The organism is Chryseobacterium sp. B21-037 (assembly GCF_028570785.1).
In the GTDB taxonomy this organism is placed as follows: Bacteria; Bacteroidota; Bacteroidia; order Flavobacteriales; family Weeksellaceae; genus Chryseobacterium; species Chryseobacterium proteolyticum.
In genome coordinates, this window is sequence record NZ_JALGCB010000001.1 from 1,672,474 (window position 1) to 1,903,159 (window position 230,686).

The 230,686-nt window shown below is 35.9% G+C and carries 209 protein-coding genes, 2 tRNA genes and 6 pseudogenes (2 of these 217 running past the window's edge); 74 read left to right on the top strand and 143 right to left on the bottom strand.

Annotated elements, in window-relative coordinates; translation table 11 throughout:
• Positions 1-741, bottom strand: partial view of an NADP-dependent phosphogluconate dehydrogenase gene (gene gndA, locus MTQ00_RS07345; protein WP_273648291.1) — the 5' portion only. It extends 678 nt beyond the left edge of the window; only the first 741 of its 1,419 coding nucleotides appear in the window; its start codon is at positions 739-741; its stop codon lies beyond the left edge, outside the window.
• 371 nt (positions 742-1,112) lie between these two features.
• Between gndA and MTQ00_RS07350 the strand changes: the two genes are divergently transcribed.
• The 3 genes from MTQ00_RS07350 to MTQ00_RS07360 all read left to right on the top strand — a co-directional run bounded on the left by MTQ00_RS07350 (position 1,113) and on the right by MTQ00_RS07360 (position 3,691).
• Entirely contained in the window at positions 1,113-1,472 is a 360-nt protein-coding gene (locus MTQ00_RS07350; RefSeq protein WP_172278770.1) for a prevent-host-death protein, read from the top strand.
• Positions 1,473-1,716: 244 nt separating this feature from the next.
• Positions 1,717-3,087 carry a T9SS type A sorting domain-containing protein gene (locus tag MTQ00_RS07355; RefSeq protein ID WP_273648292.1) on the top strand — a complete coding sequence of 457 codons (1,371 nt, stop codon included), beginning with the start codon at positions 1,717-1,719 and terminating at the stop codon, positions 3,085-3,087.
• 373 nt (positions 3,088-3,460) lie between these two features.
• Positions 3,461-3,691, top strand: coding sequence for a hypothetical protein (locus MTQ00_RS07360; protein ID WP_273648293.1), 231 nt, complete (start codon positions 3,461-3,463; stop codon positions 3,689-3,691).
• Positions 3,692-3,810: 119 nt separating this feature from the next.
• Here MTQ00_RS07360 and MTQ00_RS07365 read toward each other — a convergent pair whose 3' ends face one another.
• The 5 genes from MTQ00_RS07365 to MTQ00_RS07385 all read right to left on the bottom strand — a co-directional run bounded on the left by MTQ00_RS07365 (position 3,811) and on the right by MTQ00_RS07385 (position 10,705).
• Positions 3,811-4,002, bottom strand: coding sequence for a winged helix-turn-helix transcriptional regulator (locus MTQ00_RS07365; protein WP_273651053.1), 192 nt, complete (start codon positions 4,000-4,002; stop codon positions 3,811-3,813).
• 187 nt (positions 4,003-4,189) lie between these two features.
• Entirely contained in the window at positions 4,190-5,194 is a 1,005-nt protein-coding gene (locus MTQ00_RS07370; protein WP_273648294.1) for an SDR family oxidoreductase, read from the bottom strand.
• A gap of 564 nt (positions 5,195-5,758) precedes the next feature.
• A tRNA-Arg gene (locus MTQ00_RS07375) sits at positions 5,759-5,830 on the bottom strand.
• Positions 5,831-5,901: 71 nt separating this feature from the next.
• Positions 5,902-7,668 carry a TonB-dependent receptor gene (locus MTQ00_RS07380; protein WP_273648295.1) on the bottom strand — a complete coding sequence of 589 codons (1,767 nt, stop codon included), beginning with the start codon at positions 7,666-7,668 and terminating at the stop codon, positions 5,902-5,904.
• A 73-nt stretch (positions 7,669-7,741) separates the two neighbouring features.
• Positions 7,742-10,705, bottom strand: coding sequence for a tetratricopeptide repeat protein (locus MTQ00_RS07385; protein WP_273648296.1), 2,964 nt, complete (start codon positions 10,703-10,705; stop codon positions 7,742-7,744).
• A 176-nt stretch (positions 10,706-10,881) separates the two neighbouring features.
• On the opposite strand from MTQ00_RS07385, the gene MTQ00_RS07390 reads away from it, so the two are divergent.
• Positions 10,882-12,564, top strand: a complete 1,683-nt coding sequence (locus tag MTQ00_RS07390; RefSeq protein WP_273648297.1) for an APC family permease — start codon at positions 10,882-10,884, stop codon at positions 12,562-12,564.
• A gap of 273 nt (positions 12,565-12,837) precedes the next feature.
• Entirely contained in the window at positions 12,838-13,152 is a 315-nt protein-coding gene (locus MTQ00_RS07395) for a DUF962 domain-containing protein (protein ID WP_273648298.1), read from the top strand.
• Positions 13,153-13,258: 106 nt separating this feature from the next.
• Here MTQ00_RS07395 and MTQ00_RS07400 read toward each other — a convergent pair whose 3' ends face one another.
• A complete protein-coding gene (locus MTQ00_RS07400; protein ID WP_273648299.1) occupies positions 13,259-15,280 on the bottom strand; it encodes a hypothetical protein in 2,022 nt (673 codons plus the stop codon).
• Positions 15,281-15,430: 150 nt separating this feature from the next.
• On the opposite strand from MTQ00_RS07400, the gene MTQ00_RS07405 reads away from it, so the two are divergent.
• Positions 15,431-15,778, top strand: a complete 348-nt coding sequence (locus tag MTQ00_RS07405; RefSeq protein ID WP_172278784.1) for a DUF4377 domain-containing protein — start codon at positions 15,431-15,433, stop codon at positions 15,776-15,778.
• Between the two features lie 47 nt (positions 15,779-15,825).
• Here the strand turns inward: MTQ00_RS07405 and MTQ00_RS07410 are convergent, their stop codons facing one another.
• Positions 15,826-16,758 carry an SPFH domain-containing protein gene (locus MTQ00_RS07410; RefSeq protein WP_172278786.1) on the bottom strand — a complete coding sequence of 311 codons (933 nt, stop codon included), beginning with the start codon at positions 16,756-16,758 and terminating at the stop codon, positions 15,826-15,828.
• 76 nt (positions 16,759-16,834) lie between these two features.
• Positions 16,835-18,190 carry a deoxyguanosinetriphosphate triphosphohydrolase gene (locus MTQ00_RS07415; protein ID WP_172279687.1) on the bottom strand — a complete coding sequence of 452 codons (1,356 nt, stop codon included), beginning with the start codon at positions 18,188-18,190 and terminating at the stop codon, positions 16,835-16,837.
• A 70-nt stretch (positions 18,191-18,260) separates the two neighbouring features.
• Here MTQ00_RS07415 and MTQ00_RS07420 point away from each other — a divergent pair, with 70 nt between their 5' ends.
• From MTQ00_RS07420 to MTQ00_RS07430, 3 genes are all read left to right on the top strand, one after another.
• Positions 18,261-18,995: a DNA-formamidopyrimidine glycosylase family protein gene (locus tag MTQ00_RS07420; protein WP_273648300.1), complete on the top strand. Its 735-nt coding sequence runs from the start codon at positions 18,261-18,263 to the stop codon at positions 18,993-18,995.
• A gap of 244 nt (positions 18,996-19,239) precedes the next feature.
• A complete protein-coding gene (locus tag MTQ00_RS07425) occupies positions 19,240-19,950 on the top strand; it encodes a glycosyltransferase family 32 protein (RefSeq protein ID WP_172278790.1) in 711 nt (236 codons plus the stop codon).
• A 121-nt stretch (positions 19,951-20,071) separates the two neighbouring features.
• Positions 20,072-20,683 carry a DapH/DapD/GlmU-related protein gene (locus MTQ00_RS07430; protein ID WP_273648301.1) on the top strand — a complete coding sequence of 204 codons (612 nt, stop codon included), beginning with the start codon at positions 20,072-20,074 and terminating at the stop codon, positions 20,681-20,683.
• 144 nt (positions 20,684-20,827) lie between these two features.
• Here the strand turns inward: MTQ00_RS07430 and MTQ00_RS07435 are convergent, their stop codons facing one another.
• Positions 20,828-21,163 (bottom strand): DMT family transporter, encoded by a 336-nt coding sequence (locus tag MTQ00_RS07435; RefSeq protein ID WP_273648302.1) that lies wholly within the window; start codon positions 21,161-21,163, stop codon positions 20,828-20,830.
• A 664-nt stretch (positions 21,164-21,827) separates the two neighbouring features.
• Here MTQ00_RS07435 and MTQ00_RS07440 point away from each other — a divergent pair.
• Positions 21,828-22,334 (top strand): MepB family protein, encoded by a 507-nt coding sequence (locus MTQ00_RS07440; RefSeq protein WP_273648303.1) that lies wholly within the window; start codon positions 21,828-21,830, stop codon positions 22,332-22,334.
• 71 nt (positions 22,335-22,405) lie between these two features.
• A complete protein-coding gene (locus tag MTQ00_RS07445) occupies positions 22,406-23,128 on the top strand; it encodes an AAA family ATPase (RefSeq protein ID WP_273648304.1) in 723 nt (240 codons plus the stop codon).
• A gap of 426 nt (positions 23,129-23,554) precedes the next feature.
• Here MTQ00_RS07445 and gcvP read toward each other — a convergent pair whose 3' ends face one another.
• Positions 23,555-26,413, bottom strand: coding sequence for an aminomethyl-transferring glycine dehydrogenase (gcvP, locus tag MTQ00_RS07450; RefSeq protein ID WP_172278800.1), 2,859 nt, complete (start codon positions 26,411-26,413; stop codon positions 23,555-23,557).
• 432 nt (positions 26,414-26,845) lie between these two features.
• Here gcvP and MTQ00_RS07455 point away from each other — a divergent pair, with 432 nt between their 5' ends.
• The gene (locus tag MTQ00_RS07455) at positions 26,846-28,039 is read left to right on the top strand and encodes a DcaP family trimeric outer membrane transporter (RefSeq protein WP_273648305.1); all 1,194 of its coding nucleotides are present in this window, start codon (positions 26,846-26,848) and stop codon (positions 28,037-28,039) included.
• 267 nt (positions 28,040-28,306) lie between these two features.
• On the opposite strand, the gene MTQ00_RS07460 is transcribed toward MTQ00_RS07455, so the two are convergent.
• The 24 genes from MTQ00_RS07460 to tpx (MTQ00_RS07575) form a co-directional block, all read right to left on the bottom strand.
• Positions 28,307-28,954: a J domain-containing protein gene (locus tag MTQ00_RS07460; protein ID WP_273648306.1), complete on the bottom strand. Its 648-nt coding sequence runs from the start codon at positions 28,952-28,954 to the stop codon at positions 28,307-28,309.
• A gap of 300 nt (positions 28,955-29,254) precedes the next feature.
• A complete protein-coding gene (locus tag MTQ00_RS07465; RefSeq protein ID WP_172278806.1) occupies positions 29,255-29,512 on the bottom strand; it encodes a hypothetical protein in 258 nt (85 codons plus the stop codon).
• A gap of 91 nt (positions 29,513-29,603) precedes the next feature.
• A complete protein-coding gene (locus MTQ00_RS07470; protein ID WP_172278808.1) occupies positions 29,604-29,945 on the bottom strand; it encodes a hypothetical protein in 342 nt (113 codons plus the stop codon).
• A gap of 12 nt (positions 29,946-29,957) precedes the next feature.
• Positions 29,958-30,512, bottom strand: coding sequence for an RNA polymerase sigma factor (locus MTQ00_RS07475; protein ID WP_228456954.1), 555 nt, complete (start codon positions 30,510-30,512; stop codon positions 29,958-29,960).
• Positions 30,513-30,748: 236 nt separating this feature from the next.
• Entirely contained in the window at positions 30,749-32,752 is a 2,004-nt protein-coding gene (locus tag MTQ00_RS07480) for an alpha/beta hydrolase family protein (protein WP_273648307.1), read from the bottom strand.
• A 158-nt stretch (positions 32,753-32,910) separates the two neighbouring features.
• Positions 32,911-33,369: a DoxX family protein gene (locus MTQ00_RS07485; RefSeq protein WP_273648308.1), complete on the bottom strand. Its 459-nt coding sequence runs from the start codon at positions 33,367-33,369 to the stop codon at positions 32,911-32,913.
• 111 nt (positions 33,370-33,480) lie between these two features.
• Positions 33,481-33,921, bottom strand: coding sequence for an SRPBCC family protein (locus tag MTQ00_RS07490; RefSeq protein ID WP_273648309.1), 441 nt, complete (start codon positions 33,919-33,921; stop codon positions 33,481-33,483).
• A gap of 35 nt (positions 33,922-33,956) precedes the next feature.
• Complete coding sequence (locus tag MTQ00_RS07495) at positions 33,957-34,385, bottom strand: SRPBCC domain-containing protein (RefSeq protein WP_172278817.1); 429 nt, start codon at positions 34,383-34,385, stop codon at positions 33,957-33,959.
• 46 nt (positions 34,386-34,431) lie between these two features.
• Positions 34,432-35,265, bottom strand: a complete 834-nt coding sequence (locus MTQ00_RS07500) for an SDR family oxidoreductase (protein WP_273648310.1) — start codon at positions 35,263-35,265, stop codon at positions 34,432-34,434.
• A 46-nt stretch (positions 35,266-35,311) separates the two neighbouring features.
• Entirely contained in the window at positions 35,312-36,169 is an 858-nt protein-coding gene (locus tag MTQ00_RS07505; RefSeq protein ID WP_273648311.1) for a VOC family protein, read from the bottom strand.
• 218 nt (positions 36,170-36,387) lie between these two features.
• Complete coding sequence (locus tag MTQ00_RS07510; RefSeq protein ID WP_273648312.1) at positions 36,388-36,633, bottom strand: DNA-directed RNA polymerase subunit alpha C-terminal domain-containing protein; 246 nt, start codon at positions 36,631-36,633, stop codon at positions 36,388-36,390.
• A 32-nt stretch (positions 36,634-36,665) separates the two neighbouring features.
• Positions 36,666-37,079 (bottom strand): SRPBCC family protein, encoded by a 414-nt coding sequence (locus MTQ00_RS07515; protein ID WP_172278824.1) that lies wholly within the window; start codon positions 37,077-37,079, stop codon positions 36,666-36,668.
• A gap of 78 nt (positions 37,080-37,157) precedes the next feature.
• Positions 37,158-37,589: a VOC family protein gene (locus tag MTQ00_RS07520; RefSeq protein ID WP_273648313.1), complete on the bottom strand. Its 432-nt coding sequence runs from the start codon at positions 37,587-37,589 to the stop codon at positions 37,158-37,160.
• 109 nt (positions 37,590-37,698) lie between these two features.
• Complete coding sequence (locus tag MTQ00_RS07525) at positions 37,699-38,475, bottom strand: alpha/beta fold hydrolase (protein WP_273648314.1); 777 nt, start codon at positions 38,473-38,475, stop codon at positions 37,699-37,701.
• Between the two features lie 3 nt (positions 38,476-38,478).
• The gene (locus MTQ00_RS07530; protein WP_273648315.1) at positions 38,479-39,003 is read right to left on the bottom strand and encodes a DinB family protein; all 525 of its coding nucleotides are present in this window, start codon (positions 39,001-39,003) and stop codon (positions 38,479-38,481) included.
• Positions 39,004-39,068: 65 nt separating this feature from the next.
• A complete protein-coding gene (locus MTQ00_RS07535; RefSeq protein ID WP_273648316.1) occupies positions 39,069-39,530 on the bottom strand; it encodes a hypothetical protein in 462 nt (153 codons plus the stop codon).
• A 23-nt stretch (positions 39,531-39,553) separates the two neighbouring features.
• Entirely contained in the window at positions 39,554-39,964 is a 411-nt protein-coding gene (locus tag MTQ00_RS07540; protein WP_172278836.1) for a VOC family protein, read from the bottom strand.
• 77 nt (positions 39,965-40,041) lie between these two features.
• Positions 40,042-40,632, bottom strand: coding sequence for a Crp/Fnr family transcriptional regulator (locus MTQ00_RS07545; RefSeq protein WP_273648317.1), 591 nt, complete (start codon positions 40,630-40,632; stop codon positions 40,042-40,044).
• 142 nt (positions 40,633-40,774) lie between these two features.
• Positions 40,775-41,986 (bottom strand): DUF763 domain-containing protein, encoded by a 1,212-nt coding sequence (locus tag MTQ00_RS07550; RefSeq protein ID WP_273648318.1) that lies wholly within the window; start codon positions 41,984-41,986, stop codon positions 40,775-40,777.
• Positions 41,987-42,222: 236 nt separating this feature from the next.
• Entirely contained in the window at positions 42,223-42,618 is a 396-nt protein-coding gene (locus MTQ00_RS07555; RefSeq protein ID WP_273648319.1) for a glyoxalase superfamily protein, read from the bottom strand.
• Positions 42,619-42,632: 14 nt separating this feature from the next.
• On the bottom strand, positions 42,633-42,980 hold the full coding sequence (locus MTQ00_RS07560; protein WP_273648320.1) for a VOC family protein: 348 nt from the start codon (positions 42,978-42,980) through the stop codon (positions 42,633-42,635).
• Between the two features lie 85 nt (positions 42,981-43,065).
• Positions 43,066-43,755 (bottom strand): alpha/beta hydrolase, encoded by a 690-nt coding sequence (locus tag MTQ00_RS07565; protein WP_273648321.1) that lies wholly within the window; start codon positions 43,753-43,755, stop codon positions 43,066-43,068.
• Between the two features lie 67 nt (positions 43,756-43,822).
• Complete coding sequence (locus MTQ00_RS07570) at positions 43,823-44,395, bottom strand: Crp/Fnr family transcriptional regulator (protein WP_273648322.1); 573 nt, start codon at positions 44,393-44,395, stop codon at positions 43,823-43,825.
• A gap of 94 nt (positions 44,396-44,489) precedes the next feature.
• Positions 44,490-44,987, bottom strand: coding sequence for a thiol peroxidase (gene tpx, locus MTQ00_RS07575; RefSeq protein WP_172278849.1), 498 nt, complete (start codon positions 44,985-44,987; stop codon positions 44,490-44,492).
• A gap of 169 nt (positions 44,988-45,156) precedes the next feature.
• Between tpx (MTQ00_RS07575) and MTQ00_RS07580 the strand changes: the two genes are divergently transcribed.
• Positions 45,157-47,376 (top strand): NADP-dependent isocitrate dehydrogenase, encoded by a 2,220-nt coding sequence (locus MTQ00_RS07580; RefSeq protein ID WP_273648323.1) that lies wholly within the window; start codon positions 45,157-45,159, stop codon positions 47,374-47,376.
• Positions 47,366-48,658, top strand: coding sequence for a hypothetical protein (locus MTQ00_RS07585; RefSeq protein ID WP_273648324.1), 1,293 nt, complete (start codon positions 47,366-47,368; stop codon positions 48,656-48,658). The genes MTQ00_RS07580 and MTQ00_RS07585 overlap by 11 nt, the downstream gene beginning before the upstream one ends.
• Positions 48,659-48,690: 32 nt before the next feature.
• Here the strand turns inward: MTQ00_RS07585 and MTQ00_RS07590 are convergent, their stop codons facing one another.
• A complete protein-coding gene (locus MTQ00_RS07590) occupies positions 48,691-49,029 on the bottom strand; it encodes a winged helix-turn-helix transcriptional regulator (protein WP_273648325.1) in 339 nt (112 codons plus the stop codon).
• Positions 49,030-49,115: 86 nt separating this feature from the next.
• Between MTQ00_RS07590 and MTQ00_RS07595 the strand changes: the two are divergent.
• From MTQ00_RS07595 to MTQ00_RS07625, 7 genes and pseudogenes are all read left to right on the top strand, one after another.
• A pseudogene (locus MTQ00_RS07595) lies at positions 49,116-49,861 on the top strand (SDR family oxidoreductase).
• Between the two features lie 164 nt (positions 49,862-50,025).
• Complete coding sequence (locus tag MTQ00_RS07600; RefSeq protein ID WP_273648326.1) at positions 50,026-51,021, top strand: heme-binding domain-containing protein; 996 nt, start codon at positions 50,026-50,028, stop codon at positions 51,019-51,021.
• Entirely contained in the window at positions 51,018-51,464 is a 447-nt protein-coding gene (locus MTQ00_RS07605) for a hypothetical protein (RefSeq protein ID WP_273648327.1), read from the top strand. The genes MTQ00_RS07600 and MTQ00_RS07605 overlap by 4 nt, the downstream gene beginning before the upstream one ends.
• A 102-nt stretch (positions 51,465-51,566) precedes the next feature.
• On the top strand, positions 51,567-52,580 hold the full coding sequence (locus tag MTQ00_RS07610; RefSeq protein WP_273648328.1) for a sensor histidine kinase: 1,014 nt from the start codon (positions 51,567-51,569) through the stop codon (positions 52,578-52,580).
• Positions 52,561-53,328 carry a LytR/AlgR family response regulator transcription factor gene (locus MTQ00_RS07615; protein WP_172278866.1) on the top strand — a complete coding sequence of 256 codons (768 nt, stop codon included), beginning with the start codon at positions 52,561-52,563 and terminating at the stop codon, positions 53,326-53,328. The genes MTQ00_RS07610 and MTQ00_RS07615 overlap by 20 nt, the downstream gene beginning before the upstream one ends.
• 117 nt (positions 53,329-53,445) lie before the next feature.
• The gene (locus tag MTQ00_RS07620; protein WP_273648329.1) at positions 53,446-54,225 is read left to right on the top strand and encodes a DUF1223 domain-containing protein; all 780 of its coding nucleotides are present in this window, start codon (positions 53,446-53,448) and stop codon (positions 54,223-54,225) included.
• A 43-nt stretch (positions 54,226-54,268) separates the two neighbouring features.
• Complete coding sequence (locus MTQ00_RS07625; protein WP_172278870.1) at positions 54,269-54,667, top strand: DoxX family protein; 399 nt, start codon at positions 54,269-54,271, stop codon at positions 54,665-54,667.
• A 59-nt stretch (positions 54,668-54,726) separates the two neighbouring features.
• Here the strand turns inward: MTQ00_RS07625 and MTQ00_RS07630 are convergent, their stop codons facing one another.
• The 4 genes from MTQ00_RS07630 to MTQ00_RS07645 form a co-directional block, all read right to left on the bottom strand.
• Positions 54,727-55,722 (bottom strand): MBL fold metallo-hydrolase, encoded by a 996-nt coding sequence (locus tag MTQ00_RS07630; protein ID WP_273648330.1) that lies wholly within the window; start codon positions 55,720-55,722, stop codon positions 54,727-54,729.
• 2 nt (positions 55,723-55,724) lie between these two features.
• Positions 55,725-56,915 carry an MFS transporter gene (locus tag MTQ00_RS07635; RefSeq protein ID WP_273648331.1) on the bottom strand — a complete coding sequence of 397 codons (1,191 nt, stop codon included), beginning with the start codon at positions 56,913-56,915 and terminating at the stop codon, positions 55,725-55,727.
• Between the two features lie 71 nt (positions 56,916-56,986).
• A complete protein-coding gene (locus MTQ00_RS07640) occupies positions 56,987-57,988 on the bottom strand; it encodes an aldo/keto reductase (RefSeq protein ID WP_273648332.1) in 1,002 nt (333 codons plus the stop codon).
• A gap of 89 nt (positions 57,989-58,077) precedes the next feature.
• Positions 58,078-58,983 (bottom strand): helix-turn-helix domain-containing protein, encoded by a 906-nt coding sequence (locus tag MTQ00_RS07645; protein ID WP_172278878.1) that lies wholly within the window; start codon positions 58,981-58,983, stop codon positions 58,078-58,080.
• 453 nt (positions 58,984-59,436) lie between these two features.
• On the opposite strand from MTQ00_RS07645, the gene MTQ00_RS07650 reads away from it, so the two are divergent.
• Positions 59,437-59,724, top strand: a complete 288-nt coding sequence (locus MTQ00_RS07650; RefSeq protein ID WP_172278880.1) for a GNAT family N-acetyltransferase — start codon at positions 59,437-59,439, stop codon at positions 59,722-59,724.
• Between the two features lie 2 nt (positions 59,725-59,726).
• Here MTQ00_RS07650 and MTQ00_RS07655 read toward each other — a convergent pair whose 3' ends face one another.
• Positions 59,727-60,824 carry an MBL fold metallo-hydrolase gene (locus MTQ00_RS07655; RefSeq protein WP_273648333.1) on the bottom strand — a complete coding sequence of 366 codons (1,098 nt, stop codon included), beginning with the start codon at positions 60,822-60,824 and terminating at the stop codon, positions 59,727-59,729.
• A gap of 171 nt (positions 60,825-60,995) precedes the next feature.
• Between MTQ00_RS07655 and MTQ00_RS07660 the strand changes: the two genes are divergently transcribed.
• The 3 genes from MTQ00_RS07660 to MTQ00_RS07670 all read left to right on the top strand — a co-directional run bounded on the left by MTQ00_RS07660 (position 60,996) and on the right by MTQ00_RS07670 (position 63,953).
• The gene (locus tag MTQ00_RS07660) at positions 60,996-62,492 is read left to right on the top strand and encodes a S41 family peptidase (protein WP_273648334.1); all 1,497 of its coding nucleotides are present in this window, start codon (positions 60,996-60,998) and stop codon (positions 62,490-62,492) included.
• An 8-nt stretch (positions 62,493-62,500) separates the two neighbouring features.
• Positions 62,501-63,334: a helix-turn-helix domain-containing protein gene (locus MTQ00_RS07665; protein WP_273648335.1), complete on the top strand. Its 834-nt coding sequence runs from the start codon at positions 62,501-62,503 to the stop codon at positions 63,332-63,334.
• A gap of 61 nt (positions 63,335-63,395) precedes the next feature.
• Positions 63,396-63,953, top strand: a complete 558-nt coding sequence (locus tag MTQ00_RS07670; RefSeq protein ID WP_172278888.1) for a DUF417 family protein — start codon at positions 63,396-63,398, stop codon at positions 63,951-63,953.
• 31 nt (positions 63,954-63,984) lie between these two features.
• On the opposite strand, the gene MTQ00_RS07675 is transcribed toward MTQ00_RS07670, so the two are convergent.
• Complete coding sequence (locus tag MTQ00_RS07675; RefSeq protein ID WP_273648336.1) at positions 63,985-64,578, bottom strand: hypothetical protein; 594 nt, start codon at positions 64,576-64,578, stop codon at positions 63,985-63,987.
• Between the two features lie 16 nt (positions 64,579-64,594).
• The gene (locus MTQ00_RS07680; RefSeq protein WP_273648337.1) at positions 64,595-65,095 is read right to left on the bottom strand and encodes an RNA polymerase sigma factor; all 501 of its coding nucleotides are present in this window, start codon (positions 65,093-65,095) and stop codon (positions 64,595-64,597) included.
• Between the two features lie 173 nt (positions 65,096-65,268).
• Here MTQ00_RS07680 and MTQ00_RS07685 point away from each other — a divergent pair, with 173 nt between their 5' ends.
• Positions 65,269-66,003 (top strand): SDR family oxidoreductase, encoded by a 735-nt coding sequence (locus tag MTQ00_RS07685; protein ID WP_273648338.1) that lies wholly within the window; start codon positions 65,269-65,271, stop codon positions 66,001-66,003.
• Between the two features lie 122 nt (positions 66,004-66,125).
• On the opposite strand, the gene MTQ00_RS07690 is transcribed toward MTQ00_RS07685, so the two are convergent.
• On the bottom strand, positions 66,126-67,754 hold the full coding sequence (locus MTQ00_RS07690; protein ID WP_172278896.1) for an NADP-dependent glyceraldehyde-3-phosphate dehydrogenase: 1,629 nt from the start codon (positions 67,752-67,754) through the stop codon (positions 66,126-66,128).
• A 169-nt stretch (positions 67,755-67,923) separates the two neighbouring features.
• Between MTQ00_RS07690 and tpx (MTQ00_RS07695) the strand changes: the two genes are divergently transcribed.
• On the top strand, positions 67,924-68,496 hold the full coding sequence (gene tpx, locus MTQ00_RS07695; RefSeq protein ID WP_273648339.1) for a thiol peroxidase: 573 nt from the start codon (positions 67,924-67,926) through the stop codon (positions 68,494-68,496).
• 71 nt (positions 68,497-68,567) lie between these two features.
• Here the strand turns inward: tpx (MTQ00_RS07695) and MTQ00_RS07700 are convergent, their stop codons facing one another.
• From MTQ00_RS07700 to MTQ00_RS07730, 7 genes are all read right to left on the bottom strand, one after another.
• The gene (locus MTQ00_RS07700) at positions 68,568-69,008 is read right to left on the bottom strand and encodes a hypothetical protein (protein WP_273648340.1); all 441 of its coding nucleotides are present in this window, start codon (positions 69,006-69,008) and stop codon (positions 68,568-68,570) included.
• Positions 69,009-69,418: 410 nt separating this feature from the next.
• Entirely contained in the window at positions 69,419-71,404 is a 1,986-nt protein-coding gene (locus MTQ00_RS07705; protein WP_273648341.1) for a urocanate hydratase, read from the bottom strand.
• Between the two features lie 283 nt (positions 71,405-71,687).
• Positions 71,688-71,981 (bottom strand): hypothetical protein, encoded by a 294-nt coding sequence (locus MTQ00_RS07710; RefSeq protein WP_273648342.1) that lies wholly within the window; start codon positions 71,979-71,981, stop codon positions 71,688-71,690.
• A 53-nt stretch (positions 71,982-72,034) separates the two neighbouring features.
• A complete protein-coding gene (locus MTQ00_RS07715) occupies positions 72,035-73,012 on the bottom strand; it encodes a 2-hydroxyacid dehydrogenase (protein ID WP_273648343.1) in 978 nt (325 codons plus the stop codon).
• Between the two features lie 70 nt (positions 73,013-73,082).
• Positions 73,083-73,346, bottom strand: coding sequence for a prevent-host-death protein (locus tag MTQ00_RS07720; RefSeq protein WP_172278906.1), 264 nt, complete (start codon positions 73,344-73,346; stop codon positions 73,083-73,085).
• Between the two features lie 142 nt (positions 73,347-73,488).
• Positions 73,489-73,881 carry a DUF1801 domain-containing protein gene (locus MTQ00_RS07725; RefSeq protein ID WP_273648344.1) on the bottom strand — a complete coding sequence of 131 codons (393 nt, stop codon included), beginning with the start codon at positions 73,879-73,881 and terminating at the stop codon, positions 73,489-73,491.
• A gap of 3 nt (positions 73,882-73,884) precedes the next feature.
• Complete coding sequence (locus MTQ00_RS07730; RefSeq protein ID WP_172278908.1) at positions 73,885-74,538, bottom strand: protein-L-isoaspartate(D-aspartate) O-methyltransferase; 654 nt, start codon at positions 74,536-74,538, stop codon at positions 73,885-73,887.
• Between the two features lie 161 nt (positions 74,539-74,699).
• Here MTQ00_RS07730 and MTQ00_RS07735 point away from each other — a divergent pair, with 161 nt between their 5' ends.
• The 10 genes from MTQ00_RS07735 to MTQ00_RS07780 all read left to right on the top strand — a co-directional run bounded on the left by MTQ00_RS07735 (position 74,700) and on the right by MTQ00_RS07780 (position 85,567).
• Positions 74,700-75,668: a Gfo/Idh/MocA family protein gene (locus tag MTQ00_RS07735; RefSeq protein WP_273648345.1), complete on the top strand. Its 969-nt coding sequence runs from the start codon at positions 74,700-74,702 to the stop codon at positions 75,666-75,668.
• Positions 75,669-75,915: 247 nt separating this feature from the next.
• Positions 75,916-77,646: a cellulase family glycosylhydrolase gene (locus MTQ00_RS07740; protein WP_273648346.1), complete on the top strand. Its 1,731-nt coding sequence runs from the start codon at positions 75,916-75,918 to the stop codon at positions 77,644-77,646.
• 287 nt (positions 77,647-77,933) lie between these two features.
• Positions 77,934-79,661: a hypothetical protein gene (locus tag MTQ00_RS07745; protein ID WP_273648347.1), complete on the top strand. Its 1,728-nt coding sequence runs from the start codon at positions 77,934-77,936 to the stop codon at positions 79,659-79,661.
• 130 nt (positions 79,662-79,791) lie between these two features.
• Positions 79,792-80,922 carry a hypothetical protein gene (locus MTQ00_RS07750; RefSeq protein ID WP_273648348.1) on the top strand — a complete coding sequence of 377 codons (1,131 nt, stop codon included), beginning with the start codon at positions 79,792-79,794 and terminating at the stop codon, positions 80,920-80,922.
• Between the two features lie 13 nt (positions 80,923-80,935).
• Positions 80,936-81,442, top strand: a complete 507-nt coding sequence (locus tag MTQ00_RS07755; protein WP_273648349.1) for a hypothetical protein — start codon at positions 80,936-80,938, stop codon at positions 81,440-81,442.
• Between the two features lie 177 nt (positions 81,443-81,619).
• Complete coding sequence (gene bla-A / locus MTQ00_RS07760; RefSeq protein ID WP_273648350.1) at positions 81,620-82,498, top strand: CGA/CIA family class A beta-lactamase; 879 nt, start codon at positions 81,620-81,622, stop codon at positions 82,496-82,498.
• Between the two features lie 75 nt (positions 82,499-82,573).
• Positions 82,574-82,981, top strand: a complete 408-nt coding sequence (locus tag MTQ00_RS07765; protein ID WP_273648351.1) for a hypothetical protein — start codon at positions 82,574-82,576, stop codon at positions 82,979-82,981.
• Positions 82,982-83,000: 19 nt separating this feature from the next.
• Positions 83,001-83,891 (top strand): 3-hydroxyacyl-CoA dehydrogenase family protein, encoded by an 891-nt coding sequence (locus MTQ00_RS07770; RefSeq protein ID WP_273651054.1) that lies wholly within the window; start codon positions 83,001-83,003, stop codon positions 83,889-83,891.
• 83 nt (positions 83,892-83,974) lie between these two features.
• A complete protein-coding gene (locus tag MTQ00_RS07775; protein ID WP_273648352.1) occupies positions 83,975-85,291 on the top strand; it encodes a hypothetical protein in 1,317 nt (438 codons plus the stop codon).
• Positions 85,292-85,327: 36 nt separating this feature from the next.
• Positions 85,328-85,567 carry a hypothetical protein gene (locus tag MTQ00_RS07780; RefSeq protein WP_007845674.1) on the top strand — a complete coding sequence of 80 codons (240 nt, stop codon included), beginning with the start codon at positions 85,328-85,330 and terminating at the stop codon, positions 85,565-85,567.
• 49 nt (positions 85,568-85,616) lie between these two features.
• Here the strand turns inward: MTQ00_RS07780 and MTQ00_RS07785 are convergent, their stop codons facing one another.
• The 3 genes from MTQ00_RS07785 to dnaN form a co-directional block, all read right to left on the bottom strand.
• Complete coding sequence (locus tag MTQ00_RS07785) at positions 85,617-86,027, bottom strand: META domain-containing protein (protein ID WP_172278924.1); 411 nt, start codon at positions 86,025-86,027, stop codon at positions 85,617-85,619.
• Positions 86,028-86,172: 145 nt separating this feature from the next.
• Positions 86,173-88,575, bottom strand: a complete 2,403-nt coding sequence (gene pheT / locus MTQ00_RS07790; RefSeq protein ID WP_273648353.1) for a phenylalanine--tRNA ligase subunit beta — start codon at positions 88,573-88,575, stop codon at positions 86,173-86,175.
• A 207-nt stretch (positions 88,576-88,782) separates the two neighbouring features.
• Complete coding sequence (gene dnaN, locus MTQ00_RS07795) at positions 88,783-89,913, bottom strand: DNA polymerase III subunit beta (protein WP_172278928.1); 1,131 nt, start codon at positions 89,911-89,913, stop codon at positions 88,783-88,785.
• A gap of 199 nt (positions 89,914-90,112) precedes the next feature.
• On the opposite strand from dnaN, the gene MTQ00_RS07800 reads away from it, so the two are divergent.
• A complete protein-coding gene (locus MTQ00_RS07800; protein WP_172278930.1) occupies positions 90,113-90,469 on the top strand; it encodes a diacylglycerol kinase family protein in 357 nt (118 codons plus the stop codon).
• A 48-nt stretch (positions 90,470-90,517) separates the two neighbouring features.
• On the opposite strand, the gene MTQ00_RS07805 is transcribed toward MTQ00_RS07800, so the two are convergent.
• The 12 genes from MTQ00_RS07805 to MTQ00_RS07860 all read right to left on the bottom strand — a co-directional run bounded on the left by MTQ00_RS07805 (position 90,518) and on the right by MTQ00_RS07860 (position 107,851).
• Positions 90,518-90,850 carry a gamma-glutamylcyclotransferase family protein gene (locus MTQ00_RS07805; RefSeq protein ID WP_172278932.1) on the bottom strand — a complete coding sequence of 111 codons (333 nt, stop codon included), beginning with the start codon at positions 90,848-90,850 and terminating at the stop codon, positions 90,518-90,520.
• Positions 90,851-91,477 carry an SGNH/GDSL hydrolase family protein gene (locus MTQ00_RS07810; protein WP_273648354.1) on the bottom strand — a complete coding sequence of 209 codons (627 nt, stop codon included), beginning with the start codon at positions 91,475-91,477 and terminating at the stop codon, positions 90,851-90,853.
• Positions 91,478-91,567: 90 nt separating this feature from the next.
• Positions 91,568-91,948, bottom strand: a complete 381-nt coding sequence (locus MTQ00_RS07815; RefSeq protein WP_273648355.1) for a ribonuclease inhibitor — start codon at positions 91,946-91,948, stop codon at positions 91,568-91,570.
• Between the two features lie 13 nt (positions 91,949-91,961).
• On the bottom strand, positions 91,962-95,657 hold the full coding sequence (locus MTQ00_RS07820) for a phosphoribosylformylglycinamidine synthase (RefSeq protein ID WP_273648356.1): 3,696 nt from the start codon (positions 95,655-95,657) through the stop codon (positions 91,962-91,964).
• Between the two features lie 27 nt (positions 95,658-95,684).
• Complete coding sequence (locus MTQ00_RS07825; RefSeq protein ID WP_273648357.1) at positions 95,685-96,644, bottom strand: WG repeat-containing protein; 960 nt, start codon at positions 96,642-96,644, stop codon at positions 95,685-95,687.
• A gap of 46 nt (positions 96,645-96,690) precedes the next feature.
• Positions 96,691-98,118, bottom strand: coding sequence for an adenylosuccinate lyase (gene purB, locus MTQ00_RS07830; protein WP_172278941.1), 1,428 nt, complete (start codon positions 98,116-98,118; stop codon positions 96,691-96,693).
• A 336-nt stretch (positions 98,119-98,454) separates the two neighbouring features.
• The gene (locus tag MTQ00_RS07835; RefSeq protein ID WP_172278943.1) at positions 98,455-98,868 is read right to left on the bottom strand and encodes a hypothetical protein; all 414 of its coding nucleotides are present in this window, start codon (positions 98,866-98,868) and stop codon (positions 98,455-98,457) included.
• 109 nt (positions 98,869-98,977) lie between these two features.
• Positions 98,978-101,308: a beta-glucosidase BglX gene (gene bglX, locus MTQ00_RS07840; protein ID WP_273648358.1), complete on the bottom strand. Its 2,331-nt coding sequence runs from the start codon at positions 101,306-101,308 to the stop codon at positions 98,978-98,980.
• A gap of 76 nt (positions 101,309-101,384) precedes the next feature.
• Positions 101,385-102,086 (bottom strand): prolyl oligopeptidase family serine peptidase, encoded by a 702-nt coding sequence (locus tag MTQ00_RS07845; RefSeq protein WP_273648359.1) that lies wholly within the window; start codon positions 102,084-102,086, stop codon positions 101,385-101,387.
• A 56-nt stretch (positions 102,087-102,142) separates the two neighbouring features.
• On the bottom strand, positions 102,143-103,528 hold the full coding sequence (locus MTQ00_RS07850; protein ID WP_273648360.1) for a glucoamylase family protein: 1,386 nt from the start codon (positions 103,526-103,528) through the stop codon (positions 102,143-102,145).
• Positions 103,529-103,603: 75 nt separating this feature from the next.
• On the bottom strand, positions 103,604-105,022 hold the full coding sequence (locus tag MTQ00_RS07855) for a RagB/SusD family nutrient uptake outer membrane protein (RefSeq protein WP_273648361.1): 1,419 nt from the start codon (positions 105,020-105,022) through the stop codon (positions 103,604-103,606).
• A gap of 12 nt (positions 105,023-105,034) precedes the next feature.
• Positions 105,035-107,851 carry a SusC/RagA family TonB-linked outer membrane protein gene (locus MTQ00_RS07860; RefSeq protein ID WP_273648362.1) on the bottom strand — a complete coding sequence of 939 codons (2,817 nt, stop codon included), beginning with the start codon at positions 107,849-107,851 and terminating at the stop codon, positions 105,035-105,037.
• A 377-nt stretch (positions 107,852-108,228) separates the two neighbouring features.
• Between MTQ00_RS07860 and MTQ00_RS07865 the strand changes: the two genes are divergently transcribed.
• Together MTQ00_RS07865 and MTQ00_RS07870 are read left to right on the top strand one after the other, a co-directional pair.
• Positions 108,229-108,906, top strand: a complete 678-nt coding sequence (locus tag MTQ00_RS07865) for a DUF4197 family protein (protein WP_273648363.1) — start codon at positions 108,229-108,231, stop codon at positions 108,904-108,906.
• Positions 108,907-108,946: 40 nt separating this feature from the next.
• On the top strand, positions 108,947-109,252 hold the full coding sequence (locus tag MTQ00_RS07870; protein WP_172278957.1) for a DUF493 family protein: 306 nt from the start codon (positions 108,947-108,949) through the stop codon (positions 109,250-109,252).
• Positions 109,253-109,301: 49 nt separating this feature from the next.
• On the opposite strand, the gene MTQ00_RS07875 is transcribed toward MTQ00_RS07870, so the two are convergent.
• From MTQ00_RS07875 to MTQ00_RS07980, 22 genes are all read right to left on the bottom strand, one after another.
• On the bottom strand, positions 109,302-109,652 hold the full coding sequence (locus MTQ00_RS07875) for an ArsC/Spx/MgsR family protein (RefSeq protein WP_273648364.1): 351 nt from the start codon (positions 109,650-109,652) through the stop codon (positions 109,302-109,304).
• 91 nt (positions 109,653-109,743) lie between these two features.
• Positions 109,744-110,358, bottom strand: a complete 615-nt coding sequence (locus MTQ00_RS07880; RefSeq protein ID WP_172278961.1) for a deoxynucleoside kinase — start codon at positions 110,356-110,358, stop codon at positions 109,744-109,746.
• A 41-nt stretch (positions 110,359-110,399) separates the two neighbouring features.
• Positions 110,400-111,377 carry a hypothetical protein gene (locus MTQ00_RS07885; RefSeq protein WP_273648365.1) on the bottom strand — a complete coding sequence of 326 codons (978 nt, stop codon included), beginning with the start codon at positions 111,375-111,377 and terminating at the stop codon, positions 110,400-110,402.
• 87 nt (positions 111,378-111,464) lie between these two features.
• The gene (locus MTQ00_RS07890) at positions 111,465-112,490 is read right to left on the bottom strand and encodes a glutaminyl-peptide cyclotransferase (protein ID WP_273648366.1); all 1,026 of its coding nucleotides are present in this window, start codon (positions 112,488-112,490) and stop codon (positions 111,465-111,467) included.
• A gap of 185 nt (positions 112,491-112,675) precedes the next feature.
• Complete coding sequence (locus MTQ00_RS07895; RefSeq protein WP_172278965.1) at positions 112,676-113,698, bottom strand: glutaminyl-peptide cyclotransferase; 1,023 nt, start codon at positions 113,696-113,698, stop codon at positions 112,676-112,678.
• A gap of 35 nt (positions 113,699-113,733) precedes the next feature.
• Positions 113,734-114,117: a VOC family protein gene (locus tag MTQ00_RS07900; protein ID WP_273648367.1), complete on the bottom strand. Its 384-nt coding sequence runs from the start codon at positions 114,115-114,117 to the stop codon at positions 113,734-113,736.
• A gap of 57 nt (positions 114,118-114,174) precedes the next feature.
• Positions 114,175-114,603 carry an SRPBCC family protein gene (locus MTQ00_RS07905; RefSeq protein ID WP_273648368.1) on the bottom strand — a complete coding sequence of 143 codons (429 nt, stop codon included), beginning with the start codon at positions 114,601-114,603 and terminating at the stop codon, positions 114,175-114,177.
• Between the two features lie 22 nt (positions 114,604-114,625).
• Positions 114,626-116,239: a Na+/H+ antiporter gene (locus MTQ00_RS07910; RefSeq protein ID WP_172278971.1), complete on the bottom strand. Its 1,614-nt coding sequence runs from the start codon at positions 116,237-116,239 to the stop codon at positions 114,626-114,628.
• Between the two features lie 75 nt (positions 116,240-116,314).
• Positions 116,315-117,319, bottom strand: coding sequence for a bestrophin family protein (locus tag MTQ00_RS07915; protein ID WP_273648369.1), 1,005 nt, complete (start codon positions 117,317-117,319; stop codon positions 116,315-116,317).
• Positions 117,320-117,329: 10 nt separating this feature from the next.
• On the bottom strand, positions 117,330-118,004 hold the full coding sequence (locus tag MTQ00_RS07920) for a DUF2490 domain-containing protein (RefSeq protein ID WP_172278975.1): 675 nt from the start codon (positions 118,002-118,004) through the stop codon (positions 117,330-117,332).
• A 29-nt stretch (positions 118,005-118,033) separates the two neighbouring features.
• A complete protein-coding gene (locus tag MTQ00_RS07925; RefSeq protein WP_273648370.1) occupies positions 118,034-118,462 on the bottom strand; it encodes a nuclear transport factor 2 family protein in 429 nt (142 codons plus the stop codon).
• Complete coding sequence (locus tag MTQ00_RS07930) at positions 118,459-118,809, bottom strand: DoxX family protein (protein ID WP_273648371.1); 351 nt, start codon at positions 118,807-118,809, stop codon at positions 118,459-118,461. Before MTQ00_RS07930 ends, MTQ00_RS07925 begins: the two co-directional genes overlap by 4 nt.
• A gap of 265 nt (positions 118,810-119,074) precedes the next feature.
• Positions 119,075-119,524 carry a VOC family protein gene (locus MTQ00_RS07935; RefSeq protein WP_172278979.1) on the bottom strand — a complete coding sequence of 150 codons (450 nt, stop codon included), beginning with the start codon at positions 119,522-119,524 and terminating at the stop codon, positions 119,075-119,077.
• A 10-nt stretch (positions 119,525-119,534) separates the two neighbouring features.
• Positions 119,535-120,101, bottom strand: coding sequence for an SRPBCC family protein (locus MTQ00_RS07940; RefSeq protein ID WP_273648372.1), 567 nt, complete (start codon positions 120,099-120,101; stop codon positions 119,535-119,537).
• Between the two features lie 8 nt (positions 120,102-120,109).
• Positions 120,110-120,481, bottom strand: a complete 372-nt coding sequence (locus MTQ00_RS07945; protein WP_273648373.1) for a VOC family protein — start codon at positions 120,479-120,481, stop codon at positions 120,110-120,112.
• A 39-nt stretch (positions 120,482-120,520) separates the two neighbouring features.
• The gene (locus tag MTQ00_RS07950) at positions 120,521-120,991 is read right to left on the bottom strand and encodes a hypothetical protein (protein ID WP_273648374.1); all 471 of its coding nucleotides are present in this window, start codon (positions 120,989-120,991) and stop codon (positions 120,521-120,523) included.
• 131 nt (positions 120,992-121,122) lie between these two features.
• Complete coding sequence (locus MTQ00_RS07955) at positions 121,123-121,578, bottom strand: DUF1569 domain-containing protein (RefSeq protein WP_273648375.1); 456 nt, start codon at positions 121,576-121,578, stop codon at positions 121,123-121,125.
• A gap of 209 nt (positions 121,579-121,787) precedes the next feature.
• Positions 121,788-122,993, bottom strand: a complete 1,206-nt coding sequence (locus MTQ00_RS07960; RefSeq protein ID WP_273648376.1) for an ABC transporter permease — start codon at positions 122,991-122,993, stop codon at positions 121,788-121,790.
• Positions 122,994-123,056: 63 nt separating this feature from the next.
• Positions 123,057-124,013 carry an HlyD family secretion protein gene (locus MTQ00_RS07965; protein WP_172278991.1) on the bottom strand — a complete coding sequence of 319 codons (957 nt, stop codon included), beginning with the start codon at positions 124,011-124,013 and terminating at the stop codon, positions 123,057-123,059.
• 19 nt (positions 124,014-124,032) lie between these two features.
• Entirely contained in the window at positions 124,033-125,442 is a 1,410-nt protein-coding gene (locus MTQ00_RS07970; protein WP_273648377.1) for a TolC family protein, read from the bottom strand.
• A 256-nt stretch (positions 125,443-125,698) separates the two neighbouring features.
• Positions 125,699-126,187: an ecotin family protein gene (locus MTQ00_RS07975; RefSeq protein ID WP_172278994.1), complete on the bottom strand. Its 489-nt coding sequence runs from the start codon at positions 126,185-126,187 to the stop codon at positions 125,699-125,701.
• Between the two features lie 42 nt (positions 126,188-126,229).
• Entirely contained in the window at positions 126,230-132,124 is a 5,895-nt protein-coding gene (locus tag MTQ00_RS07980) for an alpha-2-macroglobulin family protein (RefSeq protein ID WP_273648378.1), read from the bottom strand.
• Positions 132,125-132,142: 18 nt separating this feature from the next.
• Here MTQ00_RS07980 and MTQ00_RS07985 point away from each other — a divergent pair, with 18 nt between their 5' ends.
• From MTQ00_RS07985 to MTQ00_RS07995, 3 genes are all read left to right on the top strand, one after another.
• A complete protein-coding gene (locus tag MTQ00_RS07985; protein WP_172278998.1) occupies positions 132,143-132,898 on the top strand; it encodes a hypothetical protein in 756 nt (251 codons plus the stop codon).
• A 3-nt stretch (positions 132,899-132,901) separates the two neighbouring features.
• Entirely contained in the window at positions 132,902-133,981 is a 1,080-nt protein-coding gene (gene recF, locus MTQ00_RS07990) for a DNA replication/repair protein RecF (RefSeq protein ID WP_172279000.1), read from the top strand.
• 209 nt (positions 133,982-134,190) lie between these two features.
• A complete protein-coding gene (locus tag MTQ00_RS07995; protein WP_172279002.1) occupies positions 134,191-134,484 on the top strand; it encodes a hypothetical protein in 294 nt (97 codons plus the stop codon).
• Here the strand turns inward: MTQ00_RS07995 and MTQ00_RS08000 are convergent.
• The 3 genes from MTQ00_RS08000 to MTQ00_RS08010 are packed head-to-tail and all read right to left on the bottom strand — an operon-like array spanning position 134,462 to position 138,239.
• Entirely contained in the window at positions 134,462-136,492 is a 2,031-nt protein-coding gene (locus MTQ00_RS08000) for a recombinase (protein ID WP_273648379.1), read from the bottom strand. The two genes, MTQ00_RS07995 and MTQ00_RS08000, sit on opposite strands and share 23 nt — an antisense overlap.
• 13 nt (positions 136,493-136,505) lie before the next feature.
• On the bottom strand, positions 136,506-137,150 hold the full coding sequence (gene mtgA, locus MTQ00_RS08005) for a monofunctional biosynthetic peptidoglycan transglycosylase (protein WP_172279005.1): 645 nt from the start codon (positions 137,148-137,150) through the stop codon (positions 136,506-136,508).
• 42 nt (positions 137,151-137,192) lie between these two features.
• Positions 137,193-138,239, bottom strand: coding sequence for an ABC transporter substrate-binding protein (locus MTQ00_RS08010; protein WP_172279007.1), 1,047 nt, complete (start codon positions 138,237-138,239; stop codon positions 137,193-137,195).
• Between the two features lie 59 nt (positions 138,240-138,298).
• Between MTQ00_RS08010 and MTQ00_RS08015 the strand changes: the two genes are divergently transcribed.
• The 3 genes and pseudogenes from MTQ00_RS08015 (at position 138,299) to MTQ00_RS08025 (ending at position 139,110) form a co-directional block, all read left to right on the top strand.
• A tRNA-Arg gene (locus MTQ00_RS08015) sits at positions 138,299-138,372 on the top strand.
• A gap of 230 nt (positions 138,373-138,602) precedes the next feature.
• Positions 138,603-138,908, top strand: a pseudogene (locus MTQ00_RS08020) (transposase); the annotation flags it as partial.
• Between the two features lie 34 nt (positions 138,909-138,942).
• Complete coding sequence (locus MTQ00_RS08025) at positions 138,943-139,110, top strand: winged helix-turn-helix transcriptional regulator (protein ID WP_249413646.1); 168 nt, start codon at positions 138,943-138,945, stop codon at positions 139,108-139,110.
• Between the two features lie 206 nt (positions 139,111-139,316).
• Here the strand turns inward: MTQ00_RS08025 and MTQ00_RS08030 are convergent, their stop codons facing one another.
• The 3 genes from MTQ00_RS08030 to MTQ00_RS08040 form a co-directional block, all read right to left on the bottom strand.
• Positions 139,317-140,069: an SDR family oxidoreductase gene (locus tag MTQ00_RS08030; protein WP_056015209.1), complete on the bottom strand. Its 753-nt coding sequence runs from the start codon at positions 140,067-140,069 to the stop codon at positions 139,317-139,319.
• Between the two features lie 29 nt (positions 140,070-140,098).
• Positions 140,099-140,524, bottom strand: a complete 426-nt coding sequence (locus MTQ00_RS08035; protein ID WP_273648380.1) for a YybH family protein — start codon at positions 140,522-140,524, stop codon at positions 140,099-140,101.
• A gap of 112 nt (positions 140,525-140,636) precedes the next feature.
• Complete coding sequence (locus MTQ00_RS08040; RefSeq protein ID WP_056015211.1) at positions 140,637-141,512, bottom strand: AraC family transcriptional regulator; 876 nt, start codon at positions 141,510-141,512, stop codon at positions 140,637-140,639.
• A gap of 363 nt (positions 141,513-141,875) precedes the next feature.
• On the opposite strand from MTQ00_RS08040, the gene MTQ00_RS08045 reads away from it, so the two are divergent.
• The gene (locus tag MTQ00_RS08045; RefSeq protein ID WP_062672582.1) at positions 141,876-143,177 is read left to right on the top strand and encodes a chloride channel protein; all 1,302 of its coding nucleotides are present in this window, start codon (positions 141,876-141,878) and stop codon (positions 143,175-143,177) included.
• A gap of 416 nt (positions 143,178-143,593) precedes the next feature.
• Here the strand turns inward: MTQ00_RS08045 and MTQ00_RS08050 are convergent, their stop codons facing one another.
• From MTQ00_RS08050 to MTQ00_RS08065, 4 genes are all read right to left on the bottom strand, one after another.
• Positions 143,594-144,697, bottom strand: a complete 1,104-nt coding sequence (locus tag MTQ00_RS08050) for a calcium:proton antiporter (RefSeq protein WP_172279008.1) — start codon at positions 144,695-144,697, stop codon at positions 143,594-143,596.
• A gap of 42 nt (positions 144,698-144,739) precedes the next feature.
• On the bottom strand, positions 144,740-145,009 hold the full coding sequence (locus MTQ00_RS08055) for a heme oxygenase (protein WP_172279010.1): 270 nt from the start codon (positions 145,007-145,009) through the stop codon (positions 144,740-144,742).
• Between the two features lie 352 nt (positions 145,010-145,361).
• The gene (locus MTQ00_RS08060) at positions 145,362-145,580 is read right to left on the bottom strand and encodes a hypothetical protein (RefSeq protein ID WP_105700755.1); all 219 of its coding nucleotides are present in this window, start codon (positions 145,578-145,580) and stop codon (positions 145,362-145,364) included.
• Positions 145,581-145,683: 103 nt separating this feature from the next.
• Positions 145,684-146,244 carry a helix-turn-helix domain-containing protein gene (locus MTQ00_RS08065; protein WP_228456958.1) on the bottom strand — a complete coding sequence of 187 codons (561 nt, stop codon included), beginning with the start codon at positions 146,242-146,244 and terminating at the stop codon, positions 145,684-145,686.
• Between the two features lie 166 nt (positions 146,245-146,410).
• On the opposite strand from MTQ00_RS08065, the gene MTQ00_RS08070 reads away from it, so the two are divergent.
• The 6 genes from MTQ00_RS08070 to MTQ00_RS08095 all read left to right on the top strand — a co-directional run bounded on the left by MTQ00_RS08070 (position 146,411) and on the right by MTQ00_RS08095 (position 151,178).
• Positions 146,411-146,542 carry a hypothetical protein gene (locus MTQ00_RS08070; protein WP_262484053.1) on the top strand — a complete coding sequence of 44 codons (132 nt, stop codon included), beginning with the start codon at positions 146,411-146,413 and terminating at the stop codon, positions 146,540-146,542.
• Complete coding sequence (locus tag MTQ00_RS08075) at positions 146,543-147,571, top strand: pesticidal protein Cry7Aa (protein WP_172279012.1); 1,029 nt, start codon at positions 146,543-146,545, stop codon at positions 147,569-147,571.
• Between the two features lie 43 nt (positions 147,572-147,614).
• Positions 147,615-148,034 (top strand): hypothetical protein, encoded by a 420-nt coding sequence (locus MTQ00_RS08080; RefSeq protein ID WP_273648381.1) that lies wholly within the window; start codon positions 147,615-147,617, stop codon positions 148,032-148,034.
• A gap of 14 nt (positions 148,035-148,048) precedes the next feature.
• Entirely contained in the window at positions 148,049-149,884 is a 1,836-nt protein-coding gene (locus MTQ00_RS08085; protein WP_273648382.1) for a glycosyltransferase, read from the top strand.
• A 27-nt stretch (positions 149,885-149,911) separates the two neighbouring features.
• Positions 149,912-150,715 (top strand): hypothetical protein, encoded by an 804-nt coding sequence (locus MTQ00_RS08090; RefSeq protein ID WP_172279016.1) that lies wholly within the window; start codon positions 149,912-149,914, stop codon positions 150,713-150,715.
• 250 nt (positions 150,716-150,965) lie between these two features.
• Positions 150,966-151,178 (top strand): hypothetical protein, encoded by a 213-nt coding sequence (locus tag MTQ00_RS08095; protein WP_273648383.1) that lies wholly within the window; start codon positions 150,966-150,968, stop codon positions 151,176-151,178.
• 360 nt (positions 151,179-151,538) lie between these two features.
• Here MTQ00_RS08095 and MTQ00_RS08100 read toward each other — a convergent pair whose 3' ends face one another.
• The 13 genes and pseudogenes from MTQ00_RS08100 to MTQ00_RS22375 all read right to left on the bottom strand — a co-directional run.
• Positions 151,539-152,267 carry a fatty acid desaturase gene (locus tag MTQ00_RS08100; protein WP_273648384.1) on the bottom strand — a complete coding sequence of 243 codons (729 nt, stop codon included), beginning with the start codon at positions 152,265-152,267 and terminating at the stop codon, positions 151,539-151,541.
• 674 nt (positions 152,268-152,941) lie between these two features.
• Entirely contained in the window at positions 152,942-155,905 is a 2,964-nt protein-coding gene (locus MTQ00_RS08105) for a response regulator (RefSeq protein WP_228456959.1), read from the bottom strand.
• 291 nt (positions 155,906-156,196) lie between these two features.
• Positions 156,197-156,841, bottom strand: a complete 645-nt coding sequence (locus tag MTQ00_RS08110) for a response regulator (protein WP_273648385.1) — start codon at positions 156,839-156,841, stop codon at positions 156,197-156,199.
• A complete protein-coding gene (locus tag MTQ00_RS08115) occupies positions 156,841-157,575 on the bottom strand; it encodes a sensor histidine kinase (protein WP_273648386.1) in 735 nt (244 codons plus the stop codon). Before MTQ00_RS08115 ends, MTQ00_RS08110 begins: the two co-directional genes overlap by 1 nt.
• Positions 157,576-158,280: 705 nt before the next feature.
• Positions 158,281-159,612 (bottom strand): hypothetical protein, encoded by a 1,332-nt coding sequence (locus tag MTQ00_RS08120; protein WP_273648387.1) that lies wholly within the window; start codon positions 159,610-159,612, stop codon positions 158,281-158,283.
• A gap of 10 nt (positions 159,613-159,622) precedes the next feature.
• Positions 159,623-162,427, bottom strand: coding sequence for a hypothetical protein (locus MTQ00_RS08125; protein ID WP_273648388.1), 2,805 nt, complete (start codon positions 162,425-162,427; stop codon positions 159,623-159,625).
• 9 nt (positions 162,428-162,436) lie between these two features.
• Positions 162,437-163,237, bottom strand: coding sequence for an Fn3-like domain-containing protein (locus MTQ00_RS08130; protein WP_273648389.1), 801 nt, complete (start codon positions 163,235-163,237; stop codon positions 162,437-162,439).
• Positions 163,238-163,317: 80 nt separating this feature from the next.
• On the bottom strand, positions 163,318-163,863 hold the full coding sequence (locus tag MTQ00_RS08135; protein ID WP_273648390.1) for a peptidoglycan-binding protein LysM: 546 nt from the start codon (positions 163,861-163,863) through the stop codon (positions 163,318-163,320).
• Between the two features lie 200 nt (positions 163,864-164,063).
• Positions 164,064-164,609, bottom strand: coding sequence for a peptidoglycan-binding protein LysM (locus tag MTQ00_RS08140; RefSeq protein WP_172279029.1), 546 nt, complete (start codon positions 164,607-164,609; stop codon positions 164,064-164,066).
• A gap of 453 nt (positions 164,610-165,062) precedes the next feature.
• Complete coding sequence (locus tag MTQ00_RS08145) at positions 165,063-165,608, bottom strand: peptidoglycan-binding protein LysM (RefSeq protein ID WP_172279031.1); 546 nt, start codon at positions 165,606-165,608, stop codon at positions 165,063-165,065.
• Positions 165,609-165,810: 202 nt separating this feature from the next.
• Positions 165,811-166,353, bottom strand: coding sequence for a peptidoglycan-binding protein LysM (locus MTQ00_RS08150; protein WP_273648391.1), 543 nt, complete (start codon positions 166,351-166,353; stop codon positions 165,811-165,813).
• A gap of 270 nt (positions 166,354-166,623) precedes the next feature.
• Positions 166,624-167,033 (bottom strand): annotated as a pseudogene (locus MTQ00_RS22370) (GlxA family transcriptional regulator).
• An 87-nt stretch (positions 167,034-167,120) separates the two neighbouring features.
• Positions 167,121-167,591 (bottom strand): annotated as a pseudogene (locus MTQ00_RS22375) (DJ-1/PfpI family protein); the annotation flags it as partial.
• A gap of 133 nt (positions 167,592-167,724) precedes the next feature.
• Here MTQ00_RS22375 and MTQ00_RS08165 point away from each other — a divergent pair.
• The 5 genes from MTQ00_RS08165 (at position 167,725) to MTQ00_RS08185 (ending at position 170,370) form a co-directional block, all read left to right on the top strand.
• Positions 167,725-168,150 carry an SRPBCC family protein gene (locus tag MTQ00_RS08165; protein WP_273648394.1) on the top strand — a complete coding sequence of 142 codons (426 nt, stop codon included), beginning with the start codon at positions 167,725-167,727 and terminating at the stop codon, positions 168,148-168,150.
• A gap of 20 nt (positions 168,151-168,170) precedes the next feature.
• Complete coding sequence (locus tag MTQ00_RS08170; RefSeq protein WP_273648395.1) at positions 168,171-168,584, top strand: DoxX family protein; 414 nt, start codon at positions 168,171-168,173, stop codon at positions 168,582-168,584.
• Positions 168,585-168,640: 56 nt separating this feature from the next.
• The gene (locus MTQ00_RS08175; RefSeq protein ID WP_273648396.1) at positions 168,641-169,090 is read left to right on the top strand and encodes an SRPBCC family protein; all 450 of its coding nucleotides are present in this window, start codon (positions 168,641-168,643) and stop codon (positions 169,088-169,090) included.
• A gap of 9 nt (positions 169,091-169,099) precedes the next feature.
• A complete protein-coding gene (locus MTQ00_RS08180) occupies positions 169,100-169,504 on the top strand; it encodes a VOC family protein (RefSeq protein ID WP_273648397.1) in 405 nt (134 codons plus the stop codon).
• Between the two features lie 266 nt (positions 169,505-169,770).
• Positions 169,771-170,370 carry a hypothetical protein gene (locus tag MTQ00_RS08185; protein WP_273648398.1) on the top strand — a complete coding sequence of 200 codons (600 nt, stop codon included), beginning with the start codon at positions 169,771-169,773 and terminating at the stop codon, positions 170,368-170,370.
• A 141-nt stretch (positions 170,371-170,511) separates the two neighbouring features.
• Here MTQ00_RS08185 and MTQ00_RS08190 read toward each other — a convergent pair whose 3' ends face one another.
• The 13 genes from MTQ00_RS08190 to MTQ00_RS08250 form a co-directional block, all read right to left on the bottom strand.
• A complete protein-coding gene (locus tag MTQ00_RS08190; protein WP_172279045.1) occupies positions 170,512-171,030 on the bottom strand; it encodes a DUF2911 domain-containing protein in 519 nt (172 codons plus the stop codon).
• A gap of 25 nt (positions 171,031-171,055) precedes the next feature.
• Positions 171,056-172,747, bottom strand: a complete 1,692-nt coding sequence (locus MTQ00_RS08195) for a sodium:solute symporter (RefSeq protein ID WP_273648399.1) — start codon at positions 172,745-172,747, stop codon at positions 171,056-171,058.
• 100 nt (positions 172,748-172,847) lie between these two features.
• Complete coding sequence (locus MTQ00_RS08200; protein ID WP_273648400.1) at positions 172,848-175,352, bottom strand: PIG-L family deacetylase; 2,505 nt, start codon at positions 175,350-175,352, stop codon at positions 172,848-172,850.
• Positions 175,353-175,534: 182 nt separating this feature from the next.
• Positions 175,535-176,308: a hypothetical protein gene (locus tag MTQ00_RS08205; protein ID WP_273648401.1), complete on the bottom strand. Its 774-nt coding sequence runs from the start codon at positions 176,306-176,308 to the stop codon at positions 175,535-175,537.
• A gap of 483 nt (positions 176,309-176,791) precedes the next feature.
• The gene (locus MTQ00_RS08210) at positions 176,792-177,082 is read right to left on the bottom strand and encodes an RNase A-like domain-containing protein (protein ID WP_273648402.1); all 291 of its coding nucleotides are present in this window, start codon (positions 177,080-177,082) and stop codon (positions 176,792-176,794) included.
• Between the two features lie 234 nt (positions 177,083-177,316).
• A complete protein-coding gene (locus tag MTQ00_RS08215) occupies positions 177,317-177,763 on the bottom strand; it encodes an HAD domain-containing protein (protein ID WP_273648403.1) in 447 nt (148 codons plus the stop codon).
• Positions 177,764-177,774: 11 nt separating this feature from the next.
• On the bottom strand, positions 177,775-178,251 hold the full coding sequence (locus tag MTQ00_RS08220) for a pentapeptide repeat-containing protein (RefSeq protein WP_273648404.1): 477 nt from the start codon (positions 178,249-178,251) through the stop codon (positions 177,775-177,777).
• Between the two features lie 10 nt (positions 178,252-178,261).
• Positions 178,262-179,710 (bottom strand): RHS repeat-associated core domain-containing protein, encoded by a 1,449-nt coding sequence (locus MTQ00_RS08225; protein ID WP_273648405.1) that lies wholly within the window; start codon positions 179,708-179,710, stop codon positions 178,262-178,264.
• 48 nt (positions 179,711-179,758) lie between these two features.
• A complete protein-coding gene (locus MTQ00_RS08230; protein WP_273648406.1) occupies positions 179,759-179,905 on the bottom strand; it encodes a hypothetical protein in 147 nt (48 codons plus the stop codon).
• 656 nt (positions 179,906-180,561) lie between these two features.
• Positions 180,562-181,026, bottom strand: coding sequence for a hypothetical protein (locus tag MTQ00_RS08235; protein WP_273648407.1), 465 nt, complete (start codon positions 181,024-181,026; stop codon positions 180,562-180,564).
• Positions 181,016-181,207, bottom strand: a complete 192-nt coding sequence (locus tag MTQ00_RS08240) for a hypothetical protein (RefSeq protein WP_273648408.1) — start codon at positions 181,205-181,207, stop codon at positions 181,016-181,018. Before MTQ00_RS08240 ends, MTQ00_RS08235 begins: the two co-directional genes overlap by 11 nt.
• 141 nt (positions 181,208-181,348) lie before the next feature.
• Entirely contained in the window at positions 181,349-181,759 is a 411-nt protein-coding gene (locus MTQ00_RS08245; protein WP_273648409.1) for a hypothetical protein, read from the bottom strand.
• Positions 181,737-182,999: an RHS repeat-associated core domain-containing protein gene (locus MTQ00_RS08250; RefSeq protein WP_273648410.1), complete on the bottom strand. Its 1,263-nt coding sequence runs from the start codon at positions 182,997-182,999 to the stop codon at positions 181,737-181,739. Before MTQ00_RS08250 ends, MTQ00_RS08245 begins: the two co-directional genes overlap by 23 nt.
• Before the next feature lie 552 nt (positions 183,000-183,551).
• On the opposite strand from MTQ00_RS08250, the gene MTQ00_RS08255 reads away from it, so the two are divergent.
• Positions 183,552-183,884 (top strand): helix-turn-helix domain-containing protein, encoded by a 333-nt coding sequence (locus MTQ00_RS08255; protein WP_273648411.1) that lies wholly within the window; start codon positions 183,552-183,554, stop codon positions 183,882-183,884.
• 58 nt (positions 183,885-183,942) lie between these two features.
• Here the strand turns inward: MTQ00_RS08255 and MTQ00_RS08260 are convergent, their stop codons facing one another.
• From MTQ00_RS08260 to MTQ00_RS08305, 10 genes and pseudogenes are all read right to left on the bottom strand, one after another.
• The gene (locus tag MTQ00_RS08260; protein ID WP_273648412.1) at positions 183,943-184,401 is read right to left on the bottom strand and encodes a hypothetical protein; all 459 of its coding nucleotides are present in this window, start codon (positions 184,399-184,401) and stop codon (positions 183,943-183,945) included.
• Positions 184,373-185,107 carry a hypothetical protein gene (locus MTQ00_RS08265; protein ID WP_442868074.1) on the bottom strand — a complete coding sequence of 245 codons (735 nt, stop codon included), beginning with the start codon at positions 185,105-185,107 and terminating at the stop codon, positions 184,373-184,375. The genes MTQ00_RS08260 and MTQ00_RS08265 overlap by 29 nt, the downstream gene beginning before the upstream one ends.
• Positions 185,086-185,266, bottom strand: a pseudogene (locus tag MTQ00_RS08270) (RHS repeat domain-containing protein); the annotation flags it as partial. The pseudogene MTQ00_RS08270 and the gene MTQ00_RS08265, both read right to left, overlap by 22 nt.
• Before the next feature lie 73 nt (positions 185,267-185,339).
• Positions 185,340-185,885, bottom strand: coding sequence for a hypothetical protein (locus MTQ00_RS08275; protein ID WP_273648413.1), 546 nt, complete (start codon positions 185,883-185,885; stop codon positions 185,340-185,342).
• A 601-nt stretch (positions 185,886-186,486) separates the two neighbouring features.
• Positions 186,487-186,672 (bottom strand): annotated as a pseudogene (locus tag MTQ00_RS22380) (RHS repeat-associated core domain-containing protein); the annotation flags it as partial.
• A 66-nt stretch (positions 186,673-186,738) separates the two neighbouring features.
• On the bottom strand, positions 186,739-187,275 hold the full coding sequence (locus tag MTQ00_RS08285) for a hypothetical protein (protein ID WP_273648415.1): 537 nt from the start codon (positions 187,273-187,275) through the stop codon (positions 186,739-186,741).
• A 2-nt stretch (positions 187,276-187,277) separates the two neighbouring features.
• On the bottom strand, positions 187,278-190,898 hold the full coding sequence (locus tag MTQ00_RS08290) for a DUF6443 domain-containing protein (protein ID WP_273648416.1): 3,621 nt from the start codon (positions 190,896-190,898) through the stop codon (positions 187,278-187,280).
• Between the two features lie 11 nt (positions 190,899-190,909).
• On the bottom strand, positions 190,910-194,296 hold the full coding sequence (locus MTQ00_RS08295) for a hypothetical protein (protein ID WP_273648417.1): 3,387 nt from the start codon (positions 194,294-194,296) through the stop codon (positions 190,910-190,912).
• A gap of 7 nt (positions 194,297-194,303) precedes the next feature.
• Positions 194,304-195,932: a T9SS type A sorting domain-containing protein gene (locus MTQ00_RS08300; protein ID WP_273648418.1), complete on the bottom strand. Its 1,629-nt coding sequence runs from the start codon at positions 195,930-195,932 to the stop codon at positions 194,304-194,306.
• 260 nt (positions 195,933-196,192) lie between these two features.
• Positions 196,193-196,738 carry a hypothetical protein gene (locus MTQ00_RS08305; protein WP_273648419.1) on the bottom strand — a complete coding sequence of 182 codons (546 nt, stop codon included), beginning with the start codon at positions 196,736-196,738 and terminating at the stop codon, positions 196,193-196,195.
• Between the two features lie 91 nt (positions 196,739-196,829).
• On the opposite strand from MTQ00_RS08305, the gene MTQ00_RS08310 reads away from it, so the two are divergent.
• From MTQ00_RS08310 to MTQ00_RS08330, 5 genes are all read left to right on the top strand, one after another.
• Positions 196,830-197,063, top strand: coding sequence for a helix-turn-helix domain-containing protein (locus tag MTQ00_RS08310; protein ID WP_273648420.1), 234 nt, complete (start codon positions 196,830-196,832; stop codon positions 197,061-197,063).
• Positions 197,064-197,183: 120 nt separating this feature from the next.
• Positions 197,184-197,585 (top strand): hypothetical protein, encoded by a 402-nt coding sequence (locus tag MTQ00_RS08315; RefSeq protein ID WP_273648421.1) that lies wholly within the window; start codon positions 197,184-197,186, stop codon positions 197,583-197,585.
• A gap of 131 nt (positions 197,586-197,716) precedes the next feature.
• The gene (locus MTQ00_RS08320) at positions 197,717-197,893 is read left to right on the top strand and encodes a DUF3606 domain-containing protein (protein ID WP_273648422.1); all 177 of its coding nucleotides are present in this window, start codon (positions 197,717-197,719) and stop codon (positions 197,891-197,893) included.
• Positions 197,894-198,076: 183 nt separating this feature from the next.
• Positions 198,077-200,029, top strand: coding sequence for a hypothetical protein (locus MTQ00_RS08325; protein ID WP_273648423.1), 1,953 nt, complete (start codon positions 198,077-198,079; stop codon positions 200,027-200,029).
• Between the two features lie 75 nt (positions 200,030-200,104).
• Positions 200,105-200,455 (top strand): hypothetical protein, encoded by a 351-nt coding sequence (locus MTQ00_RS08330; protein ID WP_273648424.1) that lies wholly within the window; start codon positions 200,105-200,107, stop codon positions 200,453-200,455.
• Positions 200,456-200,601: 146 nt separating this feature from the next.
• Here the strand turns inward: MTQ00_RS08330 and MTQ00_RS08335 are convergent, their stop codons facing one another.
• Positions 200,602-201,531 carry a LacI family DNA-binding transcriptional regulator gene (locus MTQ00_RS08335; RefSeq protein ID WP_273648425.1) on the bottom strand — a complete coding sequence of 310 codons (930 nt, stop codon included), beginning with the start codon at positions 201,529-201,531 and terminating at the stop codon, positions 200,602-200,604.
• Positions 201,532-201,775: 244 nt separating this feature from the next.
• On the opposite strand from MTQ00_RS08335, the gene MTQ00_RS08340 reads away from it, so the two are divergent.
• From MTQ00_RS08340 to MTQ00_RS08385, 10 genes are all read left to right on the top strand, one after another.
• A complete protein-coding gene (locus MTQ00_RS08340) occupies positions 201,776-204,199 on the top strand; it encodes a TonB-dependent receptor (protein ID WP_273648426.1) in 2,424 nt (807 codons plus the stop codon).
• 62 nt (positions 204,200-204,261) lie between these two features.
• On the top strand, positions 204,262-205,383 hold the full coding sequence (locus MTQ00_RS08345; RefSeq protein WP_273648427.1) for a glycoside hydrolase 100 family protein: 1,122 nt from the start codon (positions 204,262-204,264) through the stop codon (positions 205,381-205,383).
• Positions 205,384-205,427: 44 nt separating this feature from the next.
• On the top strand, positions 205,428-206,078 hold the full coding sequence (locus MTQ00_RS08350; protein WP_273648428.1) for a uridine kinase family protein: 651 nt from the start codon (positions 205,428-205,430) through the stop codon (positions 206,076-206,078).
• Complete coding sequence (locus MTQ00_RS08355) at positions 206,075-207,481, top strand: MFS transporter (RefSeq protein ID WP_273648429.1); 1,407 nt, start codon at positions 206,075-206,077, stop codon at positions 207,479-207,481. The genes MTQ00_RS08350 and MTQ00_RS08355 overlap by 4 nt, the downstream gene beginning before the upstream one ends.
• 348 nt (positions 207,482-207,829) lie before the next feature.
• Entirely contained in the window at positions 207,830-208,156 is a 327-nt protein-coding gene (locus tag MTQ00_RS08360; protein ID WP_273648430.1) for a hypothetical protein, read from the top strand.
• Between the two features lie 143 nt (positions 208,157-208,299).
• A complete protein-coding gene (locus MTQ00_RS08365; protein ID WP_273648431.1) occupies positions 208,300-210,615 on the top strand; it encodes a TonB-dependent siderophore receptor in 2,316 nt (771 codons plus the stop codon).
• A 3-nt stretch (positions 210,616-210,618) separates the two neighbouring features.
• Positions 210,619-212,064, top strand: a complete 1,446-nt coding sequence (locus tag MTQ00_RS08370; RefSeq protein ID WP_273648432.1) for an ABC transporter permease — start codon at positions 210,619-210,621, stop codon at positions 212,062-212,064.
• Entirely contained in the window at positions 212,064-213,410 is a 1,347-nt protein-coding gene (locus MTQ00_RS08375) for a DUF3526 domain-containing protein (protein ID WP_273648433.1), read from the top strand. The genes MTQ00_RS08370 and MTQ00_RS08375 overlap by 1 nt, the downstream gene beginning before the upstream one ends.
• Entirely contained in the window at positions 213,404-214,099 is a 696-nt protein-coding gene (locus tag MTQ00_RS08380; protein ID WP_172279092.1) for an ABC transporter ATP-binding protein, read from the top strand. Before MTQ00_RS08375 ends, MTQ00_RS08380 begins: the two co-directional genes overlap by 7 nt.
• Positions 214,100-214,342: 243 nt before the next feature.
• Complete coding sequence (locus tag MTQ00_RS08385) at positions 214,343-215,647, top strand: YaiO family outer membrane beta-barrel protein (protein ID WP_273648434.1); 1,305 nt, start codon at positions 214,343-214,345, stop codon at positions 215,645-215,647.
• On the opposite strand, the gene MTQ00_RS08390 is transcribed toward MTQ00_RS08385, so the two are convergent.
• From MTQ00_RS08390 to MTQ00_RS08425, 8 genes are all read right to left on the bottom strand, one after another.
• Positions 215,584-219,015, bottom strand: coding sequence for a sulfatase-like hydrolase/transferase (locus MTQ00_RS08390; protein ID WP_273648435.1), 3,432 nt, complete (start codon positions 219,013-219,015; stop codon positions 215,584-215,586). The genes MTQ00_RS08385 and MTQ00_RS08390 overlap by 64 nt on opposite strands.
• On the bottom strand, positions 219,009-220,076 hold the full coding sequence (locus MTQ00_RS08395; protein WP_273648436.1) for a HEAT repeat domain-containing protein: 1,068 nt from the start codon (positions 220,074-220,076) through the stop codon (positions 219,009-219,011). The genes MTQ00_RS08390 and MTQ00_RS08395 overlap by 7 nt, the downstream gene beginning before the upstream one ends.
• A gap of 7 nt (positions 220,077-220,083) precedes the next feature.
• Positions 220,084-220,440 carry a response regulator transcription factor gene (locus tag MTQ00_RS08400; protein WP_172279099.1) on the bottom strand — a complete coding sequence of 119 codons (357 nt, stop codon included), beginning with the start codon at positions 220,438-220,440 and terminating at the stop codon, positions 220,084-220,086.
• 12 nt (positions 220,441-220,452) lie between these two features.
• Positions 220,453-224,355, bottom strand: a complete 3,903-nt coding sequence (locus MTQ00_RS08405) for a PAS domain S-box protein (RefSeq protein WP_273648437.1) — start codon at positions 224,353-224,355, stop codon at positions 220,453-220,455.
• Positions 224,356-224,992: 637 nt separating this feature from the next.
• Positions 224,993-225,358, bottom strand: coding sequence for a cysteine peptidase family C39 domain-containing protein (locus tag MTQ00_RS08410; RefSeq protein ID WP_273648438.1), 366 nt, complete (start codon positions 225,356-225,358; stop codon positions 224,993-224,995).
• 10 nt (positions 225,359-225,368) lie between these two features.
• The gene (locus tag MTQ00_RS08415) at positions 225,369-226,613 is read right to left on the bottom strand and encodes a DUF6625 family protein (RefSeq protein WP_273648439.1); all 1,245 of its coding nucleotides are present in this window, start codon (positions 226,611-226,613) and stop codon (positions 225,369-225,371) included.
• Between the two features lie 36 nt (positions 226,614-226,649).
• Positions 226,650-228,584, bottom strand: a complete 1,935-nt coding sequence (locus tag MTQ00_RS08420) for an alpha/beta fold hydrolase (protein WP_273648440.1) — start codon at positions 228,582-228,584, stop codon at positions 226,650-226,652.
• 63 nt (positions 228,585-228,647) lie between these two features.
• On the bottom strand, positions 228,648-230,686 hold the end of the coding sequence (locus MTQ00_RS08425; RefSeq protein WP_273648441.1) for an amino acid adenylation domain-containing protein. 2,368 nt of this gene lie beyond the right edge of the window; only the last 2,039 of its 4,407 coding nucleotides appear in the window; its start codon lies beyond the right edge, outside the window; it ends in the stop codon at positions 228,648-228,650.

Genomic DNA, 230,686 nt, shown 5'->3' on the forward strand with positions numbered 1-230,686 from the left:
ATCGGTTAAAGAATCTTTCTGTTGAAAAATATCCCGGGTGATCTCTATTAAAAATGAGTTCATCTCGCCGCTATTCCACTCTTTAAAAACCTGATATAGCTCATCATTGTTAAGCTTAGCTCCTCTTTTTAGCAGGTCATAGGCCTCACTGATCAGTTGCATAATGGCATATTCAATCCCATTATGAACCATTTTCACATAATTTCCTGCTGATCCTTTCCCCATATATGCGGTACAGGCTTCATTATCCACTTTTGCAGAAATGGCCTCCAACATAGGCTGAAGAAGACGAAATGCTTCCAAATCTCCTCCTGGCATTATACTCGGTCCAAATCGTGCACCTTTTTCACCGCCGGAAACCCCCATCCCCATAAAATGCAGATTTTTTGAGGCCAAATCGGCAATACGTCTGTTGGTATCTTCAAAATAAGAATTTCCTGCATCAATAACGATATCGCCTTTACTTAAAAGCGGAGTCAGGCTTTCAAGAACTGCATCTACAGGCTTGCCCGCCGGCACCATAAGAATAATTTTCCTCGGACTTTCCAATGCGGAAACAAAATCTTCTAGGGAACCTATCCCTTTTATTTTCATTTCTGAAGTGGCCTCAGCCTCTAATTCTTTTACTTTCGCTACATCAAGGTCAAATCCTGCGATTGAAAAACCGTTATCAGCAATATTGTAAAGAAGATTTCTCCCCATTACACCAAGGCCGACCATCCCATAACTATATCCTTCCATTGTATTGGTATTTATTATACAAAGAATAAATTTACGCAAAGCCTATGAGGAAAAAAATAAAAGAATAGAAAAATTCCCTGACTTTTTTCATCTTCCTCATTTATAAGAAGATAGTTTAAAACAAGTTTTTACGGATAATCTTCCGATTTTTAAAAAGGAAAAAAATTCACCTTTATTCGAAATTTTACAGATATACGATCCCTACTATTGAATAACAGTCTATTTATTTCAGTATAACGTGAATAAATATAAAATTATTTCGCATTTCTCCTCTCCTGCTTGACTAGGACCTGATAATTATGAAAATAATCTATTGAAAAATGAATGCTATTTTGTGTAATTAAATCATATATTTGCCAAAATTTAAATTCATGAACTACAAACTTGCGCTTAATACGCAGGAGCCTAACTCTAACATTGTTTTTAATACAATTATGTTTGATTCTTTTAAGATCAATATAGTTGAGAGGTATGCTGGATCAATGAATGCTCGGCCGAAATTGTGTGAAGTTTTATTCAAGGTGAGAACTTTGGATGATGATATCATCCAGAAAAGAGATGGGAATATGAGGGTAAAAATCAAGGGAGATACTTTTGATGATTATCAGAAGTTATCTCAGAAACTAAATTCTTATGAATATAAAAATAAACTGATCAACAGAAAAGATGCTGAACAGGATTACGTTCACTTTATCCTTAGTCTGGTAATTGCAAATTACGATCTCAATTAATTTTTTTGTATTCTTACAATAATTTTTATTGCATATTATTCTAAATCTGTAAGAGGTATTCCTATGGTTATACCTATCGGATTTATTAGGCTCAGGCAATACTGAATTGTCGGACAACTATTCCTTTACGTATTCATCAAGGGAAAAGCTAGCCTTATATGCTGTGGAATGATGAAGACTTGCTATTTCATTTTAATTTTCTATACCGCTTTTTATGTATATTTAAAGCAAACTTTTAACTAAAATGAAACAACAATTATTCTTTAGACAGATTATCTTTCTTTATTTATTCTCCCTTTCTATTTTTTTATTCGGTCAAAATAATACCTGGCAGCCCCTGGGTCCCGATGACTCCAACCAACCTTCGTTCGGAACTTCTGACGTTACCAGCCTTACGATGACACCAAATGGTACCCTATATTTTGGATACAGAGATTATGTGAACAATAGTAAAGCCACTGTAAAGAAGTTTAATGGTACCAATTGGGAAACCGTAGGAACAGAAGGATTTTCGGATGGCATTACATCTCAGATAGATCTCACTACAGCCCCGGATGGCACTCCGTATATTGCCTATCAGGATTATGCGAATGGTAGTAAATTGACGGTAAAAAAATTCAATGGTACCAGCTGGGAAACAGTAGGAATACAAGGATTTACGAGCAGCGGCCCCATTTTTATCAGTTTAGTTATAGCCCCTGATGGAACACCATACGTAGGATATTCAGATAATAATAACAATAAAAAAGCTACTGTAATGAAGTTTAACGGAACGATTTGGGAAACAGTGGGAACATTAGGCTTTTCAGCTGGAGATGCCCAATATGTCAATCTTGCTGTAGCACAGAATGGAACTCTATATGCAGGGTACAGAGACATTGTTAGCGGAGGCAAAGCAACCGTGAAAAAATTTAATGGTACCAGTTGGGAGACGGTAGGAACATCCGGATTCTCGGTAGATCTCAGTGCCATGTATGTAAGTCTTGTAATCGCACCTAATGGTACTCCTTATATTGGCTATTCAGATTTCAATGACAGTGAAAAAACAACTGTTATGAAATTTAACGGTACCAGTTGGGAAACAGTAGGTCCGGCACAATTTTCCGCAGGCACAGCCATTTTTACCAACCTTGCCATAGCATCGGATGGCATTCCTTACATAGCTTATGCAGACGGTACTAACAATATGAGAACTACGGTTAAAAAATTCGATAACAACAATTGGGTAACTATAGGTACACCGGGGTTCTCAGCAGGAGGGGTTAACTATAATGTTGATCTTGTTATTAGCCCGGACAATAAAAAAATAATTGTAGGATACAGTTTATCGGCATCTAATGGCGTTTTTGCTAGGTATTACGATGCAGGAGAACTGAGTATCAAAGAAACCTCAATTCAAAATTCCGGCATATATCCAAATCCTGTAAAAGGCGAGCTCAATATAAAAACAGAGAAAAAGATCAAATTATGTACTTTATTTGATATGGCAGGGAGGATCATTCTAACCACCTCATCCCAAAAGATCAGTGTCTCAGCACTGACAAAAGGAGTCTATATGCTGAATATCCAATTTGCAGACGGCACTTCCTTATCGCAAAAAGTGATGAAAGAATAAAATCAATGTTATTTAGATATAAAAAGGGCCTCTTAAGAGGCCTTTTGTTATGATTACAAACGTCAACTTTTAAATATTATTAGCAAAAATTTTATCCCAACCCACTATTGAATAGTATAATCTTTGGTATCCACTTCTGATAATCTAAAGTAGCCCAATGGTGCATTAGAAGAGTTAGTCTGATTAATAATATTTCCGTTAACAGCTGTAGGAATCGTAGAAAACGGACCGCTTTCTGAGCCTGAGGCATTCAGTATTTTTCTGAAATAATCATAATACCTTTTGGAAACTGCAATTAATTTAATATTGATAAAATCTCAGGTTGGAACGTTTTCAAAAAGCAGTATAAAAGTCAAAAAGCTACTCCAAATTAATGAAAATAGATCAAAGTTTTTCCGATATAGAACCCAGTACAAATTATTATTTATTTGTCCGGGCAGAAAGGGTGAGTAAATCCTATATCGTTAATTCCATGCATATAAATTCTCTAGACAATAATACCATTTACATGAAGGAGAATGAAATCCCCTTTGGAAATATATACAGAGATTATTTCTTCAAAGAATTTGTAACAAAAAAGATGTTGGGAAATAACACCTCATAGAAAATTCTGCAATAATCATTGAAACCAATACTTACCGATTTGAAATCATTCCTTAATAGCTATTATAATAATCCTAGTTATACATACAGGGCTTATTTAAATCTATTTGTTTGTTCTGATCACTTTTCTTTTATTTTTTGCCTATGTTTCAAACCAAAATTAAGCAAGGCATCAATGACCGGAAGAATCTCCTCCATATATTGAGTGGGTGTATAAGAAACGGTAACCGGTTTCGTATTATTCACAGTCCGGCTAATCAGCAAATTGTCTTCAAGCTCCTGTAACTCTTTGGATAGAACTTTTGGTGTTATGCCTACAGCCCGAACCTATATCGCCGCCTTGAGCTCCATAAAGTGGTAATTACAAAATTTCATACTCTTTTAATAATTGACCGTCCTGAAAAGCACTTCTTTTAGAAAGGAAATAAAGAAATACCATAATATTATTATGGTAAAATGTTTTTTCCGTAACGAATCCATGTTCTAATTGTTGTTAAGATTATGGCTGTCCTTTACCTCCGGCTGCTCCGTAAATCTGTCCAGTTGCAAAACTGGCGTCATCAGCTGCTAATTGAACAAATATAGAAGCGAGTTCTGCAGGCTGTCCCGGCCTTCCGAGCGGTGTATCACCACCGAATTTTTCCAGATTTTCCTGTGTCTGCCCTCCGCTTACCTGCAAAGGTGTCCAAACAGGTCCGGGCGCAACGCCATTGACCCTTATCCCTTTCGGGCCCAGTTGCTTGGCAAGAGATTTCACATAATTGGTCGTTGCTGCCTTGGTTTGTGCATAATCATAAAGATCAGCGGATGGATCATAAGCCTGAATAGACGATAGACCAATGATAGAAGAGCCTGGTTTCATATGAGGCAGAGCTGCCTTTGTGATCCAAAAAGGTGCGTAGATATTGGTTTTCATCGTCCAGTCGAAGTCTTCGGAGCTAAGATCGAGTATAGATTCGTTGGCTTTCTGATGACCTGCATTATTGATCAGAATATCCAGACCTCCGAGTTGCTGTACAGCCTGGGTAACCAATTGCTTGCAAAAGGCTTCACTGCGAATATCCCCGGGGATGGCAATACCTTTACGACCTTCCTTTTTAATGAGCTCAATCACCTGCTTTGCGTCTTCCTCTTCTGCAGGCAGATAATTAATTGCTACATCCGCTCCTTCTCTTGCATAAGCAATAGCTGCAGCCCGACCAATGCCTGAATCACCGCCTGTGATCAGTGCTTTTCTTCCTTCTAATCTTCCAGAACCTACATAGCTCTTCTCTCCATGATCGGGTACCGGTGTCATTTTGTTTGCCAATCCGGGAAAAGGTTGCGATTGCTTATTAAAAGGCGGCTTGGTATATTTGTTCCGGGGATCCGTAAGCTCCTTCGCATTCGTTTTTCTTGTAGTAGTACTTTGTGACTGCGCTAAAGCACCGGGAGCAACGGCTGCCACGGCAACAGTTGCAGCTATTTTTCCGATAGCATCTCTCCTTGTTATTTTACTTTCCATATCAATATGATTTATTTGGTGTTTAAAGAATTTATGATTTGAAAATAAGCAGCAGGACACGCCAATATTAAGTGCGAATTATTGAAAATGTTACTGATTGCTCAATTGCCATATACTTTATTATATTCAGTGATAAAAGATTGTAATTGATTCGGTTTAATAATTATAATCTTATTACAATTATTTAGTGAGTATAAGTGTAAAGGTAATAGACTGCTCAACAAAAGTTTATGACACAGATCATAATTAAATTATTGTTCGAAGGAATGATGATTAATTGTTATTAAAATATCCCTTATGATAGACTGTCCAAAGAATACCATATAACCACAAAAAATTAAAATATGATGGAAAAAAATTATAACATAAGATTTTGTTGGCTGCAAGTTGAGCAGAGCCATTATTGAGTATTATGCAAACTTTATCTACAGTATTTGTAGCACTTCCAGAATGTTTATTTTAAATAGACTAAAATATCAAACACAACAGATTAAACATAAGAGTTGATAAAGAGATTTTACATTTATAAAAAAAAGACAACTATCAAATAGTTGCCTTTTTTTGTGACCGCAGAAGGATTCGAACCCTCACTGTCGGAGCCGAAATCCGAAGTTCTATCCATTAAACTATGCAGCCGATCCGTAATAGATTGAAGTAACAAGATCAGAAGGAATTAAACCTTCTTACTCCTATTCTTTAAAGTACTACTAGAAAGTAATCTTTACACCACCCAAAATCTGGGCTCCCAATACTTTATATCCTTTGTAGGTTTGGTAGTTTGAGTTCAGAAGATTATTTCCGGTTGCAAAAATACTGAAATTTTTGTGAAATTTATACTCTGCGGAAAGATTTAAATCTGCATAACCACCAACTTTATCATTAGTGTTCTCTGTAGACTGATAAATCATAGCAGGATTTGCCACTCCCTCGATAGAGTAAGAGTTTGTCGTTCTGTCACTTGCAAAAATTCCCTTGAACCCTAGCAATAACTTTTTATCAAGCATTGAATATTTTGCACCAATGCTGGCATTAAATAAAGGAACGTTATAAATATTATCGTAATTCTTCAAATTATACTTTGTGAATCTCAATTCAGCATCTAAAACAAGATTTGCCAGAGGAAAATACTGAATGCTTCCTTTGATATCACTTACATTACCGTCATCGTAAATAGCAGAGAATGTATTCGCAAAATTATATGCAGAACGGTTTAATGTAAAATCATTATTGAAAAGATCATTAGCCTTAAAGAAAAGGATATCTCTCATTTTTCCAAAACCAGCTGAGAAATCATACTTGATTGTTTCATCAATATCCCCTCTTAAACCTGCATAAAAATGATATTTGGTTTCTGTAGGCTTCAACATCTGATCGGAAAGGATAAATGGATTTTGCTGCAAAAGGTCACTGTAAGTGTTTAGTTTTAAACCTCCGTCTACCCCTCCATAGAATTTGAATTCTTTTGAAGCTGCCACCTGGAATTCAGCTTTTGGAAACCAGTAGCTTTTATTGTTTTTTACCTGCTCCATAATGGCACTTGAATTTTTACCATTCAGAAATGCAAATGAAGAACCCACCATTAAATAAGACTCTCCCTTAGTGAAAGTAACTTTCGGATCTAAAGTAGCGTTGAAATAATTGGATGAATTTTTATCCCTGATTTCGAAATCGGTTTTAACGGTTTCTAATCCTACTCCCAAATCAGCATTCATGAGAATGTCATTTTTAGACAATTCTACACCATGTTTTGATAAATTCACCAAAACGGATGCCTGGTTTTCCTGAGCGTCAAAATGATCCTTTAAAAAAGAGGATTTAACCCTTACATCATTTAAGATCTCATTTGAATAGAAATCATAGTATCCGTTCACTTTAAATTGGTTTACTCTCTGCGTCAGATCCACATCTGCTGCAGGTTCCAGAGCATAGATTCCGTAATACCTGTTGTTATCCAATCCATATTGGGCATTCAAATTGAATTTTCCTTTTTCTCCATAGGAGTTTAAGAAAGCCCCTATAGTGGCAGAACTCTGTTTGGAATCCCATGCATATTCTCTTTTCAGTCCCAATGTTGACAGAAAATGCACATCAGCCCCTACTTCAAGCTTATTATCAAGGGTTTTGGAAATATTGGCATCTCCTAATATCTTTCCGAAATTCCCCATCCCAAATTGCAGATAATTATTTTGAGCAGATCCTTCAAATTTCGGCGTTACATCCTGACCCTGAATTGTGGAAGTTTTAAAGTCTGAAACAGCAGGAACATCTGTAATCCTGTATTGTACAGGATTCTGAGATTTCTCTTCAGGCGGATAGTTCTTAATAGTTTCTATTGAAGTCTTTTTCTTTTCGATCTTTTTAACTTCCGGTTCTCTTTTTTTATTAAGAATCAGCCTTTCTTCCTTGATCTGGGAAAACGCAATCTGCGAAACCCCTAAAAATAATATAGATAATATTTGAATTTTCTTGTTCATTATTGCTTTGTATTTATGTATCTACGGCATGTATTAATGAAATAATACCCGTCGATACGACCGTACATTTTCTTTATTTTTTGATCTGTTTTTTCACTTCCTTAGCTTCATTAACAATTTCCGGGAAGTCCTTGTAGTTCGCAATGATCTGATCACAAGTATAACTTGCCTGGTAATTATCTTTTAAACCAATATAGTTTTTCGCCATCAGCACCAATGCTTTAGCTCCCCAATACTCCTCAGAAGAATAGTTATTAGCCAGCTTGAAGATGGTTTCGTTGGAAGATTTGAATGCTTTTCCTTTGTTCTGGTAAAATGCTTTTGCATATAATGCTTCTGCTGCCACCTCAGTATTGGAGGATTTTTCAAGAGAAGCGTAAGCTGCCTGGGCATCTTTATCTTTCGAAGAGTTCATGAGGCTTCTTGCCTTGATTACTTTTGCCGTTTCAATAACAGCAGCAGAGTTTTTAGTATTAGCAATAACATCATTGGCCAGCTTTTCAGCCTGAGAGAAGTTTTTCTCCTCAGCATACATCTTCATTAATTCCACATTCGCGTAGTTTTTAATATTGATATCCGAAGAGTTTTTAATATTCTCTAAATATTTTTTAGCTTCTGCACTGTTCCCCTGCGACACATAAATCTGGGCTAAACGGGTTTGTGCATCATCCTGGTAATCATTTTGAACATTAGCAACTTCCTGAAGCACCAATAACGCTTTTGTTGTATTATTTGTTTGATAATAACTTTCTCCCAGTTCATATTTAGCCTGGAAAAGTCCTTCTCCCGTAGGATTTTGTGTAAGGTATTTCTCATAATAAGAAATGGCATTCTTATAGTCTTTTTTCGAGAAATACTGTTTTCCTGTAGAAAGGTTGATCTCATCGATCTCCGAGGCATCTACATTAACCCCAATATTTTTTGCAAAACTTTCGTACCCTGCAACATCTCCATTTTTAGTAAATACAGGTTTAGCCGCCTGAACAATTTTCTGGGCGTATGCGGTATTCTTATACTGTTCTCCCAGCGATTTCAACTCAGCAATCGCTTTATCGTTCTGGTTCTGATCAATATAATTTTGTGCCCTGTAAATAGATGCGTTAGCAACAAGGTCTTTATCTGAAGAGGTTTTAATTACTTTTGCAAAATAATCATTAGAGTTTGTAAAGTCATCCTGTGCCGCATATGCTGTTCCGATCTCATATTGAGAATCATCGTAATAGTCGGATTGCGGATATTTGGACAGAAGGGATTTTAGCGTATTAATTTTAGCCTGCGTATCCCCTTTAAATCCTAAAGCCATCCCCTTCTGGTATAAGGTATAGTCCGTAGAATCCTCATTTTTATCATAGATAGCGATTGCATCATTCAGCTCATTATTTGCATAATGGATATCTGCCAAACGAAGTTCCGCATCATTTTTAAATTCCGGTTTAGGGTTGGTAAGGTATTGTTTAAAGTATGTTTGGGCCTGATCAAATTTTTTGGATTTGAAATAGGCATATCCAAGATCATAAGGCAGCTGTTGCTTCTCTGGAAAGGTAACGGTCAGTAATTTTTCATAACGCACAATTGCTGATGGATAATTTCCTTTCTGATAGTAAGTCTGAGCCAGCCAGTAAAGTGCCCTGCTGTTGAATTCTTTATTGATATTGAACGCAAGGCTTCTTAAGAAATATTTTTCTGCCTCATCATAATTTCCTTTGTTGAACTCCTCTGTTCCCAACAGGTAAGAAACCTCCTGATCTACTTTATCAATTTCAGGAGAAGAGCTTTGCAACCTGTCGATTGCATTTAATGTTTCCTTGTAATTCCCTGAATACAAATAGGATTTCACCAGCAAAGACCTCATCTCTGAAGCATTATCTGCATTCTGGTTTTCATTGATGTAACTCTGGATAACTCCTGAAGGACTTTCAAAAGGGTTTCCGATATCGTAGCTTAATTTTGCGTATTGCTCATGCGCCAGCTTCTTTACTTTTGCATCATAATTCATCTGGTAAGACGATCGGAATGCAGACAATGCTTCCTGTTTTTTATCTACTGCCAGATAAGCATTCCCTAACTGGTAATAAGCATTTTGAGCCAATGCAGAGTTGCTGTTCAGCAATTGATTGTAATAAGAAACCGCTTCATCATATTTCTTCAGCTGAGCAGCTACAAATCCCATTTCATACAAATCGTTCTCAGAAGGACTTTGCTGAACACTCAGGTAATCCTTCAGGTGCGGATATGCAGCAGCATAATCATTCTTCATGAAATAACTTTCCCCAATGATTTTATGAACTTCTGCTTTATAGGAATCAGAAATATTCTCATTCAATAAAAGATTTCCTTCAGAAATTGCTTTATCATAGTCCTTGTCATTGTAGTACATCTGAACGTAATAAGGACGAACCAGCTTTGAATATTTAGGCTGATCTTTTACAGAATCAAAATACTGGAATGCTTTATCATTCTGCCTGTTTGAATAATACAAATGTCCCAGCATATAAGCAATATCCCCTTTTTGAGATTCATCAGCTGATTTATAAGCTTCTTCCAGCGCATCTATTGCTCCTTTAGAATCTCCGGTCATGAATTTTGCATATCCTAATTTCAGAATATACTGAGTATTTTCTTCTTTTGAAAGCTGATACTGATTCACATTTTTCAAAGTCTCCAGCGCTTTATCAAAATCTTTTTTAGCCAGATAATAATCCGCCAGAGGTAAATTAGCCTGAGCAAAATATGCTGAATGCGGATATTCTTTGATAAAGGCCGTTAAACCTTCTTCAGCATGATTTTTCTGAAGAATAACTCCGATCACATTATCAAAAAACTGGGCTGCTTCTTTCCTGGATCTCGACAGATTTTGATTGTAAAAATATTGTCGGGCATATTCGTATTGAGAAGCGTTGTATATTTTGGTTTGGTAAAGATTTTCAGCTAGATTGAATCTGTAATTTTCTTTCTGTGTAAAGTATTGAGACTGTTGAGCATCGGAGATTCCGAAATAGATCACGGCAGCCGCTAAAAGTATTTTTTTTGATTTCATTCTTTATGGAATAAAAAAATTAGTCTATTATATCAACGAAAGTATTGAAAACTTATTGCTTAGGCAAATCCCGGCCAGGAGTTTATGGAAAAATATAGAAAATTTAGCTATTTTTTAACATACTTTTATAATTATCATTACATTTGTTTTTTTTCAACTTCAAATATAAATATTGAATGAATCAACTTTTCAGGAGGAAAAACTATTCAGAAACAGATACATCTACCAGTCTTTTAAGAGTTTTAGGTGTTTGGGACATCGTTTTTTTTGGTATTGCAGCCATTATTGGAGCAGGGAGTTTTAGCAGTTTGGGCGAAGCTGTTTTCAGAGGGGGCCCCGGAGTTATTCTTTTATATTTAATTTGTGGTTTTGCTTGTGGCTTTACAGCGCTTTGTTACGCTGAATTTGCCAGCAGAATTCCTACAGCAGGTTCTGCTTACACATATGCTTACGCAAGTTTCGGAGAATTAATTGCATGGATCATTGGTTGGGCATTGATCATGGAGTACTCTTTCGGAAATATCTACGTGGCTTTTTCATGGTCCGATTATTTTACAAGTTTCCTGGGACGTCTGGGTATGCATATTCCCGATTATCTTACCTGCAGCTATACGGAAGCCCAAAAAGCATTTCTCAACGGTTCAGAAAATAAGGAGTTACTCAACGCCTGGAAATCTGCCCCATTAATAGGAAGCTTAAAGTTCATCGTTGATGTTCCTGCCCTTGTGATCAATGGTCTTATAACATGGCTCTGCTATGTGGGAGTAAAGGAAAGTAAAAATTTCAATAATTCATTGGTTATTTTAAAGCTGGCAGTAATTGTTTTAGTGATTCTTGTAGGATTTTCTTATATCAATACCGATAACTGGACTCCGATAAGCCCTGAAACACAAACTCCATCCTTTATGCCAAATGGCTTTGCAGGAGTTATGAGTGCTGTTTCCGGAGTTTTCTTTGCCTACATTGGTTTTGATGCCTTAAGTGTTCTGTCTGAGGAAACGAAAGATCCTCAAAAAACTTTACCGAAAGGAATGATCATTTCCCTGGTTCTTTGTACAGTGATTTACATTGCTTTAACATTAGTCCTGACGGGAATGGTAGATTACAGAAAATTTGATGGTATCGGCGATCCTCTTTCGTTCATTTTTGAAAAATCAAATGCCAATGTAGCGTGGATGGAACTCGTCGTTTCCTTTGTTGCAATCGTTGCCATTACTACCGTATTACTCGTTTTCCAGATGGGACAACCAAGAATCTGGTATGCGATGAGCCGCGACGGATTGATGCCTGAAAAATTCAAAACAGTACATCCGAAATACAAAACACCATCATTTGCAACGATTGTTACAGGTATTGCCGTAGGAGTTCCTATCCTCTTTACGGACAAGACATTCATTCTTGATTTTACCAGTATAGGGACCATTTTTGCATTCGTTCTTGTTTGTGCAGGAGTTTTAATGCTTCCGGCAAAGGAAAAGATCAAGGGCAGATTCCACCTTCCTTATATTAACGGGAAAATTATATTCCCCGTAATATTTATCGGTGGATTAATAGGTTTTTATATGTGGCAGCCTCAGTTTTTCCACAACCTCATGGATTGGAATGATCCTAAAGAAGGTGAATTCAGAGCTTCAATCTTTGTGTTCATTATTATTAATCTGATCCTTTGTTTCTTTACTTTTGTTAAAAATTTCTCCTTAATTCCTTTGATAGGGTTAAGCTCATGTCTTTATCTTCTTACAGGAATGAGCCATGAAAACTGGTTCTGGTTCGGATTATGGTTCGCTATAGGTTTAGTGATCTATTTTTGCTACGGATATAAAAACAGTAAGCTGGGAAAGGAATCTTCCAGAGACTAATTACAAATAAGCGAAAAGGCTCAATGGCTAAATCGCAAAAAATACTAAAAGGCAAAGTTGCGATTCCGCAGTTTTGCCTTTTATTTTACTCTTAACGCCAGTGATTGATCAGACCTGAAGTCTATTCAGCATTCCTGTATTTTCAATTGTGAAATTTTAAAATTAAATCACGTTCAGGGCAGTTTCACCATTCATAAATCAGCGATTTGATTTCTCACCAAAATTGGCGAACTTATTGCTTTAGATTTTTGGAAACTTAAAAACCATTATACCATGTCTGAAAAAATAAAAACATACAAAGAATTTTATCAGTTTTATCTTACCGAGCACAGTAAAACCGGAACCCGTATTTTTCATTTTCTGGGAACCCTTCTGGTATTTTTAGTTATTGCTTATGTTATCAGTTCAGGAAAGGAAAGGTTCTTATGGTACATTCCTATTTTTGGATATGGTTTTGCCTGGTTCAGTCACGCATTGATTGAAAGAAATAAACCGGCAACTTTCAAATATCCCATATGGTCATTAATTTCAGATTTCCGCTTATTTTTCGAACTTCTGATCGGGAAACAAAAGTTTATCACAAAATAGTCACATTTCATGCACTATCTCAAACGTATAATAAATAATCAGCCCGGGTTTTGCTTAGCAAAACCCGGGCTGATTCAAACTTTTAGTTTTCAACCATTACCTCTCTCTACTTAAACCTCTTTTTAAAACTAAACTTCAGCTGGTTCATCAGTCCCGGTTCGATAATATCAATTCCAAGTCCGAAATTGCTATCAGCAACTGTATGATGTGCAGCCCTGAATGTTTCAAATTCTTCTTGCGGGATTTCAAGATTGACCAAAGGTTTATAGTCGATGAAAACAGTTGCTCCGTTTTTGGTGATCTTCTTACGGCTTGTATATTCAAAATAAGGGTTATTGATTGTACTTTCCTGAACCGTATATTTTTCCTCCGTATCTATTTTCTGATCCGTATACAGATTGATCTCATATTTTTCCGTATCAAAATTGTGCCAGAAAGGCAAATCTTTATGGAGGAAATCCCTGGCACTGGCTTTGATTACATTCCGGTCAAAATACATTAAAAACCGGTTGTTTTGCGGATCTACATAATAAGGATTTTCAACAGTTGCCTGATATTCGATCTTGAATTCGTTCAGCTTTTTGTCATCACTTATAATTTCTATTGAAGCGTCCTTAAAAATGTTCCTTACATCCATTCCGTTTCTGTCATTGGAATAATTCAGGCTGTAAAACAGGAAATTATTCCAGCTGTCTATCACCTCTCTTTTATTGGTATTTTTAAAATACCTTCTCATAGCGTTAGCCCTGTTGCCTTTGTATACCGTTGTTAGTTTTAATTTCCCGGTCTTATTTTCTGCATTGAACTCTACTTTTTCATCTATACAATAGTATGGATAGCGGAATGGTTTTCTCTGCTGTAATTCCTGATCTCGCTTCACTTCCAGATAGTGCATAAAATAAATAAAGCCCCTGTTTTCAATCATCCCGAACTCATCACGGATTGTAGCATCTATGAAATATTCCTCTCCTTTATAATTGATTTTCACAACCACATGATTGAATGAAAGCAACGAAGGCAAATAATATTTGATATAATAATCCGTATGATAATTAACCAAAACAACGGATGAATCGACTCCAATATAATCCAAAACAACTTTCAGCAAAACACATTTCGCCTTACAGTCCCCTTGTTTATTCTCGTAAGTTACTGACGGTTCCTGAGGCTTGTGACCATTCATTTCATCAGCATTGAATATATAATAGATATTATTCTGAACGTATTCAATGGCAAACTGGAGTTTCTCGTCCTGATTGCTAATTGCATCCAGTTTTTCGACAAGTTTTGGAGCAAAATCTTTTAATGAGGACTTATTATAGATATCTTCATATATAGGAGCAATATAATTGGAAAGATCTTTCCAGTTGCTTTCTGTTGCAAAATCAATGAAAGGAAAAATCTCACGGCTGGCATCTACAGGATTGATGTAATTTTCTTCCTGGATCACAAAACGCTCCCCTTTCTTCAGATGATGAGTTTCAGGTTTTAAAACATTTCCCTGCTCATCTCTGAAAAATACTTTTTTATAGGCAACCGGCTCTTCACGTTCATTAACAAAAGTGAACTGATAACTTCCGTAAGCCCAATAATTATCAGGGCTCACCCATACGTATTTAGAAAATTCCTTCCTTAAAAAATCCCGATCTGTAAAAGCCTTTACCCTGGAATCTTCAAGGATCAGAATATCATAAAGCCTCAGATCTTTTATTGTAATATTAATCTTCTTATTACTGCTTAAGATACCTCCGCTGCTTTGATTTTCACTATCCAGAACCTTAATTTTTGTATCTGGTATTTTATCGATCAAAACGCCTTCTCGTAATACACTGATTCTATGAATATGGTAAACTTCATTTTCTTCGACCACTACATCCATTACTGAAGCCCTCTCCAGATTGGAAGGTTCATTAAGGGTGTAAGCCATGCATACATACTCATTGCTTTCCGAATTGCTCGTGTAATAGATCTTGTCCAGAAAATAGCAATAATCCCGCCCTTCATTAATTTGTTTATTAGAGAAATCCGATTCTCTTATCTTTTCAATAAGCTGTTGATCGTCTACACTTCCCGCCCACGACTCAGGTTTTTGAATTTTGTAATTTTCAATGTGAATTTGATTATCCATATTATTATTTGCTATTTAAAATATTTTGGTTAAAATAATTAACAGAGCGGAAATTAAATAATAAATACATAAAAAGCAAGAGTAGAACTACGACTGTTGCATACATTCTTTCGGCACAATAATTGCCAGTAAGTTTTAAAATTTAGATTTATGAAAAATATGATGACGATTGTAAGAGGAGCGCTTCCTGTATTAGCTTTGGCTGTATTAACACAATGTACAACTTCTGCAAAAGTTTCCAACGGAAATGAAAAGACTTTTATTGTTGGGCCCCAGACTGCTGATTGTACGGGAGTGGCACCTATGAAATGTCTTCAGGTAAAAGAAAATGCTTCAGAAAGCTGGACGAATTTTTATAGCAATATTGAAGGATTTACCTATGAACCGGGTTACGAATATGTTTTGAAGGTAAAGACTGAAAAAATAGAGAACCCTCCTGCAGACGGATCTTCTATAAAATACACACTGATCCAACAAGTTTCCAAAACTAAAAAATAAAAAATGCCTCCTTAAAGGGAGGCATTTTTGTATAGTTGACTTATATTCTAATGTTCATGATCTTTTGGAGGTTGCGGGTATTTTCCCTTGGTTGCCTCTCCCACTGTATTAGCTGTAGTCATAGCAACAACAAGATCATTCAGCATTCCACTCGCTGCTGTAGGAGAATTAGGTAACAATACAAGATTACTTCTGCTGCTAGCCCCCACAGAATGGAGTGTATCATAATGCTGCGTCACTACAATCAGAGCAGATGCTTCATGGGAATTAATATCCACATTGTTCAGCATTCTTACAGATTCCTCAAGACCTTTTGCTATTTCTCTCCTTTGATCAGCAATCCCCTGACCCTGTAATTTTTTTGATTCTGCTTCTGCTTTTGCAACAGCTACAATCCTTATTCTTTGTGCTTCGGACTCGTATTCGGCAGCTGTTTTTTCTCTTTCAGCCGCGTTGATCCTGTTCATAGCATGTTTTACCTGTTCATCCGGATCAATATCCGTTACAAGAGCTTTGATAATATCATATCCGTAGCTTTGCATTGCTTCCTGGAGCTCTGCTTTTACAGCAATTGCAATATCATCTTTCTTTAAGAAAACATCATCCAGCTTTAACTTCGGAACCTCAGCGCGTACCACATCAAAAACGTATGAGGTGATCTGGTCGTGAGGACTTTCCAAACGGTAAAATGCGTCGGCAACCTGTGTCCTGATCACCTGAAACTGAACGGAAATTTTCATTTTCACGAAAACATTATCCAAAGTCTTGGTATCTATCATAACGTCCAGTTGCTGAATTCTAAGATTCATTCTTTTAGAAATCCTGTCTAAATATGGTATTTTAAGCTGCAAACCCGCATGGCGCACAGAATGGAATTTTCCTAAACGTTCTACAATAGCTGCAGTTTCCTGTTTTACCGTAAAAAAAGAAGCAAAGAGGGTTACAAGCCCTATAAAAACAATAATGCCTAAATATGTCATAGTTTAATAATTTTAATTGATAGGTCGTATAAGATACGGTTTTGTTATATTTTTTTAACAAAAAAATCAATTATAATTACATGGTCATGCCGATGTCGATTCCTTTGATCTTTCGGTAGAGATCAGTGGCATAATTATCGGTCATTCCCGAAACAAAATCGATCACTCCCAATACCTTCTGGTATTCTGTTCCACTATCATATAAAAACTGGTTAGGAAGAAGTTTTAAAGCCATTTTATCATATGATTTTCTTTCTTCTTTTGATTTTAAAACGGAAGGAATGAAATGATCCAACAATTCGTACATAACATTATACCCTGCGTTTTCAATTTCTACAACAGCTTTATGGTTGTATATCTTTTCGATCGAGAAGCTTTCGATATCCTGCAATGTTTTGTTATTGGATTTATAAATATCCAGCAATGCTTTATCCAGGTTCCCACGGAGAATATCTTCAAAGTTCTCTTTATAGGTTTCAATTGATTTATTGATCAGGGCATTAATAACTTTTGCCCGCAGATAAGAGATCCTTTCATTGTCATTCGAAATAGAAGCCAACTTCTGTTCTACTCTTCTGACATCCTGATTCTCAGATTTAATCAGTTCAAAGAATAGGTTTTCACAATCCGAGGTAGAGACAATCCCCAGACGATGGGCATCCTCCATATCAATAATGTTATAGCAAATATCATCTGCAGCTTCCACAAGCCATACAAAAGGGTGTCTTTTAAAAATATGCGGCTCGTTGCTTTCGCAGATCAGGTTTGTTTTTTCTGCGATTTCCAAAAAAGTTTCCTTTTCATTCTGGAAAAAACCGAATTTTTTCCGATGGATGATTCCTTTTTGTCTTGCAATTGCCTCACAAGGGTACTTGGCAATACTTGCCAGGGTAGTTAGAGTAAGCTGAACTCCTCCTTCATCCTTGCCTTGCTGCTGATGAGCCAAAACCCTGATCGCATTGGCATTTCCCTCAAAATTCACCAGATCCGCCCATTCTTTTTCAGAAAATTTTGGTTTCAGATCTTTTTCATTTCTTTCAAAGTAGCTGGCAATAGCATCTTCTCCGGAATGTCCGAATGCCGGATTTCCCACATCATGACATAAACATGCTGCTGCTATTACATTACCTAAATTGTGCAGATAAAAATTCTTAGACTCTTCTGAAAGATCATGACTGAAACTTTCAGAAATAAACTCTCCTATGATACTCCCCAAACTTCTTCCAACTGATGAAACTTCTAATGAGTGGGTGAGACGGTTATGAACAAAGACACTTCCCGGAAGTGGAAATACCTGTGTTTTATTTTGTAATCTCCTAAAGGCTGCCGAAAAGATAATTCTATCAAAATCCCTCTGAAAATCTGTTCTGGACGCTATAGTATGTGGATTATTTCCCGTACGTTGATTGGTGAAAATCTGATTTAAATTCATCATTTTTCAAAATTACTTCAAATTTTACTTTTACGGAATACTATTTGAATTTTTATAGAAAATTAAAGCTATGCCAGAAGGTCCGTCTATACTCATTATGAAAGAGAATCTCCAGGGATTTACAGGAAAAAAAGTTACCAAAGCCTGGGGAAATGCTCAATTTGAAAAAGAGCCACTTGTAGGAAAAACTCTTCTTGAAATAAGAACTTTCGGAAAGCAAACCTATCTTGTTTTTGATACAGTAAGTGTGCGTATTCATTTGTTGATGTTCGGTTCTTATGAAATTAACGAACAAACAAAGCCGGACAAAAGCTTACGTTTAGCGTTAGCCTTCAAAACGGGAAGCATGTATTTTTATACCTGTTCTGTAAAAATGGTGGATTCAGAATTCCTGTCCACCATAGATTGGGAAGCCGATGTTATGAGTGACCAATGGGATCCTAAAAAAGCAGAAAAGAAACTGAAAGCGAATCCACAAATGATGGTTTGTGATGCTTTGATGAATCAGGATATTTTTTCAGGAGTCGGGAATATTATCAAAAACGAAGTTCTTTTCAGAATCGGAGTTCAGCCTGAAAGCCTTATCGGAAATCTTCCTCCCAGAAAACGTAAAGAACTTATTCATGAAGCCCGGAATTACAGTTTCGAATTTTTACAATGGAAAAAGGAATTCGTGCTGAAAAAGCACTGGCTGGTTCACACCAAAAGCACCTGTCCGAAGTGTGGACGTAAACTTATAAAAAAGCAAACCGGTCTTGGTAAGAGGCGTAGCTTCTATTGCGAAAAAGATCAAAAACTGTATTAACCCCAAAACTTTAATTTCGAAACTACAACAAAACCGACATTCTGTCTTCAAATAAAAGCCTTTCCCATTTGCGAAGTCCTAAAATAAAATTAAAATTTTAGTGCATCTCATTTAACTTAGTTGGTAAATCATTATCCAACTCCCAACACAGCAAATTTTTTCACATTAAATATTGAATTGCCGCCAAAATAATGGTGGCCAGGTGAACTATTGTGTATTATCAAAACTTGTTAATTATTTAATTATGTCCATTCCAAAACAGATTTTTCAAACATTCAAGTCTAAAAAATTACCTTTAATTACTCAGTGGCACATTTGGCGAATGAAGAGAAAAAATCCGGAATACCAATATCATTTCTATGATGATAACGATATCCAAAAATTCATCACGGAGGAATTTCCTCCCCAGTATATTGAAAATTACAATAAGCTAACCATTGGCGCGGCAAAAGCTGATTTTTTCAGATATGCTGTTTTATATAAAAAAGGAGGAATCTATCTTGATGTAGACAGTGCCATCACAAGACCTTTAAGGGATCTCATTAAAGATGATGATGATGCTGTAATAAGCAGAGAAAGACATGATGGCTTGTTTGTTCAATGGGCACTAATATTCAATAAAAATCACCCTTTCCTAAAAAAGACTCTGGACCTTATGCTGGACAATATCGAAACCCACCGATATCCCCACAATATCCATGCTACTACTGGTCCAACGGTTTATAGCGAAGCAATCAGCCAGAGTTTGAAAGAAAATTCAAATATCTCCTATAGATTATTTCCGGGAATTGAGTTCAGAGGTTATCTACAATTCAAATATAAGCTGGGAAAATTCTTCCTGTATGAAAAAAAAGCAGAACACTGGAAGCTAAAACAAACAACCCAGGATATCATTAAACAAAATCAGGTAACATTGCTTCTTGTCATCCATACTTTGATGGAATTTATCATTTAATTATTAACGGCATTCTATTTCACAAAAAATTAGTGATCATTTCATTGGAAATATTTTAAAATCACAAACATAAATTTTAATTTTGTGATCCGCCAATAACGGTTAAATACAAGAGTTTCCTATGATTAATATCAACGATTTTATTGGTGAGTTTTTTGATTTCACCGGCAACACCCATCTTTTTCCCTGGGAAGTTATCAACCATCTGGATGATCTTCTGGCAGAAAAATTCAATCAACTGACTGATGAATATGAAATTTCGGGTAATATTGCTATCCACAAAACGGCTACAATAGAGCAAAATGTTATTTTCAAAGACAGGATCATCATCGGAGAAAACTCTTTTGTTGGAGCCAATGCATATCTCAGAGGTCCTGTTTTTGTAGGAAAAAATTCCAAAATCGGTCCCGGATGTGAAATCAAACAAAGCATCATATATAATGATACTGCCATTGCTCATTTTAATTATATAGGAAACAGCATTATCGGAAACCGGATTAATTTTGAAGCAGGTTCCATTTGTGCAAATCATTATAATGAAAGAAAAGATAAAGAGATTTCGGTTCTTTTTAATAATGAGATCATCAGAACCCAGACTTATAAGTTGGGCTCTCTCGTAGGTGATGATTCACGGATCGGAGCGAATGCCGTATTATCTCCTGGAACTATATTACCTAGAGAGAGTATTATCAGAAGGCTGGAACTTATCGAACAGGTAAAGGCTGATCAGTAAAAATTAATTCTTTTCTTCTTAGTCTTTCTTTCACTACCCAAATCATTGCAATAAAAGAAACTTTATAATCTGCAAAAGCGAAATTACATAACCCTATGTAAATGGTTTATTGAAATACCTATGACTTAACAGTAACCCATTCTGCTAGTGTGTCCCCATTTTAGAAAAAAGGTTAATCACAATTACTCCTATTACGATCAAGGCAATACCAATAATAGCAGGCAAATCAGGAACTTGCTTAAATGCTACCATTCCAATGATGGTAATGCATATAATTCCAACACCTGACCAGATCGCATACGTAATTCCTATCGGGACATGACGAAGTGTAAGACTCAGAAAATAAAAAGCCGCCGAATACCCTGCAATAGTAACAATGGAGGGTATAAGCTTCGAAAACTCCTCGGATTTCTTTAAAAACGTTGTGGCAATAATTTCAAAAACAATGGCAAGGATAAGAAAGAGATAACTGCGTCCCATTAAAAAATCTTTTAGTCACAAAAATAGCAAAAGTGACAGTCTTAATTCAGTTCAATTTTTGTCCATTATTAAATCTTCGTAATGATCTATTTTCTATACAGTTTGAAAAATAAATTTTATTAATATTTAATTTTTAATTTATCACTTTAAAGTGGCTTATCTCTTTTTCGATTTTCCGATAATATGCACTGCATTCCTTTTATCAATCTTTAAATACAGAACGGAAATCTTTTATCAAATTAATAATTTTTACGAATAACATAATAATAATACACATATTTTTTCAAAAATATATTAAATTAATGTAAACAAATAATCACAAAAACAACACCAAGCTAACACCTAAATACCTGATAAACATCACAATTATTCTATTTGGCATGTCATTTGAAAGCTGTAATATTGCAATTAGAAAATTAGCAAAGAAAGTATAATTAAAATTTTAAAAAAACAAAAATGGTAACCTACGCTTTTATCGCAACATGTATAGTAGTATTCGCTTCTTATTTTACAACAGTTAGAAGAGAAAGAAATTAATAAAAGAGTTATACTGCATTCAGTTTTACACTATTTATTAATTGTATTGTTTATGTTTGCCATCTGATTCTGTCAGATCGCCGCTCTTTTACTCAGTAAGAGTAAAAGAGCCCCAAACATAAACCCAATGATTCAAGAACTTACCTTTATAGAGAAATCAGTTTTCACTCAACTGAATCTAACAATTTCACATTTACACCCCGATTTAGAAAGCGAAGAATACCTAGGGTATAACTTCCGACTTAATCAATATCATATCAAATTCAGAAAGGCTAAGATAACTCCGATAAAAAGAGGCCAGTTTGTTACGCTGTGGAAAAGAAATCAACAGACCCAACAAACCGGACCTTTTACCATTTCCGATCCTTTTGATTTTTACATGATTTACACAGAACTCCAAGACAAGGCCGGTTTTTTCTTTTTTCCAAAACAAATTCTTGCAAGACAACATATAATAACATCCTCCGCCAAAGAAGGAAAACGCGGATTCAGAATATATCCGAACTGGGACATCCCGGTCAACAAACAGGCTGCAAAAACAAAAAGCTGGCAGGAAAAATTTTTCATTGACTTCTCAGAAACTGACCATATGGAAAGAATTCGGGAAATTTTATCTGTTTCAGATCACGCTTAATACACTTTGAAATATTTATCTTTGCACTTCAGTATATTCTGGTAAAACCCATCTTTAAATTATTCAAAGGCATGAATCTGTACAACCTTATTATTCAAGACAAAGAAGAAGTTATCCTTAATGATGTATTTCTTGAAACCTCCAATAGGGAACAGTTTGTACAGCTGATTAAAGAACATACATACATCAAAGAACTCCAGGAATATGGACTTCCTGTTAATAATAAAATTTTACTGCAGGGAAGTTCAGGGTGCGGAAAGACAATGACAGCAAAAGCTATTGCTAATGCATTGGGTAAAAATATCATTGTGCTCAATCTCAGTAACATTGTATCCTCCAGGATAGGAGAAACTTCGCAGAACATAAAAATGATCTTTGATAAAGCAGGGCGCGAAAGATCGGTTCTTTTTCTGGATGAACTTGATCAGATCGGAAAAGCCAGAGGTAGTGATGATAAGGATGTAGGGGAAATGAGAAGACTTGTTAATACCCTACTCCAGCTTATTGATTATTACCCGGAAAATTCTTTATTGCTTTGTGCAACCAACCATCCGGAAATTATTGACACCGCATTATTGCGACGTTTCCAATTGAAAATCAATTACGAAATGCCTTCCAAAGAATTTTTAGATCAGTTTTATGACAGCCTCTTAGCACGGTTTCCAGAGGATATTAAGGATATTAAGCGCCAATACAACATTTCCTTTGCCGAAGCTAAAGATTATGCATTTACTATTGTTAAAGGAAACCTTATTAAAAAGCTGGAAGCCCGGACAGAATCCGCCAAAATGTAAAAACTCATCATATCAGTTTTTTATCGCCGCTATTTTTTTGATATCTGTAAAACCACTGTACAGCTATAGTTTTGAATTATATATTATTCAAAACATATAACTCTATAATAATTCACATACATTCGGCATATTTATTGATGATAATCCACTAATAACCAAACATATATACACATGATAAAAAAACTACCCTCTATTTGCTTATTAATAGCAGCATTATTCCTATTTTCCTGTGAAAAAGGTAATAATAGTTACCACGGTAATGAAAGCCAAAATGCAATTGAAATAACCTCAATTATCACATTTAGCATTATGGCGATAGCGCTTCTGATAGCGTATACATCAACAAGAAGGAAACATTAGAAAATGTAAACAAAAACCCACTCAAAAGATGAGTGGGTTTTATATTTATTGTTTAGAACTTTTCTGTTACATATAAGCTTCAATAGGCTCACAAGTACAAACCAGGTTTCTATCTCCATAAGCTTCATCCACTCTTGAAACAGAAGCAAAGAACTTATGATCTCTTACCCAGTCAAGAGGATAAGCTGCTTTCTCTCTGCTATATGGTTTATCCCATGAATCAGAGATAACAAGCTGTTCTGTGTGCGGAGCGTTTTTCAATACGTTATTTGCCGGATCAGCTTCTCCGTTGGCAATCTCATCAATTTCTTTTTTGATAGCAATTAAAGCTTCTGCAAAACGGTCAATTTCAGATTTACTTTCAGATTCAGTAGGCTCAATCATCAATGTTCCTGCAACAGGGAAAGATACGGTAGGAGCATGGAAACCATAATCCATTAATCTTTTAGCTACATCAGCCACCTCAATTCCCAAAGTTTTAAACTGACGGAAATCTACGATACATTCGTGAGCTACTTTTCCATTTTTGTTTGAATATAAAATTGGGAAATGCTCTGCTAAAATCTCTTTCAGATAGTTGGCATTCAGAATAGCATGCTCAGTAGCTTTTTTCAATCCTGAAGCTCCAAGCATCTTAATGTATGCATAAGAAATATTAAGGATCAATCCTGAACCGTAAGGAGCTGCAGAGATTCCTTCAATAGCTTCTTTAGTTCCCACTTTAATGTTGGCATTGGTAGGCAGGAACGGCACCAAATGTTTTGCAACACAGATTGGTCCTACTCCAGGTCCTCCACCTCCATGTGGAATAGCAAAAGTTTTGTGAAGATTCAAGTGACATACATCCGCTCCAATGTTTCCAGGACTTGTATATCCTACCTGAGCGTTCATATTGGCACCATCCATATATACTTGTCCGCCATGCTGGTGGATAAGATTGGTAATTTCAATAATGTTGGCATCAAAGAATCCGTATGTAGACGGATATGTAATCATTACACATGACAGGTTTTCAGAATGCTGTTCTGTTTTAGCTTTTAAATCGTCGAAATCAATCTCCCCGCTTTCAAGGTTTTTAACCACTACGATCTTCATTCCCGCCATTGCCGCAGAGGCCGGATTTGTTCCATGTGCAGACTGAGGGATCAATACTACATTTCTATGACCTTCTCCTCTGGAAATATGATATTCTCTGATGACCATCAATCCTGCATATTCTCCCTGCGCACCAGAATTTGGCTGAAGTGAAGTTCCTGCAAAACCGGTAATTTTAGCCAGATCTTTTTCTAATTCACGGATCATTTCCTGATACCCTCCTGCCTGATCTACCGGTACAAACGGGTGGATACTTCCCCAGTTATCCCACGAAAGCGGAAGCATTTCAGTTGCAGCATTCAGTTTCATTGTACAAGAACCCAGTGAAATCATTGAATGCGTTAATGATAAATCTTTTCTTTCCAGACGTTTGATGTAACGCATCAACTCTGTTTCTGTATGATATTTATTGAATACTTCTTCCGTAAGAATCTCATCTTTTCTCAAATTCTCTTCAGGAATACTGTATCCTTCTTTTATTTCAAGTTTGAACGTCTGCTTATCTTTGAATTGCGCGAAAGAAGCCATCAGAACATTTAGTTTTTCCAATGTTGTACTTTCATTAATAGCAATACTTACAACTCCTTCTGTGAAATAGTTCAGATTAAGCTTATGATCAAGCATCATTCTTGACAATCTTCCTTTTTCATCTTCACTCATCTCAATTTTTACCGTATCAAAGATAGGCTCCTCAACAGTCTGATATCCTAAAGCTTTTAAACCTCCTTTCAGAGCATTGGCTTTAAAATGAATCTGGTCAGCGATATAATTCAATCCTTTAGGACCATGATATACGGCATACATTCCAGCCATTACTGCTAAAAGTACCTGAGCTGTACAGATATTGGAAGTTGCTCTTTCTCTTTTAATATGTTGTTCTCTCGTCTGTAAAGCCATTCTTAAGGCACGCTTTCCATACATATCCTGAGAAACTCCGATGATTCTTCCCGGAATATCTCTTTTATAATCTTCTCTACAAGAGAAGAATGCTGCGTGAGGTCCTCCGTAGCCTAATGGAATACCAAATCTCTGAGTAGTCCCTACGGCACAGTCAGCTCCCATTGAAGCCGGTGATTTCAACTTAACCAAAGCCATTGGATCACAAGCCACAGCAACCTGAAGGTCTAATTTCTTGTATTCTACAATGTCCTCTGTATAATCCAGAACAATCCCGTTCTTACCAGGATATTGCAATAGAACTCCATAATAGGATCCATCTAACTGGTGGGTTTTATGGTCACCTTCTACGATTTCTATACCAAGTCCTTCTGCCTTTGTCTTTAAAACGGAAACCGTTTGAGGCAAAACAAGATCAGAAACAAAAAACTTATTTGCATCGACTTTTTTCTGGTCCTTTGTTCTGTTATTAAAGAACATATGCATTGCTTCTGCAGCAGCAGTAGATTCATCCAGCAATGAAGCATTTGCCAAAGCAAAACCTGTAAGATCACAGACAACAGTCTGGAAATTCAAAAGAGCTTCCAATCTCCCCTGAGCGATTTCCGCCTGGTAAGGTGTGTAAGCTGTATACCAGCTTGGGTTTTCAAAAATATTTCTTTGAATAGCCGATGGTAAAAGCGTATTGTGATATCCAAAACCGATATAACTTGTATAATCAGTATTTTTTGAGGCCAATTCTTTTGAATGAATAAGCATCTGATATTCTGAAAGCGGTTCGGAAATATCAAGGTCTTTTTCTAAACGGATAGAAGAAGGGATGGTTTGAGAAATTAACTCTTCGATACTTGAAACGCCGACTCTTTCTAACATCGCCTGCTTATCGGCTTCATTAATAGAAATGTGACGGCTCACAAACTGTTCTGTATTCATTTTTTTTATTAGATTTTGTTTGTAAAAAAGATGGGTAAAATTACAATTTTTTAAGGGATTCTACAATAGTCAAAAATTACTGACAGATATTGATAATTACTATTATTCCATAAACGTGTGTTTAAAAAAACAAGGGCACGAATACAAAAAATACAAGAAAAATTTCACGCCATTTTTTCTAATTTTTATTTCATAATTCTAATAAAATACGGAATACTTAATGGGTAAAACTCCTTTTCATAGAATATTTATACTTTTCATTTTTACAAGGACTAAAATTTTCAACAAATACCCACAGAAAATAATTTTGTAGTTTCATCCGAAAATTTAGAAATACAAGTCCGATAAGAAGGTAAGCCCTACACCAATCAATATCATTCAGCTCCTATGAATACATAAACTACACAATTAAAAAATCAAAAACACAACACAATGACGAAAAAAAAACACAAAAGGCTGATGGTCTCATTTATCTTTATATCCCTATTCAACGTAAAAGGCCAGGTAAAAATAATAACCCGGCAGTCAGGAGGGTCATCTCCTGAAAATTCGGGTGATACATGGTCTGCCTACGTAAAAGGCTTTATTCAAACCGATGCCATGCTCGATTTTCAGGAAATGGGATTTAAAGACGGATTCATAGCTCCTTCTATAGCAATACCCCAAAACAATTCGGTAAACAGTAACTTCAGCATTAAACAATCGCAAATAGGCTTTGGAATAAAACAGATGGATGAAAATGGAAATTCGGATCTGTCGGCTTACACAGAAATCGATTTCCTGGGTCCTAACGGAACTACTGCCCCAAGGTTTCGCCAGGGCTATATCAAATGGAAGAAATTATTGATCGGACAAACCTGGAGTAATTTCAGTGATTTTGATATTTTCCCCAATATTTTTGATTTTGTAGGGCCTAACGGAACCATGTTCATCAGAACGGTTCAGATCCGCTATTCAACACCTTTATCGAAAAAAGAAAGTCTTTCCCTTTCTCTGGAAGATCCTAATGCGGCGAGCATATTTCTTCCTAATAACGCTCCGAACTGGAAGAAGAAATCTATCCTTCCCATCTTCACAGCTGTATACAGATATGGCAATACAAGAGACTACTGTAAGCTGGGAACAATGGTTTCACCCATAAGCTATGAAATAAAAAATGATGAACAAAAGCACACGGATGCCAATACAATTCTCGGATACAGCGGAATGGTTTCTGCCCGGCTTTATAGTGGGACATTAAGTAATTTCAGATTCCAGTCTTCATACGGAAAAGGATATTCCAGCTATAATGTAGTTTTAAACGGTGAAAAATATGATGCGATCCCTGATATGGCCAACAACAGGCTGGTGGCTTTGAATTTATTCAATATTGTAGGCATCTATGAACATTGGTGGAATCCAAAACTGAGCTCGGTCATTTATTACAGCTTCTCTCAATTGGGAAGAAAGGATTTTGTTCCGGATACGATGATCCATAATTTTCAGAACTCAGGAATTAACCTGGCCTTTCAACCGCGTAAGAAACTAAGAATGAGTATCGAAGGAACTTACGGAATGCTGAAAAACTTTGGCCGGCAAAAAGCAAATATATTCCGGATCCAGCTTTCATCTTCTCTATCTTTTTAAAAAACACTGTTAAAAAGGGGTAATCATAAAGATTTCAACAAACTGATTTTCAGTGATAAAATTTTTATGAAAATTTATTAATTATATTTATTCTAAATTAATATATTTGCAACATGAATATGATTACCCCTTTTAAAGTACCGCCCTTAAGCCCTGTATATTCTTTTAATAATGAAGATATGTATTGCGAAAAAAAATCCTGTTGCAAGAAATTCAAAAAAGGAAAAAGATGTAAAAAGTGTCCGGGAAGGAAAAAAATGGCTTAATCTAGCTAAAACTTTTTATCAGAAAATAACCGGCTAAAACCAAAAGTATAACCGCCGCAATAATCTGAATAACTTTCGGCTGTCCCTTAGGATTCACGGCTGTCCGTGGCTGACTCTTAAACAGATCTTCGGCGCCACTTCTAAATTTCTCCGTGTTACTTTCAAACACTTCCGTAATCGTAATTCCCTGCACCACCGTTTTGTGTAATAATGAATTGGTTGCGTGCAGCAAAAGCTGGAATTTACCATCTTTAAATTCCGTAATCTTAAACGTCCTTTCACCATAAGCCTTTTCCAGTCCAAACGGAAGAACCTTTACCACATCAGCATTACTTGTCTGCCAGTTGATAATGATCTCTTCTCCTTTTTTAGCATGAATTTTATTAGAGGTAAACGTTTTAATCGCCGGTGGAACATTATACCTGAAACTCTTCTGATGACTCTCCAAATTCTGATCATAGGCCCGTCTTCTTGAAGAATCGCTGAGCGTTTCGTAGGCTTCCTGAATTTCACGGAACCGGTCTGCAAAAAAATCATCATTTTCATTCTTATCCGGATGATATTTTAATGATAATTTTCTATAAGCCTTTTTGATGTCTTCTTCTGAAGCATCCTGAGAAATACCGAGAAAATAGTAGTAATCTTTCATGTAGAACCCTACAAAAGTAAGAATTTATTTTTCTAAATGCCCTTAAACATATACGATTTTTGTCATTGTAAACTAAGAGATTATTTCTTTATCCTCACTTTCAAGATACTCTGGACAAGTCTCAAAGCTCAGGTTGGTTTAAAGATGAAGGAAAATAAAAGACTTTTGTATCGTCCAATCTGCAGAGACGAAATCTCCTGCTTTGCCAATCCGTATATTCAAAATTTCATTAAAAAATTACGGCGCGGGAAGCTTTGCTTCCCGCGCCGTAATTAAACAATTTCAATTGAGTAATGATGATTAAGCTTTCGCTGCTTCATGTCTTCTGTGGCATCTGGATTTAAATTCTTTTTTGAATTTTCCTTTTAATTCCTCATACTGCTCATTATTCATTTCTCTGATTTTATCTGCAAGCCCGAAAGGTGATCTTTCTTTGATTCCGTATTCATCAAAAATACCTCTGATAAATCTTTTTCTTTCTGCCATTTTTTTGACTGCTAATGCTACGCCTACTACAGCTAATGCTCCAAGAGCACCTTTTAATACTGAATTTTTCATTTTTTCAAAATTTTAAATTTTACTACTTCTTGTTTTTTATAGAGACGAATGAATTTTAATTTTACTTTACTACTTCTTTAAAAATTTCAAACTATTCGTTATTTCTGTTATGTCTGTTAAAGAATCCGTTTTCGCATTTGCTTCTCCAGACTTCTTTAAATTTTTCACGTTCTTCGGGAGACAAATGTTGCATTCTTTCTCTCATCTTTCTTTCTTTAAAGTCCCGCATTCCTTTTCCGAAATGGAAACCTCCGAAAAGAATTTTACTTAATATCAGTATCCCCATCGCCTGCCAGTAGCTAATTGATTTTACTCCTAAAATTTCAGGCAAAAGGCAGTTCCAAAGCGACATTACAATCCATGTAACGGCTAAGAGAATTAATGGTGGACATAGAATTAAAAAAATCCAGCCTTTTTTGTGTTTATGATTCATAATATCTTCTTTCTAACTATTTAAATCTTCGTATAATTTTCTTAATCTGTTTCTTAAATGTTTTACTGCATAGTTCTTTCTGCTGATGATGGTTTTTATATTTTCCCCTTGTTCATCCGCGATTTGCTGGAGGGTCTTGTCATTCAGCTCGTTTTCCGTATATACCAATCTTTGTTTCTCCGGAAGCTCTTCTAAAGCTTCGAATAATTTCTTCCAGATTTCATCCTGAAACATTTTCACTTCCGGACCGGCACTTTCATCCATCAATAGAATATCCTTGATGGAGAAGTCGCCATCTTCATCTTCGTATACAAAATCTTCAAGATTCTCGGTTTTCTTTTTACGGTAACGGTCGGTAATTTTATTGGCAGTCACCCTGTACAGCCATCCACCAACGTTTACAATCTCAGACAGATTGGTAATACTGCTGAACTGATACCAGACTTCCTGCAGAATATCTTCTGCATCTTCTGTATTTTTCACTTTCGGACGAATGAAAGACATCAGTTTTCCTCCGTAGCTCGAAACGGTTTGTGAGATGATACTTTCTTTCTCTTTCTGTGGCATTGTTATTTTTTCGACAACCTCCATACTCACATGACGATCATCTGTTTTGTTTTACTTTAATAAATTTAAAATATTTTTTATCAAATATTCACTTTTCTTTTGCTAATCATATTTTGACTCATAGATCTTAATAAACATGGTTCATTTTACACTTCTATACTTTTTATCCTGAGCAAAAGAAAAGGACGGAGCTAAAATATACTCCGTCCTCTTATAAAAGTTTATCTATGTTGTAATTATTTATTAAAATTCTCAGCAAAAAATCCCAGCATATACTTGTATAGTTCCAATCTGTTGGGTTCTTTTCCAAAGCCATGTCCTTCATCATATTTTACCAGGTAAGGAATTTCATATCCTTTTGCACGAAGTGCTTTCACGATCTGATCAGATTCATTGATATTTACTCTTGGATCATTCGCTCCCTGAACTACAAAAAGAGGCTTTTTAATTCTATCAATCTGAAAAACGGGAGATACTTCTTTTGCAATTTTTGCTTCCTCCGGATTGTCCAGATCATACCATATCTGTTTTACCATTTCTTTATATGGCTTCCAATACTCCGGAAATGAGTCAAAGAATGTAAAGATGTTTGAAACTCCAACATAATCCACTCCGCAGGTATACAGGTCGGGTGTTTTTATCAATCCCATCAAAGTAGCGTATCCTCCGTGGCTTCCTCCATAGATGGCTATCTTATCTTTATCTGCCCATCCCTGCTCTATGACATATTTTACTCCATCTTCTACATCATCCATTGCTTTTCTGCCGATTTGCTTATAGCCTGCTTTCTGAAATCCTTTTCCATAACCACCCGAAATCCTGAAATTAACCTGTAAAGTAGCATACCCGCGGCTCGCGAAAAGCTGTGTTTCAGGATTGAAGCCCCATTCATCACGGATTCCCTGCGGACCTCCATGAGGATTCACAATTAAAGGAACCTTTTTTCCTTCTATGGCAGCTTTCGGTAGTGTTATATATCCGTGAATCGTCAGTCCATCTCTGCTTTTAAACTGTATAGGACGCATTTCAGCCATATCTTCCTGCTTCAGCTGAGGCATAAGATCATAAAGAAGGGTTGTCTTTTTCGTCTTTGGATCATATTCATAATAGGTCCCGTACAATTTATCACTGCTCACAATAACCAAAAGTTTGTTATCATTATCATCTGAGGAAACGACATAAAACTGTTTATCTCCAAATTCTGATGTCAATTGAGCATGAACATTTTTATAAAATGCACTCACGGGAATCGTTTCATTTTTATCTCCGGTATAGCTAATGTAATCCAGCTCATAATTCCTGTTCTTACCTGCAATGCTTATTGAGCTTACATCAAAAACAGGGTTAGAATAAACTTCTTTTATTACGGAATTTTTTTTCAGGTCATACAATACGATTTTTGCCTTATCACTATCAAGGTTAGAAACAACATAAGCATCATCTTTATTTTCTGAATGGTCATTAAATCCAATAATAGTAAAAGTATCGGACCAGTCGGTTTTCTTGATCAGATTAAACTTGCCGGTCTGTGTGTCTTTATAATAAGTATGAGTAGTCAAACCGTTAACCAGGATTGTATAGCCTCTTAAATTACCTTCTTTATCAAAGATATAATCATCTATAGGGTTCTTAGGATCTTTATTTTCATACAACTGAACCATATCTCCTGTCACGAAATTAATCTTATAAGGTTCAAAGATCTGTTTGTTGTTTTTATTCATGGTAACTACCACGAAATCCGTATCTTTTATTAATTTAACCATACCTAGTGTTACTCCTTCAAAAGGGGTAAGGTCTTTCAGATTACCTCCATCAAGATCTGCAGCATACAAATGAATATTTTCATTTCCTCCTTTATCCTGGGTAAAGAACAGTCGGTTTTTATTCAGCCATCCATAGCTCTTGATCAGATCTTCCTTCTCCTCAATAGCTTTCGTAACTTTTCCAGTTTTTAAGTTCTTTACATAAACATGATTCTTGCTATCCTTGTCTTTTTCTTTATAGGATAGGAAATTGCCATCGGGAGAAATTTTAAATTGTGACGCTTTTGGCCTTGCAAAATAATCCTCTACTTTGTACTTAAATGTTCCTTTATCATAGGAGATAAGCTTATCAAGGTTCGCTTTGGCAGTTGGCAGGGTGGCATCACCCGGTAATTTGGCAGTTGTGTTTTGTGCATTGATCATAATTGTAGACATCGCAACCTGAACGGTTATTATAATTTTGGTTTTCAGTTTCATGACTTGGATTGATTTGAATTAAAAACATTAGCAAAAAAAGATGCTCTATAAATTAGACGTTTATATAACGCAAATGTTACATTTTTTCTCTCTTTTATGTGAAAAAAAATAACGAAGACTGACTTATCTCCGTTATTTTTTATAATTACACTATATTTTTAATTTAAATAAATTCCAAAATACCATGTCCAGGCAATCAGTATGATCTGCATGGGAAGCCTTTCTTTGTATAAATAAGACATTCCCGGCCCCGTATAATCACCTTTGAAAAGATTAACTTTTTTTCTTGAGGAATTAATATTGGCAATAAAAACCAATACATAAAATATAATCAGCAAAATTGCCGTAGTTTCACGTAACGATGGTATCATCAAACCGATGCCGGCAGCAATTTCAATAATTCCCGTAGCGTATACCCAGAACATTTTAGCAGGTATAAAATCAGGAATCATCATTGCCATTCCCTTTTGGAATTTAAAATGAGCAAAGCCGGTAAACAGGATAAAAACAGCCATTCCCAGATTTCCGGAAAAAAGAAAGTTCCATTGTCCCTGAAACAGCTTTGTCCCGACCAAAGCTATAATAAACGTAACGAAAAGAATAGATAATAGTTTCATTTTTTTAAGGTACTACAGATTCAAAATTTATTTCTGTATAGTTACATAAAAATAAAACAAAAATCCTCTATATTCATCCTAACCTGTTTGGGGAAACTATTTAATTCATAATTAATTTTTCTCTGCAAGATTTTTTACAACTTCCAGTCCTTTTGTAAAACCCATATTTAAATGGTCTTTCCAGCTTTTCTCAACCTGGACTTCAGCATGGAGTTTGGTTTTTCCATCAAAATCAATAAGGATGTATTTTTCAAAGGAGCCACTCCATTCTTTTACTTCCTTACTCTCTGTGTCTTCCACTCCACCTTTCACCATGCCCAGATGTTTAAATATAACCTCATGCGGCTCATTGAGACTATCAATAGTAGATACCATTCCCTCATTATTAGGATCCAGGAAATACGTTTTTCCACCGACTTTCCAGTCAGATTTCATGTGAGATCCCGGACTGAAAAACTGAGTCCATTCAGTGTAGGTTTCTTTTCCCCATAAAATATCCCAGACCTTTTGTAAGGGAGCATTAATAACGATTTCGTATGATAAAGTTTCCATATTATATTTTTAGGTGATTTTAGTAGATCATAAAATTACAGCTGATTCTGGGAAAGATTTTTTATAATCTCCAGGGCTTTAGGAAATTTCTCTTCAAAAAACCCTTTAAATTCTTCAGGAGTCTGAATTTCACATTTTAAAGATGTTCCTTCATCGGTCTCTTTCAGGAAATAGGACTCTGTTGCCTCCCCCCATTCCTGAGGAGCTTCAACTCCGGCAACAATTTCTCCAAGGTGAAGAAACCGTATTTCTTTATTAGGTACATTTTTTTCCACCTTACTAAACATTCCATTATTATTGGGATCGAGGAACTTTACAATGCTTCCTTCTTCAAGATTTCCCTGATAAAATGATCCCTCAGCAAAAACTGCTGTCCATTGTCTGTAGGTTATTTCACCCCAAAGTACACTCCATATTTTTTCAGGAGTTGCATTGATTTGTATTTCGTACGATAATTTTTCCATGTTATATATAATATTTAAGTGATTGTTCTAAAATTGGCAGCATTCATTAACCTCCTACAAAATCCCCTCCGTTGATATGAATGATTTCTCCGGTAATAAAACTTGAATCTTCAGAAGCCAGAAAAACATAAGCCGGTGCAACTTCAGAAGGCTGTCCAGCCCTTTTCAGGGGATTATCTTTACCGAATGTAGAAAGGTCATCAAATGTTTCTTTTACCAGCGGTGTCCAGATGGGTCCCGGAGCGACTCCATTAACCAAAATTTTCCGGTCTGCAAGATTGGTTGCCAATGACCGTACAAATGTTGCAATAGCTCCTTTTGTTGCAGAATAATCAATCAGGTGATCACTTCCACGGTAAGCAGTGACGGACGTGGTACAAATAATTCTTGCTCCGCTTTCCATGACTGATAGAAAATCCCTCGTCAAAGCAATCATTGAAATAATATTTACATTAAAGGTCTCAAGGATCTGCTGGTCGGATATTTTCTCAATATCATCTTTAGGAAATTGTATTCCGGCATTATTGACGAGAATATCAGGGGTCTTCCACTCCTTTTTTACCTTTTCAATACATTTAGTTCTGAAAGTTTTTTTGGAAACATCACCCTTGAGTAAAATACATGACCGTCCTTCTTTTTCTACCAGCTTTAAAGTTTCGCGGGCATCTTTATCACTTTCTTTGTAAATAATGATTACATCCGCTCCTTCTCTTGCAAAATGCACCGCTACCGCTTGTCCTATTCCGCTATCTCCACCCGAAATCACGGCTTTCTTATTCAGAAGTTTTTTACTTCCCAAATAGTTTTCACGAATGATCTCGGGAAACATGCCCTCTTTGGGTACTTTAGATTTGGATTGTGATTTGTTCTGTGTTTTCATATGCCGATCTTTTATAAACAGCATCAAACAACAAGCCGAAAACACTTTATGATTTATAAGCCGCTTCTAAATTTTCTATAATAATTTTCTGCATTCGCATCATGGCCTGCACTACTTTTTGAGCTTTACCCTGATCGGAATCATTCATTAATTCGATCAGTCTTTTGGGTACTATTTGCCAGCTGACACCATATTTATCTTTTAACCATCCACACATACTTTCTCTTCCACCTCCTGAAATCAAGGTTTTCCATAAATGATCAGTCTCCTGTTGATCGTCGGTCATAATCACCATAGAAATCCCTTCATTGAAATCAAATTTATGATCATAAGAAGAGTCCATACAGTACAAGCTGTATCCATCTATTTTAAAGCTGGCATGTTGTACGTTTTCGGGATTTTCATTGGATTCACCTCCATCTTTATATTTCATGACATTTACAATGTTTGAATTGGGAAAAGTATGGGTATAAAATTCCATTGCTTCCATTGCTTTACCATTATTATCATGCATGAACATTAATGTCGGCACCACCTTCTGATCACCATCCTTTTCGCCGAAAAGCAATTGCCAGTTCACCCCATAACGGTCACTCAACCATCCGAATTTTTTACTCCATGGATAAGAATCCAGTGCCATTAAAGCAGAACCACCGTCAATAAGATGATCCCAATATCTTTGTACTTCATCTTCTGTTTCGCAGATTACCATGAAAGAGATGGAAGGATTTTTTTCAAATTGAGGGCCACCATTAAGCAGCATCAACTTTTGCCCGAATAATTCTACATTCATTACAACTGGTGTATCTGCTGTAATTCGTCCATTAAATACTTTGCTGTAAAATTCTGCAGCCTCTTTAGCCTCTCCGTCGCACCAAAGGCACGGAAAAATATCGTTATTCATAATTAATTTTTTTAGGGTGATTGATATTGTTTTATTTTGTAGTAATGGATATGCTGTTCTCTTACCGAACTAAAACCAATTCCTTATTTCGATATCACTTTTAACAGCCAACTGCATATCGATGACGTTATAGTCTAATGAAAATATACCTTTATAAAAAAGTTCATTCCTTATTCAGATTGAAAATATGAACCGCATGCGAAAGAACTGACAAGCTATTATTCTTTAAACTCTTTAAAGTAAATTTGATGCTCGTGCATATAAATCTTAAGCTTTTTTAAAGTGTTCTTTCCAAACCCATGAAGCTGCAGGATTTCCTCCTCAGAATAATCTGATAATTTTTCCAGGGAATCAATTTTCTCTTTTTCTAAGGCACGTCTTGCAGGCATGGAAAGAACGCCTTGCAGAAAAGTTCCGGGAACAACATGATTAACAGCACAAATGGAACTTAAACATTTTGCCATTATGACTAAATTGATCATGATTGTTAAGAAATTTAATGATTTTCAACATATTTATGGAAATTATCGAGGATCGCATACCAGCCATCCCTTTGCATTTCCACAGAATTTTGTTTTTCAGGATCAAAAATTTCGGTAACCTTTGTTGTATTTGCATCAATACTGTCAAAAATCACTTCCACATTTCTGCCATCTTCCAAATGATACTTGATCCTCTGATTCGGAATAACCACATCATAAGTACCTTCAAAATCGAATCCGAAACTTTTATCTTTGGCTTCCATTCTGTTTTTGAACTTGCCTCCTACTCTCAGATCATTTTCAGAACTTGGGCATTGCCAGCTTTCATGAGCAAAGTTCCATTTTGTAATATGGTTGGGAGTATTAAAATAATCCCAAACTTTTTCAACTGGAGCTAAAATGGTAATGTCTATTTTAATGGGTTCCATAGTTATATTTTTGTGATTGTTGTAAAAACAGGGCAACCAACTTACAGCTGCCCTTAGATAATGAAGTTAAATATAGGATTATTTTGCCGATTCATCATTATAGTTCACCATCCAATGAACACCATATTTATCCTGGAAACTTCCAAAATAATCTCCCCAAAACTGGTCTTCTATAGGCATTTCTATATTTCCACCTTCAGACAAACCTTTAAAAAGACGGTCTGCCTCTTCCCTTGATTCAGGAAATATGGAAACATAATTGTTGTTTCCTACGGTAAGTGTTTGTCCGAATCCGGGAACAATATCTGATGCCATTAAAAGGTCGTCACCGATAGGTAACGCAATATGCATTACTCTGTTTTTTTCTTCCTCAGAAAGGTTTTCCGTTCCCGGAGCGTTGCCCATCTTATGAACTTCTCCTCTGAACTCTCCCCCGAAAACTGATTTATAAAAATTGAAAGCTTCTTCTGCTGTACCGTTAAAATTAAGGTACGGATTTAATTTTGCCATGATGTTTGGTTTTTAAAGTTATAATTATGTTTATATTGTAAAAGAGATCATTACTAACAGATGAAGCAACCGTTTTGTCAGAATGATTGACTTCAATTGATGTTAAAGTTTAATGATTTAAAAATTTGACTACTTCGTTCACAGTCAAATCGATGAGCTTACTATCGGTTTTACCCTCAAAATCAGTCATCATATAAGAACCGTGAGTGGCAGGAAGGATCATAAGCTGAGAATAAGGAACCAACCTCCACATTTCGACAACATGTTCAGGTCTTATTACATCGCGGTCTCCCGAGATAAAAAGAGTCGGCGATTCAATAGATTTCAAAACTTTCTCATCCCAGTCTTCAAAAGACTGCATTCTCTTGCTATCCTTCTGAAACATATTTTCCAACTTTGAGAAGTCAGGATTTAATTCCAGAAAATTGATCTTTAAAGGTTCAGGCATTGAGTCTAAAGTGACTTCGGACATGGAATCGAAAAAGCCCTCTATCATTCCGCTTCTTTTAAAAAACGCAGAAGCTACAATGAGTTTATCCACCAAACCGGGATGATGATGAGCGATTTGCATTACTGTACTTCCTCCGTTACTAAAACCCCAGAATGAAGCTTTTCCTATTTTCAGTTCTTTTAGCAGTTGAGCTACATCATGAGCGTCCTGGTCAAATGTTTCAGGAATATCCCGGTGTTCACTCATTCCGTGATTTTGGAGATCAATTCCTATTAACTGAAACTGAGATTCAAGCCTGGAAATAATTTCCTTGTAATCAAATAAAATTGAAGAACCCCCGCCATGGATTAAAACCAAAGGTTTTCCTTCTCCATATACTTCATAATACATCTGAATTCCATTGACTTTTTTATAGCCTTTCTCTTTAAGATCCATGGGTTAGTATTTTAAATTTTCATCGGTAGTATAACTCATTCCCGGGTATCCTAAAATCTTCCTCATCAATCCCATTTGTCCGCACAGATAATCTTCCCGGCCTATACACATTCCCGTAAAATTGAGTTTTGTTTCTGAGTAAAAAGAAATATTCATCCCTATTTCAAAAATCTCATCCAATTGTTCATCTGTTGCCTCTAATAGTTTTTGATAAACCTTTGGTGAAATATGGTGAAAGCTTTCTTTTAATTGAGCAATGCTAGGATAGCTGAAATTTTCATCCAATGCTTTTCCCTGAAAGAAAAGGTCTGTGTATGGATCTTCTTTCTGAAGACCTAAAACTGATCCCAGTCCATAGCGCATATTAAGAAAATTACCTGCCATCCAGACAATGTGATTCGTTTTACCGTCAATTCTTTTCATTGCATCTTCCTCTGAAATGCCCTCTAAAACATTTAAAAAGCTTTGTGAGTGCATCCTGTAGGCAGGAATCACAATTTCTAATTTTTTTGATTTTGGTGTATCCATAACGATATGGTTTTAATTTTTAATCTTTAAAGGTCTGCTGTAAAACATGTTTTTAAAGTATATTATTACTTGATAGCTCCCGGCTTTCCGAGAATTCTCCGAAGATAACCGAACTGGCCACTGTGATAAATCTCATGAAGACATAATGTAGCTATATCGTTAACCTGATCAGGGTTGATTCTTTCTAGGTGGCTGATTTTTTGTATCAGCCGGTCCTGGGTTTCATCCAGATAGGATTTTAATGTTTCAAAATCCGCAAATTCATCTTTTCTTTGTAAAGGAATCTCTCCCCTGTTATAGCAAGAATATTTCTCTTCATCCCATACTGATTCTCCTCCCAGAACATTAATAAATGCATTTCGTATATAGATTAAATGTCCTAAAATCCAGTTCATACAGTTGGCATCACCATTGGGAAAAACCATCGCTTCTTCGTTGCTGATGCCATCGATATTCATCAGAATCACTTTATAGTTACTAAGAACCTGTAGATTGATGATTTCAATGTCGTTTGATTTCGATTCCATAATAGGTATTTTTGGGAATTAAACTATTCCGTTGGTAATTTGGACATATCTGCAAACATTACTTCCCACTGATGTCCGTTCAGATCGGCAAAAGCACATTGGTACATCCATCCATGGTCCTGAGGCTCACTGTATTTGGATCCTCCATTGGCAAGCGCTGTCTGAACCATTTGATCTACTTCTTCCCTGCTGTTAACACCTATAGCAAGAAGTACCTGAGTGGTATCGCCTTTTGCAACAGGTCTGTCTGTAAAGGTTTTTAGAAACTCTTCCATTAAGAACATGACATAAATATTGTCTTCTTTCATGATCACACAAACAGCTTTTTCATCTGAAAACTGCTCGTTGATTTCAAAACCAAGCTTCGTCCAGAATGCTCTTGTATCTTCAACGCTTTTTACCGGAAGATTTACGTAAATTTGATTGACTTTCATTTTTTGTAATTTTAGTGTTAAACTTTTAACCAAAATTACCAAGTCGATATCAGAATCATCTTGCCTTATGGCAAGATTTAATTTTTCTTTGGATGGGAAACTAATTCTTTACGGATTCTGCTTAAAGAAGTGTCTGTTACTCCAAGATAAGAAGCAATCTGCTTTAAAGGAGCATACTGAATCACCTGGCATTTCTCCTCCAGGAGATTAAGATATCTTCTGGTAGCAGATAAGGTAAACATTTCTACAGAACGCTGCTTATAAGCAAAGAGCTGCTGGGACATCCACGATCTCCCCCATTCCCTCAGGTTGGGAATTTTATGAAACAGGTTCTGAAAAGTATCATAATCCAGTTTCCAGCATTCACAATCAGTAATGCAGATGATATTCTCCTGAGAGGGAATTCGTTGGAAAAGAGATAATACTTCTATGATAATTTCATTCTCCGTAAAAAAATGAGTGGTTACTTCATTCCCGTTAAAATCATTAACAAAGGATCTTGCAAGCCCTTTATCTAAAATATAATATTCATTAGCCATTTTTCCTTCTTCAAGAATAAAATCTCCTTTCTGAAAACTTATTTTTTCATGCGCCTGAAAGATCTCATCGAGCTCTTCGTGCATAAAAAAAGGGAAATCATATGAAATTTCTAAGGACTTACTGCTCATAAGATGAATATTTTTTAGATTCTAAAATTAAAATTTTTATCGGAACTGAATCAAAAAAGTTGTTGAAAATGTAAATAGCCCGAAATCAAATCACTTTCTGCCTACATTATAAATAATTTCACCTGATATGGTGATTGCCTTCTCAAAACAAAGAAAGCTGAATATCATTAGGTTTGATTGGCTTTTTAGCATCTCCGAAAACAGTTTTCCCTCCAAATCTCCAGGAATTCTGCCTTTCTTCTTCTATAACCTGCTGAATATCAAAATCTGGTGTGAAATCTTTTTCCGTTGTTGCTATTACCTGATGCAGCTTATTTAATGTCTTAAGTTTATCTGAATTTCCCAGCTTAGATTTTTCAATACCTTTTCGAAGGATATCGATGCTCTGGTCATATACTTTCGTAGGAACAGGAAACGGATGTCCGTCTTTTCCGCCATGTGCAAAAGAAAATCTGGCCGGATCCGAAAATCTTGACGGTGCCCCATGAATCACCTCACTTACCAAAGCCAAAGATTGCATCGTCCTTGGTCCCACCCCTTCCAGCATTAAAAGATCTTCAAAATTTTGAGGCTGCTGTTCACGGGTAACATATAAAAGAGCCCCCAGTCTTTTTAAATCTACGTCAGAAGCGCGGACATCGTGATAATCAGGGAGAATCAGACGGGAAAAATCGTTCATAATCTCTGCGGAATCCGTATGAGAAATCTCGAGAATTCCTTTTCTGTTTTCTGAAGCCTGCGCATCGGTAAGGTTAAGAATTTTTCCTCTATGAACACCATTTATTCCCGTATGCGGTTCTTCAATAAACGATTTTATATTTTCCGAATGCCAATGATAGCGCCTTGCCGTTCCATCGGATTCATGCATTCCCTGCTGAACAACACTCCAGCTTCCATTGTCTGCCAGGATAAAATTATGCAGGTATAACTGATACCCATCATGAATTGCTGTATTATCCACTTTCGCAGAGAGCTTGCTCGCCTTTACCAGCTCAGTACCGTTCAGGCCTGTTTTATCAGCAATCTGAAGAAGTTCCGAAGGAGTTTCTCTTGAAAATTTCCCTTTTCCCCCACAGATATAAAGCCCCAGTGATTGTGAATTCGGATTAATAGAGCGTTTTAAAGCTCCCATTACAGAGGTTGTAATGCCTGATGAATGCCAATCCATTCCCATAACGGCTCCAAAACTCTGAAACCAAAACGGATCGGCCAGTCTTCTCAAAACCTCATCATTACCATAATCCATCAAAATTACTTCAATGATGGACAATCCAAGAGTAGACATACGCTCATACAGCCATGGCGGTACTTTGCCATAGTGTAAAGGGAGATCTGCTGTTCCTGAACGTTTCATTTAAGGTGTAAAGTTAGAGGTTATTTAATAAGGTTTTAATGATTTGAATCATTATTTTTTACATGACACTAATGTTTAGGACGAGTTTAATAAATAAGATTTGGCTAAAGCCATTGGACAGTTTTGTTGAAAACGGACTGAATCCCGCTTTTAATAATATTAAAAAATATTCCTCCCTTACGCTTAATCTTTTAATCTTTTAATCTTTTAATCCTTTCACACTTACCATTACTTTATCAAATAAACTCCACTTCCTTATGTTTCTTTGCATCAAATTTCTCATTAAAAATTATTTTATTTCCGAAAGGATCATTAACTGTGAAAGATACTGCATCATAAAATGTTTTTTCCAACCCCGGCCTGTTGTATTTGTATTTCTTATCAATCAGTTCTTTATGATAATCTGCCACGTCTTCACCCCAGATAAAAACACTGCTTCCAGGACTTGCATCTCCGTGATGTTCACTTAAATGAAAGATCATGTTTTCCTTCTTTACTTCCAGATAAACAGGGGTATTTTCTTCGAAACGATGTTCCCATACAATTTCAAAACCAAGCCAATCAATGTAAAATTCTATGGTTTTATTATAATCAAAAATTCTGAGGACCGGTATTACTTGTTCTGCTCTCATGTTTGTTAATTAAATTATTCGTGTGAAAGGATATTAATTAATTTTCCAAAGGGATCTCTGACAAAAAATCTACGAACACCCCATTCCTCATCTGTAAGGTCATAGGTTATCTCAAAGCCTGAATCTTTCATGTTTTTATAGATAGCCTCTACGTCATCAACTTCAATAGACAAATCAGGAACCGGCGTGTCATTTCCTCCCTGCATTGCAAAACTGATCTGAACCTTTGATTCTTCATTGCTTCCGAATGTTTTGATCCATCCGTGATTCATTATTATTTCCAGACCTAAAATACCATGATAGAAATGATCTGCCATGGACAAGTCTTCTGCCTTAATGTTAGCTACAATTCTTTTTACCATATTTTTGAAGTTCTTATCAATAAAAAAGCCTTGTGAAGATACACAGAATCATCACAAGGCGTATAGCTATTTTTACTAAATTGTCTTACAAGGCCGCTGCAGCTTCTAAGATCAATTGTGTTACTTCATTGGGATGAGACGCTAAGGAAGCATGCCCAGCATCTAAAGAAATAATTTTCTTAGGATTCATTCGCTCTGCCATTTCCTTTTCTGTTTCAGCAGGGATCATGCGATCTTTTGATGAAATCTGGTACCAGCTCGGCTTTGTTTTCCATGCCGGTTCACCTGCAGTATCACCAAAACATTGGCTATGAATCGGTTTTTGGGATAATGACATGACCAATGCCTTTTCATCATCAAGATCCTGGCAAAATGCTGATTGGAATTCATCGTATTTGATCCAAAGGAAGCCCTTGCTGTCCGGGTAAATGCTTGCTCCTCCAGGAGACTCTCTTCTTCCTAAAAGCGAGCCCAGACTATCACCGGCATCCGGTGCAAAAGCGGCAATATATACTAAACCTACAACCTTATCGTGATTTCCGGCTCCTGAAATGACAGCCCCTCCGTAAGAGTGACCAACCAGGAGAACTTTCCCATCCTGTGCATCTATCAAATCCTTAGTCTTGTCAATATCATCCTGAAGAGTTGTGAGAGGGTTTTGAACACTTCTTACCTTATATCCTGCTTTCGTAAGTGCAGGGATAACATACTGCCAGTGGGAACCGTCTCCCCACGCTCCGTGTACCAAAATAATGGTTAAATCTTTTTGATCCATAATTGCTATTTTTAAGTTTGACACTAGTAAAACTACGTTCTTAAAAACCAATACACGTTAACTTAAGTTAATTAATAATCCGGGATCTTATACGACTTAGTGACTGTTCCGTTATCCCCAGATAACTTGCGATATGCTTCTGGGCTATTTTCTGAACAAGCATAGGGTTTCTTTTTAAAAGATTCAGGTATCTGTTTTCAGGAGAATAGCATAGTAAATCATCAATTCTCTTTTTTGCATCAAGATAGATCTTTTCGCTCATCATCCTTCCGAACTTTTGCCAGTAAGCTTCCTTCTTATATAGATTTTGAAGATCATCTTTACTTAAAAGTAAGATCTCACAATGTTCTATAGCCTGAATATTCATATTGGAGACCGTATCACAAAGTATACTTTCATAGTCCGTAAAAAATTCATTTTCAAAATAGAAACCGAAGTTGATCTCACGGCCCTGATCATTGATGTAAAAGCTTCTTATCGTTCCGCTTTTAATAAAGCCCAGGTATTTGCATTTTTCTCCTTGTTTAAGAAAAAAATCAGACTTTAAAAGATGTGTATCTTTAAGGAGGGAAAAGAACTCCCCGAAATGTTCTTGGTCAACCTGGAATAGTGTACCATACTTAGTGTAGTTATCGGACATAATTTATTTTTCATTTGTTATTTGTGTATTTTGAATTTAAAAAAGCCTTGTAAAAATAAATCCCACAAGGCTCTTTAAAGAAATAAATTCTTAATTATTTTAATGCTTCAAGAGCAGCATTGTAATTAGGTTCGCTTCCAATTTCAGGAACCTGCTCCGTATACACTACTTTATTATTTTCGTCAGTAACGATCACTGCCCGGCTTAAAAGACCTTTCATAGGAGAATCTGTAATAGTTACCTCATAATCATCACCGAAGCTGCTTCTGAAATCAGATAGTGTTTCTACATTATTCAGACCTTCAGCTGCACAAAATCTGCCTAAGGCAAATGGAAGATCTTTGGAAACATTAATTACTACTGTATTATTTAAATTTGAAGCTTCTTCATTGAATTTTCTGGCAGAAGCCGCACATATTCCTGTATCAATACTAGGAAAAATATTAAATATTTTTTTCTTTCCCTCAAAGTCTGACAGGGTTTTAATATTCAATCCTGAATCCACTAATGCGAAATCCTTAATGGTATTTCCAACAGCTGGTAAATTACCTAATGTATGAACTGCGTTTCCTTTTAACGTTATATTGGACATAATTTATTTTTTACGGTTTTTCAAATTTAGTTAAAAATGCCATTTTTTTCGTTCAAATAAAGGTTAAATAATTCTTAAAGTATAAAAACTTATATAGGATTAATCCAAAAAAATTAAATTTTAACTAAATTTGTGGGAGTTAAAAAATCAAATAATAAATAACAGTATAATGTCAGAAAAATCAAAAATCTACTACACATTAACGGATGAAGCTCCAATGCTGGCTACACACTCGTTTTTACCTATCGTAAAGGCATTTACAAAATCAGCAAATATTGAAATCGCCGTTCCGGATATTTCTTTGGCAGGAAGGATCCTTGCCAACTTCCCGGAGTTCTTAAAAGAAGATCAAAGAATTGGTGATGCTTTGGCTGAATTGGGCCAGATTGCAACAACACCGGATGCTAATATTATCAAGTTACCGAATATTTCCGCTTCTGTACCTCAGCTTGATGGAGCTATTGCAGAACTACAATCCAAAGGCTTTGCGGTTCCAAACTATCCTTCTGAGCCTAAAAATGATGAGGAAAAGGCGATTAAAGCAAAATATGCAAAAGTTTTAGGAAGTGCCGTAAACCCTGTGTTAAGAGAAGGGAATTCTGACAGACGTGCACCAAAAGCTGTTAAAAACTACGCAAAAGCAAACCCTCACAGAATGGGAGACTGGGCTTCTGACAGTAAAACTGATGTTGCCCATATGAATAACGGAGACTTCTATGGTACTGAAACTTCAACAACTCTTGAAAATGCTACAAAATACAAAATCGTTTTCAAAGGAAATGATGGTTCTGAAAAAGTCCTGAAAGATTTTGCAAGCCTTGAAGCAGGAGAAGTTATTGATTCTTCAGTGATGAACCTGAACGCTTTGAAATCTTTTGTACAGGAAGCGATTGAGGAGGCTAAAAACAGAAATGTTCTTCTTTCTGCTCACCTGAAAGCAACTATGATGAAAATCTCTGATCCGATTATTTTCGGGGCTATTGTAGAAACTTTCTTCAAAGATGTATTTACAAAATATGCAGATACTTTCAAATCTTTAGATATCAACCCTAACAACGGTCTTGCTGATCTCTTTGAGAAAATCAAAGGAAATGCTCAGGAAGCTGAAATTAAAGCAGCTATTGAAACGGCTTTGGCAAACGGACCAAGAGTAGCAATGGTAAATTCAGATAAAGGAATTACGAACTTCCATGTTCCTTCGGATATCATCGTTGATGCGTCTATGGCTGCATTAGTAAGAGGTGGAGGTAAAATGTGGAATAAAGAAGGTAAGGAAGAAGATACAGTAGCGATCATTCCGGACCGTTCTTATGCAGGTTTCTATCAGGCAGTAATCGATGATATGAAAGCTCATGGTAAGCTGGATCCTACAACTATGGGCTCTGTTCCGAATGTAGGTTTAATGGCTCAGAAAGCAGAGGAATACGGTTCTCATGACAAAACATTCCAGGCTACTGCTAACGGAACAATTGAAGTTCAGGATGAAGCAGGAAACGTTCTTCTTTCTCAGAAAGTAGAAGAAAATGATATCTTCAGAATGTGTCAGACTAAGGATGCTCCGATCCAGGACTGGGTAAAACTGGCAGTAAACAGATCAAGACTATCCGATACACCGGCTATTTTCTGGTTGGATAAAGGAAGAGCTCACGACAGAGAAATCATCAAAAAAGTAGAAAAATATCTAAAAGATCATGATACTGCAGGATTAGATATCAGAATCCTTGACGTAAAAGATGCCATGACTGAAACTCTTAAAAGAGCAAGGGAAGGTAAAGACACCATTTCGGTTTCAGGAAATGTATTGAGAGATTATCTAACAGACCTTTTCCCAATCCTGGAATTAGGAACTTCAGCAAAAATGCTTTCTATCGTTCCATTAATGAATGGAGGTGGTCTATTTGAAACAGGTGCCGGAGGTTCTGCTCCTAAGCATGTTGAACAGTTTCTTGAAGAAGGTTATTTAAGATGGGATTCTTTAGGAGAATTCTTGGCACTTCAGGCTTCTTTGGAACATTTGGCACAAACTCAAGGAAATACAAAATCTCAGGTGTTGGCTGATGCACTGGATGAAGCTAATGCTAAATTCCTGGCAACCGATAAATCTCCTGCAAGAAAGGTAGGACAGATCGATAACAGAGGTTCTCACTTCTACCTTGCTATGTATTGGGCAGAAGCTTTAGCCAATCAGACCAACGATGCTGAAATTGCTCAGAAGTTCAAGTCTGTTGCTGCAAGCATGCAAGAGAATGAAGCAGTGATCAACCAGGAATTAATTGCAGCTCAGGGTAAACCTCAAAATATTGACGGATATTACAAAACTGATACCTACAAGACCTATGCAGCTATGAGACCAAGTACTGTTTTAAATGAAATTATTGATGGAATTTAGATCTCTAAAAAGTTTTTGGTTTTTATTTTTTGCATTAATATTTACCGTTTCATGCTCTGGTGATTCAGATGAAGTCGTTACACCGCAGCCCGTAGAGGAAAAAATCATTCTAAAAGATGTGATAGTTGTTAATGATACCACTGTCAGATTAGAATGGACCACGACGGGTAAAAATACGTATCAGAGTTTTCAGTTTTTAAGAAGCAATTCCGAAAACGGAACTCCTGAATATCTGAATCAGGAAAATGGAACTACATTTGTAAAATTAGATGCCAATGTTCCCTATTCTTCATATGTAGGTTACCAGATAATCGGGTATACTGCTAATGGTGAACCAGTAAAAAGTAACCTCGTTTCTTATAAAAGGCCTACCATTAAACCATTACTTAATATCAGACCTGTAGACGCTCTGTTTGATGCTGATAACGGAAGCATGTTTATATTGGGTTCTACTGGTAATATTATGAAGTATGATGTAACAACTGGTACAATTACAAAGGAAATATCTACCGGAGCAACTTTAGGTTATTCATTTTTAGGTTCTTATAATGGCCAGAAAGAATTATATGTCCCGAGAAATGATGGTTGGGTATATATCTACAATCCTAGTGATTTATCGTTAAAAGATCAAATAAACTTTGGAAGCGAATTAAAAAGTGTTGTTTTAGCAGACAATAAATTATATGGAACAACTGGAGCTATTTCTAATGTTTCTTTAAAATGTTTTGACAGAACCACAAAACAATTGATATCAGAGAATGGAAGCTATCAATTTGGTAGAATAAAAAAGATTGCTAATACAAGCTCTAGTTTCTTTTTTATTACGACAAATGTAAGTCCTACCAATCTTATTCGCTTTAATTATAATGCTGACGGAACATTCGTTAATAAATTTGAAGATACCTATCACGGTGATTATCCTTTAAATCCTAGAATATTTGAATCCCTTCCTACCGGAAATGGTTTCTTAACAGCTATGGAAGGAGTTATCTATAATTCTAATCTGGTTTATATAGGTCAATTGCCACGTGGCAACTCAGGACTATCAAGCTATGATTTTGATGCGAGTAACATCATTGCAGGAACCGATAAGAAAAGTATTGAGTTTTATAACCTGACAAGTTATGCAAAAGTAAACTCAATAAGTACCGAAAGATATCCTTTTAAAGTATTTAATTACGGGAATAAGGTTGTTTCCTTAAGCTCAATAAATGCGATTAATATCAACTCTGGTTATTCAGATCCACCTGAAAATGTTATTGTAGAAGTATTTAATAAATAGTAAAAATCCTCTCACTTGAGAGGATTTTTTATTTAGTTGTGCTTATCTACGATTACCTTCCGGTGCTCCCTCCCCCAGTTGATCATTTCCGTGATGATCTTCCCGAAAGTACAACAATACTCCGTGGGTATATATTCTATTAAAACCGGAGTATCGGGATATACATTTCTGGTCACCAGTTTATTCATCTCCATATCTTTTAACTCTTTTGAAAGCATTCTTGTTGTAATACCTGGAATACTGCGTTCAATCTCACGGAAACGCCTGTTACCATTGCAAATTGAATTGATAACCGGAATACGCCATTTACCACCTATAAAGTACAAGGTATCCTGCAACGCTCTGAGTTCTTCGGTCTGATCTCTTTCCATTTTAAAATATTTATTTTGATATACTCTGTGATACTGATTACAAAAGTATATCATTTTCACTATAACTTTGTCAAAAATTTTAAGAAATGAATAAATTTAACAACAAACTGGCAGTAGTGACCGGTGGAAATAGTGGGATCGGATATGCCACAGCAAAGGAATTAATAGCTGAAGGAGCAAAAGTAATTATTACCGGCAGAAGGAAAGACGCCATTGAAAAAGCAGCTGAAGAACTGGGGGCAATTCCATTCGTTGCAGATCAGGGCAAACTGGAAGATATTGATCTGTTGAAAAAGAGATTGAAGAAAAACACGGGAAAGTTGACATTTTATTTATCAATGCAGGAATTACGGGCACATTGACCTCTATTGAGAATATGGATGCCGATAATTTTGATAATGTAATGAATATCAACTTCAGAGGAGCTTATTTCACGTTGAGTAAGTTTACTCCTATTTTACATGATGGTGCTTCTGTGGTATTCTTATCATCAAATGTTGCAACAACCTATAAACCTAACAGCTCCGTTTATCAGGCAAGTAAGGCAGCCCTCAATTCTATTGCGAAAACAGCTGCCGCTGAATTAGCACCAAGAAAGATCAGGGTCAATATGGTAAGTCCGGGTCCTACAAAAACTGAAATTATGACCAAAGCCGGTCTCGATGACGAAACACTAAAAGGCATTAATGAGTGGCTCATCGATGCTATCCCATTAAAGAAAATGGGAACTGCTGAAGATGTTGCAAAACTTGTTGTTTATTTATCCGATTCGCATGTAGCAAGCTTTATGACAGGTACTGAAATTCTCGTTGACGGAGGAATGATTTTATAGTTAAACACTCTCCATATCATATACCGGAAGAACTTCCGGTATTTTTTGTTTTATATTCTGGGGCATAAATTCTACTTCACCCCCTAAATTGTCCGGTTCACCTTTTTTTAGGTTTCATTTCCTTTGCCAGCAATCTATTTTTGGATCATAAAAATAAAACGATTATGGATTCAGTAAAGAAAAAGAGAACAACAAAACCCATTGCTATATTATTTATAGCTATTGTGGGAGTCTTTGCAGGATTACAGCTTTTCAATTCTCCTATTGAAGGTAAACCTGTAACCGGCACCATTGAAGCACCGCACGAGGTGATTGCCGTTCTGGAAAGATCATGCTTCAACTGCCATTCTAATGAACAAAAACTAAGCTGGTATGATCAGCTTGCTCCCATATCATGGGGTGTAAAAAAGGATGTTGAAAGAGCAAGGGAAGTCATGAATTTTTCTGAATGGTCAAAGGTTTCACCAGGTGAACACAAAGGCAGAATGTATTCCATATTGAATATGATGCAAGCCGGAAAAATGCCTCTTCACGAATATACCTTACTGCATGCATCTGCAAAAGTTTCTGCAAAGGATATTGAAGTTATCAGAAAATACACACTATCTCTTTCAGGAAAAAGTCCTTCACCGGCAAACACAAAAGAGGTAAAACCCCTTCAACAAGATATAAAAACAGCTTCTGTAAGCCATTCTGGTTTTCCGGTTTCACCAAATGGAGTAAAATATACACCGGAGTTTAAAAACTGGAAAGTAATCAGTATGAGTACATTATTTGATAATTCCATCCGCGTTATCTATGGAAACAGCATTGCCGTAAAAGCAGTTGAAACAGACAATTTCCATCCATGGCCGGACGGCAGCATCGTCGTAAAAGCAGTATGGAAACAGACAGAAGCTCCTGATGGAGAAATCAGACCTGGCGAATTTGTTAATGCCCAGTTTATGGTAAAAGATTCAAAAAAATACACCGATACCGAAGGCTGGGGTTTCGCCAAATTCTCGGGTAAAGATCTTCATCCTACCGGAAATACGGCATCATTTGCCAGAGAATCATGTATTGCCTGTCATCGTCAGCTGGCAGAGCCTACAGGATATTTATTCGACGTACCGATGAAAGTAAACACCAAAAATCTAATCGAAAAACTACAGACAAAATGAATAAAATAATTATAGCCATGATAGGAAGTTTTCTTTTTTTAATTTCATGCAAAACTGAAAATTCCAAGGACAAGGAGCATGTTCGTCTCGTGTTTGATGCCGGTGGGCTACAGTTCATTGCCTCATCCTTAAATACGAAAAAAGAGACGATGTCCGCCCTATACGGAAACAGCCAGGCCCTTCAATCTTTATCCAATAAAAATGATAAGCCGCTGCCCGGAACAAAAATGAAACTTGTCACCTGGAAATATCATGAAAACCCGCAATATACCGGAGGTACTATCACTGGTGAGCTGGTGAGCGTAGAAACTGTTGAAAACGGTATAAAAGGATCAGTCTCTTACCGTAAAGAGCTGGATAACGAAAAGGAACCCGGCATCTTTCAGACTAAAGAACAAAGAATACAGTATATGATGGGCTATCAACCGGTCGTTATGCCGTAAAAATAATGCAATCTGAGATTCGCCAGCAGTCTCAGATTGTATTTATTTAATAGTTATCATTAAAAAATATTAATTTCACATTTTTAAATCCAATTCTTCTTAATGCAACAAGAAAAAATAAAAATATCACAGGCTGTTATCTGGATAAGCTCTATTGTTTTGGGAGTGCTTTCCTCGGTTCCTCAGCTTGCTTCCCATGATTTTAATCTCATGGAAGCTGTGGTTAATGCAGCCATTACTTCAGCATTTGCAGTTGTTATGTGGTACCTCAACATTTTTTTACTCAATCGTAATACAAAGAAACGTCAGGGAATCTCATACTCCCGGCTTTTGGTTGTCCTTGCCCTGGGAATGGTTGTAATGTTTGGCCTGGCCTGGATCCAGCAGCTTATTTTATCCCATATTAATTTCGGACCTGTTATGCTTATGGTGGAAGTAAGAGGAATCCTTATCAACCTTGTTTTCTATATGTTTTTAAATCTTGTACAGCATAATTACGCCGGCCAGCAGGTTCATCTGGAATTAGAAAAAGTAAAAAGCGATAATTTAGGTGCTCAATACGAATTATTAAAACAACAGGTAAATCCCCATTTTCTTTTCAACAGTTTAAATACGCTTAAATCCATGGTGGAAACGCATGATGAGGAAACCATTGATTTCATTATCAAGCTTTCTGACTTTTATCGTTTCACCCTGGAAAGCAGAAAACTTGACCTTATCACCGTTGAAGAAGAAATGAAAATACTTAATTCTTACCTTTTCCTGCAAAAAGCCAGGTTTGGTAACGGATTTACCTTTACGGATACTCTCGGTAAAGATACGCTCAAAACCCTTATTCCTCCGTTTACCCTGCAATTACTGGTGGAAAACTGTATTAAACACAATATTGTTTCCCAGAGTAAACCTCTTCATATCAGCATCTATGATGCTGATCAAAAGATCATTATTGAAAATCCTATCCAGCGGAAATTGGTTCCGGAAGATTCATTAGGAGTTGGCCTGAATAACGTCAATATGCGTTACAAACATCTTCTGGACCAGGAAATCGACATTTTAGATAACAATCAAATTTTCCAAATAAAACTACCATTTATCCATGAATATCATCATCATTGAAGACGAGTTCAGAGCCGCAAAATCCTTACAGAATTTAATTAAAGAACTAAAACCGGAATCTGTTATATCCGGAGTTTATGACAGCATAGAATCCAGTGTGGCAGCTTTGCAGAACAATACAAAGCCCGACCTGATCTTTATGGACATCCACCTTTCTGATGGGTTATCATTTGAAATTTTTAAGCAGGCAGATATTACCTGCCCCGTGGTCTTTTGTACTGCCTTTGACCAATATATGCTGGACGCTTTCAAAAGTAAAGGAGTAGATTACGTTTTAAAACCTTTTTCACGTGAAGATATTGCAGAGGCATTACGAAAAGTGGACGAGCTCAAAAAGTTTTTCCAGAAAACAGAAATCCCGGAACTGGAAGCACTTTTACAAAAAATAGCCCAGCCACAAACTGCTACCAAAAGTAGTTTCCTGGTCTTTAAAAATCAAAAATACACCACTATTCTTACCGAAAACATAGCCTATTTCTACATTCACAACGAAATGACCCATCTGGTTACTTTTGATAAACAACAATTTTCACTTTCACAATCGTTGGGACAGGTCGCTGAGCAGGTTTCTCCAAAACAATTTTTCAGGGTGAACAGGCAGTATATTGTGAATTTCAGCGCTATTAAAGAAATGGAGCATTATTTCCAACGTAAAATCTATGTAAAGTTAGTTATCGACACTCCGGAAAAGCTTCTTATCAATAAAGAAAAAACGCATAGTTTCTTTTCCTGGCTGGAAGATCGTTAACAGCTAATTTCTTAAATCTATATTTTTCAGGGTTCACCTTTCGATTTGTCTGGTTGAGCCCTTTTTTCATTTTTTAGCTTCCCACAGGTATCTACTTTTGAATAAAAATTAAAAGAAATGATATCTAAAAAACTTTTCATAGTAGGAGCATTTGTAGCTTTACTATTTACTGTTTCTGCCTTTATGCAGAAAGATAAACCACATGAAAGCTTTAAAAAAATTGCATCAGGTAAAAGCAATGGCTTTGCGGTCCTTGAACTCTTTACTTCTGAAGGATGTTCAAGCTGCCCTCCGGCAGATGCCCTGATGGGAGAAATTAAAGAGAACAACAAAGATCAGCCTGTCTATATTCTGGCGTATCATGTGGATTACTGGAACCGTCTAGGATGGAAAGACAGATTCAGCAGCATTGAAAATTCAGAGCGCCAACAGCAATACAGCAGAATACTGGATTCCCAGGTATACACCCCACAGCTCGTTGTCAACGGAAAACAACAATTTGTAGGATCAGACAGGGAAGCCGTGGAAAACTCCATTATCAATGCTGTAAGCCACACAGCAAGCAGTTCTATAGACCTTAAAGCTGAATCCGATTCTAAGCAGATCAATATTCACTATAAGGTATCAGGAAATGATTCTCATAGTAAACTCTTACTTACATTGGTACAGAAAAAAGCATCAACTAACGTTGCAAAAGGTGAAAATGAAGGACGACACCTGAATCACTGGCAAATTGTTCACAAGCAAATTCAGATTCCATTACAAAATAATTCTGAAGGTGTTTCTACTTTTTCAATACCTGAAAACTTCAATATCACAGACTGGGAAATTATAGGATTTGTTCAAAATACAAAAACCGGCCAGATCTCAGGTGCATCAAAAGCTACATTTCAATAACATACACATTAAACAATACATAACAATTTAAAACAATAAAAAAATGAAAACAAAAACAACAAAAATCATCTATTGGTCAGGCGCTATCTTTATGTCATTATGGTTTGGAGCAAGTGGCTTCTTTGAATTGACTAAAAATCCTGTAGTATGGGATATTACCCAGCAGCTAGGATACCCTCCTCACTTTATTTATATCCTTGGTGTTTTTAAACTTGCAGGAGTTACCGTACTTTTAATTCCAAACAAATTACTGAGATTAAAAGAATGGGTATTCGCCGGAATGTTTTTCGACATTATTTTCGCATTCTTTTCCAAAATTGCCGTTCTAGGATTTCCTTCTACGATCGATGCGATCATAGCATTTTCAGTCCTTTCCGTTACATATCTTATGTTCAGAAAAATGTACAGTCCGGAATTGATCTTTGATGAACCCGGATTTTAATTCAAAGTTCTCCTTAATAAGAAAATCCTACTGTTCTCAGTAGGATTTTCTTATTCTTTTTAGCTCATAAAAACCTCAGGAACCCATTCAAATGCATTCCCTTTCTTTTTAGTAAACCCTAAACCGGGCCATGGTAAATGGTACGCAAAAGCTCTGGATCTCGTTTCCGCCAGTTGTTCAAGTATTTTTTTCCTTGAAGCAATGGCTATATCGAGGTCCGTATCACCAAAGTATCCCCATTCAGGATGCGGAAATAAAATGACATCCGAGTGCATTAAATCTGCAATATATAGAAGTTGTTCATTACCTGAGGTAATCGTAACCAAAGTAAGACCTGGTGTATGTCCTGGAGCTAACTGAAAACTGAATTGATTATACAGCATCTTTTCAAGATCATAAAATTTTAATTGAGGTTGTATCACTTTAAGAATATTCTGAATGCCAGGAATAATCTGATTAAGAAATTCGGGTTGATCCTTTAGTGCGCTGTTAGCAAAATCCTTGATTGTTGCTTTCATCCAGAAATCATATTCAACTTTTGAAATAAATAACCGGGCATTTGGAAAAACCAATTGATTCTGCTTATCCACTACTCCACCTATATGATCAGGATGAGCGTGAGAAAGAAATACATCTGTAATATCAGAAGGTAAAAAACCAGCCTTTTTAAGGCTTTTCAATAAAAATCCGGTCCTGCTATCGGCAAAAATTCCCATCCCGGTATCCAGTAGAATCAATCTGTCTTTTGTTTTAACCAACAGTACATTCATTGCCATGTCGATCGAATTTTCCGGACGGAAATTATCTTTGAGTATTGCTTTCAATTCAGATATATTTCCACGTGGAGCAAAGGAATTAAGATTTTCCTCATGGATTAATCCATCTGTAAGAATAAATAAGTCCAGATCGTCCAATTTTATTTTTTTCACTCCGGAAAGATCATCTTCTGCGCTTATACTGAAGGAATTTTTCTCCCGCGCCAACGAGCTGGAAAAAGGAATTATACTAAAAGCTCCTGCTAAAATTCCATTTTTTAAAAGTTCTCTTCTATTCATGATTAAATGTGTGCTTTTCTGATTTTGATCATACTTAAAATAAAAAGCCCCAAAATACCCAGCACAAAGTAACCTTCTGCTACCTGCAGCTGGAACTGAGGTTTTATAAGACTTGCAATACCATAGCTTATGGCTGAAGTAATGATAAATGCCACTCCTCCGGTTAATCCTCCGGCAATACCTGCCGAACTTGGAAATCGTCCGATACAATAAGAAAAATAGTTATTGAAAATAAATCCGGCTGTCACATGAATTGCAAAAGCAAAAGCAACAAGGCTGTACAGATTACTTACATAGTAAGAAAAAATGAACATTAAAATAATTAAAATCAACTGAATAAAATTAGCATATCGGATCTTAGGCAGAAAGGCCTTGTTGATTAACGCTTTTCCCAAAAACCCACCTGTCATCCAGGCCAATCCCAAAATCAGAGAAACATATCCCGCAGTAACTTCAGAATATCCCATTTTATGCTCGATAATAAAGGCTCCGCATAGATTAAAGAATATTACCATCGCATAACTAAGCCCACACATCAGCATCCCATAGAAAAAATCTTTGGTTTTAAACATGGAATTATACTCTTGGATCAGGAAACTGATGCGAAAAGGATTCCGTACCTTTAAAGTCTCCCCCGAAAATACCAGTTCTAAAATAAGAAGCAGTAAACTGTATCCCGCCAGAACGTAGAAATTGGATTGCCATCCGAAACTCTTTTGGAGATAACCTCCGATGAACGGAGCGATGATAGGCCCTACAGACCATACGATCGTCATGATACTTAAATAATGTTTTCGCTGTTCTCCTTCGTACACGTCTACAAAAAAGGCCCGCTTGGAAACGACGGCAAAACCGGATAACATACCGTGGAGGACACGCATCGCATAGATTACCATAATATTTTTAGTCGTTGCCGTAATTAAAAAAGTGATCACAAAAAAGGCCAGTGAAAAAATGGACACCGGATAACGCCCAAACGAATCTACAACACTACCGGCAAAGAACTGCGTTATTCCATAGCTGATTAAAAATATAGAAAGTGTAAGCTGGATACTGCTTTCAGGTAAATGAAGTTCTGTTGCCATGCTGGGCATAGAAGGTAAATAAATATCCGTTGCCAGACCAGACATCGGAATTACTGCAAAAGCCAGCACAGTAGCTATCAATTGATTCTTTTCTTTAAGAGTTCTCATTCCTCTTTTTATTTTTCTTTCAAAAAAAATCTGGATTTCCGAATAATCAGAAATCCAAACTTAAAATTTATTTAATTATTAACCAGTTTCATCGAACCTTCATTATATCTCTCTCCCACATTTGGATATTTCTTCAGAATCGTATCAATAGTATCAAGTTCAGATTGTGAAAGTTCTACATCAATCGCTCCGATATTTTCTTCGAGATATTTAATACGCTTGGTTCCTGGGATAGGAATAATATCATCCCCTTGATTAAGTACCCAGGCCAAAGCCAGCTGGGTTCCTTTGATTCCTTTGGAGCTTGCCAGTTCATTAAATTCCTGAACCAGCTTTCTGTTGTTCTCAAGACTTTCTTCCTGGTAACGTGGTAAAGACCTTCTGAAATCATCTTCTCCAAAATTCTGTACCTCATTAATGTTAGCAAAGAGCCCTCTTGCCAGTGGAGAATAAGGAACTAAGGCAATCCCCAGCTCTCTTATGGTTGGCAAAATTTCTTTTTCTACATCTTTTGTTAAAATGGAGTATTCCGATTGTAACGCAGTAATGGGATGAATTTTATTTGCCTTTTTGATAGATTCTGCTGAAGCCTCAGACAAACCTATATATTTTAATTTTCCGGCCTTTACAAGTTCAGCCATGGCTCCCACTGTTTCTTCAACGGGCACATTCGGATCTACCCTGTGTGCATAATAAAGATCTATCGTATCGATTTTTAATCGTTGTAGACTTAAATCTACAGCCTGTCTGATCCATTCCGGCGAACCATCAAAATAAGTCCCGGGAGCACCACTATGGCTAGCTTTACCGTCCTTAAACCTGAATCCGAATTTTGTGGCAATGAATATTTTATCCCTGTTCGGAACAAGCACTTTGGAAATTAGTTTTTCATTTTCTCCGTTAGCATACATGTCTGCAGTATCCCAGAAATTAACTCCAAGATCCAATGCTTTGTGTAATGTATCAATGCTTTCCTTTTCATCTGCAGGTCCGTAAGCAAAGCTCATTCCCATACATCCCAAACCTATTGCAGATAGCTGCTCTCCTGTGTTTCCTAATTTTCTAAATTTCATGATTTTTTTGTGGTTTTAAATTACTGAAACAAAATTACAACAACATCAATGATGATTGCATATAGAATTCAAACTAAGAATTATAAAATTCAAACTAAGTTACTTCGCAGTGCATTGGGAGTTCTTCCTGTTTGTTTTTTAAAATAATTAGTAAAATAAGCAGGTTCCTCAAATCCTAACCCGTAAGCAATTTCAGAAATATTCCAATCCGTATGCTTCAGCAAAGCATTGGCCTCCTGAATAATCCTGGAAGTGATCTGTTGTGTGGTTGTTTTACCTGTAATCTCCTTTACGGAGCGATTAAGGGAGTTCACATGTACGGAAAGACTCTCCGCATAATCATTAGGGGTTCTTAGTTTTAAATAGGATTCGGGACTATCGATAGGAAACTGCCTCTCTAATAATTCCATGAACAAGGATGCCACTCTTTGTGAAGCATTCTGATGATACTCAAAGTTTTCGGCAGGGTTCATCTTCATGGTTTCATGGATTAAAAGATGTAAATAGCTTCGAAGCATATCATATTTATGAATATAATCAGAATCAATTTCTGTCATCATTTTTACAAATAAGTCAGAAACTGTTTTTTGCTGTTCTTCATTAACAAAGAAAACAGGTGTTCCCCCTATTTTAAAAAGCGGTGAATCCTGGAGGTTTCCCAAACGGCTTCCATTTTGAAGAAACTCATCGGTAAACAGACAAAACCACCCTGTCTGGTTATCATCATCAGCTTCCCAGGAATATGGTATTACCGGATTAGAGAACAGCAGCGCAGGCCTATCCACACGGATCCATTTATTCGCATAGTGAAGTTTTCCTTTCCCGATAATCAGGGATACTTTATAAAAATCCCTTCTGCTGTAAGGAGTAACCAATGCACAATTATCCCGTGAAAAGACATTAAAATGTCCCAGTCCGGAATTAGAAAGGCAGGAAGGATAAACCCTTACCTGCGTACGGTTATAAAATTCCTGTAATGACTCTGATGATTCCATAAGACAAAGTTATAAAATTCAAACAAAAACAAAATAACTTCCTTCTTATTCTTGCGACACAAAAAATGACTGATCTTACGAACAGCCATCAAGAAAAATTTGAATATATAGTGAAATGTGATTAATACGGTGTTCATGTCATTTCAATTAAAATGCCAAAGCAAAAGAAATCATTTATTAATATTTGTTAAAGGATCATAAGCAACTGAGAATGTAACGAATAAATTTGCCGGTGGAATGCAGGTTATGAAATCCGTTATAGAAAGAATAAGTAGGATTACTGATCATTATGTTCAAATACCAACTATTGCCTGGCTTAATTGAAAAGAATATAAATAACGATTAACTTCTTATAAATTGGTGAATTATATGATTATAATTTGTAATTTTAAAGAAGAGATCTGATTTTCAGGCTCTCAAGATCATTTATTACTCAATCTAATTTCAATACTTATGGAAAATATAAAATTTGAAATATCTCCATATCAGGATGAATTGCAGATATTAATTGACGACAAGAAGGCTGGCTATATGTCCATAGCAATTGATGGCAGACAATTAATTGTATATTATACAAAGCTTAATGAAGAACTCGAAGGACACGGATATGCCAAGATGCTTTTAGATGAACTGGTACGGTACGCAGAGGAAAAGGACCTGCTGATAGATCCTGAATGTGATTTTGTAAGACAACAGTTTGAAAATCACCCGAAACGATATAACGACATCTGGCACGCCTGATATCAATCCTCCCACCAGGCTTTGAACTGATGATCCTGCTCATCCAGGCTAACTGTTTCACCGATCATAGGAGTAAGAATACGTAGATTTTTTTCCTTACCTAAACTTGTTATTTTTTGCAATGGCTCATTCCATGGATGTAGGGCTAAAGCAAATTTCGAAGAGTGAACAGGAATAATATTCCTTGCATTAACATCTATACTCGCCTGTATAACATCTTCAGGAAGTGCATGAATGTATTTCCATGCTTCATTGTACTGGCCGTTTTCCATGATTGCATAATCGAAAGGACCATATTGATCACCGATCATTTTAAAGTGGGTATCATAACCGCTATCCCCTCCTAAAAATATCTTTTTAGTAGGAGTTTCCAAAACGTAAGAAGTCCACAATGTTCCGTTCCTCTTTATTTTTCTTCCTGAAAAATGTCTTGCCGGAGTAAAAGTAATTTTAATATTATTCTTTAAATATGCCATTCCTCCCCATTCTTCTTCAATAAGCATATTTTCTTGATAACCCCATTTTTCAAAATGTGCTCCGACTCCCAATGGCAAAATAACACTTCCTACCCTATCTTTTATCTTTTTGACAGTAGGATAATCCAAATGATCAAAGTGATCATGGGTAATAACAAGATAATCAAGTTCCGGGATATCCTCGGGTTTGAAAATATCAGACCCTGGAAAAGCTTTGTTAAAAAATTTAAATGGAGAGCCATACATACTCAAAACAGGATCTATCAGAAAGGATACTCCATCTGTCTGAATGAAATAAGATGAATGCCCTAACCAGACGAATACATCCTGGTCTTTTGGGATCTCTTTTAAAATGGTATGAACTGATGGTATATTTTTCAGTGGCTTTAAAAGCGGATCTTTTTTAGCCACAAAAAAATCATACAGAACCTTTGGCATGCTATAGCCTTCAGCAATTGATGGTGTATAACTAAGGTTTTGAAACTGTTTATCTTTATAAAGCTTTGAATGCTTCATTCTCTCCAGTCTTTTTCCAGCAGGTTCGGCACCAAAAACTTCCCGGCTTGTTATTATGTAGTATGCTAATATAAGCAGGATGGCAATCGCAATAAATAAATACATCATTTGATAAATAAAGTTCAAATGTATTAACTTTTACTGTGAATTGGTAGGCCGGCCTAATAAATAACTCATTTATTTAACGCAATATTATAGTTCACACTTAAAAAATTATTAGTATTTTAATATCAGGATGATTTTAAACGCCTAAATTTGTAGGTTTTAAACACAAAAATTTTGAAAATTACATTTATTTTATTTGGACTTATTTTTCTGTGGTCCTGTTCTTCTCTCACCAATAGCGAGCGGCAGGAAGGGACACTTATTGAGCCTGAGCAGCTCAAAAAAGATGTGGATTATGCATATACTAAATTAAAAGAAATGCATCCTCAGCTCTACAGATATATTACAAGAAAAGATCTGGATTTTAAAATCGACAGCATTAAGCAAACTATCAACGAACCTCTTACTCCAACACAGTTTTATTTCAAATTGCAACCCGTTATTACAAGCATCAGAGAAGGGCATCTCTCACTGATGATTCCTTTTGAAAAATTAAAGCGTGAATATGGAGGAAGAAAATTATTTACGTACTTCAAATATTACATCAAGGATGACCATCTTTATATCGTCGCGAATAAAGATTCCATTCAGAATATAAAACCAGGCACCGAAATACTGAGTATCAATAATATTCCGATATCTTTCTATATCAGCAAATACAGAAAGCTGATCAGCAGTGATGGCAGAAATACGACATTTACACCCTATTACCTGAAAGATATGTTTTTTGTTTTTTTCAGCATGGAAAACGGCTTTTTGGAACAGGTGAAAATTGAAACCTTGTATAACAATAAAAAACAAACTTTCATTATCGAACGGGATAAGCAAAGCGAAGCAGAAAAGGCTAAATCTCAAACCCAGGCTAACGGAAGCTTTCATTGTCCTATGAACAGAAATTTCAAATTTCTTGATGAGAACAATTCAATTGCATACATCAATATAAAAAAATTCTCAAACAATAAATCTGACAGGTTTTATAAAAATACATTCGAAAGAATTAAAGAAGCTAAATCAGACTATCTGATATTAGACATCCGGAATAATTACGGAGGTTCTTTACAGGAAATTAATAATCTTTATTCCTATCTTGTTTCAGAACCATTCACTTTAATAAAACCTTCGAGGCTCAATTCAGGCTATACCCCATTAAAAACAAATTATTTCAAAAAGAGCAGCCCTTTGGAATATGCATTAAAAGGAATTACCTATCCAACATACTTTTTCCTTAAAACCCTTCATACTTATAAAGGCAACGACGGCAAATTCTATTATAAGATAAAAGCAGACAATGTAACAAAACCCAATAAAAATGCTTTTCATGGAAAAATTTTTGTACTGGTTAATGGCGGAAGTTATTCTGCATCTTCCATTATCAGCTCAAAACTCAAGTTTGATAAGGTAGCAACCCTCGTCGGAGAGGAAACAGGCGGGGCAAATGACGGAACCGTAGCCGGATTTTATTCTTATCAGGTCCTTCCTAACTCCAAACTTACACTGCCTATCGGCTTACTGCTGGTAAATCCGAATATAACACTCACCAACTCTCAGAGAGGGGTGATCCCGGATGTAACGATCACAGAAACTTTACTGGATATCATCAACAAAAATGATGTACAGCTTGCGTGGGTAAAAAAGGAGATTGAAAAAGAGAAAGCCAGAAAGATTAAATAGATCTTCAGATGAAAAATGCATTTTTTTCCGTTCAAAAAAGAGATTCGGAATATTATAAAAATATCACCAGCGATTCTTTTTATCACATCTTCCTGTTGGAAGGAGTGGGAAAAATCATTGTAGATTTCGTGGAATATGATTTTGAGGGAAACATTGTCCTTTTTTCTTCCCCTTTCCAGAATATCCGGATCGTCACTGAGACCGTTCTTAAGATTGATGATCTCAGCTTCCACAGTGATTTTTATTGCATAGAATTTCATAAGAAAGAAGTAGCCTGTAACGGATTGCTTTTTAACAATATTTACCTCTTTCCTTATTTCAAACTGACTGCAGAGGTCTTTGAAGAAATTTCAGGCTATTTTTCTAAAATCCGGAAAGTAGATCCTGAGGAGGATTTTTCACAGGCCGTTTTACAATCTTATCTGCAGTTAATCCTGGCAATTTGCAGTAAAGAAAAAAATAAAATATTCCCGGACAAGGATCTGATAAAGGATGATTTCAAAGAGTTAAAATCTTTCCAGGATTTGGTAGAAATTCATTTCCTTACGGAAAAAAATCTATCGTTTTACGCCGATCTTTTACATATCACTCCCAACACGTTAAGCAAAAAGATCAAATCCCGATTTAATAAAACACCTTCTCAGATTATTCAGGAAAGAGTTATCCTGGAGTCTAAAAAACAAATTCACCTGACCCGGAAATCCATGAAAGAAATTGCAGCAGAACTTAACTTCAGTGATGAATTTTATTTCAGTAAATATTTTAAAAAACATACCGGCGTTTCCCCTACTCATTTCAGGAAAGAAGCAGGAATTTCCATCGTTGCAGATTTGTACAAATAACGTCCACAATTCTCCATTTTATAGGTTAGACATTCAATCTAATTTTGTCAAAAAAAATAATATGATTGAATTCTTAGCACACTCACAGAAAAACTTCATCCATATTCTAAGGGTTAGTGTTTTTATCGTTATGGCCTGGATCGGAGGACTAAAAGCATTTCATTATGAAGCGGAAGGTATTATTCCTTTCGTAGCCAATTCTCCTTTTATGAGTTTCTTCCTTAATACGAAATCTTCAGATGCAGATAACTACAAATTCCATAAAAATAAAGAAGGAGAGTGGATTCCAGCCAATGTAAAATGGCATGAAGCAAATGGTACCTACGTGTTTTCCTATGCATTGGGAAGTTTCATTGTTGGCATTGGAATTCTTGTTGTATTGGGTATATTCTATCCAAAGATTGGTTTATTATCCGGGATTTTAACCGCGGGAATGTCAATAGTAACGCTTTCATTTCTGATTACAACTCCCGAAACATGGGTTCCGGATCTCGGAGGGCCTGATCATGGTTTTCCTTTCCTCTCAGGAGCCGGCAGACTGGTGATCAAAGATATGATCATGTTGGGTGCCGGATTGGTAATAGCTTCTGACTCAGCAAAAAGTATTTTAAGCAGATAAATTTTCGGCGGGCATTCTGCCCGCCGAAAATTTATCCCTGAAATTCTATCACAAGATTTTCTATTGTTACAATATACTTACCATAAAACTTTTGAAACCAATACTTCCCAAGTAAATACAAAGAAAACAATCCAAACAATACAGAAACTATAAGAATGCCGGCAATCTTAAGATCACTTAACGGTTGTGGTCTTGGAATAAATTCAAGCACAATAATAATTTCACATACCAGAAAAGGGATAAAACTGAGATAAAATGAAAGGTAATATTGTTTATTGAGCTCAAATTGATGAAGCAGGTCCTTTAATCCATCGTAAGTTTTCATTTGCGGATTACTTATGTCCTTGTAAAGCTTAAAAAATTTACTGAAAAAGAAAAATGTAACTATGGCCATAGAAGCCAAAAGTATCGTGAGATAAAACTTAAATTTAAAAGGAGCACCACATAACCAGACAATGGCAAATCCAAAAATAAAAATCCCAATTGTGGAGAAGAATTCCTTTCTCATATTTTTACGCATCCTTTCCAAAGGAAGGCTAATCTTGTTTTTATTTTCAATACTGATTTCCGGTGTTTCCTCAAAAACATCATCATTCCAGGTATTTTTCAATTCATCTATATTCATTGTTATTGATTTAAAATTAGTACTTATTTGTGTTTAAGATATCTTTTAACTTATTTTTGGCGCGGTTCATTTTCACCCTTACATTACCTTCTGAAATTCCCATTTGTTCAGCGATTTCACGTCCGGGAAAATCTTCCAGATAATAAAATATAAAAGCCTTATCAATAGGATTCAATTGATGGATAGCCTGATACATAGCCGTCAGCTTTTCCTCTTTTTCGTGGTCATATTCCTCCTGTTCGATTTTGTAATGGGCAAAATCATCATTTCCTATAAAGCTTCTTTTCTTTTCGGATTTTAGAAAGATAATGGCCGTATTCAGGGCTATTCTGTACAACCAGGTTGAAAATTCACTTTGCCCTTTAAATCCTGGATATGCTCTCCAAACCTGATAGGTAATTTCCTGAAAGAGATCATCGCGGTCGTCTTTATCATCCATGTACATTTTAGAAATCTTAAAAATGATTCCTTTATGCTTTTCGATTCTTTCTAAAAATTCTTTTTCTAGTATGCTCATGGTTCCTGGCTCTATGGAGTTAGTGACATTTCATAGAAAATGTTACAATCTTTTGTAAAAAATAGTGAAATCTAATAGATCAATAAAAAGTTTGATATCACATTTTCTTTTTACCATTTGGTAAATCGAATAAAATACAGTTATGGGAAATTTGTATCATAAAATAAATAGAAATGATATCAACAACAAATCCCTTAGAAGGAAAACATGTCATTGTCATGGGAGGCAGTGCAGGAATAGGTTTTGCAACCGCTAAAGCTGCCGCTGAAAAAGGAGCTGTTATTACTATTGTTGCTTCGAATCAACAACGTATAGATTCCGCTCTGAAGCAACTTCCCGGGAATGCAAAAGGTCAGGTTGCAGACCTAAGCAAAGAAGAAAATATTAAAAATTTCTTTGCTGTTCAATCCTCTTTTGATCATCTGGTATACACCGCCGGTGAAAACCTTCAACTGAACCATATTGATGAAACTTCCCTTTCAGAAGCGCAAAAATTCTTTACAATCCGGTATTGGGGTGCTCTTGCTGCTGTAAAATATGGTGCTCCGAAAATAAATCAAGGTGGATCCATTACTTTAACGAGTGGAATTGCAGGCAACCGGCCGGGAAAAGGTTGGGGTATTGCAGCCAGCATTACTTCAGCCATGGAAGGTTTTGCCAGAGCAATGGCAGTTGAACTTGCTCCAACGAGAGTTAATATCGTATCTCCTGGCATAGTAAAAACAGATCTATGGGGAGCTATCCCGGAAAATGAACGGGAGAAAATGTATCAACAATATGCGGAGGCATTATTGGTAAGAAAAGTAGCCACTCCTGAAGATATTGCTCTTGCTTATATTTACCTGATGGAGCAAAGTTTCGGGACGGGTAATACAATAGTTGCAGATGGCGGCGGGGTGCTAGTTTAAAGAAGAATACAATTTCAGCATAGGGTTAAAGAATTCATATTGTAAGTTTTAAGCTGAACAAATAAAAAACCGTACTTCATTTAAATTGAGTACGGTTTTTTTATTTTGGACTGACCTACTGGCTAGAATATGTAATCTGTGCTTAAGAAATTAGAGTCATGTTCCCGGACAATTGTATTCAGGAGCTCTTTATTGGATTCTGTAAGTTTTGCAGCTACCAAAGATCTTATAGAGAAAGACCGTAGCGCATCAAATACAGAAAGCGTTCCCTCTGCACTATCTTTTCTTCCCGTAAACGGAAAAACATCCGGGCCTCTTTGTGCCTGGCAATTAATATTAACCCGGCTAACCAGATTAACGAATGAATCAATAAGTTTTGAAACTTCATGTGGATCTTCACTGAAAATACTTACCTGCATTCCATGGGAAGCATTCACCTGGTATTCAATAGGCTCCTCAATATCATCAAAAGGGACAACAGGTATCACGGGACCAAACTGCTCCTCATGGTATAACTTCATCTCACTTGTTACCGGATATACCACCGCAGGAAATACAAAAGAAGCTTCAGTATAGCCACCGTTTTCATTCAATACTTTAGCACCATGAGCAATGGCGTCATCAATACATTCTTTCAAATAAGGCGGTTTATTAACTTCAGGAAGCGGTGTTACTTTCACATCTTTTTCCCAAGGCAATCCGGGCTTCAAAGCAGAGACAGCCTTATTCAGCTTTTCTGTGAATTCGGCAGCAACCTCTTTCTGTACAAAAAGAAGCTTTAACGCTGTGCATCGCTGACCATTAAAGGACAGCGCTCCCAAAATACACTCGTTTACCGCTACATCCAGATTGGCATTTTTAGTAATAATCGCTGCATTTTTTGCATCAAGGCTTAAAATAGCACGTAAACGATTTACTTTCGGATGCAGCTTTTTCAACCCATTAGCCACTTTACTGGATCCTATAAACGCTAGAACATTCACTTTTCCACTTTCCATAATAGGAGTAATGATTTCAGATCCTTTCCCATAAAGTGTGTTCACAGTTCCTTTTGGAAACGCTTCTTTAAAGGCATTCAATAAAGGATAGTGAGCTAAAACACCATGTTTGGGAAGTTTAAACAGAATGGTATTCCCCATGATCAGAGCCGGAATAAGGGTTGTGAATATTTCATTTAAAGGATAATTAAAAGGTCCCATACTCAGAACAACACCAAGAGGAGCTCTGCGAATCTGTGCAATCGTTCCTTCCGCCTGCTGAAAACGGGAAGATTCCCGGTCCAGGTCTTTCAGTGCGTCTATGGTTTGGTTGATATAATCTACTGTACGATCAAATTCTTTTGTAGAATCGGCCAGGGTTTTCCCGATCTCCCACATCAAAAGCTTAATCACAAGATCACGTTGCTGAATCATGAGATACACAAATTTTTCCATACATTTGATGCGTCCTTCTACAGACATGGTCGGCCATTCCCCAAGACCATTATCATACGCTTTTACACAAGCCTCAAGAACCTCCATAGCATCTGCAGGACTGATATTAGGGATACTTCCCAGTAACTTTCTCTCAAGCCCATTTTCTGTAGGAATACAAACTGGGGAATAAATCTCCGTGACATCACCTTTCCACTCTATAAGTTCACCATTAAGCAAATAGGTTCTCTGATGAATTTCCGGAACTTTGAATTCTTCCGGTATTTCATTTTCGCTTTTAAAAATCTCATGGAATGATGTGTTCTGTGCTGAATTCATATTTTTTATCTTTTTAATAATTAAGTGTCCACTTTGTTAGAATAAAGGTAGACCTTACAAATGATTATAAAAATAGTCAGCTAATAGATTCGGTCTATTTAAAGACTGTTTGAATTAAAATTAATATTCAATCCAAAAAAAGAATAATTTTGTCTTAAAATAAAATCCAATGTTTTCAAAATTAATTTTCACCACGCTATTATCTGTTTCCGTATTCCTTTTTGCTCAAAACTCCCACAATGCCAATACCATTATGATGGGAGGGAAACCGGTACAAACGTATTCCAAACTACCGGCCGTAAATAAAGCAGCGCCAAAGTTCACCCTTACCGATGTTTCAATGAAAGATCAGACCCTGGATTCCTACAAAGGAAAATTTCTTATTCTTAACATCTTTCCGAGTGTAGATACCGGTGTTTGCTCAGCTTCAGTCCGACATTTCAATGAGGATGCAGCTAACCTTCCCAATACAGTAGTTCTTTGTATTTCTAAAGATCTGCCGTTTGCACAAAAAAGATTTTGCGGAGCCGAAGGGATAAAAAATGTGGTTATGCTTTCTGATTTCCGCTCTGATTTCGGAAAAACTTACGGTGTAGAGATCACCGATTCTATGATGAAAGGTCTCTTAAGCCGGGCCGTCGTAGTAATTGATCCTTCAGGAAAAATTGTATATGAAGAGCAGGTAGCAGACATTTCAAAAGAACCTGATTACGAAGCAGCTATTAAAGCTGTGAAACATTAAGTTTTCATCGTATAGGATAAAAACCTCCGTCAATTAGAATTGGTGGAGGTTTTTTATTTAAAATAATGAATCTAATTCATTAAGCTCGCTGAAGAATAATACAAAAATAATAAGGCCAATGCATCATCAACTGAATCATCTACCTCAATGCTGAAAACAGGATTTCCAAACCATTTCCTGTGGGTTTGAATATCAATGATTAATTTCTTTTGTTCGTACAACTGCATTCCTTTATCTGATGTGAAACGACAAATCTTTATATCCGATTCATCTACTTTTATAATCAGATCTTTTCCAAAATCTGTGTAATAAATCACTTTCCTGCCATCCGAAAGTTCAATATCATTCCATAAAAATCCTACATTTTTAATATGATATCGTTTAGAATCACATACAATGTATCTTCTCCATGAGATCAATTTGTTTGCTTCCACAATTTTTCCGATCTCTGAATTATTTTCTGAAAACAAGACCAACTGCCTCTTTTCAAATTTTGCGGTATATCTTTTCAAAGGCTTACTTTAAATTTAAACGGATTATACTTAATAAATAATTATCTACACCTATTCTTATTTTATTTTGCTTGAGATAACAATCTCCATGTGTTGTGGCAATCCCAAAGCTATTTTTTGTTAACCGATGAAAAATTTAAATTTCTGTTTAACTAATTTTCATTAAAATTTTCTACATGCATCCTTATCCTTATTCAAGTTCGTGATCAGATCTTCATTGGAAAAATTACTAAAGTCTTAAATCTCTTTACTGTGAACCCTTTAAAACAGGCTGTTTTGATTGGGTTGCATTTCATTCCAAACCTCATCACAAATATTAGCAGTTGAAATTTTCATTTCATCATGGTTTTATATAAAAATAAAAAAACTTTGCAATAAGCAAAGTTTTTTATTGAATATTTTTTCAAAAATTATAATAAATTATCATCGACTATATTAGGAAGGGTAACTTTTAAATTCGGCTCTACTTCCATTGCCCTTTTGATAGCAAAAACAGCCCCTTCATTTCTCGCCCAGCTTCTTCTTGAAATTCCGTTATTTACGTCCCAGAAAAGCATAGACTTTAACCTTCTGTCAGCATCATCACTCCCATCCAGCAACATTCCGAAACCTCCGTTGATTACTTCTCCCCAACCGACACCACCGCCGTTATGAATAGAAACCCAGGTCGCCCCCCGGAAACTATCACCAATCACGTTGTGGATAGCCATATCCGCTGTAAATCTTGAACCGTCATAAATATTGGAAGTCTCTCTGTACGGAGAATCTGTACCCGATACGTCATGATGATCTCTTCCTAATACAACCGGACCTATTTCTCCGTTTTTTATGGCTTTATTGAATGCTTCAGCAATCTTCATTCTTCCTTCTGCATCGGCATATAGTATCCTTGCCTGTGAACCCACAACCAATTTGTTTTCCTGTGCACCTTTGATCCATTGGATATTATCTTTCATCTGCTGTTGGATCTCCTCCGGAGAATTTTGCTGAATTTCTTCCAATATCCTGCAGGCGATATCATCTGTTTTTTGAAGATCTTCCGGCTTTCCACTCGTACAAACCCAACGGAATGGCCCAAAACCGTAATCAAAGCACATTGGTCCCATAATATCCTGAACATAACTTGGAAACTTGAATTCCCTTCCTAATGTCGGATTCTCGGCCATTACATCTGCGCCGGCTCTTGAAGCTTCTAATAAAAAGGCGTTACCATAATCAAAGAAGTAAGTTCCTTTTTCTGTATGTTTATTAATGGCAGCTGCATGTCTCCTTAAAGTTTCCTGAACTTTTTCTTTAAATAATTCAGGATTTTCTGCCATCATCGTATTTGATTCTTCAAAACTTTGTCCCACAGGATAATATCCTCCCGCCCATGGATTATGCAGCGATGTCTGATCCGAACCGATATCAATCTTAAGACCTTCTTCATCAAACTTTTCCCAAACCTCAACTACATTTCCTAGATAAGCCAAAGAAACAGTCTCTTTATTTTCCTGAGCTTTTCTCACTCTTGCTACCAGCTCATCTACATTTTCATGGATTTCGTTCACCCATTTCTGTTCATGACGAATCTTTGTAATTTTAGGATTTACTTCAGCACACACGGTAATACATCCTGCAATATTTCCAGCTTTTGGTTGTGCTCCGCTCATTCCCCCCAATCCTGAAGTTACAAATAAGCCACCTTTTGTTTCTTTATTTATTTTTCTGAAAGCATTCAGTACTGTTATTGTTGTTCCATGAACAATTCCCTGCGGACCGATGTACATATAACTTCCTGCAGTCATTTGCCCATATTGGGAAACCCCTAACGCATTGAACTTCTCCCAATCATCGGGCTTAGAATAGTTTGGAATAACCATTCCGTTCGTTACCACAACCCGTGGCGCATCTTTGTGCGAAGGAAATAATCCCATCGGATGTCCGGAATACATGACAAGGGTTTGCTCATCATTCATTTCAGACAAATACTTCATCGTTAAAAGATACTGTGCCCAGTTTTGAAAAACAGCTCCGTTTCCACCATACGTTATCAGCTCATGGGGATGTTGTGCTACCGCATAATCCAGATTATTCTGAATCATTAGCATAATAGATTTTGCCTGTTCCGATTTCCCCGGATATTCAGTGATAGATCTTGCTTTCATTTCATAATCCGGACGGAATCGATACATATAAATTCTGCCATACTGCTCAAGCTCTTCTCTGAATTCAGGTAATAATTCTGCATGGAATTTAGGCTCAAAATAACGTAAAGCATTCTTTAATGCTAACTTTTTCTCCTCTTCACCCAAAATTTCTTTACGTTTGGGAGCGTGATTTATATTGGTTTCGTATGGTTTGAATGGTGGCAATACGCTAGGTATACCTTGTTGTATAAGTTCCTGGAATGTCATAGCAATGAGTAAATTCTTCGTTTAAAATTCAAAGTTTTAAAGATATTCAAAATAGAAAACATAATGCAATGAAAACATAAAAAATTCCCTTTCTCCGAAAGCTATTACCAGAATGTATATCAATTTTAAGATCAACCCAAAAAAAATAAAGCCATTAACCTGTTTTATTATGTATCAGCGTTTTGAAGTATAACAACCAATCTAAAGGCAATAAAAAAACCTTACCCGGTTGAGTAAGGTGTATTTTACCATCTTAAATATATGAATGCAAATCTTTATCTTATTATGTAAGGACATCATCATTTTCCTCTTCATGATCATCATCGTTATCACTGGTACTCCAATAATTATTTTCTTCATCTTCGGATCCAATCTCTTCCATATCGTCATCTTCTTCAGATCCCGGAACGTCCAGATCCATTTCCATATCATAACTGTCTTCATTTTCATCGAGAATAGGATTTCCGTCCCCATCTAAAGGAACATGCTTTTCCTTATTGAAGAAATCTTCATTAGGATTGTAATCCATCTCTTTCAATTTTCTATTTTGTTCGTTGATGTTATCTTCTGGTATCATAGTATTTGTATTTAGTGTTAATGATAGAGAACAAAAATAATTCCAAGTTCTGTTTATTGCTCAGAATAAACATCAGGATTAGCACAATATGGCATTTTTTCTCCTTTTGAAAAAGCAATAATATTTTCCGCTGCTGATTTTGCCATTCCGTTCCTTGCTTCAACTGTTGCGGATCCTATATGTGGCAATACACATACACTGGAAAATTCGAGGATCGGATCGTCTTTTACAATAGGTTCAGGATTAGTAACATCCAGTCCCGCTCCCCAGATTTCCCTTGAAACCAAAGCTTCATAGAGATCACCCTGATGATGAAAACCTCCTCTTGCCGTATTGATAAAGATAGCATCGGGTTTCATATTCTCAAAGACCGATCGGTTAAAAAGTTCTTTATGTTCAGGAATAAAACTGGCATGAATACTCAGAACATCAGACTGCCTGATCAATTCATCAAAAGAAACATATTGTGCGTTCAACTCCCTTTCAGCTACTTCGTTATGGTGCCTGTTGTGATAAATGATATTCATATCAAAAGCTTTCAGGGATTTCTTTGCCATTTCAAAACCAATCCTTCCCAAACCGAAAATCCCCAGGGTTTTGCCGTATAGCTCTTGTCCTAATGCATGAAGGGGATCAAAATCTCCCCAATTCCCCTCCTTTACCTTCCCATAATTATAACTTGCTCTTCTTGCCACCGATTGCATTAACAAAAACGCAACATCAGAGGTAGCTTTACTTAGGACGTCCGGTGTATTTCCAACCGGTATATTTCTACGGGTCGCTTCCTGAATATCCACATGATCGAAACCAACAGAATATAAAGCAATTGCTTGCACATTAGGGCATTCGTTAAAAAAATCCTTGTCAAATGAATGGGTTCCTACATTGAGAATGGTATCGGTATCCTTGCAATAGTTTATCCACTCTTCATGTGAAAGTTGATCATTTTCAGGGATAATAACATCCATTCCAGCCTCTTTCAGCATTTTTATTCCTGCTTCAGGAATTCTTTTATTGATGAATACTTTCATTATCTTAACTTTTTTTCCAATAAAAAACCCCACCCATTGTCTAAGTGAGGCTTTAACTTTAATATAAAAATTACTTCTTCTCTTCTGATTCTCTTCTATTTTTATCGCCGACCCCGGAAGCCATTTTCTGAATTTCATCGCGGACCTCTTTCGCCGATTTCTGTGCTTGACTTATAAAACCCTGTTTTGTTGCTTCCTGATTTCGGCTCTTCATTTCATTGAAATAATCCTTTGCTTTTTGAGAATGACTTTCTACATTATATCCCGGATTATTGTAAATGTTTTTCTGAATATTACTAAAGTCGTGTGACGATTTAAATCTGTTTGTGTCCATAATCATAAGATTTAAGTGATTTCGTCATAGAAAAGCTTCAATTTCTGTTCCAAAAATCAGTGCCGATTTGTCATTTTTCTTTCAATCCTCCGTCACGAAAAGCCTAGAAACGATTATAGAAATTTTGAATCATATCACGAATTTATTTTAATCTTATCAATTCCCCTTTCCTTTTAACAATATTTTTATAGTCCCACTGAATTTGCTGAGATTTCATAAGCCATCTTTTCAGATCAGCTGTATTGATTTGTTCACGAGACGTATATCTTTTTTCTGCTGCCTTGAATGAACCTTCGGTCTTTAAATCGTCTTCATCAAATGATTGCCCGCTCCAGAACATCAGCCGTACAGAATCTTTAAGCTTACTGTAACCTACAATCGGATTCCCTTCCAGAAACCACACAGGATGCCTGTGCCATATCTTATTTTCAGCATGTTCCAGCTCCTGATCAATAACAAGTGAAAGCATTGTGCAGATCTCCTGATCTGATGGGGACTGTGCGTTATTATAATCTGATATGTCAGGATTTATCATTAACTAAGAATTGGTATTATTGAGCATAGGTACAAATTTATAGGCTCCGAATTCCTCTTTCTCAATTTCCGTAGGCGAAACTTTTGTAAACCTGTACAGTACCTGCTCATCTGTCGGTCCAAGTGGAATCACCATTTTCCCTCCTACTTTCAATTGTTTTAGTAATTCCACGGGCAGCACTGAAGCTCCACATGTAACGATGATCTTGTCAAATGGAGCGAAAGTTGGCAATCCTGCAAAACCGTCACCAAAACTCTGAAATTTTGGAAAAAGATTAAGCTCCCTTAATTTTTTCTTAGAAAAATCGAACAGGTCTTTTTGTCTTTCTACAGTATACACCAGGGCTTTCATTGCCAATAACACAGCAGTCTGATACCCACATCCTGTTCCAATTTCCAGAACTTTCTCTCCCGGGATTACCTGTAAAAGCTCTGATTGCTCTGCAACCGTTGAAGGATGCGAAATGGTTTGATGGGCCAGAATGGGAAAAGCACGGTCTTCGTAAGCGAAGTCTTCAAAAATACTTTCAATAAAAAGATGTCTCGGAACTTCATTCATTGCCGAAAGTACATTTTGATCCGTAATCCCAATTCTCTGTTGAAGATATTCAACTAAAATCTTTCTTTTTCCTTTATGTACAAACGAGTCTTGCGTCATTTAGATAGTAGTTATTAGGTTGCTGGTGCTAGTTTCACACAAAAGTAAGAATTAGATTTCAGATTTCAGGAAGCTACCTTAATTTTTGATGATTAAAGTCAAAAGTCTTTATATCTGAAATATCATACCTAATTTATATCTTTACACAAATTAAAAAAGCTATGTTGAAAGCAGGTTTGGTAGGTGCCGGACATTTGGGAAAAATACACTTAAAGCTTCTCAATCAATCAGATAAGTATGATTTTGTAGGTTTTCATGATAAAGATGTAGAAAACGGAAAAAAATTGGAAGCCGAGTTTGGCTATACCTATTTTGAAAATTTTGATGATCTGTTGAATCAGATTGATATGCTGGATATTGTAACGCCTACGGTTTATCATTATGATTATGCATTAAAGGCCATTGAAAAAAAATTGCATTTCTTCATTGAAAAACCGGTAACACAAACGCTTGAACAAGCTGAAGAAATCCTTTATAAGTGCCGTGAAAATGGAATAAAAGCACAGGTAGGACACGTGGAAAGGTACAATCCTGCCTTTATGGCAACTAAGGATTATATTAAAAATCCCATGTTCATTGAAATCCACAGATTGGCTGAATTCAATCCAAGAGGAACCGATGTTTCTGTGGTCCTGGACCTGATGATCCACGATCTGGACATTTTATTGAGTATAGTTAAATCTAAGGTAAAAAGCATCCATGCAAGCGGTGTATGTGTCGTAAGTAAAACTCCAGATATTGCGAATGCCAGAATAGAATTTGAAAACGGATGTGTTGCCAACCTTACCACTTCAAGAATCTCTATGAAAGCCATGAGAAAAAGTCGCTTCTTTCAAAAAGATGCCTACATTTCTGTTGACTTCCTTGAGAAAAAAGCAGAAGTAATCCGTATGAAAGATCCTCCGGAAACACCTACTCCATTCGACATGATCATCGAAAATGCCGAAGGAGAAAAGAATCAGATTTTATTCGAGTATCCTAACATCCAGCCCAACAATGCCATATTAGATGAGCTCAACTCATTTGCCGATTCCATTACTGAAGATAAAAATGTAGAAGTATCACTGGAAGACGGAACTGAAGCGCTAAAAGTAGCATTGGAAATTATGAAATTAATCACAAGCAAATAACTACTCTTTTCACTTTGGACTTTCACATTTAATCACTGATATTATTTTAAAACCTGTTTAATAAGGTTAAATCCCAGAAAGCCTTTCAGTTTAAATGGCTGTGGTAAAAATACAATCATACTTCCTCTTTAAATTGTTTATATATTTAAAGAGGATTTTTAATTTTAATTCAATAATTTTTAAATATATTTGTGATTAGTAAACTTATAATTCTAAAATCAATCCCATAATCTTATAAAATCCAACTATGAAACGAACCATCCTAATATCCGCACTTTTATTGTCTCAATTTGGGACATCACAATTATTGAAAACAAACGGTCAAAAAATAGTTAATGACAAAGGTGAGAATATCCAGCTAAAAGGCCTAGGCTTGGGAGGATGGATGCTGCAGGAAGGATACATGCTCAAAACAGCAGATTTTGCAGGTCCCCAGTATAAAATCAAGCAAAAGATTTCTGAATTGATCGGTGAAGATGGGATGAAAGAATTTTATAAAGCATACTGGAAAAACGGAATAACCAAACAGGATATTGATCTGCTTGCAAAAGCAGGCTTTAATTCTATAAGGCTTCCGATGCATTATAACCTGTACACATTGCCAATTGAACAAGAGCCCGTAAAAGGACAGAATACATGGCTTGAAGAAGGCTTTAAAATGACGGATGATCTTCTGAAATGGTGCGCTGATAACAAAATGTATCTGATTCTTGACCTTCATGCTCTTCCTGGAGGCCAGGGAAATGATGTAAACATATCAGACAACGATAAATCTAAACCGTCACTTTGGGAAAATGAAGAAAATCAGAAAAAAACCATTGCATTCTGGAAAAAGCTGGCAGAACGTTATAAAGATGAACCATGGATAGGTGGTTATGACCTCATCAATGAGCCTAACATCAATTTCACAGGAAAAAATCCTAACGGAACAGATGAAATGTCAAATGCCCCATTATGGAAATTCCAGAAAGAAATTACAGAAGCCATCCGTGAGGTGGACAAAAAACACATCATTATTCTGGAAGGAAACGGATGGGGAAACAACTATAACGGCCTGACTCCTCTTTGGGATAATAATCTGGTCTTCAGCTTCCATAAATATTGGAACAACAATGATGACGCGACCATAAAAGGAATTCTGGATTTAAGAGAAAAGCATAATATTCCGATATGGTTGGGAGAAACAGGGGAAAACTCTAATGTATGGTTTACGGAACTGATCCAGCTGATGAATAAACACAATATTGGCTATGCTTTCTGGCCAATGAAAAAGATCGATAATACGGCAGGAATTGCCAATGTAAAAATTACACCCGAGTATCAGAAACTGTTAGACTATTGGAAAAACGGAGGTGAAAAACCTTCAAAAGAATTTGCAACAAAAGCTTTAATGAAAATTGCAGATAATTATAAATTCAGTAATGTTGAAATAAAAAGAGACGTTATCGATGCTATGTTCAGACAGGTAACCGATGACTCTACAAAACCATTTAAAAATCATCAGGCACCGGGAAGAATCTTTGCTACCGACTATGATTTGGGCAGAATGGGTTCAGCATATCTGGATAAAGACTTCATCAATCTGTGGGTTAGTGATCCTGCCAAAAGATCTGAATGGAATGCAGGTCACCAGATGAGAAATGACGGAGTGGATATTTATTTGTGTAATGACAAAGTAACTAATGCGTATTATGTAGGAAAAACCGAAAAAGGAGAATGGTTGCAATACACAATTAATAGTAAAGCAGACAAAGCATATACCTTCGGTATAAGATATGCCGCTGGTAATGATTCGAAATTGAGAATTGAAGACGCCGCAGGAAAACAGCTTGCAGTTGTTTCACTGGCATCAACAGGAGGAAAAAATCAATGGAAAACTAGTTCTGTGAAGAACGTTAATCTTAAAAAAGGGGAAAACAAGATCAGAATCATTTTTGAAAATGACGGCGTTGATGTTAATTATTTTGAAGTAAAATAACCACAATAAAATAGAAGTATTTCAAAACAGCCTAAATAAATTTATTCATAATAGCGTGATTTAAAATAAAAAAAATAGAATTAACATTTTTTTTAAATTTTATTCCTTAAATAATTTATTTCAGCTTTATTTATTAATTTTTTAATTGAATTGTAGATTACGTAAAAAATATACATAAAAAAACAGACTTAAGCTCTCAAAACACAACACTTATTTTCACGTAAAATACAGTGTATCAGTCGTTGGCATCATTTTAGATATGCGTTATAATTGTAAATTAATAAATGATGAAAAAAAAAAATTTTCGGTATTCTTTAATCGGAATACTGATAGGATCTTTTGGTGCTCATGCGCAGGCACCAGGAGGAGTATCAGGAGATTTGAGAATCTGGCTTAAGGCAGATAACGGGTTTACTTCTTCCCAATGGACTGACCAGTCCCCTACCGGTAACAATTACACGCAAACCAACGCTTCACGACAACCTTTTTTGCAACCTGCCAATGCCAGGTATAATTTTAATCCGGTTGTCAGCTTTGGAACGACAGGTGCAGATGCACGATTTATGGTAGTACCATCGGGTAAGCCATTTACCGCCAACAGGCTCAATGGTAATATTTTTATTATTGTCAATAGAAACTCCGACACTACTTACCGGGACTACCTGGGATTCGGGAATACAGGAACCGGAGCAGGCCTTATGCAAGCCAATTCTCCTGTATTGACAGCAAGTTTTAACGGAAATAAAGCCATGCAGCTTTATCCGTACAATCCACCTAACAGTCCTAATCAGAAACTGGATATCGGAAAAACTTATTTATCAGATGTTTCCTGGGAAATCGGAGTTGCCGGTGGAATGAAACATGGACTCAATTCTTTTGTTACTTCTGCACCAGGGACTTTTGCGGCAGGATATGCATTAACAGCTAACGGTTCCATATTAGGTTCACAACCTGAAGTTACGGATGGGAATATGTCTGAGGTAATTGCATACGAACGGGTACTGACTGATGCTGAACTTCAAAGAGTACGGTCTTATCTTGCTATTAAATATGCTACTTCCATGGATCAGACCACACCATACAGCTATGTGAATTCGCAAGGTACGACCATATGGGATGCGGCATCCAATTCCGGTTATTCTAACAATATTGCAGGAATTGGTCGTGATGATGCAAGTGCCCTGAAACAAGTTCAATCTAAAAGCATCAACAGTACCAACGAAATACTGATCAGTTTAGGTAATTCTGCTTCCCAAGACAATGCAACACATGCTGCGGCTAACTCATTTGATAACGATAGGGAATTTCTCACCTGGGGAACCAATGGTACAGTTGGATTTACCCCTTATACCAACTCAGGATTCCCATCGGTTACGCATCGGTTTTCCAAAGTGTGGAAAGCCCAAACCAGCAATTACAATATAAATGGAAATGATGATGTATATTTCAATGTTCTTAGAGGTTTGATCAACAGTTTTACATTGAGTGAAAAACCACTGTACCTGATCATGAGTACAACGAGTGATTTTTCAAGTAACACTCACTTTATACCTATCGGAACCAATACCCATACTGTGGACGGAGAGGAGTATGTGAGCGAACCCTATAGAGTAGCTTCTAAAGCTTTCAACGGATTTACTTCCAATGGCACTTTTTACTTTACCATTGCAGGAACTCCGATAGGTCCCGGAGGAGTATTGGGGAATTTCTGGAACAGAGCAGATAAAGATGTAACTGCTGCCTCCGGAACAGTAAACCAATGGGTGGACCAGATGTTCGGGATTAAAACCTCACAAGTTGCGGATGTAACTACAAAACCCAATTATGTTCAGGTAAATGATGCTGCTACTGCTGCTACTTTTAACTTTAACCCCTATATTGATTTTACCAATACCAATCAGGCGATAGGAAATGAAGGCGTAGCACCTTTTGAAGGTTCTAATTCCGAATTAGAAATGTTTTACGTAATAAAAGATAATATATGGACTGCCAATAACCGTTTTTTTTGGAGTTAATTTTGACTTAAAAAACTCAGCGGCCGGGGCTGCAATCTATGATTGGAATACTCTTACACAGGCTAATTATCTATCGAGAGGAAATACCCCAACCAGTAATAATGCGACCAACACAGTACTTAATCCGGCTTTGAGCACAACGCTTTCCAATATTTCCAATGTGAGTCTTAGTGCGACCAATAGTACCGTACAACATAGATTAAACGGTAGTGGTATTGGAACCAATCTTACAGGGCAGACTGTATACATAGGACAAGGAGGGTTTGTATATGGCGCCAATAACCAGTCGAGTATGCCAGGTAACGAGGTAGGGATTACTGCACAGATTGCAGAACATCTTGCGTTCGGATTTGCTTTAACCGAAACAGAGCGCCGCCAGGTAGAAAGTTATCTTGCCATAAAATACGGAACAACATTGGTGGATCTTACCACGGATACCAACTATCGCAACAGTACCGGAAATCCGATTTTCACTGCTGACGGAATATACCAATATGACATTTTTGGGGTAGCAAAAGATTTACGTGGTGGATTAGACCAACGGATCTCAAAATCCATCAACAATGATGGCGGACAAGCTACCAACATTATTACTGCATCTACAGATAATAATTTCATCAATCAAAATGATACCCATGCTAATCAGCTGACTGATGGTCAATACCTTATTTTTGCATCTAATAATGGAGCACAGACTTTTACCGGTAAAACCATTACTGCGGCTGACGGTACACAGTTCAACAATTCGCTTGCTGTTCAATGGAAAGCAACCGATACGAATAAAGTAGGATGTACCAATCTCCGTTTCGATGCAACCAACATTCCTGCACTTGCATCAGGAGAAAACTATTATATGCTTATTTCTCAGGATCCGTCATTTACCAACTCTATTTATCAGAAAGTTGTAAGAACAAATAATACCATTGATGTTATCCCCAATTTTGCAGACAACAGTAATTCATATTTTACCCTTGCAAAAGCTAATCTTAATATAACAGGAAGTACTGTAAAAGGAGGTCAGGTAGGTATATCATCAATTCCGGGGTTATTACCATCTGCTTCTGACACTTGGCTGGAACTTAATGCCAAATCTAAAGGAATGGTAATTACAAGAGTTTCGGATGCTAATAACATCCCCGCAGGAAACAGACTTAAGGGTATGATCGTATATGATACCACGAAAAAAGAATTTAAAGTATATAACGGAACAGAATGGAGAACTTTAGGAACCTCTACTTCCACTTCTATTTTCTGTAATTAAAAAAACATACAAGATGAAAAATACATTCTTAATCTCAGTATTGCTAATAAGCTCAGGCATTAATGCCCAGGTTGCAATCGGTAAGAAAAGCATCACAAATAATAATACCATATTAGAATTCGGTAATTCCTCTAACAGGGGAATCGTCCTACCTAAAGTAGAAAATGCCACCACAATGAATGCAAGTGAGGGTACTATGGTTTGGGATACCACTACAGGAAGCTTCAGATATTATGGAGGTACCACTCCGGCCTGGAATCCACCTGCTGCAGGAGGTACTACGGGAGGTGCGCCTTCGGGTTCGGATGCTAATGGTAAAAAGATGATTATCGGGTCAGATACTTCTGATGCAGATGGAATACTTATTCTAGAAGCAAAACAGGGAGATAAAGCCCTTGTATTGCCATCGATAAGCCAGCCGTCGGAAAGATTCTCTTCTCCGCCAACTGGACTTATGGTCTATGATACGGCAACTAATCAGGTTGCTGTGTTCAATGGCACCAAGTGGACATACTTTTAATGTATTGCGCCTTATAAAAGATTAGCAATTAATCGATATTATTTAATCCGGAAGAGTACCTTTTCCGGATTATTCATTTCTATTGTCAAGACGTGAGTATATCCTAATAAATTAAGCTATGGTTATACATGTAAAGAGATTTATTTTTTAAATTTACGGCGATATAAATTGACCATTATGAAAAAAGCAGGATTTCTATTTCTCTTGATTTCTACATTTACTTTTGCCCAGCATACAGCCCTGGAACAAAAAATAAATTCTATCATCAATGACAAAAAAGCTACTGTAGGAGTTTCTGTACTGGAAATGGAAAATCAATCACTTTACAGCAAAAGCGGAGATAAAAAGCTTCCCATGCAAAGTGTCTTCAAGTTTCATATTGCTGCCACTGTTCTCAATTTTGTAGATAAAGGAAAATTGTTGTTAAATCAGAAGATTTTAGTTAAAAAATCAGATCTTCTTGAGGATACATGGTCGCCACTTAGAGAAAAATATCCCAATGGTAATATTGAACTTCCTTTAAGTGAAATTATAGACTTCACCGTTGCGCAGAGTGATAATAATGGGTGCGATATTCTTTTAAGGTTAATTGGCGGAACGGATACAGTTCAAAAATTTATGGATACCAAAGGAATAAAAAATTTCCAGATTCGCTTTAACGAAGAAGAAATGCATAAAGACTGGAATGCACAATATCAGAATTACAGTTCAACAAACTCCATCGTACAGGTTTTGAAAAAGTTTTATAAGGGACAGTTACTTTCCAGAGAATCCACAGATTATCTGATGAAGGTAATGCTAGGCACCAAAACAGGAACAAACAAACTGATTGAGCAGCTTCCTAAAAACACACCTGTGGCTCATAAAACAGGATCTTCAGGTAAAAATAAAGATGGGCTTACCGGTGCTGAAAACGACATGGGAATTGTAACCCTTCCGAATGGAAAACATTATGCCATAGCTGTATTTGTAAGCAACTCTATGGAAACAGAAGCTGCAAACTGTAAAATCATTTCAGATATTTCAAAAGCAGTTTGGGATGATTTTAGTAAGTAAATATTAAAGCTTAATTTTAAGCGAAATAAAAAGCGCTCAATTAGGGCGTGATTAAACCTAATCTTATTTATTACAATGAAAAAAATAGCAATACTTTTCAGCATTTTTTGTTTCAGCTTCTTTTTTTCTCAAAAGAGCCAGAACTATTTACAGGTAGGCTACGCAAGCATTTGTTGCGGAACACCTTCCGAAGATCCTGTGATTAATTACATATCAAAGTTTCAAAAAAAGAATAAGACAAAACCTTTTGAAATTTACAAACAAAGCGGACTGGGCAGAGAGGGGGAATTTAATCTTTATATCGGGATCGATTCCTTAGCAAAAACTAAAAAAAAGAAGTTCATATCCGGACTTAAGGCTGCTATATCTTCTCAAAATGCAGTAAGAAAAAGCAACAGCGGAAATGTGAACTTTGATGAAACTCAAATCGTCACAAAAGCAGATTTAGCCAATTCAAGAAATTTAACTATCTATAAAAAATAATTTAATTAAAGGAAAAATGATCAAAAACGTTGTAGTTATCGGAGCTGGAACCATGGGAAATGGTATTGCACATACTTTTGCGCAAAGCGGATTTAAAGTAAATCTTGTAGATGTTTCTCAGGATGCTTTAGACAGAGGAGTAAAAACCATTACCACCAACCTCGACAGAATAATTGCAAAGGGCAACCTTACAGAGGAGCAAAAAGCAGAAACTTTAGGAAATATAACCACTTTTACAGAGTTGAAAGAAGCTGTGGGAAACGCTGATTTAATCGTAGAAGCAGCTACTGAAAATCAGGATCTGAAACTGAAAATCTTCGGACAGATGGATGAATTTGCTCCGGAAAACTGTATTCTTGCGACTAACACTTCTTCTATCTCCATTACAAAGATAGCCGCTGCAACTAAGAGAGCTGATAAGGTGATCGGTATGCACTTTATGAATCCTGTTCCAATTATGAAACTGGTTGAAATCATTAAAGGATACTCTACTTCCAAAGAGACTTTTGATATCATCTATGATATGAGTAAAACTTTAGGAAAAGTGCCTGTGGAAGTAAATGATTACCCTGGTTTCGTTGCTAACAGAATTTTAATGCCTATGATCAATGAGTCTATTGAAACATTATATAACGGTGTTGCAGGCGTTGAAGAAATTGATACGGTAATGAAACTTGGAATGGCTCATCCAATGGGACCTCTTCAGCTGGCTGATTTCATTGGTCTTGATGTTTGTCTTGCTATTCTTAATGTGATGTATGACGGATTTAAAAATCCAAAATATGCCCCGAATCCTCTATTGGTAAATATGGTAATGGCAGGAAAACTGGGAGTAAAATCAGGAGAGGGTTTTTATGACTACTCCGAAAGCAAAAAAGCTGAAAAAGTTTCAAAAATGTTCTCGAAATAATTCTAGTGATTATCAGTTGTGAGTTATAAGTTATACATTTGAACAACGGTCTGTTCTGGCTGTTATCATTGATCACAACCCTAATGAAAATTAAAGAAAAAAATATTCAGATATCATTGGTCATCATTATTGTAATGATGACCATTTTACGTTTTTTACTCAATGAGAAAGGCAGGGTAAGCCCGGATTCAATCCGGTATATGAGATTTGCTCATGTATTCCCGACTATTGATAATACGACAACACCTGTAGGATATCCGTTAAGTATTAAGCTTTTTACATATCTGGGGATGGACGAATTCTGGAGCAGTAAAGTAATCGGGATTCTGGCTTTTCTTTTTATTGTGGCCTTTGCCTGGAAAAAAAACTTTTTCTTTAAAGAATCTGTTATCGTCAGTGCTTTATTCAGTTTCGTTTCAATTTACTCTTTTACGATGAGTGAAGCGCTCATCCTTCCATTTGTATTTTTATTCCTGTATACAGCACATTTAATTATTACTGGACAACTGGAAAAAGGAAAAGCTGTATTTTATCTTTCTTTATCATTAATTGCCTTATATAATATCCGCTATAGTTCATTGTTTATTATGGGGGGAACAGGGCTTTTCGGATTATTGGTATGGAAAAAAAAGTATGCCCGTACTTTCATTATTTCAGGTTTCATTGGTTGTGGTTTTGTAGCTTTATACAAGTTTACTTTTTTGGATTATTTTAATGAAAACTACATTAAGCAATCCTTAGAAATGGGTCTCCACCCTACTTCACAGCTGTTGGTTGAATTGTTTCAGGGTCTGGCTACTACTTTTAATCCTTTTATTCATATTGCAGATCCGGGAGGTGGTTTGATTAATAATGTGATTTATGGTATCGGATTTCTGAATATCTGTCTGATGGTATTTCTTTTTATTAAGATCCGGTTATCTGACAGTGATCTGTTCTTTCTTGTTATTGGAATTTCAGGAATCATATGTTCCTTTTTTGTTCAGTATTTTTATCCTGTCAATCCTATAGATTATCGGTTATTAGCTCCATTCAGCTTACCTCTGTGGCTAATGTACTTCAAAAGACTCTTTGATATCTTCAATATAAAAGTGTATGCAATCGGAGCATTAAGTTTGCTGTCAGGAATACTCTTTACCTGGCTTTCAAAAGGCAATTATCTGGAAAACAGAAAAAATATCAGTCAATTTTTAGAGACTGAAAATCTTAAGGATAAACCTATCACATTTTATTTGGAAACGACCGAAGACCTGGAAAAAATACAGGTTGCAGAATTAATAAGCACAGTCAATTCCAATATAAGCCTGACATTCAAGCCTCAAGATACCCTACAGAAAACTACACTTACCCAGTACAAAGTTTTACAAAAAATTAGGATCGACAAGAACAAATATCAATAATTTTATTATCTTTGAGAAAGTTAAAATATTAAAAAAATGAAATTACCAAAGTTTTTATTAGCAGACAATTCGGAATTTCCTGAGGATTTATTCGTGGTTCATACAGAATACCCAAGATTTATCTTGAACGTTGAGGAAGAAGAAGTTGAGTGGCTGGATGATTTGGAAGGAGACGATGAAGAGACCATGGCAGACGAAGCTACTAAAGTGGTAGAAGCAGCGTTCAAATGGTGTGACGAAGAATTAGCTAAATACGACGAAGAAGAGGAAGAATAAGAAAACCCTAAAACATAAAAAAGGAACTCAATTGAGTTCCTTTTATTTTTTATTCTGATTTATTAAATTTCAATAATAAAAGATTGTCCTTATACAATTCCAAAGTTGTTCCTGAAATTACGTATTTGTTTGCTTTTCCCATCATATCCATGAAGTTCTGCTCCACATTCATATTATCACAGGCCATTTTTGTAGAACCCATTTGCCCTGCTGAAAAATTACCTGTAGAAGCATCAAGCTTTACCGTACCAAAATAGTTATTACATCCGGCATTTCCATTGATCTTTTCTCCCTCGATATTCAATGTAGGAACTTTCCCTTTTACATTATCCGCTAAAGTCCATTTTGTATTGACCAATGAAGGCTGAGATTTTCCTACTTTTGAAGCAGATGCGCTTGACATAGTTCCGCACGACGCCAAAATCACGGCTGCACTTATACTTAAAAAAAGATTTTTCATTTTTTTCTTTTTTGATTTAACCAAATTTACGGAAATTATATTATTTAAACGGCTTTGAAAGAATTTTATTATTCTTAGAAGGCTAAAGCCTGTCCGTTATCAATGTATATAACAAAAAAACGGGCTTTAGACCGTTTCTTTATATTTATGATCTTAATTCTGCGTTGAATTCTTTCTGGAAAGATTTAATCAAAGAATCCATTACTTCGGAAATTTCTTTTTCCTCAAGAGTTTTTGCCTCATTTAATAACTCAAAACTCATCGCATAGGATTTCTTTCCTTCCGGAAGGTTTTTTCCTTCGTATACATCAAACAGATTGATGTTTTTAATGAAAGGAGATTTATTCTTTTTGGCTGTCTGATACAGCTCCTGATATGTTATATTCTTATCGATCAGCAATGCCAGATCTCTTCTGATTTTATTGAATTTAGGAATATCCCTGAATTTCAATTCATTCCCAGATCGTAATTGTTGAGCCAATTCAAGTTCAATTTCGGCATAGAAACAGTCCTGGTCAATATCGAAATCTTTCAATAATTCCGGAGCCACTTTTCCAATTCTTACCAATACTTTTCCATCAGCTTCATAAGCAATTGCATCCGAGAATCTGTTATCGGACAAAGCAACTTCTTTATAATCGATTGCCAATCTTTCCAGCAATACTTTCACATAAGCTTTCAGGTTGTAGAAATCCGTTGCTGATTTCGGCTGTAACCAGTTTTCAGCAACCTCTCTTCCTGAAACAAGAATAGCCAGCTGTTTTCTTTCCTCATATTGAGCTCTTTTGTGATAAATCTTTCCAAACTCAAAGAATTTAATATCCTGGTTCTTTCTGTTAATATTATAAATGGAATTTTGAAGAAGCCCTTCCAACAAGGATTTTCTCATGAAAGCCAAATCACCACTCAAAGGATTCAGAAGTTTCACAGCATCCGTTTCATCTTTTACAGAAGTAAGTGAGTTGTTCATTACTTCATTAAAACCTAAACTTTGTAAAGTTCTTGCCCAATTGTTTTCCAATTCATCCTGATCATTAGCGCTTAGCTTTACAGGTGTAAATGATATCTTTTGTGGAGCATCAATCTTATTATATCCGTAGATCCTTAAAATCTCTTCGATAACATCAATTTCCCTCGTCACATCAGCTCTGTAAGCCGGAACAGAAATTTCCAAACCATTTTGAATTTCGTTCAAAACTTTAATTTCAAGAGCTTTTAAAATCTCTTTTACTTTTTCTCTGTGAATTTTAGTTCCAAGAATCTGTTCTATTTTAGAGAACCTTATGATAACATAGCTGTCTTCAATTTTCTTTGGATATTCTTCCAGCAACTCTCCAACCAGTTTTCCTTCTGCAATTTCCTGGATCATTTTGATAGCGTGGGTAATAGCTGTTCTTGTAAGGTTAGGATCCACTCCCCTTTCAAACCTGAATGATGCATCCGTGTTCAATCCATGAAGTTTAGCTCCTTTTCTTACCGCTACCGGATTAAAATAAGCACTTTCCAAAAAGATTGTTTTTGTCTCATTAGAAACTCCGGAATTGGCACCACCAAAAACACCGGCAATACACATCGGTTTATCTTTTCCATCTTTGATCATGACTTCAGAACCGTTTAAAGTTCTTTCCACACCATCCAAAGTCGTAAATTTTGTTCCTTTTTTTACGGTCCCTACTTTTAATTTTTTATCAGCAATTTTGTCTGCATCAAAAGCATGGAGCGGTTGTCCGAATCCGTGAAGAATATAATTGGTAATATCCACGATATTGTTGATCGGGCTTAAACCGATTGCTTTCAATCTGTTTTTCAACCATGCCGGAGATTCTGCTACTTTTACATCTTCAATAACAGCTCCTATATATCTAGGGCATAATTCAGCATCTTCTACTTCTAAAGTAAAGTTATGAGCACCTTCATTATTTAATGGTTCCGAAGCTACCTTTTCAAACTGGGCTTTTTGCTGATTGGTTGAAAGAAAAGCATAAAGATCCCTTGCTACACCATAGTGCGACATAGCATCGGTCCTGTTAGGCGTTAAACCAATTTCAATTACCTCATCAGTTGCCAATTCAAAATAATCTGCAAAATTCTTTCCTACTTCATATTGTGCTTCGTCAAGAACCATGATTCCTCCATGATCCTCACTAAGGCCTAGCTCATCTTCTGCGCAGATCATTCCTTGTGAAACTTCACCTCTGATCTTTGCTTCTTTAATTTCAAAAAAGTTTCCGGTCTTATCGTAGATTTTTGTTCCCACCACTGCAACTGGAACAGTTTGTCCGGCTTCCACATTAGGAGCACCACAAACGATGTTAAGCACCTTTCCGTTTCCTACATCTACAGTTGTTTTCTTAAGTTTGTCAGCATTCGGATGTTTTTCGCAGGTTAAGACCTTACCTACTACAATTCCTTCCAGGCTTCCTTTTACACTTTCAAATTTATCTATACCTTCAACTTCAAGACCAATATCTGTAAGGAACTCACCGATTCTTTCAGTTTTCAATTCCGTTTTTATGTAATCTCTCAGCCAGTTATTTGATATTTTCATCTGCTTAAATCTATTTTTTATCGGTTAAATGCCAACCTTATAAGGTTTCATTCACTTTATTTTGAAAATTTTTACTTCGAATTTTGCGTTTACAAAGGTCGTGTTTTTTTAAGAAATAACGAAATTTTTAACTTCCCAACTGAACGCAAAAACAAAAAAAAGAGGTCCTGAAAATTCAAAACCTCTGTTATTTAATTGAGCTTAATCTTATAGTCCGATTACCGGCATTGATAACATTAAGATATTTTCGTTTTCTTCAAGACCGTCAAGAGGTTCAATGATTCCCGGTCTGTTTGGCTGAGACATTTTCATTGTGATATCGTCAGAACCAAGAATAGTCAACATTTCTGTTAAAAACTTAGAGCTAAACCCGATGTTGATATCTTCTCCGTTATAATCACAAGGGATCTGCATATCTGCTTTGTTTGCATATTCCGTATCTTCTGCGTGAAGGTGAAGGATGTTGGCAGATAATTTAAATCTTACCTGATTGGTTGATTTATTAGACATGATCGATGCTCTTTTGATCGCACCTAATAGCAGGTTTCTGTTGATTGTTAATACATTCGGATTTTCTTTTGGAATAACCGCAGTATAGTTAGGATATTTTCCGTCAATCAGTCTACAGATCCAGATATGTTTACCAAAAGTAAATTTAGCCATGTTCTCATTGAAATCGATAGTAACGTCTTCGTTGGAACTTGCCAATATATTTTTGAAAATATTTAAAGGTTTTTTAGGCATGATGAACTCCATAGGTTCTACGTTCATCAGGTCCATTCTTTTGTAAACAACCAGTCTGTGAGAATCTGTAGAAACAAAATTCGTCTCATTTTCCCCGAACTGGAATAGAACTCCTGTCATCACCGGACGAAGAGAATCATTACTTGTTGCAAAAAGAGTATTGGTAAGTGCTTCAGATAAAATACCTGCGGACATGGTCACGCTTTGTGAAGCATCAAATTCAGGAAGCTCCGGATAATCATCCGCATTATCCAATGCTACTGCGAAATTATCCTTTTCATCCAAAATTTCCAGCTGGCTACCCGTTCCCTCAGCATTATCCTTTACAGAAAATGTAAGCGGTTGTTCACCATATGTTTTGATAAAATCTTGAAAAATTTTAGCAGGAACAGCAAATTTACCCGAATCATCAGACTTTACTTCCAAAGAAGTTACAAGAGTTGTTTCGCCATCAGATGCTGTAATGGTAACCTGGGTTTCGTTTAATTCGAAAAGATAGTTTTCTAAGATCGGTCTCGATTGAGAGCTTGATATTACGCCACTTACAGTTTGCAAAGCCTTCTGCAATTCACCACTTGAAATAATAAATTTCATAGATTTAAAAATAAATTTTTACAAATATAATAAATAGAAAATAGATTAAAAAATATAATTCTGAGAGTTATTAACAACGAGTAAAAGATTTTTAAAACTACTTCCGGGATACTTTTTTAATGGATAAACCATCATTAAGGACTAAAGATAGGCATTTTCTTTGATCAATTAATTATATTTGTACATAATCTTTTTTATCATGCGTAAACCTCCTATTCATACAAGTTTCCGGAATGCTTTTCGAGGTCTTTTTTTAATGATAAAAACAGAAAGAAATTTTCAGATCGAGTGTATTGCTCTGCTGATCAACATTTTCCTTATTTTTTATTTACAGTTATCAAAATTCGATACTGCCCTCGTTCTCATCGTTTCTTTTGGGGTTTTAAGTACGGAAATTCTTAACACTGCCATTGAAAGGATCTGCGATATCATTCAGCCTGAATTTGACAAAAGAATAGGCTTTATTAAAGATATTTCAGCAGGTGCTGTAATTCTTATGGCTATTGTATCTTTAATTGTAGGGATTTTGGTTTATCCGAAGTATCTATTCAGCTAGAGAAAGCCGAAATCGTGCTCTGCTTAGAATAATTACTGTTACCTAGAATTATCTTGCGACATAAATAAAGCCCTTCCTTCCGGATTTAAAAATCGTTTCGATTCTTTTATAATCGTCCACTTCGTACGCATCAGCCAACAGAATTTCATCGTCTGTAATCTCAAAAAGCATCCCTTCTACCTGGTCTTCGACATGACCTGAAAACGTTAAAATAGGATGGTATTTCTGGTTACTTTTTCTCAGAACTTCCGGATCTGTAATCTCAAGCATTTTTAATGTATAACCTATGAGAACATCTTTATCACCTTTGAGCAATCTTCCAAAGGTTTGGGTCTGTACCTGCTCTTTCTGTAAAGTTCCGTATGAAAATAAATAAGGCATCTATAAATATTTTTCAATGGTTGGAATTGCAATTTCGGCCATCATTCCATACCCTTTTTCATTGGGGTGTACGCCGTCCTGGGAAAGAAGAACTTCTTTATCGTCTACCAATGCGGAATAAAAATCGATATAGGTTAAAGAATGCTTTTCTGTCATGCCTTTCAGAATACTATTGTAAGTAAGGACCTCATCATTGGTTCTCAGCTTTCCGGAAGCAACTTCAATTCCATCTACATTTTTAGAAAAAGGAAGAATGCTCACCAGATATATATCTGTAGTAAATTGTTTTGCAATTCTGATGGCCTCCTCAATATTAGCTTTAAAATCCTCAGGCGCTACCATTTTATTTCCATTTTTAATAGCTAGGTCATTTGCCCCATAGGCAATAAAAACAACATTCCCATCTGCGGAATTCCTTGCAGCCAGCTCATGAGGTATCCTCTTTATCAGACCTTCCGTTGTTTCTCCTCCGATTCCTAAATTATAAACAATCAATTCATTGTGACCTTCATGGAATTTCTGTAATGCATATCTTTTTAAAATATCAACCCATCCACCAAATACTCCGTCATATTCACCATATGTAATACTGTCCCCAAAGAACAGCGCATAAATCATTCTTTTCATTTCTAAGTCTTATAATTTAATCACTAAGATTTTAAAGCGGTAAGAAGTTACCTGACCATAATCTTTATCCCCTTTAATGGATTGTTAATTTCAATCCAAAATTAGCTTAATATTTTGATGTGATTCAATAATTTCTACGAGAATATCAAATAAAGTTTGTCCCTTTTGTGCTATCAGCTCGTTCAGTTTTTCTCTGATCATTTCTATATTAAAAGGTTTTCCCTGCCTTATTTTTTTCTCATAAAACTCGCGGGTGGCCTCGAAACCCAAATCATGTCCGGATTTTCCAGATTTCTTCCAGATCAATTCAATTTCTTCATGGGGTTCAAAAACTCCAAATCCACCATACAGAATATCATCAAAACCATCCAAAGTTCCGACTTTCCAGTCAGCATTTTTCATCAGTACTTCTGAAACTTCGTCATAGAAGCCCGCCAGATCAAAAAAATGACCGCCATTAATGACGATCATTTTTTTATTATTTTTATTTGAAGTACTCAACTCCATTTTTAAAGATATTGTGATAGTTCGCGGTTGGTATATTCTTCATGAGACCTTCAGCAAATCGTTCCGGATGCCCCATTCTACCAAAGATCTTACCACATGGACTGGTAATCCCTTCAATTCCGAATAATGAATTATTAGGGTTGAAAGGCATCCCGTGGGCAATGTTTCCATCAAGATCAATGTACTGGGTAGCAATCTGTCCGTTCTCATATAATTTCCTGATTTCATCTTCTGAAGCCATGAAACGTCCTTCACCGTGGGAAATCGGAATGGTGAAAGTCTGTCCTTTCATTCCTTTTAACCAAGGGCTTTCGTCATTTACTACCTGCACTGTTACCATCTGGGAGATGTGTCTTCTGATGGCGTTGTGAGCTAATGTTGGAGAGTTCTCATCCAGATCTTTGATTCTTCCGTAAGGTAAAAGTCCCGATTTCACTAGCGCCTGGAATCCATTACAAATTCCGATGATCATTCCGTCCCTGTCTAATAATTCGTGAACTGCATTTTTCATTTTCTCGTTTTTCAGAACGTTTACAATGAATTTTGCAGAACCATCCGGCTCATCACCAGCAGAGAAACCTCCTGAGAATGCAAGGATCTGAGATGTTCTGATTTCTTCCACCCATGCATCAATGCTTTCATCGAGTAACTGGTGATTGATATTGATTAAAGGTAAGCTGCTTACTACAGCGCCTTCTTTCTGGAATGCATTCAGTGTGTCATATTCACAGTTGGTTCCCGGGAATACCGGAGCAAATACTTTCGGCTGTGCGATTCCGTGTTTTTTAATGATGATATTTCTTGGGTTGACCGAGTTATGTTTTGCATCAATTTCAACCGTGATCTTTTCTTTTTCTACAGTCGGGAAAAGATTTTCAAATGTATTAGTATTGGCCGCTACAAGATCTATAATGTCTGATTCAATACCGTTAATTTTTAAGGTTCCTGAGTCTTTTACTTCTCCGATCAACTGAAGGGAAGCTGCGTTTAATTCCTCTTTCGCCTCGATAACTAAGCTTCCGATATTTTTCGCTAATAATACATTTTCATCAGCATTGATCTCTGCTCCTAATCTGTTTCCGAAACTCATTTTTGCCAAAGCTACGGCAAGACCACCTTCTTTTACTATTTTTACAGAAACAATTTTCCCGGATTTGATATTTTCGAAAATGAATTCAAAAACTTCTTTTAAAGCATCATAGTTTGGAAGTCCGCTTTCCTGAGCAACGTGATTGAAGAAATACAGTTTGTTCCCTGCACTTTTCAATTCAGGAGAGATGATGTTTTCTTTATCTCCGTTGGCACATGCAAAAGAAATCAGGGTTGGTGGAACGTTAAGGTCCTGGTATGTTCCACTCATCGAATCTTTACCTCCGATTGCTGCCAGACCCAATTTGATCTGAGCATCATAAGCCCCTAAAAGAGAGGCTAAAGGTTTGCCCCATTTTTCAGGGTTTTGTCCTAATTTTTCAAAGTATTCCTGAAAGCTTAACCTGATATTTTTATAATCACCTCCCATGGCAACAATCTTTGCCACACTCTCCACGACAGCGTAAGATGCTCCTAACAGTGAGTTTTGTTTTGAGATCTCAGCATCGAATCCCCAGCTTGCGAGAGAAACGGTTTTGATATCTTTTGCTCCTAAAATAGGTAGTGTCTGCACACTTCCTTCCATCAGGGTTTGCTGGTATTTACCTCCCAAAGGCATAGCTACCGTAGTGGCTCCGATAGAAGAGTCGAACATTTCAAGCAGTCCTTTCTGGGAAGCTACGTTTTTATCTTTTAAGATGTTCAGGAAGTTTTCTGTTGTGAAAGCTTTTGTTTCTTGTTTTACTTCTTCCAGGTGAGTGATTTTCACTTCCTGAGATTTTGAACATCCGTTGGTATCTAAGAATGCTCTTGAAAGATCTACAATTTTGTCCCCTTTCCAGAACATCTGCATTCTTCCGGAATCTGTCACTTTTGCCACTTCTACAGCCACAATGTTTTCAGCTTCACAGAATTTAATGAATTTTTCTTTATCCTGAGGATCTACCACCACAGCCATTCTTTCCTGAGATTCAGAAATAGCCAGTTCGGTTCCGTTTAATCCTTCATATTTTAATGGTAATACATCAAGGTTTACTTCTAAAGAGTCTGCGATCTCACCGATTGCCACAGAAACACCTCCTGCTCCGAAGTCGTTTGATTTTTTGATCAGCTTCGTTACTTCAGGGTTTCTGAATAATCTCTGAATTTTACGTTCCTCTACGGCATTTCCTTTCTGAACCTCTGAACTCATGGTGTGAATAGAGGTTTCGTCCTGTTCTTTTGAACTTCCGCTTGCTCCCCCTACTCCGTCACGACCTGTTGCTCCTCCTAAGATAATGATTGAATCACCATTAGCAGGTTTCTCACGTCTTACCCAGTCTACAGGAACAGCCCCGGTAACGAAACCTACCTCCATTCTCTTGGCTTTATAGCCTTCATCATAGATTTCAGAAACCATTGTCGTGGCAAGCCCGATCTGGTTACCATAAGATGAATATCCGTTGGCAGCCTGTTTCGTAATGGTTTTTTGAGGTAGTTTTCCCGGTAATGTTTTATCAACCGGTTCTAAAACATCGGCAGCACCTGTTAATCTCATGGCCTGAAATACGAAAGATCTTCCGGACAACGGGTCTCTGATCGCTCCTCCTAAACATGTAGATGCTCCTCCGAAAGGTTCAATTTCCGTCGGGTGGTTATGCGTTTCATTTTTGAATAATAAATACCAAGGTTCTTTTTTACCATCGTATTCTGCTTCGATCTGAATGGTACATGCATTAATCTCATCAGAAATAACAAGGTTATCAAGATTCCCTGTTTTATGGAAATACTTTCCGCATACCGTTGCCAGATCCATTAATGAAATCGGCTTCAGTTCACGCCCTAAGAATTTTCTTTTTTCGATATAATCATTGAAAATAGTTTCCAATGTATGTTTGAACTGACCTTCAAACTGTATGTCTGACAATTCTGTTTCAAAAGTTGTATGACGACAGTGGTCACTCCAATAGGTATCTAATACTTTTAATTCTGTTTCCGTAGGATTTCTTTGTTCAGTTTTGAAATATTCCTGAATGAATTTCAGGTCGTCCAATCCAAGTGCAAAACCATGATTATTATAAAAGTTTTCAAGTTCAGCATCATTGAAATTGATGAAGTTTTCGTGGATGATTACTTTTGATGGTGTTTCATCAGCAGGAATATCCAGAATAGATAAATCTTTTTCCTGAGATTCCACTTTATTGATTAGAAGATCTTTGATCTTAACCAAATCGGCTTCAGAAACTCCTTCAAATTCAATCAGTTTTCCACTTCTTACTTTTGATTTTTCATTTTCTGTCAGTAAGGCGATACACTGCTGTGCAGAATCTGCTCTCTGATCATACTGTCCCGGTAAAAATTCCATTCCGAAATGAATAGCTTTTGCAGGGTTCTCTGTATGCAAAATATCAGTAACAGGGTCTACAAAAGTGTTATTGACCACTTTTTCAAATTCTCCGTCATTCAGGTTGAAAATATCATACACATTGTATACTTTCACGCTTTGAACAGCCGGAACAACCGCTTTTACCTCATCAAAAATTTTTGGACTTTCAACATCGAAAATACCTCTTTTTTCTACGAAAATTCTTTTGTTATTAGACATTAGATGTCAGATATTATATTATTAGACTTATTTACTTATTTTATTAGGATTATCAGGATGTTCTTCCTGATATTTCTGAGCTTTTACGATTTCTCTCTTAAGCCATTTTTCAAAAGGAACCTTTTCATTATCATAGTCCAGTGCAAAAATTTCCTGGCCCTCTGCTGAGACTAAAAATTTGAAATCAAATGTTAATCCCACATCTATTTTCCTGTAATCATATGTATTTACCTGATAAAAAGGAAAGTTTTCTTTTGGTCTTTCAACGATTTCAAAAAAAAGTCTTTTTTCCTCTTTGGATAATTTATTATACCAGTTGACATAATAGATTTCCGAAAGTTTTGTATTTTGTTTTTCGAAAAATTGAAGAATACGTTTCTCCTTCTCATTATATTTGAATGGATTTGGATAAAATTTCCCATTAACTTCTACGGAGTTCGTTTGTGCCGCAACAGGTTGGATCACTTCTCCTTTAAAATTCATCACTCCCCATGTTCCTCCTACCATTGCTTTGTGCTCATCATTGGTTTTTTCCCAATCACATCCATCACAATAGGCTGCATATCCGTAATTAAATGGTGAAACAAAATCATGTTTGGCTTCAATTACCGTTGTACCGTTTCTGTCTACAAAACCTACCTTCCCATTTTTAACAAACCGTCTTACTCCTTCAGAAAAATAGTCAGCACCATTATCGTACAGGAAAGGTCTGTAAAGGAAATTCCCTTTTTTATCATAGACATATCCCCAGGCGTTTTTTTCTTTTATCTCATCCTTTTTAGACCCGTCGAAATAAATGGTTTCTTCTTTTACAGGATCGCCGTCTTTTAGAAATGAAAAGACTTTGAACTGCGCAGGAACAATAATTTTCCCGGTATGATCTTTTACCCCTACCAAAGAATCTTTTGATTTAAAGTAGGTTAAAACATCTTTTCCCTGTGAAAAGGAAAGAGTGGGTATCAAAAGGAAAAATAGTATTCTGTTCATACCTGCAATGAAATAAAAAATGCAGCCGAAAAGACTGCATATGGTATTATACTTTAAGATCAGCCTCCAGTCCAATCATGTCTTTGTTTTGCTCCAGTATCGGCTGAACTTCATTTTTAATGAATTCCTCCGTTTGAATAGGTGCAAAGCCAATGAAATTTTTAGGATCCAGAACTTCTTTTAATTTTGATTTATCGAGCTTTAAAGAATCATCATTCAGAATCCTTTCAATCAGATCGTTTTCTTTTCCTTCTTCTTTCACTTTTTTAGAAGCTTCCATAGAGTGAACCCTGATGACCTCGTGGATTTCCTGACGGTCCCCTCCTGCTTTTACTTCTTCCATGATAATATATTCTGTTGCCATGAAAGGAAGTTCTTCCATTATGTGCTTATTGATTCTGTTTGGATAAACTACAATTCCGTTCATAATGTTATTCCAGATCAACAAGATTGCATCCACAGCTAAAAACGCCTGAGGAATTGTTAATCTCTTGTTGGCCGAATCATCCAATGTTCTTTCAAACCATTGTGTTGAAGCTACCATGGCAGAACTTGTTGTCAGAGACATTACATATTTTGCCAATGCCCCGATTCTTTCGCTTCTCATCGGATTACGTTTGTAAGCCATAGCTGATGAACCGATCTGGTTTTTCTCGAATGGCTCTTCAATTTCCTTAAGGTTCTGAAGTAAACGTAAATCGTTTGTGAATTTATGTGCAGATTGTGCAATATTTCCTAATAAAGCTACCACTTTCGCATCAATTTTTCTATCGTAAGTCTGTCCGGAAACTCCGAAAACCTTATCGAAACCAAATCTTTTTGAAAGTTCTTTATCTAAATGTTTTACTTTAGAATAATCTCCGTTGAAAAGTTCAAGGAAACTTGCAGCAGTTCCTGTAGTTCCTTTTACTCCTCTGAAACGAAGTGTTTCAAGGAAGAAATCTAATTCTTCAATATCAAGAACCAAACTCTGCAACCACAGAGTAGCTCTTTTTCCAACTGTTGTCAACTGAGCCGGCTGGAAGTGAGTGAACCCTAAAGTCGGAAGGTCTTTGTACTGAATTGCAAAATCTGCCAGGTTTTTCATTACATTAACCAACTTTTTCTTTAAGATTAAAAGTCCGTCACGAATCTGAATTAAGTCTGTATTGTCTCCTACAAAAGCTGAAGTTGCTCCCAGGTGGATAATTCCTTTTGCTGAAGGTGCTACATCACCATATGCGTGAACGTGAGCCATTACATCATGACGGAATTTTTTTTCGTACTCTGCTGCCTTGTCATAATCGATGTTTTCAGCATTAGCTTTTAACTCAGCGATCTGCTCGTCTGTAATTTCAAGTCCAAGGTCTTTTTCGATTTCAGCAAGAGCTATCCAAAGCTTTCTCCAATTCTGGAATTTGTTATTATGCGAGAAGTTAAATAACATTTCTTCACTGGAGTAGCGTTCTTCCAATGGATTTTTGTAGGAATTCATTCTTTCTTATTACTTTTAGATGCACAAAAATACGGATTTTCAGTGAGAGAGAAAAATTGTTACGGAGGTTTTAGATTTTGATTAAAAACTATGGGTAATTTTAAAGAACACTAATTATTTCTATTGATTATTTTCAAAAATAAATCAGAGTGATCATTGAAAATTTCAAGGCAATGCTAGCCCCGATTGCAGAGGAAATCCTTTTTTGAAAAAAAAGATTGAAACGAAAAGCGGGAAAAAGCTCCAAATAAAAACCAATACGTAACTTTTTTCTCATAATGGTAAGCATTTCTGGCATCAAAATAAAAGGCCACTCTTTCGAATGGCCTTCCTGATTTATTGGTAAATAACAACATCATCTTTCTTGATCTGATAACCTTTTTTCTTATAAGGAACCAGGACATAGCTTTCTTTTATATGTTTTCCACTTTTCCAGATGTTTCCTTTCCCTTCTCTCTCCAGAATAATACTTTTGGCATTCCCATCCGGAATAAAAATTTCCGCCTGTTTCATATTTTTGCTAAAAATAACGGCGGTCATTGTGGTATAGCTTTTATCCGAGCCGACTTCTTTTAATTTGATTTTTTGTTCGAAAACCCGTACACAATCATTTTTAATCTGTGAGTAAGTGTAACCCGCAGAGCCTTTACAGCCATGGACATCTCTGTCCCCTCCTAAAACCGGAGCTTTTTGTTGTGCAAAAGTGAAAGAACCCAGGAACATTGCGCTAAGTAAAATTGTTTTTTTCATATTTAATTTTTTAATGTTTTCAGATTGGTAAAAAGTATGCCAAAAATAGGGTATTAGTTAATTTAATTCTAAGATACAAAAAAAGCCATTCAAAATGAATGGCTTAAAATTATTTGCTCCAATTAATTTTAGAGTGTTTTACATCCTCTGAATTGGTTCCGATCATAATATCAAATTCTCCCGGTTCCCAGTCAAATTTTAAATCCCCATTGTAGAATTTTAAGCTTTCCGGTGTTATATCAAAAGTAATTTTTTTAGATTCTCCTTTTTTAAGGAAAACCTTCTGGAATCCTTTTAATTCTTTTACTGGTCTTGTAATGCTTCCTACCATATCGCGGATGTACAATTGTACGACTTCTGCTCCGTCATAATTCCCTGAGTTGGTTATCGTAACAGAGGCCTGAACCGTTTGGTTTCCTTTCGGATTAGGATCAGATACTGTAATATCAGAGTAGTTGAATTGGGTATAGCTCAAACCAAAACCGAACGGATAAAGAGGCGTATTACACTCATCCATATAATTGGAACGGAATCTCTGATACTCACATTTATCAACAAGATCCTGACTTAACGGACGTCCTGTATTTTTAGCATTATAATAAATAGGCACCTGTCCAAGACTTCTTGGGAATGTCATAGGTAATTTACCGGAAGGATTCACTTTTCCAAATAATACATCAGAAATAGCATTTCCTGCTTCAGAACCAGAAAACCAGACGTTCAGAATGGCATCAGGAACATCTTTTACATTCGTAAGAGCTAATGGCCTACCCGTGAAAAGCACCATTGCAATAGGTTTTCCTGTTTTCTTCAGCTCATTTAATAGATCAACCTGAGACTGTGGAATGGTGATTTCCGTTCTCGAAGAAGATTCACCACTCATTTCTGCCGATTCCCCGATGGCTAAAACAATGACATCCGCTTTATTGGCAACATCCACAGCTTCTTTTAAAAGCACCTCTTTTGAGCGGTTATCTCTATCTGTTTTCTTTCCATGAGCTGCATAGATCTCTTCTAATTTAGCGCTGTAATCAATGTTAGCTCCTTTTGCTGAAATAAATTTTACTTCTTTTCCAAAATTGTCCTGAAGACCTTTCATCAAAGCAACAGATTGATCATGCTTTGCTGCGACACTCCAGGTTCCTGCCATATTCAAAGAATTGTTTACCAAGGGACCAATGACTGCTACGGTCCCCGTTTTTTTCAATGGAAGAACCTGATTATCATTTTTCATTAAAACCATTGATTGAGCAGCGGCATTTCGGGCAATCGTACGATTTTCGAGGTTATAAACCTCTTTTGCTGCTAATTTAGCATTGCCATAACGATAGGGATCATCAAACAATCCTAAATCATATTTGGCTTCAAGAATCCTTTTAGCTGCCATATCAATTTCAGCCTGCGTAACTTTTCCTTCTGACAAGGATTTTTTAAGGGTTGTCAAAAAACCTTCTCCCACCATATCCATATCAACCCCGGCCTTTAAAGCTAAAGCCGAAACCTGCTGAAGGTCTCCCATTCCATGATCTACCATTTCATTAATTCCGGTATAATCCGTTACCACAAAGCCTTTGAAATTCCATTTATTTCTCAAAACCTCTGTCTGAAGCCATCTGTTTCCGGTTGCAGGAACTCCGTCCACTTCATTAAATGATGCCATTACTGATGCAACTCCGGCATCCACAGCAGCTTTGTAAGGAGGGAAATATTCATTGAACATTCTCACATGGCTCATATCTACGGTATTATAGTCTCTCCCTGATTCACCGGCTCCATATAATGCGAAATGTTTTACACACGCTAAAATGGTATTGCCCACAGAAAGGTCTTTCCCCTGATAGCCATATACCATATTTTTGGCTATTTCACTGCCTAAAAAAGGATCTTCTCCCGAACCTTCAGAGACTCTCCCCCATCTTGGTTCACGAGAAATATCCACCATTGGGGAAAATGTCCAGTTAATTCCATCAGAAGATGCTTCTCTTGCGGCAACTCTCGCAGATTGCTGAATAATGTTCATATCCCATGAAGCTGCCAAGCCCAAAGGAATAGGAAAAGTTGTTTCATAACCATGAATAACATCCATCCCAAAGATCAACGGAATCTTCAATCGACTCTTTTCTACCGCAACTTTCTGAACTGCTTTTATTTTGTCCGCTCCTTTTATATTGAATAGTCCACCGACCAAACCTTGTTCTACTTTTTTACCTATGTCGGAACTTTGAGCCAATCCTGTGGTAAAATCTCCCGAACTTGGTAAATTCAACTGTCCTATTTTTTCATCTAAGGTCATTTTTGACAAAAGCTGATCTACAAAGGCCTTTTTCTTTGCTTGATACTGGGCCGTCTGATAGGATTGAACAGGTCTTGTAACCATTTCCTGAGCCGAAAACAATGGCGAAAGTGCTAACGCAGCTATTAAAACTAACTTTTTACTCATTTTATCTTCATTTTTTAATAGTAATTGTGAACATCAGATTCTTAATCCGGATTCTTACTTTTCGTTATTATTTATCTTACTTCTTCTTGGACAACATCCATTCGTATAATCCGGGGTCTGAATAAGCTGAGTCCCAGGAGTTATGATTATCATTCGGGAATATGATTAATTCCGCACCAGGGTTTACCGGATGTAACTTCTGGTATAATCTGAACGCATTTTCAGGCAAAACAATGTCATCCATTCCACCGTGAAAAATTTTCATATTCAGATCTTTATATCGATTGACATTTGCTGTCATAATCTGATCTGTAGGAGCACATACCGGGACTACAGCAGCAAACATTTCAGGATGCTCCATTGCCAGTTTTAAGGTTCCCCAACCTCCCAGTGAAAGCCCCGTAAGGTAAATCCTGGAAGCATCGATTTTATATTTTTTCTGGATTTCTTTAATCAGGTTATAAACGGTAATCGTATCCCACCAGCTATCTGCAGGACACTGAGGAGCTAAAATAGCGACAGGTTCCTTGATCAGATTTTTATAGGTAAAGGGACTATGGGCTTTTACCATTTCAAGGTCAGTTCCCCTTTCTCCCGATCCATGGAGAAAAACAATTAACGGGAGATTTCCTTTTACTTTTTGGGGATAGTCCAAAATATAAGATATCTTTTCTGTTCTTTTGATTTCCTTGTTGAGTTCTGCCTTGATCTCCTGACCATTGATCTGTAAAGAAAAAAGCGGAAGCAGAAACAAAGCATGTCTAAGTTTTAATTTCATATTGTTAGTGAGATTTTGACTTATTATAAATGGGAACAAAGTCCATTTTTTATCTTTTATTTGATTCCATATTTTTCAGATTTAAAACTTAATTTTTTCAAACCCTGTTGAATTTCAGGAGCATTCATAAACAGCTTCCATAAAAATCCTGTCCTGTAGTTTTCAATCATCGGAGCAATTGTTCCCTGGTCGATGGCAAGATACCGTGGGGTAAACCAATTGTTATAATGGATAGATGTCGCGTCATAAGGTCCTGCTGAACCCACAAATTCAGGTTTTTTAATATAAATAAATTTTAAAAAGTCCATTGATTCTTTCGGTGAATAAGGAAAACTGCTTAAAGCTGCAGTTGGAGAAATAACCCCATGGTCATTCTGAGGAAAATGAGCGTTATATCCGGTAGTTCCATCGTCATTTCTGGAATAGCTTGCTGTAAGCCCCCAATAATCCGGACCATATCCTTTCCATTGTTTTGGGTTTTCCAGACAATATTTATAATCAATAAGGACCTGGTTTTTATTTAAATCAAAATAATTTTTAATCAGTTTATCTGAAAGGCCGGTGGGATCTAACCCGATATATGAATAATGTGCCCAGAATAAAGGTCCGCCATAACCCTCAGCAGAGTTATGCTTCACATACATCGGAAGACCGTATTTCGTTTTATCTGAAAGAAAAGTTCCGTTTCTGGTCCATCCTTTATAATAAGTTTCTGCATCAATTGAATAGGTTGGAGAAGATGCCGCCAGAATATAAGTAATCATACATTCATTATATCCTTCCAATGGAAAATTCATTTCCCACTGATATTCCGGAGACCAATGCCAATACAAAACCTTCTCTCCGCCTTTGGTATACCAGTTCCATTGAATTCCTTTCCATAGTTCGTCACATTTCTTTGCCAGAGCTTTTTCTTCATCATTTCCATTTTTAAAATATTCACGGACCATTAAAATTCCAGAAGTTAAAAATGCGGTTTCCACCAAATCTCCTCCATTATCTTTTTTTCCAAAAGGAACTGTTTTGCCCGTTTCTCCATTGATCCAGTGAGACCATGCTCCTTTATGGCGATCTGCTTTAGCAAGAAAATCCATCATATGCGTCAATCTTTTCACCGCTTCTTTCCTGGGAACAAAACCTCTTTCCACTCCGACCAATATTGTAGCTAAGCCAAATCCTGATCCACCTGTAGTTATTACATGTTTATCATTATGTGGATAAATATCATCTTCATGGTAACGCTCTCTTCCCAACATAGAATTCGGTTGTGCATAATCCCAGAAATATTTCAAGGCATCCCGTTGAACCTTGTCCATCAGCTGTTCATCACTCATAGTACTTTTTACAGCTTCTTTTTTTACTATTTCCTGTTTTCCCATCTGGACATTTTTACAGGAAAATAATGAAGCCACTGCCAGAATAGAAATGATTCCTAACTTCATAAAATATACGTTTGCATAGAGTTAATTAAAAAAATAGCCAAAGCTAAACTTTGGCTATTTTTATGTGATTATAGATTAATAACCTGGATTTTGAATGAAAGCACCATGGCTTTGGTCCATCGCATCCAAAGGAATAGGAAACACCTCGTTTTTCCCTGCCTTAAATCCATATGGCGCCAGAACTGTTGCTGCCTGTCCCGTTCTTACTAGATCAACAAAACGGTCACCTTCTAATGCCAGTTCCACTCTTCTCTCATGCCAGATTGCCGTTCTTAAAGCTGCTTGATTTGACGCTGTAGTTCCAGCTAAACCAGCTCTTGTTCTTACTTTATTCAGATTTATAGTAGCAGCTGATATATTTCCTAATTCGTTGGCTGCTTCTGCATTGATTAATAAAATTTCCGCAAATCTTAATATTCTGATATTCTGAATAGAACCGTAGTCACAAGCATTATTATTCAATGCTTTCGGAACATATACTTTTTGATTAAATGTTGTTACAGATAAGGGATCTCCCATAGCAATCAAATCACCTTCAGGAGTAGTTTCCCCATTCCTAAGTATGGTAAGTTCTTTTCTAATGTCACCAGCTTCAAACGCATTTTCAAGCGCATTAGAAGGAGTAAAAAAACCCCATCCAAACTGATTTCGAACACCTTGAACCTGGGCATATTGACTTCCTCCATATTGAGATGAACACTGACAGTTCACTTCAAATACAGATTCACTACCAAATTCACCCGCAGGCCTGAACAAATGATTAAAGTCTGGATCTAGATTATATCCCATAGCAATTACCTGATTAGAGGTTTCATATGCCTTCTGCCAGTCTTTTTTATAAAGGTAAACTTTTGAAAGTAATCCTAAAGCTGCTCCTTTTGTTACTCTTCCAAGATCTGAGGAAGGATACGTTTGCGGAAGTACCTCAGCAGCCGCAGTGAGATCAGAAATGATAAAATTATAAACCTCCTCTACAGAATTTCTTGGCTTTTCATATACAGTTTCTACTTTGTCATAAATAGGAACTCCACCATAAATTCTTACTAAATTAAAATAGAAATAGGCTCTTAGCATCTTTGCTTCTGCAATCAGGCGATTCTTTAAGGTTGTATCCATTTGAATTGCCGGGACATGAGTAATTACCTGATTTGTTCTATTCACTGCCTGCCATTGTCCTATCCAGTAACCTCTTACTCCTTCATCACTTACAGTATAGGTAAAATTATCATATACATTAATAAAAGCAGAATCTCCTGGATTGGAACCTTTCACTACGTCATCAGCCGGCACTCCAAAAACGAATTGATAGGGAAAAGCAGAGTTCTCCCAACTTCTTAGGAAACTATAAATAGCACTGGTTGCCTGCATTGCATCATCTTGTGTCTTAAAAAAAGAAGATGCTTCTGTCTGCCCTTCTTGTTTTATATCTAAATAATCGTCTTTACAACTTACTACAAGTGAAAATAAAGCGACCGTTAAAAATATCTTTTTCATAATGGTTTCTTATTAAAATGTTAGGTTCATACCGATAGTATAAATTGCTGAAATCGGATAGATATTATTATCTATACCCATTTGTACTTTATCGGTGTTCAAAATCTCAGGAGAAAATCCATGGTATTTGAAACTTGTCCAAGGGTTTTGTGCACTTACATATAGTCTTAATTTAGTTATAGACATTGAATTCGTAAATGCTTTTGGTAAATTATACCCAACCTGGATATTTCTAATTCTAATGTAGCTTCCATCTTCTACATAAAAACTGTTAGGTAAAATAATAGACTGATCATTTGTAGCCATAGGATATTCAGTAGATGTCCCAGCACCATGCCATCTGTTATTATAAAAATCTAGGTCCCAGCTTTCATTTCCAAAGCGTTGTTCCCTATTAAAATTGTATATTTTATTACCAAACACTCCCTGGAAATCAATGGCAAAATCAAAATCATAAACATTTAAGTTTATACCGAAACCATAGGTTCCTTTCGGGATAGGGCTTCCCAGAAAAGTTTTATCTCTTGCATCAATTACGCCATTTCCATCGATATCTTTAAATTTAAATCCACCGGCTTTAGCACCATTTTGAGTAGCCCATGCATCCGCTTCCGCTTGAGTCTGGAAAATTCCTTCTACCTGATAACCATAATACGAACCAACAGGTTGTCCTTCTTGTAATCGTATGATTGCATTACCATACAAATTAGCCCCTGTCTGTAAATATGATCCATTAGCAACAGAAGTAATTTTATTTTTCAATGTGGTAATATTACCATATACTCCCAACTTTATATTGTCATTAATCTTTGTATCATAGTTTACAGATGCTTCAAATCCCTTGTTATTAAAAGAATAAGCATTGGTAATATAATTATTCCAGTTTCCAGCACCTGATACAGTTCCCTGAACAATACCATAAACGACATCTTTGGTATCTTTATCAAAATAAGTAGCATCAATTTTCAATTTATTATTGAACAATGCCATTTCTAATCCCAGGTCCCTACCCGTTGTCGTTTCCCAACCAATATTCGGGTCTATAATCTGATCTATGGTCTGTGCCGGAGAGCCTGTATTACCATAGTAAGCCCCTCCATTAATAATAGTCGTGTTTAGGGTATAAGCTCTTTGTACATCTGGGTTTCCCAGTTTCCCCCAACTTGCTCTTAATTTTAAAAGATTAAAAACATTTTGTTCACTCATAAAATTTTCCTTGGAAATTACCCATCCAGCACTTACAGCTGGAAATACACGGTATCTGTCATTACTGGAATATTTGGAAGTTCCATCCCTACGGATCGAGGCATTTACCAAATATTTTCCTCCATAATCATAATTAAGTCGTCCAAAAAACGATTCTATTCTGTCCTGATATGGAACAACAGTACGTTTTTCATCAAAAGTAGTTCTAACGATATCAGTTCCGTTGGCAATATCTAGTGAAGCGTTTGTTCCGTTATAATTTATATTCAGAGCATCAGCATATTCCTGAGCATAAGAGTTTCTTGTTCTTGAAAAACCAGCAAGTACTTCTACATTATGTTTTCCAAGGCTTTTTTTCCAGCTTAATGTGTTATCCCACACATAGTTTCTAGTTCTGGAATCTCTTGTTATGAGTTTCGTTGGTTTAGGATCAGGAGCATATGTAAATGATGGTGTAAATTCATATTTATTCGAATTAATATTATCAGAGGTATAACTGATTCTTAAAGTAAAATCTTTTAAAAATTTATATTCCCCCCAGATATTATTCAATAACCTTTCTTCTCTAGTTTGAGATCTGAACAAGTCAAGTTTAGCTCGGGGATTTGAAATATTGACAAGTGAAAAATACTGATATCCTCCTGTACCAGGATTAATCGGGGCATACACAGGTGGCGCTGAATAAGCATCCTGCAAAGGATTCTGTGCCTGATCGGTACGCATTTTAGAAAATGTAAAATTATTTCCGATCGTTATATTATCCGTAATCTTGTATATAAGGTTAACTTTTGAATTAAATCTATTAAAGCCACTTCCAGAATTAATACCTTGTCCGGCAGCCAGATTTCCTTCGTCCTGTAAATATCCTGCACTTAAATAATAATTTAATTTTCCAGCATTTCCTGAAGCGGATATATCATTAGAATTGATAATGCTTGGTCTGAAAATTTCCTTAAACCAATCCGTGTCCGCGGGATAGCTAGACCTGTTTAGAAACTTTGTAGGATCAGTTACCCCTTCATTACGTAACTTTTCGTTAAATAATTCGATGTATTGGTCAGAATTTACCATTTTAGGAATGTTCGTGACAGTTTTGATTCCCAAATAAGAATTAAAGTTAAAGACAGGCTTTTTGCCTCTTCCACTTTTTGTTTTAATTATAACTGCTCCATTTGATGCTCTTGCTCCGTAGATTGCTAAACTAGAGGGATCTTTCAATACACTCATGGATTCAATATCCTGTGGGCTCAAAAATGAAATATCATCAGTAATCATTCCATCAACAATAAAAACTGTTTTACCGGTGAGAGAGCTAATTCCCCGGATGTCTACCCTGGGAGATCCTCCTGGTGTTCCAGAATTTAAAATCTGAACCCCAGCTAATTTTCCCTGAATAGAGCTTATAGGATTAGCGTTCGGTTTATCTGCAAGATCTTTTGCTGTCACTAGACCTATACTTCCAGTAATATTTTCTTTCTTCTGGGAGCCATATCCAATCATCACCACCTCTTCGATCTTATGCTCTTTCGGAACAGTATCTTTCGGTGTCACCTGCGCATTGACATTCATACCAAAGTATAAAACAGCAATGAGCGATGAATACTTTAAATCACTTTGCTTCATATAGTTCAATTTTATTTCGTACAATCAAATTTCTTAGCAGATTTTTAAACTGCAAAGCTGTCTTTAATTAAATAAATATTGTATTTCTCAAAAAAAGACATTAATCCAAAATTATAAAAATATATGAAACATTGTTAATATATCGTAATAATTCTAAAATTAACATGATACATCACACATCATGTGTGAAAAGTCAATTTTTTAACGTATTATCACTAAAAATAAATTTAATTTAACATTTAATTTACAATGAATATTAAAGGGTTTTTCTAGAATAACTCCCCAAATCACTAACATTAAATTAATATTTTGTTAAACAGATTTTCCTGTTTACCTTTGGCCCGGTATTTGAAAAATTCAACCATTAATAAAAATCAATGAAAAAATATATTCTGGCAATAGCATTAGTTGCAGGAACTGCTACTGTAATCACAACTTCTGTACAATCCTGCACAAGTCTTGCGACGACTGATCTGGGATTATCCATCATTAAAAAGTTTTTATTGAACGGAATCGATAAAGGAATGAATATTTATGGCAATAAAGATGCATTTCTACAAAATAATCTGGTGGATAAAGCGTTACCAAAAGAATTAAGAGATATCAATTCGATGCTGGAAAAAATTTCCCCTTCACTAGTTGCTAAGGAAAGGGAATATGTTGCAGAAGCAGCTTCGTACACTGTAAATATTTCGAAACCAATCCTTCAGAATGCAGTTAACAGTTTGAATGCGCAGGATGTAACGAGAATCATTCAGGGAGAAAAAGGTACAGCTACTTTAATTCTGAAGGAAAAAACTTCGGATCAGCTTGTAGCTGCTATTACTCCAAAGGTTGATGAACAGCTTAACCGGTATGGTATCGTAAAAACGATTAATACAGCGTTGGCAGGAAGTAATTTCCTGGGTAACCTACTGGGTGGAAACAGCAATACTGTAAATTCGGGAGGATTAAGTAAGCTGGCCTCTGAACAATTGGTTAACGGACTGTTTAATATCATTGAAGATTACGAAATAAAGAACTCCAAAGCCCTGTTAGGTCCACTTGGAAAATAGAAAAAATTTCGTTAAATTTATATATAAATTAAATTGTTAGATGGATATCATTCAAGGAAATCAACACGCGAATCCTGAAGAATTTTATAATTCTTTAAAGGAAAAACTGGAAGGTCACCACGACTTTCCGGAAGATTATTTATTTAAATTTATAATTCCTACAGATCAGGCAAAACTTACAGAAATATATAAGGTTTTTGACGGCATTAAATTTACGCTTGGAAACAGAGAAAGTAAAAATGGAAAATATACAGCCTGCAATATCAATGCTTTTGTCTTAGACGCTGATCAGGTCGTAAATATTTATAAAGAAGTTGGAAAAATAGAAGGAGTGATCCTTTTATAAAAATAAAAAGTCAGCCGAAAGCTGACTTTTCTTATTATTTCATTCTGGTTTATTTCTCAATAAAATATTTTACATTTTCTATAGGCCTTCCCAGCATAGCGACTGAGCCTTTTATTAAGATTGGCCTTTGAATTAAAGAAGGATTTTTAGACAATATTTCCAACCATTCCTCTTCTGAGTAATTCTTCCCTGCAAATTTTTCAAGATATAATTTTTCCGTCTTTCTGATCAGATGAAAAACACTCTGGTTGAGTTTTTTTAAAACTGTTTTTAACTCTAAAATACTTAATGGGTCCTCCACAATATTGATGATCTCAAACGGCACTCCATTCTCATCAAGATACTCTAAAACAGCATTTGATTTTGAACAACTTCCATTATGTAAAACCTTAACTAACATATTTAATAATATAAAGAATTAAACTTGTATGTAACAAATTTAGATAAAAACCAAGTTACATCAATCCTAAAAGATCCTAAAGTATTGTTAATTAAAACAATCCATTAAGTTCAGCTTCAATTTTTTCCAGAATAAACCCAAAATCTTCAGGTTTTTCAACGAAATCAAGATCATCTACCTCAATGACCAACAATCTACCTTCGGTATAATTGGAAATCCATTTTTCGTATTTCTGATTTAATTTTGAAAGATATTCAATACTGATCGAGGCTTCATATTCTCTTCCTCTTTTATAGATCTTTTTAACCAGATTGGGTACATCAGATTTTAAGTAGATCAACAAATCGGGGGCTGAAACAAAAGATTTCATTAAATTAAAAACATCCTGATAATTTTTAAAATCCCTGTCCGAAAGCAAGTGCATATCATTTAAATTTTCCGCAAAAATATGGGCGTCCTCATAAATGGTACGATCCTGAATGATATTCTTTCCACTTTCTCTTATTTCTTTTACCTGGCGGAACCTGCTTCCCAAAAAGTAAATCTGCAAAGCAAAGCTCCATTTGCTCATATCTGCATAAAAGTCTTCCAGGTAAGGATTATGGTCTACATCTTCAAATTGTGCATCCCATCCATAATGCTTGGAGAGCATTGTCGTTAATGTCGTTTTTCCAGCTCCGATATTTCCTGTAACTGCAATGTGCATATTCTATTTTCCCTTATTTATTGATGTCCATGAAAAAATTATTAAATACCAACAGTCTGAACTTCTGCAGTCTCTTCAAGAAGCTTTTTCAACGTAGTATCTGCAGGTTTTTCCACAGACTGGTCTTTAATAAACTTGTCCTGAACCTTTTCTAATGATTTGTCTGCTGATTCTCCAGTTTGCTCTGGTGTCTTCTGAACAGGTTTTTCTGTATTTCCAGGTTCAGGCTCAGACTCCTGTTTTGCCTGTTTAATTTTTTCAAGGTTGTAAAGATAAAGGTTGTTCGCTTTGATTTCAAAATAAGCAAGCGTGTTTTTATCCACAATTTGTGCATCAGGATCTTCAAAAATTTTCACCAACCCTTTTTCCGGAATATATTTAAGAATTGAATTATTAGTTATGATCAGAACAGACTCATTCTCCCTTCTGAATCGTTTCCCGTTTTCTATGGGAATCTCTGTAAGTTTTTCAAATTTCAGGCTATAGATCCTGAAATGCTTTCTTGTCAGGATATATACTTTATTTTCATAAACCAGAAGATCCATCAGATCATCAAAGCTTGCATCAAAAGGATAGGAATTTATTGTGGTATCATTTCTGAAATTGTACTGAATGAGACGTTTTGAGCTCTCATCCAAAAGCCATATCTGCTGAAGATCTTCTGCATATGCTATTTTTATAAATGCAAACTTCTGTTTGAAATCTATTCTCTGGATCTCATTGAGATTCTGATCTACAAACTTTAATTCCTGGGCATTTTCTGAAAACAAGGGAACTGAAAGTGGATTTTGAACCCCCTGGATTTTAAATGGTACCGTAAGCATCATTTTCCCAATCTGCTTTCCTAAAGAATCATATTTGGTTAAACTGAAATCTTTATTCTTATAGATATACAAATTTCCGTAATCGTCTGCAAAAAGGTCTTTTGCTTCTTTTAATTTCAAGGTATCCAGTGGCAAAGCCTTCTGCGCAGAAATTGAGCAGAAAACAAAAGCAAATATCAGGGGTAATAATTTCAATGTTCTTTTACTAATATGATTTCCCGAAGGAATATGACCAATTTACACACTTTATTTTAATCGTGATTCAATTGTTATTATTTTAAATTATTTAATAGCAACCTCATAAATTTTGGGCCAGTTTTTTCCTGTTACCAACATATTATCACCTTTAAAGGCAATTCCATTTAAAACATGCTCAGTGTTATCTCCGGAATTTTCTGCTGTCAGTTGCGTAAAGTCAAATGTACCCACAACCTCTCCGTTCACAGGATTAATTTTTAAAATGATCGGTTTATGCCAGATGTTTGAATAAATAAATCCATTGTGGTATTCCAGTTCATTAAGCTGATCATACACTTCAGCGCTTCCTGCCACAGGCATTGTTTTTAATATTATAGAAGGATCATTTACATTCAGAAAATACAGGTTTTTTGAGCCATCTGTCGCTATCAGATTCTTACCATCATAGGTTAGTCCCCATCCTTCTTTCATCGCTGATGCCAAAGGAAATTCAGAAATCAGTTTCAGAGAACTTTTATCATATACAAAAACTTTTCTATTTCGGTAGGTTAACTGAAATATCTTATCTCCTGCAGTGGCACAGCCTTCGGAAAAAATATCCGCTGGTTGTTTTGTTACACTAACGGGTACGGTTCCACCCAAGTTATATTTTAAAAGCTTTGAAGATTTCTCCAACCCGACACTCTCGTACACCGTATTTCCTTCTAAGGTAAATCCTTCAATAAAGTTATCCGGATCATGCGGATATTCTGCTACAATCTGGTAGGACATCTGTTTTTCAGGATTTTTTGCAAAGACATTGATCGTAGCATCCTGATAGAGTGTTTTTCCTCCTTTTGTTTTAACAACATATGTAACGTCATTATCTCCAAGACTAAAAAAACGGGGATCAATAGTTAAATCTGAGGTTTCTTTATCTCCAAAACTAATGGTAACGGTTTCTGCATTTTCTAAAACCTCCGCAGGAATTTTCAGTTTATCATTATAATGATAACCTTTTTGCTCCATGGAAACGTTATAGTCATTTAAAGTATTTAAAATCTCTTTATCTTTATTACAAGACGTTAATAATACTAACGCCATAAGACCTGCTATCCGATTTACTTTCATTGACTTTCCAAATAATTCTCAAAAGTAGCAAAATTTATTGCTTTCTACTAATTTCATTTTGACACAATACCCAGAACACGAATTAATCTCTATGAGATTTATCGGTAAGTTCCTTCTCTGCTTTCCATTAAAATAGCGCTCTTAAGGAGCGCTATTCAAATATAATTTTAAATGAGTTGTCTGTATTACTTAATGGCAACTTCATATATTTTTGGCCAGTTCTTTCCTGTTACCAGCATATTTTCTCCTTTGAAAGCGATCCCGTTCAATACATCATCACTTCCCTTGGTATTCTGCTTGGCAATATCTGTAAAATCAAATGTTCCCACCACTTCTCCGTTTGCCGGGTTTATTTTAAGAATAATAGGTTTCTGCCACACGTTAGCATAAATAAACCCATTGTGGTATTCTAATTCATTTAACTGATCATAAGCCTGTGAGCTTCCTGCTACAGCAATATATTTAACCAATTTTGAAGGATCTTTCGGATCAAGGAAATACAACAATTTACTTCCATCGGAAGCAATCAGGTTTTGTCCGTCATATGTCAGTCCCCACCCTTCTCCTAATACGTTCGGATATGCAAATTCAGATAAAAGCTTCAATGAACTTTTATCGTAGATATATCCTTTTTTGCTTTGCCATGTCAATTGATATACTTTATCTCCTACAATCGTACTTCCTTCGGAGAAGTCTTCCTGAGCCTGCTTTGTTGAAGCTAAAGGAGTTGTTGTGCCCAGAGTATACTTCAGGATTTGTGAAGACCCGTTTTGCCCATCACTTTCATAGATCGTGTTTCCTTCGATCTGAAATCCTTGCACAAAGTTGGCTGGATTATGCGGGTATTCCGCAACGATTTCATAAGAGATCTTTTTTTCAGGATTTTTTGCAAAAACATTGATCGTAGCATCCTGATTTAATGTTTCTCCTCCTTTTGTTTTAATATTAAAAGTAACGGCATTATCTCCTAATGTGAAAAATTTAGGATCAATCACAAGGTTTGAGGTCTCCTTATCTCCAAAACTGATGGTTACGCTTTCCGCATTATCTGCAACATCTTTCGGAAGTTCAAGTTTATCTCCGAAGTGATATCCTTTGCTTTCCATTGAATTGTTATAATCACTTAAACTATTCAATATTTTTTTATCATTGTTACAAGACGCCAACATCAAAATCGCCGCAAAACCAACTATTATATTTTTTTTCATTGAATTTCTAAATATTTCCCCAAAAATAGCAAATTTTATTCCGTTCTGCCAATTTGTTTAGCGGGTTGACCAAATTGTAATATGTACCCATTGTTATCATAAATAGCGAATTCCCGCATGTCCCATTCAAAGGTTTCTATTTCATAGCAAATTTCAGCCTTGTCTTTTAATTCTTCCCATAAATCATCTACACTGTCGACGTTAAAGTAAAATGAGCCGGTAAATCCTATTCCATTGAATTTTTCATGATCGTTAGGCTTCGAGAGCATTACCTCAACGTCATCTTTACGGATCGTTGCCCATTCCCATTCATCATTCCTTTCTACCAGGTTAAACCCAAGGATATGAAGATAAAAGCCAAGGGTTTCATCAAGATTTTGTGTCCAGAGTATGGGACGAAGAGAAGTATATTTTATCATATTTTTAATTTATAAAGCAAAACGCAAAGACACTCAATCTGCGTCTTTGCGTTTTTGTTATTTATTTTCCAGATAGGATTTCAGACTTTCTCCAACGATCACATTCCATCCCTTTGTAAAGTTTTCTTTTGAAAATCCCTCTCCCAGGTTTTTAAAGAGATCCGTGTTTTCATGAGTCAGCGTTATCACTGTTCCTCCATCTTCCGGCTGAAGTTCCCAGATCACTGTAGTTTCAGCATCGGAAAATTCGGGATATGACCATGTATGTTTGAGTCGTTCATTGATGGCAAAATCCAAAATACTTCCCTGATGGTGGTATTTTTTTTCATTTCCGGGTTCATAGAAATTAAACTGTTTTCCTATTTCCAATTCAAAATCAGAGATATCAAAATACCAGGATTTCATCTGATCTCTATCTGTCAATGCCATCCAGACCTTATCAGGTGAAGCATCCACTTTCTGTTGAACAATAATAGGTATACTCATGTTATTTTTTTATTTCTCAAATCTATCCGTGGGTAAACCCAGTAATTTTAGCTTCATCAAAATCCAGCTGCATTTCAATCGTCCGCATCACATGATCATCAAATATCTTTTCACGTTTCATACGATGCAATTCATTTCGCTGCGCCTGTATTACCTGTCTTAAAACATCCTTATTCTCGTTCATGGCAGAAACGTAATCTCCTGTAGAAGCCATACATTGGGCTTTATCTGCCATCATCATCATTTCATTTTCCAATTTATGTTTCTGATGACGTACAAGACTGTTTCTTTCTGCAAGATCTGAGAAATCAGTATCCAGTTTTTGCAAAGCGGTTTCTTTTAATTTTCTCATTAAAATAACCTCCTGCTTTTCTTCAGGTATTTCACTTCCTGCATCACTTATTTTCAACAACTTTAAAATAGGAGACAACAAAAGCCCCTGCCCCACTAAAGTAATTAAAATAATAACGAAAGTTACGAATAAAATAATATTACGATGTGGGAACGCATCTCCGTTAGGTAAAAATGCAGGGATTGACAATGCTGCAGCTAAGGAAACAACTCCCCTCATTGCTGCAAAGCTGATGATAAAGGGCTCTCTCCAATCCGGTTTGGGGACCTTCAGCCTCAGTTCTTTTGAACAAAGTCTTGGAAAATACATTAATGCGTAACTGTAGATAATTCTTGTGAGAATAATGGCACCACCGATCACCACACTATAGAAGATTCCTTCAGAGATGGTATAATCTTGCATTGCAGCAACTACTATGGGTAATTCAAGACCAATGAGGATGAAAATGATGGTATTCATCAAAAAGATAAGAACACTCCATACGTTACCCGATTGAATTCTCGAAGTATGGCTCAGATAACAATGAGAGTTATAAGACATCAGTAAACCTCCAGCTACCACAGATAATACTCCTGAAAAATGAAAATGTTCAGCACCAACATACATGATGTATGGGACAATAAGCGTGATAATAGTGTCTATATTGGAATTGGAAGGAATGATACGAAGTAGAGCTCCGAAGAGGAAACCTACCGCAATTCCTATCGCAATCCCTCCAATAGCCATAATGAAGAAATCCTGGACAGCATCTCTAAAGATAAACTGCCCCGAAATAACGGCCGCTAAAGCAAACTTAAATACGATCAAACTCGATGCGTCATTAATCAGGCTTTCTCCCTCAAGAATACTCGTAATCTTCTTCGGGATCTTCATATTTCTGAGTACCGATGTAGCTGCCACAGCATCTGGTGGAGAATTTACTCCTCCCAACAGGAATCCCATCGCAACAGTAAGTCCCGGAATGATTGATGATGATAGATACGCCACTACTATTGAAGTAAGGAATACCAGCCCAAAAGCCATCGAAAAAATCTGCTTTCTCCATTTATGGAAGTCCTGCCATGAGGTAAACCAGGCGGCTTCAAATAAAATAGGAGGAAGAAAAATAAGAAAAACCAGATCCGGTTCTATTTCAATGTGAGGCATACCCGGAATAAAGCTTATCAATAACCCTGCTATAACAAGGAAAATAGGATACGCTACTTTCAGCTTTTGCCCGATCATTACTAATATCATCACAGACAGCAATACTGCGATTGATATTATTACGTAATTGTGAATCATTTATTTATGATTTTATTTAATTAATATTAGGTTAGAAATCTAAATAAATTCTTTTGTCATTGTGTTTTTTATTTCCTAAAGAACAATATTATTCTTCGGACTTATTGGTAAAGGAAGGTTATGTTCATCCAGCATATCTCTCATATCGATCTCAATTGTCCGGCTGATCTGTGTGATAGGAACATCATTAGGACTTCCTTCAAAAGGATTTACAGAAGCCTCTCCCACACTATCCAGTGTATGAAAGCACCAGGTTACCAAAAGTGAAAACGGAATATTAAACCATATGGTAAACCCTTCTAATAAAGTTCCCTCTCCTAGTTTATCAAATTCTTTCAACAATCCGAAAGGAACAAAAACAATAAACAGCAGCAACAGGTAAGTAGTAATCGATGAAAAATTCCTGGGATATGGGAAGTTTTTTATTCTTTCAGCTTTTCCCTGATCATCGGTGAATTTTACCAGTTGCTGGTTGATTTGTGTCCATTGAAAATCATTAATCTCTCCTTTTGCATAAGCCTCCGACAGTTCTTTGCTTTGGGCAGCCATCAATTGTGTAGCCCTGTTCTTTTTACTGAGAATATAATGAAGTTCACTTTCAGAAAGATAAAGTTTCAGTTCTTCATCCAGCTTGGAAAGCCTTTCCGGAATGTCATATTTTTTTGAGTATTCGTCAAACTGTACCGTATTCATATTCTCCCATGCCCTTGGCTCCCTTAGTTGAAAACGTAATGCCGTTAACCATGCATAATGCCGTGAGAACATTTCTTTTACTTTAGCAGGATCTTTAGCAAAGAGCGAATCCCTGAGAATATATCCAAAACTCCGGCTGTTGTTAATAATAGAACCATAAATCTGCCTTGCTTCCCACAGCCTGCTGTAACTTGCATTATTTTTAAAACCTACAATAAAAGCTACCGCTGTTCCCATGATTGCAATGGGCTGCCAGGGAAATGAAACGAATGTTAAACCGAAATGATAAAGTACCGTAGGAATTGCTGCTAAAACGGCAAGGACATAGATACTTCTCCTTGTCCACATAGCAAATTCACGGGCTCCAAATCTTTTTCCTGAGTGCATAAATGTGTTTTTACTTTTTGTTAAATGGTATGTTGTTATAAAATCCGATCTGAATCTGCCCCCTGTTTCTATTCTCCTGGAGCTGATTCATATATCCTGCTTCGATTCTTAAATTCTTACTGATCACATATCCCAACGCTCCGTACACCCTGTTCCTGTCAAATACCGGGCTATCAAAGTGAAGAAAAACTTCATTATAGAGAGAAGCATAAAAAGTTTTCGGAAGCATTTCTTTATTATTGATCGGAATATTTAGCCCCAGGAAATAACGAAACCTCATTCTGAAATCCTCTTCAAGAAAGCGTTCTTCCAAACGGTAACGATGCTGAAGATAAAATCTTCCAAATTGTTGTTTGGTGATAAACTGCTGAAAAATCCTGTGTTCAATATTTTCTTTTTTCTCGCCGTTTACATAGGGCTGACTTAAAATAAATCCGTAACCTAATAAAACATTATTGTTATTTTCCGACAGATCGTATCCGATCCCTGTACGGATTAAAAGCTGCTCAAGATCTCCAACCGCATCAAAGTTACGATACTGAATTTCATTGTGCCAGTTCCATTTTTTATTGATTTTATTATTCCCGAAATACATATACCAGGCCCCCAAATCATTTTTCTGAGCAAATGAAAGTGTTGTTGCTAAAATAAAAATGACGAGGGATACCGACCTTATAATCTCCATACTAATCTTCTATGTTTATATTTTATTAATTAATTAGCCTGACCTATTTCCAACTTGTCAAACTTTCCATCACTGTTGATATTAAATTTAAAAAAAGTTCTGAAATCCCCCCAGCTTTCTGTGTGAAACCGTCCATAGATGGTTTTACCTTCATTTTCAATAGTATCAATCGAAGTAAATTTCTCGTGTCCACAAGCATCTTTTACGAATTTCTTAAAATCCCTTGGATTACCATCGTCATACAATTTAGCATCTGCAGTAAAAAAAGAAGTAAAAGTTTCCGCATCACCTTTTTGCCATGCATCAAAAGCCTTTTTTACCGTTTCATTTAATTTTGTTGTATCCATATCATTTTTTGTCTGTTGTTGAGTAGGGGTTATTTTAATTTTAACATCATTTTTCTGGGCACATGCGCAATACATGGAAAATACCGTCAGTAAATAAATAATTTTTTTCATGAGAATTTAAAGGGATAATTTAAGAAAATAATAAGAAGATTCAAACCCATGAATGGAAGCTCTATCAAAGCACCTTTTATATCCCCGTGAAAAAGCTCTAGTCCCATAATAAGCAAGATCGTTCCCGCCATTAAAAAATTCCCCCAGAAAAAAGTCTGTGGAATTACGATCAACACTGCACTGATTATGGTAATTATCCCCAAAACCATGACAGCGGTATTGTTCATTCCTATTCTGCCAAGCATCTGTAGCATTTCAGGTTTCCCGGAAACCATTGCTATACCTTGTTTAAAGCCCATATACACTGCAAAAACAATCAATGCAATGGTGAGTATTTTTAAAATCATATGTTGTGTTTTTAATTGTTAAAGTTTGTTTAGAAGGAACCTGATTTATCCGGATGGCACTTATTTTACCGCCAATATATCATAATTGTTAAATTCATCATCTTTTGTTTAATGGGTTTAAAGTTATGAATTCCTTATTTAATCTTCCGAAAAAGTGCTCTTTGTAAAATTAAAAAAACAGGAATGCAAATGTATAATAAAATGAAAACCGACAGGAATTCCTGCCGGTTCTTTTTAACTATATTTCGTATACAAAAAATGAATGTTACGGATGTACCTGAGCTTTAGCCGGATCATCATAATTTACCATCCAGTTGATTCCGAATTTATCTGTAAACATACCAAAATAAGCACCCCAGAAAGTATCTGCAAGTGCCATTGTCACCTGTCCTCCTTCTGAAAGTCCGTTGAATAATTTTGTAGCTTCTTCTTTTGACTCTGCATTAATGGAAACAGAAATATTATTTCCTGCCACAAAATGAGATGCCCACTCTCCGCCGGTGTCACTTCCCATTAAGACTGTTTCTTTAGAAATGGGTAAAGAAACATGCATGATCTTATCTTTATCTTCTTCCGGAGTTTCTTTTCCTTCCATTGGCGGCATTTCTCCAAAAGTTCCGATATAAGGATATTCGCCGCCAAAAACAGATTTATAGAAATCAAATGCTTCCCTGCAGTTCCCATTGAATGTAAGATAAACGTTTACTGTTGCCATAAAGTATTTTTTAAAATTGAGTTTGTCTGATGTTTGAAGGCTTTTCGGAAATTCTTTTCAACATGGAAAGCCCTTGCTCATAGTCTTTTCCAATGGCACCATCCATATTCATAAACAGCTTCATTATGGTAAAAGGGTATGGAATTTGGGAGTTGAACCCCCAGGTCACCTTGCTTGCGTTTCCTTCATGAGCCACTATAACATAAGTATCTGCTTCACTTTCGTAAGGAGTCATGAATTTAATTGAAGTATCTATTCTTTTTAGGGAAGGATCTACTTTTTTTATTTCCTGGCACCCTTTTCCCGCTTTATCATTTTTACTGCTCCAGCACATTTTTTCACCCGGTTGTCCTTCGGTTCCGGTCCATTCCTTTTTCATTCCTGCATCCAGCCTGTTCCATGGACTCCAGAGATCCATTGCTTTTAAAGTGTTGGTATTCTGCCATACTTTTTCTACAGGAGCATTAATTGTTATGGTTTTTTCATATTTGAAATCCCCGGAAATCAAGGCGGCTATTACCAACCAAACTATCAGTATTGCGGCCAAAACGATCATGGCCCATTTTAAAATCTTCATAGGTATTTCTATCTGTGCTGGTCTATTAAAATCATATTCCCATCGGGATCTTTTAGGAAGATATGCTCCGGTCCTGAGGTGGTTTCATCAGCCTCTTTTTCCAGATGAATATTATTTTCTTTTAAATGTTTCTGAATCTCACGCACGTCATCGAAAGATTCCAGATTCTCTGCATTTTCATCCCACCCCGGATTGAAGGTAAGCATATTCCCGTCAAACATAGCCTGAAATAATCCGATCAATGTACTTCCGTTTTTCATGATCAGATAGTTCTGGTCCATGTTTCCTCCCATAGCACTGAATCCCAGCTTTTCATAAAAGTCTTTAGACTTTTGAAGATCTTTTACACTTAAACTGAGCGAGAATACTCCTAGCTTCATATTTCTTATTTATTTTATTAACAAGTTTTATCTTCAGTTTTACTGATTGGTTATATGGGTTTTGAAGTCCATTGTTCCATCATAGCTTTTCCAGTCACCAATGAATTCGATATAAGGGGACTCAATTTTCTCAGTAACTTTATTCCACTTAAAAGTATAAACAAATTTACCTTTGAAAATACCGGAATGTTTGCCTTTATTCTCCTCTGCCAATTCGTATTCACCATACACAGTTCCTTTTCTTTTCGTATCCTTATATTTTGTAATCGTCAGATTTCCTTCAAATTTAGAATAGGTTTTATCCACTAAAGAATATCCGGAAACAAAATATTCCTGATCATTTTTTCTGTTTTGTTCTGAAATATTAATCTTGAGCTTTATGGCCTGTTTATCATTTCCGATGGTTCCGGAGTATGCTTTACTGTTGTTGAGCCATACATTTGAAATATTAGGCATCTGAGCAAAAGCAAAACCGGAAATAAGAATGAGGAGTAGTACAAGTTTTTTCATATTGTTTTTTGTTTTTAATTGAGTATTACGTAAGCAATATCAATAAAAGGAAATTCTGTGACAGCGTAGGGAAGGCCAATATTTCCTTGAGTAATTTTAACCTATCATTACAGGTTCTAACTCATCCGAAGTTATACTCCGAACTGAGCCAGGTGGTGATTTAAATGTTTCGCAAACATATTGCTCCACTCATGGGATTTTAGTTTACCAAATGAGAATGATTCTTTTCCATCGAAGGCTTCAGCTCCCAGTTGTTGCGTTTTTTGGATAAATCCTATCAGCCTCTTTTTTTCTTCTTCAAAATCCCTTCTTCCCACAATCATAAACTGGGGTGCAGTAGGAGAATCTCTGGGATAGGCTTTTTCACTAGCGACTTTAGGTTTCACAAAATTTTTCAGGATAAATTTTGCTATAGCTCCGGGCTTCTTATGCTTCTCCGGTTCATACACCATCTCATAGGAAACGCAACAGTGAGCCAGCATCTGATCCACCATCATTTTTCCCCAAATACCGTGAGTATCTTCAATAAGATTATTGATCCTATTGATGTAATTCTGAGCAACTTTTGCATCAAATACGTTTTCCATTGTTTGTTAATTGTTCGGAAAACAAATATATCAGTTTTTTCTGATGATTTTATATCCTTTTTTAAAAACCGTAAAAACCCGGGCGATGATATATGGATACCGGGTCTGAGGTATAAGTTACGGGGTTACAAAGTACGTGGTATGGATTAAGTTTGGGATGCAACTGATGCGATGCACTTATCTGGTCAATTTTTATTTTGCTTAAAAATTTATCCGATTTCTTCGAAGGAATCTTCTTCTTTTGGATTCTCAGGTTTTACGTACCTGAATACCAGCCATAATTTGATCTTCAGGGCAATCCACCCTAAAAAAGCATAGACAAGTAGAAGAACCCCCAAATGCCTTAAATAGGGAAATGTAAGTTCTACCGATCCTTTTTGAATCAATAATATTTTGAAAGCCTGTAAGAATGGGGTTAAAGGAATAATATTCGCAATAAACTGTACAAAAGCAGGCATTGCATTCAATGGCCAGGTGAATCCGCTGATAATAAACGCAGGTGAAGCAATAACCATCAGAATTTGAGTTGCCTTCAAGGCATCCGGAATCAGGATACTGATAAAAACACCTAAGAAAGATGCTGAACTCACAAAAACAGAGGTCAGAACTATAAAATTAAAAATCCCCTGAGGCATAGGTACTTTAAAAATCATGTGCATAAAATAATACATTCCTACGATCAGTATAGAAAATATCCAGATCGGTATCACTTTGATCAGCATTGTAGGAAATGCCCATTTCCTCATTCCATAATATTCTTTCACGAAGGTTCCTCCCTGAAATTCTGCAGCAAAACTTACGGCCATAGCCAGCAATATCACCTGTTGTAAAACTACAGCCAACATGGCCGGCCACATGAAAATAAGGTAATTGCTGGTTGTATTGAAAAGGGTGATATAATTGGTTTTAAAGGGTTCAAACTGGGTAGCTGCCCTTGTTGCCGGCATTCCGGCTTTCTGAAGGGCCTTTATCGATGCTCCCGCAGAGAAAGTTCCAATCGTCAGCTGAAGGGCTTTTGTGGCAAAATTTGCTGTAAGAACGTTTCCCGTATTAATGTAAACATTGACTTCCGGATATTTTTTTTGCAGCATTCCAGCTTCAAATTTGGAAGGAATGATTACTACGGCTGCCGCATCATTTTTAATGACCTCATCTTTTATGCTTAATGGTTCCTGAACATACTTCAAAACCCGGATCCCTTTATTGTCCTGCAACATTTCCACCAGCTGATTCGACAACGGAGTATTGTCTCTGTCGATAACAATAACCGGCGTATGCTCTACTTTCCCGCTTTTGTATACAAAACCCAGCAATGTGGCATAGAATAAAGGCGCCACAAAGAATACGGTTCTTAAGGTGGAGTTTTTAATGAACATCTTAAACTCGCGCTTTAAAAGACGGAAAAATTCTTTCATTGTTTATATCTGTTTAAACAGCCTTATGGAATTTCAAAAATGCCATCGGACTGTATTTCATTATTATTTCAGGATCACATTGGCGTTGACGAGGATATTTTTAGCTTTATTCATATCCTTAGGTTTTACTTTGATCTCATAAATTGCATCCTGCAGCTGATAATCGGGATAGGCAGTAGTAATATCCGCATATCTTGTCAGCTGCTTAATATACAGAATAGTCCCCTCAATGTTTTCTTTATTATAAACGACCTGCATCGCAACGGTTTGCCCTTTTTTATATTTTGCTATTTCGCTCTCAGGAACGGTAAACCTGAAATACGTACTTTCGGGAATGTAACCGTTAAACAGAGCAAAACCTGCGGTCGCAAGCTCTCCGGCATTAAGGCTGATGGTTTCTATTTCCATGTCGTTTGTCGCAATAATGTAACGTTCAGAATAAGCAACATTCGCCTCCTGTAAAGCTCCTTTGGCTTGCGAAGCCTGTCCGGCAGCCATTTCCACTTTTTCGAAACGGGTTCCTCTTTTTACATCATCCAGTTCCGCGACTACAGCGTCATATTGCGCTTTGGCACCCTGTAATTTAGCATATACTTCATCATAAGCCTGCGGAGACATCAAACTATCCCTAAACATATTAGAGGCTCTTTTGAAAGATTTCTGTGCGAAATCATACTGCTCTTTTAATCCTTTATATTTAGCCTGAAGCTGTCTAAGCTGATCTGCGGTAGCTCCGTTCTTAGCCATTTGTTCCTGTGCCGTTGCTGCACTTACGGCTCCCTGAGCCTGTGCAATTTTTGCTGAAACTTCAGGAACATCAAGCAATGCCAGGGTATCGCCTTTTTTTACGGTCTGACCTTCTGTAACATAGATTTTGAGGATCCTCCCGGTTACTTTAGGAGCAAATGAAACAACATCCTTTTTGGTTTTTCCTTCCGAATCATTGAGGTTTTCTTTTTTCTGTGCACAACTTCCCAATAAAATCAGAAAGCCAAATAGTATAGAGATATTTTTTTGCATCATTTTAATTTTAGTGGGGTTAATACAATTTCGTGATATCCAGCTCCTGCGTGGACCTCATCAGTTCAATTCCCGCTCTGCGCTGGTTGAAAACCGCATTCTGATATTCAAGTTCCGCAACTTCAAGGTCACTTTCCGCTTCTATAAGTTGTGAAGATTTGCTCATCCCATACCTGAATTCTTTTTCAGCCTGTACAAGGGCATTTTTTGCCAATTCTTTTTCTTTACTTTTCAGGGTTATTTGCGCCGTGGCAATATCATAATTGGTTTGATTATTCGCGAGATTTAAGGTCAGTTTTTTCAAGGCATCTTCTTTTTTGTTTTGTAAAACTTCTTTACCTATCCGCGCCGTCTCTTCGGCATGCTTTCCCTCTCTTCCATCAAATATTTCCCATTTAAAACCTATACCGGCTGTAAATAAGGGCAGAATGTTAATATTCGTGGGCCTCCAGTCCAATCGCGCACCTTCATATCCAAGGGCAGGGATTGCGGGGATTACATTTTCAGATGTTTTGACTCTGCTTCCATATAGCCCGATATAGTATGCAGAAGCCATAAGCTGAACTTTTGGGATCATCCATGTTCTTTCTGCTTTAATTTTGTAATCCGCGGCTACAATTCCGTGATCCAATGCTCTGATTTCGGCTCTCTGCTCGATTCCATTTTCCCGGGAAAGCATTTCTAGAGGAGTTAAAACGGGTTCTATCAGGCGGAGCCGTTCTTTATTGATACCGGTTAAAATGTAAAGCTGGGTAAGAAGCAGCTCTTTTTTTCCTTCATACTCTACAATCTTAGCATCCAGGGTTGCTTGGGCAAGCTCTATCTTTTTATGATCGTAAGGTGTGATCAATCCGTATCCTAGGGCTTTATCGGCTGTTTTCCTGTTGATGTCCAGCCTCTTTTTACTTTCATCCAACACATTTTTAGACTGATGAATCAGGGCGAGCTGGTCGTATGCTTTAGAAACAGCAGCTACCACGTCATCCCTGGTCTTTTCAAGAAGGATATCCTCCGATGCTTTTTTCTCTTCAATCGCCTTTTTAAGATATTTCACTTTACCTCCTGAGTACACCAACATTTTGGCATCTGCCTTTGCAATACCCGAGAAACCGGAAATATTAAGGTTGCTATTATACCTTCCTTCAGGAATTGTTAAAAAAGGTTGTAGATTAATTTCAGGAGAAGTTAATCTTGCTGTTGCGTTCAGATAGCCGGCTTGCCCGCTTAATTCCAACGTCGGAAGGAAGATATCTTTCAGTTTATGACCGTCAAGATCGGTAAGTTTATTTTGGGTGATCTGCATTTTAAGATCCGAATCCCGAACCATTGCACTATCTAAAAGTTCTTTAAAGTCCGGCGCCAATTGTGCCCAACCAAAAGCTGGAAGTACAAAAAAACCAAGGGCAAAAATCAATAAATTGTTTTTCATGGTTCATGTTTACAACAAATATAATGCAAAAAAATGTTAAAACCCGTAGAATAATTCTCCGGTACAGTGAATTTAAAAGATGTTCAATGGTAATCGGCCTCCAACAGTATTTATTAAACAATTGTTTAAATATAGTTTAAGGGTAAAATAATTTTCTATAACCTGTCTCAAGATCCTTCCTATAATCCATTCTTTTTAGTGCTTCACAAAAAAACTCCTCAGAAAACTGAGGAGTTTTATATTTAGAAGTTGGAAATTACTTTTGAACTGCTTTCTTCATTCCAGCGTCCGGACGTAAAACCCTGTAACGTACTTCCAGGTCTTTAGGTACATAAAATACCAAAGGTAATTTACTGTTATAGCCTACAATTTCCGGTTTGATATAAATAAACTTTTTTGTTTCCTTTTTATTTAAACATCCCTTTAAAGTTCCGGCCGTCTCTCCATTGGATTCTACTTCATAATAGTTGTAGCCCCATCCCTGAAGATCCTGAGATTTTACGCTCCCCATCATAAAATAGTTATTACAATCAACCATTTTCTCCTTACCCACAAAATATTCAACTTTCAGATCTTTTTCATTTTTAGCGACAGGCAGCTGAATGTATACCTGCTTGTATCCGTCTTTAGCCTTTGGGAACATTTCAATTTCCAATTTTTCAAACTTTTCAGCTTTCTTTTGAGCAAAAGTATTTACTCCAACCATCATGACTAATCCCGCAACTAGCGTCTTTGAAAATTTCATATTTTTTGTATTTATTTTTTACTGATTCTCTAAAGCCAAAAATCATTCCAAAATTTGAACATTGTCTCCTTTTGTATGAGCATTCATCTGCGGAGCATAGTAATTCTGCATCGTTGTAGTACCATTTGAGAACTTTCCGGATGCATTGGCAACATAATCATACTCAAATACATATTTCCCTTTGGGCATATATTGAATATAAAAATTTGTGGACGCATCTTTAGTAGATTGATAATATCCTAAATTATTTTTCCACTGATATCCGGATAATACATTAAGAGGCTCAAATCCGGCTGCTCTCATATCTTTTATATGAATATACTCCATCGCACGGTCGGTATTTAAAATCATTCTTACTGTTACTTTATCCCCTACTTTCAGTGGTGTTCCCACAGCTATTTTCTGTAGCTCTTCACCATTTACTGTTTTCACTTTTTTATAAAGCTCTTTGGTAACGGAGATATAATTTTCTGATGATTTTATTTTATCCAGATCTTCATAATATTGCCAGAACAATCCTCCCTGCACAATTCCGGGACCCGGCTTGGTAACGGTAACCGTACTCAGGCTTTTGTCTACTGCATCCGTTTTCACGGTTGACTTTACATACCCCGTTGCCTGTGTTTGCGGTGCCAGTTCTTTTCCGCCCCAAATAATGGTTGCTTTATCACTTTCAGCACCGGTCCATGATTTTCCTGAATTTAATATCGTGAAAATCACTTCTGAAGTACCCCTTGAGCTTCCCCATGAATTAACTTCCTTCTGTGTTACCAGCCAGATCTTCATATCTTCAATGAACTTCTGATCGTTCGGTTTTAAGGTATTAAAAGCTTCTAATGCACCGGCATGGTTCACAACTTTTGAACTGAACCAGCCCCACTCATTAAGATTCTGCTTCCAGTACACTCCCTGGGTTTTGGTATCTGTGGAAGTTTCTTTAAGATAGGTCATAAGCTTATCAGAAGTTTCCTTCATTCCATAATCGTTCATCAATAAAGCTGCCCGGTGAAGTCCGAAGAATGTAAAATCAGTGATTTTTGCAGTTTTTGCTTTTTGTTTGACCAATGATTTTAAAGTTGCCCCTTTTCCTTTCAGAGGATATTGTTTCTCCCAATAGTTACGAGTGTCCAGATAATCCAGGATCCAGTTGTTCCAAACATTTTCTTTCGTATCCACATATTTATTGATCTCGTTATCTACATACTTTATCAATTGGGTTACCATTTCATTTTGTGTTGAACTTTGATAATCCTTGGCATTACCTTTTAACCATAAATTAATTTTACCCAGATTTTTAAGAATATACAATGACACTCCGTAAGAGCTAGGATACCCTGAATACCATGAAAAGCCTCCATCCGGATTTTGCAGTTTTTTGAAATCATCCCAATCCTGATTGATTGAATTTTTCATTGTGTTGGCATCAAACAATAATGCAAGCTTTTGCATCTGCTCCTGCTCATTTTTACTTTCCAGTACCCATGGAGTTTCCTCTAATAGTAACTGCTTTAATTCCTGATTTTTTTCAAGGTTAGAATTCAATAATCCTTTGTTCTGATATTCTTCAAAAATGGTTTTCATCTTTGGGTTTGCTTTGAAAATTTCAGATGCCAAAACATCAGCAAACCATTTATTAAAGATTACATCAGCTGAACTGTTCTGATCATTTTTCAGGCTTGGAAGGGCAAACATAATTTCCCAGATCGGATTGGTTGTGAGCTCCAGTGTATTTGAAACATTCGTTATTGTTGCTGAATTCGCATCTTTAAGATGATCCAGAACAAAAGTTTTAGTCTCTCCTTCTTTTACAAAAACAGGGACTGCATCTGTTACCAGCATTCTGTTCGGTAAAATAGCAATTGCCTGCTGCTCCCCGTCTGAGAAAGAACCTGCTTTAGCCACTACTTTAAGGATAATAGATGAAACATTATCCGGAACCTTTACTTTCCATGTTGCAACCGAATTTCCGTTTTCACTTACATCAAAGTTCTGGGTTCCCGCATTCAATCCGAATTTTGAAGAAATGTCTTCATTAGTAAATGCATCCAGGATTTGTAAAACAGCAGAACCATTTAATCGCTTATCCGTTAAATTAGAAAGTTTTGTCTGAAGGTTTAATTCATCACCTTCTCTTAAAAACCTTGGATAATTTGGAGTTACGGAAAATTCTTTCTGTGTAACTACTTCTTTCTCCAATGTCGCCGACCTGGCATCTTTTGTGTGAGCCAGGAACATAAGCTTCCATTTCGTAAGCGCTTCCGGAGAAGTAAATTCAAAATTCACATTGCCTTCTGCATCCGTTTTCAGATCCGGATAGAAAAACGCTGTTTCATTCAAATTTTGTCGAACCGGAACTTTTTCCAGAGATTCTTTTGACTGTCCACCTTCTTGATTACTTGTTCCTTTACGAACAACAACGACTTCATTTATTTCAGCCATCGCATCTGCTGCAACTTCCTTAGCAGCAACAGCCGGGGCTGGTAACGCTTTACTGTAAGCAGCATTACCCCTAATTCTTATTCCACTTGCTCTTCCTTCAAGACTCTGAAGAACAGCACCATCATAATAAAGCGAATTGTCAAACCAGTTAAATACCGGTACTTCCACATATTTACCATTCATATATTTCAGTCTCTTCTGATAATATTTTTGCAGAAGATTCTCCCTGATATCGTAAGAGGTTATGATGGTATACGGAATATATAATTTTTCCCAATCGAAGCTGTTGGCTGCAAACTGATCAAGAGACATATCATACATATTGGCCAGAACCTCAGCATTGATCTTCTCCTTATCATTTCCTGAAACTTTTACAGACCATTTCTCCTTTACATTAGGCTCCAGTTTATCTCTGAAAGTCACCGTCTCTATTTTAAGAGGCTTTTCAGAGTCCTTAATTTTTAAATTGACAGATTCAGTCTGCACATCATTAAATGCAACAATCTGAAATTGAACATTTAAAACAGATACACTTTTATCTTTAGGAATATCTGCTGAATACTCCAGCATTCCGTTTTTCAGCTTATAGCTTTCAGAAAGAGTGCTTCCTGACCCATTCTGAACAAATACATTGACTATGGCATCAGGAACAGCCGAGTACACATAGATCTTTGCTTTTTCACCTCTTCCCCCTTCATTTTTAGGTCCGATAACCTTTAGGAATGTTTTCTGACCGGGCTTTAACGCTCCTTTATCCCAAACACTGAAATTCTGTACGGATTTTATGGTATCTTTTCCTTCTATATTATACAATTCCAGCTGGTAATCCCCTGTTTCCAGTTTACCCAGTTCCAGATTGGTTGCCAATTGTTTCTGATCTCCAGATGGTTCCTGTGTTTTGGTAAGAACCACTTTTCCGACTTTCCAATTCTTTAATTCATCATTTTTGTCAAATAAATCATGTGGAAATTTCTTAATGAATTCCTCTTTGCTCAATTTGGGCTGATTCTGAACTTCTCTCAGGAAATTATCCCTGAAGATCCTGTCCGGAGACTCCAGTTTAGAAAGCTTTACCTGATACGATTTTTTAAGATCCTGCTCGTTATAGTTTCTTGTCTCTACTTTCACTTTTACATTCTCATCCGTAAAAGCATTATTAATCTCATCTGCCTTGATATAATGGGATACGGAAGCTACCTTCAATTGTGTATTCGCCGTCTGCGTTTCTCCGTTAATATCCGTTACAGAAGCATTGATCTCATAATTATCGATCTGGATACCTTCCAGTTTTTCATCTTTTTTAAGGTCAAGGCGGATAACAAACTCTCCTTTTTCATTTGTTTTTGCTTCACCCAGGATTGAATTTTCATTATCATCCCCTTCCGGATACCACCAGAAATATCTCCAACGGATGTTGCGTTTTTTGATTTCATAACTCACCGTAGTATTGCTTAAAGCAACACCGGAAAACATCGCTGCCTTTCCTTTGAGTTCTATAGTCTGGCCGTATTTATACTCATCCTTTACAGGATCGAAGGTTACCTCAAATTTTGGTCTCTTATATTCTTCTACCCTTATATCTTTATATCCCTGCGTATTGCCGTCGGTATTCAAATAGAACACCCCATTGAGTTGTCCTTTCGGTAAAATAAAGCTTCCATGATATGATCCGAATTCATTGGTTGTAAAATTTTGTGCAGAGACTTCTTGACCATTGGTATCCACAAGCGTTATTTTTTGTTTCAGGCCTGATACCACCCCTTCCGTTTCTTTATCAACCTTTGTATTGATCACTTTAAAATAGACTGTCTGACCGGGTCTATAAATTGCACGGTCTGTAAAGATCTGAGCTTTCGAACGGACCTGCTTATTAGGATCATAATTGGAATAATCATCATTCCCATACACCTGCATGATTTGATAATCTTTGGTTTTTGGCTGCTGTATCAAAAATGTCCTGTAGTAATCCTTACTTGATGTTGAAGGAAATTTGAAAACACCTTTATCATTGGTTTTTCCATCAACTTTATTTAAAGTTTTATTGGCTACAAATTCGTAGAATGTAAGATTTTCATTAGCTACAGGTTTTCCGTTTTCGCTGTTTACCAGTTTCAATTCGTTTGAAAGTTGATTTCTGTCTGTTTTCGACTGGTAGATCACCTTGTTGTTTGAAACCAGAAAGTAAAAATTCTGTTTGGCATCATTATCACTGGCGCCAGCCCCTGCAACAAGATACTCAGCAACGTATATACCGGAAGGTAAAGGCTGAATTTCCACTGAGGTTTTATGCATCTGGTAATCTTTAGGATCCGGAAGCTGATAGCTTTCTTTTCTTACCAGGCTTTTTTTCACCTGTCCAAATGTATTTCCATATGAGTTCCTGATATATTGCATGAAAGAAGTAAAATCATCTTTTACTTCGTAAATATTCAATGAAAATTCTGAAACGTTTTTATATTCAGCAACCAGATGGATAGGAAGATTGGCCTGGGTTTGCTCTTCATATTTGAGAGTAAGATTCGGATTAAGAATCTGATCTTCTTTATTTTTTATATTCTCAAGAAATGGAGATTTTGGATACTGGCTTTTTGCCTGGGCAGCAACTGCTAAAGCTTCTTTTGCTTGCTTTTTTATCAGGTATTCATTCATGATCCCTTCCATGATCAATACCTTATAATCTCCTTCGGTATCAGTCTTCAAAAGATTCTGAAGTTGCACCAGTTTATCTTTGCACTGATTGGCGTCACAGTTTTCAGAAAGCGTCTGGTGCATAAAATACAACTTTGCATTTCCTTTATTCTGTGCAATTAATTCATCAAAAATTGTATTGATCTGAACCCTGTTTTCGGCAAGCTCATTTTTTGTGAAAATTTCGTTATCCCCCAGAAAGTTGATTTTCCTCAGAGAATACCAATCCCACAATGTTGGAAAATAGATAATATCCTTAGTATTTGAAAATGCACTTTTATATTTATCCAAAGAGATTTTTTTCATTTGCTCTTTCTGTTGGTCAAGATCTTTGAAGTTTTTCGTCAGATAATTTTTAAAATCCAGCTTGCTCCAGGTTTCAATCTGAGAAACGTCCTGAGAGTTCAGGTTCGTCCGTCCATTAATTTCCCAGGAATGCCGTTTATAATAATCCTGAAAAAAACTACTTAAGAGTACATCATACACCACCCTTTCATCACCTTTCAGCTGCTTTTGTGTATCCTGAAGCTTACCGAAGAATTTAGAAGCGGAATTATTCTGATCATCGTCAGTCGTTTGATTTACAATACTAAATTCTGCTTTGAGGGATCTGATCAGCTGCAGTGTATTATTTTCTTTCATAGCTTGTTTTTGTATGTCTAAAACAATGGGAAGATTCGATTTGTACGCTCCTTTCTGGCTGTTGTCAGCAATTTTTTTCCACTGATCGTCGTAGTATTTCTGTGCAAAAACTGCTGAGAAATTCAGCATTAAAAGCAAAAGCATAAAAACCTTGGAAAATCTTTTCATAAATGTTATTTTTGATAAATGAATTTCTTAAAAATACTGAAAAAATATGTCATAGACAGTCAAATTTATGTCTCCGTAATGGGAACTCTTTTTGCAGTATTTTTCATGAAAGAGCAAAACACATTCCGTTTCCCTTCCGTTTTCTTAATTTTTATCACGTATTTCAGTGGTTATCTTTATACTAAGTATCAATACACTAAGCATTTCTTTAAAATATTAATTTTAAATGCTATAGCCGGCGTAATTTGTGCATTTCTCATCATCCATAATCACAATGAAATAAGATTAATCAAATGGTTTATCATAGTCGTCCTCGGATTGTTATACAATAGCTTTTTTCTGGACGTTTACATAAGAAAAATCCCCTTACTGAAGGTCTTTTATGTGGGACTGGTGTGGGCACTGGTAAATTGCTGGCTTACATTACCGGAATTCAGCCTTTCCATATTTCTGATCAGCTTCTTTTTTATTACGGCGCTTGTCCTTCCTTTTGACATCCGGGATATGAAAAGTGACAGGGTGCAAACCTTTCCCAAACTGATCGGTACCCAGAATACAAAATACATAGCGTATCTTTTGGTTTTTATAAGTAGCCTGCTGGCTTCTTTTTATCTGGATCCGCCCTACGCAGTTTCTTTTTTTCTGGCCAGTGTAATCACCTATATCCTGATCTACTATTCTGAAAACAAAAGAGATGAGGCTTATTTTTCTTTTGGGGTAGAAACCTGTTCTGCACTTCCCTTTTTATTTTTGGGAATAATGAAGTATTTTTGACAAATGATTATTAAGAAACTTTCTCTGTACAATTTCAAGAACCATGCTGAGAAAAAATTTGAATTCTCCCCTCAAATCAACTGTTTTGTAGGTAACAATGGTGTGGGAAAAACCAACATCCTGGATGCCCTCCACTATTTATCCGTGGGAAAAAGTTTCTTAGGGAACACCGATCTTAATAACATAAAAAAGGAGGAAGACTTTTTCACCATTGATGCCGAAGTTCAGAATGATGATAGTGAGGATACTTTAAAAATATCGCAGCCCAAAGAGGCTAAAAAGATCATTAAAAAAAATGATAAAAGCTATGACCGGATGTCTGACCATATCGGTTACCTGCCAAGTGTAATGATCTCTCCCTATGATTCTAATCTGATTTCGGATTCAGGGGAAAGCCGCCGGAAGTTTTTAGATTCTATGATCTGCCAGACTGATTCGGGATATCTTTTTGACCTCATCCAGTATCAGAAAATCATCCAGCAAAGAAATGCCTTATTAAAGTATTTTGCCAAGAACAGAGTATTCGATAAAGATTCCCTCGAGATTTATGATGCTCCTATCCATAATCACGGAACTAAAATTTTTGAGAAAAGAAAAGAATTCGTTTCCCAACTCAATCCTATTGTTCAAAACTTTTATCAGATTATTTCCGGAGGTAAGGAAATGGTATCCGTAATCTACGAATCTCATCTATTGGAATCTTCATTCGAAAATTTACTTAAGGAAAGCCTGGAAAGAGACAGAATGCTGACGTATACTTCCAGAGGAATTCATAAAGATGACCTGCTTTTCGAAATGGATGCCGCACTGATTAAAAAAATAGGATCCCAGGGCCAGCAAAAATCCTTTCTTATTTCGCTCAAACTTGCCCAAATGAGTCTCGTAAAAGAGCTTACCGGTAAAACGCCTATTCTTTTACTGGATGATATTTTTGATAAGCTGGACGACCATCGCGTGGCACAACTTATTGAGTTGGTCAATAAAGAAAATTTCGGGCAGATTTTTATTACAGACACCCATAGAGAAAGAACGGAAAGTGTAGTTAAGAAAATAAATGAGGAAAGTATAATTTTTGAAATCTGATGTGGGAAACAAAGTAGGAAGTTCAGAATGCGGGTTAGAATAAAATTGCTTTTGATCTCCTTTTAAAAACACATAAAAACTCACTTTTCTTTATCAAGCATGAACGTATTAGAGAAAACAGAAACGAAAATATACCATACATTACCTGCAAAAAATAAAAATTTAATCCACAATTTCTAATACATAATCCGAACCTCGGATCTAAAACAATGAAACGAAAAAAAAGAGAATTTCAATCATCTGACCTTGTTAAATCCTTTGCCAGAATACACGGTTTTGAGGATAAATTGATCGCATTTGAAATCAAGGATTTTCTGGAAGATTATCTTGATGAAAGTCTTTTTCAGGAAATCAGAAGTGTAGGGATTCATGACCAATGTATTGTGATCAAAATAGATTCCCCTCTTTTAAAAAATGATTTTAAGATGCGGAGAAGTTTTTACCTGAAGAAATTCCAGGATAAATTTGGTCAAGAGAAGTTTAATGATCTTCAGATTTTGTAGATATGGTATTGTTCATCAGGTCATCCGCATGTTTATCCAGCCTTGAACTTAAAGGGAAAAAGAACTTAAACGGATGACTTAAAAAATACCTGAATATTTCTTTATAAATCTCACTTACCTGTCCGAAATTCAGCTTTCTGGAACGGAACGCTAAAAACATAGACAGCCCGAAGCTTACCAGGAAGTTAAAGAATCCGATTAAGAATACCGTAAAGAAGGAAATCCAGAATGTGTAGGCATCCACAGAGAAATCTTTTCCATATAATCCAAGTGCCAGATTTCCTGCAGCAAAGGTAATGTGCCGGATATCCAGATCCAAACCAAAAAATAAACCTACCGGAGCAGTAGCACCGAGGAAAACCCCGAACCAAAAATTAGATATAATTCCCGGCCAGTTCTTAGCATAGTATTTAGAAAGGTTTTTGGCAAATTTAACCCCGAATAATTTTCTGATGGATATATTTTTTGCGATCCTTTCAGGGATCTGGTAAAATACGGAGTTGTTTCCTATATTTCCCGAAATAATTCCTGAGATGAAAAGATAGAAACCTGCAATACTTGCATGCAAAATAGCTTTTGACTGAAAAGGATCCAGGTCTTTAAGCAGCTTGTCGGATCTGTCGACAGCCAGGTTTTGGGAGAAAAAAACATCCAGCCCATAAATAATAGCCAGAGCTATCGGAAATGATAACGCTACATTTCCCACAAAAGCAATAAACTGACTTCTGAATAGTTTAGAGACAAGATGTGCAAATTCCGTGTTATTTCTTTTGCTGTTTCCTTCTTCGGCAAGTACTTTAGTCATAGTTGCAGCAGTCATTGCCGGCTGCTTGGTTGCTAAAGTAAATCCCATCAGGTAGATCATAACGAATCCCATGGCATAATTCATAGAATATAAAAATGCGTGGGAAAAGTCACTTCCCGGAATATATCCATACAACATTTTCAACACACAGAGTGCTCCTACGATAATTCCACCACCACTGGCTTTATAGAACATTTTCATATATTCTTTCCTGGTGGAGGTAATATAATGTGATCCGGCTTCTGCCGTATGATTTGTAATAAGATGGGAAATCAGTCTTGTACTGTCATTAATAAGCTCTGCGATATTATTCTTATGGGATTTATACCGGAGAATATTAAACATCAGCTGTTTGGATTTGATAATCACATCTTCATCACCATTGATGACCAGAAGCTTGATGATTTCATTAATTCTTTCAATCTGCTGACGGATTTTCAGAAGTGACTGATTGATCTTCCCTGAAATTCCATATTTGGAAGAGTTTTTAAAAGCTATATTAACAAACTCATGACATTGCTGGATGTAGATCTTGATCTGCTTGTAGCTGCTGTCTTTTGAGTGAAGCTGCAATCCGGGCTCGGCTTCCAGTTCTGCAGCAAGGCTTTCCAGCTCGTTTTGTAAAGCTAGAAAAGGATTGTCAAAATTCCTGTATTCGGGAGCCATTCTCACCACTTCCACCTCCATAGCCATTCCTGTAACACGCCAGGAAAGGATATTCATAGAGAAAATAAGCTCTCTTTTAACATTATTTTTTATAATAAAATCAGAAATCCCTAAAATAGTGAGGAACTCATTGACTTCATTTTCAGGAAGATTGTGAAGATATTCAAGATCTTTCTTTGGTCTCAGGCTGATATTATCGATAAGATACCATACCGTTTTCTCCTTTTCTACAGGAGGAAGGACTTTATTAAGGATTCTTTTTTTCAGTTCCGGTAAAAAGGCATTTTCAGAAAGGATATTTGCCTCTGTAAGCGAAAGGTTAAAAGGCCTCCCCTCAAAAATATTGTAGATATAATGTTTAAAATTGGCTGTAAAATCCGGATTACTTTTAAAAAAATTGAGGACATCTGTAAAATCAGCTCTCTTAATGCTTTCCAAAAACTCGGCAAACGGTTCTAAGGAAAGAGTTTCGTTCTTAAAAGAAAAATATTTTTTAAGAACGGTTTCAAAATTTGTGCTGGAATTGAAAAATTTCATTAGTACAAAGATACTATTTCAAACTTACATTTCTCATTTGTCTTAAAATCCAGTTGTGTTTCCTTGTCAGGTAGGCTGAAGGATTTTTAGGGTCATACTCTTTAGGGTTTGGCAAAACAGCCGCTATCCAGGCCGCTTCCGAACTTGTTAGGTCTTTAGACGACTTCCCGAAATAATATTCGGATGCAGCTTCTACTCCAAATACCCCACGTCCCATTTCAATGGAATTAAGGTATCTTTCCAGAATAATGTCCTTACCCCATACTTTTTCAATGATAAAGGTGTAGACAGCCTCTAATCCTTTCCTGATCCAGCTTCTTCCCTGCCAGAGGAAAATATTTTTAGCCGTCTGCTGGGAAATGGTGCTTCCGCCTCTTACTTTTTTTCCTTTTTCATTATGTTTCATCGCTTTTTCAATAGCCACATAATCGAAGCCGTTGTGTGTAAAAAATTTCTGATCCTCAGAAGCAATGACCGCTTTCTTCACATTATTACCCATTTCATCATAGGAAATGTAATCCCTTTGTAATTTTCCATACTGGAACAGGCCTCCGATCTGAGTAATTGTAATGGGTGGATTAAAGAATCTGCCCCATATAATGAACACCACATTCAAAATCAGAATGATAAACAACAGTTGTTTTATTTTTTTCCACATACCTTTAAAAAAAGCACTACAAAAATAAACAAATCCTCCGAGTTATTGCAATTCTTTCATATAGACAAGCTGATATCCCGGCAAAAGTTCGGGATGGAAAATCTTAATATAGTCTTTCAGAACCCAATCCGATCTTACCACACCACTTTCAAAAAAGTCATTCGCTTTTTTAATTTCCCTTCCCGAAATACTGTATATTTTCCCTTTCGAAAATACCCCCAGCTTACTGTAAAAAGGATTTATATTCAGCATTTCTTTTTTTGAAGTATGGTTTCCTGCATTGATCCAGTACTGAACTTTATCAGACTTTGAGAAAACTTCCTCAAAACTCATGGTCACAGCTTTCTCCTCATTGTTATTTTTCAGGATATATTCTGCATTGGCATCTGAAATAAAGTTCGCTACAGACGTTTTTCCTCCGGGTAAATACCAAACATCCCCGTACATCTCATTGGCAAGGACTACCGGCTTATCCTTAGCGGTTAAGGCAAGCTTTTTTAATTCGTTATAGTTCTTTTCAATTTCAGCGTATTTGGCTTCTGCTTCTTTTTCTTTTCCAAAAAGTTTTCCGAACACTTTGAGATATGCTGTTTTTTCAAGTGCTTTTTGCTCAAGGTACTCATCAAAAAAAACAACCTGAATTCCGTTATTTTTTAATAACTGATAGGTATTTTCGAAGCTTGCAATATAGTTGGTGAAAACGGCATCCGGTTGTAAGGAAATAATCTTCTCCACATCGTATTTCTGATCACTTCCTACATTCTGGATCTTCCCTTCCTTAAGCAATCCCTGAATTTTTTCCGAATAAATATATTCGGGACTTGAAATCCCTACGACCAGATTTTCCGCATCCAAAGCTGAAACATATCCCATCAAACTGGCGTTGAGAAGAACCACTTTTTTAAATGGAACCTGAGTATTTTTGAAATCATAGGTATAATTCCCCGACTTGATGTGTAAAATATTAGCTTCATCCTTGTATTGAAGCTTTTTTGAGATAACCGTCCAATCATCGGATGAAATTTTTTGCTCTCTTTTACAGGAAATTAGAGTACAAAACGCAAATAGTAGTAAAATTCTTAGTTTCATGTTTCAAAGAAAAGAAAAAAGTGCTATATTTGCAAACCTTTAAACAATAAGGAAACAATGGCCTCGTGGCGCAACTGAATAGCGCATCTGATTACGGCTCAGAAGGTTACAGGTTTGAATCCTGTCGAGGTCACAAACGCCCAAATGGCTCTAATTTAATCCAAATTGAGCCATTTTTTTGTTCTTAATTTCAGAATAATCCAGAATAATATTTGTTTAAAGCTGTAACTGACCTATTTAAAAATTCTTAATGTGGCAATTCATTACAAAATATAGCTCATTATTTACCTATTTTAGGTTTCCTATATTGTCGAAAATTAACTTGTATGAGTGATCAGAAATTTTTGGAAGAGGAAATAAAAAATGTTAATACCGGAACAAAAAACGCACAACATCATTAAATGTTTGGAGAATATTATTATCTCATTATACGCCAAAGGTATGATTGTGAGCGATATCGATGAGAAGGTTAAAGAACTATACGACTTTGAAATATCTTCCTCTGCTATTTCCATAATTACCAATGCCGTTGCTACCGAAATGGTGAGCTGCCAAAACCGCCCCTTAGAAGATTTGTATTTAATCGGAATCGTATTCGATGTTCGTGAAAACTCCAAGGTCATTAACAAAACCATCTATTTGGCAGTAGGATTACATCGGAAAGTAAAATTACCACTAGAATGCTTTCAAAGAACTAAAAGATATGGAGCTGAATAAATTGGTAAAATGCATCGTTTGTCCCGAAACACCTGTTTTAATCGAATATGAACCGACAGAATGCTGCCCAACTTTCGGCAAAATTATCAATGAAATGATTAATTGGGGAAGAGAACACAGAAAAATTATTATTCTTGATAAGAAAATTAATTAAATTAAAAGAAATTATCATCTTCAATTAAAACGTTTTTACTGCTTTTCACAATAAATAATTTTTTCCCTTTCCATATTAAAAATCAATTCATTATTAATTTCCATCTTCTTAATAAGTTGAAAAAAAGAACATAAATAGTGATAAAGAAGTACTTAACTGCACTCAAATTTTAGAACTGCTTTAAGCGAAAGGATAAATTTAGAAGATTAAATTTTATGTGTTTCAAGTGCCCAGTTCTCAAAAAGTATTTTGCCTGTATTGTATTGCCCAGTGGGAACTAAAAGTGAAGTAGGAACAACAAAATGCATATACTTATTTTCATTGTCTATAATCACTTTTTTATCCTGACCGGTAATTTGAATATACTCAGAGACAAAAGCCTCCATTTTGCCACGTCTTGGTCCTGCAATTTCAATGGTGTTATTTTTAGGTTCTTCCAAAGAAAATTGTACTATGAACTCGGCAACATCATCAAGTGCAATTGGTTGATAGTCTAAGTTCGAAACAAAAACTTTATCCCCTTCTCCCTGAACTTGGATGATGGCTTCCACATGTTCGTGAAATTGTGTTGACCTAATTATAGTGTAAGGTATACCTGAGTTTTTAATAGTATCCTCTTGAAGTTTTTTTGCTCTAAGATAACCGATTTCCAATGCATCATCTGTTCCTACAATTGATAGAACGATATGATGCTTAACACTAGCATTCAATTCTGCTTTGACAAGATTCTTTCCCGCAGTCTCAAAAAATCGAAATGCATTTTCTCCTTCGGGAGAAGATGAATTTGATAGATCTATTACTATTTCAGTTCCGGTCAAGGCTTCCTGAAGCCCTTCACCAGTAAGGATATCAACACCTTGTGATGGCGAGCCAATCACCACTTTATGACCAAGTTTTTCCAATTTGTTAGTTACAAGCCTCCCTGTTAGACCTGTACCTCCTACTACTAAAATTTTCATATCTGATTTATTTAATATTGTAAAGTTTTTTAAAATAAACTGCGCACTTGAACACCAAAGGGATTTTCAAACCAATATCTCCAATATCCATCGGCTCCTCTTTTAGCATAATCATTAGATGTTCCTCGCATACATATTTTTTCACCATTATTCGCAATACCCGCTATACTCCAGTCCAAGATTAGTGATGCTAGATTGCCATCTACATAAACATTCCTTGTTGTAATTTTGATTGGCAATCCGAATTTAAAGAAGCAGTCCAATTCTCGCGCAATCTCCAATCTTCCTCTCCGAGGCTCACCGTTATCACTAATAAAGATTGCATCCTCCTCATAGAAACGAAGCATAGTCTCCGAATGGAAAGAATTCATATGAGCAAGAAAAGAGTCGACTATTCCCTCGGGAGTTTTTGACAATGAGAATACTGAGCTTTCAACAAAATTCTGTCCAATCATAAGACTTAAATTTTCTTTAGAAGTAATTTTTTTGTCTTACAAAATTGAGCAATTGGCATATGCAACGCCACTCACAAATTAAGGTAAAAGGTGGACAAAATAAGGAACAATTTTAATGATCTAAGATTTGGTCTGAGTTTTTAGCGTATTTCTTCCGATATTCACTTGGCGAACAACCTGCTTTTTTACTGAACAGTCTAATGAAATATTTTGTGTCTTGATATCCCAGCTGATAGGAAATTTCCTTGATACTTACCTCCGTATAGTATAGCAATCTTAACGCTTCGTTCATCACTTCCTTTTGAATCAGTTCCGAAGCTGATGATCCAGTCACTTTTTTTACTGTATCGCTTAGATGTCCAACAGTAATATTAAGCTTTTCTGCATATTCAAATGGACGCTTAATACTCCGGAAATGTGATTTTACAAGATTCCTGAATTCCTTTGTGAGACTGATAGAACGTAGACTGATACTTTCGGGATTAATGAATAATTGACGTTCGTAGCACAAAACTGCCTGTTCAATAAAAGCTGAAAGCAATGGTTCTTCAACTTGCCTGTAAGCGATATCGTTCAGATCTTGTAATTTCATCATTGAATCAAAGATTGTTCTAAACCAATCCCGCTCATTATTAGAGAGAGCGATAATCAAGGTTTCCTCTAACAAATTATCCAAACTGGTTTGTGCCGTTCTACCGATATGACGGCTTTCAAAAGACAGATAACAACCGGTTGCGCTAAGAGTCTCTAGAATCTGATGAACTTGTCCAGGAGGAGAGATAAAAAGTGTCCCCACCGGCATTGTTAAATGCTTAAAATCAAATACAACTTCAAGCTGATCAGCTTCAATTAGCATGCAAGTATAATGGTCGTGCCTGTGGGGTGAAAGTGCTTTTATAATACCTGGTGTAGATCCGTTCCAAATACCAACAGCAATCCCACTGCTGTAATCCATTCTATTTAATGTAATTGAATCGTTTTTAGGCATAACAATTTCTTTGCACAACTAATTTAGTTTTTCTTTATTTAATAGTGTATATTATTCAATACTAAAATTAAAGAAGCTGACGAAATCTGCAATTTTTTCATCCGTCACAAAATTAAAAAACATCTATTTTTAACAGTTATCTAAAATTCCAACGTTGCAAAAAGACAGAATTTATAAGTAAAACAAAAAAATTAAGTATATCGTTGACTTTTATCAGTTGGACTTTCAGTTTATGAATCAATGAATTATTTAAACTTCATTTGAATTGTTTAAATAAAAACAGGTAGTATAAAGTAACAAGCAACTTTTACTATTTCAAAAAATAACTGTTACCTTTACATCTTCTTTAAAACTAAAATAGTTATGCAAGGCAATACAGCGTACAGAAAGAAAATAATCAGATCCAGCTATGTCAAATTAACCGGGATATCTATTATCGTTAGTATTATCTGTTGTCTTATATCTTATACTTTAAAACATTTAACAGGACAGGTACAAGAATACCTCTTTGAACAAATTATAGCCACGGAAAACAAATTGTTAATCTTTTTACCAAGTGTAGGTATTACAACAATCTACTTCCTACGTAAATATTTCTTTCAGAACAGAAAAAATAAAGGAATTAAAGAAATATATACTACCCTGGAAACAAGAAAAGATCATCTTCCTTTTTTTAAAATACCTTCTCATTGTGTTAATGGCTTTTTAACAGTGATTTTCGGAGGATCTACAGGAGTAGAAGTGTCAACAGTAGTTGCCACCGCAACAGTTGGTAATCAGGCCTACAAACATTTGCATAGTGCTTGGGCCTACAAGACGGAACTGATATGTGCAGGTATTATAGCGGGTGTAACCGTACTCTTTGGAAGTGCGCTGGGCGGTTTTTTATTTGCATTTGAAGTTATTGCACGTAAATACAATAAAACCTTACTGATCAGTGGAATTAGTTCGATGATTGTAGCTCATCTATTTGTACATTTTTATGACTCAAATCCACTATTTACATTTAAGGTACAGGACTGGCGTTGGCAATCCATACCTTTTGCTATGATACTAAGTTTAATCGGAGGTATATTTGCGCTTTATTTTACGAAAATTGTCATCTACGCAAAAACATTTTTTGGTGGGATTAACAACAATTTCATCCGTGTAAATTTAGGTGCTATAACTGTTGGGGTATTTATCTTTTTTCTTCCGGCTTTATATGGTGATAGTTATCACGGACTTGGTAAAATCCTCGAATGTAGTTCGTACGACATCGTTAATCTCGCATATTTAATTCCTCTGGTTTTGCTTATCTTCATAAAGCCATTGGCGGCTTCCCTCACTCTCGGTGCAGGCGGTGACGGCGGTGTATTTGCCCCTAGTATTGTTACAGGAGCGTTTTTAGGGGTATTTTTTGCCCAATTCTGCAACCATTATTTAGGTACCAATCTTGTGATTATTAATTTTGCGTTATTTGGAGCAGCTGCCATGCTTTCCGCAGCTATTCACGCCCCTCTTACTGCCATGTTTATTATTTCCAGTATAGTACCGTCTGGATATCTATTGCTGTTTCCTTTGTTCATCAGTAGTGTTATTTCTAAAATTCTGGCAAAGAAAATCTATCCTTACAATGTGTATACTTACAAAGAATTTTCAAGCAGCCGGAACGTAATAAATTGATTAAAAGTACCGTACGATATTTAAATACAACAATCATATCAATAACATCTTCTTTGTTTATATTGGATTATTACATTTACTAAAAAATTAATTTGCAAAAACTCTACAACTACAAGTGATTAAATATTAAAATCGGGGTTACTAATTCCTTTTTGATTTGGCTCAAACGAAGTAAATCATCGATAAAAGTGTTTGAAGATACGCTCGTCTTGGTCACAAACAGCCAAATGGCGCCAACTAAAGATAGTTGGCGCCATTTTGATATTTTTTAGTTTGGCATATAATGAATAATCAGATCGCACTTTTACTTTAGAATAGAAATATATATTGTATGCTGATAACAGCATTGATTTTAAAATAATAACCACTTGCATTTTTTTTATTTGACACATCAAAAAATATAGTTATCTAAATTTTTAAGGAACAAGTGTCGTAAAAAGATAAAGGAGAAAAATCGAAATCAAAACTAATCCCTGCATAATATTTGTACGTCCTGTTGCCAGCGAAATCGTAATGATAAATAAAGATAATCCTAACAAAAGCATCGATTTTAAATCTACACCTAATGTCATCCTGAAATCACCTATCACTGAAGACACAGCTACAGCCGGAATACTGAGACCAATACTTGCCAATGCAGATCCAAAAGCCAAATTAAGGCTCGTTTGTAGACGATTATTATATGCAGCACGGATTGCGGCAACTCCTTCCGGTAATAAAACAATTCCGGCTATAATAATTCCAACGATAGATTTTGGGGCTCCTACTTTGAATACAAGATTATCAACATCTTTTGAAAGATATTTAGCTAATAGAACGACAATTCCCAGACATAAAATCAAAAATATAATACTGTAAAACATCATCTTTCGAGTGGGCTTTTCAGGAAGGATTTCATTCTCTTCATTCTCATCATCACTATTTTTAGGAATAGGCGCAATGAAAAAAGCACGGTGTCTAATCGTCTGAACCATTGTAAAACCTATATACAGTAATAGACAGATAACAGATATAAAGATAAGCTGCAAAGATGTATATTCTCCTTCACTGTGACTTGTCGTGTAATTGGGTAAAATAAGAATAAATACAACAATCACAACAAGTGTAATCATTGCAGTACTCACACCCTGCAGTGTAAAAACCTGTTGTTTATAACGGATTGATCCAACAACAATACAAATACCAATAATCCCTGTAAGAATAATCATCACAGCAGCAAAGACCGTATCTCTTGCAAGGCTGATTGTTTCCAAACCTTTTGCACTCAGCATTATCGAAATAATAAGAGAAACTTCTATCACGGTTATTGCAAAAGCCAAAAGTAAGGTTCCATAAGGTTCACCTACCCGATAAGCAATGATTTCCGAATGATAAACCGCTGCTAAAACGGCTCCTATAAGAAAGAAAGTGAGGATCAAAGAATATAAATGTCCCGTTAGCGAATAATGCAGCAAATAAGCTATCCAAGCCAATATTGGGACAATTATCGTCCAGCCTAAAAGATAGATCTTTTTTTTCATATATTTTAATTATCCGATGATTGAAAACTTTGGTGGGTAAAATCAGATAACATAATAGTCGTTCAAAGTTGTTATAAAATGATAATCAATAAATCTTTGTGAAGCCTTGCACAATTCCAACAATTCTTCATCATTGTGGTATTCAAAATTAAAATCGTCAGGAACATCAATTGTATATTCCGTTATTATTTCTGTATCCAGAAGATCGATTGCCATCAGATCATTAAATGAACTAAGCATACTTTTTTCTTTCAGAAGAGGCATTTTCCGCGTGATAGAGTTTTTAAATTTATATAATATAATTGTTTTCATTTTTTTATTTTTTCTTTCTCGAAGGTAACAAGCTGCATTCTAATAGACGAAAGATATTGCTTTAGATCCTGAACCGTAATATCTTACTTATTTATAGACATAAACAGAGGCGTTTCATTCAACAGGAAATACAATTCTGGATGTGAAGACTGAATTTTACCCGTCACTTTAAAAATCTTTCTTGTAAGATTCTGTAAATTATCCGGTGGTCTCATATTTTTTTATTTAAATGAAGCATAACATAGTAGGATATTTTCAAATAAAAAAGGACAGGGGCTTTAAAAGCACCTGCCCCTTTTTCTATTAAATCCATCAAAACATATGTACTATTTCTCAGGATTTAATATGCTCATTATGAAAGTTGAGTATTATTAAGAATCTTAATAACCTCTTCACGGCTTTTGCTTAGTTTATTTTCTAATCTTCCCAGCAATTCATTTTCTTTTCCTTTTTCAAGCACTAAATCTGAATCTTTAAGCTGTGAAAATTTTTCTTTTAATTGTTTCGATTGTTCTTTCCAATCTCCTGTAATTTTAAAAGCCTCATTAGCTTTATTGTGACTTGTATTCATAATTCGAATTTATATGTAACAGAATTATTACAATCCAAAGATGATCTATTTTAATCTTATCCTGTTATACATTTCTAAAGTAGATTTGCATATATCATACATTTTATAAGTCTTCTAAATTTTTCAGCCGTTTTTGCTTCAGTTGCTTATAGAAAGAAGGAGAAAGTCCGGTTATTTTTTTAAACTGGTTGGAAAGATGCGCAACACTGCTGTAATTGAGTTTATAAGAGATTTCAGTAAGATTGAGTTCATCATATAAAAGGAGCTCTTTTACCCTTTCCACTTTATTGATAATGATAAAGTGCTGCAAAGTCATACCTTTCACTTCAGAAAATGTGTTGGCAAGGTAAGTGTAATCATAACCAAGCTTTTCACTTATATAATCTGAGAAATTTTCTTTAGGAAGAGATTCGGAATAATGGATCATTTCTGTGACTGCATTTTTTATTTTTTCGATCAGAATGCTTTTTTTATCATCTAATAACTCAAGTCCGGTTTTAAGGAGATTTTCTTTTAACAGCTGTCGTTGTTCATCCGTAATATCATCCAATATTTCTATAAGTCCTAGATCTACTACGGCATTTCTGATATTCAGTTTTTCAAGCTCCTGATGAACCACCATTTTGCAGCGCAGGCTTACCATATATTTTATATATAACTTCATAATCCTTACCGTATTTCGAGTTTGTCAATCTATATATTGACAACCACTCTTTCAAAGTTAGTCCTTTAAATTTTAATAACTATGATTTATGCAACAAATTGAAAGACTATTACAAACCTTTCTTTTTTTAATAGATGACCTTTACATATAATAAAAATATTTTAAAATGTCAAAAGAAAAAGATACAAAGAAAAAAACAGATAAAACACCTGCGGCAAAATCATTAAAAGAGAAGCGGGAAGACAAACAAAACAAAAGGAAAGAAAAAGAAAATGAAAGTCGCAACGCAACAACCTAAATGGTAGAAATAAAAAAAGAAGGAATTATACTCAGGAAAACCAACTTGAATTTTGAGAACGAAGGCGTTCTAAATCCTGCCGTTATTAAAGTAAACGGAAAGATACATTTGTTTTACCGTGCCGTGGCTAAGGGTAATTTTTCAACTGTCGGGCATTGTGTATTGTCAGATCCGCTTACGGTAGAAAAACGGTCAGATTCACCCATCATTGTCCCTGAATTTGAGTACGAAAAACACGGTGTGGAAGATCCTCGAATTGTAAAAATAGATGATTTATTTTATCTTACTTACACCAGTTATGACGGCATCAATGCTTTAGGAACATTAACGACTTCAAAAGACTTTAAATTCTGGAAGAATGAAGGAATCATTGTTCCTAAAATTTCTTATGAAGAGTTTAAGCTTTTATCAGAATCAGAGGGTTTAATACCTGATAAATATAGAAGATACAACGAATTTCAAATTAGTCATACTGACAGTGATCCTATTTTTTTATGGGATAAAAATCTGATTTTCTTCCCCAGAAAAATAAACGATAAATTTTATTTCCTTCACAGGATAAGACCTGAAATTCAGATTGTCAGCATAAAAAATATAGAAGATCTGAATTCTGATTTCTGGCAGGATTACTTTTCACATTTGAAAGACCATATTCTTTTATCACCTAAATACGATCACGAATCAAGTTATATCGGAGGAGGTTGTCCACCAATAGAAACAGAATATGGCTGGCTGATGATTTATCACGGTGTTTATGATACCGTTAACGGTTATGTTTACAACGCCTGTGCAGCTTTATTGGACCTTGAAAATCCGGAAAAAGAAATTTCCCGACTTCCTTATCCGCTTTTCAAACCCGAAGAAGAATGGGAACTGAAGGGTGAAGTTAACAATGTATGTTTCCCGACAGGAACCATTGTAGAAAATGACAGACTGCATATCTATTATGGAGCTGCCGACGAAAGGATAGCTGTTGCATCAGTTAGTATTTCAAAATTATTGAAAGAGTTGATGATGTACGCGGTATAAAGATAATCCATTAAGAATTATCCGATTAAAATTAAAGTAAATTATGAATAAAAATATCAATTCAGACGTGGAGGATAAAGCAATTAGACAATCTTATAATGACAAAAAGCACAAAACCAATAATATAACCAACATTGTCTATGTAAGCACTTTTCCTCCAAAAGTATGCGGAATTGCTACTTATACACAGGATCTTATAAAATCTCTTCGTTCGAAATTCGGAGAATCTTTCAATACGATAATTTGCCCGATAGAAACAGAAGAGGAAAACTATGAATATAATGAATATACCGAGTATAAATTAAATATCTCAGATGCTGTTTCTTATTTGGAATTGGCTGCAAAGATCAATAAAAACGATACAGTTGAGTTGGTGATGCTTCAGCACGAATTCGGCTTTTTTAATGAAACCCGAAATGGTTTGTATCTTTTTCTCAAGAACTTAAAAAAGATGTTATCATAACTTTTCACACTGTTTTGCCAAAACCGGATAAAGAGCTAAAGGAAAAGGTGAAAGAAATTGCCCATTTTGCAAAATCTCTTGTCGTAATGACTAGTATTTCTGCGGAAATTCTTTCGAATGATTATGAAATTCCTTTCGATAAAATTACGGTAATACCCCATGGAACACACCTTTTGCCATTCACAGATAAAATTGCGTTGAAAGAAAAGTATAATCTTAAAAACAAAAAGGTTCTTTCAACTTTCGGATTATTAAGTTCCGGAAAAAATATTGAAACGACACTGAAAGCCTTACCGGAAATAATTGCTAAAAATCCTGATGTAATTTTTTTAATTCTTGGCAAAACACATCCTGCAATAGTAAGGCACGAAGGCGAAAAATATCGTGATTTTTTGGAAGATCTCACTTGTAAACTTCATTTGGAAAACAACATCCGCTTTATCAATGATTATCTGCCACTCCCGGAATTACTAGAATATCTTCAGCTTACCGATGTTTATCTTTTCACGTCAAAAGACAGAAACCAGGCAGTGAGCGGAACATTTTCCTATGCAATCAGCTGCGGATGCGCTATTGTTTCCACTCCAATTCCACACGCTCTGGAAGTTCTAAAGGAAGATACCGGAATTATTATTGATTTTGAAGCTCCAAATCAGTTGTCTGTCGCTGTAAATACATTATTAGAAAATGAAAGCAAACGAGAGGAGCTACGTCAGAAAGCATTGGAAAAAATGGCTCCGACAGCTTGGGAAAATTCATCTATTTTACACGCTTTATTATTTCAGAAATTCAGAAATAATAGAACAGAACTCAATTATACTCTACCGGAAATCAATCTTGGGCATATTCAAAATATGACAACAGATTTCGGTATGATTCAGTTTTCAAAGATCAGTAGACCGGATATTAATTCAGGATATACGCTGGATGATAACGCACGGGCGATGATTGCTATTTGCAAGCATTTTCAAATCAGTAAAGACAAAGCAGATCTGCAATTGATTTCAATTTATTTAAACTTTATTAAATTTTGCCAGCATAATGACGGGAGTTTCCTAAACTATGTAAATGAACAAAAACAATTCACTAATCAAAACTATGAAACTAATCTGGACGACTCCAACGGAAGAGCAATCTGGGCTTTAGGTTATTTAATTTCATTAAAAGAAATTTTGCCACAGAAATTGTCTGAGAATGCAGAGGAAATCATTCAGAAAAATCTTGTCTGGGCAGAAAAAATCCATTCTACAAGAGCAATGGCTTTTATTATTAAAGGATTGCATTATCAAAACTCAGAAAAAAATCTTCCCTTATTAAAAGAATTAGCAAATCGTCTAGTGAAAATGTATCAACATGAAGCAAAAGACGATTGGCATTGGTTTGAGAATTATCTGACCTACGGAAACAGCGTATTGCCGGAAGCTTTACTGTGTGCGTGGATTTCAACCAAAGACACGCTTTACAAACAAATTGCGGAAGAATCTTTCCAGTTTTTGTTATCTAAAATTATGATTGATGATAATATAAAAGTGATTTCCAATAAAGGCTGGATGCAAAAAGAAAACACTGAAAAGGACACTCCAATTGGTGGAGAACAGCCTATTGATGTTGCTTATACTGTTTTGACATTATCTGCCTTTTACAAAATTTTTAATGATGAAAAATATTTACAAATGATGAACAACTCATTCAACTGGTTTTTGGGAAAAAATCATTTGAATCAGATCGTTTATAACCCTGCAACAGGAGGTTGCTATGATGGGCTTGAGGAAAAAAATGTAAATCTCAATCAGGGTGCAGAATCTACCGTCAGTTATCTGATGGCAAGGCTTAGTCTGGAATTTCAATAGAATAAATAACTTCCTTTAATGATTACAATGAAACATAAACTTAATAAAAGAAAAACTAAATTCCGTCTACTCAATAAAAAAAACAGCTTGAATAAAATCTCTCACGTTGAATTTGCCTCATTGCTTTATATCAGAAATACCAATATCGCCTTAAATAAAGACTTGGAAGAAATTCTTCGTATACTAAAAGAGCTGCAAAAAATAAATAAAAAATCCCGATTGGTTTTTAAGACCAACTGTACATTGACTCAACATATTCTTTGGGAAACTATTATCAATGAGATATATCAAAATCTTATGTATATCAAACTCCAAATTGAATTCATAAAGGAAAATACTGTACAAGCAAACCACTTTAATTTTTCTTTGTTTTGGCAGCAGAATAAAATTTTCGTAAAAACCATTGAAGACAATTACGAAAAACTGGAGCTATTAGGACATCAAATTCTCCCCAACGAAGAATTACTATATTGGAGAGCAAACATGTGTAATATGTATGATGAGTTTTTTCATATCATGATTTCACTTTTAAATATTTGCAAAATAGAGCTAAACTTTATCAAAACCCATTCTCCTCATAATCTATCAGAGATCATGCAGAACATTATTATAAATATTCCAAAAATCAAAAATAGTGATAAACTTAAAAGGTATGAACGAATATATATTGAGGCCTTAAAAAACTATAAAGAAGAATTTATTGAAAAGCATAGTTTTTGGAATATCATATTAAAAGCTTTGACCATGAATAAAGATAAATCTCCCTCAGAACATACAATGCTAGGTAGATGGATTGATGGTAAGGATAGAAGAAAGATTAATACCATTTAAAAACAATTTTAACCTCATAAATTAATAGCATGAAACTGTTCACCTAAAATTGCCTTGATAAACAGTCTTTAGGTTATTTCTATACCGTTACTTCTATCCTTCTCAAATTTTCAAATAAGGTGATTAGCCACCGCATTAATGAAAGATTCATCAGAATTATTATTCTTCAAATCCCTAATTATAAAATAAACCTATGAATACTATACGCTTATATAAATTTAAAGATTCAATCACCAGGAAAATACCTTTTTTGAATAAGGAATCTAATTTGGATATTTTAGATGATCCGAGGCAAATTACAATGGTAGAAATTCAAATTGTTACGGAATATGTAATTAATATCTCCAGCGCTTTTATTTATGAAGATCTGTCGTACAAAGAATTGATACACCTATGCAGTTCTGCAAAACAAACTATAGAACATTATTTTATTAAAAACAACAATGACTATGATCTGATATAATATTTCTGAATTACAAAATTCTATCTACAACCTGAAATAAGAAGCTTTTATTATTTCCAATAGTGCATCCGCCAACCTTTTCCACTGAATTTTAGAAATTTCAATCATTCCTCCGAAACCTGTGAAGAGCTTTCTTATTTTATCAAAAAATCCTGCATATAAATTAGGATACTCGTTCCTTTCATAGATTCCTATCTTTATAAATTTATCACCCCTGTATACCTCTTCCGCAATAGATTTCCCAATAATTAATATTAAAAATCTTTCTTTCAGTATCGTTAAACTTCCTTTTAAATATCCTTTTAAGCAAGAATAGATAGAGAAAAATTTAATCGAATATTATGGTTAAATAAAATCTGTTTATTGATATTTTATTTTGATTATCTTAAGTTTCTGCAAAAAAACCATTGTCTGAAATCCCATGTCCCACTCAAACCACTTAGTTGCATTATTAGGTCTATGCGGATGCTTATGATGATTATTGTGATAGGCTTCGCCCCAGAAAATAAAATCAAATGGCAAAATATTCTTTGAAGTATTTGTTAACTTATAGTTTTCATAACCAAATTTGTGTGCCCACCAATTTACTGCCATTCCCTGTAGAGAACCCATTATTACAGTCACTGGTAAAAAAAGCCATTGCCACCAAGCCGTTGCCAATAAAGCATAAATAATTATATATGCAGCAATCCAACAAAATCTTGTAATATAATTGTGTGCTATTTTATCAAACCTCTCCCATTCCGGAAGATTCTTTTTGTATTTTTCTGCGGCATCTGTTTTTCCTATATAAAGGTTAAAATAGTTATTTCGTGTCGTCCACATCATCACAAAAGGATTAGGATCGTTGTGAGGTGAATGTGGATCTTCGGTTTTATCTGTATGTGCATGATGCAAACGGTGCATTAGACCATACGTGTAAGCGCTGATGTAAGAGGAACCCTGAGTAAAAAAACAGCCCAGGTAAAACATCTTTTCCCAAAATTTTGACATTGTGAAAAGATTGTGTGCAGCATAACGATGGTGAAAAACCGACTGAAAAAAAAGAGATGCATACCAATGAATGAGTATAAAAATGAATATTGCCATAAGTTTTAAATTAAAGTGAATAATTATCGTAGAAGTATTACGGAAGGCAAAGAAAAAATTATGCTTTATTGATTAGCCACTATTCACACGAAAATTAATTTTCATTCTGCAATTTCTTCTATAAGATACGACAATTTTGTGAATTTGGTTTGATTTTCTTTCAAAGATTTATAAAAAATAAAATATGATGTATTTCTTTACTCATCTATAAATTTACATTCTATCACTTTCAAACTTTCTTTATTTTGCAAATAGAATGGTTTATGTAATGTTTCATGAGACAGATAACCTATTTCAATTATAGAAATTCATTATAAATATTTATCATATTTTTTAAAATCTCAGTCAAAATGTGAAAGACAATCGAAGTAAAACCAAGTCAAATTATATCAACTTCGATTTTTTTATATGCTTAAGATTATATTATAAAAACTCTATAACTATAAGAAATCAAATGCTAATTCGCAATAGCCAATTCTTGTTTAATTTGGCTCAAACGAACTAAATCATCGATAAAAGTGTTTGAAGATTTGCTCGTCAAGGTCACAAGACCGACATTTGAAGATTTCATTCTTCGATATCGGTTTTTTTATGTCCTAATCCGTTATATATTTCGTATATTAAATATATTGTCCCCTAATATTTACAAAAAATTGATTCCTTTTTCATGGATTCTAAACACTAATATACTTTTTGAGTACTTCAAGAAGATCTGCCTGCTTTACAGGTTTGGGAAGAAAATCATTCATTCCAGCCTCAAGGCACTTTTCTTTTTCACCCAACACATTTCCTGCCGTAATGCCTATGATAGGTATATGTTCATATCCCGGCAGCATTCTGATATTGCGTGTTGCCTCAATACCGTCCATTATTGGCATTTGTACATCCATCATGATAATGGAAAAGTGTTTTTTCCTGCATTCTTCCAAAGCCTGCAGTCCATTGACTGCTTCCGTCAGATGTATATTGGGAGCAAAAGATTTCATTATCCTATTATTCAGGACCATATTTACTACGTTATCATCAACCAAAAGCACTTCTAATTCCGAGGTAAATACATGCGTAACTTTCTCAGAATAATCCTTAGTAATTTCTACTGAATAACTTTGGTCTACTTTTTTTAAAGTTTTGTATAAATCATGTGATTTGATGGGTTTTAAAAGTAAATGTGCATTATCAATTTTTCTAACTGAATTAAGTATGCCCAGTTCTTCAGAAGAAGAAGAAAGTACTATAAAGGGTGAAGTCTCTTTTCGCTGATTGAACAGCTCTGTTATTTTATTTATTGTTTCCAATCCAGACATAATAGGCATATGATAATCCATCAGGATAACATCAAATCTCTCACCTTTCAACAAGATCTCTAAGGCTTTCATCCCATTAGAAGCCAAGGTAGACTTGATATTTTTATAGGTAAGCATGTGCTCAAGAATAATCCTGTTGGTTTCATTATCATCAACCACTAAGGCCGTTTTAATAGTTATTTCCTCCTCCTCTCTCACTTGAGGAATCTCGTAAGGAATCTCAATGTCAAAGAAAAATACAGACCCTTTTTCCCTTACGCTGTTCAGCGACAAATGACTTCCCATATATCCCAGGATAGTGTTAGAAATCGTAAGCCCCAGACCCGTGCCACCATATCGTTTACTGATGGAACTGTTTTCCTGAGTAAAGGCATTAAAAATATATTTCTGTTTTTCAACAGGGATGCCAATTCCTGTATCTCGTACCGAGAAGCGCAAAGCGATTGTACGATCATTCATGTGCAACTTCTCTACTTTTAGCTCAATCTCTCCCTTTTCTGTAAACTTCACAGCATTCCCCAGAAGATTGATCAAGATCTGTTTTAACCTTGCTTCATCCATAAAAAGTATTTTTGGAAGGCCCGGCTCAATATTGAGAAGTAGTTCGATATCTTTTTTCTGGGATTGATAAATGATCACATTTATTACCTGGCTTAACATATCATAAACATCACATTTTTCAATCAAAAGCTCCATTTTTCCGGATTCTATCTTAGAAAAATCCAATATATCATTGATGATGCTAAGCAGGTTTTCTCCTGACTCATTGATGTAATTAAGATATTGCATCTGTGTTTCATTCAGCGGTGTCGTAAGGAGAAGGTCTGAAAAACCAATAACTCCGTTTAAAGGAGTCCTAATCTCGTGACTCATATTGGCCAGAAATTCGGATTTTGCCTTGCTGGCTATATCTGCTGTTTCTTTGGCATTTTTCAATTCTTCATTTATCTTTACAGCATTTGTAATATTCTGTATAGAAATAATTACACCACCTATTTCATCTTTTGTAAGATACCATGGTCCAACTTTAAGGTCGTAATGCTGGATTTCTTCTTTTCCTTCTACTTTTAGCGTAAAATCACCGTTAATATACGTTTTCCCCAATAGTGCATTTTCATAGATCTCTTTTCCTTTTTCGGGAATATTAGGTGATATCGTGAATAGATTATTGCCGATAAGATCTACATTATTCATAAGAAATTCCTCTCTCCATCTGCTGCTTACAGCAATATAGTTAAGGTCTTTATCAAACATAGCCAAAGGAACAGGAACATCAGTGGCAAAAGATTGCATTATTGCCTCCTTCCGGGAAACCTCGAGAAACATTTTTTTGAATGCATCAATGTCCTGAATGATTCCGAAAACCCTTTTACAAATATCATCTTCAAATTCAGGAATACCTTTTACTCTTACCCAGGTCGTAACTCCATCATTACGTAAAAGCTGAAGCTCTTCATCAAAAGGAATTCCTTGTTGTATTGCCCTGTTAAACAAATATTTTATTCTTTCTCCACTTTCTCCTTTGTAAAATCCTAAGGCATTTTCAAAAGTAGGCTGAAGATCATCTTTCAGTTTGTGAATTTCTCTTGTACTTTGAGACCAAAAGATCTTTCCGGTCTTCATATTGACCTCCCAACCTCCAACTTGGGCTACTGAACTTGTTTCCTCAAGCATTTCTTTAGTATCAAACAAATCTTTTTCTAACTTACCACGACGAATAAGGTCAGATTTTAGTTGTATATAAACAAAAACGGTTACACCAATGGCTGCAATAGCTGAAAAAATGATGAACAAAACCGTCCACTGGGAAGATTTTTTCAGATCTTCATTTTTTATAGCAAGTTGAACTTCCTCGTGTTTTACAAATTTCTGGACGAGCCTGCGACATCTGTCCATAGCCTCCTTGTTTTGTACAAGTTCCTCCGGACTCATTAATATTCCTTGTTGACGATTCTTAATAAGTAAGGCATATTCCTTCATCATCATTTGTGAAGCGTCTAGCAGTTCATTTAAGACCTTAGTCTGATCTTTGTTTTTAAGATTAAGCCTATCTTTATTCGAAACGAGCAACGGATATTCATCCTTGCTTTTATTGAAAGGTTCAAGAAAATTTTCCCGGCCGGTAAGCTGATACCCTCTATTTCCCGTTTCAGCATTTAAAAGAGTATTTAATATATCTTTTGCTAAGCTTATAGATTCTTTACTTTTTATGAGGTTTTCCCTATTCTCCATCTGCTTATGTATGCTGATATAAGATGCTATAGAACTAGCAATCAGAAGTACCAAAGAAATCACTACACCAATTTTAAGATTTCTTATAATTTTTTTCGGCATGGAATAGTATTTTATAATAAAAATAGGTCATTTTATATTAGTAGCAAATTAATTTAGAAATTTGTCGGAAAATATTGGAAATGAGTACAGATCATAATGAGTCTATATTCCGGAGAGAAACTCTATATTAAAATGCTTATTATCAATTGCGAAAAATTTCAGTTCCGCATGAGAATTGATGCGTCATTCTCTCGATCTGACTGCTGCTTTGCACGAAGAATCAGATAAGGAGAAAGAAAAGCAGCATATTGCATTATTTCATTGAATCACAATCAATTTATGATAGAATATTTACTGATTATATAGCCTGAGAATTTCCACCAATTCAGGTATGGATCGTATCTTCAGCTTCTCAAACAACCTGTTTTTATAGGTACTGATCGTTGATGAATGAAGATTCAACTGATTAGAAATTTCTTTAAGGGGAAGGCCTTCTGCAAGTTTATTGGCAATTTGCAATTCCCGGTCTGATAATGCTTCAAGAGGAGAATTCTTTCCTGAACCGGTTAATGATTCAAAAAAAATCGCTTCTTTTATATTATCACTGATATATCGGCCCTTACTGACCATCGCCGTTAAAGCAGTCTCAATTACTTCAGCGGAGCTCAGCTTGCTTAGATAGCCTCCTGCCCCCATTTTTAGATAGCGCATCCCATACAGCTCTTCATCCTGTGAAGAAAATATTAGAGTTTTTAATTCAGGCTGGTGAATCTTTATGTAATCTATTGCTTCCTGAACAGTACCATTAGGCATATTAACATCCATAATGGCAAGATCCAGCTTTTCATTCAGAATTAATTTGTACAGCGATTTATAATCCTCTACTTCTGAAATGATGGCATCGGGTATCAATCGTTTGATCGTTTGTATCAAGCCCATCCGAACGATACCATGATCATCTGCTACTACAATACGAATGTTTACTTTTAAACCCATTATTCTATAAATTTATGTAAAAAAAGGGAAACCGTAGTGCCATTATCTTCAGTGGAAATGATTTGGATGTTTCCATGCAGCAAGGATATAAAATTTTTTACAATTTTCAAACTTAACCCAGCTCCTTTCTCGCCGGCAGTCCCCAGGAATATAGGATTACCATACGTATAGATTGCAGGTAAATACTTTTCATTGATTCCCATTCCGGAATCAATTACAGAAAGCACAACCTGATCACTCTCTGTAATTACCTGTAAATAAACATCCTGTCCCGGAAAGGAATATTTTACCGCATTGTTAAAAATTTTATCTAAAACATATTCGATCAACAGGCGGTCGCTTGTAAGAAACGCGTTGTGACCTCCCTTAAAATAAAATTGAATATTTTTTTCTTTTAATTTAGCAGCGTATTTTTCTTCTAAATAGTGAAAAAGATCTATCACCATAATTTTAACGGGTCTAATCTTAAACTCCCCGTATTGTGTTTTTAGCCAGGCAACGCTGTCCTGGATAGTTTGCAGATTCTTCTGGGCATCTTTTTTTACCTGCGGCAACAACTTAAAAAAATCTTCCTCACTTATGGTCTTCTGCTCTAGCTCCTCTATAAGCCACAGAAAGGTTCCAAACAGTTCTTTTGAGTCATGAGACAATATCGAGATCAGTCCGTTCTTAAAATTGATTTCGTTTTCGAGTCTTTCAATTTTCAATTGTAGTTCGTTGATAAAATCATTCATAAATTAAGTATCACAGTTTTAGAAGCTTTTGAATTACTTTTTTGAAGAAGGCAGAAAGGTATATTGTTTCAATATGATTAAAAAATACAGTTCAGCCCTTTCTTCCAGGAGTTAGCAAGTTATAAAAAATATCATATTAGTAAAAGAAAAATGAAATGGTATCTATTTGAAAAAAATAAATGCATTATTTTATTAACTAAAACTTGCTTTGCATGACGTGATATTTCGGCAGGGTTTCTATTCTGTAAAAACCGTTTACCGGCACTACCGGAAATGGTAAAAGATGGAGCATGGGACAATATCATCAGATTACTGATCGAATCTGGCTCAATGATGCAAATTAAAAATAGGTGCCTGAAGCGGTAATAATTGATAGCCAGACACCAAAATATATTAGGAATCCTGGACAGTTTTGTGTTTGGACCAACCGCTATAATTGACCCTCAGCCATGAAATATTGGAATGAAATACTTACAAAAAGAATTATTTGAAGGTATAAAGCTTATTTGTGCCTATGGAGCTTTTTAAGGAATTCCGCCGGCATTGAAAACAAGAGATGAAATTGAAGTTGAAATTCTAAAATATTGACTACTCTAAAGTATTGTTAAATTGCCGTAAAGCTATAATAAACATTAATAGAGTAAGTCGTATTTTCCTTTCCTACCAAACTTTGAGCACCTGCAGGTGGTATGGTGTATCTTATGTTCAGTCCCCGGTCCAAAACCGGTGCTCCGTTAAAAAGTATTTTTGAGGAGTTTTGGATAAGGGAACATTTACAGAACTTCCATCTATGCCTATTTGTAATATGTTGGAATTGATATCGGTCTGGAGGCCACCTTTCTTGAAATAATTTTCGTCCGATTTAACATAGAGCTCGAAATTTTCATTGTTGGAAAGCATAATTTGGTTTGGAACCATTTGTGACTGACCATTGGTGTAATGGGCAGCGGTATTAAAATTGAAATTTACATTTCGGCCGGAACTGGGAATGGTAATCTCCGACAGAGGGAGCACCTTTATCTGAACAGCCGTATTTTGTAAACTATTGATTGAGCTATCTATGCTTCTGGCATTGAAATTCAATTCAAACGTATAAGTTCCAGCTTCAAAAAAATAGTTTTTAAAATCTTCCGCAGACACATGAAGCTCTGGAATAAAGCTATTTCTGTTTCCCGCTACAACACTGAAATTAGCCGTGGAAAAATTCTGAAAATCGGCAGATAAGGCTTTGGTCGTGAGAGCTGAGCCATTGCTAGCCAATTTAATGCTTGCTATATTTCTGGTTCCTGAAACACCTTTAGAGGAAGTGAACTGAACGTTAGTGGAAGCAGCTTTTGCCCAAAAATTAAAATCGACCGTATGCGCGATTTCCGTATTCCCCAAATCCCATACCCGCGTGCCCGTATTGCGATAGTCATTCAAAGAAGATATTTCTATGTATTTTGTTAAAGCGTTTGTAATCCATCGTATAGATGAAGGAATCACTAAAATAGTTTTAAAATTACGTGGTGTAAAGTCATTATAATTTTGAGTAATTTCCATGGAGTAATTCCCAGCCCGAAAGGTATTGGCAGTAAATTGTGAAGCAGGAATTTTAAATGTAAAATTGATATTTCCCCGATTGAACCCTCCCCCAAGACTGGTCGATGGTGGTTCAAACCATTTTATGGCGCTTGTACTGAACGACTGAAAACCTGGTAAATAACCTGTTAATCCGGTATATGGCAGCTGCCCACCCATACTTTCCAACTGCCACAGAAGAATGGAAGCGGGTAAAGTAAGCGAGGAAGAAGAGTGGGTAAAAGTTGGTCCCGAAACAGAGGTAAATGTAGGAGCTGTCGGGAGTATCCCTAAAAAGGCATAATCCCAGTTTGTTCTGTTGGCGTTCGTCATTACCCTTGTAGGTACTGAGGTAAATTCGCTCCTGTTAAAAATATTATTTTCAGGAACCGAAAGGTACACATCCTGAGCTTTCGTAGCTGTAGATCCGCAAAGTACAGTAAAAATTCCTATTAAAAAAGCCCTCTTCTTTTTCATACTTTTAAATTTAAAACTTTTTCACCTTAATGATGGTGTCTTTCTTCTTGTATTCAAAAACCACGGTTTTTGAGTAACCTTCTTTTGTCACCAAAATGGTTTGGGTGGGTTGTGTATAGCTGTATTTGTCATTTTCAATATAGAGATCATACTTGCCGTCTTTGAGGAAAAACTCAAACTCATTCTTTGGGTTAACCACTGCGGTATAAATTTTACCATCTTCCCCTTTTGCATATACTACAATCCCTGTTACATCTGTTTCTACAGTATCGTAAGCTTGTTTAATCTCCGTTAATTTCCCAGTTACTCTGATGTTTTTTACCAAGCCCACTTTGCGGTTGATATTATTGTGCACCATAATGACAGGATCCGTCATCAACCGGGAGCCCGCACTTTCGTTCACCTTCAGTGTATAAGTACCTTCAGGAACATTCTGAAAAACTACTTTTCCATTCTTATCCGTCATCGCTACATAATTGTCCAGTTTTACAATTTCATTAGCAAGTACCGATTCACCGGACTCCAGAAGTCCATTATAGTTTTTATCTTCAAAGAACTGGAATGCCACTTTATGATTTCCTAGAGCCGTAGCGGTGGTAAAATATTTTTTAATTCCCACCCTGAACTGGTAATAACTGCCGCTGCTTGCATATTCAGCCGTAGATTTATAGCCGGAAAGATTAAAATAACCTGTGGTGGACCAGGAAGGCGAAATCTTATATTCCAGATTACCGGTAATATTGCTGTTTAAATTTTTATAAAGTTCCGAATAGAAGGCTCCGGCAGAAAAAGATCCGGTCAGATTATGATTGAGCATCTGGAAATTATACGAGGCGTATACATTGTAGTTGGCAAAATTACGGTCTGCATTGTAATAAGAAGTTAAATCAAAGACACTGGTAGCATTCCATTGGGCAGTTCCGTTAAAGGAAAATGATTTATATCTGTAAGATAAAGTTGTTTTCAGACTGTTGAACCAGTCCTGTTTATTGTTCTCTTTTGAATAAGAATATTCCGCCGTTAGGTTGAATCCATGAGCACCTAATGTCGTGCTTATATTGGCTTCCAACTTGTATGAAAAAAGCTCCTGTGATGTATAAAAATTAGCTGTTTTCTGGTTTTCAACCTTTGGAGAAAGTAGAAAATTCCACTTCTTTAAAGAAAACTGATAGCCTAACCCCAAAGCTTCTGTACTGTTGAAATAATAGCGCAAATTAGCGGTATTCCCCGGTTGGATTGGCTCACTTTGGAAACTTAGGAACTCAGGTTCTACCTGCGAATTCTGATATTGTATAAAAGCGCGTTGAGAAGCGGAAAATTGGTGACCGATTCGCTGATTTGAGAAAAAAGATCCCCGCTTGATCCCTGCATAGCTTTTAGTGGCAAAGGAATTGAAAGATTGTATATCCCATCTCCCTATTTTCCCCTCATAATTGGCTCCCATTAAAGCTCCAGCATTTTCATCTTTATTCGAAAGACCTTCTTCGTGGCTCAGGCCCATCTCCATGCGGATTGTGTGTTTGTCATTAATTAGCAATGAAGTTACTGCATTCGCTACCTGTGTATCTATGTTAAAGCGCGGATCATGGTCGAAAATATAGGATACTTTCCCGTTGAAAGATTTAGCATTCCCAAAACCATATTTTGCACCCACCATGGTAGATCCTTTTGTTTGTTGGAAATAAGTACCATACAAGTTATAATTATTTTCAAGCGCAAGAATTTCAATCTGATTGTTTTTACCAAATTTCGTAGAAACTTTCCCTCCTCTACCGAAAATCGGGTAATCGTAATCATTGCTATTAACATTTCCCACCCGTAATACGGTATTTTTTCTCTCCAATTCCAGCCAGGTATCATAGAAGTTATAACGGCCGTCTTCATGATAGTAATCTGCACTAATATTGAAACGCGATCTCAAATTATCTGTCACCCGAAACGCTGTATTTCCTCTCAATTGAAAATAATTGAAACCTGAACTGTTTTCATTATAACTAATTTCCGCAAAATTACTTCCGCCCATCGCTTCGTTTCCCCGGGCAATTTGTCTGTTGTGCGATAAAACGACCAGATAGAGCGTGTTGCTTCCTATTATTTTATTATCAAGCAGATCTGTGACTATTGCATTAATATTAAATTCGGGATAAATTGTATTCTGTTTTCTGACCGCAATTTTGATCTCAATCGTTTGTTTTTCTAAGCCCTCCAGAGATACGGTTTGTTGTTTTGGCATCATTTCCAAACCATCGGGAATGGATTGCAAATCAATCTTAACGGTTCGTTTACTGTACCCTTGGTTTTCTACAGTCAGCAGGATTGAGGATTCGGGCACAGCAGGGTTAATGAAATTTTCGTATGTAGCTGTATAAATTGCGACATTTTTGTTCTCGCCTTTGGTAACGAAGAAAGAGGCATTTTCAGTTCTGGTGATCGTCGGGGTAACGTACGAAATCTGGAATTGGATCTCATTGGACCGAAGTTTCATAAAATCCACGTTGGCGATCAGTTTCACAGGAAGATTTTTAGACTGGCCCGCACCTAAGATAAAATCATTTTTAGGATAGAAAAGCAATCCCGGATATTTTTCCTTGGGTACAATATTCTGAATGGTAATCTCTTCAGAACTTTTATTCTCAATAACCAGGAAATTGCTAAAAGTAGAACCTTTCTCAACAGCTACGCTGTCATTTTCAAAATGGATTTGAATATCCTTCTTTTCCTGTGCAAAGGCCAACGAAAAGTGCAGAAAAACAATTACAAAAAATAAGATTGTTCTTCTTAGCAATGATATCGGTATTCCATTCTGTGGTTTCAAGACTAAATTTTAAAATTTAAAGTTTTTTTCTCCTACGCGTAAATCATTTGATTCTGCCATTTTGATAATAACCACGCCAAGGAAGTTCCCTGAAATGTTCTCTGGCAAGGAAAATTGAACGACCTGATTGGTATCGGGAAGCATAGAGATGGAAATTGCGGGTAATTTTATTTCCTTACCACTGTCTGTATTAGTGAGTTCAAACTCAACGGTGGCATCATTGATGGTGTTTCCATCATTATGGATACTTACTGCGACTTTTCTGTTCGCTGCATTCTCATTACTCGCTTCTGAAATATTGGTAATATCCAAACTTTTTACGTGGTTACCCGGTGGAGTATAAAAGATGTGGAGTCCCACCTCAAATAAGGTGATAATACCAATACCATTCTGAATACGTGCCTTATCAGCCTGCTGAGGAAGTTGGGTGAAAAACAACATGCTGTTTGTGACGGCAGACTTTGATGCATTTGCAGGAATCTGCATGGTTACTACAATTTCCTTTGTACTTTTTGCAGGAACTGTTACAGTATTTTCTAAAGTAGATATCCAGGACGCATTGGAAGCTTTTGAACTGCCTGCTTCAAGATAAACCTTATTTCCGTCTTCTTCTCTAACCCAATCTTTATAGTTGAGATTAAAAACATAATCCTTATCGGAGCTGTTTTGAAGCGTGACTGTCTTTGTTACTTTTTCACCTGGATTACCTGTAAAAAACAACCGTGTAGGCGACATAGAAATACTTTGTGCCAGAAGTGAGGAATATCCCGCGAGGATAAAGAAAATGAAAAGATAAATGAACTTGTGCATGGTGTAAATAGTTTAATAATAAAGATTCCCAAAACTACTGAAAACGCATCAAAATGGACCTTTACTAACTAAAAATTTTATTATAAAGCAGTCGCTGTATAAGTTACTGTTTGCGTATAAGTTCCGGCCGGTTTACCTAAAATATCAGAAGATGATGATTTTGCAGCTGGAATGGTGTAGTCCAGATTCAGTGTTAATGCGCTTCCGAGAGGAGCGTTTGCTACTAAAGTTTTTTCTCCTGCTGATAAAATCACATCAGTTTTTGTTCCGCCCATATTTCCAGGAGCTGCTGCGGCTTTGATTGTCAAAACATCTACAGGGATGGAGTTTAAACCATTGACGAAAGTCGGGCCACCTGCTTTTACCTTTACATTAAAGTTCTTCGTTGAGGTGATTTTCAAAGCCGAGGCCTGAGCCACTGTTTTTTCCGAATTATAGTCCATTGCAGTAACATAGTTAAAGGCAACTGTCCCTCCCATTGCAGTACTTCCTGCATCAATGGAGATTACATCGTTTAGGGTAATGTTTACGGTTGTGGTTGCGGTTGTATTTTGAGTTTGAACATTGTTAGATCCTAACATGATTGCTCCAATAGTTAAGGCTGCGATTGCGATTTGTTTTGTCATGGTAGTATTATTAATTTTTATTCTTGTTTATTTGCTCTCTTTTGAACACTACAAATCTACAGTGGCGATAAAAGTTTCTTTGTAGTGGAAAGAGGAAGTTGATGTAGTAAAATAACTACAGTATTATTCATCTGGTTTGAATAAAAAACCCTCAACACTTTACCGGTATTGAGGGCATATTTATATATAATTGTGTTTTATTATAAAGCAGTCGCAGTATAAGTTACTGTTTGAGTATAAGTTCCGGCCGGTTTACCTAAAATATCAGAAGATGATGATTTTGCAGCTGGAATGGTGTAGTCCAGATTCAGTGTTAATGCGCTTCCTAGTGGGGCATTTGTAACTAAATTCTGATCCGTTGCAGATAAAACTACAGCATTTTTTGTTCCCCCCATGGTTCCGGCAGCTGTAGCTGCTTTGATGGTTAAAACATTGACAGGGATTAAGTTCGTTCCATTCATGAAATTAGCACCCCCTGCTTTTACTTTAACATTAAAGTTCTTCGTTGAAGTTACTTTTAAAGAGTTGGCTTTAGTAATCGTCTGATCAGAATTATAGTCTGCTGCAGTAACATAGTTAAAATCAACCGTGTTACCAATGGCTGTACTTCCTGCGTCGATAGATATTACGTCGTTCAGGGTAATGTTTACGGTTGTAGTTGCAGTTGTATTTTGAGCTTGAACATTGTTAGTTCCAAATATGATAGCTCCAAAAGTTAAGGCTGTGATTACGATTTGTCTTGTCATGATAGTAATATTTTATTGTTATTTTTTACTTAATTGTTATCTTTTGTATACTGCAAATTTATATTGGCGGTAAAAGTTTCCTTGTAGTGGAAAACGGAAGTTCATGTAGTAAAATAACTACAAGGTTTATTCATTTAACTTAAATAGTAAAGCCCTCAACACTTTCTAATTATTGAGGGCGTATATAAATTCCTGTAATTTCTATTATAAGGCTGTCGCAATATAAACTACCGTTTGCGTATAATTTTATTTAGGTTTTCACAAAAAATATTTACAGGTTGGTAAATGTGTTATCATTGTTATTTAAAACAAAGATTCTACTCTTACATCTGACAGATACTTATTCCCGGATTTTGAATTGTATTTATACCGGTACAATACATATAAAATCAAAGGCCTCCTGAGGAAGCCTTCGAAACACCAAATCACAAAATATTAATATGAAAAATTAATTTATAAAGCTGTTGCAGTATAAGTTACTGTTTGAGTATAAGTTCCGGCCGGTTTACCTAAAATATCAGATGATGATGATTTAGCAGCTGGAATAGTGTAATCCAAATTCAGTGTTAATGCGCTTCCCAGTGGGGCATTTGTAACTAAATTCTGATCCGTTGCAGATAAAACTACAGCATTTTTTGTTCCCCCCATGGTTCCGGCAGCTGTAGCTGCTTTGATGGTCAAAACATTGACAGGGATTAAGTTCGTTCCATTCATGAAATTAGCACCCCCTGCTTTTACTTTAACATTAAAGTTCTTCGTTGAAGTTACTTTTAAAGAGTTGGCTTTAGTAATCGTCTGATCAGAATTATAGTCTGCTGCAGTAACATAGTTAAAATCAACCGTATTACCAATGGCTGTACTTCCTGCGTCAATAGATATTACGTCGTTCAGAGTAATGTTTACGGTTGTAGTTGCAGTTGTATTTTGAGCTTGAACATTGTTAGTTCCAAATATGATTGCTCCAAAAGTTAAGGCTGTGATTACGATTTGTTTTTTCATGGTGGTAATATTTTATTGTTATTTTTTACTTAATTGTTATCTTTTGTATACTGCAAATTTATAGTGGTGCTAAAAGTTTCTTTGTAGTGGAAAACGGAAGTTCATGTAGTAAAATAACTACAAGATTTACTCATATGATAAATGAAAAGCCCTCGATACTTTTGTAGTATCGAGGGCTTTTCTATTTAAAATTGATATTTACTTACAATGCAGTGGCAGTATAAGTTATTTTTTGTGTATAAGTTCCTTGTGGTTTTCCTAAAAGTACCTTGGATGCATTTTCCGCAGAAATAGAGTAAGCAATATTTAAAGACTGTTTGGTACCCAAACTTGCATTACTCACCAATACCTGATCATTTGGAGATAAAGTGACCTCATTCAGAGTTCCCACCAAACTTCCGCCTGGTATCGCTTTTACTTGTAATATATCTACAGGAATTACGTTTGCGCCATTTACAAAGTGTGCCCCTTCAGATTTTACTTTTACATCAAAATTTTTAGAGGAAATAATGACTAAACTATTGGGAACGGTAACATTTTTTGATGAATTATAATCTTTTGTGCTCCCATAATTAAAATCTACGGCACCTTCTGAAGCAGCAGAGCCAATATCCATTGCAATAACGTCTGATAAAATAATATTGACTGATGTACTCACCTGCTCCGAATTTTGTGCCATAACCCGGTGGGTTCCTAAGGCAGTTGCTCCCAGAGACAACGCAACGATAAAGATTTGCTTTTTCATGATTAAATAAATTTAGTGAGGTGTAATAATATTGTCATTCAGAATTCAGAATTCATTATAAAGCTAATAACATTATATGACATTACCAAGACTTTTTCATTATTAAGTGTATTATCATAAAGATATTCAATCTGATAGTGTTATTTCATATTATAATCTTAAACTCCTTACTAGTAACTTTCTCGTTGAGCAAAAATTAATCTCTTTTGAAATTGTATCTATAATCAATACCTTTTGCAGGCTTATTGTAAAAAAATCTGATGCTATGGCCTAATAAACTTTGGCAAACTTATTCCGGTATTCAATGGGGGTAAGTCCGGTGATTTTTCTGAAAATATCACGAAATGCCTTCGTATCCGTATAGCCTACATCGTACATTACTTCCGAAACATTTTTCCGGGATGCTTCAAAAACTTTTTAGCAGCCTCTATGCGTACCCGCTGTATGTATTCTACAGGAGTATTGTTTGTGGCATCCTTAAACCTTCTTTCAAAGGTACGGCGTCCTATACCGGCATAGGCAGCAAGATCTTCAACCGTCATTTTCTCTTCATAATGATCTTCTATAAAATCCTGGACACTTTTAATCTGTTCATCCGTATGGCTTCTTTGACCACGGAAAATGGCAAATTGCGACTGGTTATCCCTGCTTATGTCCAGGGCAAAATATTTTGAGATCATAATAGCAGTTTCCCTGTCGGAATATTTTTCTACAAGATATAGTATCAGGTTCCATAAGCTGCTCGCTCCACCACTGCTGTAAATATTATCATGTTCTGTTATAATGGCCCCGTCTTCTACTTCTATCTGCGGATACCTATTTTTAAACTCGTTAATATAAGCCCAATGGGTAGAGCATTTACTGCCGTCCAGAAGACCTGTTTCTGCAAGAAGGAAGGCTCCGACACATAAACTGGCAAGGCTTGTTCCTTCAAAATAAAGTTTCCTGAAATAGGGAATTGCATCTGCATTTGCCGCTATGCCTTCCTCCATATCCCCAAAGGTAGGAGGAATGATAAGCAGATCCGTATGGGTAACGTTCTGAAGGAGCCTGTTTGTCTTTATCGTATACTCTCCGCTATTAGCAGGAACATACTCATTTAATCCTACATATTCTACTTTAAAGATTGGCTTTTTCCCAAATACGGAAAGAAACTCATTCGCAGTATGAAAAGTCCTGAATGCCGGGGTTATGGCTTCTATGGTACCATATTGAGGAACAAAAACTGATATCTGCATACCTTTTATTTTGTGATAAAGATACTTATAATTTTTGTCGTAATCCACCCCTTAGGTTGTCGTTTTTACAACACCCGTTTTTTTATTATCTGTTCGATCTTTGTCATAACAATAACAACAAAAAATTAAAACAATGAAAAACGAACAAAAAATTCAGGTACAGGCCGAAGTTAATGCTCCTGTGGAAAAAGTATGGAAAATGTGGAATTCACCGGAAGATATTATGAACTGGAATTCGGCACACCCAAGCTGGCATTGTCCCAGTAGTAATAATGATCTCAGAGTCGGAGGTACATTTACAAACAGAATGGAAGCCAGGGATGGAAGTTTCGGTTTCGATTTCTCCGGTACTTACGATAAGGTTGACCCAAACAGGGAAATAAGTTATACCATGGCTGATGGAAGAACAGCCTCTACCATCTTCGATATACAAAACGGAAAAACATTGATAACAACAAGCTTTGATCCTGAAACCGAGAATGATCCCGAATTTCAGAAACAGGGCTGGCAGGCTATTCTGGACAATTTTGTAAAATATGCAGAATCATCAAATAATTAATAATTACTAAATCCTTAAACATGAAAAAGAATAAAATAATTTTCTGGACAGCTACCATTGTACTGATCCTTTGGGAAGGCGTTATGCCTGCTGCAACTTTATTGTTTGCATCCGAATATGTAAATGCAGGAACAAAAGCCCTGGGGTATCCGGACTATTTTGCCTACGCATTAATTATCTGTAAGATATTAGGAATTGTGGCCATATCATTTAATAAGGTACCTGATAAAATAAAAGAATGGGCCTATGCCGGTCTGGCTTTTAACCTGATATTTGCTTTTATAAGCCATGCATGTGTTGACGGTAATCCGGGATATATGTTGATGCCACTTGTATTTTTGGCAGTACTGATGGTCTCTTATCGCTTCCGGAAATGGAATGTCCGAAAAGAAGAATTAGCCACTTCCTATGATAAAATCCCTTCAGTACAATAAATCTTTGGATAATTAAAAAAAAACAAAATATATTCAAACCTCTAAAATCAGAAAAAATGACAAACAACAGCGTTTCATTACACAGAATAATCCAGGCAGCTCCGGAAAAAGTTTTCCGCGCATTTGCCGATGTAACAGCTTATGCTTCCTGGATTCCACCCTATGGATTTATATGCACTGTGCAGCAGGCAGATTTTAAAGAAGGCGGACAGTTTAAAATGACTTTTATTAATTTCAGCACTGGTAACGGACATTCTTTCGGTGGTACCTATACTGAGATCAGAGAAGGGCAGTTTCTTAAATATATTGAGCACTTTGATAATCCGGCTTTGCAGGGAGAAATGACTACTACAGTCTCATTCGGCAAAGTATCGTGCGGAACAGAAATCAGAATTGAACAAACCGGTATTCCTGAACAAATACCTGCAGAAATGTGCTATCTGGGCTGGCAGGAGTCCCTTGAAAAATTAAAAAGGCTTGTAGAGCCTGAAATTCCGGATGCTTAACGTAACTATATGCTTAACCATCAAAATGAATCTACAAGATTTGGAGTATTCATAACGTTAACAGGAAACTGTAAAGAAGCATTTACCTTTTATCAATCCTGTTTTGGAGGAGAACTTTTTTTTGAATTACTGGAAATACCTCTGAATCAATATTACAATAAACCGGTGATTAGTGGTTCTCTAATTTCTGAACGAATTGTTCTTCATGGTTCCGACCTTGTTCATGATGAAGGTTACCAAACGGGCAACCAACTTGCAATTTATTTTCCCTGTCAGGATGCATCCGAACGGTCTAGGCTTATAATGCGGCTTGCTAAAGATAAAGAAAGTTCTTCTCCGGAGGTGGAAAAACAACGGTTCATCGAAATAACAGATCTTTTTGGGGTTCGGTGGATATTGGGGGTAGCTTATTAAAAGTAAAAAAATTAAGGATAAAATCTATCAAATTAAACTTTGATAGATTTTTTACAAATCCAACCTCAAACTCGCCGATTTCGTATTTCAGTATAACTCAAAAAATAGGCATCAGAAAGCAAGATTATATCATTCGTTTGAATTGTATTTTGATCATCCCATAAGTAGAAACATAATCAATAATATTTCCGTGAGGTTTAATCATCAACATAAAAATTAATTAAGTATTACACATTCTGTAGTCATAAAAATAATATCTTAGTTGCATGAAATATTTAGAAAAAATTCAGGGATTATTGCCATTGGGATATTTATATCTTATTATTCTTGGACTTTTAAAGGAAAGTATCCTTTTTTATCAATTAGATATTAATATTTTGAAATACTCGTCCATAACAGATATTCTTATAAGTCCGATTGCTGACATGGCCTCCAGTCCGATTTTGATAATCGTTATTTTTTCTGTTGTGCTCATTTTCTTTTTATTGCAGGTAATCCTTGTAAAGAATAGAGAGAAAAGCTGGAGCAAAAAGCTGTTAGGAAATTATAAAATAAACCCTGAAACAGATAAGACGGAGCTGAAAAAAATCATGATCCCGATTTTTTCAATACTTGTCTCCATTGAACTCCTCGCATTGTTTGTCGGTCTTGGAATAGGCCAGGGTCGCATGATAAAAAAAAGAATTGACACTCAAAACCTGAAATACAATTATACCATCACTTCAGAATCTGAAGGACCAACTGAAATCTATATGATCGATATTAACAGTACCTATTATTTTTATGTGACCAAAGGAGATAAACATATTAAAATTGCCCCTGTTGGAAAAATAAACGGTCTTGAAGTAATCCCAAAAAATAATTAAAGTAATTGATCACATTATAAAGTTATTGCAAAACAAGAAGGACTATATCACTGAAATTTATAATAGTGATGTTTGTTATACGATCAATTTAAACAAAAAAAATCCCGGATGATCCGGGATTTTTTGTTCTTGTATCTCAATTTATTTGATCTCCACAGGAACCGAGATTTTATCCCAATCCATTGTGAATCCATTACTGTTGATTTTATACACTAAATTTTCCTGTGTTGCCGGTAAAGCTTTTGTTTTTACATCAACACGTAAAGCATCTTTTGCCTGTTCATATTTGTAAGCACCCCATTGTTTCGGCTCTTTGTTGAAAATCGCAGTCCATGTTCCACTTTCTTTAGGAATCAGGAAGAAGCTGTATTTCCCTGCAGGCAGCGGTTTACCCTGAACAGTAATATTTTTATCCGTTTCAAAAGTAGTTGCTTCATTAGCTCCCGCACGCCAAACTTTATCGTAAGCTTCTAAACCACCCCAGATGGTACGCCCTTTAACAGAAGGACTGCTATAGTTTATGGTAATGGTGGCATCTTTGATTTTTCCTGTAGCAGTAGCCGGAGGGCTGGCAGGCTTTTTAGTGTCCTGTGCAAAAGCATTTACTGAAAGCGTCATTGCAGCAAAAACTACAGTAACAGATTTAATCATTGTTTTCATAATAATTTGTTTGTTTATTTGTTGTTTACGAATTTACATCTTTCGGCTTATAAAACACTAAACCAATTGCAGAAAATATAACGACTGCCACTGCGCCGATTACATTAAGCCAGAGGAAAGAAATGATATCCAACTGGTAAACGGCAATTACAGTAATTTCTGATACAATGGCAGAAATAAATACATTCGCGCCGTTGATTTTCTTATAATAAAATGCAACCAGAAAAATCCCTAAAATCGGGCCGTAGAAAAGAGACCCCAATACATTCACCGCTTCGATAAGCGAACCCATTTGCGTGGCAAACATGGCTACCCCGATGGAGAAAATGCCCCAGGCCAAAGTGTGCAGGCGACTGTATTTCAATTCGGTTTTCTCATCAGGAATATCTTTTCTGAATATCAGATGAACATCTTTTAATGAGCAGGCGGCGAGGGAGTTCAGTGCTGCCGAAATGGAACCCCAGCTTGCCAGAAAAATGACGGCAAACAGTAAACCGATCATTCCTACAGGCAGGTTATTTTTTACGAAATACAGGAAAATGTAATTCGTATCCGTTTTCTCTGCATTATAATTTGATTTATTAATTGCTTCCTCTACCCTTCCGTGCAATGCTTTTACCTCAGTTTGCGTATTTTTAAAATCCTGAATTGTTTTGTTGAGCCGGGGAGAATGAGTTTCTTTTAGCTTTAAAATTTCTTTTGATTCTGCGTTAAATTTTATTTGCAAATCCTGATGTTCTTTTTCAAAAACCGCAGCCTGTTCAGGTTTTGTTTCCTTTAAATACTGATAAGAACGTTCATTAAAATAAATCGGAGCCGGTTTCAGAGAAAAGAACGCGAAAAGCAGGGCACCGATCAGGAGAATGGCAAACTGCATCGGAATTTTAACCAATCCGTTCAACAGCAAACCCATTTTTGCATTGGTATTGTCTTTGGCCGTAATATACCTCCCGACCTGACTCTGGTCCGTCCCGAAGTAAGAAAGAGCCAGGAAAAAACCGCCAATCAATCCACTCCAGATATTGTATTTGTCTTTCCAGTCGAATTCTGTGGTAATGACATTGAGCTTGCCTGATTTCCCCGCCAGATACAACGCATCCTTAAAACCGATTCCGTTCGGCATATTCTCGATAAGCAGATACCCAGCAAAAGCCATTGTTCCCAAAATAATGAGAAACTGCAATTTTTGCGTGTGAGCGATCGCTTTTGCACCGCCAACATAGGTATAAATCAACAGAATGCCGCCCGTTAAAACATTGGTCAAATAAATATTCCAGTTTAAAACGCTTGATAAGATGATACTCGGCGCGTAAATGCTGATTCCTGTTGACAAACCCCTGGAAAAAAGAAAAAGCAATGAAGTGAGTACCCTTGTTTTCTTATCAAAACGGTTTTCTAAATATTCATAGGCCGTATACACATTCAGGCGCTGAAAAATAGGGATGAAGGTAATACAGATAACGATCATCGCCAAAGGCAAACCAAAGTAATACTGAACGAAACGCATACCGTCAGTATAGGCCTGGCCCGGTGCTGAAAGAAATGTAATGGCACTAGCCTGCGTAGCCATAATACCTATCAGCACAATGTACCACGGCATTTTATTATCTGCCTTCAGGTAGGATTCGTTGTTTTTTTGGCCCCGGCCGATGAATACGCCGTAAACCACCACTGCAACCAGTGTAAAAATGAGAACTGTCCAATCTATATTACTCATGCCCAGAATTTAGTAAACCAATAATAAAATGCGATCTGGAATACTAATGCTACTGCTAATAGTATGTACCAGATATTCCAGTTTTTAAGTTGTTTGTTCATCAGTTTTTCTGTGCACTTAAAAAATTAAAAAATAAACGTGCCGCCCCCACATTCCCTGAAGGCAGCTGTCTGAAAAATGCCAACGGCGTATAGATAAAATTACCCTTACCGTATTTGGCATATAAAGTAGATCCCTGAAGAGGCTCTTCATCGGTATCGTGCATTTCAAAAAGCGGTTCATACGCTGCATCCCATTGTGCAGGGAAATAGGCACCACGCTCCTGCACCCAGCCTTTAAAATCATCCGGAGTAATTTTGTTTGGAAAGTTCAGTAACTTATGATCAGGGTTTAAAAACGTAACCGCAGCATTTTCTTCGGTAACCCGTTTATTGGCAATACTGAAATTGTATATCCCCAATTTATCAACGGTTGTATCCTGGTTGGTGTTATACTGCATCACCAGATTACCTCCTGTTTTTACATAAGACCATAGAAAAGGCATCCAGCGACCCAGTTTTTTCTCTGTGTTATTAGCGCGAACCCCAAGTACGATGGCATCGTATTGCGACAGCTTGCTCTGACTCCCGTTTCCGGCAGACTCATCTATATTGCCATAAAAATCTTCATCTTTCAGGACGTCTACCTGGATACCTGCAATGCGTAGGAAGTCAGGAATGAAATCACCTGCACCTTCTATATACCCCACTTTTTTAACCTTCGCCTGAATATCGCCTTTCATGACGGTTACAGTGGCAGGTGCAAAATATTGTAAGGAAGGTAAATGCGGATACTGAATTAATATTTGCTTTTTATTATACGTAACTCCATCTGCAACAAAATTGGCTTCCAGTTGCAAGCGGGATGAATTAATTGAAGCCAGTTTCGTTTTTGGAATAACATAATCGATGGTAGTATCTTTTCCATTGAGCGAACTAATATCCGCGTTACCTACTCGCTCTCCGTTATACATGAGATTGAGGATACCTTTATTGAAGTTTTTGCTGGAATTCACCTTAACATTTAAACTCAAATGCAAATCTTCATTTTCTTTAACCACATACAGGGGTTGTATAAATTTCAGTTCCAATGCTGGAACAATACGCAGGCCTTCGACCACATCACCACGTACCGGATCTAATTTCTTAAAAGATAAAGGAAGTTTAACCCGAAACTTTTCCGAGCCTATTTTTAAACCAAGCAACACATTCAGGGATGACTCCGCCTCAGGCAAACCAATTAAAGTATCATTCGGAACAGAGAAAGTTGCTGCGTTGGCGGGAGGTTTTGCCAACCAGTAAGGTTCTGTAAGTGCCGCATCTGCAGGAATCTGAATGTTATGCTGAATGGTAATTAAAGAATCTTTTGACAGTTTTCTATTGAAGCTTTCTGATTGATGTAACCATTGTACATTTTCTAAAACAACAGGATCAGCAGCTCTTGAAATCAGATTTAACCTGAAATTATAATGGTCCCCGGCTACGGCCTCGGCCTGATTCGTCACCACCTCGCCCATAAATCCGGCACAGCTCAGAATGATATGGTCGAGAGATTTAATTTTATCCTTTTTCAGGTCTGCATCCTGAACTGCCATAACCTTTTTTCGTAAGGCAAGCAAAGCGGGTAAACTCAGATCAGGATTATTGAAATTGAAGGTAGAAATAATTTGATCTAAGGCCAGGTCAATGTCAGCGTTTCCTTTTGAGGTCCAGGTTTTAACGACTCCGTCAAAAAGTGTTGCTTTTGCAGGCTCTCCGATAACATGAGAAAAATATTCAGTTCTGATTCCGGCTACAGACTGTGTTCCTGCTCCCTGGCTTTTATGTAGGCTTCTGCTTAATCCTGCCAGTTCACCATAGCCCATTCCCAGCAGCGGATCATATTGCCCAACGGTAATTTTCAGTTGATTTTCAGAAGTTGTATTAACCCCACCAAACCGGAAAGTATTCCACAATACGCGTTTGGGTTGCCATACATTCACATATTTTAATTGATCCGGAAAAGCAGTTTTATCACCTGCCAGCCTGAAGGCTTTTTCCGCAACCACGGCCGAAGCCGCATGTTGTCCGTGGCCTGCTGCTGCAGTTGGAGGAAATCGACAAATGATAACATCCGGACGGAATTGACGGATGCCCCAAACTACGTCAGCGATAATGCTATTTTCATCCCATTGTTTGAAAGTATCGGTCGTATTTTTAGAAAACCCGAAATCAATGGCCCGGGTAAAAAACTGTTGGGCACCGTCTAATTTTCTTGCCTCCAAAAGCTCATGCGTTCTGATTAAACCCAATGCAGCTCCCTGCTCTGTCCCTAATAAATTCTGCCCCCCATCACCTCTTGTCAAAGACAAGTAGCCCGTTTCTACATTCTGATCGTTGATTAGCCACGAAAGCAATCCTGTATTTTCATCATCGGGATGAGCCGCAAGGTATAAAACTTTAGGGAGATGTTTAAGTGTTTTGAGTTCACGGTAAATTTCAGATGATTGGGAAGGCCGAACCTGTTGGGCCGAACAAAAAACCGTATAAAAGCCAAGAATAAATACAGCGCTTACTTTTTTGAACATTTAAATTTGCTTTGCGACAAATATAAGTAAATCATCTTTCTTGCAAACGTAAAAGAATCACACTGTGAATTTCACAAAAAAATGTTTGAATTTTTATTAAACCACAAACCGAAGAGGTTTAAATGATAAAACTTTTGTGATTTTTTGGTTAAGTTTAAACACACTTATGAATGAATTAGAATTCAAAGAAAATGTAAACTCTTTATTTTTTTTCTCATTGTATTCTGCGTAAGATAAATATAATTAAACATGCAAAATGTGGCTGCCGCTCCGAAAGTATGCCATAAAAAGTGGGTTCCGAAACTCAACCACCCCCACTGATCAGCGATACGGAAAATAAGTGCGAAAACAAACGACAATAAAGCAAAACCCACCCATTTTCCGGCTTTCCACTTTGTATACATCAAGTACCTTACTACCGAGAAAAGTACAAATGAAGCCATGATCGCATAATTGATGTTGATAAAGAGAGCAACGTTATCGACCAAAATCCAATTTCTCAAACCCAACATAAGGATCACATAGACAATAACCATTACAACAGCATAGTACCATCTGGTGCTCTTTGCTATAAAATAAAATCCGGCAGACAGACAAAGCAGCATAATGGGCATCCAATCCATCATGACAAATACCGGCCATTGCCTGAAAGAATGGTAAATAGTTCCGCCTATTGCACCAATGTACAATAAAACTAAACAGTAGGTTAAAAAAGGATATTCTTTAAAACGACCCTTCAATTTAATGGTCCAGAAAATGGCTATGGCTAAAAAAAATACAGCAGTTATTGCATTGAAAGGCTCAGGAAAAAACTGAGCCATATCGGTTTCTTTGTATAACATGCCTCCATCCGGAGGTATTGAGTTTACGAGCATTTTGTATTTACTATATACTTCTCCTAAATATAGAAAAAATATGGCATTATTAAATTCAATAGCGTCACGCTCATTGCCCATTCATACATTACAAATTTAAACGTACTACCAAAATTCCCTGATCATCTTTATGGTAATTTTTTGTAGTATTAAATTTCAATTATAAGATTCCACAAAAAAATACTTTCAGTCTTTCAAATACTAAAATAAAAATCCGAGAAAGTATACCTTCTCGGATCTATTTATTCGTTAGTGATAAAAGTCAAAATTAGCCATTCAATTCTTTTTTTATCATCATTAACCATTCTAAAGCATCATTAGAGTTTTCAAAATAACGATTAGCTTCATCTCCAACTTCTTGCCAGTAAGAAAGTATATCACCAATTAACCCGTCAATATCTATTTTTAGACTATCAATCTTTTGATGATTATTTAACTCTTTATGTTTTAAAACATAATTTGAGACAATTTGTTCATCCGTAAGATCTTCAAAATCTACATCTGGAAAATATCCTACAAAAAACTGAAATAGATTTGGATAATCTTTTTTAAATTCATTTTATTTTATTTTGGAAATGCTGTTAATATAAAATAATTTCCACTACCATTAGATTTAAGTACTATTCTTGCATTATTTAATTCGTTAATAATACCAGTATTTCTCATGATTCCTCGGCCTATATTATTCACTCCATTATACTCTAAAACTAAGTTATCCACGGAGTTACTGCCTTTTAGCCAAGATTTAATTGCCGTTCGATTGCTTCTTATTGTCGATCTAATAACCGATTCCGCTACTGCTTCATTAGTAAAGGTACTAGCCTCCGCTGGTGCGGGCGTAACGCTCGTTGCCATTCACATCACAAATTTAAATCTATTTCCAGAATTTTCTGGTCATCATTACAGTAGTTTCTTACACTACCATATTTCCATTTGTATATTTCTGTTATAAGGCTACTTTCAGGCCCATTAATCTTAAATACTAAAATAAAATCCGAGAAAGTGTACCTTCTCGGATTTTTATATAGATTGTTAGTCTTTATTCGGGCACGAGCGTGACGCTCGCGCCAGCAGAGGGAAGTTTTTTTGTTATCTGTTCCGAAGTTGCAAATTTTGGAGAGCAGCGTTATTCAAACCTATATAAGGATCTGTTAAAATTAATCTTCTTTTTAAATTATCTGGTAACCCATTTAATGACTTATCATCATCTATTATAATTAAATCATCAGGATCAATTTTATTATCATTTATCCATTTTTCTATTTCCTCTCTTCTTGAAAATTTGGAATCTAATTTTAAATTCATAATAGATATTTCTTTAAATTTAATATTTCTCCTCTGAAAAATATTTTCCCATTCTTGAATATCAAATCTAAATCTATGTGAAGTTGATAAAATTATTTCTAAATCATCAATTGAATTTATAACATCAATAGCATTTGCATTAAATTTATAAAATCCATCTTCTTCCATCTCCACTTTTTTATATGGATTAGCGTGAACCATTACACCATCAATGTCTAAAAAAAGCCTCATAACAAAATTTATTAAAGTAAAATGCAGCCAAAATCCTTAGGATTAAATCCTTTCGGCCAAATTGTAGTTTCATTATATACCGCTCCTCTAAATATTGCTTCCTCTATTTCTAAACAACACATATCTGCTCCGGATAAATTTGCATTACTAAAATCCGCAGAATTAATATTGGCATTATTTAGATTTGCTTTTTGTAATTTTGCGTGTCTAAAATCACATCTGTAAGCTGTTGCATTTGATAAATCTGCATTCATTAATAAGGTGTCACGTAAATCCGCGGTAATTAAATTTACAAAAGATAAATCTGCATTTCTCAAATCTGAATTATAAAGAAGTGCTCCTCGTAAATTGGATTTATGAAAAATCACACCTTTCAATTCAACATTTTCAAGCTTAACTCTATGTAAATCTAAATTATCCAAAATAGCACCTTTTAAGCTATTATAAGGAACATCTATTTCATTATTATTTTCACAATAAATTTTCATAATTATAATTTTATCGTTGCCCCCAATCAGTTGGGTCTACTTTGGTATCTTTTACAGGAGCAACTCTAGATTGTTGACTTGGGGATAAAGTTCCTGGCACTTGCTCTGGTTCCACACCTGTTAATTTCCCTGCAACGTATCTATGATTTCCTTCAACTATAACACCTTCACTTGTAACTTTTATAGGAGGTGCTACATCTCCGTTCATTATTCTTCCTACATAATTTTCAACTACGGGTCCTGAAACGACCCCTTGTGTTGTTTTCAAACTTGAATCTTGTAGCGCTTGAGTAACCGATTCCTGCGTTACTGTTATTGATTTAGAAGTGGATGCTTCTCCAGCTGCAGTTGCTTTACCTATTAAATTTCCAGCACCCTTCAATCCCGCAGTGACAGTTGCATCAATTACTTTTTGTGTCAAATCACTCCCGGCTTCTCTTCCCGCTGCATTAACTCCCTTTGTAGCTGCTGTATATCCAATACTGGCTGCAGATACCATTGGTGAAAAAGTTTTGGCTACGCTTTTTAGCATATTGGTTTGAGCTCCTATAGGATCTTTTGCCATTGCTTTGCTTGCTGCATTTATACTGTTTATTGGATGTCTGACAAAATTAGCGGTTCCTTGAACTGTTGCTTTTGCTCCTTGATATAAACCAGAATAATACGCTTTAGTAAGTTCCCATAATTTTCCACAGCACTGTTGTGCTTCTCTACCATCTGGATCAACAAACATTATAGGATTATCTAATGCATAGGTATAAGGTGAAAATCTTCTCGACTTTTCTGCCAATTCGTCTTCTACCCCCCATCTACCAATATCCGGCATATACATTCTCGCTCCATAATCATACATACCCGTCTCTTGCAGCTCCTTACCATTGTACTTATAATTCTTATAAGCACTTGGACTAAAAAAGGAGAATCCCGTTTTTAAATGGTTCATTCCAAATGGATAATAATCATTAGCATCTGTAATCTCAAGAGCGCCTGTGCTGTTTCTTGCGAAACTTATCCGTACATTTCCCAAATGATCTTTATACTGGTAAATATACTGATCTTTTCCATAATCATAAAATCCTTCTGCGGTTGGGAAAAACTGAAGCTCAGGATTCTTTGCTCCTAAACCGGGAACAACATTTAAAGTCTCTGCAGAATAAGCTTCCATTTCCAAAGCCCTGCTCGTTTCCAGATTTGCAGTAAACATTTCCGTGCTTCCTCCATTATTTCCGGATCCTGTTACATTTATATATTGAAATCCATCAAGATAATCTGTAGTTTCTGTAGAAGAAGTTGTGCCCGTTATTCCAACAAGTGTTTTTACGACTTGTTTTCTCAGCTTTGTCCCATCTGATCCGTACTTGGTCGTAATATCAGTATATGCCTGACTTGAACCAACAGATATTGCATTGGGCAGATTTAAATAATTGTATACTATTCCATTGATTTGTTTATCTGCCATATTGATCATATTCCCATTAACATCATATCCTATGGGAAGTCCTGTTGTTCATTCATAACCAGTCTTGTTACCACTGTTATCTTTTATGGTAGTGGCCCTGTTTCCTGAATAAGTATATTCTAAATCATCAATTTTTGTGGCAATTGTCCCTTGCAGAACTGAGGTTCTATAAAGATTGGTGATATTTCCATTCAAATCATACGTTAAAGATTCTGTATTTTCTTTGCTGTTAGGGTTATTTGGGTTTTGATAATATCCTGCTGCTGCAATAATCTTGTTCTGTTTCCATATATAAAACAGAACAAGATAAAAACCACCGCTTTCACAGTAGCTTTCTTTTTCGGGGGTACAAGCGTGACCCTTGCGGCAGCAATGGGATTATTTTACATAGTATAATCCTTTAAGGTTTTCTGTAGTATATATCTTTATTTCTTTTTCTTCACAAATTTTTGTATCTGTAAACATGTAACAACTTATTACATAGGGTGCAGTACTTGTATTAGTCAAAGGATTTTTATCCTTATCATAAGGACGATATAGATTTAATATAAAATTAAAGATTCTCCAATTTTGATTTTTTTGTATTTATTAATCACTTTATCTTTTGGCTGTTTTGAAACAATTTTATATTTCTGATCACCTCGCCCAAAATAAATAATATCATAAGAATTAAGACTCTCTATTTTATAAATCTTTGAATGGACTTAGCCCTTGGTTATATGCTAAGAATATTTAATCTATTAGAAGATATTTTATATTTATCAACAGTTTGAAAAAGGGGAAGTCTTCAAAAACAGGGAAGTTTACCATTGAAAATAATAATTACAAAGTTTGTTAGCTCAAATTTTGATTTATTCCAATACTAACATATGAGGATAGTCAAAATATTCTATATATAATTTGCTTTCCTTTTCATTGTAACAAACACCAATGTAATCATATCCATCTTTCTGATTAATAAGAAATTTTCTTCCATTGGATAAGCTTATTTTTATATTTCCATTTTTTTTCTCAAATGCAGCAAATCTTTGACCATAATGATTCTTATTTGAAATTTTAGGAAATTTTGTCTCATATCCATTATTTAATTTCAAGCTTTTGTCGAAAAAACAATTATACTGGAACATCAATATAATTTCAGATTCTTTTTTAGGTATTAATTTTTTAGCATCGGTAAGGTATTCATCAACTTCAGATTTCTTTTCCGAATCTAAATTCTCATATTTCTCATATAATATTACTTTTTTAGTTTGGCATGAAACAAGAGTTAAAATAAAAAAACTAATTATTAAAAATATTCTTCTATTAATTTCCATTTTGGTTTTGATTTGATTTTTGTTGTTCTTTTTCTTTTCTATCCCTATTCTCACTGATAATCTTAATATGATTTTGCATACTAGTTGATTGAGAAGAGGTTAAATCTGTTCCTGAACTATTACGCAGCTCTACCTTGTTATTTTCGCCAGAATTCATAAGATTATTTGCATTTGCTTTCAAACCCTTTATTATCTTCAGGGCGTTTTATAATTAAAAATTAGAGTACTGAAATTTCAATACTCTAATTTTTTATCAATTTTAAACTTATTAAACTGATTCCTTCAATTATATTTTTCGGTTTGGCATTGACTTTAATGTTATCTAAAGCCAACCAATTATATCTTCTTTCCCTTTCCCAATTGGGAGTAAATATTGTACTTTATTATTCTCAACTTTAACATAAATTTTATCTTTTATATTACTGTTTTCTAAAATATAAACATCCTTAGTAGCTCCATCTATGTTAGGTTTTTCTCCTTTATATTGATCATAATCTGTAATAATAAATTCGGAGTTGTATTTTTTAAGATTCTTTAGTATTGGAATATATAATTTCAAATATTCTGCTGGCTTATCTTTATAATAAGACTTGCAAAATTCATTAACACTACTATTCCTCAACTCTTCAAAAAAAGTTGCAAAAATAGGATTTTTATATTGTTGTTCTACTTTAGAGCAACTAAAGCAGGATAAAGCAACAAATACTAAACTATAAACTAATTTTCTTATCATTATCTTTATTTTTATTTCTAGATGTAGTTGAACCTTCTGGAGATTTACCTTTACGAATATTTTCATTTTGTTTACGTAAATCCTCCCCTAAATTACCAGGATTAGTACCTCCTCCATTCGGCCAAGTTGATTTAGTTTTGGGAAGATTTATTCCTGCTGCTGCTGCACAGTTTATAACAAAATCTGTACAATTATTAGTATTTAGGTCATATTTTGTATTTTTCTTTGATTCAACAAAATCTAAAATATCATTAAAATTTTTCTCATTAATAGGTCTTGTTTGTACAACTTCTTGTTCATGTCCCAAGTTATCTTTTATTTTTCCATCAGCCTCCGAAGCTAATGGATTTACAGATTGAGGATATGGATAAAAACCAAATGTCTTAGAATCCGTTGTTCCATCAGTATTTTTTCTATTTAAAGTTATAAATGCATGCCCTGAATCATTAGGTTCATATACATCTCTATCTCCTCCTTTTCCTGGCTGATCTACATGAATTACTAATTGATAGCTTTTACCTTTTTTACCATTGTCAAAAGCTTCTCGGACTTTATTCATATCAATAGCCTCTAAACCTTCTAATTCTCTATGTGAAACAACCTTGTTCTCAGAGAAGTTGTAATGCGATTGATAGGCATATTTCTCACTCAACGGGTCGACATTGAAGAATCTCCCCATCGCAGAGTCATAATTTCTCCATTTATAAGAACTCCATCCTGTTTCCATTTGTTTTTCTTGTCCTTGAGAAGAGTACTTATAGTTGGGTGATATTGAAAGAGAAGTTCCTAAATAATCTCCAAACTCCAATCCGAATGAATAATAATCGGTTACCCGATCAATTTTCGGGTTTCCGGAAGCATCTTTGTAATACGCCAGTCTGATGTTTCCTACCTGATCTGTATAGTTGTAAATATACTTATTCTGAACGAAATCAAAATACCCTTCTGAAGTAGGCACAAAACTCAGTTTATCATTGGTATATTGAAAGCCATCAAGATAATCCGTTTTTTCAACCGTTTCCATTTGGCCTCTACCAGATCCATAAGTGTATACTTTTCTCAGTTTAACTCCCTCCGCATTATATAAGTATCTTGTATTCACATTATAATCCAGAACTCCCGGATTCAGGTCTCGAGGTAGATAGGTTTTGTCGAACTTGACATAATCGGGCAGATTCAGGTAATTGTAATCTATCTTCAGAATCCCCTCCGCTGGCGCGAGCGTCATACTCGTTGCCATTCACATCACAAATTTAAATTTATTTCCAGAATTTTCTGGTCATCATTACCGTAGTTTCTTCACTACCATATTTCCATTTGTATATTTCTGTTACAAAGCTACTTTCAGGCCCATTAATCTTAAATACTAAAAATCCGAGAAAGTGTACCTTCTCGGATCTATTTATTCTTTAGTGATAAAAGTCAAAATTAGCCATTCAATTCTTTTTTTATTATCATTAACCATTCTAAAGCATCATTAGAGTTTTCAAAATAACGATTAGCTTCATCTCCAACTTCTTGCCAGTAAGAGTCACTGTTCTCAATGAGAATAAGTAATTGAGTTTTTTGGCTTAAGGTTGTAATGTTGCAGAACTGCGGATAAACTTAACCGTTGTTTGATTGTGGAGATTTCCATAAAAGAAAAATATTTTATTTTTTTTGATGTTACTATCAGATATAAAAGTATCTTTTTGTTTTCAATTTGCAAAATATTATCAGATTTTTTATATCCTTTAATTTCATATTTTTGATATAATATTTAATTATTAAGAACTTTTATATCTTTTTAGAGATGAATATAGGAAGTATTATAACTACATTAAGAGACAAGAACGGCTTCTCCCAAAGCGATTTGGCAGATAAAAGCGAGGTGTCTCGTGTAATGATCGGCAAGTACGAAAGAGGGGAAGCTATTCCTTCTGTTGATACTGCGAAAAAAATTGCAGATGCTCTTGGCGTAAGTTTAGATTATTTGGTTGGTGAGACCAATCAGGTTTCCTTTGATAAAAGAACCGTAGAAAGAATTAAGGATTTGGAACAATTAGAAGAGAGTAAAAAACAAACGCTCTACGATTTGATAGATACATACATTCGGGATTGTAAAACTAGAAAAGCATATTCGTAAAAATATTGCAATAAAATAACAACAAAGCCACCGCAATCGCGGTGGCTTTGTTGTTATTTTATTGTTCTTTTTCTTTATATCGTGTAAGGGTTAATACACCTTCGTAATTACTTCGCTTTGTTCCCTGCAAAATAATAGTATCCTTACTATAATAAAGTATTTTACTGGTATTCTTATGATAAGAACCACTTACCGGATTTCTCTCAGAATCTATACTAACGACCGAATCGTTTATAATAAACCATTTTTCAGGATTGTATATATCACTTCTTGGGATTGTATCTAAATTCTTAGTAGTATAATTATTGATATATTGGATTTGTCGTCCATCTTTGAAAAATTCTTTTACTCTATAAGGGTAAAATGAATGATCTTCGTCAATACTATAACAATACCATTTTTTACTGTTATCACCTGCAAAAGCTGACTGTATTTTATCTTGTTTACTTTCTTTACATGAAAAAACAATAAAAACTAAAAAAAGTAAACTAATCTTGAGGTTGTTTAATATCTTCATAGGGTACTGGTTTATAATATGTGTCTCCTACCTGAGGTGTTATTGTAGGTAAAGTACTTCCACCTGAATATAAGTTTATATATACACCTCCTGTATTTTTTTCATTGTATGTATCAATCATGTTCATAAGATTAGTTCCATACTTGGATTCTTTATCTACCGCGTTAAGAACACGTAATCCAAAAGCTGCGGCTTGCCCTGCCCGATAACTTTCTGTTGTCTTTCCAAAATCTGGATTCATAGCTTCATTTAAGTAAACTTTTGCATGTAATTCAAAAGTATAATCTCCCTTGAAATTTTCATTTTTATGCCCAAACTTTCCTCCTTCATGGTTTAATGTAGACCGGATGTTATAGGCATTATCATAATCGCCTCCTTTTAAAACTGTCGTATTAAAGAAAATATTTCCTCGTCCATTTGTGTGAGCATCTCCCTTAGAGTATGTTCCTACACCTACATAACCTCCAATTCCTTTTTCTCCTGCATAATGTGCTAAAACTTTTGAAACAGCTGTTATAGTTCCTTTCTTGCTGTAATCTAATTGTGAAAGACTTGCAGCTCCTGTATTACCATTTAATTGAGATAATTTTGTAGCAGAACTATTAGTATGCACAACAACATTATTCGTTTTTTTATTATCAGTTCCAATATAACGACCAAATTTATTAAAGTGATCATCAACAGGAGCTCTTCCGTCGGGGTCGATAAACCTCATAGGATTATTAAACGCATAATTATAAGGACTATGCCTTGTCATCTTTTCGGCAAGAGGATCCACCACACCCCATCTTCCAATATCCGGCATATACATCCTCGCTCCATAATCATACATACCAGTCTCTTGGAGTTCTTTCCTGTTGTACTTTTAGTTCTTATAAGCATCAGTATACATAAAAGCCAACTTTAAAGCTGGCTTTTTATCTTGAACTTATATCTTGTTATTCATCATCTTCTAAATTTTCATATTTATAGTCTGTTAAAACTAAAATTCCAAAATACTTCCATTCAAACTCATCTTGATAATTAATCCTTAATATTAATGTTTTTTTTGTTTTTTGAAGAACTTCAATAGAATTAATTATTTTATGGTGTGAAGGGTATTTTCCATAAGGAGAAGAAGCAATAAAACTTTTGGAATTTTCTTTTGATAAATTAAATTCATCAAATATTCCTAATTTGACTTTTTCTTGAGATTTAAAATTTTCAGATTTTAAGCATATTATTTTTTGAAAAACTTTATTTATATCATCATATTTAAATAAACTTTCTTTTTCAGAATCATATTTCAAATATTCATATTTCATTTTAGAAATATCTTGCTTAAAATAATCAAATACTCCTAAATTAACTTTTTCATTATTTAATATTCCCGATTTATATGTTACAATAATAGGTCTATAAAATTCTAAAATTTGAGCTTTTACGGGGATAGCAAAGCTCAGAATTATTATACACAAAGGAATAAGATTAATTTTTTTTCTCATTTTTATCTTTTTTTGCATCTTCTCTTACTTTAACAAGTTGGTTTATAATTGTCTCTGCAGGAGACCCTGGAGTAGTTGGAGCTGTTAATCTAAAAGCAGAAGATCCATATTTTGTATGATCTTGATCAACATCTCCTGTAGCATCTTCTATGTGAGACTTTATTTCATGATAAATAGTTTCTGCTAAATCATAATTATTATATCCAATAGTTTTTGAATTTCCTTCATCATCCATATGTGTTGCACTGTATCTTGAATCACTACTATTTTCTTTAAAATAATTTTCATTTAAAGAAACTAAATGAACTTTTTTATCTCCTGATTTGGATATGTCTAAATTGTTAAATTCCGAAGAATTAGAATAACCTTCAGGTATTGATACTTTCCCATCCTTAGCAAGCCCCATTGATTTTATATCATTAATTGCTTCTGCTACTGTAGATGAGCTAAAACCAAAGTTTTTAGAATTTATATAAATATCTTCTGTTTTACTGGTTCCATATTTATCCCATAACCTTCTGCCTTCTGCTGTCTTATAAAGTATTTCTTTTGAAGCTTTAAAAGATCCATTGGCTGTTAAAATAATAATATCTTTTCCTTGCTTTCCGTCGGGATCAATAAATCTCAGTGGATTGTTAAATGCATAAGTATAAGGACTCCAACGCCTAGCTTTTTCCACCAACGGATCCACCACTCCCCATCTTCCCAAGTCAGGCATATACATCCTCGCCCCATAATCATACATACCCGTCTCCTGAAGTTCCTTTCCATTGTACTTATAATAATAAGTAACCTCATAAAATACGAGGTTACTTATTATCCACCACACAATGCAATCGTGCGGGAGAGAGGTTTATAAGTTTGTATTAAATGTTTTTGCACTCTCAATAAATGTTTGAAGATTATCTTTTTTTATATTATAAAACAATATTTTATATTTTCCATTTGTGTATAACTTCGATACTCTTCCATTATGTCCTTCATAGAGATAATTTTCGTTATATTTTCTTTTATCCCAATATTCTCCTATATATTTTAAAACTTCATTATAATCAATATCTTTTAATTCCCAATTCTCAGATTCCTGTCCTTCATTTTTATAAGAAGAGTAAATATAAAATATCTGCTTGTCATCATATTCAAAGAAAAAATTATTACTTTTTACATTCCAGTTAACAATATTTTTAGGTAACGTTATTGAAAAGTGCGTTGTGTAATATATGTCTTGATCAGCTGAAGCATTAACTTTATTAATATATTTAAGTTTATTTTCATTGCTACCATAATCGAATACCATACTATTATTATTGATACTATTTTTTGACACATCTATATAAGATACACAAGAACTCATCAACAAAACCAATAAAACACAGATTGAATATTTCATAATTATTTATTTACTTTTTCCATTGCTTTTTTAAATGCTGAATAATCTATTGTAATAATAGAACCTCCTGAATTATAAAATCCTACTGTAGGAGAATATGTATTAGGAGAAGGTGTTCCTCCTATTTGACCTGGAGGCAATGATCCTGGGATTTCCGTCCAACCCAAAACCATAGATGGCTGATTTCCCTGCATATTTTTAGGATCTGTATCTTTGCCTGCTCCCATTGAAGGTGTTGGTTTTCCGTAAGCAACCACATTACCTTCACTGTCATAATCAAGAGGGTGTAAGTGCGCATCAGAAGCAACAGTATCACCTTTGTCTCGTAAATCTTTTTTAGCTTCGGCCCATGCTTTTGGTCCTACTTCTCCAGTCTTTTCACCTGTTACAGTTTTTGATGATTTTCCATTCTGCCCAAAATAAAACCCTTTCTCAGTACCTGTTTTGTCTGTTTTACCAAAAGCATATATATCATCGATCTGTTTAATCTGGTCATTAGTTATCTGATTAACAACATAACCATTGTTTATTGCAGCATCTGTATCAGCTTCCTTTTTACTAGTAGTTAATACTATTTTCTTATCCGTTTTACCATCTTCAACATGTTTTGTGAGTTGCCCTTTCAAATTGTAGTAATCAGTAAGAGGAGCTCTACCATCTGGATCTATAAACCTAATCGGATTATTAAAAGCATAATTATAAGGACTATGACGACGCATCATTTCCGCTAAAGGATCTACCACACCCCATCTTCCAATATCCGGCATATACATCCTTGCCCCGTAATCATACATCCCAGTCTCCTGCAATTCCTTGCCGTTGTACTTGTAGTTCTTATAAGCACTTGGACTAAAAAAGGAGAATCCCGTTTTTAAATGGTTCATCCCAAATGGATAATAATCATTAGCATCTGTAATCTCAAGAGCGCCTGTGCTGTTTCTTGCGAAACTTATCCTTACATTTCCTAAATGATCTTTATACTGGTAAATATACTGATCTTTTCCATAATCATAAAATCCTTCTGCGGTTGGGAAAAACTGAAGCTCAGGATTCTTTGCCCCTAAACCGGGAACAACATTTAAAGTCTCTGCAGAATAGGCCTCCATTTCCAAAGCCTTGCTCGTTTCCAGACTGGCAGCAAACATTTCTGAACCTCCTCCATTATTTCCGGATCCTGTTATATTTATATATTGAAATCCATCAAGATAATCTGTAGTTTCCGTAGAAGAAGTTGTGCCCGTTATTCCAACAAGTGTTTTTACTACTTGTTTTCTCAGCTTTGTCCCATCTGATCCGTACTTTGTAGTAATATCAGTATATGCCTGACTAGAACCAACAGATATTGCATTGGGCAGATTTAAATAATTATACACTATTCCATTGATTTGTTTATCCGCCATATTGATCATATTCCCATTAGTATCATATCCTATAGGAAGTCCTGATGTCCCTTCATAACCAGTCTTGTTACCACTGTTATCTTTTATGGTAGTGGCCCGGTTTCCTGAATAAGTATATTCTAAATCATCAATTTTTGTGGCAATTGTCCCTTGCAGAACTGAGGTTCTATAAAGATTGGTGATATTTCCATTCAAATCATACGTTAAAGATTCTGTATTTTCTTTGCTGTTGGGGTTATTTGGATTTTGATAATATCCTGCTGTTAATCTGTTCAGCTTATCATAAACATATCCATATCTCTTAGGAGTAAGAGAAGGATTGGCTCCGATTGTTTCCACTGCCCTCCAATCTACTTCTGCGATATTCCCATTGTATTTTGCCTCAACATTTTTTCCGGAGAATAAGACTGGATCCGGATTAGTGATTCCTTCTTTCTGATTGTATTTGATTCTATAAGCAAAAAGTTTCCCTCCTAAATCAGCTACAGACATCTGGTTTTTATTGATTTCTGTCAGCCAACCTCTGATATTGTAATTGTAATCGATGCTTTGGAGATTGTTTCCTACTTTTTTATTGCTTAACTGTGAAAGTTCATTATAGGTATTGTCCGTTAATAATTCTTCGGGGTTGCTATCTACCTGATGGAAATGTTGTTTTAGCCTGTTTCCATTATCATAAACAAAACGTTCTTTTATTTTGACTTCTGTTTCAGTTGGAGTTCTTTTATGATAAGTATAACTTTCTGTTGCTAATCCTGAAAAATCAAGTTTAGACTCCTTATTGGTGTAACCTTCTAAATGATTAGTAGTTTTTGTAGCAATCTGCCTTCCTTTGAAATCATAATAATGATATGTTTTGGTCCATTTATCATCTTCTATATTTTTTAGATAAGAAGCTGTTTTCAAACTTTTGGTAGAAGTTGTATTACCGGTTCCAAATGTTGCTAATAAAACATACTGGTCAAGAATTTTTTCAGGAATAACGGAAGGAGCATCACGCGGATAAGAATCATAATAGTTTACTGATAAAACAACAAAATTCGATGTTGGATAGGCCAGCTTATCATAGTAAATATCAATTCCCTGTTGATTAAAAAAGGTTGAAGTCCTTTTTTCATTATTGGAAGTATTTGTGGTTAAAGTATTTAGCGTATTCTGTAAAGACTGCCTTGTTGCAGTGCTGGAAAAGAATCCAGTATAAACAACCCTATTAAACTCATCATACTTAGTAAATATCCAGCCTTTACTGCCAAAGTTATTGTTTACAGTCCCTAAAACAGCATCCTGGTAAAGTACTACTCTGTCTTGTTTGTCATAAATGGTCAATTCCCAGCCTTTCCCAGGAAGCTTTTTTTCAACTTCCCTTCCTTGCCCGTCATAGCGGTATTGGTAGCACAGTGTATTTAAAATATCAGCAGTAACTTTATTTGCATTTTGCACAATTTGTTGTACTGCTTTTGGAGGGATGACAAACGCTTTTTGCCCATATTCATTGTACACATAATAGGTATCAATATTTTGTGTTCCATCTGTTCTTCGGATAAGAATCGTTTGTCCGCGACCATTGGTAAATTGAGTTACAGGATTTCCATCTTCATCCGTTATTGTATTTTTATAAAAACTACCCAGTCCATAGAATCCAAGGCTACCTACAGGTAATGCAGTTGAAATAGTTGTAACATTACTAACTGTGCTTGTTGAAGTAGTAGTGACAAACTTTATAACTTCATTTGCAGCATTAGTGCCATAGCTGAATGTTTGCGTATGTCCTGCTCCAAGTTTCCAGGCATCACCAGGATTTGCCTGTTGTAAAACCCGGTCTAAAGGGGATTTTTCAAGCTCTTTCTCACTGTATGCATTGGATACTCCGTAATAAGAGTTAGCGGTATTTTCATTGGTAACTCCAGAATGAATATTCCCATTCAATGTATTAATTGGAGTAGGTAAAATATTTTTTGTCTGTCTTCCAAATCCATCATACGTGACTGGAGTAACCATATCTTTGCCAGAAGGAGTTGCTTTAATGCTAACTATTTGTTTGGCTCTTCCTAATCCATCAAAGTAAGTAACCGTTTCTGATGTTTTTGCATTTGTAGTTGTGGGATCTGCTAAATAAGTTTTAGAATACACATAGTTTTCTGAATTACTCTGTGCATAAAGCGTTCCAGCTACAAACACTAACCCCAGCAATAACCACTTTTTTGTTATTAAATATCTATTCATACGTTGTGTTTTTATGGTTTGTAGTTGTATTTAAACTCTTTTACTGTTTTTAAAACATAAGTTCCTGTACTGTCTTTTTCTCTTATTCTTACTTCCTTTAACCGGTTTGCAGTATCGTATACATAAACCTCTCTTATTCCTGATGGTTGAGTAATACTTCGTACTCCAACTAGTGGATCATAAGTATATGTAGTAACCTGATAATTCGTTAAAGCAGAATTTTTTCTAAAATTATCTAAAGCGAGTAAAAATGATGTTTCATCATTATTTACACCCGCTGCTGCGTCCGTATTGGAAGGATTTACAATAGAGTCAATCAATGATTGTGATATATCGGATAGTTTTGCACCCTCTATTTTAGCTATTGGCTGTGTCTGGTTATATCCCCAGATAATTGTCGTTGGAACACCTTCTTTTGTTGTGTATTGTTGAATGTTTCCCTTTGAGTCATATTTGTTATAAGTAATCTCTATGGATGGGGTATTATTCACTATATCAAATGAATTTACTGATAATGGTAATACTAAATTTCCTGTCACTGCATGAGGTAAAGCAGTTGGATATATAGTCTCTGTTTTATCTACTACTTTATTTACACTTCCTGTAGTCTGGGTAGTTGTGGTCTCTAAAGGTATACTAACCATATTTTTATCAATCATTAATTGATTCCCTTTTTCGTGAGCATACTGGTAAATGGTTTCCTCAATTGTTTGATCTGGGTAGGTTGTTTTTTGAGATGTCACCTGATGATGACTGTTACTATCTTGTACAGTATTTACATACGTAACTAGAATAGGAGATCCATTAACATATTCAGTCTTTATTTTCTGATAATTTCTGATCATTCCACCATAGAAAAAAGCGGTTCTGTATACATCACTAGAACCAGCAGGATTAGGATCAGTAGGATCACTAAGATATTTTCCCCATTTATACATTGGGACACTTTTTATAGCATGAGATAAGATATAGCTGGAAGGAGCTTGGGTGGGAGGTGTTGGGATCAACTCAGTCGATGGTGCATTTGTAGTCAATGTACCGTCATATGTTTTAAAAAACCTGTATGGAGAAAATTCTTCACCCCAAAAATTATATTTATTTTCCAATGTCTCAACTATTTTTCCAGAATAATCATAGCTTATAGTTTTTAGATTTAAACCTCTAGCCCAATCTGTATCATCAGGAAGATGGTATGGGAATCTGTAATATTCTCCCCCATCAGAATAATTGGAAAAGGTATATTTCTTAGTCCATAATACAGAATCATCGGCAGATAAAAAGGACTCCGTTACCTGAGAATAACCTACTTGTCCTGCATTATTAAAGCTCGACATTGGTTGTATCCTGTTTGATAACTGCCCTGCCACCAAAGGAACATTACCATATTTTTTTATGACACACATATAATCAGGAATACCTAGCAATTTTCCTGAAGTTGTTCCATCATCCAAAGTATAAGTAAACTTTCTTTTTGTAATTCTACCATTTTCGTTAACTTCAATTCTTGAAATTCTTCGTCCCCCACCAACAAAACTATTGATCGGAATATTGGGTTTTTGTTCTTTCCAACGCAGTACAATAGAAAATGGATTGGTTTCAAAATTCTCAGAGTCACTTAGCGTAAAACTTGGGTTCGATACTTCCAGGCGATAGCTTCCACTTTCAATAGGTGGATTGATAAGATCAACGTTATTTCCCTGGGTAATAACATATGTCGCTAATATAGCTCGTGTATCTTTATTATATCTATAAAGCCTTACCTTCGTTTTACAGTCTGCGGTCTCTACAGAAGTACATCCTACTCCCAGCATTGCATTGAAAGAAAGCTTACTTCCATACATGGAAGGAATTTCAAATTCCTTTATATATTTACCAAGTGTTGGACTTCCATTGTTTAATACAAAAATATTTGAAGTCTTAGCAACTGCTGTTGATTTTTCATCATATACAATTCTAGAAGGATTAGATAGCATGAAAAGTGAAAAATAGTTTGGAACTAAAACTTGATTATCTTCATAGTAAAAATTCTCACTTCCTCCTGTAGGATAGATAATTTTAGTCAAAATGCCTGCTTCAGCAAAGTTTCCGTAAACATCCCTGTTTGCCTCTACCACATCAGTAAAAATGTTCATTTTATTGGGTTTTCCGTTAAAATAGCCCCAGTAATCAATTGAATTAGAGTGTCGGTTGGGAAGTTCCCCTGGATTATATTCCAGCTTATAGGTAGAAATTATACTTTCATCCCTGCCAACTTCATTGATTTGATTTAAAAATAGCCGTTTATCGGATTTCGTATCCTTACTAAGCACTACAGGATGAATATTGTTATTATCTCCGTTTCCTAAACGGTAGTTTTGAACAAGAGATACCTTTCTTATCTGCGTTCCTATTTTATCCTTTAATATAATATTATTAAGAGCTTTGCCCCCTTTTAAGTCTTCACGCTCTGACTGGTTAAATATAAATTCAACTGTTCCATTAGGAAAAGAAATAGTCTGAAGGATTTGTTGGGTTGTTGTTGTCGTACTTAATGAAATAGAACCCATATTATCACCCTTGTTAAGGTCTGATTTTGAATAAGTAACCACCTGTTCAGAAGCATAATTAAATACATAGGTATCTTTTTGAGTTTTAACTTCTTTTAAATGCCAAGCCGTTTTATACCCATTTTCCTCATTTTTAGGAGTATCTGTGATTATTCCTGAACTCACAGAAGTTACTACATCATACGCAGAATTAGTTCCTGTAGAATCTTTTCCAAAATAATATTTATTTCCTGATTCGTCTGTGATTATAATTCTATTAATTCTAAAATTTCCTGCACTCGCATCTTCATAATCTATGTCTATTTTCCAATCATCAAAACTTTGAACAACTGCTTTTTTAGTTACATTGTCAATAACGAATTTTGCAGACCTTCCTAAAAAATTGATGAAAAATAAATCAGGATCTTCATCAACAGGCGTATCCGAGTCTCCATTACTTGCATTTTCATTATTTAATTGTTGGCGTACGGTTGCATTAGTTTCAAAAGTAGAATTATATGAATAAGTCAGATAACCTCTTGTATATTCATCCGGACGCTGTCTTACCTGTCTGGTTATTAAGCCTCCCGCACTTAAACTCCAACCAGCCCCAACAGATGAAGCTACTTCACCAACACGAATTCCTTTGGTATCATATTGTATGGATACATTCAAAGGAATATCTCCAGTATCAACACTAATTAAAGGAATACCTATATTGGCTGAACCTCTATAATAAGAAACCGGACTTTCTACAAATTTTGCAATTGATGTCGCATTTGGAGATGGTGGAAGTATTTTGGGAACATACTGGGCATCAAGTTTATTGGTTAAAAATAACAATGTCCCTAAAAGTATAATTTTTCTTTTCATCCTTAGTTTATTTCTTAATCAATTTAGCATTAGCCGTTTTATTCGTATCCGTCTTGATCACCACCAGATAAGCACCTTGTATCAACGGCTGTGCATTAATCTTCGTTACCTTATTCTTGGTTTTTAGATTCTGAAGCTGTCTTCCGCCCATATCATACAAAGTAATATCAGCTTCCCTGAAATCAAAGCCTATTTCTACATAAGCATAATCTGATACCGGATTCGGATAGATCTTGATGTCTTGTTTTTCAATCAACTGATCCAGTTGCTTGTCTCCCAGCTTCACAATCTTCCAGTTCTCCTTCCCTAATTCTTCTGCACTGGTTCCTGCTAAAATGATGGAACCATCTCTGTTCAGCTTAATATCTGATAACCTTTCCTCTCTCTTTCTGGATTCTCCTCTTACATGCTTTCTCCACTGTTCATTTCCATTATGGTCCAGATACAGCATCCAGAATGTTTCATCGTCTCTATCTATTTTTCCTTCTGCCTGAGTATATCCACCCAATAAAATTCCTTTAGTAGCCTCTTGATTCCTGGCTCTTGATTCCTGGCTCTGTATCACACTCATACCCATCAAAACATCCCTGTTTTTGAAGTTGTAGGACTTCTGCCACTGTTCATCTCCTCTTTCATTTAAAGAAACCAGCCACAAATCTGTTCCTTCTTCTATTCCTACTGTTTTGTTTCCGGATCTCTCACTTCTGGATTCTCCTCCGATGATATAACCGTTTGACGTTAAAGCCAGTGTTCTTAGATGATCATCTCCTTTTCCTCCCAGGTTCTTTTCCCATTCTACCTTTCCTTCTTTGTTTAGTTTTATGATCCAGTAATCTCCTTCGCCAAAGTTTTCAGTGTTTTTTGCGTAACGGGATACGGAATCTGAGGTTCCTGTAGCTGAGTTTTGATTTCCGGAATCGGAAACACGAAACTCAGAGCTTCTTGAATAGATTCCCAGAAGTGCTCCACCGTCTCTTGTGGGTATCATCTTTTCCACTTCGTCTAATCCTCTTCCCCCTAAAATAAGTTGTGAGAGTTCTTTTCCGTTTTTATCGAGTCTGATCACCAGGATATCTTTTGAACCGTAACCTTTGGATGCATTCTGAACATTTCCGGCTACAACAAATCCTAAATCTGTGGTTTGGATAACTGCCCTGGCTTCTTCATCAGCACTTGTTCCCAAGGTCTTCTGCCACAATTCATCTCCAAATTCATTAATTCTAATGAGCCAGATATCTGACCCTCCTTTGGAGTCATCTTTTTTATCTATTCCCTTTCCGGAATATGAGGTTCCTGAAATTAAAAATCCTCCTTCCTGGGTAGCTACGGTAGAAGACAAATAATCATGATTATTTCCGGAGAAATATTTTTCCCAAACCTGGTCTCCCTGTTGGTTCAGTTTCACCAAATGAAAGTCATAGCCATTATTTTGCTGGGTATTGCTTCCAGTATCCTTCTTCTGGTTTCCTGACTGTATAACACTTCCTGTTATCAAATACTGCTGATCGATTGTTGTGGTTACCTGGCTCAGAAAATCCTGGGTAGAAGATTTAATATCTTTTTGCCAAACCACTTCCTGGGCCGATAGCCCGGAAATAATGCACATAGAAAGTACACTGAAGTAGAGTTTTTTCATCCTTTATGGTATATATTTTTTAGTTGAATTCCGTCTGATATAAAAGCGTGCAAATTTAACGCTTTTTATGACTTGTTAATTTCACTTTAAAAAGATTTAATATGAATTACATCATGTTGATTATTCATTTACAAAATGTTACGATTAGCATACTGCAAAGGTATTGCTGTATAACGACAGAAATTGACGCATTAAATTTTGAAATGTAAATAATCAAGAAAATACTCAAATGATATTTTCAGAAGTTTAGCATAGTCCTCTTATCCTGAATTTGTACCCGCCATTTTCTTTTCTCTCCTTCTTTCAAGGATAAGGTGTGCCGCATCCAGCATTTTAACCGTATGGATATATGGCATCACGATATTCCTTTCCGGTAGATTTTCATAGACACCCATTGAGAAATAGACGATTCCGGACATAAAATAATCAAATTCTTTTGGGGTGTATTCCCTGAATGCTGTTTTGAAAACCAGCAGCGGATTCCGGTATTCCTTCTCCGAAAGCAGGCCAAGAACCCACGGGGAAATCTTTTCCGGCCGGGTATCAACCATCCATTTCCTTTCCTTCAGCATCATGAGATAACCTGCCCGGATCAGTGACCTCATCGACTGGTAAAACTCAAAGATGACCGCCGGATCTTCATGGATCCAGCTATTTCTCTTTACAGCATAATTCATCAAGTTGCTGAGCCTTTCTTTGGAAACATCCAGCTCATTGAACTGAAAGAAATTTTCCATTAGCTGCAATCCGGAAGACTTCTTGTCTGCCCGAAACTGTGGATCGAAATGTGCTTTTATCTTTTTCATTGTTTGTATTTTTTTATAAATGTAATGAAAGAAATTCAATTACGTTCGATCGACCGTGATTTTTTATTATTAAATTATTTCATTTGTTTCTATGACAGATATAAACGAAAAAATTTGTTCATACATTACAAAAAAATGGTTGATACCTTGGCTTCAAGAAGGCAAGTCACAAACTTCTTTTGCCAAAAATCATGGTGTAGAAGAAAGTACCATTAGAAAAATAAAAAGTAAAGAAGCCTACAGAGTGCCTGTTGAAACTCTTTTCAGGATATGTGAAGCAAGAAAACTTAGTTTATCCGATTTCTTTAAACTTATAAATGAATGAATCCTGACGAAAGTTGGGATTTTTTACTTTACGGAAAACCGTAATATTCAAAAGAAATAATAAAATAAGTTTGTACTATAAAACAGTAAATAATTTTAATTATAACTAAATAATAAATCCATGAAAAAAATCACTTTCTTTTTGATAATTCTATTGTCAATGGTGTCTTGTACAAATTACTATACGGTATTATTAACTGAAGATACCAGTGTATATGCTAGCAGCAATACCGAAAATCTTTTAACAACAATCCCCAAGGACACTCAAGTCTATATCTCCAATAAAGCAAACAAGAAGAATTACAAAAAAATAAAATGGGGAAATTATTACGGCTTGGCCTATAATCCAAGTTATACTTCTTATAGCACTTATACATCGGCTAGAAGCTACAATACATCCACTCCTTCCTACAATTACACTCCTAACACAAGCAGCGGAGGAACAGTGCATGTAAAAGGCTATACAAGAAAAGACGGAACTTATGTAAGTCCACATACCAGAAGTGCCCCGAGAAGAAGATAATAAATCATATTCAATAAAATAAAACTGAAAACACTGACGAAAGTTGGGATTATTATTTTTACGGAAATCCGTAAGGATATGACTTAATGTCAATTTACCTTTGGGTCTCATTAACCCCAAAATTATTTATTATGAGCGATGATTTAAGTAAAAAAAGACCACAAGATGCAACAAAAGTGAATGTGAACGAGACTTGGGAGCTAGAATATTGGTCAAAAAAGTTTGGTACTACCAAAGACCAATTGAAAAATGCTGTTAAGGCAGTTGGAGTTTCTGCTGCTGCAGTTCAAAAGTATCTTGGAAAGTAATGAAAATTTTCCTATTGAAAAATTTTATTTTAGTAATAAATCCTAACGAGAGTTAGGATTTATTATTTTAAAAAGGCAGTAAATTAATTTTGGTATTTAAAGTACTTAATTATTCACTATTTGACATATTTAATTAATTGCAAATAATATTTTAGATAAATTTGAACAGTAAAAACTAAGAAAATGATAACAGAAAAGGTTAAACATATATTTTGTTTTATCGATTTTTTATATTCAAATATTGAAAATTTCAACAGACAAAAGTCTTTACTCAATGAAATTGCTGATTTAAGAAGAGAATATAATGATTTAAACCCTAAGATAGACTATAAACACAAATTTGAAAGGGAAGCAATAGTAGAAAAGGGAGATAAACTTATCAACATTTTTCGTAAAGAATGTAAAAATATAATTAATGCAAAAATAAATGAGCTAGAAATAACCGATTTAAATAATATTGGCAATAACCACTTTTATAATATTGGTGAATTAATAATACTCGTTGAAACTCAAAAGTATAATAAAGAAGACGTCCAATTAATCCTAGAAGCAAAACAAAAGTATATATCAATCTTTGAAAATCTACAATTAAGTTTAGATAATTTTTTACCCTATGATTTGGTTAAAGATTTTAACGAAACTTTATTTGACTGTTTTAAACCATTCCTATCTTTAGATGACAAAATGAAGATAGCGAAAAGTAAAGAAATACAGATTAATAGACATAAAATTATTATTGAAAGCCTAGATACAGAAGGTATTCAAAATGCTATTAATAAATTAAAATCGATTGAATTTGAAAATTTGTCAGAATCACAGAAATATGAACATTCGAAAAGAGTTTTTAAAGAACTAACAAAAGAAGATACTGAAAGAATTCCATTTGGTAAACAAATCGGAATAAAAAGCAATGACGAATATTCTCAACTTCCAGAACCTAAAGACAGACAGGAAGCAATTGAGAGATTAAAAAAATATGATGCCCAGAAAAGATTTGAATATCTAAAAGAAATTTTTTCACAGAAATATGGAAATAACATAAATATAAAAATAATCGAAGATGAGCTAAAGCCCATATACAAATTCATAGAAGAAGCAAATAAATTGTCAACTCTAGACGCTTTTGAAAATAAAGATGTATCAGATTATTTAGAATACTTGCGACTAGCAAATAGGTATTATGAAAATGCTAATTTACCATACTATAGCTATTATACATACTTTAACTATGGGCAAAAAAACAATTCTTTACTGACCTATGCAAAGTACTTTCTTTATAAAGGATGGTTAGAAGAAAAAAGAGAAATTTACCTTAAAAAAAACATGCAGACCATTGGTTATTTTTCTACACCTCATGATTTTAATATTGATGATGATTGGGATACACGGAAAAAGAAATGTGAAATACATAACCAGTCGATTTATCGGAGATATGAAAAGAATTTAAAAAATGAAGAAGAACAACTCTTAGATTTAGTTTCAAAAATGTTATCGGCGACAAAGAAACCATTGCACACCTCTGAATATGATTTATTAGAGCGCCAATTTAATCAGATAAAAAGTATTTTTACCACTGCATTAAATTCGAAAATAGATAAAGGATGTGCGATTGAAGGTGTAGGTAGCTCTATTATTGAAAATAAGTTCAACGAATTACAAGAGTTTCATAAAAAGTCAATAGTTGATATAGACATACATTTAAAAACTTTAGAAGGATTAAAGAAAAGAGATCTTGATAGAAACTACAATTCAAAACAAGATGAACAATTAAAAACAAAAGTGCAAATTTTGAACGACATCTTATATAAATACGGTTTTTTTGAACTTGAAAAATTGAGAGAGCTTTCGGAAAAAAGTCAGAATATTTTAGTTCAATTGATAAGTGACAGTAAATTACCTTATGTAGTCGCTATGCTTGATTATTTAGATTATTTCACCTATTTAGAGAGAAACCACTTTAAAACTAAATATAGATTACATATCGAAGTTTCCAAATGGTTTAATAGTGATAAGGAAGGAAGAGCGATTAAAGGTAATGTTAATAGCCTTTTGAAAAGTTCAAACGAAAACAAAACACGTTACACAGCCTTTAAACATAAAGAAAAAGTAATAAGGGACTATGAAGAATTAAAATAGGGAGTACGCCCATATTGTTGCCCTTAAATGCCCCCTATAATATTGCAAAGTATAAAACAATAAATACTTTGTACAATGAAAACATTAAAATTTAAGCATTTCCAAAAAACAGAAATGCGACTAACTAAAGAATTTGATAATCCAAAAGTTTTATTTTATCAAAAGAGTAACCAGCATTTATATTTTGAAAATCAATTGAAAATAATATTTCAATATTTACAAAACAATATCGCAACAGCTTCAATGACAGCTACAGCAACAGGCATTCCTCAAAAGAATATTTGTAGGTACAAAAGACATCTAGAAAAAGCAGGGAAGCTGTGGGAAGTAGAAAAAAAGGAATGCGAGGAAACAGGAGTTAAAGCCTGGTATCTCACAACAAATCCTAAATACTTGTCAAAATTTGAACAACTGAGCTTATTTTAATTTCACTTTCGAGTCTCCTAACTTTGAAGTAAATTTATTGTTTACCAATTCAAAGTCAGGAGACTTCACCCAGCTGAAAATCCATTCTTCAATACCGTTTCTTTTTATTAAAATTACAGTAAGTAAAAAACATTTACACTCCCAATTCAACTCCCCTTTATTATCTCCAAAATTTTTGATGCTGCCATTGTTCCCATGCTATATCCATCATTAATAATACATTCATAAGAATCATCAAGATACTTGGGAAGGATACCTTCCGTAATAGCAATTACCTTTACTGCAGAGGCCTGTAATTTATTTTTAACTAATGAACTGTGCAATCCTGCAAGAGTTTCGTCACTCATGGCAAAATAGCCGTCAAAATGTTCATACTCCAGAATGGTACTGAGCTTGTCTTTTACCTCATCGGCAGATTTACAGTAAATTACTTTGCACTGTATATCCGGATTGTCTTTTAGTTTTTCAAGAAAGAAATCTCTTCTGGTCTGTGTTATTTCCAGGTTTTCATCCCCAAAAACGGCCAATATGCTTTCACATTGGCTTTCTATCAGTTTTTCGGCAGCCATTCCGGCATTCAGTCCATTATCGAAAATAATTTCATCGAAATGATTTTGCGAGATCGTTTTATCAAAAATAACAACGGGAAGCTCAATGTCTCTGGCTTTTTGCAGGTGGGAAAGATCTTTCGTATATCGCGTAAGAGAAATCAGGATTCCGTCTACCCTGGAGTTGATGCAGGTTATAATATTTTCCTTTTCCCTCATCAAAGACTCTTCCGAGGAGAGCAGAAAGAAATGGTACCCCTCTCTGTGCAGCACAGAAGATATTCCTTTAATAATAGAAGGAATAAAGAACATTGACATTTCAGGAATGATAAGCCCGATCACTTTCGATGATTTCTTCCGGAAGTTGATGGCGAAATCATTAGGGATGTAATTAAAAGTCTCTGCGGCCTCTTTTACTTTAAGCTTTACGGCATTGCTGATATCAGGATGATCCTTCAGTGCCCGGGATACTGTAGATACACTAATGTTCAGCATTTCGGCAATGTCTTTTATTGTGACTCTTTTCATTATAAGTTAATTGAGACCATTTTTGGGTTAATTCAGGACTGTTTTCGGAGCAAATCTAAGTTAAAAAAACGTTAATTTTAACCATAAAAATGTTATTAAAAAGTTAAAATTCAAATAAGTTATCCACCGCAAACGATTGCGCAAACGTTTGAATTTAATTATCATTTAACATACGGGATAAAGCTCATTTTACATAGGGTAAAAAAAATACTTTTGGATCATAACAAAAAAACTCCGAAACGATATGGAATCAAAAATTTTTACCAGACTGCTTATTTTGGGTACGATGAATACAGCTGCATTCATGTTTTCCCAAAGTACAGAAAATGATACGATTGTAAAAAGTAAGGCCATTGATGAAGTGGTGATCACAGGAAATTCCAATCCTAAAGCTTCCATTAAAACCAGTACTTCTATATCCACATTAAAAATGAAAGATATAGAAAATGCTGCTCCAAGAACAACTGCGGAAATTTTCCGTACTATTCCTGGGATCCGTTCGGAATCATCCGGTGGAGAAGGAAATTCCAATATTACGGTAAGAGGAGTTCCGGTTTCGGCTGGAGGTTCAAGATACCTTCTGATCCAGGAAGACGGTTTACCGGTGATGCAGTTTGGAGACATTGCTTTCGGAACGCAGGACCAGTTTACCCGATTTGATTCTTTTGTTTCCAGAGTAGAAGCCTTACGAGGTGGATCTGCTTCTGTTTTTGCCAGCAATTCTCCGGCAGGGATCATCAATTTTATTACAAAAACAGGAGAAAAAGAAGGTGGAAGCATTACGCAGCAGATTGGTCTTAACTATAAAAACTACAGAACAGATTTCGATTACGGAACATCCATAGCGGAAAATACCTATATCGCAGTAGGAGGGTTTTACAGGATATCGGACGGACCGAGAAAAACCGGATTTAATTCCAATAACGGCGGACAGTTCAGACTTTCTTTACTGAAAAAGTTTGATAAAGGAAGCTTCAGAATATATGCAAAGCTCCTGGATGACAGAACAGCCGCTTATATGCCGATGCCGGTAGGCGTTACAGGAACCGACGGAGATCCTAAATGGTCTTCCCTGCCGAATTACAATATTCTCACAGGTGCTTTACAAACCATCAATCTGCAACACGACAGAACCTTAGGAAATGACGGAAATATTTTTAACAGCGATGTTTCGGATGGAATGCATTCCCTTTCAAAGGTGATCGGGGCAGAGTTTAATTATGACCTTGGAGAAGGCTGGAAGCTGGAAGAAAAAATTCGTTATGCAGCCAACAGCGGACAGTTTATTGCCCCTTTTCCAGCCAGTGTAAGCAAAGGCAGTGATTTCTTTACTGCTGCTAATTTCACCAATTTCGGAAGTGCTGTGTATGCAGGGACGAATACTCCGGTAGATATGAATGCCAATTATATGAAGCTGGCCCTTTTTAATGTAAAGCTGAACAACTTCAACAACTTCGTGAATGACCTGAATATCAACAAGAAATGGGACAGATTAAAATTGAATGCAGGCTTATATAAATCGACACAAAACATCAATATGTCCTGGATGTGGAACAATTACATTCAGGAAGTCAATGACAGCAATGCCCGGTTGGTTGATGTAAAAGATACGTCCGGAGCATTGATCACAGACCATGGTTTACTGAATTACGGAATGAAAGACTGGGGAAACCTGAAGAGGGATTACAATACCAAATATGATATCACCGCACCCCATGCCCAGATTGAAATCAATGCAACAGATCAGCTGACGATAGATGCCGGAGCAAGATACGATATCGGAAAAGTAACGGGAACTTTTTCAGGCGCCACCGTTACCTATACCAGCCTTGATATGAATGGAAACGGCGTCATTGATATTCCTGAACAAATGGTGGGATCCAATGATAACATTAATGTTCCGGTCAACTACAGATATGGCATTTTCGGATATTCGGTAGGCGCCAATTATGCACTCAACAATAAAAATGCTGTATTTGCAAGAGTAAGCCAGGGTGGAAGTGCTTCTGCAGACAGAATCCTGTTTTCAGGATATAATTATACTAATAATGACGATCCTGCACTGGATGCTGTAAAAGTAAATAAAGTTAACCAGATAGAAGCGGGATACAAACTGAGAGGAGCGGGATATTTCCTGAATACCACACTTTTCTACGCCGGAACAAAAGAAGCGAATTACGAAGCAACCACCCAGAGGAAAACAGAAAATAAATACCAGTCTCTGGGAGTAGAGCTGGATGGATATTACAGAATTACAAAAAGTTTTGAAGTAAAAGCAGGGCTTACTTATACCCACGCTGAGATCAAAAATGCACTTGACCCTTCTATTATTGGGAACACGCCGAGAAGAACCCCAAAGCTGATGTATTCCGTAAACCCGAATTTCAATATGGGTAAAGTGAATGTCGGGTTTTATCTGATCGGAACCACAAAAGCATACACCCAGGATTCCAATAAGCTGGTGATGCCGGGATATGCTATTGTAAATCCTTACATTTCTTATCAGATTATGAAAAACCTTTCAGTAAACGTGAATGCTAATAATATCTTTAACGCCATTGCAGTTACGGAGGCCGAAGAAGGATCCATCGCAGGCGGAAATGGAATCGTAAGAGCAAGAACACTTCCGGGAAGCAGCTACAGTGCAAGTGTGAAATTTGATTTTTAATAGTTGTTTATAGACGGAACGATTTTTTTTAATCCGCTCTGTATTTAAAAAAAATAAAAAATATGTTTAAACAGGAAGCCATTGAGATCATCAGAAAAGCCATTACAAAAGAGGGTATTCTGGCCTCAGCACAGCAAAAAGATAATTATGCAAGAGTATGGTCAAGGGATTCGATGATGACAGGATATGCCGGAATTTTAATCCATGATGAGCAGATCATTTCCGGGCTTAAAAGATCTATTCTCACCTTAGCCGAACATCAGGCAGAAAACGGACAGATTCCTTCCAATGTGGTGAATGGCAAAGCGAGTTACGGAACACATGTAGGAAGAACGGATGCTACGGCATGGTGGATTGTTACGACCTGTGAATACCTTAAAACAACATCAGATGACACGCTTAAAAGCAGCCTGAAAGAGAAGATATATCAGGCGCTTTCATGCCTTAAGACCTGGGAATACAATCAAAGAGGTTTGGTCTACAGCCCCCTTGGAGGAAACTGGGCAGATGAATATGTGACATCAGGATATACACTGTATGATAATGTACTGAGATACTGGGCATTGAAAAACACCTCAGAAGTTTATAATGATCCCGAATTAAAAGCAATATCGGAAAACACAAAAAATCTCATTCAGCAGAATTTTTATAAAAATGATTCCAATGTAACCAGGTATCATGAAACAGCCTACGCAAAAGCTTCAGCAAAATCCTACTTCTGGGCGTCATTGAATGCAAACGGATACGACGAACGGTTTGATCTGGCCGGGAATGCACTGGCTCTACTTTTAGATTTTGAAATGGATATAAAGGCTTTTTCAGAATTCCTAAAGGGTATCCGTGATGAGTTTAAGCACTGGATGCTTCCTGTCTTTTACCCGGTTATTTTTCCTGGAGATGACGATTGGCGTTTATTGGAAAACAACTACAGTTACAGCTTTAAAAACCAACCCTACCATTTTCATAACGGAGGATCGTGGCCTATATTTTTAGGATGGCTGTGCCTGGGTCTTAAGAAAAAGGGAATCAGGGAGATTCCTGAAAAAATTATGACGGAATACGAAACATTAATGCATGAAAAGGGTGAGCATTTCAGAGAATATTATTCAACAGACAAGCTCTTGCCACTGGGAACCGGGCAGCTTTGTTTTTCTGCATCCGGATATCTTTTCATGTCGCTGTAAAGCATTGTTTCAAATAACCAAGATAGGTTCAAAAAATTAAAAAAATGATTGGAGATATTATCGAACTGAAAGAAAAACACCTGGCCACCGCCAGAGAGATCACAGAAATACTGAAAAAACGTTTCACTTTACATAAAGACCAGAAAATAGCGATAGGAATTGCAGGAGAAAGCGGAAGCGGAAAGTCCGTAACAGCTTTTGCCGTTCAGAAGATCCTGGAACAGGAAAACCTGAAGAGCATCGTTCTGCAAATGGATGATTACTTTAAACTCCCACCGAAAACAAATCACGAAAACCGTCTGAAATCTCTGGACAACGTAGGCATACATGAGGTTGATCTCGATACACTTTCTCAAAATATAAGGGACTTTAAAAATGGAGATCCGGAAATGGAAAAACCTTTGGTGAACTACGGTGAGAACACTATAAGCAATGAAATAATGGATACATCAGAATATAGTATTATTATTGCAGAAGGCACTTACGTCCTGGAAATTGAAGCTTTTGATTTTAAAATTTTCATAGACAGAGATTATAAGGATACTTACAGAAACCGGATGAACCGTAACCGGGATGAACAAAGTGATTTTATAGAAAAAGTATTGGAAATAGAACATCAGATTATCAGAAATTTTAAAAATAAAGCAGATCTTATTCTGGGGAAAAACTATGAACTTTTAAATACCGGTTTATGAAAGCAAAAAGAATCATTCCCCATCTGAGCTTCTGGCAGATCTGGAACATGAATGTTGGATTTTTTGGTATTCAGTACAGTTTCGGACTTCAGCAGACGGCCGTAAATCCTATTTATTCTTTTTTGGGTGCCCATGCTGAGCAGCTTCCTATCCTGAATCTGGCCGGGCCTATCACAGGGTTACTGATACAGCCTCTGATAGGAGCCATCAGCGATAAGACCTGGAGTCCTAAGTGGGGACGAAGAAAGCCATTCTTTTTGCTCGGTGCTCTATTTTGCAGCATTGCTCTATTTTTATTCCCTTTCAGTTCTACCATCTGGATGGCAGCAGGTTTGTTATGGATCCTGGATGCGGCGAATAATACAGCTATGGAGCCTTACCGAGCTTTTATTGGTGATAAACTCCCTGAAGACCAGCAGACATTCGGCTTCCAGATGCAGAGCCTGTTTGTAGGGGCGGGTATTACCCTGGCAAATCTTTCACTGTTTGTTTTTCAGAAATATCTCGCAGGAAATTCTACGAACGGCGGTATTCCTGTCTGGGTTTACTATTCGTTTTTCTTAGGTTCCTTCTGCTCCATTGCATCGGTAGCCTGGTCTGTGTATAAGACACCGGAGATTCCGCCCACCGAAGATGAGCTTAAGGACATAAAAAAAGCCAAAGAAAGCAGCACGTTTTTTACTCCTTTTATAGAAATAATCATTGCCATCAGAGAAATGCCAAAAGTTCTCTGGCAACTGGCCCTGGTGTACCTTTTCCAGTGGTATGCCCTTTTTGTGTACTGGCAGTTTATCACGCCCATGCTGCAATGGTCACTGTACGGAGTTTCCGAAGCTGATGAAATGAAAGCCCATCATCTTCTGGAAAGCAATAAAAGCGGAATACCCATTGCAGCATCCGACCTGACTTGGGCAAAAAACATATTGCATCAGGTAGAAGTAGCGGTGGGACAAACGGGACTTATGAATGGCTCTTATAATATTGTGACCATGATTTCCGCATTGCTCCTGGTACCTTTTGCTAAAAAATTCAGCTCAAAAAACACCTATATTTTCTGCTTATTCCTTACAGGATTGGGAATAATGACGCTACCTTTTATCAGGAATGAATATGCTATTCTTGTCCCAATGGTGGCTCTTGGAATTGGATGGGCTTCCATGATGGGATTGCCCTACTCCATCGTTTCCCCTTCTATCCCTCACCGGAAAAGGGGAATCTACATGGGCGTTATCAATATGATGATCGTTATTCCCATGCTGATTCAGACCCTGTCTTTCGGAACTATTTTTAATTTCTTTCTGAATAGTAATCCTTCTTCAGCCATTATGGTCTCCGGAATATTATTTCTGACTGCCGGCGCATGTGTTTTTTTTATTAAACCTGATATTCCTAAAAGCGAATAATACCGGATGATAAGAATTATTCTTTAATAAAACTTCAATAAAAAAATCCCAACGAAAGCTGGGATTTTTTTAAGCCAAATAGCTACAATTCTCCGATATTGCAGCATTTATATTATTTTTTCACAAGCTCTACTCTACGGTTTTGCGCTTTCCCTTCTTCAAACTATTATCCCCTATAGCATTTAATACTGCTATAAGAAGGTCTTTTCCTATATCCAACAAGCAACTACTCGAACATAGAGTTTATGTTTTGCTTGTTATTTCCAGGCTGGCAACATTCAATATTGCAACAAAGTTTCATTTTATAAAATTTTATCCTTACTTTTACCGCTTCTTATGCAAAAAACATTGAAAATCTTTTTTACCTTTTCTCTGTTACTGATCTTTCTTTCGAACGTCAGTGGAATAAGCATATGTCTTGAACATGCGAAACATGTAACAACCAAGATTGTCACCAAAGATGATTCTAAAAAGGAAAAAGCCCCTACAGTTTCCCAGGACGACTGCCAATGTGCACTCCATTTGCAGATGAATACAAGTCTTCTTCCGGAAATTCAGAATCTAAATTTTGCTATAAACGATTCAAATGATAACGAAATACCTCAGCCAAAGGCCGTATCATACCGTTGTCTCCTTGATTTTTTCTCTTCCAGGGCTCCTCCCGTTCTCTCCTGATTTCTAGTTTTTCAAACTAAACTCTTTTAGCTACAGATTTGTTATGTGCAGTAACTGTCTTTTTGGGATATTTTATTTTAAAAGCAGAATAAGATATTCTTTACTCACCAGGTATTTAATTATACCTATTTTACTCTCTATTTATGTCATTTAATGCTTATAATCCTGGAATCATACATTTTATTCCCACTAAAACTTTTCATTTAGCAGGCTTAGGTTGTATCATATTCTCAGGTGTGATCCATGCTCAGAAAATTAAAAAAGATTCAATTCCCGTCACTATTCAGACGGTAGAAATTACAGGGCGAAAATCCAAAGATTATATTTCCGATTATTCATTTGCGGCCACTAAGATTGCGATGAAAAACAAAGATCTTCCGCTCACGCTGAATACGGTTACCAAAGAACTCATCAACGACAGGCAGGCGTTCAGGCTGGGAGATGTACTGAAAAATGTTGCAGGCGTTTCCAATGTAAGTTTTTATAATCAGTACAGCATCCGGGGAATCAGCCAGAATGAAGAAGGCCAGATCATTAATGGAATGCGCACCAGGCAATATTATTTTCTTCAGCCGATGACCCCACATATCGAGCGTGTAGAGGTTTTTAAAGGTCCGGCAAGTATTACCATGTCCAGCGTAGACCCAGGAGGAACCATCAACATGGTAACTAAAAAACCTTTGGCAAATTCCCGTTACGAAGTAAGTTTATCGGGAGGAAGCTTTGATACCTATCGCCTTTCCGCAGATGTAACCGGACCTTTGAATACCAGTAAAACGCTTTTATACCGTTTCAACGGTGCCCATCAGCATGCCCAATCGTTTCGTGATCATGTAAAAAATAACGGAATTTTAATTGCTCCCTCGATCTCCTTTATCCCTAATGATAGAACTTCGGTGAATGTAGAAATGATTTACAACGAAATGAACGGAAACCTCGACAGAGGACAGCCTATCTTTGGAGCAGTTGCCGGAAAAACCGATCTCAACAGCACTCCTGTCAGTTTAAATCTCGGGGCTCCAGGTGACTATTTTAAAACAAAAGATCTTACTCTGATGGGAAGCCTAGCCCATCATTTCAATAAAAACATCAGTTTTAATGCTTCTTATATGAAACAGTTCTGGAACGAAGACATCCATGAAACGAGGACTACAAATTCTTTTGTGCCGGATATCAGCAATAAACAGATTTCCAGCCTGGTGATGATGCAGTATATGGAAAGAATTCAGCATTGGTCGGTGGATAATATTAATGCCTATTTTAATTTTACTTACAGAACAGGATCCCTTGAACATCAGACGTTAGTAGGATATGACAGTCATATCTGGGAGAAAAAAAGCGGCGGAAAACAAGATGCTGCAAGAGGTTTCATGATGAAGGATGGAACAGTAAGCTCATCTTATAATCCGGCTAATGCTGCTTTATATCAGACATCGGTTTATAATGGCATTATATTTCCCACCCCCAATGTGAGCCCATTCGACCTGACGCCCGGAGCGGCAAACCATCAGGGGAATAACTATACTGTTTTGAATATCATCAACCCGTTACCAACGGCTTTAACAACTACTCATGCAGCATATGTACAACATTTACTGACGTGGAAAAAGTTTAAACTTCTGGCGGGACTCAGACAGGAATGGTTTCAGGACATTACCCAATATAAGCAAGCGGAAGAAAGTTCTTTCAGAAATCAGAAGATGCTTTACCGGGTCGGCCTGACGTACAGCATCACAGAAAATACAAACATATACGCAACATATCTTACAGGGTATCAGCCACAATCCAATACGGTCACCCTGATGCCGCAAACAGTAAATTTTACAGGTGCAATTTCCGCCTCATTGTACAAACCCCTGCTTTCCGATCTGAAAGAATTCGGGGTCAAAACCAAGCTTTTTGGAAAAATTAATGCCACATTTTCCATCTATGAAATCAATCAGAAAAATATCCTGATGAACGCCAATAATCCTGCGGAGCCCGATCAACTGATCCAGCGTGGCGCAGACAGAAGCCGTGGTTTTGAGGCTGAGTTTACGGGGCATATTCTTCCGCAATGGCACATTTACGCTGGTTACAGCTATATCGACGCAAGGGTTCTGGATGATTCTAATCCTGCTTTAATTGGTTTAGCTAAAGAAAATACATCAAAAAATTCCGTCAATATCTGGACGAGGTATAATTTCACCAACATTCAGCTTTTAAAAGACTTCGGAATGGGTGCGGGAATGCTCTATCAAAGTAAAAAAATTCCCTGGTTTACCAGAAGTTTCGAGCTTCCCGCTTATGCTACCGTGGATGCAGCAATTTATTATTCGGTACCGCAAACTAAGCTTCAGCTGGCTTTGAATGTAAACAATATGACCAATACAACGTACTGGGTAGGAGCTCAGAATTACCTGAGACTGTTCCCCGGTGCCCCAAGAAATTATCTATTTACAGCAACTTATAAATTTTAAACCATGGCTTTTTCAAACCTGAAACTCATTGTAAGAAAAACCCGGCAGGATTTATTTAAAAGTAAACAAAACCTGCTCATTGCCATTACTGTTCTCCTGTTCTGCTTTATAAGCATTGGAATAGGGTTTACAAAATACGGTGAAACCTATTCAAAAATAAGGGAATACCGTAAAGAAACCCGTGAAAACTGGGAACACAGGCCTGATAAGCATCCGCACAGGATGGCCCACTATGGTTATCTCGTTTTCAGAATCGGGCATCCGTTAAGTATTTTTGATAACGGATTGGACGATTACCTTGGAAATGTTATTTTCCTTGAAGCCCATAAACAAAATACCGCTAACCTTTCGGAAGCCGGAAGTTCAGGGATTCTCGTACGTTTCGGAGCGTTCAGTGCAGCATTCATTCTGCAGGCAATAGTTCCTTTGATTATTTTATTTCTCGGTTTCAGCCTGATTGTCCGTGAAAGAGAAGACGCCACACTGAAAATCCTTACCGTTCAGGGAGCCTCATCGCGAGCTATTGTATGGGGAAAAATCCTTGGTCTCTGGCAGTTTTCTTTGTTGTTTCTGATTCCTGTGATTGCCATCGTTTTAGTGGCCGGACTTATGGTTGAATCAAGCCATTTTACTGATATTTTATCAAGAATACTGATCCTTTTTCCGGCGTATATGATCTATTATTTTTTCTTCAGTACATTGACGGTTTTAATTTCTGCAAAAAGCAAAGCTTCGTCATCCGCCTTAATCAGTTTAATTGGCTCGTGGATAATCCTGTCGATTTTTTTACCAAAAGGAATTCAGTTTGCAGCGCAGAACCTCTATCCTACTCCATCAAGAATTGCCTTTGAAACCCAGGTAGAAGAAGATGTTATGAAAGTAGGCGACAGCCACAATCCCAACGATCCGCATTTTAAACACATTAAAGATTCGCTTCTGGCGAAATACAATGTGAAAACAACGGATGAACTTCCGGTTAATTACGGTGGAATTGTAATGAAAGAAGGAGAGAGAATCAGTGCAAAACTCTATGTTGATCATTTGAAAAGACTTCAGGATCAATACGATCAACAACAAAAACTGAATGAAATTTTCGGTTTCATCAATCCTGTGATGGCGATTAAAAATCTTTCAATGAACGCTTCGGGAACAGATTATTTTGCGTACCGGCAATTTCAGAATCAGGCAGAGGAATACCGCTACACACTCGCCCAGCGAATGAATGATTTACAGATTGAACACATTCGCAACACCCCACCCAAAAAAGGTGAAAAACAGGCAATGGTAAGCAAAAAAAACTGGCAGGAATTTCCTGATTTTCAGTATGAGTTTACGTCAGTTAAAGAAAGCCTGGGTAACCAGATTCTTCCTCTGGTTGCTATTCTTTTCTGGCTCCTTGCCTGTGTTCTGATGATTGAATTAAGTGCAAAAAATTTAAAATTAATCTAATGAATCATTATTTATTTAAACAGTTTTACCGCAACAAAGCCTACATTATTTCTTTGTTGATTCTTCTTTTTGCCGGTTTATGCTCTTTGTACACCGGTAAAAAATTTCTGGACAGGAATGAAGAAATTATGGCTAAAAGTGCAACCTATCAAAAAAGCAGCATCGCTAAAAATGTGGAATTACACAGCGATAATATCGGTCTTTTACTCTATTATGTGAAATTTAATCTCGTGAATGAAATACCCAGACTGGCTGCTTTAAATATCGGTATGAGAGATTTGAATCCTTCCATTCAGGGCGTTACGATACGAAACCTGGAAGAACAGAGAAACAATTCCGATTTTTTCAACCCTGCGAATGCAGCGGTTGGAAATTTCGATTTCTCTTTTGTGATGATATTTCTTTTTCCACTCGTGATTATTGCCTTGTGCTACAATATCATTTCCGAAGATCAGGAAAAAGGAACCTGGAAATTACTCTCAGTGCAAAGTCAAAATGTAAGAAAGCTGATTGATGCTAAGTTGCTGTTCCGTTTCCTGGCCGTAAGCTCGGTTTATGTTTTATTGTTAATTGCTGCCCTTTTTTACATTAAAATTCCGGTAGACCTGGCCTTCGCTATTTTTGCTTTGTCCGGTTTTCTATATTTGGCTTTCTGGTTTGCCTTATGTAGATGGATTATTGGTTATCAGAAGTCCTCTTCGTGGAATGCTTTAACCCTGGTGATTTTCTGGCTGAGCATGAATTTTGTAATTCCGATGACTGCAAATATGATGATACAGAAATTGATTCCTGTAAAAGAAGGATTGCAGGCACAAATAGAACAACGGGAAGGTTATCACAATAAGTGGGATGAACCGAAAATTCCTACAATGCAAAAATTCTATAAAATCTATCCTCAGTTCAGCCAATACGAGATTGCGGAAAACAGCGACTTTTCTTACGCCTGGTATTACGCAATGCAGCACATGGCGGATGTGGAATCAGAAGCTTCTTCAAAGAAATATCATGAAAAAATGCAGAGCAGAAACAATGCAGCCGTTTACTTAGGGTATATTTTACCGAATATTCAAACACAATGGATTCAAAGCAATGTTGCCGGAACAGGAATGGAAAATCAGCTAAATTATGCAGAAAGTCTGAAAAATTTCCACGAGAAACAAAGGCTGTATTTCTATCCTTATATTTTTGAAAATATAAACGGAAAAATGATCGACTGGAAAAAACAGACTGTAAAAATCTTTACGGATTCTGAGAAAATTAATCTTTTCAGCTTACTTCTTCCCTATTTCATTTTAATTTTTTTATTGCTAATCCTTTCACAAAACAAATTCAGAAAGCTATGTTAAAAACCATCAAACTTCACAAAAAATACAACGATTTTACCGCTTTAAAATCTCTTGATCTTGAAATTCAGGAAGGGGAAATCTTTGCCCTTCTCGGACAGAACGGAGCCGGTAAAAGTACAACTATCAATATTCTTTTAGGCCTGATTAAAGCTACTTCCGGTGATGCCTTCATTAACAATATTTCAGTAAAAGATCATCCCGAAAAAATTAAAAAACACCTGGCATACATTCCTGAAACTGTATTACTTTATCCGAATCTTACCGGAATTGAAAATCTTGATTTCTTTTCAAAAATTGCGGGATTTAATTATAATAAAGAAGAACTTTCTGGTCTTTTACAACAAACCGGTTTACAGGAAACTGCTCATAATAAACCTTTGGGAGGTTATTCAAAAGGAATGCGGCAGAAAGTCGGAATTGCTATCGCTCTCGCTAAAGATGCCAAAGTTCTGCTCCTTGATGAGCCGACCAGCGGACTCGACCCGATTGCCACCGCTGAATTTACAGAAATTGTAAGAATGCTAGGCCTAGAAGGACGAACTGTTTTAATGGCCACCCATGATATTTTCAACGCGGTAAGTGTTGCTACGAATATCGGAATTATGAAACAGGGAGAACTGGTGCAAAATATTCCATCCAAAGCGTTTTCAGCTGAAGAACTGAAGGAACTGTATTTGAAAACAATCTAATTATTTTGAATTTTAATTGAAATACATTATTGAATATGTATTGTAACTTCTCTGTATTATCTTTCTTTACAAGAATCTTATGAATACTTGATCTCATAGTAGTAATAAGATGGAGAGACAGGAGCTCCTATCAACTTTACGGCCCTTATTTAATGGAAATAATTACAATGAATTACTTAAAAAAGTTTAATATATTTGTTAAAGATACAATTCGTCTTTATATTGATTAAGAATTTCACCTCAATGAGAATATATTTTGGCTATTTAGTTCTTCTGATATTATTTCCGTTACAAATACATGCGCAGCAAAATCTGTCAGCCGACGAATTATTTGCAAAAGCAAGAACTGCTGCATTTGAAAATAAGGATTATACCAACTCTATTGTATTGGCTAAACAAGCCCTGGAAAAAGCCCCCGATTATACCGATATTTCAATTTTTTTAGGAAGAGTTTATACGTGGAATAAGGATCCGGAGTCTGCAAGAACAGTTTTTGAAGCACTTGGAAAAAAAAATATACAGGATGAAGATTATTTTATTGCCTACGCATCCTTAGAATATTGGAATGACCAGTATAGTAAAGCCAAAGAAATCCTCGACAAAGGGTTGTCTTTTCATCCGCAATCTGAAGCGCTTTTACTTTTAAAAGCGAACGTAAATTATGCGGACAAAGATTATATTGAATCCGAAAAAGCCATTAAATCCATTTTAGCCATCGATCCGAAAAACACGGAAGCCAACAGCCTTGCCGTAAAAGTGAAAGAGTTTACTTCTAAAAACGCTATAAGCATTCTTTATAACTATTCCCATTTTGATAAGCAGTTTGATGACGACTGGCATGTTGTAGGGATCAGCTATAAAAGGGCTACCCCTATTGGAGCCGTGATTATCAGAGGGAATTATGCCAACAAATTTGCTCAAGACGGTACCCAGATTGAGCTGGAAGCTTATCCACGGTTATCAAAAACATTTTACTTGTATGTGGGAGGTGCCTATTCCAATGATGTCGGGCTTTTCCCGAAATACCGTACAGGGGTATCCCTTTATGCTAATCTTCCTAAGAGTTTCGAAGGAGAAATCGGATACAGACAGCTTTATTTCAGCAACAGCATCTGGATGTACACAGCATCTATCGGAAAATATTACAAGAATTTCTGGTTTAATATAAGAACCTACATTACGCCGGATAACAAAAATATCTCGCATTCCTATACCGGAACAGTACGCTATTATACGAAAAGTGCTCAGGATTATATTGGCTTTCAGATCGGCACGGGAATAAGCCCTGAAGAAAACCGAAATAACCTTCTTGAAAATGAAACTTTTAAGCTTAAAACTTTTAAAATAGGTGCTGAATATAATTTTACAGTACAATCCAATATATTCTCTGTGGGAACCATGTATTACAACCAGGAATACCTTCCGAATACAAAAGGAAACCAGTTTGATATTACTTTAGGCTACACAAGAAATTTTAGACTGTTTTATTTATTTTTTTTCATAAAATTAATAACTACAGAATCAGGCATTAGTTTCTTCGTGGTATAAAAACTTGAATTCATCCTTTTAAACTGGTTAAAACGCCCATTGATCATATTCAGGGCAGAAGCATCATTAGAAGGTTCTTCCTCTGAGTTTTCAAGGGTAAACAACTCCCCGTCGTGAAGATAATATTGATCTGAAACAAAATCAGCCATCATATTTTTACTCTGCATCATAGGGATTCCTGCTTTGCCTGGTTGAAGATCCGGAGAAAAGCCCCGCCCTACCCATGTAACAGTAGATGGCGTACGGAGTTTATAATTATTTCTGTAATAGGCTACAATAGAAGGAGCAACATCAAAGTGACTTGCCGTTTTGTGAAAACGTTTTGTTTCCTTCAGTAATGGTGAATAAATCAGTAACGGCACATGAAACCTGTCAATCTTAGACTCCAGTGTGATCTCCGGCATACTATGATCTCCTGTAATAACAAAAATCGTCCGTTGAAAATCCGGGCGTTTACTGTAGTTTTCAAAGAAGTTTTTCAAAGCATCATCTGCATTAAGCACAGCAACCAATTGGTTTTTAAAGTCCGCCGCCCATTTTTTCTGCTCCGGATTTAAAAGATTGGATTGCAACCTTTCGTTATAAAGTTTTTCATAATATTCTTTGTTATTAATCAGAAACGGATTATGGGTGGAAAGGGTAAGAAGCATTTTAAAATAAGGCCTTTGCTGTAATTTCTGGGTTTCCAGCATCTTTCTGAAAACGGCCTGGTCTTCATATCCCCAACTGTCTCCATTGTTTGCCGGCAGTCTTTTGTAAGCCCCTCCATACGATCCAATGTCTACAATATGATCTACTTTACTGTACTCGAGGAAGTTTCGGTATCCGTCAAACAACAAATTTCCACCGTAGTGAAATCCTGTTTCAAATCCGTTGGCTTTCAGTATATTAAAAAGGTTAAAATTTTCCGGTGTTTTTTCAATTTCCAGGAATCCGTTTTTTCCGAAAGGAAGTGATCCTGTAAGCGAAGGTAAGGCTCCGAATGTCCTTCCCGCAGAGCTAAGGCAATTCTCCCAATACAAACTTTTATTAGACAAAGAATCCAGAAACGGCGTAAAGTTTCCGACATAACCTTTAGGAGAGGTGTATGCGTGTCCAAAACCTTCCATCACGATAAATACAAGATTCGGAACCTCATCGGATCTGTTGAAATAAGATCCCAAAAAATCGGGAGTATTCTCTTTTCTCCAGAAAGGAAATGACTTGTCGAGCATTTCAGCATTGGCTGTAAAGCTTTCTTCCCCATTAATTATTTCTCCGATTTCCGGGTGTTCGCTGATAAAATTCTCTTCATTGGAGGTAAAGAAATAGTTCCATTTACTCTTTGAAGCTGTCTGGCCGAAGGTATTATTTGTCTGGTTTAATTCCTTTGACTGAAACATATTATTGGGAACAAAAAAAGCAATCAGGCCAAGGCTTAAAAAAGCGATTCCGATATATTTCGACTTCAAAGCGGATTTTACGGCCATCCATAATGGAATGATACATATCGCAATCAAAACGATCAATAGCGCAATATTTTTTAAATTAAGCATTCCGCTTGCTCTTAAAATCTGTTTGATCTCATATTTGTTGTAATAAAAAAGATCTGCCCCAAGCATATTTTGAGTCTCAGAGAAATATAGGAACAGAATATACTGTGCTACGGTCACCAATCCGAATAGGACAAGTGCTGATAAGTTGGCCCAATTCTCTTTTACGGAATTGATAATTAAATAAATAATTCCAAAGCCAAATATCAGTTTAAACGCAAACAAAATATTTTCAAAAAAAAGATTTCCTGCAATTGAAGAAGGATTCAGCATTGGGAAAGAATATTTATACCAAAGCCACTCTGCTGTGATCCCTACCAAAAATAAAAGCAAAAAAACGGCTGATACCATTCCGAATTTTTTCAACCCATTATTAAGAATCGCGGATATTCTTTCTTTTAAAGGTAAATTTTTGGTATTCTGATTAAACCCCTGTCTTGTCATCTCACCCCAACCGTGGGATTTTTTAAAATAATCTATAAACCCCTTCACCCCGGCTTTCACCACGATGGGATGAAAATAAAACGGTTCTGAAAACGCAGTACCGATCAAGGTTAGAAAATCTTTCCTTTTGGTATAAACCTGATAGCTAACAAGATCCACCAAAATCCCATAAATAGAGTAAAGAAATCCCATCGATACGACCAGGGCAAACAAAATCACGAAAAACGGCCAATTGATAATTCCTAATAAAAGGAAAATAATAAAGAGTATATATCCAGAAAATTCAACCAAAGGCCCCAGAAATTCAAAGAAAAACCAATAAGGAAGACTTACCATGCCCAGCTTTCCGTATTTTGGGTTAAACATCATTTTCCGATGTTTCCACAAAGTTTCGATGGTTCCCCGCATCCACCGGTTACGTTGTTTTTTCAGGATATCTTTGCTTTCAGGAACTTCCGTCCAGCAAAGCGGATCAGGAATTGTAAGAACTTCATAAGGCTCATTCTTTTCTTCCATATACTTTCTCATACGGACTACCAGCTCCATATCCTCTCCTACCGTAGTTTTATCATATCCACCGCATTCCAAAACTATTTTTCTGTCGAAAACTCCAAAGGCCCCGGATATCAGGATTAATCCCGATGCCCGCGCCCATGCCATTCTTCCAAGAACGAAAGCACGGATATATTCCAACGCCTGGGTTTTACCGAGGAGCGTTTTTGGCATATTTACGCTTACTACTTTTCCATCTTCAATAACGCAATTGTTAGCGAGACGGATCACACCTCCGCAGGCGATAATTTTTTTATCGGTTTGTTCCAGAAACGGTTTTGCCAGTTTTAAAATGGCATCCTGTTCCAGGATACAATCCACATCAATACACACCAGATAATTTCCTGAAGAAACATTAATTCCTACATTTAGGGCATCAGCTTTACCCCCGTTTTCTTTATCTACGACAATAAGCTTTTTAAAAGCCTGGTTTTTACTCTTATAGATGCCTTTTATTTTATTGGTTTCAATTGTACCTTGTACAAAAAAAGACACTCTTTCAAGCTCATAAGCTTCGATCAGTTTCTGCATGGAATCATCTTTACTTCCATCGTTAATGATGATAATTTCCAGGTTGTGATAATAGAGAGATAACAGGGACCTTACATTTTCTACAATGGTCATTCCCTCATTATAAGCGGGAGCGAGAAGGCTGAAGGTAGGCGAATTGGGATTAGCGGCAATAATGCTGTAATCGGTAAATGTATTTTCTTTTTTATAACGTATTACAGCTCCTAACGCATATATTCCGACCCAGCCGTAAATAATGACTACTGCCGTCCCATACAGCAGGAATAACCATATAACAACTTCATAGATAATGTGTGAGAATTCTAACATACTTTTTCCTGGACTGCGTGTTTTATAATTTGAATTAATTCTTCGGACGACGTTTCATCTTCCGAAAGTTTTGATAAGTATTCCTTATATCCCAATGCAGCAAGAGCTTCCGCTGCATACAACTTAATCCCTGTATTGATATTTTCCGATAATTCTTTTTTGAGTAAGCCTATACAGGACTGATCCTTAGAAACTTTCATCACACGAAGAATTTCAAGCTGAACTTCATATGGCTGGTCAGGATACACTTTTGTAAGGAACTGAATGGTTGAAGGATCTTCCAATGACAAAAGGGTATGCACGGCCTGTATTCTGACCTCAACTGATGAATGCTCCAGAAGATCGGCCACCATCGGATAAAAAGAAAGCAATTGAAATTTCCTTACCAATTTTAAAGTAAAAATGATAACAGAGCTATTTGAACTTCTAAGCCAGCCTTCAATAGCTTCTCCTGAGTTTTCAGGTATGCTGGTAATGGAGAGAAGTAGCCGGAGCTGTTGCCATTCTGAAATTATCCCCGAAGCGGTACTCAAAAAATCCAATCCTTCAAAACCTTTAAAGCTTACCATGGCATATTGCGCTTCCTGGTAGACCTGTGCGGAAGGATGGGATAAAAAAGAGGAAATTTTGGGAAGGTCCTCCATTGCGTTCATGACCGTAAGTTCCTGTATCCCCCCGGCAATAAGATATGTTTTTTTCTGATCAAGCTTTTTAGCGGCTTCCTGCCGGAGATTGTATTCTTTAAACAGGTTTTTAATTTTAATTTTTGCAGCCCCTGAAAATTTCTTTTCGGAATCTACCAGTTTTTGCAGGAATAGATTTCTAAATGAAGGACTCCTGGAAAGAAGTGCAAAATTCTGATCAAGAGCAACTTCTTCATCTTCATAAACAATAACTTCCGATATTTTTTGATTAATAACCTTCATCCACCCCGAGATTCTTACAGATTCTTTGTACCGAAAAAAACTGTAAACAAGAATCCCTGTAATCAATAACAATACGAGAGACAACATCCCAAGGAAGATAAGAAACAGAAAATGTACAGAAGTGGTTAGCAGCATCGTTCTATTATTTAGGGGTAAATCTTTTTATCCTCAACATCAATTCATTGGGACTGAACGGCTTTACAATAAAATCAGAAGCTCCCAGATCAAAAGCGTTTAGTACCACCTCTTCCTGCCCCATACTGGATAGCATAATGACAGGAATCTCCTTTCCCATGGTTTGTATGGCAGAAAGTATTTCTATTCCTGAAGCAAAAGGCATCATGATATCGGTGATGGCAAGGTCTACATCTTTCTCTTTTAAGGTTTCGATGGCTTCTTTACCATTACGGGTAAGGATTACTTCATGCCCTTCTTTTAATAATTTGTGTTCTATCGTTTTTAGAATCAGTTCATCGTCTTCAGCGATCAGAATCAACATAGTCTTTTGTTTTTATTTTATTAAACCTTTTATTAAATTTAATCCGATTGTTATTTCATTGATAATTTCCTGCTGTAAAGAGGTGAAATCCATAGTTTCATCCGCTTTCTTTTCCCAGTATAAAGCAGTTTCTGCCAGCTTTATCAATCCGGCAGTTCCGGCTGTACCTTTTAGTTTGTGAAGGACTTTCTTCAACTCATCTCTGTTTTCTTCAGCCGATGCAGTTCTTATATTATTTTCCGCCTCAGAGAGCTGTTGGATTACCAGATCCAGGAAAATCGCTCTAAAATCATCATCGTCCCCCGTTTGATCATTGAGAAGATTCAGATCAAGATATTTCTCAGTTTTTACAGTATTTCCGGTTTCTATCGTTTGAACGGAGATGTATTTTTCTAGCATTTCCAAAAGATCCGACTGTCTCAGGGGTTTCGGAAGAAAATCATTCATTCCGGACATGATGCATTTTTCCTTTTCCCCGATGATGGTTCCTGCTGTTACACCAATGATCGGAACATCCTGATATCCTGGAAGAAGACGAATTTGTTTAGTAGCTTCAATACCATCCATTACGGGCATTTGGACATCCATCAGTATCACCGAAAAATGTTTGTTTTTACATTGTTCCACTGCTTCCAGTCCATTTACCGATTCTGTAAGCTCAGCATCGGGAATCAAAGATTTCATCATTTTGTTGTTAAGAACCATATTTACAGGGTTATCATCAACAAGTAAAACCTTAAGATGCGGTGGAAATAAAAAATTTTCTGCTTCCTGCTCTCCAACTGTGGGTATTTCTTTTACATTATCATGTACTACACGTTTTAAAGTTCGGTAGAGTTCTTCTGATTTTATAGGTTTTAGCAGGAAGTAAGAATTTTCTTCTTGCCGGAAAGAGTTGAGCACATCATGCTCTTCCGAAGAAGTATGAAGGATAACCAGGGGTGAAGTTTCATTTTTTTGAGCAAATAATTCCTTAATTTTCTCAATAGTTTCCAACCCTGAAATAATGGGCATATGATAATCCATCAAAATAACATCAAAATGTTCTCCATCCAATAAAATCTGCAAAGCTTCCATCCCGTTGGCTGCTAATTTTGACCCAATATTTTTATAGGCCAGCATGTGCTGGAGAATGATCCTGTTCGCCTCATTATCATCAACAATAAGAACTTTTTCTATTTTTAGTTCTTCTTCTTCAATACCTTCAGATTCCTCATAGGGAACTTCAATGTCAAAGAAAAATACGGATCCTTTTTCCGGTATACTGTTCAGGGAAAGATGGCTTCCCATATAGCCCAGAATATTATTGGATATCGTTAGTCCCAGTCCTGTTCCCCCGTAATGCTTGCTGATGGAACTGTTTTCCTGGGTAAAGGCATCAAAAATATGCTGCTGCTTTTCAAGCGGAATACCTATCCCGGTATCTCGTACGGAAAATCTTAATGATATATTTTGTCCTGTGATATTCAGCTTTTCTACTTTAAGCTCAATTTCGCCACGATGTGTAAATTTAACGGCATTACCCAACAGATTAATGAGAATCTGTTTCATTCTGGATTCGTCAAGCCAAAGTACTTTCGGCAATCCCTGTTCAATATTGAGTAGCAACTCAATGTTTTTTTTCTGTGATTGATAAAGGATCACATTGATGACCTGGCTAACTAAATCATAAACATTCGATCTTTCGATAAGGAGTTCCATTTTTCCAGATTCTATTTTCGAAAAATCCAGGATATCATTAATTATATTGAGTAGATTTTCCCCCGATTCATTGATATAGTTAAGATATTGAGTTTGTATTTCATTGAGAGGAGTTTTCAAAAGAAGATCTGAAAATCCGATCACTCCATTCAGAGGTGTACGGATCTCATGACTCATATTGGCAAGAAATTCTGATTTTGCTTTGCTTGCAATATCCGCCATTTTCTTTGCATTTTTGAGTTCTTCGTTGGTTTTTACAATATCGGTAATATTCTGTACAGAGACAATTATTCCACCTATTACGCCATCAGAAAGATACCATGGTCCTACTTCCAGGTTATAATGTTGGATGCCTTCTTTATGTGGAACTTCAATGGCAAAATCATCATTTTTATAGACCTTGCCTTCTAAAGCATTTTTGTAGATGGCCTTTCTTTCTTCAGGAACGTTAGGAGAAATGGTATAAATATTCTCTCCCATCAGCTCCATATTATTCATATTGAATTCTTCCTTCCAGCTTGTACTTACCGAAACATAATTAAGTTCTTTATCAAACATCGCTACTGCAACGGGAACATAAGTAGCAAAAGACTGCATCATTGCTTCTTTCTTCTCCAGTTCCAGATAGATATTTTTAAAAGCATCAATATCCTGAATGATTCCGTACACTCTGGTACATACTCCGTTTTCAAACTCCGGAATTCCTTTTACTCTTACCCAGATCGTAACTCCATCATTGCGGACAAGCTGAAATTCCGCATCATAAGGAATACCTTCTGAAACAGCCCGGTTAAATAAGAACTCAACTTTTTGTTTATCTTCTTCTTTATAAAAGCCGATTGCATTTTCAAAGTCAGGCTGGAATTCCTGATCTATTTTATGGATTTCTTTTGTTGTTTTGGACCAGATTACAGATTTATTTTTAAGGTTGACTTCCCAGCCACCCACCTGAGCGACCGAGCTCGTTTGCTCAAGCATTTTCTTGGCATAAAGAAGATCCCTTTCCAGACTCATTCTTTCCGTTACGTTCAATGCTGTACTTACCACATAAGGTTTTCCGTCTTTATCAATTTCCACAAGATTATGGTACATCCAGATCAGTTCTTCACCTTCTTTTGACTTGAGGATCATTGTTCCGAAATCTTCCTTATTCTGATTGATGCGTTCTAAATATTTTTCCAGCAAAGAACTATTTTGTTCAGGAACGAGATCTTTCAGATTTAATCCGTTTACTTCCTCCGCAGAATAATGCAGGGTTTCTCTACCTTTTTGATTCACCTCAAGAATATTTCCTTCCATATCGTGCATGCTCATCAACCCGATGGCATTTTCGAAGAAGCTTCTAAAACGGCGTTCGGAACTTTCAAGTTGGCGCTTTTCTTCGATATGCTGGGTAATATTAATGCCGAAACAAAAAATCTCTGAATGGTCATGGTTTTGCTTCAGGTACCATTCTATAATTATAGCACCAGCGTCATCAGTTTTTGTAGAGGTAGTAAAAACCAGTTCCTCATCTGTCTTAAGAAAATTTTCGAGTTTGAGTTGCCAATCGTCATCCTGCTTTTTTATAATCGTTAAAAAACTCTGATTAACTGCTTTTTTTGGAGCTATTCCGAATATTTTTTCAAAGGTGGGATTTGCTTCTTTAAGAATAAATTTGTTATCAAGAACGCAAATCAGGTTATTGGAAATATCAAAGGTCTGTTGGAAATATTCAGCCTGTTTATTCTTTTTTTTGCCGATATATAAATTGGTGATAGCTTCTCCAATTTTTTTCAGAGTATCTATTTGGTTGTCGGAGAGGTTTTTAGGCTTAAAATCAATAACGCACAGTGTACCTAATGCAAATCCTTCATCATCTATCAGCGGTACCCCTGCATAGAAACGGATACCACTTTCCAGAATTATAGAATTCCCGGATGATCTGTCGTCAGCAAGTGTATCAGGGATCACCAACACATCTCCGTTTGCAATAGAATACTGGCAAAGTGTATTTTCACGCTCCACACTATCCAAAGAAATCCCAATACAGCTCTGTATCATCTGGACATCACTTTCCATAATAGCAATAAGAGAGCTGGGACAGTCGGTAACCAGACAAGCAGTTTCTGCAAAAATATCTAATTGAGGATCCTTTGGCAGATTCAGAAGATCAAATAGTTCCAGTTTTTTTACTCTCCCCTGTTCATTATTAGGCACTGGATAATTCCCCATAACATTAACTAATATTTTGTTTTATGTTAAATATAGTTATAAAATCATTATGGGAAACTATTTTTTTACAACATCGTCAATATATTCAATTAATATTATTTAATAGTACATTACGATTACAAATATTCAAAATTACAGTTACGGAAAATTTAATCTTCAATAAAAATATCTGATAAAACGATTATTACATTTCCATTCCGGTTTAACTCATTCAATCGGAGTCAATTGTCGTTAAAATTATTTGATAACAATCCCGTCTATGTTTTCTTTTAAGATAGAGCTACTTGATAATTTTCTTTTTTAAAATTGAAAAGCCTTTTTACTGTTAAACGTTAAGACAATATTAAATCTATAAAAAAGCAAAAATCAGAGTAAAAAAATTTACTCTGATTTATTTAAATTGTAGACTCGCACATAAGTTTTAGATTAATTAAGTACGTTTCAAGCAGCTTGATATTTAAAATAATTTTTTAAGATCATGTACGGTCTTTTCATATCCAAGATATGGATTAAATACTTTAGATAATTTTTTATAAGTCCATAATTGTAAGGTTTACATTTTCATTGATATCAATTAATGAAAGTTTATCTTTTTCTCAATATCAGCATCAAATTTTTGAATTTATTTTTTCTCTTATCAGACAATACGTAATGCTAAACCACTATAGATTTTCTTAAATAAGTTCATACTGTTTTTTTGTTCCCCATATTGTGGAGACTTCCATGTTACATATTGATCTGTTATTTCTTTTATTACAGCAAAACAACCTCCATTTATATGTAAAAATGTAATTGCAGGCAGGGAGCTATTGATTAAATCATCAAGATTTATTTTTCCTACTTCATTTTCTATTTTAAAAGTCGATGACAAAATAGAATGTAAGGTTATAAAATCCAAATTTTCACAATCGACATTCTGAATATTTTTTTGCGGTTTATAATATTGAAAAAAGGTCTTAAAAATTTCTTGTGTTTTTGTTTTATTGTAATCTGCAGGTATCATTCTATTAGTTTTATTTATTGAGTAAATACATTGTTCCTTTTTCTGTGAATTTGAGATCTTCTATCTCAATTTTATAAGCTTTTTCATCACCTTTTAAGTAATAAAACTTAGCGAAATATTGAATATTATCAATCTTATTCCAACAGAAGTAATGATTTCCTTTTATTTGATAAAGAAAAATTTCATTGTATATATAATTATCTATACTACCAGTTGAAGTAAGCATGATAACACTTCTATCTGATTTTTTATAGAAGAACACTTCCCGATTAGCTGACTTATAGGGAGAGTCTTCTACAAAAGGAAAAGAAAATGATTTTCCGAATGTAATGGCTTTGGCCTTTGTTATTATATTTTTAATTCTTCGTTGATAAGGATTAATAAATAATTGAAAATTAAATTTTCGTTTTAAATCCCGGCCAAGAAATTGAGGCGATATATAAAATACCTCTGTTTTGTTTACCTCTTTCTTAGTGTATTTTTCTATATGGAAGGTGGGCAAACCTTTAATATTAATAAAATGAATTAATAAATAAGGCTTTTCTGTAATAAAATCGTATATGTTTCCATCTCTCCATATATGAGTATTTCTGCTGTATAAAAATTCCTGAGCCATGTCTACATGAAAATATTTGATTTTATTACTTAATTCCAACTTCCTTAATAAAAAGGCCATACTTTCTATTTCAGAATCAATATACTGTATGTCTTGAGTCTGAACGGTATTAAATTCAAAATTACATTCATCGAAACAGAAGTGACGGTCACTTTGTACTATTTTCTTAAAATCTTTACTTAACCTGAATATTTTATTTATAAAAGGAGTATTTCTATATAAGGTAAAGAATCCGGCAGGATATTTATCAACAGGAGAAATGACATCATATTGATTTAACATTTCATTAGTAATAAAAGCACGAATGTTCCCAAACATTAAATCGACATCACAATATCCCCAAAAGTCATACTTTGAAATATATTCTTGCAGTATCACCCCATACAAAGACTTGAAATCACATAATTTATAGGCATCTTTTATATTAACTGGAATTTTTAATTTTTCCGTTGCCATTTCATTAAACTTTTGTAAATCAAACTTAATGAAATGGACATTCTTTATTTTATATTGAGGAGCGATATTGGTGAAAATGTAAAAATCAATAGTTGGATTATACTCACAGCCTTTCAGGAAATAATCAAAATAGTCCGGCCATGCTTTCCCGAAAAAACAATTTATAAATGCTATTTTTTTCATAATAATTAGGATAATAATTAGAGGCTAGAAATGATATTAACTAAAGAACCCCCAGTAGTAGAAATAGGAAAGTATTAAAATAAATGAAAATAGTACTGAAATGACAATGATTTTGTATCTAAGTCGTCTGTAGGTCACAAAAAATAATATAAATGATAACCCGGATACGATCATATATACTTTTAACAAATAAAATAAATTGACAAACTTTTCGGGAATACCAAAAGCACATATAAAAAAATTAGTATTATTAGAATAAACTATTGCATAGATAAGCCCTGCCATAAGTACTATTCCTATCATACAATTAATAATTAGTATTATGTAGAAAGTTTTCATGATCAGCTTGTCTACATTTCGTCTTTTCCATATACTTACAGAAAAGAAAATAATAGCAACTAATAAAATTCCATAAGCCAGAATCAACGGAGCAACTTTCAAGATATCAAAACCACCAAATAATAACATGGCTAATTTGGTAATCCCTGAGTTAATATGAATATCTGTGATAAACCTCACTTCCGGAGAATTAATAACTCGTGTACTTCCTGAATTTAAAGGCATTTTATCATTGATGAAATTATTGATAAAATCACTTCCTTCTTTTCCAAATAAGAGAGCATGACCTTCATTTTTGAAGATGATCAGTTGGGCATTCAGTAATCCTGCCAGAGATTGTGCATTTGAAACAGGAGTAATGGGGTCAAATTCTCCTCCTATGATCATCGTTGGAATTTTAGACATCTTTCCATAGTCTAATATATTTTGCGGAACCTGTTTATTATTATTCCACTGGCTGCTCACAAGAAAGTCGGCTCTGTAAAATGATAATCCCCCTTTTAATCCGGGATAATTCGCTGCATCCTCATCATAATACTTCAATGAATTATAAGGAACCGCATCATTAAGTACCATACTATAATAGGTCCCAAAGTCCAATGCTTTAAAAACACCAGAAAATACACCTACAATTGAGCTGAGTGTTTCGGCATCTCTTTTATGAAATAAGGTAATGATAACGGGTAATACCTCTATTAATTGCTTCGTGTATAAAGCCTGGTGAATTACAATTTTAAAATCTTCGCTATTAAAAGTAAAGCTACCTTTTTCCAGAAGATCTTTAGGAACTCCTACCGTTAATGGATTTTTAGCCAGATCTTCTATTACTTCATAATAGGTCTTTTCAAGATTTGGGAATTTTTTATTTACAGCCGGATTTTGCTTACATTTTGCAAAAAATAGGTTTAGTTCTTTCACATAATGATCGTTGATTTTATTGTAATATTCAGAGATATTATCAACCGGAGAATCCAGAATCATTTTATTGAAATCTTCAGGAAATGAGTTCGCATATACCTGCGAAATATAGGTCCCATATGAAACTCCAAGTACATTCCATTTGTCATAATGTAAAGCCTTTTTAAGCGCATGAAGATCATTGGCAATATTGATACTGCTATAGTTAGCTGGGTCAATGCCTTTTCTTATGAGTTCATTTTTACAGTTCATTGCGGCAAATGACCTGTTTTTTTCATCTGCTGTTGAAGATTCGTTTGAAGATAAAATATTAAATATTTCCGTTCCAAGTTCCGGGCATAATTTCGGTAAAGAGTTCCCGACTCCCCTTGCATCCACCAATACAATATCTGAGTAATCCCTCAATGGATGGTTCCTAAAATACCCGAATGCACCTATGCCTGATTGTCCTGGCCCCCCTTCTATATATAACAGAGGTTTCTGAATGGATTGTTTTTTCTTCTTTAAAACAACATATGCTATTTTTATTTTGCTTGACGGAGCGATCCAGTTTTCAGGAACTGAGAGGTATCCCCATTCAACCGATTGATCATCTTTGAGGTTTTCAACGTCAAAAAATGGTTTTGTTTTTGTAATTGTGTATTCCCATTTCTGAGCGAACAAAAATGAGGATAACATCATGAGTAGTAAAAAAATTACTTTCTGGGTCTTCATATAGAATTATTAATTTTTATTTTTTTATTATTTATAGAGTCACTGTATCAACATGTTCGAACTTTAAAAGTCAAAATCAATGTCTACCGGATTATTGCTGTGGAAAAAATCCTTATACCCAAGCTCAGCTTCAGATCTCAATGTTGACAGGTATTTCACAAAATCTGTGTAGGCCTGTGAAAAATCTGCAATGATATGTTCTTTATACAGACTTTTGTTATAGCTTATCTCAAGCTGAATGCCTTGCGGTTCATTAATGATATTCATGATAAGCGGGAATTTATTGTAGGTGGTATCCTGCGAAACATTTTGTAAAGAAAAGTCCGCAAAATCACTTATTGTATTATAACTTAATTCAGGATCTTGGGTTACAAAAAGTATATCAATATTATTTTTCACGAAAGAATGGTCTGAAACTTCTTCATATTTTGTGACTTTTAAAAATTCTTGAGTCACTTTATGAAGCACTTCACCTAATTCTTCTTCTCCGAATGTTACCCGTACTAAGAGACTTTTAATGAAAACACCTAAAAGCGATTGTACCTGAGGTACAGACCTTCCTGAATCTATTGTAGCAATACAGATATCTGTCTTCCCGGAAATATTACGTAAAAATATCAACAAAGATGTTAACATAAGCAGATAAGGTGTTGTTTTCATCTTTTTTGCTAAATCAGATAATCCTTGTGTTACTTCCAGATCCAGAGGAATTGTAAATATATTCCCTTGATACGAATCAGCAGTTACAGTTTCTTTTTTTACAAAAGCTTCATATGGATATCCTTTTGTATAGTTTTTCCAAAAAATGTCATTCTTTTCAAGATCTGCATTCTGGTAATACCAATTTGAATAATCCCGGAACTGAATCTCAGGCCGCAGTTCCGCTGTTTGATTTGAATGATTATTATAAAGAGATATCAATTGTTTTATAAATATTCCTGTTGATATTCCATCAAAAATAATGTGATGAACAAGGAAAATAACTTTGTACTTTCCCCTGACTTTCAAAATCATCATTTTGAGTAATAATTCTTTTTCAAGATCAAAACAATAGCCTTTATAGTCATCAATAGCTTTCCTGTATCCGGATTCGTTTGCAACCTCATTAATTTCTAATGCAAAATGAATATCTTCAGAAGAGTGGATTTTCTGAATCACAGCTTCATCCTCCAGAATAAAATTTGTTCTTACAATTTCAGAAGCAGATATTATTTGTCTGACTGCTTTTTCAAATGTTACAACATTAATGGTTCCGGCTACATCGAACTCCATCAACATATTATACGAAGGAGAAACTTCTTTTCTCTGGCAGGCCAACCAGATATTCTTTTGTGTAGGTGTTGCCAAATATAGATCCTGATCTGGTGCTTTTAAGATCAAACTGTTCCTGTCATTTTTCTTTAAAATAGTATGACATAAAGAAGATAAATCAGGATTTTCAAATACGTCCTTCATAGTCAGATGGACAGAAAACTTCTTGTTTAACACATTCACTAGTCTGGAAATCAATAAAGAATGGCCTCCCAGTTCAAAAAAATTGTCTTTATCTTCAATATCTTTCTTATAGTTTAAGATTTCCCGCCATACATCCTTTAATTCCTGCATCATTTCTGCATCTTTAATGATCTGGATTGTAGCAGGTTCTTCAGAAGGAAAGTCTTTCATTGAAAGAGATTTCCTGTCTATTTTCTGATTGGGAGTTAGGGGAAATTCCTCTATTGGAAAAATAAATTGGGGAACCATATAATAGGGGAGCTTTTCATGCAATTTCTCATATAGAGAAGAGATCTCAATTGGTGCATGAGTTTTCAAGTATGCTATCAGTTGATTTTCGCCCTCCACTTCTTTAGCCACTACAACAGAATCTTCAATATTCTCCACCGTATTCAGATGGTTTTCAATATCTCCTAACTCTATTCTATATCCTTTTACCTTAACCTGGTTATCACTTCTTCCGAAGAACAAGATTTCACCTTGTTCATTCCATTTGCCTACATCACCTGTTTTATACATTAATTCTTCCTTCCTGAAAGGATTTTTTATAAACCTTTCAAGGGACAAGTCTTCATTATTATAATATCCTTTGGCAATCCCCTTACCTC

Excerpts from the sequence above, each read along its gene's own strand:
- MTQ00_RS07350 (WP_172278770.1), top strand. The coding sequence starts at position 1,113 with ATGAACTACAAACTTGCGCTTAATACGCAGGAGCCTAACTCTAACATT.
- MTQ00_RS07355 (WP_273648292.1), top strand. The coding sequence starts at position 1,717 with ATGAAACAACAATTATTCTTTAGACAGATTATCTTTCTTTATTTATTC.
- MTQ00_RS07360 (WP_273648293.1), top strand. The coding sequence starts at position 3,461 with ATGAAAATAGATCAAAGTTTTTCCGATATAGAACCCAGTACAAATTAT.
- MTQ00_RS07370 (WP_273648294.1), bottom strand. The coding sequence starts at position 5,194 with ATGGAAAGTAAAATAACAAGGAGAGATGCTATCGGAAAAATAGCTGCA.
- MTQ00_RS07380 (WP_273648295.1), bottom strand. The coding sequence starts at position 7,668 with ATGAACAAGAAAATTCAAATATTATCTATATTATTTTTAGGGGTTTCG.
- MTQ00_RS07385 (WP_273648296.1), bottom strand. The coding sequence starts at position 10,705 with ATGAAATCAAAAAAAATACTTTTAGCGGCTGCCGTGATCTATTTCGGA.
- MTQ00_RS07390 (WP_273648297.1), top strand. The coding sequence starts at position 10,882 with ATGAATCAACTTTTCAGGAGGAAAAACTATTCAGAAACAGATACATCT.
- MTQ00_RS07395 (WP_273648298.1), top strand. The coding sequence starts at position 12,838 with ATGTCTGAAAAAATAAAAACATACAAAGAATTTTATCAGTTTTATCTT.
- MTQ00_RS07400 (WP_273648299.1), bottom strand. The coding sequence starts at position 15,280 with ATGGATAATCAAATTCACATTGAAAATTACAAAATTCAAAAACCTGAG.
- MTQ00_RS07405 (WP_172278784.1), top strand. The coding sequence starts at position 15,431 with ATGAAAAATATGATGACGATTGTAAGAGGAGCGCTTCCTGTATTAGCT.
- MTQ00_RS07410 (WP_172278786.1), bottom strand. The coding sequence starts at position 16,758 with ATGACATATTTAGGCATTATTGTTTTTATAGGGCTTGTAACCCTCTTT.
- MTQ00_RS07415 (WP_172279687.1), bottom strand. The coding sequence starts at position 18,190 with ATGAATTTAAATCAGATTTTCACCAATCAACGTACGGGAAATAATCCA.
- MTQ00_RS07420 (WP_273648300.1), top strand. The coding sequence starts at position 18,261 with ATGCCAGAAGGTCCGTCTATACTCATTATGAAAGAGAATCTCCAGGGA.
- MTQ00_RS07425 (WP_172278790.1), top strand. The coding sequence starts at position 19,240 with ATGTCCATTCCAAAACAGATTTTTCAAACATTCAAGTCTAAAAAATTA.
- MTQ00_RS07430 (WP_273648301.1), top strand. The coding sequence starts at position 20,072 with ATGATTAATATCAACGATTTTATTGGTGAGTTTTTTGATTTCACCGGC.
- MTQ00_RS07435 (WP_273648302.1), bottom strand. The coding sequence starts at position 21,163 with ATGGGACGCAGTTATCTCTTTCTTATCCTTGCCATTGTTTTTGAAATT.
- MTQ00_RS07440 (WP_273648303.1), top strand. The coding sequence starts at position 21,828 with ATGATTCAAGAACTTACCTTTATAGAGAAATCAGTTTTCACTCAACTG.
- MTQ00_RS07445 (WP_273648304.1), top strand. The coding sequence starts at position 22,406 with ATGAATCTGTACAACCTTATTATTCAAGACAAAGAAGAAGTTATCCTT.
- gcvP (WP_172278800.1), bottom strand. The coding sequence starts at position 26,413 with ATGAATACAGAACAGTTTGTGAGCCGTCACATTTCTATTAATGAAGCC.
- MTQ00_RS07455 (WP_273648305.1), top strand. The coding sequence starts at position 26,846 with ATGACGAAAAAAAAACACAAAAGGCTGATGGTCTCATTTATCTTTATA.
- MTQ00_RS07460 (WP_273648306.1), bottom strand. The coding sequence starts at position 28,954 with ATGAAAGATTACTACTATTTTCTCGGTATTTCTCAGGATGCTTCAGAA.
- MTQ00_RS07465 (WP_172278806.1), bottom strand. The coding sequence starts at position 29,512 with ATGAAAAATTCAGTATTAAAAGGTGCTCTTGGAGCATTAGCTGTAGTA.
- MTQ00_RS07470 (WP_172278808.1), bottom strand. The coding sequence starts at position 29,945 with ATGAATCATAAACACAAAAAAGGCTGGATTTTTTTAATTCTATGTCCA.
- MTQ00_RS07475 (WP_228456954.1), bottom strand. The coding sequence starts at position 30,512 with ATGCCACAGAAAGAGAAAGAAAGTATCATCTCACAAACCGTTTCGAGC.
- MTQ00_RS07480 (WP_273648307.1), bottom strand. The coding sequence starts at position 32,752 with ATGAAACTGAAAACCAAAATTATAATAACCGTTCAGGTTGCGATGTCT.
- MTQ00_RS07485 (WP_273648308.1), bottom strand. The coding sequence starts at position 33,369 with ATGAAACTATTATCTATTCTTTTCGTTACGTTTATTATAGCTTTGGTC.
- MTQ00_RS07490 (WP_273648309.1), bottom strand. The coding sequence starts at position 33,921 with ATGGAAACTTTATCATACGAAATCGTTATTAATGCTCCCTTACAAAAG.
- MTQ00_RS07495 (WP_172278817.1), bottom strand. The coding sequence starts at position 34,385 with ATGGAAAAATTATCGTACGAAATACAAATCAATGCAACTCCTGAAAAA.
- MTQ00_RS07500 (WP_273648310.1), bottom strand. The coding sequence starts at position 35,265 with ATGAAAACACAGAACAAATCACAATCCAAATCTAAAGTACCCAAAGAG.
- MTQ00_RS07505 (WP_273648311.1), bottom strand. The coding sequence starts at position 36,169 with ATGAATAACGATATTTTTCCGTGCCTTTGGTGCGACGGAGAGGCTAAA.
- MTQ00_RS07510 (WP_273648312.1), bottom strand. The coding sequence starts at position 36,633 with ATGGCAAAATGTTTAAGTTCCATTTGTGCTGTTAATCATGTTGTTCCC.
- MTQ00_RS07515 (WP_172278824.1), bottom strand. The coding sequence starts at position 37,079 with ATGGAACCCATTAAAATAGACATTACCATTTTAGCTCCAGTTGAAAAA.
- MTQ00_RS07520 (WP_273648313.1), bottom strand. The coding sequence starts at position 37,589 with ATGGCAAAATTAAATCCGTACCTTAATTTTAACGGTACAGCAGAAGAA.
- MTQ00_RS07525 (WP_273648314.1), bottom strand. The coding sequence starts at position 38,475 with ATGGATCTTAAAGAGAAAGGCTATAAAAAAGTCAATGGAATTCAGATG.
- MTQ00_RS07530 (WP_273648315.1), bottom strand. The coding sequence starts at position 39,003 with ATGGATACACCAAAATCAAAAAAATTAGAAATTGTGATTCCTGCCTAC.
- MTQ00_RS07535 (WP_273648316.1), bottom strand. The coding sequence starts at position 39,530 with ATGGAATCGAAATCAAACGACATTGAAATCATCAATCTACAGGTTCTT.
- MTQ00_RS07540 (WP_172278836.1), bottom strand. The coding sequence starts at position 39,964 with ATGAAAGTCAATCAAATTTACGTAAATCTTCCGGTAAAAAGCGTTGAA.
- MTQ00_RS07545 (WP_273648317.1), bottom strand. The coding sequence starts at position 40,632 with ATGAGCAGTAAGTCCTTAGAAATTTCATATGATTTCCCTTTTTTTATG.
- MTQ00_RS07550 (WP_273648318.1), bottom strand. The coding sequence starts at position 41,986 with ATGAAACGTTCAGGAACAGCAGATCTCCCTTTACACTATGGCAAAGTA.
- MTQ00_RS07555 (WP_273648319.1), bottom strand. The coding sequence starts at position 42,618 with ATGAGAGCAGAACAAGTAATACCGGTCCTCAGAATTTTTGATTATAAT.
- MTQ00_RS07560 (WP_273648320.1), bottom strand. The coding sequence starts at position 42,980 with ATGGTAAAAAGAATTGTAGCTAACATTAAGGCAGAAGACTTGTCCATG.
- MTQ00_RS07565 (WP_273648321.1), bottom strand. The coding sequence starts at position 43,755 with ATGGATCAAAAAGATTTAACCATTATTTTGGTACACGGAGCGTGGGGA.
- MTQ00_RS07570 (WP_273648322.1), bottom strand. The coding sequence starts at position 44,395 with ATGTCCGATAACTACACTAAGTATGGTACACTATTCCAGGTTGACCAA.
- tpx (WP_172278849.1), bottom strand. The coding sequence starts at position 44,987 with ATGTCCAATATAACGTTAAAAGGAAACGCAGTTCATACATTAGGTAAT.
- MTQ00_RS07580 (WP_273648323.1), top strand. The coding sequence starts at position 45,157 with ATGTCAGAAAAATCAAAAATCTACTACACATTAACGGATGAAGCTCCA.
- MTQ00_RS07585 (WP_273648324.1), top strand. The coding sequence starts at position 47,366 with ATGGAATTTAGATCTCTAAAAAGTTTTTGGTTTTTATTTTTTGCATTA.
- MTQ00_RS07590 (WP_273648325.1), bottom strand. The coding sequence starts at position 49,029 with ATGGAAAGAGATCAGACCGAAGAACTCAGAGCGTTGCAGGATACCTTG.
- MTQ00_RS07600 (WP_273648326.1), top strand. The coding sequence starts at position 50,026 with ATGGATTCAGTAAAGAAAAAGAGAACAACAAAACCCATTGCTATATTA.
- MTQ00_RS07605 (WP_273648327.1), top strand. The coding sequence starts at position 51,018 with ATGAATAAAATAATTATAGCCATGATAGGAAGTTTTCTTTTTTTAATT.
- MTQ00_RS07610 (WP_273648328.1), top strand. The coding sequence starts at position 51,567 with ATGCAACAAGAAAAAATAAAAATATCACAGGCTGTTATCTGGATAAGC.
- MTQ00_RS07615 (WP_172278866.1), top strand. The coding sequence starts at position 52,561 with ATGAATATCATCATCATTGAAGACGAGTTCAGAGCCGCAAAATCCTTA.
- MTQ00_RS07620 (WP_273648329.1), top strand. The coding sequence starts at position 53,446 with ATGATATCTAAAAAACTTTTCATAGTAGGAGCATTTGTAGCTTTACTA.
- MTQ00_RS07625 (WP_172278870.1), top strand. The coding sequence starts at position 54,269 with ATGAAAACAAAAACAACAAAAATCATCTATTGGTCAGGCGCTATCTTT.
- MTQ00_RS07630 (WP_273648330.1), bottom strand. The coding sequence starts at position 55,722 with ATGAATAGAAGAGAACTTTTAAAAAATGGAATTTTAGCAGGAGCTTTT.
- MTQ00_RS07635 (WP_273648331.1), bottom strand. The coding sequence starts at position 56,915 with ATGAGAACTCTTAAAGAAAAGAATCAATTGATAGCTACTGTGCTGGCT.
- MTQ00_RS07640 (WP_273648332.1), bottom strand. The coding sequence starts at position 57,988 with ATGAAATTTAGAAAATTAGGAAACACAGGAGAGCAGCTATCTGCAATA.
- MTQ00_RS07645 (WP_172278878.1), bottom strand. The coding sequence starts at position 58,983 with ATGGAATCATCAGAGTCATTACAGGAATTTTATAACCGTACGCAGGTA.
- MTQ00_RS07650 (WP_172278880.1), top strand. The coding sequence starts at position 59,437 with ATGGAAAATATAAAATTTGAAATATCTCCATATCAGGATGAATTGCAG.
- MTQ00_RS07655 (WP_273648333.1), bottom strand. The coding sequence starts at position 60,824 with ATGATGTATTTATTTATTGCGATTGCCATCCTGCTTATATTAGCATAC.
- MTQ00_RS07665 (WP_273648335.1), top strand. The coding sequence starts at position 62,501 with ATGAAAAATGCATTTTTTTCCGTTCAAAAAAGAGATTCGGAATATTAT.
- MTQ00_RS07670 (WP_172278888.1), top strand. The coding sequence starts at position 63,396 with ATGATTGAATTCTTAGCACACTCACAGAAAAACTTCATCCATATTCTA.
- MTQ00_RS07675 (WP_273648336.1), bottom strand. The coding sequence starts at position 64,578 with ATGAATATAGATGAATTGAAAAATACCTGGAATGATGATGTTTTTGAG.
- MTQ00_RS07680 (WP_273648337.1), bottom strand. The coding sequence starts at position 65,095 with ATGAGCATACTAGAAAAAGAATTTTTAGAAAGAATCGAAAAGCATAAA.
- MTQ00_RS07685 (WP_273648338.1), top strand. The coding sequence starts at position 65,269 with ATGATATCAACAACAAATCCCTTAGAAGGAAAACATGTCATTGTCATG.
- MTQ00_RS07690 (WP_172278896.1), bottom strand. The coding sequence starts at position 67,754 with ATGAATTCAGCACAGAACACATCATTCCATGAGATTTTTAAAAGCGAA.
- tpx (WP_273648339.1), top strand. The coding sequence starts at position 67,924 with ATGTTTTCAAAATTAATTTTCACCACGCTATTATCTGTTTCCGTATTC.
- MTQ00_RS07705 (WP_273648341.1), bottom strand. The coding sequence starts at position 71,404 with ATGACATTCCAGGAACTTATACAACAAGGTATACCTAGCGTATTGCCA.
- MTQ00_RS07710 (WP_273648342.1), bottom strand. The coding sequence starts at position 71,981 with ATGATACCAGAAGATAACATCAACGAACAAAATAGAAAATTGAAAGAG.
- MTQ00_RS07715 (WP_273648343.1), bottom strand. The coding sequence starts at position 73,012 with ATGAAAGTATTCATCAATAAAAGAATTCCTGAAGCAGGAATAAAAATG.
- MTQ00_RS07720 (WP_172278906.1), bottom strand. The coding sequence starts at position 73,346 with ATGGACACAAACAGATTTAAATCGTCACACGACTTTAGTAATATTCAG.
- MTQ00_RS07725 (WP_273648344.1), bottom strand. The coding sequence starts at position 73,881 with ATGATAAATCCTGACATATCAGATTATAATAACGCACAGTCCCCATCA.
- MTQ00_RS07730 (WP_172278908.1), bottom strand. The coding sequence starts at position 74,538 with ATGACGCAAGACTCGTTTGTACATAAAGGAAAAAGAAAGATTTTAGTT.
- MTQ00_RS07735 (WP_273648345.1), top strand. The coding sequence starts at position 74,700 with ATGTTGAAAGCAGGTTTGGTAGGTGCCGGACATTTGGGAAAAATACAC.
- MTQ00_RS07740 (WP_273648346.1), top strand. The coding sequence starts at position 75,916 with ATGAAACGAACCATCCTAATATCCGCACTTTTATTGTCTCAATTTGGG.
- MTQ00_RS07745 (WP_273648347.1), top strand. The coding sequence starts at position 77,934 with ATGAAAAAAAAAAATTTTCGGTATTCTTTAATCGGAATACTGATAGGA.
- MTQ00_RS07755 (WP_273648349.1), top strand. The coding sequence starts at position 80,936 with ATGAAAAATACATTCTTAATCTCAGTATTGCTAATAAGCTCAGGCATT.
- bla-A (WP_273648350.1), top strand. The coding sequence starts at position 81,620 with ATGAAAAAAGCAGGATTTCTATTTCTCTTGATTTCTACATTTACTTTT.
- MTQ00_RS07765 (WP_273648351.1), top strand. The coding sequence starts at position 82,574 with ATGAAAAAAATAGCAATACTTTTCAGCATTTTTTGTTTCAGCTTCTTT.
- MTQ00_RS07775 (WP_273648352.1), top strand. The coding sequence starts at position 83,975 with ATGAAAATTAAAGAAAAAAATATTCAGATATCATTGGTCATCATTATT.
- MTQ00_RS07780 (WP_007845674.1), top strand. The coding sequence starts at position 85,328 with ATGAAATTACCAAAGTTTTTATTAGCAGACAATTCGGAATTTCCTGAG.
- MTQ00_RS07785 (WP_172278924.1), bottom strand. The coding sequence starts at position 86,027 with ATGAAAAATCTTTTTTTAAGTATAAGTGCAGCCGTGATTTTGGCGTCG.
- pheT (WP_273648353.1), bottom strand. The coding sequence starts at position 88,575 with ATGAAAATATCAAATAACTGGCTGAGAGATTACATAAAAACGGAATTG.
- dnaN (WP_172278928.1), bottom strand. The coding sequence starts at position 89,913 with ATGAAATTTATTATTTCAAGTGGTGAATTGCAGAAGGCTTTGCAAACT.
- MTQ00_RS07800 (WP_172278930.1), top strand. The coding sequence starts at position 90,113 with ATGCGTAAACCTCCTATTCATACAAGTTTCCGGAATGCTTTTCGAGGT.
- MTQ00_RS07805 (WP_172278932.1), bottom strand. The coding sequence starts at position 90,850 with ATGCCTTATTTATTTTCATACGGAACTTTACAGAAAGAGCAGGTACAG.
- MTQ00_RS07810 (WP_273648354.1), bottom strand. The coding sequence starts at position 91,477 with ATGAAAAGAATGATTTATGCGCTGTTCTTTGGGGACAGTATTACATAT.
- MTQ00_RS07815 (WP_273648355.1), bottom strand. The coding sequence starts at position 91,948 with ATGATCGTCATTAATGGCGGTCATTTTTTTGATCTGGCGGGCTTCTAT.
- MTQ00_RS07820 (WP_273648356.1), bottom strand. The coding sequence starts at position 95,657 with ATGTCTAATAACAAAAGAATTTTCGTAGAAAAAAGAGGTATTTTCGAT.
- MTQ00_RS07825 (WP_273648357.1), bottom strand. The coding sequence starts at position 96,644 with ATGAACAGAATACTATTTTTCCTTTTGATACCCACTCTTTCCTTTTCA.
- purB (WP_172278941.1), bottom strand. The coding sequence starts at position 98,118 with ATGAATTCCTACAAAAATCCATTGGAAGAACGCTACTCCAGTGAAGAA.
- MTQ00_RS07835 (WP_172278943.1), bottom strand. The coding sequence starts at position 98,868 with ATGAAAAAAACAATTTTACTTAGCGCAATGTTCCTGGGTTCTTTCACT.
- bglX (WP_273648358.1), bottom strand. The coding sequence starts at position 101,308 with ATGAGTAAAAAGTTAGTTTTAATAGCTGCGTTAGCACTTTCGCCATTG.
- MTQ00_RS07845 (WP_273648359.1), bottom strand. The coding sequence starts at position 102,086 with ATGAAATTAAAACTTAGACATGCTTTGTTTCTGCTTCCGCTTTTTTCT.
- MTQ00_RS07850 (WP_273648360.1), bottom strand. The coding sequence starts at position 103,528 with ATGAAGTTAGGAATCATTTCTATTCTGGCAGTGGCTTCATTATTTTCC.
- MTQ00_RS07855 (WP_273648361.1), bottom strand. The coding sequence starts at position 105,022 with ATGAAAAAGATATTTTTAACGGTCGCTTTATTTTCACTTGTAGTAAGT.
- MTQ00_RS07860 (WP_273648362.1), bottom strand. The coding sequence starts at position 107,851 with ATGAAGCAAAGTGATTTAAAGTATTCATCGCTCATTGCTGTTTTATAC.
- MTQ00_RS07865 (WP_273648363.1), top strand. The coding sequence starts at position 108,229 with ATGAAAAAATATATTCTGGCAATAGCATTAGTTGCAGGAACTGCTACT.
- MTQ00_RS07870 (WP_172278957.1), top strand. The coding sequence starts at position 108,947 with ATGGATATCATTCAAGGAAATCAACACGCGAATCCTGAAGAATTTTAT.
- MTQ00_RS07875 (WP_273648364.1), bottom strand. The coding sequence starts at position 109,652 with ATGTTAGTTAAGGTTTTACATAATGGAAGTTGTTCAAAATCAAATGCT.
- MTQ00_RS07880 (WP_172278961.1), bottom strand. The coding sequence starts at position 110,358 with ATGCACATTGCAGTTACAGGAAATATCGGAGCTGGAAAAACGACATTA.
- MTQ00_RS07890 (WP_273648366.1), bottom strand. The coding sequence starts at position 112,490 with ATGAAAGTAAATCGGATAGCAGGTCTTATGGCGTTAGTATTATTAACG.
- MTQ00_RS07895 (WP_172278965.1), bottom strand. The coding sequence starts at position 113,698 with ATGAAAAAAAATATAATAGTTGGTTTTGCGGCGATTTTGATGTTGGCG.
- MTQ00_RS07900 (WP_273648367.1), bottom strand. The coding sequence starts at position 114,117 with ATGATAAAATATACTTCTCTTCGTCCCATACTCTGGACACAAAATCTT.
- MTQ00_RS07905 (WP_273648368.1), bottom strand. The coding sequence starts at position 114,603 with ATGAGTATACCTATTATTGTTCAACAGAAAGTGGATGCTTCACCTGAT.
- MTQ00_RS07910 (WP_172278971.1), bottom strand. The coding sequence starts at position 116,239 with ATGATTCACAATTACGTAATAATATCAATCGCAGTATTGCTGTCTGTG.
- MTQ00_RS07915 (WP_273648369.1), bottom strand. The coding sequence starts at position 117,319 with ATGCACTCAGGAAAAAGATTTGGAGCCCGTGAATTTGCTATGTGGACA.
- MTQ00_RS07920 (WP_172278975.1), bottom strand. The coding sequence starts at position 118,004 with ATGGAGATTATAAGGTCGGTATCCCTCGTCATTTTTATTTTAGCAACA.
- MTQ00_RS07925 (WP_273648370.1), bottom strand. The coding sequence starts at position 118,462 with ATGAAAAAAATTATTTATTTACTGACGGTATTTTCCATGTATTGCGCA.
- MTQ00_RS07930 (WP_273648371.1), bottom strand. The coding sequence starts at position 118,809 with ATGATTTTAAAAATACTCACCATTGCATTGATTGTTTTTGCAGTGTAT.
- MTQ00_RS07935 (WP_172278979.1), bottom strand. The coding sequence starts at position 119,524 with ATGGCAACAGTAAACGTTTATCTTACATTCAATGGGAACTGCAGGGAA.
- MTQ00_RS07940 (WP_273648372.1), bottom strand. The coding sequence starts at position 120,101 with ATGAAGATTTTAAAATGGGCCATGATCGTTTTGGCCGCAATACTGATA.
- MTQ00_RS07945 (WP_273648373.1), bottom strand. The coding sequence starts at position 120,481 with ATGAAGCTAGGAGTATTCTCGCTCAGTTTAAGTGTAAAAGATCTTCAA.
- MTQ00_RS07950 (WP_273648374.1), bottom strand. The coding sequence starts at position 120,991 with ATGAAAAAACTTGTACTACTCCTCATTCTTATTTCCGGTTTTGCTTTT.
- MTQ00_RS07955 (WP_273648375.1), bottom strand. The coding sequence starts at position 121,578 with ATGGAAAACGTATTTGATGCAAAAGTTGCTCAGAATTACATCAATAGG.
- MTQ00_RS07960 (WP_273648376.1), bottom strand. The coding sequence starts at position 122,993 with ATGAAAGAATTTTTCCGTCTTTTAAAGCGCGAGTTTAAGATGTTCATT.
- MTQ00_RS07965 (WP_172278991.1), bottom strand. The coding sequence starts at position 124,013 with ATGCAAAAAAATATCTCTATACTATTTGGCTTTCTGATTTTATTGGGA.
- MTQ00_RS07970 (WP_273648377.1), bottom strand. The coding sequence starts at position 125,442 with ATGAAAAACAATTTATTGATTTTTGCCCTTGGTTTTTTTGTACTTCCA.
- MTQ00_RS07975 (WP_172278994.1), bottom strand. The coding sequence starts at position 126,187 with ATGAAATTTTCAAAGACGCTAGTTGCGGGATTAGTCATGATGGTTGGA.
- MTQ00_RS07980 (WP_273648378.1), bottom strand. The coding sequence starts at position 132,124 with ATGAAAAGATTTTCCAAGGTTTTTATGCTTTTGCTTTTAATGCTGAAT.
- MTQ00_RS07985 (WP_172278998.1), top strand. The coding sequence starts at position 132,143 with ATGAATTTCTTAAAAATACTGAAAAAATATGTCATAGACAGTCAAATT.
- recF (WP_172279000.1), top strand. The coding sequence starts at position 132,902 with ATGATTATTAAGAAACTTTCTCTGTACAATTTCAAGAACCATGCTGAG.
- MTQ00_RS07995 (WP_172279002.1), top strand. The coding sequence starts at position 134,191 with ATGAAACGAAAAAAAAGAGAATTTCAATCATCTGACCTTGTTAAATCC.
- MTQ00_RS08000 (WP_273648379.1), bottom strand. The coding sequence starts at position 136,492 with ATGAAATTTTTCAATTCCAGCACAAATTTTGAAACCGTTCTTAAAAAA.
- mtgA (WP_172279005.1), bottom strand. The coding sequence starts at position 137,150 with ATGTGGAAAAAAATAAAACAACTGTTGTTTATCATTCTGATTTTGAAT.
- MTQ00_RS08010 (WP_172279007.1), bottom strand. The coding sequence starts at position 138,239 with ATGAAACTAAGAATTTTACTACTATTTGCGTTTTGTACTCTAATTTCC.
- MTQ00_RS08025 (WP_249413646.1), top strand. The coding sequence starts at position 138,943 with ATGGAGCTGAATAAATTGGTAAAATGCATCGTTTGTCCCGAAACACCT.
- MTQ00_RS08030 (WP_056015209.1), bottom strand. The coding sequence starts at position 140,069 with ATGAAAATTTTAGTAGTAGGAGGTACAGGTCTAACAGGGAGGCTTGTA.
- MTQ00_RS08035 (WP_273648380.1), bottom strand. The coding sequence starts at position 140,524 with ATGATTGGACAGAATTTTGTTGAAAGCTCAGTATTCTCATTGTCAAAA.
- MTQ00_RS08040 (WP_056015211.1), bottom strand. The coding sequence starts at position 141,512 with ATGCCTAAAAACGATTCAATTACATTAAATAGAATGGATTACAGCAGT.
- MTQ00_RS08045 (WP_062672582.1), top strand. The coding sequence starts at position 141,876 with ATGCAAGGCAATACAGCGTACAGAAAGAAAATAATCAGATCCAGCTAT.
- MTQ00_RS08050 (WP_172279008.1), bottom strand. The coding sequence starts at position 144,697 with ATGAAAAAAAAGATCTATCTTTTAGGCTGGACGATAATTGTCCCAATA.
- MTQ00_RS08055 (WP_172279010.1), bottom strand. The coding sequence starts at position 145,009 with ATGAAAACAATTATATTATATAAATTTAAAAACTCTATCACGCGGAAA.
- MTQ00_RS08060 (WP_105700755.1), bottom strand. The coding sequence starts at position 145,580 with ATGAATACAAGTCACAATAAAGCTAATGAGGCTTTTAAAATTACAGGA.
- MTQ00_RS08065 (WP_228456958.1), bottom strand. The coding sequence starts at position 146,244 with ATGAAGTTATATATAAAATATATGGTAAGCCTGCGCTGCAAAATGGTG.
- MTQ00_RS08070 (WP_262484053.1), top strand. The coding sequence starts at position 146,411 with ATGTCAAAAGAAAAAGATACAAAGAAAAAAACAGATAAAACACCTGCG.
- MTQ00_RS08075 (WP_172279012.1), top strand. The coding sequence starts at position 146,543 with ATGGTAGAAATAAAAAAAGAAGGAATTATACTCAGGAAAACCAACTTG.
- MTQ00_RS08080 (WP_273648381.1), top strand. The coding sequence starts at position 147,615 with ATGAATAAAAATATCAATTCAGACGTGGAGGATAAAGCAATTAGACAA.
- MTQ00_RS08090 (WP_172279016.1), top strand. The coding sequence starts at position 149,912 with ATGAAACATAAACTTAATAAAAGAAAAACTAAATTCCGTCTACTCAAT.
- MTQ00_RS08100 (WP_273648384.1), bottom strand. The coding sequence starts at position 152,267 with ATGGCAATATTCATTTTTATACTCATTCATTGGTATGCATCTCTTTTT.
- MTQ00_RS08105 (WP_228456959.1), bottom strand. The coding sequence starts at position 155,905 with ATGCCGAAAAAAATTATAAGAAATCTTAAAATTGGTGTAGTGATTTCT.
- MTQ00_RS08110 (WP_273648385.1), bottom strand. The coding sequence starts at position 156,841 with ATGGGTTTAAAAGTAAACATTCGTATTGTAGTAGCAGATGATCATGGT.
- MTQ00_RS08115 (WP_273648386.1), bottom strand. The coding sequence starts at position 157,575 with ATGAATGATTTTATCAACGAACTACAATTGAAAATTGAAAGACTCGAA.
- MTQ00_RS08120 (WP_273648387.1), bottom strand. The coding sequence starts at position 159,612 with ATGAAAAAGAAGAGGGCTTTTTTAATAGGAATTTTTACTGTACTTTGC.
- MTQ00_RS08130 (WP_273648389.1), bottom strand. The coding sequence starts at position 163,237 with ATGCACAAGTTCATTTATCTTTTCATTTTCTTTATCCTCGCGGGATAT.
- MTQ00_RS08135 (WP_273648390.1), bottom strand. The coding sequence starts at position 163,863 with ATGACAAAACAAATCGCAATCGCAGCCTTAACTATTGGAGCAATCATG.
- MTQ00_RS08140 (WP_172279029.1), bottom strand. The coding sequence starts at position 164,609 with ATGACAAGACAAATCGTAATCACAGCCTTAACTTTTGGAGCTATCATA.
- MTQ00_RS08145 (WP_172279031.1), bottom strand. The coding sequence starts at position 165,608 with ATGAAAAAACAAATCGTAATCACAGCCTTAACTTTTGGAGCAATCATA.
- MTQ00_RS08150 (WP_273648391.1), bottom strand. The coding sequence starts at position 166,353 with ATGAAAAAGCAAATCTTTATCGTTGCGTTGTCTCTGGGAGCAACTGCC.
- MTQ00_RS08165 (WP_273648394.1), top strand. The coding sequence starts at position 167,725 with ATGAAAAACGAACAAAAAATTCAGGTACAGGCCGAAGTTAATGCTCCT.
- MTQ00_RS08170 (WP_273648395.1), top strand. The coding sequence starts at position 168,171 with ATGAAAAAGAATAAAATAATTTTCTGGACAGCTACCATTGTACTGATC.
- MTQ00_RS08175 (WP_273648396.1), top strand. The coding sequence starts at position 168,641 with ATGACAAACAACAGCGTTTCATTACACAGAATAATCCAGGCAGCTCCG.
- MTQ00_RS08180 (WP_273648397.1), top strand. The coding sequence starts at position 169,100 with ATGCTTAACCATCAAAATGAATCTACAAGATTTGGAGTATTCATAACG.
- MTQ00_RS08185 (WP_273648398.1), top strand. The coding sequence starts at position 169,771 with ATGAAATATTTAGAAAAAATTCAGGGATTATTGCCATTGGGATATTTA.
- MTQ00_RS08190 (WP_172279045.1), bottom strand. The coding sequence starts at position 171,030 with ATGAAAACAATGATTAAATCTGTTACTGTAGTTTTTGCTGCAATGACG.
- MTQ00_RS08195 (WP_273648399.1), bottom strand. The coding sequence starts at position 172,747 with ATGAGTAATATAGATTGGACAGTTCTCATTTTTACACTGGTTGCAGTG.
- MTQ00_RS08200 (WP_273648400.1), bottom strand. The coding sequence starts at position 175,352 with ATGTTCAAAAAAGTAAGCGCTGTATTTATTCTTGGCTTTTATACGGTT.
- MTQ00_RS08205 (WP_273648401.1), bottom strand. The coding sequence starts at position 176,308 with ATGGGCAATGAGCGTGACGCTATTGAATTTAATAATGCCATATTTTTT.
- MTQ00_RS08210 (WP_273648402.1), bottom strand. The coding sequence starts at position 177,082 with ATGGCAACGAGCGTTACGCCCGCACCAGCGGAGGCTAGTACCTTTACT.
- MTQ00_RS08215 (WP_273648403.1), bottom strand. The coding sequence starts at position 177,763 with ATGAGGCTTTTTTTAGACATTGATGGTGTAATGGTTCACGCTAATCCA.
- MTQ00_RS08220 (WP_273648404.1), bottom strand. The coding sequence starts at position 178,251 with ATGAAAATTTATTGTGAAAATAATAATGAAATAGATGTTCCTTATAAT.
- MTQ00_RS08225 (WP_273648405.1), bottom strand. The coding sequence starts at position 179,710 with ATGGCAGATAAACAAATCAATGGAATAGTATACAATTATTTAAATCTG.
- MTQ00_RS08235 (WP_273648407.1), bottom strand. The coding sequence starts at position 181,026 with ATGGAAATTAATAGAAGAATATTTTTAATAATTAGTTTTTTTATTTTA.
- MTQ00_RS08245 (WP_273648409.1), bottom strand. The coding sequence starts at position 181,759 with ATGATAAGAAAATTAGTTTATAGTTTAGTATTTGTTGCTTTATCCTGC.
- MTQ00_RS08250 (WP_273648410.1), bottom strand. The coding sequence starts at position 182,999 with ATGGCAACGAGTATGACGCTCGCGCCAGCGGAGGGGATTCTGAAGATA.
- MTQ00_RS08255 (WP_273648411.1), top strand. The coding sequence starts at position 183,552 with ATGAATATAGGAAGTATTATAACTACATTAAGAGACAAGAACGGCTTC.
- MTQ00_RS08260 (WP_273648412.1), bottom strand. The coding sequence starts at position 184,401 with ATGAAGATATTAAACAACCTCAAGATTAGTTTACTTTTTTTAGTTTTT.
- MTQ00_RS08275 (WP_273648413.1), bottom strand. The coding sequence starts at position 185,885 with ATGAGAAAAAAAATTAATCTTATTCCTTTGTGTATAATAATTCTGAGC.
- MTQ00_RS08285 (WP_273648415.1), bottom strand. The coding sequence starts at position 187,275 with ATGAAATATTCAATCTGTGTTTTATTGGTTTTGTTGATGAGTTCTTGT.
- MTQ00_RS08290 (WP_273648416.1), bottom strand. The coding sequence starts at position 190,898 with ATGAATAGATATTTAATAACAAAAAAGTGGTTATTGCTGGGGTTAGTG.
- MTQ00_RS08295 (WP_273648417.1), bottom strand. The coding sequence starts at position 194,296 with ATGAAAAGAAAAATTATACTTTTAGGGACATTGTTATTTTTAACCAAT.
- MTQ00_RS08300 (WP_273648418.1), bottom strand. The coding sequence starts at position 195,932 with ATGAAAAAACTCTACTTCAGTGTACTTTCTATGTGCATTATTTCCGGG.
- MTQ00_RS08305 (WP_273648419.1), bottom strand. The coding sequence starts at position 196,738 with ATGAAAAAGATAAAAGCACATTTCGATCCACAGTTTCGGGCAGACAAG.
- MTQ00_RS08310 (WP_273648420.1), top strand. The coding sequence starts at position 196,830 with ATGACAGATATAAACGAAAAAATTTGTTCATACATTACAAAAAAATGG.
- MTQ00_RS08315 (WP_273648421.1), top strand. The coding sequence starts at position 197,184 with ATGAAAAAAATCACTTTCTTTTTGATAATTCTATTGTCAATGGTGTCT.
- MTQ00_RS08320 (WP_273648422.1), top strand. The coding sequence starts at position 197,717 with ATGAGCGATGATTTAAGTAAAAAAAGACCACAAGATGCAACAAAAGTG.
- MTQ00_RS08325 (WP_273648423.1), top strand. The coding sequence starts at position 198,077 with ATGATAACAGAAAAGGTTAAACATATATTTTGTTTTATCGATTTTTTA.
- MTQ00_RS08330 (WP_273648424.1), top strand. The coding sequence starts at position 200,105 with ATGAAAACATTAAAATTTAAGCATTTCCAAAAAACAGAAATGCGACTA.
- MTQ00_RS08335 (WP_273648425.1), bottom strand. The coding sequence starts at position 201,531 with ATGAAAAGAGTCACAATAAAAGACATTGCCGAAATGCTGAACATTAGT.
- MTQ00_RS08340 (WP_273648426.1), top strand. The coding sequence starts at position 201,776 with ATGGAATCAAAAATTTTTACCAGACTGCTTATTTTGGGTACGATGAAT.
- MTQ00_RS08345 (WP_273648427.1), top strand. The coding sequence starts at position 204,262 with ATGTTTAAACAGGAAGCCATTGAGATCATCAGAAAAGCCATTACAAAA.
- MTQ00_RS08350 (WP_273648428.1), top strand. The coding sequence starts at position 205,428 with ATGATTGGAGATATTATCGAACTGAAAGAAAAACACCTGGCCACCGCC.
- MTQ00_RS08355 (WP_273648429.1), top strand. The coding sequence starts at position 206,075 with ATGAAAGCAAAAAGAATCATTCCCCATCTGAGCTTCTGGCAGATCTGG.
- MTQ00_RS08365 (WP_273648431.1), top strand. The coding sequence starts at position 208,300 with ATGTCATTTAATGCTTATAATCCTGGAATCATACATTTTATTCCCACT.
- MTQ00_RS08370 (WP_273648432.1), top strand. The coding sequence starts at position 210,619 with ATGGCTTTTTCAAACCTGAAACTCATTGTAAGAAAAACCCGGCAGGAT.
- MTQ00_RS08375 (WP_273648433.1), top strand. The coding sequence starts at position 212,064 with ATGAATCATTATTTATTTAAACAGTTTTACCGCAACAAAGCCTACATT.
- MTQ00_RS08380 (WP_172279092.1), top strand. The coding sequence starts at position 213,404 with ATGTTAAAAACCATCAAACTTCACAAAAAATACAACGATTTTACCGCT.
- MTQ00_RS08385 (WP_273648434.1), top strand. The coding sequence starts at position 214,343 with ATGAGAATATATTTTGGCTATTTAGTTCTTCTGATATTATTTCCGTTA.
- MTQ00_RS08390 (WP_273648435.1), bottom strand. The coding sequence starts at position 219,015 with ATGTTAGAATTCTCACACATTATCTATGAAGTTGTTATATGGTTATTC.
- MTQ00_RS08395 (WP_273648436.1), bottom strand. The coding sequence starts at position 220,076 with ATGCTGCTAACCACTTCTGTACATTTTCTGTTTCTTATCTTCCTTGGG.
- MTQ00_RS08400 (WP_172279099.1), bottom strand. The coding sequence starts at position 220,440 with ATGTTGATTCTGATCGCTGAAGACGATGAACTGATTCTAAAAACGATA.
- MTQ00_RS08405 (WP_273648437.1), bottom strand. The coding sequence starts at position 224,355 with ATGGGGAATTATCCAGTGCCTAATAATGAACAGGGGAGAGTAAAAAAA.
- MTQ00_RS08410 (WP_273648438.1), bottom strand. The coding sequence starts at position 225,358 with ATGATACCTGCAGATTACAATAAAACAAAAACACAAGAAATTTTTAAG.
- MTQ00_RS08415 (WP_273648439.1), bottom strand. The coding sequence starts at position 226,613 with ATGAAAAAAATAGCATTTATAAATTGTTTTTTCGGGAAAGCATGGCCG.
- MTQ00_RS08420 (WP_273648440.1), bottom strand. The coding sequence starts at position 228,584 with ATGAAGACCCAGAAAGTAATTTTTTTACTACTCATGATGTTATCCTCA.